The 230,686-nt window shown below is 30.6% G+C and carries 199 protein-coding genes (1 of these 199 only partly in view); 97 read left to right on the plus strand and 102 right to left on the minus strand.

Annotation, left to right across the window (positions count from 1 at the left end; genetic code table 11):
• The first annotated feature begins 226 nt into the window (after positions 1 to 226).
• Positions 227 to 856 (plus strand): 4'-phosphopantetheinyl transferase family protein, encoded by a 630-nt coding sequence (locus tag BMX42_RS01180; RefSeq protein ID WP_091307183.1) that lies wholly within the window; start codon positions 227 to 229, stop codon positions 854 to 856.
• 5 nt (positions 857 to 861) lie between these two features.
• Here BMX42_RS01180 and BMX42_RS01185 read toward each other — a convergent pair whose 3' ends face one another.
• The 32 genes from BMX42_RS01185 to BMX42_RS01340 form a co-directional block, all read right to left on the minus strand.
• Positions 862 to 2,151, minus strand: a complete 1,290-nt coding sequence (locus BMX42_RS01185) for a flexirubin biosynthesis putative acyl-CoA ligase FlxY (protein WP_091307186.1) — start codon at positions 2,149 to 2,151, stop codon at positions 862 to 864.
• Positions 2,148 to 3,821: a C45 family autoproteolytic acyltransferase/hydrolase gene (locus BMX42_RS01190; protein WP_091307190.1), complete on the minus strand. Its 1,674-nt coding sequence runs from the start codon at positions 3,819 to 3,821 to the stop codon at positions 2,148 to 2,150. Before BMX42_RS01190 ends, BMX42_RS01185 begins: the two co-directional genes overlap by 4 nt.
• 5 nt (positions 3,822 to 3,826) lie before the next feature.
• Positions 3,827 to 5,344, minus strand: a complete 1,518-nt coding sequence (locus BMX42_RS01195) for a phytoene desaturase family protein (protein ID WP_091307194.1) — start codon at positions 5,342 to 5,344, stop codon at positions 3,827 to 3,829.
• Entirely contained in the window at positions 5,334 to 9,023 is a 3,690-nt protein-coding gene (locus BMX42_RS01200; protein WP_091307198.1) for an MMPL family transporter, read from the minus strand. The genes BMX42_RS01195 and BMX42_RS01200 overlap by 11 nt, the downstream gene beginning before the upstream one ends.
• A gap of 8 nt (positions 9,024 to 9,031) precedes the next feature.
• Positions 9,032 to 10,210, minus strand: a complete 1,179-nt coding sequence (locus BMX42_RS01205) for a DUF2062 domain-containing protein (protein ID WP_091307201.1) — start codon at positions 10,208 to 10,210, stop codon at positions 9,032 to 9,034.
• Between the two features lies 1 nt (position 10,211).
• Complete coding sequence (locus tag BMX42_RS01210; protein ID WP_143055579.1) at positions 10,212 to 10,703, minus strand: hypothetical protein; 492 nt, start codon at positions 10,701 to 10,703, stop codon at positions 10,212 to 10,214.
• Positions 10,700 to 11,077, minus strand: a complete 378-nt coding sequence (locus BMX42_RS01215) for an ApeI family dehydratase (protein ID WP_091307210.1) — start codon at positions 11,075 to 11,077, stop codon at positions 10,700 to 10,702. Before BMX42_RS01215 ends, BMX42_RS01210 begins: the two co-directional genes overlap by 4 nt.
• Before the next feature lie 16 nt (positions 11,078 to 11,093).
• Complete coding sequence (locus BMX42_RS01220) at positions 11,094 to 11,741, minus strand: outer membrane beta-barrel protein (RefSeq protein ID WP_091307213.1); 648 nt, start codon at positions 11,739 to 11,741, stop codon at positions 11,094 to 11,096.
• Between the two features lie 9 nt (positions 11,742 to 11,750).
• On the minus strand, positions 11,751 to 12,359 hold the full coding sequence (locus BMX42_RS01225; protein ID WP_143055580.1) for a flexirubin biosynthesis protein LolB2: 609 nt from the start codon (positions 12,357 to 12,359) through the stop codon (positions 11,751 to 11,753).
• Complete coding sequence (locus BMX42_RS01230) at positions 12,340 to 12,966, minus strand: flexirubin biosynthesis/transport protein LolA2 (protein ID WP_091307219.1); 627 nt, start codon at positions 12,964 to 12,966, stop codon at positions 12,340 to 12,342. Before BMX42_RS01230 ends, BMX42_RS01225 begins: the two co-directional genes overlap by 20 nt.
• A gap of 63 nt (positions 12,967 to 13,029) precedes the next feature.
• Positions 13,030 to 13,815, minus strand: coding sequence for a polysaccharide deacetylase family protein (locus BMX42_RS01235; RefSeq protein WP_091307221.1), 786 nt, complete (start codon positions 13,813 to 13,815; stop codon positions 13,030 to 13,032).
• Complete coding sequence (locus tag BMX42_RS01240) at positions 13,809 to 14,870, minus strand: beta-ketoacyl synthase N-terminal-like domain-containing protein (protein ID WP_091307225.1); 1,062 nt, start codon at positions 14,868 to 14,870, stop codon at positions 13,809 to 13,811. The genes BMX42_RS01235 and BMX42_RS01240 overlap by 7 nt, the downstream gene beginning before the upstream one ends.
• A 3-nt stretch (positions 14,871 to 14,873) precedes the next feature.
• Entirely contained in the window at positions 14,874 to 16,064 is a 1,191-nt protein-coding gene (locus BMX42_RS01245) for a beta-ketoacyl-[acyl-carrier-protein] synthase family protein (RefSeq protein WP_091307226.1), read from the minus strand.
• 101 nt (positions 16,065 to 16,165) lie between these two features.
• On the minus strand, positions 16,166 to 16,423 hold the full coding sequence (locus BMX42_RS01250; RefSeq protein ID WP_091307229.1) for a phosphopantetheine-binding protein: 258 nt from the start codon (positions 16,421 to 16,423) through the stop codon (positions 16,166 to 16,168).
• A 2-nt stretch (positions 16,424 to 16,425) separates the two neighbouring features.
• Positions 16,426 to 17,040 carry a 3-oxoacyl-ACP synthase gene (locus BMX42_RS01255; RefSeq protein ID WP_091307232.1) on the minus strand — a complete coding sequence of 205 codons (615 nt, stop codon included), beginning with the start codon at positions 17,038 to 17,040 and terminating at the stop codon, positions 16,426 to 16,428.
• A gap of 2 nt (positions 17,041 to 17,042) precedes the next feature.
• The gene (locus tag BMX42_RS01260) at positions 17,043 to 18,179 is read right to left on the minus strand and encodes a beta-ketoacyl synthase N-terminal-like domain-containing protein (RefSeq protein ID WP_091307235.1); all 1,137 of its coding nucleotides are present in this window, start codon (positions 18,177 to 18,179) and stop codon (positions 17,043 to 17,045) included.
• A complete protein-coding gene (locus BMX42_RS01265) occupies positions 18,176 to 18,625 on the minus strand; it encodes an acyl-CoA thioesterase (protein WP_091307238.1) in 450 nt (149 codons plus the stop codon). Before BMX42_RS01265 ends, BMX42_RS01260 begins: the two co-directional genes overlap by 4 nt.
• Positions 18,600 to 19,874, minus strand: a complete 1,275-nt coding sequence (locus BMX42_RS01270; RefSeq protein ID WP_091308747.1) for an ABC transporter permease — start codon at positions 19,872 to 19,874, stop codon at positions 18,600 to 18,602. The genes BMX42_RS01265 and BMX42_RS01270 overlap by 26 nt, the downstream gene beginning before the upstream one ends.
• A 7-nt stretch (positions 19,875 to 19,881) precedes the next feature.
• A complete protein-coding gene (locus BMX42_RS01275; protein ID WP_091308750.1) occupies positions 19,882 to 20,625 on the minus strand; it encodes an ABC transporter ATP-binding protein in 744 nt (247 codons plus the stop codon).
• Positions 20,626 to 20,644: 19 nt separating this feature from the next.
• Positions 20,645 to 21,640 (minus strand): BtrH-related acyltransferase DarH, encoded by a 996-nt coding sequence (locus tag BMX42_RS01280; protein ID WP_091307241.1) that lies wholly within the window; start codon positions 21,638 to 21,640, stop codon positions 20,645 to 20,647.
• Positions 21,640 to 22,044 carry a flexirubin biosynthesis protein DarG gene (locus tag BMX42_RS01285; protein ID WP_091307244.1) on the minus strand — a complete coding sequence of 135 codons (405 nt, stop codon included), beginning with the start codon at positions 22,042 to 22,044 and terminating at the stop codon, positions 21,640 to 21,642. The genes BMX42_RS01280 and BMX42_RS01285 overlap by 1 nt, the downstream gene beginning before the upstream one ends.
• 96 nt (positions 22,045 to 22,140) lie before the next feature.
• Positions 22,141 to 22,608 (minus strand): hotdog family protein, encoded by a 468-nt coding sequence (locus tag BMX42_RS01290; protein WP_091307246.1) that lies wholly within the window; start codon positions 22,606 to 22,608, stop codon positions 22,141 to 22,143.
• Positions 22,609 to 22,612: 4 nt separating this feature from the next.
• Positions 22,613 to 23,047, minus strand: coding sequence for a hotdog family protein (locus BMX42_RS01295; protein ID WP_091307249.1), 435 nt, complete (start codon positions 23,045 to 23,047; stop codon positions 22,613 to 22,615).
• Complete coding sequence (locus BMX42_RS01300; RefSeq protein WP_091307252.1) at positions 23,047 to 24,180, minus strand: dialkylresorcinol biosynthesis protein DarB; 1,134 nt, start codon at positions 24,178 to 24,180, stop codon at positions 23,047 to 23,049. The genes BMX42_RS01295 and BMX42_RS01300 overlap by 1 nt, the downstream gene beginning before the upstream one ends.
• A gap of 12 nt (positions 24,181 to 24,192) precedes the next feature.
• Positions 24,193 to 25,095 carry a hypothetical protein gene (locus tag BMX42_RS01305; protein ID WP_091307255.1) on the minus strand — a complete coding sequence of 301 codons (903 nt, stop codon included), beginning with the start codon at positions 25,093 to 25,095 and terminating at the stop codon, positions 24,193 to 24,195.
• A 10-nt stretch (positions 25,096 to 25,105) separates the two neighbouring features.
• Positions 25,106 to 26,761, minus strand: a complete 1,656-nt coding sequence (locus tag BMX42_RS01310) for a phytoene desaturase family protein (RefSeq protein WP_091307258.1) — start codon at positions 26,759 to 26,761, stop codon at positions 25,106 to 25,108.
• Positions 26,762 to 26,810: 49 nt separating this feature from the next.
• Positions 26,811 to 27,683 carry an LpxL/LpxP family acyltransferase gene (locus tag BMX42_RS01315; RefSeq protein WP_091307262.1) on the minus strand — a complete coding sequence of 291 codons (873 nt, stop codon included), beginning with the start codon at positions 27,681 to 27,683 and terminating at the stop codon, positions 26,811 to 26,813.
• 11 nt (positions 27,684 to 27,694) lie between these two features.
• On the minus strand, positions 27,695 to 27,946 hold the full coding sequence (locus tag BMX42_RS01320; RefSeq protein ID WP_091307265.1) for an acyl carrier protein: 252 nt from the start codon (positions 27,944 to 27,946) through the stop codon (positions 27,695 to 27,697).
• A 14-nt stretch (positions 27,947 to 27,960) separates the two neighbouring features.
• Positions 27,961 to 29,181 carry a beta-ketoacyl-[acyl-carrier-protein] synthase family protein gene (locus BMX42_RS01325; RefSeq protein ID WP_091307268.1) on the minus strand — a complete coding sequence of 407 codons (1,221 nt, stop codon included), beginning with the start codon at positions 29,179 to 29,181 and terminating at the stop codon, positions 27,961 to 27,963.
• 9 nt (positions 29,182 to 29,190) lie between these two features.
• Positions 29,191 to 29,922, minus strand: a complete 732-nt coding sequence (fabG, locus tag BMX42_RS01330) for a flexirubin biosynthesis SDR family reductase FlxB (protein ID WP_091308754.1) — start codon at positions 29,920 to 29,922, stop codon at positions 29,191 to 29,193.
• Between the two features lie 10 nt (positions 29,923 to 29,932).
• A complete protein-coding gene (locus BMX42_RS01335; RefSeq protein ID WP_091307271.1) occupies positions 29,933 to 31,042 on the minus strand; it encodes a WG repeat-containing protein in 1,110 nt (369 codons plus the stop codon).
• Between the two features lie 59 nt (positions 31,043 to 31,101).
• Positions 31,102 to 32,619: a flexirubin biosynthesis tyrosine ammonia-lyase FlxA gene (locus BMX42_RS01340; RefSeq protein ID WP_091307274.1), complete on the minus strand. Its 1,518-nt coding sequence runs from the start codon at positions 32,617 to 32,619 to the stop codon at positions 31,102 to 31,104.
• A gap of 116 nt (positions 32,620 to 32,735) precedes the next feature.
• On the opposite strand from BMX42_RS01340, the gene BMX42_RS01345 reads away from it, so the two are divergent.
• Positions 32,736 to 33,989 carry an NAD(P)/FAD-dependent oxidoreductase gene (locus BMX42_RS01345; protein ID WP_091307278.1) on the plus strand — a complete coding sequence of 418 codons (1,254 nt, stop codon included), beginning with the start codon at positions 32,736 to 32,738 and terminating at the stop codon, positions 33,987 to 33,989.
• A 38-nt stretch (positions 33,990 to 34,027) separates the two neighbouring features.
• Here BMX42_RS01345 and BMX42_RS01350 read toward each other — a convergent pair whose 3' ends face one another.
• The 6 genes from BMX42_RS01350 to BMX42_RS14490 form a co-directional block, all read right to left on the minus strand.
• Positions 34,028 to 35,182 (minus strand): NAD(P)/FAD-dependent oxidoreductase, encoded by a 1,155-nt coding sequence (locus BMX42_RS01350; RefSeq protein ID WP_091307281.1) that lies wholly within the window; start codon positions 35,180 to 35,182, stop codon positions 34,028 to 34,030.
• Between the two features lie 48 nt (positions 35,183 to 35,230).
• Positions 35,231 to 36,079 carry an SDR family oxidoreductase gene (locus BMX42_RS01355; RefSeq protein WP_091308758.1) on the minus strand — a complete coding sequence of 283 codons (849 nt, stop codon included), beginning with the start codon at positions 36,077 to 36,079 and terminating at the stop codon, positions 35,231 to 35,233.
• A gap of 54 nt (positions 36,080 to 36,133) precedes the next feature.
• Positions 36,134 to 36,613: a low affinity iron permease family protein gene (locus tag BMX42_RS01360; protein WP_091307285.1), complete on the minus strand. Its 480-nt coding sequence runs from the start codon at positions 36,611 to 36,613 to the stop codon at positions 36,134 to 36,136.
• 35 nt (positions 36,614 to 36,648) lie between these two features.
• On the minus strand, positions 36,649 to 37,536 hold the full coding sequence (locus BMX42_RS01365) for a YihY/virulence factor BrkB family protein (RefSeq protein ID WP_091307289.1): 888 nt from the start codon (positions 37,534 to 37,536) through the stop codon (positions 36,649 to 36,651).
• Complete coding sequence (locus tag BMX42_RS01370) at positions 37,520 to 37,936, minus strand: hypothetical protein (protein WP_091307293.1); 417 nt, start codon at positions 37,934 to 37,936, stop codon at positions 37,520 to 37,522. The genes BMX42_RS01365 and BMX42_RS01370 overlap by 17 nt, the downstream gene beginning before the upstream one ends.
• A 279-nt stretch (positions 37,937 to 38,215) precedes the next feature.
• Complete coding sequence (locus BMX42_RS14490) at positions 38,216 to 38,389, minus strand: hypothetical protein (protein ID WP_177169095.1); 174 nt, start codon at positions 38,387 to 38,389, stop codon at positions 38,216 to 38,218.
• 301 nt (positions 38,390 to 38,690) lie between these two features.
• On the opposite strand from BMX42_RS14490, the gene BMX42_RS01375 reads away from it, so the two are divergent.
• The 4 genes from BMX42_RS01375 to BMX42_RS01390 all read left to right on the plus strand — a co-directional run bounded on the left by BMX42_RS01375 (position 38,691) and on the right by BMX42_RS01390 (position 47,668).
• On the plus strand, positions 38,691 to 43,769 hold the full coding sequence (locus BMX42_RS01375; RefSeq protein WP_091308762.1) for a translocation/assembly module TamB: 5,079 nt from the start codon (positions 38,691 to 38,693) through the stop codon (positions 43,767 to 43,769).
• Between the two features lies 1 nt (position 43,770).
• Positions 43,771 to 46,083 carry a translocation and assembly module lipoprotein TamL gene (gene tamL, locus BMX42_RS01380; protein WP_091307297.1) on the plus strand — a complete coding sequence of 771 codons (2,313 nt, stop codon included), beginning with the start codon at positions 43,771 to 43,773 and terminating at the stop codon, positions 46,081 to 46,083.
• A gap of 926 nt (positions 46,084 to 47,009) precedes the next feature.
• Positions 47,010 to 47,426: a DUF2541 family protein gene (locus BMX42_RS01385; protein ID WP_143055581.1), complete on the plus strand. Its 417-nt coding sequence runs from the start codon at positions 47,010 to 47,012 to the stop codon at positions 47,424 to 47,426.
• 50 nt (positions 47,427 to 47,476) lie between these two features.
• Positions 47,477 to 47,668, plus strand: a complete 192-nt coding sequence (locus BMX42_RS01390) for a DUF2188 domain-containing protein (RefSeq protein ID WP_091307305.1) — start codon at positions 47,477 to 47,479, stop codon at positions 47,666 to 47,668.
• A 267-nt stretch (positions 47,669 to 47,935) separates the two neighbouring features.
• On the opposite strand, the gene BMX42_RS01395 is transcribed toward BMX42_RS01390, so the two are convergent.
• The 7 genes from BMX42_RS01395 to BMX42_RS01425 form a co-directional block, all read right to left on the minus strand.
• A complete protein-coding gene (locus tag BMX42_RS01395) occupies positions 47,936 to 48,544 on the minus strand; it encodes a hypothetical protein (protein ID WP_091307308.1) in 609 nt (202 codons plus the stop codon).
• 465 nt (positions 48,545 to 49,009) lie between these two features.
• On the minus strand, positions 49,010 to 49,789 hold the full coding sequence (locus BMX42_RS01400; protein ID WP_091307311.1) for an SseB family protein: 780 nt from the start codon (positions 49,787 to 49,789) through the stop codon (positions 49,010 to 49,012).
• Positions 49,790 to 49,929: 140 nt separating this feature from the next.
• On the minus strand, positions 49,930 to 50,427 hold the full coding sequence (locus tag BMX42_RS01405; protein ID WP_143055582.1) for a hypothetical protein: 498 nt from the start codon (positions 50,425 to 50,427) through the stop codon (positions 49,930 to 49,932).
• 15 nt (positions 50,428 to 50,442) lie between these two features.
• Positions 50,443 to 51,573 (minus strand): AbiH family protein, encoded by a 1,131-nt coding sequence (locus tag BMX42_RS01410; RefSeq protein WP_091307318.1) that lies wholly within the window; start codon positions 51,571 to 51,573, stop codon positions 50,443 to 50,445.
• Positions 51,574 to 51,575: 2 nt separating this feature from the next.
• Positions 51,576 to 53,570: a hypothetical protein gene (locus tag BMX42_RS14605; protein ID WP_091307321.1), complete on the minus strand. Its 1,995-nt coding sequence runs from the start codon at positions 53,568 to 53,570 to the stop codon at positions 51,576 to 51,578.
• Positions 53,571 to 53,619: 49 nt separating this feature from the next.
• The gene (locus BMX42_RS01420) at positions 53,620 to 55,812 is read right to left on the minus strand and encodes a DNA/RNA helicase domain-containing protein (RefSeq protein WP_091307324.1); all 2,193 of its coding nucleotides are present in this window, start codon (positions 55,810 to 55,812) and stop codon (positions 53,620 to 53,622) included.
• On the minus strand, positions 55,809 to 56,147 hold the full coding sequence (locus BMX42_RS01425; RefSeq protein WP_091307328.1) for a nucleotide pyrophosphohydrolase: 339 nt from the start codon (positions 56,145 to 56,147) through the stop codon (positions 55,809 to 55,811). The genes BMX42_RS01420 and BMX42_RS01425 overlap by 4 nt, the downstream gene beginning before the upstream one ends.
• A 191-nt stretch (positions 56,148 to 56,338) precedes the next feature.
• Between BMX42_RS01425 and BMX42_RS01430 the strand changes: the two genes are divergently transcribed.
• The 13 genes from BMX42_RS01430 to BMX42_RS01490 all read left to right on the plus strand — a co-directional run bounded on the left by BMX42_RS01430 (position 56,339) and on the right by BMX42_RS01490 (position 67,178).
• Positions 56,339 to 56,857 carry a hypothetical protein gene (locus BMX42_RS01430; RefSeq protein ID WP_091307331.1) on the plus strand — a complete coding sequence of 173 codons (519 nt, stop codon included), beginning with the start codon at positions 56,339 to 56,341 and terminating at the stop codon, positions 56,855 to 56,857.
• Positions 56,858 to 57,009: 152 nt separating this feature from the next.
• Positions 57,010 to 57,426, plus strand: coding sequence for a hypothetical protein (locus tag BMX42_RS01435; protein WP_091307335.1), 417 nt, complete (start codon positions 57,010 to 57,012; stop codon positions 57,424 to 57,426).
• Positions 57,427 to 57,663: 237 nt separating this feature from the next.
• Positions 57,664 to 58,239, plus strand: coding sequence for a hypothetical protein (locus BMX42_RS01440; protein ID WP_091307339.1), 576 nt, complete (start codon positions 57,664 to 57,666; stop codon positions 58,237 to 58,239).
• Between the two features lie 10 nt (positions 58,240 to 58,249).
• On the plus strand, positions 58,250 to 59,173 hold the full coding sequence (locus BMX42_RS01445; protein WP_143055583.1) for a hypothetical protein: 924 nt from the start codon (positions 58,250 to 58,252) through the stop codon (positions 59,171 to 59,173).
• A gap of 1 nt (position 59,174) precedes the next feature.
• Positions 59,175 to 60,719: a DUF262 domain-containing protein gene (locus BMX42_RS01450; protein WP_091307347.1), complete on the plus strand. Its 1,545-nt coding sequence runs from the start codon at positions 59,175 to 59,177 to the stop codon at positions 60,717 to 60,719.
• Entirely contained in the window at positions 60,716 to 62,803 is a 2,088-nt protein-coding gene (locus BMX42_RS01455; RefSeq protein ID WP_091307350.1) for a DUF262 domain-containing protein, read from the plus strand. Before BMX42_RS01450 ends, BMX42_RS01455 begins: the two co-directional genes overlap by 4 nt.
• A 93-nt stretch (positions 62,804 to 62,896) precedes the next feature.
• The gene (locus tag BMX42_RS01460; RefSeq protein ID WP_091307354.1) at positions 62,897 to 63,793 is read left to right on the plus strand and encodes a helix-turn-helix transcriptional regulator; all 897 of its coding nucleotides are present in this window, start codon (positions 62,897 to 62,899) and stop codon (positions 63,791 to 63,793) included.
• Position 63,794: 1 nt separating this feature from the next.
• Complete coding sequence (locus BMX42_RS01465; RefSeq protein ID WP_091307358.1) at positions 63,795 to 64,274, plus strand: exonuclease domain-containing protein; 480 nt, start codon at positions 63,795 to 63,797, stop codon at positions 64,272 to 64,274.
• A gap of 138 nt (positions 64,275 to 64,412) precedes the next feature.
• Positions 64,413 to 64,643: a hypothetical protein gene (locus BMX42_RS01470; RefSeq protein WP_091307361.1), complete on the plus strand. Its 231-nt coding sequence runs from the start codon at positions 64,413 to 64,415 to the stop codon at positions 64,641 to 64,643.
• Between the two features lie 5 nt (positions 64,644 to 64,648).
• Positions 64,649 to 65,797 (plus strand): hypothetical protein, encoded by a 1,149-nt coding sequence (locus tag BMX42_RS01475; protein WP_091307364.1) that lies wholly within the window; start codon positions 64,649 to 64,651, stop codon positions 65,795 to 65,797.
• Positions 65,798 to 65,879: 82 nt separating this feature from the next.
• Positions 65,880 to 66,164: a hypothetical protein gene (locus tag BMX42_RS01480; RefSeq protein ID WP_143055584.1), complete on the plus strand. Its 285-nt coding sequence runs from the start codon at positions 65,880 to 65,882 to the stop codon at positions 66,162 to 66,164.
• Positions 66,152 to 66,577, plus strand: a complete 426-nt coding sequence (locus BMX42_RS01485; RefSeq protein ID WP_091307371.1) for a hypothetical protein — start codon at positions 66,152 to 66,154, stop codon at positions 66,575 to 66,577. Before BMX42_RS01480 ends, BMX42_RS01485 begins: the two co-directional genes overlap by 13 nt.
• A 34-nt stretch (positions 66,578 to 66,611) precedes the next feature.
• Positions 66,612 to 67,178 (plus strand): hypothetical protein, encoded by a 567-nt coding sequence (locus BMX42_RS01490; protein ID WP_143055585.1) that lies wholly within the window; start codon positions 66,612 to 66,614, stop codon positions 67,176 to 67,178.
• A 418-nt stretch (positions 67,179 to 67,596) separates the two neighbouring features.
• Here the strand turns inward: BMX42_RS01490 and BMX42_RS01495 are convergent, their stop codons facing one another.
• On the minus strand, positions 67,597 to 68,946 hold the full coding sequence (locus BMX42_RS01495) for a hypothetical protein (RefSeq protein WP_143055586.1): 1,350 nt from the start codon (positions 68,944 to 68,946) through the stop codon (positions 67,597 to 67,599).
• Between the two features lie 448 nt (positions 68,947 to 69,394).
• Here BMX42_RS01495 and BMX42_RS01500 point away from each other — a divergent pair, with 448 nt between their 5' ends.
• The 3 genes from BMX42_RS01500 (at position 69,395) to BMX42_RS01510 (ending at position 72,694) form a co-directional block, all read left to right on the plus strand.
• Positions 69,395 to 70,192: a hypothetical protein gene (locus BMX42_RS01500; protein ID WP_091307378.1), complete on the plus strand. Its 798-nt coding sequence runs from the start codon at positions 69,395 to 69,397 to the stop codon at positions 70,190 to 70,192.
• A gap of 695 nt (positions 70,193 to 70,887) precedes the next feature.
• Positions 70,888 to 71,700 (plus strand): purine-nucleoside phosphorylase, encoded by an 813-nt coding sequence (locus BMX42_RS01505; protein ID WP_091307382.1) that lies wholly within the window; start codon positions 70,888 to 70,890, stop codon positions 71,698 to 71,700.
• 439 nt (positions 71,701 to 72,139) lie between these two features.
• Entirely contained in the window at positions 72,140 to 72,694 is a 555-nt protein-coding gene (locus BMX42_RS01510; RefSeq protein ID WP_091307386.1) for a 2'-5' RNA ligase family protein, read from the plus strand.
• Positions 72,695 to 72,736: 42 nt separating this feature from the next.
• Here the strand turns inward: BMX42_RS01510 and BMX42_RS01515 are convergent, their stop codons facing one another.
• The 5 genes from BMX42_RS01515 to BMX42_RS01535 all read right to left on the minus strand — a co-directional run bounded on the left by BMX42_RS01515 (position 72,737) and on the right by BMX42_RS01535 (position 84,053).
• Entirely contained in the window at positions 72,737 to 73,504 is a 768-nt protein-coding gene (locus BMX42_RS01515) for an SDR family NAD(P)-dependent oxidoreductase (RefSeq protein ID WP_091307389.1), read from the minus strand.
• A gap of 95 nt (positions 73,505 to 73,599) precedes the next feature.
• Positions 73,600 to 74,529 carry a helix-turn-helix domain-containing protein gene (locus tag BMX42_RS01520; protein WP_091307392.1) on the minus strand — a complete coding sequence of 310 codons (930 nt, stop codon included), beginning with the start codon at positions 74,527 to 74,529 and terminating at the stop codon, positions 73,600 to 73,602.
• Between the two features lie 453 nt (positions 74,530 to 74,982).
• Entirely contained in the window at positions 74,983 to 76,911 is a 1,929-nt protein-coding gene (locus BMX42_RS01525) for an OmpA family protein (RefSeq protein ID WP_091307396.1), read from the minus strand.
• An 11-nt stretch (positions 76,912 to 76,922) separates the two neighbouring features.
• Complete coding sequence (locus BMX42_RS01530) at positions 76,923 to 77,858, minus strand: PorP/SprF family type IX secretion system membrane protein (RefSeq protein WP_091307399.1); 936 nt, start codon at positions 77,856 to 77,858, stop codon at positions 76,923 to 76,925.
• 42 nt (positions 77,859 to 77,900) lie between these two features.
• On the minus strand, positions 77,901 to 84,053 hold the full coding sequence (locus tag BMX42_RS01535) for an Ig-like domain-containing protein (RefSeq protein WP_091307402.1): 6,153 nt from the start codon (positions 84,051 to 84,053) through the stop codon (positions 77,901 to 77,903).
• Positions 84,054 to 84,870: 817 nt separating this feature from the next.
• On the opposite strand from BMX42_RS01535, the gene BMX42_RS01540 reads away from it, so the two are divergent.
• Positions 84,871 to 85,506, plus strand: a complete 636-nt coding sequence (locus BMX42_RS01540) for a helix-turn-helix domain-containing protein (protein ID WP_091307406.1) — start codon at positions 84,871 to 84,873, stop codon at positions 85,504 to 85,506.
• A gap of 72 nt (positions 85,507 to 85,578) precedes the next feature.
• Here BMX42_RS01540 and BMX42_RS01545 read toward each other — a convergent pair whose 3' ends face one another.
• The 9 genes from BMX42_RS01545 to BMX42_RS01585 all read right to left on the minus strand — a co-directional run bounded on the left by BMX42_RS01545 (position 85,579) and on the right by BMX42_RS01585 (position 93,942).
• The gene (locus BMX42_RS01545; protein ID WP_091307410.1) at positions 85,579 to 86,430 is read right to left on the minus strand and encodes an aldose 1-epimerase family protein; all 852 of its coding nucleotides are present in this window, start codon (positions 86,428 to 86,430) and stop codon (positions 85,579 to 85,581) included.
• Position 86,431: 1 nt separating this feature from the next.
• A complete protein-coding gene (locus tag BMX42_RS01550; RefSeq protein ID WP_091307412.1) occupies positions 86,432 to 87,922 on the minus strand; it encodes a hypothetical protein in 1,491 nt (496 codons plus the stop codon).
• Between the two features lie 6 nt (positions 87,923 to 87,928).
• Positions 87,929 to 89,068, minus strand: coding sequence for an ABC transporter ATP-binding protein (locus BMX42_RS01555; protein ID WP_091307415.1), 1,140 nt, complete (start codon positions 89,066 to 89,068; stop codon positions 87,929 to 87,931).
• Position 89,069: 1 nt separating this feature from the next.
• Complete coding sequence (locus BMX42_RS01560; RefSeq protein WP_091307418.1) at positions 89,070 to 89,630, minus strand: GNAT family N-acetyltransferase; 561 nt, start codon at positions 89,628 to 89,630, stop codon at positions 89,070 to 89,072.
• Positions 89,631 to 89,672: 42 nt separating this feature from the next.
• Positions 89,673 to 90,284: a DUF2238 domain-containing protein gene (locus BMX42_RS01565; protein WP_091307421.1), complete on the minus strand. Its 612-nt coding sequence runs from the start codon at positions 90,282 to 90,284 to the stop codon at positions 89,673 to 89,675.
• Between the two features lie 66 nt (positions 90,285 to 90,350).
• Positions 90,351 to 91,955, minus strand: a complete 1,605-nt coding sequence (locus BMX42_RS01570) for a S41 family peptidase (RefSeq protein ID WP_091307425.1) — start codon at positions 91,953 to 91,955, stop codon at positions 90,351 to 90,353.
• Between the two features lie 34 nt (positions 91,956 to 91,989).
• The gene (locus tag BMX42_RS01575) at positions 91,990 to 92,784 is read right to left on the minus strand and encodes a sulfite exporter TauE/SafE family protein (RefSeq protein WP_091307428.1); all 795 of its coding nucleotides are present in this window, start codon (positions 92,782 to 92,784) and stop codon (positions 91,990 to 91,992) included.
• Positions 92,785 to 93,441, minus strand: a complete 657-nt coding sequence (locus BMX42_RS01580; protein ID WP_091307431.1) for a hypothetical protein — start codon at positions 93,439 to 93,441, stop codon at positions 92,785 to 92,787.
• A gap of 6 nt (positions 93,442 to 93,447) precedes the next feature.
• Complete coding sequence (locus BMX42_RS01585; protein ID WP_091307435.1) at positions 93,448 to 93,942, minus strand: DUF4199 domain-containing protein; 495 nt, start codon at positions 93,940 to 93,942, stop codon at positions 93,448 to 93,450.
• A 389-nt stretch (positions 93,943 to 94,331) separates the two neighbouring features.
• On the opposite strand from BMX42_RS01585, the gene BMX42_RS01590 reads away from it, so the two are divergent.
• From BMX42_RS01590 to BMX42_RS01600, 3 genes are read left to right on the plus strand one after another with little or no spacing between them, the layout of a single operon-like run.
• Entirely contained in the window at positions 94,332 to 95,150 is an 819-nt protein-coding gene (locus BMX42_RS01590; protein ID WP_091307438.1) for a hypothetical protein, read from the plus strand.
• A gap of 11 nt (positions 95,151 to 95,161) precedes the next feature.
• Positions 95,162 to 96,004 (plus strand): hypothetical protein, encoded by an 843-nt coding sequence (locus BMX42_RS01595; protein ID WP_091307442.1) that lies wholly within the window; start codon positions 95,162 to 95,164, stop codon positions 96,002 to 96,004.
• An 11-nt stretch (positions 96,005 to 96,015) separates the two neighbouring features.
• Positions 96,016 to 96,852, plus strand: a complete 837-nt coding sequence (locus tag BMX42_RS01600; protein WP_091307446.1) for a hypothetical protein — start codon at positions 96,016 to 96,018, stop codon at positions 96,850 to 96,852.
• 4 nt (positions 96,853 to 96,856) lie between these two features.
• Here the strand turns inward: BMX42_RS01600 and BMX42_RS01605 are convergent, their stop codons facing one another.
• The 4 genes from BMX42_RS01605 to clpB all read right to left on the minus strand — a co-directional run bounded on the left by BMX42_RS01605 (position 96,857) and on the right by clpB (position 100,818).
• Positions 96,857 to 97,192, minus strand: coding sequence for a tRNA-binding protein (locus BMX42_RS01605; protein ID WP_091307449.1), 336 nt, complete (start codon positions 97,190 to 97,192; stop codon positions 96,857 to 96,859).
• A 31-nt stretch (positions 97,193 to 97,223) separates the two neighbouring features.
• Positions 97,224 to 97,712, minus strand: a complete 489-nt coding sequence (locus BMX42_RS01610; RefSeq protein WP_091307453.1) for a P-loop nucleotide/nucleoside kinase family protein — start codon at positions 97,710 to 97,712, stop codon at positions 97,224 to 97,226.
• A gap of 36 nt (positions 97,713 to 97,748) precedes the next feature.
• Positions 97,749 to 98,141 (minus strand): DUF1801 domain-containing protein, encoded by a 393-nt coding sequence (locus BMX42_RS01615; RefSeq protein WP_091307457.1) that lies wholly within the window; start codon positions 98,139 to 98,141, stop codon positions 97,749 to 97,751.
• Between the two features lie 85 nt (positions 98,142 to 98,226).
• Positions 98,227 to 100,818 carry an ATP-dependent chaperone ClpB gene (gene clpB / locus BMX42_RS01620; protein ID WP_091307462.1) on the minus strand — a complete coding sequence of 864 codons (2,592 nt, stop codon included), beginning with the start codon at positions 100,816 to 100,818 and terminating at the stop codon, positions 98,227 to 98,229.
• A gap of 141 nt (positions 100,819 to 100,959) precedes the next feature.
• Between clpB and ytxJ the strand changes: the two genes are divergently transcribed.
• Positions 100,960 to 101,358, plus strand: a complete 399-nt coding sequence (ytxJ, locus tag BMX42_RS01625; protein WP_091307464.1) for a bacillithiol system redox-active protein YtxJ — start codon at positions 100,960 to 100,962, stop codon at positions 101,356 to 101,358.
• Positions 101,359 to 101,486: 128 nt separating this feature from the next.
• Complete coding sequence (locus BMX42_RS01630; RefSeq protein WP_143055587.1) at positions 101,487 to 101,723, plus strand: hypothetical protein; 237 nt, start codon at positions 101,487 to 101,489, stop codon at positions 101,721 to 101,723.
• A gap of 179 nt (positions 101,724 to 101,902) precedes the next feature.
• On the opposite strand, the gene BMX42_RS01635 is transcribed toward BMX42_RS01630, so the two are convergent.
• From BMX42_RS01635 to fahA, 8 genes are all read right to left on the minus strand, one after another.
• Positions 101,903 to 105,133: a YCF48-related protein gene (locus BMX42_RS01635; RefSeq protein WP_091307469.1), complete on the minus strand. Its 3,231-nt coding sequence runs from the start codon at positions 105,131 to 105,133 to the stop codon at positions 101,903 to 101,905.
• 214 nt (positions 105,134 to 105,347) lie between these two features.
• Positions 105,348 to 105,602 (minus strand): suppressor of fused domain protein, encoded by a 255-nt coding sequence (locus tag BMX42_RS14570; protein WP_317040025.1) that lies wholly within the window; start codon positions 105,600 to 105,602, stop codon positions 105,348 to 105,350.
• Positions 105,603 to 105,605: 3 nt separating this feature from the next.
• Positions 105,606 to 106,016 carry a hypothetical protein gene (locus BMX42_RS14575; RefSeq protein WP_218141433.1) on the minus strand — a complete coding sequence of 137 codons (411 nt, stop codon included), beginning with the start codon at positions 106,014 to 106,016 and terminating at the stop codon, positions 105,606 to 105,608.
• Between the two features lie 246 nt (positions 106,017 to 106,262).
• On the minus strand, positions 106,263 to 108,266 hold the full coding sequence (locus BMX42_RS01645) for an N-acetylmuramoyl-L-alanine amidase (RefSeq protein WP_091307472.1): 2,004 nt from the start codon (positions 108,264 to 108,266) through the stop codon (positions 106,263 to 106,265).
• Between the two features lie 5 nt (positions 108,267 to 108,271).
• A complete protein-coding gene (locus BMX42_RS01650; RefSeq protein ID WP_091307477.1) occupies positions 108,272 to 109,132 on the minus strand; it encodes a hypothetical protein in 861 nt (286 codons plus the stop codon).
• A gap of 138 nt (positions 109,133 to 109,270) precedes the next feature.
• Positions 109,271 to 110,452, minus strand: a complete 1,182-nt coding sequence (locus tag BMX42_RS01655) for a hypothetical protein (protein WP_091307481.1) — start codon at positions 110,450 to 110,452, stop codon at positions 109,271 to 109,273.
• A gap of 42 nt (positions 110,453 to 110,494) precedes the next feature.
• Positions 110,495 to 111,004: a hypothetical protein gene (locus BMX42_RS01660; protein ID WP_091307485.1), complete on the minus strand. Its 510-nt coding sequence runs from the start codon at positions 111,002 to 111,004 to the stop codon at positions 110,495 to 110,497.
• A gap of 3 nt (positions 111,005 to 111,007) precedes the next feature.
• Positions 111,008 to 112,294 carry a fumarylacetoacetase gene (fahA, locus tag BMX42_RS01665; protein ID WP_091307488.1) on the minus strand — a complete coding sequence of 429 codons (1,287 nt, stop codon included), beginning with the start codon at positions 112,292 to 112,294 and terminating at the stop codon, positions 111,008 to 111,010.
• Between the two features lie 111 nt (positions 112,295 to 112,405).
• Here fahA and glyA point away from each other — a divergent pair, with 111 nt between their 5' ends.
• From glyA to BMX42_RS01705, 8 genes are all read left to right on the plus strand, one after another.
• Positions 112,406 to 113,680 (plus strand): serine hydroxymethyltransferase, encoded by a 1,275-nt coding sequence (glyA, locus tag BMX42_RS01670; RefSeq protein ID WP_091307491.1) that lies wholly within the window; start codon positions 112,406 to 112,408, stop codon positions 113,678 to 113,680.
• Positions 113,681 to 113,796: 116 nt separating this feature from the next.
• On the plus strand, positions 113,797 to 114,384 hold the full coding sequence (gene miaE, locus BMX42_RS01675) for a MiaE family protein (protein ID WP_091308766.1): 588 nt from the start codon (positions 113,797 to 113,799) through the stop codon (positions 114,382 to 114,384).
• A gap of 47 nt (positions 114,385 to 114,431) precedes the next feature.
• Positions 114,432 to 116,654 (plus strand): M20/M25/M40 family metallo-hydrolase, encoded by a 2,223-nt coding sequence (locus BMX42_RS01680; RefSeq protein WP_091307494.1) that lies wholly within the window; start codon positions 114,432 to 114,434, stop codon positions 116,652 to 116,654.
• Positions 116,655 to 116,925: 271 nt separating this feature from the next.
• On the plus strand, positions 116,926 to 117,987 hold the full coding sequence (locus BMX42_RS01685; protein WP_091307497.1) for a ligand-binding sensor domain-containing protein: 1,062 nt from the start codon (positions 116,926 to 116,928) through the stop codon (positions 117,985 to 117,987).
• 87 nt (positions 117,988 to 118,074) lie between these two features.
• On the plus strand, positions 118,075 to 118,635 hold the full coding sequence (locus BMX42_RS01690; protein WP_091308769.1) for a dihydrofolate reductase family protein: 561 nt from the start codon (positions 118,075 to 118,077) through the stop codon (positions 118,633 to 118,635).
• 74 nt (positions 118,636 to 118,709) lie between these two features.
• On the plus strand, positions 118,710 to 119,327 hold the full coding sequence (locus tag BMX42_RS01695; RefSeq protein WP_091307500.1) for a hypothetical protein: 618 nt from the start codon (positions 118,710 to 118,712) through the stop codon (positions 119,325 to 119,327).
• A 48-nt stretch (positions 119,328 to 119,375) separates the two neighbouring features.
• Positions 119,376 to 120,074, plus strand: a complete 699-nt coding sequence (locus BMX42_RS01700; protein ID WP_143055588.1) for a hypothetical protein — start codon at positions 119,376 to 119,378, stop codon at positions 120,072 to 120,074.
• A 231-nt stretch (positions 120,075 to 120,305) separates the two neighbouring features.
• Positions 120,306 to 121,175 carry a cation diffusion facilitator family transporter gene (locus BMX42_RS01705; RefSeq protein WP_091307534.1) on the plus strand — a complete coding sequence of 290 codons (870 nt, stop codon included), beginning with the start codon at positions 120,306 to 120,308 and terminating at the stop codon, positions 121,173 to 121,175.
• Positions 121,176 to 121,231: 56 nt separating this feature from the next.
• On the opposite strand, the gene BMX42_RS01710 is transcribed toward BMX42_RS01705, so the two are convergent.
• Entirely contained in the window at positions 121,232 to 121,474 is a 243-nt protein-coding gene (locus BMX42_RS01710; RefSeq protein WP_245748196.1) for a hypothetical protein, read from the minus strand.
• Between the two features lie 185 nt (positions 121,475 to 121,659).
• On the opposite strand from BMX42_RS01710, the gene BMX42_RS01715 reads away from it, so the two are divergent.
• Positions 121,660 to 121,905: a hypothetical protein gene (locus tag BMX42_RS01715; RefSeq protein WP_143055589.1), complete on the plus strand. Its 246-nt coding sequence runs from the start codon at positions 121,660 to 121,662 to the stop codon at positions 121,903 to 121,905.
• A 67-nt stretch (positions 121,906 to 121,972) separates the two neighbouring features.
• Here the strand turns inward: BMX42_RS01715 and BMX42_RS01720 are convergent, their stop codons facing one another.
• Positions 121,973 to 125,398 carry a methylmalonyl-CoA mutase family protein gene (locus tag BMX42_RS01720; RefSeq protein WP_091307541.1) on the minus strand — a complete coding sequence of 1,142 codons (3,426 nt, stop codon included), beginning with the start codon at positions 125,396 to 125,398 and terminating at the stop codon, positions 121,973 to 121,975.
• 190 nt (positions 125,399 to 125,588) lie between these two features.
• On the opposite strand from BMX42_RS01720, the gene BMX42_RS01725 reads away from it, so the two are divergent.
• From BMX42_RS01725 to BMX42_RS01740, 4 genes are all read left to right on the plus strand, one after another.
• On the plus strand, positions 125,589 to 127,067 hold the full coding sequence (locus BMX42_RS01725; protein ID WP_143055590.1) for a M61 family metallopeptidase: 1,479 nt from the start codon (positions 125,589 to 125,591) through the stop codon (positions 127,065 to 127,067).
• An 81-nt stretch (positions 127,068 to 127,148) separates the two neighbouring features.
• Positions 127,149 to 127,871 carry a DUF4197 domain-containing protein gene (locus BMX42_RS01730; protein WP_091307547.1) on the plus strand — a complete coding sequence of 241 codons (723 nt, stop codon included), beginning with the start codon at positions 127,149 to 127,151 and terminating at the stop codon, positions 127,869 to 127,871.
• A 34-nt stretch (positions 127,872 to 127,905) separates the two neighbouring features.
• The gene (locus tag BMX42_RS01735) at positions 127,906 to 128,382 is read left to right on the plus strand and encodes a hypothetical protein (protein ID WP_091307549.1); all 477 of its coding nucleotides are present in this window, start codon (positions 127,906 to 127,908) and stop codon (positions 128,380 to 128,382) included.
• The gene (locus BMX42_RS01740) at positions 128,363 to 129,076 is read left to right on the plus strand and encodes a DUF4197 domain-containing protein (RefSeq protein ID WP_091307551.1); all 714 of its coding nucleotides are present in this window, start codon (positions 128,363 to 128,365) and stop codon (positions 129,074 to 129,076) included. Before BMX42_RS01735 ends, BMX42_RS01740 begins: the two co-directional genes overlap by 20 nt.
• A 146-nt stretch (positions 129,077 to 129,222) precedes the next feature.
• On the opposite strand, the gene BMX42_RS01745 is transcribed toward BMX42_RS01740, so the two are convergent.
• Positions 129,223 to 130,053: an ABC transporter substrate-binding protein gene (locus tag BMX42_RS01745; RefSeq protein WP_091307553.1), complete on the minus strand. Its 831-nt coding sequence runs from the start codon at positions 130,051 to 130,053 to the stop codon at positions 129,223 to 129,225.
• 10 nt (positions 130,054 to 130,063) lie between these two features.
• Positions 130,064 to 130,879, minus strand: coding sequence for an orotidine-5'-phosphate decarboxylase (pyrF, locus tag BMX42_RS01750; protein WP_091307555.1), 816 nt, complete (start codon positions 130,877 to 130,879; stop codon positions 130,064 to 130,066).
• 161 nt (positions 130,880 to 131,040) lie between these two features.
• On the opposite strand from pyrF, the gene BMX42_RS01755 reads away from it, so the two are divergent.
• The 4 genes from BMX42_RS01755 to BMX42_RS01770 all read left to right on the plus strand — a co-directional run bounded on the left by BMX42_RS01755 (position 131,041) and on the right by BMX42_RS01770 (position 134,402).
• Positions 131,041 to 131,337: a hypothetical protein gene (locus BMX42_RS01755; RefSeq protein WP_143055591.1), complete on the plus strand. Its 297-nt coding sequence runs from the start codon at positions 131,041 to 131,043 to the stop codon at positions 131,335 to 131,337.
• Positions 131,338 to 131,405: 68 nt separating this feature from the next.
• A complete protein-coding gene (locus BMX42_RS01760; RefSeq protein ID WP_091307559.1) occupies positions 131,406 to 133,010 on the plus strand; it encodes a SulP family inorganic anion transporter in 1,605 nt (534 codons plus the stop codon).
• 6 nt (positions 133,011 to 133,016) lie between these two features.
• Positions 133,017 to 133,700, plus strand: coding sequence for a carbonic anhydrase family protein (locus BMX42_RS01765; protein WP_091307561.1), 684 nt, complete (start codon positions 133,017 to 133,019; stop codon positions 133,698 to 133,700).
• A 66-nt stretch (positions 133,701 to 133,766) separates the two neighbouring features.
• Positions 133,767 to 134,402: a carbonic anhydrase gene (locus BMX42_RS01770; RefSeq protein ID WP_091307562.1), complete on the plus strand. Its 636-nt coding sequence runs from the start codon at positions 133,767 to 133,769 to the stop codon at positions 134,400 to 134,402.
• On the opposite strand, the gene BMX42_RS01775 is transcribed toward BMX42_RS01770, so the two are convergent.
• On the minus strand, positions 134,399 to 135,589 hold the full coding sequence (locus BMX42_RS01775) for an LETM1-related biofilm-associated protein (protein WP_091307564.1): 1,191 nt from the start codon (positions 135,587 to 135,589) through the stop codon (positions 134,399 to 134,401). The two genes, BMX42_RS01770 and BMX42_RS01775, sit on opposite strands and share 4 nt — an antisense overlap.
• On the minus strand, positions 135,579 to 136,607 hold the full coding sequence (locus tag BMX42_RS01780) for a DUF3810 domain-containing protein (protein WP_317040016.1): 1,029 nt from the start codon (positions 136,605 to 136,607) through the stop codon (positions 135,579 to 135,581). Before BMX42_RS01780 ends, BMX42_RS01775 begins: the two co-directional genes overlap by 11 nt.
• A gap of 187 nt (positions 136,608 to 136,794) precedes the next feature.
• Here BMX42_RS01780 and BMX42_RS01785 point away from each other — a divergent pair, with 187 nt between their 5' ends.
• The 7 genes from BMX42_RS01785 (at position 136,795) to BMX42_RS01815 (ending at position 144,413) form a co-directional block, all read left to right on the plus strand.
• Positions 136,795 to 138,261: an aminoacyl-histidine dipeptidase gene (locus tag BMX42_RS01785; protein ID WP_091307568.1), complete on the plus strand. Its 1,467-nt coding sequence runs from the start codon at positions 136,795 to 136,797 to the stop codon at positions 138,259 to 138,261.
• A gap of 144 nt (positions 138,262 to 138,405) precedes the next feature.
• Positions 138,406 to 139,233, plus strand: a complete 828-nt coding sequence (locus tag BMX42_RS01790; RefSeq protein WP_091307570.1) for a hypothetical protein — start codon at positions 138,406 to 138,408, stop codon at positions 139,231 to 139,233.
• Positions 139,234 to 139,334: 101 nt separating this feature from the next.
• Positions 139,335 to 139,724 carry a hypothetical protein gene (locus BMX42_RS01795; protein WP_091307572.1) on the plus strand — a complete coding sequence of 130 codons (390 nt, stop codon included), beginning with the start codon at positions 139,335 to 139,337 and terminating at the stop codon, positions 139,722 to 139,724.
• Between the two features lie 112 nt (positions 139,725 to 139,836).
• Positions 139,837 to 140,904: a hypothetical protein gene (locus BMX42_RS01800; protein ID WP_143055592.1), complete on the plus strand. Its 1,068-nt coding sequence runs from the start codon at positions 139,837 to 139,839 to the stop codon at positions 140,902 to 140,904.
• Positions 140,864 to 143,158 (plus strand): hypothetical protein, encoded by a 2,295-nt coding sequence (locus tag BMX42_RS01805; protein WP_091307577.1) that lies wholly within the window; start codon positions 140,864 to 140,866, stop codon positions 143,156 to 143,158. The genes BMX42_RS01800 and BMX42_RS01805 overlap by 41 nt, the downstream gene beginning before the upstream one ends.
• A gap of 80 nt (positions 143,159 to 143,238) precedes the next feature.
• Positions 143,239 to 143,739, plus strand: a complete 501-nt coding sequence (locus BMX42_RS01810) for a YdeI/OmpD-associated family protein (RefSeq protein WP_091307580.1) — start codon at positions 143,239 to 143,241, stop codon at positions 143,737 to 143,739.
• Between the two features lie 203 nt (positions 143,740 to 143,942).
• On the plus strand, positions 143,943 to 144,413 hold the full coding sequence (locus BMX42_RS01815) for a helix-turn-helix domain-containing protein (protein WP_245748199.1): 471 nt from the start codon (positions 143,943 to 143,945) through the stop codon (positions 144,411 to 144,413).
• A 71-nt stretch (positions 144,414 to 144,484) separates the two neighbouring features.
• Here BMX42_RS01815 and BMX42_RS01820 read toward each other — a convergent pair whose 3' ends face one another.
• Positions 144,485 to 145,030 (minus strand): PepSY-associated TM helix domain-containing protein, encoded by a 546-nt coding sequence (locus BMX42_RS01820; RefSeq protein WP_091307584.1) that lies wholly within the window; start codon positions 145,028 to 145,030, stop codon positions 144,485 to 144,487.
• Positions 145,031 to 145,068: 38 nt separating this feature from the next.
• Positions 145,069 to 147,309, minus strand: coding sequence for a TonB-dependent siderophore receptor (locus tag BMX42_RS01825; protein WP_091307588.1), 2,241 nt, complete (start codon positions 147,307 to 147,309; stop codon positions 145,069 to 145,071).
• Positions 147,310 to 147,498: 189 nt separating this feature from the next.
• Here BMX42_RS01825 and prfA point away from each other — a divergent pair, with 189 nt between their 5' ends.
• From prfA to BMX42_RS01850, 5 genes are all read left to right on the plus strand, one after another.
• Positions 147,499 to 148,572, plus strand: a complete 1,074-nt coding sequence (prfA, locus tag BMX42_RS01830; RefSeq protein WP_091307592.1) for a peptide chain release factor 1 — start codon at positions 147,499 to 147,501, stop codon at positions 148,570 to 148,572.
• A 166-nt stretch (positions 148,573 to 148,738) separates the two neighbouring features.
• Entirely contained in the window at positions 148,739 to 149,494 is a 756-nt protein-coding gene (locus BMX42_RS01835) for a LuxR C-terminal-related transcriptional regulator (RefSeq protein ID WP_091307598.1), read from the plus strand.
• An 88-nt stretch (positions 149,495 to 149,582) separates the two neighbouring features.
• A complete protein-coding gene (locus tag BMX42_RS01840; RefSeq protein ID WP_091307600.1) occupies positions 149,583 to 150,740 on the plus strand; it encodes a T9SS type A sorting domain-containing protein in 1,158 nt (385 codons plus the stop codon).
• A 375-nt stretch (positions 150,741 to 151,115) separates the two neighbouring features.
• Positions 151,116 to 153,254, plus strand: coding sequence for a DUF5723 family protein (locus tag BMX42_RS01845; RefSeq protein WP_091307602.1), 2,139 nt, complete (start codon positions 151,116 to 151,118; stop codon positions 153,252 to 153,254).
• A gap of 120 nt (positions 153,255 to 153,374) precedes the next feature.
• Positions 153,375 to 154,307, plus strand: coding sequence for a LysR substrate-binding domain-containing protein (locus BMX42_RS01850; protein WP_091307605.1), 933 nt, complete (start codon positions 153,375 to 153,377; stop codon positions 154,305 to 154,307).
• Between the two features lie 68 nt (positions 154,308 to 154,375).
• Here BMX42_RS01850 and BMX42_RS01855 read toward each other — a convergent pair whose 3' ends face one another.
• From BMX42_RS01855 to BMX42_RS01865, 3 genes are all read right to left on the minus strand, one after another.
• Positions 154,376 to 154,996, minus strand: a complete 621-nt coding sequence (locus BMX42_RS01855; protein WP_091308776.1) for an L-threonylcarbamoyladenylate synthase — start codon at positions 154,994 to 154,996, stop codon at positions 154,376 to 154,378.
• Between the two features lie 62 nt (positions 154,997 to 155,058).
• A complete protein-coding gene (locus BMX42_RS01860) occupies positions 155,059 to 157,395 on the minus strand; it encodes an ATP-dependent helicase (RefSeq protein WP_091307608.1) in 2,337 nt (778 codons plus the stop codon).
• Positions 157,396 to 157,453: 58 nt separating this feature from the next.
• Entirely contained in the window at positions 157,454 to 158,590 is a 1,137-nt protein-coding gene (locus BMX42_RS01865) for a hypothetical protein (RefSeq protein ID WP_091307612.1), read from the minus strand.
• A 132-nt stretch (positions 158,591 to 158,722) separates the two neighbouring features.
• On the opposite strand from BMX42_RS01865, the gene BMX42_RS01870 reads away from it, so the two are divergent.
• Positions 158,723 to 159,247 carry a DUF7935 family protein gene (locus BMX42_RS01870; protein ID WP_091307616.1) on the plus strand — a complete coding sequence of 175 codons (525 nt, stop codon included), beginning with the start codon at positions 158,723 to 158,725 and terminating at the stop codon, positions 159,245 to 159,247.
• A 41-nt stretch (positions 159,248 to 159,288) separates the two neighbouring features.
• On the opposite strand, the gene BMX42_RS01875 is transcribed toward BMX42_RS01870, so the two are convergent.
• A complete protein-coding gene (locus tag BMX42_RS01875; RefSeq protein ID WP_091307620.1) occupies positions 159,289 to 161,334 on the minus strand; it encodes a M1 family metallopeptidase in 2,046 nt (681 codons plus the stop codon).
• Positions 161,335 to 161,478: 144 nt separating this feature from the next.
• Between BMX42_RS01875 and BMX42_RS01880 the strand changes: the two genes are divergently transcribed.
• From BMX42_RS01880 to BMX42_RS01910, 7 genes are all read left to right on the plus strand, one after another.
• Positions 161,479 to 162,219, plus strand: coding sequence for a Dph6-related ATP pyrophosphatase (locus BMX42_RS01880; RefSeq protein WP_091308780.1), 741 nt, complete (start codon positions 161,479 to 161,481; stop codon positions 162,217 to 162,219).
• Between the two features lie 87 nt (positions 162,220 to 162,306).
• Complete coding sequence (gene recG, locus BMX42_RS01885) at positions 162,307 to 164,409, plus strand: ATP-dependent DNA helicase RecG (RefSeq protein WP_091307624.1); 2,103 nt, start codon at positions 162,307 to 162,309, stop codon at positions 164,407 to 164,409.
• A gap of 203 nt (positions 164,410 to 164,612) precedes the next feature.
• Positions 164,613 to 165,905: a PIN-like domain-containing protein gene (locus BMX42_RS01890; protein ID WP_091307628.1), complete on the plus strand. Its 1,293-nt coding sequence runs from the start codon at positions 164,613 to 164,615 to the stop codon at positions 165,903 to 165,905.
• A gap of 499 nt (positions 165,906 to 166,404) precedes the next feature.
• Positions 166,405 to 167,475, plus strand: a complete 1,071-nt coding sequence (locus BMX42_RS01895) for an efflux RND transporter periplasmic adaptor subunit (protein WP_091307632.1) — start codon at positions 166,405 to 166,407, stop codon at positions 167,473 to 167,475.
• Between the two features lie 194 nt (positions 167,476 to 167,669).
• A complete protein-coding gene (locus tag BMX42_RS01900; RefSeq protein WP_091307636.1) occupies positions 167,670 to 170,756 on the plus strand; it encodes an efflux RND transporter permease subunit in 3,087 nt (1,028 codons plus the stop codon).
• A 163-nt stretch (positions 170,757 to 170,919) separates the two neighbouring features.
• Positions 170,920 to 172,224, plus strand: coding sequence for a TolC family protein (locus tag BMX42_RS01905; RefSeq protein WP_091307639.1), 1,305 nt, complete (start codon positions 170,920 to 170,922; stop codon positions 172,222 to 172,224).
• A gap of 48 nt (positions 172,225 to 172,272) precedes the next feature.
• Positions 172,273 to 173,136: a bestrophin family protein gene (locus BMX42_RS01910; RefSeq protein WP_091307643.1), complete on the plus strand. Its 864-nt coding sequence runs from the start codon at positions 172,273 to 172,275 to the stop codon at positions 173,134 to 173,136.
• 69 nt (positions 173,137 to 173,205) lie between these two features.
• On the opposite strand, the gene BMX42_RS01915 is transcribed toward BMX42_RS01910, so the two are convergent.
• Genes BMX42_RS01915 through BMX42_RS01930 form a run of 4 tightly spaced genes read right to left on the minus strand, consistent with a single transcriptional unit; the run spans position 173,206 to position 176,618 of the window.
• Positions 173,206 to 174,159 carry a transketolase family protein gene (locus BMX42_RS01915; protein ID WP_091307646.1) on the minus strand — a complete coding sequence of 318 codons (954 nt, stop codon included), beginning with the start codon at positions 174,157 to 174,159 and terminating at the stop codon, positions 173,206 to 173,208.
• 17 nt (positions 174,160 to 174,176) lie between these two features.
• Positions 174,177 to 174,851 (minus strand): hypothetical protein, encoded by a 675-nt coding sequence (locus BMX42_RS01920; RefSeq protein ID WP_091307649.1) that lies wholly within the window; start codon positions 174,849 to 174,851, stop codon positions 174,177 to 174,179.
• A complete protein-coding gene (locus BMX42_RS01925) occupies positions 174,851 to 175,699 on the minus strand; it encodes a transketolase (protein ID WP_091307653.1) in 849 nt (282 codons plus the stop codon). The genes BMX42_RS01920 and BMX42_RS01925 overlap by 1 nt, the downstream gene beginning before the upstream one ends.
• Before the next feature lie 55 nt (positions 175,700 to 175,754).
• The gene (locus BMX42_RS01930; RefSeq protein ID WP_091307657.1) at positions 175,755 to 176,618 is read right to left on the minus strand and encodes an alpha/beta hydrolase; all 864 of its coding nucleotides are present in this window, start codon (positions 176,616 to 176,618) and stop codon (positions 175,755 to 175,757) included.
• Positions 176,619 to 176,752: 134 nt separating this feature from the next.
• On the opposite strand from BMX42_RS01930, the gene BMX42_RS01935 reads away from it, so the two are divergent.
• The 5 genes from BMX42_RS01935 to BMX42_RS01955 all read left to right on the plus strand — a co-directional run bounded on the left by BMX42_RS01935 (position 176,753) and on the right by BMX42_RS01955 (position 184,080).
• Positions 176,753 to 177,571 carry a M48 family metallopeptidase gene (locus BMX42_RS01935; RefSeq protein ID WP_091307661.1) on the plus strand — a complete coding sequence of 273 codons (819 nt, stop codon included), beginning with the start codon at positions 176,753 to 176,755 and terminating at the stop codon, positions 177,569 to 177,571.
• 74 nt (positions 177,572 to 177,645) lie between these two features.
• Entirely contained in the window at positions 177,646 to 178,938 is a 1,293-nt protein-coding gene (locus BMX42_RS01940; RefSeq protein ID WP_091307666.1) for an MFS transporter, read from the plus strand.
• 41 nt (positions 178,939 to 178,979) lie between these two features.
• On the plus strand, positions 178,980 to 180,191 hold the full coding sequence (locus tag BMX42_RS01945) for a hypothetical protein (protein WP_091307669.1): 1,212 nt from the start codon (positions 178,980 to 178,982) through the stop codon (positions 180,189 to 180,191).
• Between the two features lie 193 nt (positions 180,192 to 180,384).
• The gene (lon, locus tag BMX42_RS01950; protein WP_091307673.1) at positions 180,385 to 182,847 is read left to right on the plus strand and encodes an endopeptidase La; all 2,463 of its coding nucleotides are present in this window, start codon (positions 180,385 to 180,387) and stop codon (positions 182,845 to 182,847) included.
• 87 nt (positions 182,848 to 182,934) lie between these two features.
• The gene (locus BMX42_RS01955; RefSeq protein WP_091307677.1) at positions 182,935 to 184,080 is read left to right on the plus strand and encodes a glycosyltransferase; all 1,146 of its coding nucleotides are present in this window, start codon (positions 182,935 to 182,937) and stop codon (positions 184,078 to 184,080) included.
• Here the strand turns inward: BMX42_RS01955 and BMX42_RS01960 are convergent.
• From BMX42_RS01960 to BMX42_RS01985, 6 genes are read right to left on the minus strand one after another with little or no spacing between them, the layout of a single operon-like run.
• On the minus strand, positions 184,037 to 185,362 hold the full coding sequence (locus BMX42_RS01960; RefSeq protein WP_091307681.1) for a hypothetical protein: 1,326 nt from the start codon (positions 185,360 to 185,362) through the stop codon (positions 184,037 to 184,039). The genes BMX42_RS01955 and BMX42_RS01960 overlap by 44 nt on opposite strands.
• Positions 185,340 to 186,620, minus strand: a complete 1,281-nt coding sequence (locus BMX42_RS01965; protein WP_091307685.1) for a hypothetical protein — start codon at positions 186,618 to 186,620, stop codon at positions 185,340 to 185,342. The genes BMX42_RS01960 and BMX42_RS01965 overlap by 23 nt, the downstream gene beginning before the upstream one ends.
• Positions 186,613 to 187,326, minus strand: coding sequence for a glycosyltransferase (locus BMX42_RS01970; RefSeq protein WP_091307688.1), 714 nt, complete (start codon positions 187,324 to 187,326; stop codon positions 186,613 to 186,615). The genes BMX42_RS01965 and BMX42_RS01970 overlap by 8 nt, the downstream gene beginning before the upstream one ends.
• On the minus strand, positions 187,323 to 188,540 hold the full coding sequence (locus BMX42_RS01975) for an O-antigen translocase (RefSeq protein WP_177169098.1): 1,218 nt from the start codon (positions 188,538 to 188,540) through the stop codon (positions 187,323 to 187,325). The genes BMX42_RS01970 and BMX42_RS01975 overlap by 4 nt, the downstream gene beginning before the upstream one ends.
• A 51-nt stretch (positions 188,541 to 188,591) precedes the next feature.
• Positions 188,592 to 189,671 carry a DegT/DnrJ/EryC1/StrS family aminotransferase gene (locus tag BMX42_RS01980; RefSeq protein ID WP_091307696.1) on the minus strand — a complete coding sequence of 360 codons (1,080 nt, stop codon included), beginning with the start codon at positions 189,669 to 189,671 and terminating at the stop codon, positions 188,592 to 188,594.
• Positions 189,668 to 190,648, minus strand: coding sequence for a GNAT family N-acetyltransferase (locus BMX42_RS01985; protein ID WP_091307699.1), 981 nt, complete (start codon positions 190,646 to 190,648; stop codon positions 189,668 to 189,670). Before BMX42_RS01985 ends, BMX42_RS01980 begins: the two co-directional genes overlap by 4 nt.
• Before the next feature lie 157 nt (positions 190,649 to 190,805).
• On the opposite strand from BMX42_RS01985, the gene BMX42_RS01990 reads away from it, so the two are divergent.
• From BMX42_RS01990 to BMX42_RS02075, 18 genes are all read left to right on the plus strand, one after another.
• The gene (locus tag BMX42_RS01990; protein ID WP_091307703.1) at positions 190,806 to 192,599 is read left to right on the plus strand and encodes a T9SS type B sorting domain-containing protein; all 1,794 of its coding nucleotides are present in this window, start codon (positions 190,806 to 190,808) and stop codon (positions 192,597 to 192,599) included.
• Between the two features lie 36 nt (positions 192,600 to 192,635).
• Positions 192,636 to 193,559 (plus strand): DUF2167 domain-containing protein, encoded by a 924-nt coding sequence (locus BMX42_RS01995; protein WP_091307707.1) that lies wholly within the window; start codon positions 192,636 to 192,638, stop codon positions 193,557 to 193,559.
• Positions 193,560 to 193,574: 15 nt separating this feature from the next.
• Positions 193,575 to 194,531, plus strand: coding sequence for a hypothetical protein (locus tag BMX42_RS02000; protein WP_091307710.1), 957 nt, complete (start codon positions 193,575 to 193,577; stop codon positions 194,529 to 194,531).
• Positions 194,532 to 194,565: 34 nt separating this feature from the next.
• Positions 194,566 to 197,577: an amidohydrolase family protein gene (locus BMX42_RS02005; RefSeq protein ID WP_177169099.1), complete on the plus strand. Its 3,012-nt coding sequence runs from the start codon at positions 194,566 to 194,568 to the stop codon at positions 197,575 to 197,577.
• Entirely contained in the window at positions 197,577 to 198,890 is a 1,314-nt protein-coding gene (locus BMX42_RS02010; RefSeq protein WP_091307714.1) for an amidohydrolase family protein, read from the plus strand. The genes BMX42_RS02005 and BMX42_RS02010 overlap by 1 nt, the downstream gene beginning before the upstream one ends.
• A gap of 111 nt (positions 198,891 to 199,001) precedes the next feature.
• Positions 199,002 to 199,790 (plus strand): TrmH family RNA methyltransferase, encoded by a 789-nt coding sequence (locus tag BMX42_RS02015; protein ID WP_091307718.1) that lies wholly within the window; start codon positions 199,002 to 199,004, stop codon positions 199,788 to 199,790.
• Positions 199,791 to 199,857: 67 nt separating this feature from the next.
• Positions 199,858 to 201,387, plus strand: a complete 1,530-nt coding sequence (locus tag BMX42_RS02020) for a serine hydrolase (protein ID WP_091307722.1) — start codon at positions 199,858 to 199,860, stop codon at positions 201,385 to 201,387.
• A gap of 86 nt (positions 201,388 to 201,473) precedes the next feature.
• Complete coding sequence (locus tag BMX42_RS02025) at positions 201,474 to 203,693, plus strand: RelA/SpoT family protein (protein WP_091307725.1); 2,220 nt, start codon at positions 201,474 to 201,476, stop codon at positions 203,691 to 203,693.
• Between the two features lie 124 nt (positions 203,694 to 203,817).
• Entirely contained in the window at positions 203,818 to 204,255 is a 438-nt protein-coding gene (locus BMX42_RS02030; RefSeq protein ID WP_091307728.1) for a Fur family transcriptional regulator, read from the plus strand.
• A gap of 54 nt (positions 204,256 to 204,309) precedes the next feature.
• Positions 204,310 to 205,581: an adenylosuccinate synthase gene (locus BMX42_RS02035; protein ID WP_091307731.1), complete on the plus strand. Its 1,272-nt coding sequence runs from the start codon at positions 204,310 to 204,312 to the stop codon at positions 205,579 to 205,581.
• Positions 205,582 to 205,702: 121 nt separating this feature from the next.
• Positions 205,703 to 208,192 carry a T9SS type A sorting domain-containing protein gene (locus BMX42_RS02040; protein ID WP_091307735.1) on the plus strand — a complete coding sequence of 830 codons (2,490 nt, stop codon included), beginning with the start codon at positions 205,703 to 205,705 and terminating at the stop codon, positions 208,190 to 208,192.
• Between the two features lie 235 nt (positions 208,193 to 208,427).
• Positions 208,428 to 210,116 carry an OstA-like protein gene (locus tag BMX42_RS02045; RefSeq protein ID WP_091307738.1) on the plus strand — a complete coding sequence of 563 codons (1,689 nt, stop codon included), beginning with the start codon at positions 208,428 to 208,430 and terminating at the stop codon, positions 210,114 to 210,116.
• A gap of 51 nt (positions 210,117 to 210,167) precedes the next feature.
• Positions 210,168 to 211,358, plus strand: coding sequence for an aspartate aminotransferase family protein (locus BMX42_RS02050; protein ID WP_091307741.1), 1,191 nt, complete (start codon positions 210,168 to 210,170; stop codon positions 211,356 to 211,358).
• Positions 211,359 to 211,579: 221 nt separating this feature from the next.
• Positions 211,580 to 212,974, plus strand: coding sequence for a tetratricopeptide repeat protein (locus BMX42_RS02055; RefSeq protein WP_091307745.1), 1,395 nt, complete (start codon positions 211,580 to 211,582; stop codon positions 212,972 to 212,974).
• 9 nt (positions 212,975 to 212,983) lie between these two features.
• Positions 212,984 to 213,628, plus strand: a complete 645-nt coding sequence (locus tag BMX42_RS02060; protein WP_091307748.1) for a VTT domain-containing protein — start codon at positions 212,984 to 212,986, stop codon at positions 213,626 to 213,628.
• A 100-nt stretch (positions 213,629 to 213,728) separates the two neighbouring features.
• Positions 213,729 to 214,487, plus strand: coding sequence for a shikimate dehydrogenase family protein (locus BMX42_RS02065; RefSeq protein ID WP_091307752.1), 759 nt, complete (start codon positions 213,729 to 213,731; stop codon positions 214,485 to 214,487).
• Positions 214,488 to 214,569: 82 nt separating this feature from the next.
• Positions 214,570 to 216,528, plus strand: a complete 1,959-nt coding sequence (locus BMX42_RS02070; RefSeq protein ID WP_091307757.1) for a DUF349 domain-containing protein — start codon at positions 214,570 to 214,572, stop codon at positions 216,526 to 216,528.
• A gap of 188 nt (positions 216,529 to 216,716) precedes the next feature.
• Positions 216,717 to 217,685 carry a hypothetical protein gene (locus BMX42_RS02075; protein ID WP_091307761.1) on the plus strand — a complete coding sequence of 323 codons (969 nt, stop codon included), beginning with the start codon at positions 216,717 to 216,719 and terminating at the stop codon, positions 217,683 to 217,685.
• Between the two features lie 5 nt (positions 217,686 to 217,690).
• Here the strand turns inward: BMX42_RS02075 and BMX42_RS02080 are convergent, their stop codons facing one another.
• A complete protein-coding gene (locus BMX42_RS02080; protein WP_091307766.1) occupies positions 217,691 to 217,993 on the minus strand; it encodes an antibiotic biosynthesis monooxygenase family protein in 303 nt (100 codons plus the stop codon).
• A gap of 224 nt (positions 217,994 to 218,217) precedes the next feature.
• On the opposite strand from BMX42_RS02080, the gene BMX42_RS02085 reads away from it, so the two are divergent.
• The 8 genes from BMX42_RS02085 to BMX42_RS02120 all read left to right on the plus strand — a co-directional run bounded on the left by BMX42_RS02085 (position 218,218) and on the right by BMX42_RS02120 (position 223,161).
• Positions 218,218 to 218,841 carry a hypothetical protein gene (locus BMX42_RS02085; protein ID WP_091307770.1) on the plus strand — a complete coding sequence of 208 codons (624 nt, stop codon included), beginning with the start codon at positions 218,218 to 218,220 and terminating at the stop codon, positions 218,839 to 218,841.
• Positions 218,842 to 218,886: 45 nt separating this feature from the next.
• On the plus strand, positions 218,887 to 220,224 hold the full coding sequence (locus BMX42_RS02090; RefSeq protein WP_091307773.1) for a 2TM domain-containing protein: 1,338 nt from the start codon (positions 218,887 to 218,889) through the stop codon (positions 220,222 to 220,224).
• 2 nt (positions 220,225 to 220,226) lie between these two features.
• Positions 220,227 to 220,532, plus strand: coding sequence for a 2TM domain-containing protein (locus BMX42_RS02095; protein WP_091307777.1), 306 nt, complete (start codon positions 220,227 to 220,229; stop codon positions 220,530 to 220,532).
• Between the two features lie 15 nt (positions 220,533 to 220,547).
• On the plus strand, positions 220,548 to 220,853 hold the full coding sequence (locus BMX42_RS02100; RefSeq protein ID WP_091307780.1) for a 2TM domain-containing protein: 306 nt from the start codon (positions 220,548 to 220,550) through the stop codon (positions 220,851 to 220,853).
• Between the two features lie 56 nt (positions 220,854 to 220,909).
• Positions 220,910 to 221,224, plus strand: coding sequence for a 2TM domain-containing protein (locus BMX42_RS02105; protein ID WP_091307786.1), 315 nt, complete (start codon positions 220,910 to 220,912; stop codon positions 221,222 to 221,224).
• 37 nt (positions 221,225 to 221,261) lie between these two features.
• Positions 221,262 to 222,014, plus strand: coding sequence for a LytR/AlgR family response regulator transcription factor (locus BMX42_RS02110; RefSeq protein ID WP_091307788.1), 753 nt, complete (start codon positions 221,262 to 221,264; stop codon positions 222,012 to 222,014).
• Positions 222,015 to 222,077: 63 nt separating this feature from the next.
• Positions 222,078 to 222,560 carry a TlpA family protein disulfide reductase gene (locus BMX42_RS02115; protein WP_091307791.1) on the plus strand — a complete coding sequence of 161 codons (483 nt, stop codon included), beginning with the start codon at positions 222,078 to 222,080 and terminating at the stop codon, positions 222,558 to 222,560.
• Positions 222,561 to 222,567: 7 nt separating this feature from the next.
• Entirely contained in the window at positions 222,568 to 223,161 is a 594-nt protein-coding gene (locus BMX42_RS02120; RefSeq protein WP_091307794.1) for a thioredoxin family protein, read from the plus strand.
• Between the two features lie 88 nt (positions 223,162 to 223,249).
• Here BMX42_RS02120 and BMX42_RS02125 read toward each other — a convergent pair whose 3' ends face one another.
• The 6 genes from BMX42_RS02125 to BMX42_RS02150 form a co-directional block, all read right to left on the minus strand.
• Entirely contained in the window at positions 223,250 to 224,269 is a 1,020-nt protein-coding gene (locus BMX42_RS02125) for a COX15/CtaA family protein (protein ID WP_091307799.1), read from the minus strand.
• 80 nt (positions 224,270 to 224,349) lie between these two features.
• On the minus strand, positions 224,350 to 225,765 hold the full coding sequence (locus BMX42_RS02130) for a CCA tRNA nucleotidyltransferase (RefSeq protein WP_091307803.1): 1,416 nt from the start codon (positions 225,763 to 225,765) through the stop codon (positions 224,350 to 224,352).
• A gap of 100 nt (positions 225,766 to 225,865) precedes the next feature.
• The gene (locus tag BMX42_RS02135) at positions 225,866 to 226,240 is read right to left on the minus strand and encodes a GxxExxY protein (RefSeq protein ID WP_091307807.1); all 375 of its coding nucleotides are present in this window, start codon (positions 226,238 to 226,240) and stop codon (positions 225,866 to 225,868) included.
• A 101-nt stretch (positions 226,241 to 226,341) separates the two neighbouring features.
• Positions 226,342 to 226,908 carry an L-threonylcarbamoyladenylate synthase gene (locus BMX42_RS02140; RefSeq protein ID WP_091307811.1) on the minus strand — a complete coding sequence of 189 codons (567 nt, stop codon included), beginning with the start codon at positions 226,906 to 226,908 and terminating at the stop codon, positions 226,342 to 226,344.
• Position 226,909: 1 nt separating this feature from the next.
• On the minus strand, positions 226,910 to 227,557 hold the full coding sequence (locus BMX42_RS02145) for an acetyltransferase (protein WP_091307815.1): 648 nt from the start codon (positions 227,555 to 227,557) through the stop codon (positions 226,910 to 226,912).
• The gene (locus BMX42_RS02150) at positions 227,551 to 228,624 is read right to left on the minus strand and encodes a DegT/DnrJ/EryC1/StrS family aminotransferase (RefSeq protein WP_091307818.1); all 1,074 of its coding nucleotides are present in this window, start codon (positions 228,622 to 228,624) and stop codon (positions 227,551 to 227,553) included. The genes BMX42_RS02145 and BMX42_RS02150 overlap by 7 nt, the downstream gene beginning before the upstream one ends.
• A gap of 170 nt (positions 228,625 to 228,794) precedes the next feature.
• On the opposite strand from BMX42_RS02150, the gene BMX42_RS02155 reads away from it, so the two are divergent.
• On the plus strand, positions 228,795 to 229,784 hold the full coding sequence (locus BMX42_RS02155; protein WP_177169100.1) for a glycosyltransferase: 990 nt from the start codon (positions 228,795 to 228,797) through the stop codon (positions 229,782 to 229,784).
• Positions 229,785 to 229,790: 6 nt separating this feature from the next.
• On the opposite strand, the gene BMX42_RS02160 is transcribed toward BMX42_RS02155, so the two are convergent.
• On the minus strand, positions 229,791 to 230,686 hold the 3' portion of the coding sequence (locus BMX42_RS02160) for a glycosyltransferase family 2 protein (protein WP_091307825.1). 118 nt of this gene lie beyond the right edge of the window; only the last 896 of its 1,014 coding nucleotides appear in the window; the start codon falls outside the window, past its right edge; the stop codon is at positions 229,791 to 229,793.

A 230,686-nucleotide genomic window follows, 5' to 3' on the forward strand; every position in this document is an offset into this window, starting at 1 on the left:
TAACTGAGTATATTTTTAGAAACACTAACTATACTTATTACTATTTTGAATTATTTATATTTTATTTACAATTTCACAAATAATTGATTGTTAAAATTGCTGACAAAAATATAATTTTAATTTTGAAATAAATTACGTATTTCACGTAATTGTTAGATTTTTATATTTAAAAAATAATAAATTAAATTTGAATTACTTTTGCTGTAAATAACTATAATAATCACCAATGCCATTTTATAAAAAAATTTCGCTTCCAAAAAACACATCTATTTATTTATGGAGAATTAATGAGGAAATTTCCGAATTAAAAGAGCATCTTGTTTTGAGTGAAACTTCTTTAAATCGATTAGAGAAGATGAAAGCTACAAAACATATAAAAGGATTTTTGGCAGTGCGACAACTTTTAAATAGTATTGATTATTCAGATTCTGAATTATTTTATGATGCTTTCGGGAAACCTTTTTTAAAAGATGGTAAACATATATCGATTTCACATTCTCATGAATTTGCTTGTATCATAATTAGTGATAATCCTGTTGGGATTGACATTGAATTAAAAAATGAAAAAATTATAAAAAATATATGCATACTTTTTAATGAAGATTTCATTCTGAATTTTAAAGGAAACCAGGAAGAAATCACAACATTAACCACATTTTGTTGGTCAATTAAAGAAGCTATATTCAAGTTAATTCCAGAAAACGATGTGAGTTTTAAAGACAATATTTTTATTGAACCTTTTCATTTAAATGAAAGTTCATGCGTTGTGAATGTGAGAATTAATGATAAAACCACAAGTTATAACGTACAATTGCAAGAGATTGAAAACTACGTTTTAGCCTTTGTAATTCAATAAAATAATTATTTTCTTAAATCAATAAAACGCGTTGGTTTTCTATTCATCGGATTGAAAACAATCGGATTTAAAACTTCTTTGGAAACTAATTCAATTCTTGGAGCAACACGTAATTTCGCTCTAAAATGGTCTTTAACTTCTGCTAAAAATCCTTCAGACGGATTCTTAACAACAATCTTAACCACAATTTCATCAGTTCCTAAATCGTTATTATAAATTTGGATTAAGTAGTTTTCTATATTATCAAAATCATTTAAAACTTCATTCATTGCTGGCGGATACAAAGTTGTTCCTTTGTATTTTATCATCTGTTGTTTTCTACCTACGACTGGTCCAACTCGAAGCGTTTTTCTACCACACATACAAGCATTGGTATGTAATTTCACAATATCTCCTGTTTTAAAACGAATTAAAGGCATCGCTTCTACTCCAATTGTAGTAATTGTAAGTTCACCACTTTCGCCTTCTTTAACCGGTTTATTTTCATCATCTAAAACTTCCACAATAATTAACTCTGGATGATGATGACCTCCAACTCCGTGTTCACATTCTGTAAAAGCGGTGCTCATTTCTGTAGAAGCATAAGTTGAAAATAGTTTTATATTCCACTTGCTTGCAATTTTATCTGCTAATATTGAATTAGTAAAATCCTGGTTACGTAACGATTCTCCGATGCAAATCGCACCTTTTATTCCTAAATTATTATAATCAATTCCATGTGAATCGGCGTATTCAATAAGTTTCAACAAAAATGATGGAACTGTAATTAAATAAGTTGGTTTATATTTTAAAATGGAATCCCATTGTAATTCTGGAATCCCCGCTCCGACTCTAATTACGCCAACTTTCATTTTTCTAAGTCCTAAAAAATAGGCTAAACCAGCCATAAATCTTCGGTCCATTGTGGTCATAAGTTGCACAATATCGCCTTCTTTTATTCCAGCACAATCGAATGAAATGGCTTCGTTATATGCCAATCTATCTAAATCATTATCGGTTAAACCGAAAGTTACAGGATCACCTAAAGTTCCAGAAGTGGTAGCAAAATCAATAATTTTATGAGTTGGAACACATAAAAAATCATCATTATTTTTTTGAATCTCTTCTTTAGTTGTGGTTGGAATAAGTTGTAAATCTTCTAAAGTATTTATTTTAGAAAGATCAATATTATTTTCTTGAAATAAGTTTTTATAATACACTGAATTGGCGTTCACATATTGCAACACTTCTTGTAATTTCAATTCTTGAAATGCTTTAATTTCATCTAAAGATTGTTTTTCAATATGTGGTATCATTTCAGCTTCTTTTTTGATTTTTTTAAATATTTTTCAACTTGCAATTTACTAGTTGCTGTTGTAATTTCACACAATAAAGCTTTTTCAAATTGCTCTTTCGCCGCTATGAAATTTTTGTTGTTGTAAAAGTATAAACCTGCTTTGAAATATACCAACCAAAAATAAGAATTTAAAGATTGGTAGTTATTTATTTGAGATAAAGGTAAAACTTTCTTTTCATTTATAGCTTGATCGATTTTACGATCTTCAACTCTAAATTGCTCGTATTTTCGGTAATCATCTGTGTTTAAAAATGGATCTTTCGCAATGGTTAAATCGGCGCGTTCGAAAGAAACAATTGCTTCCTTATTATTTTGTTGATTAAATATTTGATTCAAATCGTAGCAAACAAATTCCCCTAATTGATACGGATTCGCAGAAACCCAAACCAATAATTCTTTAGGTTTGAAGATAATTCCATGATGCGCTAATAATTGATTCAGTGCTTTTTCATTACCAAAACCAATTTCTTTATCGTTTAATCCTTTTGTATTTCTTAATATGTCTGCAGCAATAGTTGGGTTTATTTTCGGATTAGCATCAAATAATTCCGTCATTTTATCAAATCGATATTCCGAATGACTATCTCTAATTTGCTTCAGATTTCTTCTGTCTTTTTTATATGCATCACTTTGAAAATGATTCGTACAAATAATTTTATTACTATTTTCTACATCAAAAATGTCGAATTTAGTTGGAGAAACTTCAATCAAAATAGCTTTATTATCAACAGTACTTCCAATCATTATCGATTCGGAAACAAAAACTTTTCTTTTTTTCGCAATGGCAATGGCTTCGTTAATATTGCTTGCGTATTGCAAAATTTCTCGCGCTAAAATTGAAATCGGTGTTTTTGCTATTAAAGGAATTCTAGATTTTCCAGCATTTATAGTTATGGTTAATCCTTTTGTATTCATTCCCGAAACTGCTCCAATCATTCCCGCCCAAGTATAAATCATAAACGGATTTCCTTGAGTTGGTTTGATGAATGCAATTACTTTATCTTTTGCAAAATCGTCTCCAGCATAGAAATCGAAATTCCTTCCTAAAATTAAATTTCCATCTTCCGATTTAGAATCCCAAGCTGCAAAAGAAGAACAACCAACTAAAGCTAAATCTTGTAGCGCATGACCAATATCATGAGCGCCGTGTAAATATAAACTTCTTAAATAAGCTGGTGCAATGGCATCATATTGTTTAGAAGAATATCTTGAATAACCGTAAATTTCCGTTTTATATTCTTCTGGAATGTTTAGATATAATTTTCGATTATACCATTTTAAGAAGAAACGTAATAACTTTTGTTTCGATTCTGAAGGAACTAAATCTTTAATTTTAGAAAAGAAAATGGTTTCTTGTTTCTTTAACAAAGAATCTGTTAAAGCACCAGAAATTAAACCAATTTGTAATGGATCGCCTTCTACATATAATTCCCAAAGTTGGTGTTTATTTTTAAGTAAAGTATTCTTTCCAGACACAAATAAGGTATCTGCTTTTTTATCAATTTTCGGAATTGTTTGGTTATAACTAGCCGTAATTGGCTGATGTTTTAATGATTTTTTAATTCCACAAGAAACCAATGACAAAAAAACGACAGACGAATAAAAAAGAAAGAATAATCTATTCTTCATAAACTTTATACGATTTCTTGATTTATTTTATCCACTAGATATTCTTTTCCAACTATTTCTGAACACGTTAAAACTGCACCAATTGTCACACCCAAAACACCATGCATATTGATACTTTGTCCGGTAAGATACAAGTTTTCTAATTTTGTTTTTGGCGCGATAAATGTTAACATTGGGTTATTACAATCCTTTACATATCCGTACATATTTCCGCTATTTCCGCCAATATAATCTCTATAAGAAAGCGGTGTGGATGTATGAATTGATTTAATACAATCTCTAATATTTGGAAATTTAACTTCAATTTCGCTTAAAAACTTCTCTGTTTTTTGAGTTTTAAATTCTTCATAACTTAAACCTCTATCGCTTTTTTCTGCAGTTGTATTAAAAGTTTCTTCCCATTCTTTAACATCATCATATTTCATGTAAGTGATAAATGTCATTCCTTCAGCCCAATCTTCATTTTTACCAGAAAAATTCATCGAAGCCATATAAGCCTTTGGCCATGAAGAATCATCATATTCGTAAGCTGTCCAAACGTTATTGGCGCTTTTAAAATGGTAATAATTGCAATTTAAATATTTGAATGTATTCGGTTTAAACACAATATATAAACTGAATGCAGAAATCACACTTTCTAATTTTTCAATTCTCTCATAATACGATTTTCTAAAATGAGATAAACCAACCATTTTTAGTGTTGCTTTAGGATCAATATTTGAGATGAATAAATCGGCTTTAAAAACTTCATTATCTTTGGTTACAACCGATACAACTTTGTTATCTTCAACTTCAAACTTAGCTACATCTTTGTATTTATAAATTTCACCACCGTATTTTTTAAGCTGCTTTATTAATTGTTTGGTAATTTGACTTCCACCATTAACACAACGCCAAGAACTTTGAATGTAGGAGTTAACAGACAAAGCATGAACATAAAAAGGAGATTTTTCAGCGATTCCTGCATATAAAAAGTTAGTTCCGGCTAAAACCGCTCTTAATTTTTCATTTTGAGTAATTCCTTCAATACATTCTTTAGCATTATATGACAATATTTCACTTTGGTATTTCCCTTCCGCATTTAAATTATATAAAGGAAAAGTATCACAAACATCAACAACTAATTTACAATATCTTTCTAATGCCTCTTTTTCTTCAGGAAAACTTTTTGCCAGTTGCTTTACGAAATTTTCATAACCTTGTGCGTGAGGATATTCTTCGCCTTCACTCTCAAAAGAAATGATATCAAAGGCATCTTCATCCATTTTTTTTAATCTAAGTTCATCCATTATACCTAGATACTTGAAGTATTTGTATAAATTCTGACCTTCAGATAAACCTCCGATATAGTGAATTCCGGTATCGAAAATGGTTTTGTCTCTTACAAAAGTTTGCAAGTTTCCACCAAATTGATTGTTTTTTTCAAGCACACAAACTTTGTATCCTTCTTTTGCTAAGATAATAGACGAAACTAAACCACCTAACCCGCTCCCTACAATTACTATGTCGTATTTATCTTTCACTTATCTTATTTTTTAAAACAATAATTTTGTCTTCATTTGAAATGACTTCAAAATTTGCCTGCTCAAATTTATACAATAAATTAGAACTATTGAACAAAATTACCTGTTGAAAATGGCTTACATGATTTGAAACAACTTCAAAATCTAAATTTGCATCTGAAATTAATAACGTATTATTTCCAACAATTGTATCTTGAATGTTTTCAACGTAAGTAACACCATATTTCTTAACTAAATAATTAGAATTGGCAATCGCTCTTTTTTCCAAATCTTCAATGAATGAAGTTATTTTTCTCTTCGCGTGTTGCATATTCAAAAGAACATCCATTTGTCCGAAATCTGATGCGATATGGAAAATTTTAGCATCAGGATTGATACTAGAATTTAGCTTAAAATAATTACTTTTACTTGCTAAAAAGTCTGATTTTACTTCCGAAATAATGTCTCTTTCTTTATATAAAAAACTTAAATACAATTTATCTTTGAAGTAGTTTTCGTCTTCTAAATCAATTCGCAGTTTATTAAATTCAGTTCTGAAATATTTATTGATTGATTTTGTTCGTTGTGAATAATTTTCACCAAACGATTTGTCATCCGCTTTTATTCTTTTATCAATAACAACAGTAATATTTTCATCATAAATAATGTGATCACCTTTTGGTAAACTTTCAGAATTTCCATGAATATAAACAGGCAAAACATCTATATTGAAATGTTCTGCTAAATAAAACGCGCCTTTATAAAACCTATTAATTTCATTAGTACTAGAACGAGTTCCTTCTGGAAAAACCATTAAAGAATACCCTTTTTCTATTTTATCACGTAAATGTTCTACACTTCCTTCAATACCTTGCGAAGCCGGATAATAACCTGCTAACTTTACAATTCTACCAAAAATAGGTGAATTATAAACCCAATCATTAACTAAATAAATTATTTTAGGTGTAATCATTCCAACTGCTAAAATATCTAAAAATGAAGTATGGTTTGATATAATAACTGCGGGTTTACTAAAATCTTCTTTATAATTATTTACTATTTTTTTCTTTACGAACGGATTAGAATATAAAACCGATTTCATGAAATTTGAAATAATACTTCTAAACCACATCATCTTTTTTTCCTTCTTGGCTGGAATTAAAAACAAAATCACTTTTCCTAATAAAGAGAAAAACAATCCTCCCAAACCATAATATAAAAACGATAAAGTTGAATGAATTAGCAATCGTAATGTTATTGGCGATTTTCCTTTTTTTACACGATTAATAAAGCAAATACGGAATAATAACGGATAAAAAATAAATGTAATTAATAAGGCCGCAAAAACTCCAATTAATGAAACGGATGAAATGGATCTTAAGGCTGGATGTTTGGCAAAAACTAAAGCTCCAATAGCTAAAATTGTGGTTAAAGCGGCTAAAATTATAGAAGTTCTATAAGTTGGCATTTCATTTTTACCAGTAGTATGTTCTTTTTGTAAAGCACTTGTCATGAAAATACTAAAATCGACACCATGACCAAAAATTAATGTACAAACAATAGTACTGAAAATGTTTAGTTGAATATTGAAAAGCCACATAATTCCAGCGGTTACAATACCTGTTAACACAATTGGAATGGTACTTACTATAACTAATTCCACTCTTCTGAAGAACACGAAAAGAATTAAAATAACAGCAACAAAAGAATAATTAACTAATGAATTGAAATCGTCTCGAAGTTTCCCTAAAAAGGTTTCATTCATTTGTTGTCTGTCGATGGGTAAAACACTTTGTTGTGAATCAATTGATTTTACAAATTTATCCCTTTGTGTATTTGAAACTTTTGCAACAGAAGTAATCGTATAAAATCCATTTTTAGAAGCTACAAATTCATCTAAAAATAACACATTTAATTTTTTATAATCAGCAAAACTTAATAACTCAAACTTTTGATTTAATAAGTCGTAAAATCCTTGATGCATTTCTGGTTTAAAACCAATTGCATTTCCGTGAGAAATTAGCGCATTCTCAACAAATTGTTTTCTATTCGAAGTCCAGAAATTATCCCACAATTTTAATTTTTCAAGTTGTGCTTCTTTCGATAAAACGATTCCTCCTATAGAACTAAAATTAATTATTTTGTTATCCGATTTTTCTAGCGAAAGTCTGTCGAAAAGTTTGCTATTATTTTGAATGGCTTCTTCAATTGAATTTCCGTAAGCCGCTAAATAAATTGATTTTGAAGTTAAATTAGTTCTCTTCTCTAATTTTTCTTCTGTCTTTTTAATATCATCAGGAATAAAATTTAATTCCGATAAATTATTATTGAACGTAACTTTTCCGAAAGTGAAAAACGAAACTACAATGATGATACAAGTAATCCCAATTAAAGCTTTATTGTTTTCAAAAGAAAATCCAGCTATTTTGTCTAAGACATTTTCTTTTGGAGGCAACAAACTATCCTTAGGTTTGTATAAATGTGGAATGATTAATAGCGAGAAAAACGCCGACACAATAACACTAATGGCTGCAAAAATTCCTAAATCTTTTAACGCTTCCGAATTCACAAAAAGTAAACATAAAAATGCCAAAGCAGTTGTTGTACTACTCATTATTAATGGCATTGTAATATCTTTATAAACGGTTTTTAAATCGTTATGATGTTTGTAATGCGTAAGAATATGTAAAGAATAATCAATGGTCACACCCAATAAAACAGCACCAACACTCAAAGAAATGGCTGAAATAGTTTGTCGTAAAAAATACAAACATGCAATGGCTGTTACGACTCCAAAAATAGTTGGAATGAAAATAATTACTGGAATTAATAACTTGCGATAAAATACTATTAGAATTAACATCAGTGTTCCTAATGAAACTAAAATCGTAGTAATAATATCGGTTTTTATTTGCTTGGCATTTGCAACGGCAATTAAGGAAGAACCAAAATATTCTAGAGTAACTTTTCCGCTGTTTACTGTATTAAATTTAGATTTGATTGTATTTAATTCGTCAACAAAAAGCGTGTTTTTTTCGGTTTCGCTTCCGCTTAATTTCGGATTGATGAATAATAAAAGTGTCGATTCATCTTTCGTAATTATGAATCCGTCTTTCAAAATAAAATCGTCTCCAATGCTTAACTGCTGTAGTTTTTTTAAAGCAACGAACGAAATTCCTAATGGATCATTTACAATAAAATCCTTGGCAATAAATCCAGTTGGAGAAATTAGGGTTTTGTAATTGTTTTCAACTTGTTGTGAAATGCTATCGTTAGTTAGCTTTTTCTCTAAAGTTGCATAGTCTTTTTCATCTAAAAAATAAGGCAAATTTTGGTAAACAAAATCGAAAGTTTGTTGAATATTTTCATCATCAACTTTACCTTGAATATTTTTAATATAAGGTTCACAAGTTTTTAAACTATCAATAAAATTGGTTGCTGTCTCAGTTAAATCATCAATAGTTCCATTTTTATCTTTTTCGATAATAACCGTAATTTTATCTGAAAAGTTCAATTGCTTAATCACTTTTGTAGCTATATCAGCATTTTCGTTTTTCGGAATTATTCTGGTAATATCTTCTTCAAATCTAATTTTTGAAGCAAAAAATCCAAAAACAAGTAGAAACAAAAATGCAATCGCTAAAGACAGCAATCTATTCTTCTGAACAAAATAATGAACCTTAATAAAAAAATTATGCATTTTTGGAATTATTTTTTAGTTTTATGCAGAAGCGAAAGTAAGAAAAAACTAGCTATTCCGAAAGTAAAAGCGGCGATTGTAGCTAAAATAAAACTTCCAACTAAATATTGAGAGGTATGATTTTTTATGGTTTCGAAAGTCAAATTTTGATATTGATAAAAGTTTCCATTTCCCTTTACGAAATAAGAACCCATTTGTAATGATCCATAAATTATAAATGGAATCATTGGTGGAATGCTGATGTTTGAAAATGTAAAAGCTAATATTTTATTCCATCTGAATAAAACCGCTAAAAACAATACCAAGACAGTTTGAAATCCCCAAAATGGAGCAATTCCGATAAAAACACCTAAAGCAATTGATAAAGATTTGATTAAATTAGAATCATTGCTCTGTAAAATCTCTTCTTTTATGAATTGTTTAATTTTTTTTTTTTGAAAATTTCTAAAGAAATCTCTCGGTTTGATGTATAAAAGTGTGATGATAACTAAAATCGTATTCAGAATACTAATTCTTGTAAAATCTTTAAAAGGTCTGAAATGCGTAACACGTTCTTCTGGATCGTATAAGATTTTAACTGGAATATTTTTTACTTCTGTTCCTTTCCAAGCGGCACGAACAATGACCTCAATTTCAAATTCAAATTTATTCGTAAAATATTTTTTTGGAAGATGTAATAACGGATATAATCTGTAACCAGATTGTGTGTCTTCTAATTTAATTCCGGTTTCAAACCAAAACCAAAAGTTAGAAAATTTATTCCCAAAACTACTTTTTTTAGGCACACCTTCTTGGTTCATATTTCGGCTACCAATTAGCAAAATATTACTTTCTTTTTTAGCTAACTCTTCTAAAAAAACAGGAATATCATCAGGAAAATGTTGTCCATCAGAATCGATTGTAATCGCGTAATGATATCCTTTTTCAATGGCTTTTTTAAAACCTAATTGAAGTGCATTTCCTTTTCCTTTATTTTTCGGAATAAGAATAGAATCAATCGATGTATACGAATTTATGATTTCAGATGTGTTATCGGTAGAACCATCATTTACAACAATAACATTAGTGGTATATTGCAATACACCATCAATAACCCTATTCAAAGTTTTGTGATTATTGTAAGTTGGAACAATAACACAAACTTTTTTTAGATTTAATGTTTCAGAAATAGTAGAATTTGAAAGCATTCTATTTATTTAATTGTTGTTTTTCAGCTTTTGTAAATACTAAAGATTGATTTACATACTTTTTAATATATTCCTTTAAATCAACTGATTGCTTACTAAACAAAAGTAAGATTTGTTTTTTATCAGCGTCAATATTTTCTTTATATTTTAATAGTTTAGGTGTGTTTTCTTGAATACTCAATCGAATTAAGCGATTTTCAACATTATTTGGATTCGCTTTTATTACTGATTCCAAAATGGTAACACCTTTAATAAATAATTCTTTTTTTTGCTTAATTCCTGTAGCATGCTTCGCTTTTAAAGCAATTGAAGCGCCTTTATAAGCTAATAAAGTTTCATCATTTTTTGAATATTTATTCATAAAATCATAAAACTTAGTGGTGTTAATTTTAGAATCTGAGGATTCCACATACATTTTTCGAATGTCTGCTAAGTTATAACTTTGAAAAACAGAGAAAGTTATAGCAAATAGTATTGAAAAAATTACTTTCAAGAAGTGGTTCTTTTGTATGTATTAGATAATTTTAATGCTACAGTTTCTTCAAAACTTGTAGTGTTTTTAACTTTAATTTCAGAAGCCTCATTTTCCGAAATTTCTAAATCTAATGTTAATTCAGCGTTTACTTCAGGGTTAATAATAGCCATGAATTTAACGTTTGTAGTACTAACCATTGTTAAACTAACATTCAAAACGCTTTCTGTAATCTCTTTGACTATTTGCATCATACAAACTCCTGGTGTTACAGGATTTCCAGGGAAATGTCCTTTGAAAATTGCGTGATTTTTATTCAACGTAATAGAAGCCAAATATTTGCCTTCATTAACGGTATCAATTTTATCAACTTTATAAAAATCCTGTAACAACATAAGTTTTGTATTAATATTATTTTACATCAAATTTATAGAATGCTCCAAAAGAGAACACAACATTAGTATGGTTTCCGTCAGAATAATCTAAAACTGGAATAATTCCTTTTTTAATTCTCGCTTCAACTCCGAAGTTTTTTGTAATATCATATCCAGCTCCTAAAAAGAAAGCTAAATCAACATTTGCATCATACCAATCACCATAATAATAATTATTAGTGTTGCTATCTATTACATTACTATCAACTAAAAAGTCAATTGTTGGTCCAACATGAATATTAAATTTATTAAAAGTAAATTTATTAGCTACACCTAAAGATAAATAAGATAACTCATAATCTAAATTATTTCTATTATCATTAGAATCAATATAATTTAAAGTAGAACCTTGTCTAGAATAGTTCAATTCAGGTTGTAATGAATAATATTTTGTAAGTTTTAAATCACCAAATAAGCCAATATAAAAACTCGTTTTTGATTCAAAATTTCTTCTTTGCCCATTGTTTCCTTCATAATAATATGCATCATCATAATATGCATCATTTCCTTTAGAGAAATGAGAAACGTTTAAACCACCTCTAATACCAGGTTTAAAAGTAACTTGAGCATTACTAATTGTAATACCTCCTAAAATAATTGCGAATAAATAAAGCGCCTTTTTCATTTTGATTGTTTAATTGATTATTTGATTAAATTCTATTTTTAGTTTAATATTATGATGCTGAATTGATATATTTTCTGCAAAAGTAGTTTTTTTTGAGTTAAATGTAAAAATAACCTTCTCCTTTCTTTTATTTGTTTTAATTATTTTATTCAAATTATTTGTAATCAAATCGATATAATAATATTGATTATTTTCAGTTCGATAAATAGTTTCGTTGTTTCTATTATATTTTTTTAAAACTTTATTATTCACTTGTAACAAGGTTCTAAAATCATCTCTAAGTGTGTTGAGAATAATTTTCTTATCGAGTTTATCAAAAACATAATTTACTTTAAAAGTGTTTTTTGAAATCTCAAAATCTAATAGTTTGTTACCAAAATCTGTTGTTAACACCATTCTGTGAATGCTATCATTCATGCGTTTTACGATAAAAATACCACTCATATCATTTCCATAAATTTCAATGTGGGTTTTATACACATAATCTAATGAGGCATCTGAAAAGTATTGATTTTGAACAACTGGCAAAGTATTCTCAACTTCAACAGCATCAGGAATTTGATACGATTTACAAGATAAAAAAAGGCAAAAGAAAGTACTAATTAGTAAATACCGCATCATCAATTTTTGCATTTAGTATTTTGTTTTTGAATGTAATTTTGGTGTAATCTCCAGATGATTCAATTAATTTAACTTCAGAAACTGTATTTTCTTTTAATGGAAAATATAAATCAATTTGTTTGATCATTTTTTTTATGGCTGCCGTTTTAGGAATTAATTTGGCGATGTAATGTTGTTTGGTTTTAAAATAAGAAATATCAAATTCTTTATCGTCAAACATATTACCGCTTACACTTCCAACAATAAGTTTATTAATTTTTTCGAAAATTTTGCTTTTGGCATCAACTGTACTTTTTTTCCCTTGATCGTTGATATACACTTTATTATTTTTAAAAATAATACTGTATTGATAAGGCTTTGTATATTGCCAACTTAGTGTATTTGGCACTTTAAAATTAAGTTTTCCAGAACTTTCAATATCTTTCGTTAGAAAGTCCATGTGTTTAATTTGAACGAAATCAGTTTTTATGGTTTTAATACTTTTAGACTGACTTTCAACTGTTTCTTTAAATTTAGCTATTTCTTGAGCAGACATTTTTATTTCTTGTGTGCTTATTTTAAAGCTACAAAGTAAAATCGTCAATAATAAAAGTTTAGTTTTCATATATGTATGCTTTATTTTTTATAGGTTATATATGTTATCACCTTTTTATTTATTGATGTTTGTTTACACAAACTCATTATTATTGGTGATTTCATAGGCTTGAATGTCTAATAATTGCTCAATGGTTTTTGTTTTATAACCTTCAGACTGCAAAAATAGCAATAACTGTTCCAAAACCCATACAGTTTTTGCAGAAGTATCGTGTAATAAAATAATACTACCTGGTTTTACTCTTTTTTTAATTCTTTCAAAAATTAAAACCTCACTTTCAATAACTGTATCTAAAGAACGTATATTCCAGCCAATTACAACTTGATTTGTTTTAGAAATAGCGTGAGCAATATTCGGATTTGTAACTCCAAATGGTGGTCTGTAAAGCCTTGTTTTGTTATGCGCGATTTGAGAAATTAATTCTCTGGTTTGTTCAATTTCGGAAGCTATTTTTTGAGAAGAAAAAAAACCATTCCAATTAGAATGCGAATAGGAATGATTACCAATATTATGTCCTTCAGCAACTATTCTTTTTAAAATTTGTGGGTATTTTTCTATTTGTTTTCCAATACAAAAAAAAGTAGCTTTCGCATTGTACTTTAGTAAGATATCTAAAATTTCTTCTGTTTTTTCGTGTGGTCCATCATCAAAAGTTATGGCTATTTCTTTGTCAATTTTATTATTGCTTTGGCAAATATTTTTTGAAAAATAATTCAGTCTAATATCGAATGCACCCCAAGAAGTTATCGCCAAAAAGGCTAAAAACAATAAAACATATAAAAGAACACTAGCCTTAGTAAAAAACAAAAAGGCTAGCAGTATGAAAAATATAAAAACAGAATATTTATGTCTTAACATTTTGATAAAAGCACTAAACTTTGGTCTTTTCCTTGGTATTGATTATATAATAAAACCTTTGAAAAAGTATTTTTTTCAATTGCGTTCATTTTTATACTTTGAGGAATAATTTGGCTTTTAATAATTGAAGCCGCAACCCAAAAACCAAATGCTGAAGCGGTATTAAATTCGCCACTTAAATGCTTATAATAAATTTGTGGTATTTGGTTGAATAGTGAACTCGCTTCTGAATAATAAGTATCAAAAGTAACATCACCATTGTTTCCAAAAACAACAGCATCAATATCTTCTAATTTTAGATTATTCTTATTTAAAAAAGCTGTAATAAAACTTTCCACTTCTTCAACCTTTAATTCATTTTGAATTTGTAGAGCTTCTAAAACAGCATAAGAACTGTCTTTATGAATATTTTCTAAAGCTACAAATGTTGCACCTTCACTATAAATAACTCCAGTTGAATTGGAACCTAAAACTGAATACGGTTGATCACTTTCTTTTTTAATGATATTGATCAGTTTAAACAACTCCATGGTATGTGAAGAAGTTTCATCTGCTGCACCAACTAAAATAGAGTTTTCTTCCTCATTTTCCAATTGTAATTTGGCATCTAACAAAGCGGATTCAAAAGAAATCGCACCATTTACATAGGTAAAATTATACCCTTTACATCCTAATCCTAATGCAATTTGTCCACCAACGGTATTATGAGTAGATTGTATAAAATTGGTTGGCGTTAAATACTCTTCATTATTATCTAATAAAGCTCTTAAGAACTTTTCAGAATCTTCAATACAACCCATTCCTGTTCCGGTAATGATAGCATCTGGAACTTCAACATTTGCTTCTTTTAAAGCTTTTGTAGAAGCCGCTAAACCCATCTTCACTCCTTTTGCCATTCGTCTTGCTGCGGCTGGCGGAATTAATTCTTTATACGAAGGTTGAATCGCATAAATAATATTTTCAGTTGTGTTAATTACAACCGATTCTAAGAAAGAAGTTTCGTAAGTATCTTGAGCAGAAACGCATCCCATTCCGTTTATGTAGCACTTTTTCATCACTTAGTTTTTAGAAAATATTAAAGTGGAACAATTCCCTCCAAAACCGAAAGAATTGGAAAGTACATGATTGATTTCTTTTTCTTTTAATGTAAGTTGTGGTGTTAAGTTGAATTCTTCCATATTTGTTTTAAAATTCAAATTTGGATACACCACATTATTTTGAAGTGCCAAAACACTATAAACCGCTTCAATACCAGCAGCTGCTGCTAAAGTATGACCAGTAAAAGGTTTTGTAGAACTAAAATCTGGAACATTGTCGCCAAATATTCTGATAATGGCTCTTCCTTCAGATAAATCGTTATTTGGAGTAGCAGTTCCGTGCGCGTTGATATAATCAATTTCACTTGGTTGAATTTTAGCCATTTTGAACGCTTTATTCATCGCTAAAAAAGCACCATCACCGTTTTCAGAAGAGGCAGTTTGATGAAAAGCATCATTCGCATTCCCGAATCCAGCTACATAAGCCAATACTTTTTTATTGTGTTTTTTTACGATTGCATCAGATTCTAAAACTAAAAAAGCTGCTGCTTCACCTAAATTAAGACCTTTTCTGTTATTATCAAAAGGAGCATTGTAATCATCAGACAAAATCATTAAAGTTTTAAATCCGTTGATAGTGAACTTTGCCAAAGCATCCGTTCCACCCACAACTACTCTATCTAATTCACCTGATTCGATTAATCTCGCGCCAAGCATAATTGCATTTGCCGCAGAAGAACAAGCTGTACTTATCGTAGTAACTAATCCTTTTAATCCGATGCAATTGGCAATTTTTTGAGAATTATCGCCAATATCGTGACTCGTGATATATTTTTGACAAGCTTCGTTTTCAAAATAATCGTAAAAATATTTCTCAGTCATATCCATTCCACCAACGCTAGTTGCTGAAATTAATCCTGATTTATATTCATTAATATCCGTAATATTAGCATCTTCTACAGCTTGTTTTGCTGCAATTGCTCCTAATAATGCCGTTCTTGAAAAATTATTGTCTTGTGGTAAATTAAGTTGCGCTGCTAATTGTTCATTAGTTTGTTTAATTTCTCCTACTTTAATTATGTCTTTATGAATGGTTTCTATATTTGAAATAGTAGAAAGTCCTGTTTTTAAAGAAACTAATGAATGGAAGTTTTCTTCAACAGTTGTACCTATTGAAGAAATAATTCCCATACCTGTAATTGCAACTTTCATATATGTTGAAATTTATTTTTTAGCGGTCATATATGTTATCACCTTTTATTTATTAGTATTTGCTTACGCAAACTTGTTATTAGTGGTGATTTCATTTAATATTATTTTGTTCTGTGTTCTTCAATATATTTTGCCATAGTTTCAACTGATTCGAAAATGGCTTTCCCTTGTTTAGGATCAGCTAATCTGATTCCGTAAACTTTATCTAAAAGAACAATTAATTCTAAAGCATCGATTGAATCTAAACCTAAACCTTCTCCAAATAAAGGATCATTATCATTTATATCTTCAATTGAAATATCTTCTAAGTTAAGTGCTTCAATAATTTTTGCTTTTAATTCTTGTTTTAATGCTTCCATAATTATTTATTATATAGTGTTTGTATTACTTCTTTGTTGTGAGCCGTTGTTCCTGATTTTTCAACCAAATAAACAAAAGCTTTATAATCATTTTTATAAAATTCTACCCAACCGCATAGTACTTTCTCTGCTTTACCGCTTTCTAATAAATACGATGTGTAATCCGACATGAATTCTGCTTTAAAATCATCAAAAACAAAGAACGCATTTTCTGTTTTCAATTGATTTTTAATACTGATTTCGCCTACGCAAATATTTGGTAAAGTGTACACAAATACAGCTGGACTAGGAAAATAATTCTCTTTATCAGAAATGGATTCTTGGTATTTTACATCTGTATCTAAACTTGACGCTTTGTTCGCAAATACTAATGCAATATTATTTTCAATATCTAAATTGATGTTGTTTTTCAAAATTGCTTCAGCACCTAAAAAAGCTAATTTACTTAAATTATCCATTTTAAAAAATTTCGGATACTCTAATTCAATTGCTTTTGAGGCGTTTTTTATAAATTCCGGAAACAAGACGTCTTTCATTTCCAAAACGGTGGTTCCGTTTACTTGAAGTGAATTGTTTTCTATTTTACAATAGTTTGATATGTGATAATTTGTTGTCAATTCTAATTTATTTTTTCAAACAATATTGCTGTGTTACATCCACCAAAACCTGATGCTGTTTTTAAGAAATACGTAATTTCTTGTTTTCTATTTTCTTTTAGAACATCAATTGGAATTGAAACTCCAGAGTTAGAATATCCTTTTGATGCTAATAATTCTTGGTTATACACCGATTGCAAAGCAATTACAATTTCTAATAATCCCGAAGCGCCTAAGGTATGACCATAATAGCCTTTCAAACTATTAACTGCCACATTATCAATATTGGAACGAGAAAACGCAATCGCTTCCATTTCGTCATTATATAATGTCGCGGTTCCGTGAGCCGAAATATAATCTAATTTACTTTTTTCAATGTTGGCTTCTTTAAAAGCACTTTCAATACTTTTATGTAAACCATCACCCGTTCTTGAGGGTCCAGAAATATGATTTGCATCATTTACGGCTCCATCACCAATAATAGCAACAGCGTTATGACTTGGTTTTTTTGTCGTAACAAAAACGGCCGCACTTGCTTCTCCAAGAGTTACTCCATTTCTTGAAGCATCATAAGGTGTACAAGGCAAATTACTCATCGCTTGAAAGGAATTGAAACCAGACAAAACAAATTCTGAAATTTCATCACCAGCAATAATAAAAGCATTATCATAAGCTCCGAACTGAATCATTCTTTTCGCTGTTGAAACTGCTAAAACTCCAGAAACACATGCGTTTGACACAATAATTGGTTCTGTTTTAAAACCAAAAAATGTGTTTATTTTCTTTACTAAAGTACTTAATTGTGCGTCTTCAATTGGAGCATCTTGATTTTCTAATGCCGAAATATTTCCTTTAGTTGTTGAAAGAATTAAAACCGATTTCTCAGTAATTTTATTTTTACTAACAACAGGATACAAAGCTAAAATGAGCATTTTTTCTAATTTAGAAAAAGTACTATCATTCGAAACTTTTAAGAAGCTTTCGTTTAGCTTATCTGAATCAATAATAGAAGCATAAATGGAAGTAAGATTCCCATATTGTTCTTGAAATTGAATTCCGGAATCACCTTTTACAAGTGCTTTCCAATTGGTTTCAATATCAAAACCTAATGGCGTTACGCAATTCGCATCGGTAATGTAAATGGGTTTATTCGCTATCATTTTATTAATCCTACACTTTTTTTCCAATCCTCATAAAATGATGGTGCATTTAAAACTAAATTCCCATCGCTATCTAAAAACACTTGAACCGTTTCACCCGTACAAGCTACTTCATTATTGTTATCGTAAATTACGTATCTAAAAATCATTTTTGCCGCTGGAGAATCTACAATTGTAGTTTCAATTCGAGCCACATCGCCATAACGTAAAGACAATTTATGTTCACAAACCGATTTTACAATTGGCGTTGTATATCCATGCTTTTGAACATCTAAGTATGAGATTCCATGCAATCTTCCGAAAGCTTCTCTTCCATCTTCAAAATAAGTTATATAGCAGCCGTGCCAAACAATTCCTAATGGATCTGTTTCGTTAAATCTGATTCTAATATCACTAGAAACTATTAAATGTGAAGCCTCGTTATACTGCTCTTTTCTTTTTATCATATTGAATGGCAATGAAAATTGTAATTATAAAAAACAAAAGTAATAAAAATATTTCTGGAAGAATTTCCACAGCATCTGCTTTACGAAGTAAAACATCATAAAATGCATTTAATCCCCAATTCATAGGAGATATTTGTGAAATCGCTTGCATAATTTTTGGCATGGCAAATACCGGAACCCAAACACCGCCAATCGCAGCTAAAATAACTACTGAAGTCGCGCCAAATGGAGCCGATTGTTCTTGTGTTTTGGCTATTGTTCCCAATAAAATCCCTAATCCAATCGCAGCTAATCCAGAAAATAAAGCTACTACACTCATTAAAAAGAATTTCCCATCTAAATCTAAAACAGGTAAACTTAAATACGGAAATAAATAAATCCCGACTAAAACCATCAGATAAAACTGAATCATACAAATGATTAAATACGTAATTGTTTTTCCAGCAATTACTATCGAATAGGGTACTGGATTTGTCAATAATCGAATTTGAGTTCCTTGTCCTTTTTCTTTTACGATATTGATGGATAAAGGAACAATGATAAAAAAGATGGCGAATAATGTCCAAGCAGGCACATTGTGTTGCACTGAATTTGGAAGCACTTCTTTATTATCAACCGTTGGCATAATTTCTTTAAAAGTAATGAAACTTTCTTGCTCAAAAATTGGCGCATCTCCTTCACCTAATTGCTCTTGAAAAGTAGCATAAATCGATTTGGTTTCTATTTGAGAAATCATTTTATCGATACTACTTTTTACGTTATTTTTAAACGTTAATTGTGTTGCAGGATCAAAATAAAGTCGGACTTCTTTTTTATCTATTTTTTGTGGTAAACTATCTTTTTTAGTTTCTGAAGTATCACCAATTCCGAAATTAGACACTATTTTATCTACGTTTTGATTTACTTTTAATTGCAAATCTTTACTTAGGTTCTTAGGAATAATTATCGCTAATTGAAATTTTCCTTTAAACACAGCTTCCTTAGCAGTAGTTTCTGTTAATTCTGTTCCGTTTAAAGTCGTTATGATCTCAAACTGACCGCTTTTATTTAAATTTTCTATTACTGTTTTAGAAATTTCTCCTTTATCGTTATCAATCAAAACCACAGGAATTTTACTTTCTGTTACCGTTCTAAAAGTACTATCTTGAATTAAAGTAATGGTAATAATTAGCACTAAAGGCATCACGAATAAAATGATTAAACCTCCAAAATCTCTTTTTAGTAAAAGAAACTCTTTATATATGGACATCCATAATTTATACATCATCTCGAAGTTCTTTACCGGTTAATGAAATAAAAACATCTTCTAAATTATGTGCGCCAGAAGTTTCTTGAATTAATTGATTTGGTGTGCCTTCAGCATAAATCGTTCCTCTATCGATAATAGCAATTTTGGTACAAAAATCTTGTGCTTCAGATAAATGATGCGAAGTATAAATTATCGTAGTTCCTTTAGCATTTAATTCTTTTAAATAACTAATGATTACATTTTTAGATTGTACATCTACTCCAACGGTTGGTTCGTCTAAGAATAAAATTAATGGCTCGTGTAAAATACCAGCGATTAAGTTTACTCTACGTTTCATTCCTCCAGAAAAGGTGTCAATTTTTTTATCTGCAAATTTTAATAATCCAAGTTGGTATAAAGCAGTTGCTACTTTTTCTCTCAGATTTTTGCCTTTCAATCCGTACATACTTCCGAAATATAATAAATTCTCTCTTGCAGTAAGTGTTGGATAAAGCGCGTATTCTTGTGGAACAACACCTATCGTTTTTTTAATTTCAAAGGCATTCTTTTCGTAAGTCAAATTATTGATGCTGAAATTCCCAGAAGTTGGTTTTATTATTCCGCAAAGCATAGAAATCAAAGTGGTTTTCCCTGCGCCATTCGGACCAAGTAAACCATAAATTTCTTTTTCACCAATAGCCAAATTCAGATTATTTACTGAGAAATAATCTGCATCTTTATATTGCTTATAAAGTTGATTGATTTGAATTATGCTTGTATCGTTACTCACCTTAAATAGCTTTTTTAAGTTCTTTGAAAAACTTTTCTTCTAAATTTGCAAGATGAAGTAATTGATCAGCTAAAGTATTGTAAACGTCTTCCACATTACTTCTATTTTTACATACTCGAGATGCATTTAGAGCGAAATCTCTCCATAAATCTCCAATTTGAGTCATTTCAAATGAAAGTTCTTTTAGCTTGTCATTTTTCAAAATTATGGCAGCTTCTTGTAAAAATGCCGCATATATAAATCGGAAACCACCACCACCAGTTCCAATTTCTTCTTGCATACGAATCATTTGAGCTAAATAGTGATTGGCCACTTTTACACCTTTAGATTTCGGCCATTTTCTGATACTCTTCGCTAAATATCGCATCGCAGCAACACCAACAATTGGCACTGGCGCTAGCATATCAGAACACGTATTTTTGATTCCTTTTTTGATGGCACTTTCCCAATTAATTTCTGAGGGAAGATGCGTTGGGTAATACATTTGTCCTTTTGGTGAAAGTGTACCTTTTGCGAATCTTACTTTTTCTAATTCTGCTTCTGTAAGTGTGGTTACATTTTCCATTACTGGATCGCTAATTAAAAAAGTGTTATCCGTTTTTCCGTAAACCACTAAATTGTGGGCATTGAAATGAAAACGGTATTCGTCTGGAAAATAAGTTAAATTGTATACACCAACTTGTAAACCCGTAGGAATATTGTTTTTTAAATTATTTTCTAGGGCGATTTGAGCTTTTTCAGGGCTCGAAAATTTAATTCTTTTAACTGTAATTCCTAATCTTTTTGCAGCTTTATTAAAAATGAAACCAGGCATTGGTCGGTAACTAATGGCTGGCGCTTGATTCACTTTTAATAAAGGTAAATAAAAGAAAAAGAGACCAGAACCAATACCAAAAACCATTGGCTCACTTATATCAATTCCATTGAATTTTAACAAATTAGAAGCCACTCCGTTTTCACAATGTGCTGATTGATGATGTGTAAAATTGGTGTTCATTATGCTCCTTTATAATTTATTAATTCGTCTACAGAAATTTGAAATGCATCAGCATATTTCTGTAATATTTTGTTATTCAGTTTTTTAAATACCGATGGTTTAACGTGTCTTTTCACTCTCCATTGCCACAAACCAACATAATCGGCTAAAGTTGGCCAATCCATTCTATGTAGTTCCATGAAATAAACAATTGGACTTGCTTTTCCTGATTTTATATTTTCTTTAGCTTCTTCAATACGTTCATTAATAGTATTGATAGAACTTTCTAAAGCGATCGTTTTTGCTTCCCAACCAGTGCTTAAACCTGTTGTATAATTTCCATTTTCATCTGTAGCGTAACATAATTCTTTTACATTACTTTTAGATAAATTACTTTCATCTTGAGGTATTTCTTCCTTTTTCATAAATGTAAAATTTATTTTTTATTGGTCATTTATGGAATCACTTTAATATTGATTGGTGTTTGCTTTCGCAAACTTGTTGTTAATGGTGATTTCATCTTACTTTACTTCTTGAATGAATAAATTTATTTCCGCTTCTAATAAAAGATTTTCGTCTTGAAAAGTTTCGCATTTCATGGTACAAATACTGTAATCATCCGAATCAAATCTGGAAACTAATGTCGCAGATGTTTTAATCGTATCATCAACCTTTGGCAACATAAAAACGGTTGCTTTTTTAATTCCACTAATAAAGCCAACTAATTTTACATCCTCTCTTGCTTCATTGTCTGATGTGAAAAAGAAAGTTTGTCCAACAATTGAAGAACAAGTTTGAGCCGAGTTTTCAATTAATCCAACTTCAGAAAAATAATTATTTTCAACAAAAACATTATCCTCTTTGATTTTGAAAACTGAAGTTACTGAAGTAGCTGTTATTTCAACAAGAAAATCTACCATTAACATAGGTGCTCTATGTGGTAAAAAGTCATTTATATTTATTACTGTATCCTTCGAAACTTCACTCATGTTATTATGCTAAAACTGTTTTCATTTGCCCACGAGCAATTTCTACATTATTTAATAAAACTGAAATATCAACTAAAGTGACTCCAGAAAATTCATGAAGTACATTCACTTTAGTGGTAAGATTGTCATTTACTTTTGGTAATTCAAAAATTTCGATAGATTTTATAGCTCCGATATATCCTGTTGGTGCAGGTTCATTTTTTAAATAAAACTGATAACCAGTATATAAAGCCACCGATTGTGCCATGTGTTCAATTAATCCAGCTTCTTGAAAAGTGCCATTTTCAGTAAAAATATTCGTTTCTTCGATGGTAAAACCAGAAGTAATAAAATTCTCTTCGAAAGCTAAAACTTTATCTACCATTACAAATGGGAATTTTTGTGGAATAAGGTTTCCAACAAAATCACGATCTAAAATTGGTAATACTACATTTTCCATTACTGTACAGTTAAATAAGCATATGAATAAGAGAAACGACCACTTTCTGGAACAGATAATAAAATCGTATCACCTTTTACTAATTTCCCAGAATTCATTAATTCTTCTAACATCAAGTAAATTGAGGCAGAACCAACGTTTCCAACTTTTTTTAAATTCATAAACCAACGTTCCATTGGAATTTCAATATTTTGCTCTTTCAAAGCTTTATAAAGTCCTTTCACAAAATAATGTGATGAAACGTGTGGTAAAAAATAGGTAATATCGTCAGCGTTAATATTATTTTTATCTAGAGCTGTTTTCATGCTTAAAGCTCCTTTTTGCAAAATATGTGCATCTAAAAGTTTTACATCTTGCTTAATGGCAAATACTGATTCAGATAACCACTCGTTAGACTTGTAATCGCTCCAAGGTTTGATACTTCCATCTGCTAATTTATCTCCACCAGCATACATACACGTTTCTAATTCAGAAGCATATGAAAAAGCTTCCATCCATTCTATTTTTAGAGAAGTTGCTCCGCTTGGTTTATTTTCTAATAAAAAAGCACCAGCTCCATCAGACAACATCCATCTTAAAAAATCTTTTTTAAATGCCAAGATAGGTTGTTCTTCTAGATTTTTAAGATTGATAATTTCGTTTTCAAATTTTTCCGCTAGCATCCAAGTTGAAACTCTTTCAGAACCCGTACAAATCGCATTGTTTGTATTTCCAGATTTAACAGATAAAAATCCGAATTTCAACGCATTCATTCCTGCATTACAAACACCAGATGAAGAATTTAATTCAACAGATTGATTTTTCAATAATCCGTGAACCATTGCGGCATGAGATGGTAAAAGTAAATCGGGCGTAGATGTTCCACAAGAAAGCAATTCCATATTTCCAGATGTAAATGTATCATCAAACAATTTCTCAATTGCTAAGAAAGTTACATCTGCATTGGTATGTGTTGCATTTCCAGTATTATCAATAGCATAGTGTCTATTTGTAATTCCGTTATTTCGCAAAACTATTCGTCTCGCTTTTGAGGATTCATCATTAATTAACCCTAACATACTCTCCATTTCATCATTTGAAATTGGATTATTCGGCAAGAATTTACTAGATTTTGTTATGTAAACTTCAAACATTATTATTAATGATTATATCTTTTTATATAAGTTTTTTTCTTTTGCTATTTTATTAGCAATAAATGGATATTTTAAAAGGTGCAAGATAAACACAATTGGCGATATTAACCAAATAGCAACCCATAAATAAACATTAAAAACTTTCAACCAAGATTCTCTTGATTTTTTTTTATTTATGATGAAATTAGACCAAATTTTAAACATTTTATTGGCTTTTTTATCCATTTCAACTAAAAAAGCTCTAATTTCAACTGCATCTAATTTTAATAAATCCTCTTGTAAGGTTAAAAAATTATTATTTTTTAACGCTTGTTGAATAACATTTCCAAATTTAGAAGCATTTTTAATTTCAGATTCTGAAACACCTGGTTTTGGAAAAATACCTAAATATTTTGTTTTTTCACCAGTAAACATCCAATGTACGATTGTAACCACGCTCACATGATTGATATTTCTATCAACTAAAGCGATATTCCCAACTAACTTAGCGCCTAAATCTGATAGTAATACTTTCATTTTTTCTTGTGCTTTTACCCACATGTTTCTAGCGCCAATAACAGTAATTACAGGAGTATCTTGAAATAATTGTTTAGCAAAACTACTTTTCAAAAATGAATTTACAGGAATTGATGGCGACAAATACCAAACTTGATAACCTAGTATAATTAAATCGTATTTTTTCTCTAAAATAGCATTTGATGGTGCTTTTATTTCTGATGGAATTTGCAAAAACGATTCTGGAAAAGCATCAAAAAAAGCAGATTTATTCCATGGAAACGGAAATTCTTTCTCCATTTCAATTGTGTAATGCGTTACATTTATTTCATCTTCCGATGAAAATGGAAGTGTAATATTATCAAGAATTTCAGTTAATTGACCTGATTGTGAGTAATGTACAACTAATACGTTTTTCATACTTCTAATATTAACTTTGATTTATTTTCTTAAAATTTCTTATTTTATCTTCTCTTTTCTTATGTATAAATTCGCTCCAAGTGCTACTGTTTTCTGCATCAAAAATTTTAATTTTCTGAGTTTCGTCTTTTATTAATAAATCGCCCGACTTACATTTTAAAATTTGAGCTGCAGCTTCTAATCCAGAATATGTTGCACCTGTTACACCATGTGATAAAGTACTGGCTCCACATAAATACAAATTATCAATTTCTGTTTTACTTTTATATGAAAAAGGCCCAACTTGATTTAATGTTTTATTTGTTCCATATACATTTCCATTGGTGGAATTCACATAATATTCATTTGTTTTTGGTGTTCCTAATTCCGCTTGAACAATATGATTTCGTATATCTGGAATTAGTTCTTCCATATTATTTAAAAACTTCTCAATTATTTTTTTCTTAAACAATTCATACGCTTCCGAATGATAATCTTCAGCATGATTGAACTCTTTAAAACTATCATAACTAACATATGTTACCACTTCAAAGTTATGATATTTACTATTAAAACTAACTGGATCTTTTAAAGTCGTACAACTTATAAAAAGAGCTGGAAATTTATCACCTTCAATAATATTTCCTTCGGTTAAAGTTGCAAAATGTTGATCGATATTTTCGTTTTCAAATTTCCATATATTTCCCGAATCGATACCATATTTAGTAACATCTAATTCGACAGTTAAAAACAAAATTAAGGATGTCACCGAATATTTGGTTTTTGAAAGTTTCTTATTTAATTTTTTACTAATGTTTTCTTTACCAATTAACTTTAAATAGGTGGTTGACGGGTCTGCGTTTGAAACAATAGTGTTGGCTAAAATTGTTTCACCATTTGCTAAAATTACTCCTTTTGCTTGGTTATTTTCAACAATAATTTTAGTCACATTTTGACTGACTCTTATTTCACCATTATAACTTTTAATTTTGTTTGTCATGGCTTTTACAATACTACTTCCGCCTCCCATTGGATAAAATCCACCGTCAAAATAATGATACATAACCGAACAATGAACTGGAAAACAGGCTTTGGAAGGTTGTACACCATGATCACCACATTGCGAATTAAGAATCGCTTGAAGCACTGGATCTTTAATATGCCAACCGATTACTCTTTTTAAACTAAAAAGCGAAAATTTACCAAAGTTTTTGGTTCGAAATGGAACTGTAATCTTTTGCCAAAATCCTTCTAATTTAGGCATTAATTGCAATTCGTAATTTACTTTTTGAATTAAGGAAAGGTATTCTTTAATGTTTTTTTCTTCTTTTGGAAATTCGGAAATTAATTTACTTTGAAGATTTTCAAATCCGGCAGGTAAATCGAATCTTTTGTCAGCTATCACACAATGATCATAACCTTTTTGATTCATTCTGAAAAAAGTCAAATCATTCGCAACGCCTAAACCTTTATATAGTTCGCTTGTAGATTGACCTTCATCAAGCAATCCGATGTAGTGGACACCAGGACTAAATCGTTGTCCGTTTAATGTGAAAGTATGACACCAGCCACCAGGAACATAATGTTGTTCTAGAACTAAAACTTTTTGCCCGCTACGAGCTAAACATAAAGCGGTAGATAAACCTCCAGCGCCAGAACCAATTACAATTGTATCAAATTTTTCCATTATTCCTATAATAGCAATAACTGAAAATACAATTTTGCCTTTTTAATTATTATTTTTTCCAAAAATCAAAGTAGTTGAACCACTGTAAAGGATACTTTTTAATCATTCCTTCTAAATTTTCAGTGTAGGCTTTTAGTAAACCTTTTTCATCACGGTGTTTCGTATTTGCTTTTCTAGCATATAAATGATAATGCAAGTTAGCTTCTTTCATTACATAGACAAAAATTACGGGTACATTTAATCTTGAAGCGATTAAAAATGGTCCTGCCGGGAAACTTGCTTCTTCATCTAATAAAGATTCTCTCATGACTTTTGTTCCAGGAAAGTATCTATCGCCAGTAAAACAAACCAATTCATTATTTGCCAAAGCATTATTAATTTCAAAAATATGAGACAAATCGTCTTGAATAATAATAAATTTTATAGAAGATTTATTAGTGACACTTTCTAAATATTGTTTAATTTCAGAATGTTCTCTATCCGTTGTAACCAAACTAATTTGGCAATCAAAATCGATCTCACCAAAAAAGTGTTCTGCTATTTCGAAGTTTCCGATGTGCGCACTAATAAGTACACCACCTTTTTTATCTGCGAGTAAATCATTTAAGATTTCAACACCATCAAAATCGTAGGTGAATTTTTTTCTTAAACCTGCAGAAATGGCTGTTTTATCAATAATAGTTTGTCCAAAAGTAAAATAACTTTTGAAAACCATAAGTTTTGCTTTAAAATTGGGGTATTTAAGTCTTTCATGAAAGTAATAATATATTTGTTTATTACTTTCTTTTAAAAATATAAAATAATAAAAAGCTACAAAAACTAAAACAGAATATGCTGCTTTAATTCCGAGCTTTTTGATGCAAAAAACAAATATTTTATATCCAAGTACAGTACCTTTAGATTTTCCATCCCACTGACTCATGATACTTTTTTTTAGTTATTGTTCTGTATTTTAGCTTCGATTAAGTTATAAAAATCTTGAAAAGTTGCAATTCCAACGAAATCAGCTTCACCAAGTTTCACTCCAAAATTTGCTTCAATAGAAACCACTAAATCTACATAATCTAAACTATCTAAACCAAGTGTATCTTTTAAATTTAATTCTGGGGAAATTACGTCGCCATTCACTTCAAATTCATCAACAAAAATTTCGTTTACTTTTTCAATAATATCTTCGATTGTCATAATCATTTTTAACTTTATATTTTTTTAACTACAATTGCTGAATTTGTTCCACCAAATCCAAAAGAATTTGACAAATATACATCAAATTTCTTATTTATTGTTTTTGCTGCAATATTTAATTTTTTCGAGTCTTCATCAGGGTTTTCAAAGTTAATATTAGGTGCAATGAAATCATTTAACATCATAATAGTTGAGTAAATAATTTCGCTGGCTCCAGCCATCCAACATTCGTGACCTGTCATTGATTTAGTTGAACTAATATGCGGGCCGTTTTCACCAAAAACTTCTAAAATAGCTTTCGCTTCGTTGGCATCACCAAGAGGAGTTGAAGTAGCATGTGCGTTGATATATCCAACTTCAGAAGGATCAACATTTGCTTGCTCCAAGGCTCTTTTCATTGCTCTTGCTGGGCCTTCAACGTTTGGTGTAGAAATATGTCCACCATTTGAAGAAAATCCATAACCAATAATTTCGGCTAAAATTGGAGCGCCTCTTTTTACGGCAGATTCGTAACTTTCAATAATTAAAGTTGCACCACCACCACTAGGAACTAAACCATTTCTACCTCCATCAAAAGGTCTTGATGCTTGAGTTGGATTGTCTTCACTTGGTGAAAAAACGCCCAATCCATCAAAACTAGACATGGCATATTTATTAATTTCTTGAGCACCACCACTAATGATAATATCTTGTAAGCCACTTTTTATTAAGTGATATGCCAAACCAACAGAATGAGAACCACTAGCACAAGCTGCACTAATTGTCATATTCACACCACGTAATCTAAAAATAGTAGATAAATTCATGGTTACGGTTGAGTTCATCGACTTAAAAATAGCTCCAGAACCAATTAGTGCTGTATCTTTTTTCTCTCTTACTATGTCGATTGCGTCGATAATTGCTTTTGAAACAGAGTCGTTTCCATATAGAATTCCAACTTCATTTTCATCGAAAAAAGCATCGTCTATTTTGGCATTTTTCAAGGCTTCAATTGTTGCTAAATAAGCATATTCGGTTTCTTCACCGATACTAATTCTTTGTCTTCTGCTCAAATGATTTTTCAAATCAGGTTTTGGAACCGTACCAGTTAAGGCCGATTGAAAACCAAATTCTTTTCTTTCTTCGTCAAAAACAATTCCAGATTTACCTTCGTACAAAGATTGTTTTACTTCTTCAATTGAGGTACCAATACAAGAATAAATTCCCATTCCGGTGATAACAACTCTCCTACTCATAGTCTTTTTTTAAGAATAAATTCCTCCATTAATATTGATAACTTCACCTGTAATATAACTTGCCTTTCTTGAAGCTAAGAAACCAACTAAGTCGGCCACTTCTTCTGCTTCACCAAATCTATTAATAGGAATCATTTTTACCAATTCTTTTTCATCTAATTCACCTGTCATATCAGTTCTGATAAAACCTGGTGCTACTGCATTTACAGTAATATTTCTTTTAGCAACTTCTTGAGCTAATGCTTTAGTTGCAGCCACTACAGCTCCTTTTGCAGCAGAATAATTGGTTTGTCCTGGAGTTCCTTTTACTCCTGAAACTGAAACCATATTTACAATTCTGCCGTATTTGTTACGTAACATCTTTTGAATAAAAAAGTTAGTCACGTTAAAAAATCCGTTTAAACTCGTATTAATAACATTATTCCAATCTTCATAAGACATCCACATAAATAAACCGTCTTTTGTAATTCCGGCATTATTTACAATTACTTCTACAATCGCATTTGGATTGGCATCTTGCCATTTTGTTAAGGCTTCAGTTACTTCAGTCGCATCTGAAACATTAAATTTAATAATTTCTCCAGTTGAACCATTCTCTTTTACAACTTTTAACGTTTGTTCAGCAGCTTCAACATTTGATTGGTAATTTATTAAGATGTGATACTCTTTAGATTCTGCTAATTTTTTACATATAGCACTTCCAATTCCTCTTGATCCACCTGTAATTAATGCACACTTCATATTTATATTTTTATTGAAATAACTCTGCGTTTTCATACCATTTATTTCCTAATGTTTTACCATCTTTGGTTATGAATCCCCATTTTCCTTTATATTTTACTCTTGCGATTCCTTTTACGAATCCTTTTTCGTCTTCTTTAAAGACAGCAATTAAACCACCAGCGGTAATTTGATAATCGGCAGGAATTACTAATTTTCCTTTTTCATCAATAAAACCCCATTCTTTTATTTTAACTGGAGCCAAACCGTCATTACTGAAAATTTCTGCATCAGCGTAATTTAATTCAATAACCACTTCACCTTTCAAATTGATGTAACCCCATTTTTTATTCATAAAAACAGGTGCTAAATTTTTATTGAATGCTTTTGCTTTATCAAATTTTGGTTCGATAATCCAGTTTCCTTTTAAATCGATAAAACCAATTTTATTATTTTTCTTAGCATAAGTAACATCTTGATACAAAAAATCCCAGATTTTATCTACACCTTCTATAGCTTGAAATTTATTTGCGATTACTAAACCAAAAGCAGTTCCTGAGCGAGCCCAAGTGGTGTTTTTATAATAGTTTCCAACTTCATCATAAATAGCTTCTACAACTAATTTTCCTTTGTCATCAATAATTCCCCATTTGTCATTTTGTTTCACTCTCGCAAAACCGTTCTCAAATGATTTGATTACTTGAAATATTGGAGCAACAACAACTTCTCCTTTCGGATTAATTAATCCAATTTTATCAGCTACTTTAATAAATGCTACTCCATCTTCAAAGTCGTACACTTTATCGGAATCAGGCATTTTTAATTCTTCACCACGTTTATTAATGTAGATCCATTTTTTACCTTTTTCAACCACACAAATTCCACTATTAAAGTATTTTGCATTGGAATAAGTTGGAGCAATTACAATTTCGCCTTGAACATTGATAAAACCCCATTTTCCGTCTTTTTCAACAGCAGCCAAACCTTCAGAAAAATTTTTAGCTAATTTATATTGAGGTTCAATACTAAAATTTCCATTTTTAGAAATGTAACCAAATTTTTCATTTTGTTTTACAAGCGCATGTTCTTGTGCGAAAAAAGCTTGACTAAATATAAATAGTAAGAAAAGATAATTTTTCATTTTGAATACTTTGGGATTTTAAAGCAATTTAAACTTTTATATTAAATATAAAAACTAAATTATTGCATTAAATAGTCTTTTACTTTTTGAACTATTGGATACATAATTTGATCTTCCTTAAATTCAGGAACGATAACTCTAATATCATCATACATTTTTCTTGTAACAGAAGATATATCGTTTTTAAAGTTTAACGCATCAATAGCTTGCACAATTGTAATCAATTCAATAGCTAAAACTTCGAAAGCATTTTCAATAACTTTTCCAGCAATTACCGCAGCATTAGTTCCCATACTAACAATATCTTGATTGTCGTTATTATTAGGAATACTGTGTACATACATTGGATTAGAAAGCATTTGACTTTCTGCTGTTGTTGATGTAGCCGTAAACTGAACACCTTGCATTCCGAAATTAAATCCTAATGTACCTAAGTTTACAAACGGAGGTAAAATTTCGTTTAATTTTGAATTTAATAAATAATTCAATTGACGTTCAGACAACATTGTTAATTTAGCAATAACAATTTTCAATTTGTCCATTTCTAACGAAATATAATCTCCATGAAAATTACCACCATGATACACATGTTTGTTTTTCACATCCACAATCGGATTGTCGTTTGCTGAGTTAATTTCGTTTTCAAGAACTTGTGACGTATAATTAATCGTATCTAAAACTGGTCCTAAAATTTGAGGAACACATCTTAAAGAATAGTATTCTTGTACTTTTTCTTTAAATACATCTTCATTATTATTACCTGAATATAAATGGTCTTCTCTTTTTCTTACTAAAGTACTATCAGATAAATTCTCTCTCATTAATTTAGCAATTTCTTGCTGTCCGAAATGCTTCTTAGCATTATTTAATTCTAAAGAAAGATGATCATCGTATGCCTGTACAATTTCGTTAATCGCACAAGAACATTTAATAGACCAATCTAATATTTTTCTTGAATTATGCACATTAACGATTCCGATACCTGTCATAACTGAAGTTCCGTTCATTAATGCTAAACCTTCACGGATTTCAACGTTAATAGGTTTTAAGTTTTCAATTTCAAAAACCTCTGCAGTTGGTAATCTTTTTCCTTTATAAAAAACTTCTCCTTCTCCAATTAATGCCAATGCTAAATGAGCTAACTGAACTAAATCACCACTTGCTCCTACACCACCATGTTCAAAAATTAACGGAGTAATATCTCTATTTATAAATTCTTTCATTAAATGAATTACTGAAGGATGAACTCCAGAATTCCCTAAAGAAAGCGTATTTAATCTTGCTAAAATAACGGCTTTTACATTAACTGCATCTAAAGGTTTACCCGTACCAGACGAATGACTTCTAATTAAATTATATTGAAGTTGTAATCTATCTTCATCTTTAATTCTGTATTGCGCCATTGGCCCAAAACCAGTATTAACACCATATATAACCTTATTTCCTGAAAACTCTTTTAAAAAAGCAAAACTTTCTTCTACTCTATTGATTACAGGGGCGCTAATGTCTATTTTGTTATTATTAAAAATTATTGAAGTAAAATCTTCTATAGTTAAATATTCGTTTAACAAGCTCATTATCAGTAGTTTAATTTTAATTAAAAAATCACAAATTATTTATAGATTAATAAAAAATATGTGATTAAATTTGAAGCCTCAAAGGTAACATATTCTTACAAACAAAAAAGAAAAAAATGACACAAGAATTTATAGATGTTTTAGTTATTGGTGCAGGACCGTCAGGATGTGTTTCAGCCTCATATTTACATAACAATGGTGTTAAAGTAAAAGTAGTTGAAAAAACGAAATTTCCACGATTAGTTGTTGGAGAAAGTTTAATCCCAAGAGTTATGGATCATTTTGATGAAGCAGGATTATTCCCAGCTTTAGATAAAATGAATTTTGAAAAAAAGCTTGGTGCTCGTTTTATTAGAGGAAATGAAATTTGCGTTTTTGATTTTAGCGATAAATTCTCAGAAGGTTGGGATTGGACTTGGCAAGTGCCTAGAGCCGATTTTGACAATACCTTAGCAAAAGAAGTAATTAACAAAGGAATTGATTTAGAATTTGAATCGGAAGTTATTGCGGTACAATTTGAAGGTAAAAATTCAATTACTACTGTTAAAGATAAAGATGGTAATTTAAAAGAAATTCACGCAAAATTTATTATTGATTCAAGTGGATACGGTCGTGTTTTACCTCGTTTATTAGATTTAGATACGCCTTCAAAATTAGATCCACACTCTTCAATTTTCACACATGTTCAAGATAAAAACAGACCAGAAGGTGAAGAAGGAACTTTAATTTCATTTGATATTTTAGAAACAGAAGTTTGGTTATGGGTAATTCCGTTTTCAAATGGTAACACGAGTTTAGGTGTGGTTGGACCAACTTCATTTATTAATTCTTTATCTGAAGGTTCTAATAGCGAATCATTAAGAAAAGCAATTCAATTATCTGATTATTATATCAAAAGATTTGGTGACGTAGAATTTTTATTTGAGCCTGTAAAGCTTGAAAATTATTCCCGTTCCGTTAAAAAAATGTATGGTGATGGATTTGCGTTAACTGGAAATAGTTCAGAATTTTTAGATCCAGTATTTTCATCTGGAGTGGCTTTTGCTACAGAATCTGGAATGTTATCGGCAAAATTAATTCATAAAGAATTAAATGGAACTGAAGTAAATTGGGAAACTGAATTTGCTGAATATATGAAAAGTGGTATTGGTGTTTTCACCACTTATGTAAAAGAATGGTATACTGGAAATTTACAAACCTTATTTTTCCATCAACCAGAAAATCCAGATGTAAAAAGAAAAATATGCGCCGTTTTAGCCGGTTATGTTTGGGATCAAGAGAATCCTTTTGTGAAGAAACATGACAATGTAATTAAAAACATGGCCCATATGATTAATATGGAAAAAGAACAAGCACAAAAAGAAGAATAAAAAAAAGGGCAATTTAAAATTGCCCTTTTTTATTTATACTATCTTCCAAATTTATAATATTCTAAGTCGGGATGTGAAATACCATCCAATGAAGGTATAATTGAATGCATTCCTAACACACTAAATGTGATTCCGTTTCCGCCAAATCCTAAGACATAATGTTCATTTTTTTTAGAATCTAATTTTCCAAAATAAGGAAGTCCATCTTTGGTTTCTCCAAAAGTTCCAGCCCAAGAATAATCAGGTTCAAAATGTATTTCTGGAAAATATTTCCCAAATTGTTTTAAAAGATAATCTTCTTTATCGCAAATTAATTTATCTCTTCTTTCAGCATCTTTAAATTCTTCATCACCACCACCAATAATAATTCTACCATCTGAAGTTCCCCTAAAATATTGGTAAGGATCAGAAGTATTCCAATAAATAGTATCTTTGAAAGGATTTGGTAAATCAGGATAACTTTCAGAAATGGTTACAAAGGTACTTTTTAAGTCTACAACAGTATTTGAAAGCATTTCAACACTTTCATAACCTGTACAATGAATAACATGATCCGCTGTAATAGTACATTTTGTATTAGTAAATGCCTGTAATTTTTTTACGTGTTTTTTTATAGAAATAATATCCGTACGATCGAAAATCAACACCCCTTTTTCTTTACAATAATGCAACAGGTCTTGTGCTAATCGATATGGATCTACTACAGCTCCAGATTTAGATTCGATTGCTGCAAAAGCATTCAATCCTATTTCTTTTAAGTCATACTTATCTAACCATCTTACATCAAAACCAAACTTTTTTCTTGTTTTATATTCTAATTTAAGATCTTTAAGGTCTTTTTTTAAGGAACAGAAATAAATACTTTTTTTGAATTCAAACCCAGATTTACTTTTTATTGCATCCGTAATTTTTTTTAAATTATAGATTGATTTTTCACAATTTATATAACTATCAACTGCACATTCCAAACCTCTTATTTCTATCAATTTATGCAAAGGAATATCAATTTCATATTGAAGTAATGCTGTACTTGCAGCAGTACTACCATTACAAACATCTCTCTTGTCTACCAATACAACTTTCCTACCATTTTCAATTAATTGATAGGCAATTAAAGCCCCAGTTATCCCACCACCAATAATAAGTATTGGAGTTGAAATAGAATTTTGCAACGAGGGATAACCCTCTGACATACTATTTTTTAATGGTCAAAATGTTTTAGTTGAATGTAATTTCATTTTTTATCCTCCTACTATTTCGCCTCCGTTAATATGAATGAATTGTCCAGTTATATAACTACTGTCTTCACAAGCTAAGAAAACGTAAGCCGGTCCTACTTCACTTGGCTGACCTGCACGACCCATTGGAGTTTGTTTTCCAAATTTCGAAACATCTTTAAAACTTGCTGGAATTAAAGGTGTCCAAATTGGACCAGGTGCTACGCCGTTAACCCTAATTTTTCGTTTAATCAACATCGCAGACAAAGCTCTTGTAAAACTTACAATGGCACCTTTCGTACTAGCATAATCAACTAAATGGTCACTACCTCTGTAGGCTGTAACTGAACTTGTATTAATGATGGCATCATTCGCTTTTAAATAAGGTAACGCCGCTTGAGCAACATAAAAATAAGTATAGATATTTGTTTCAAAAGTCTCGTGAAGTTCCTTAATACTAATATCTTCTAGTTTGTCTTTTGGAAATTGCACCGCGATATTATTTACAAGAATATTAAGTCCTTTAAATTCCTTAATACATTTTTCTATAGCATTTTTACAAGTTTTTGGACTATTAAGATTTGCTTTTATAATGAGACAACTACGTCCTTCCTCTTCAATCATTTTTTTGGTTTCTTTCGCATCTCTATTTTCTTCTAAATAAACAATGGCAACATCTGCACCTTCACGCGCAAAATGAACAGCTGCACTCCTACCAATACCGCTATCACCACCTGTAATAAATGCTATTTTCCCTTTTAGTTTTTCACTTCCTTTATAAGTCTTTCGAATTATTTCTGGTTGGGGTTTCATTTTATATTCATCACCAGGGAGTTCTTGTTTTTGTTTGGGAAATGTTTTTCTCTTATCCATCATCATTGAAATTATTATTAGAAAGATTTAACCTAGAAAAAGTATTGAAACAAACTATTTTTTTGTGACCGATCTTTTTGATTTAGTTTTACTTTTTAAGGCATGTAAATGATGCGCTTCATCAATAGAATGTGAAGTTTGCAATGATTCTTCTTTTTTAGAAAGTTCACTAAGTCTGTGATAATATTTTTGTATTATTATCATCTCTTCTTCTGTCATACTTTCAATATCAACTAAACGATTGCTAGAAAATTCATTGGAAGCAACAAGCTCATTAAGTTTAAGCTGAATGGCTAACGAATCTTTATTTTGTGCTTTCTGAATTAAAAATACCATCAGAAAAGTAATAATTGTGGTACCAGTATTAATAACAAGTTGCCACGTTTCAGAAAAGTTAAAAAAAGGTCCAGTTATGGCCCAAATAATTACTATCAAAAGTGCTATAATAAATGCTGGAGTACTACCAGTCATTTTACAAACATGAGTTGCAAATTTTTCAAACGTATTTGAACCGTTATTTTTAGAATTTTTCATGATATGTTTTTTTGATTGGTGAACGAAAATTATATTTAATTTATTTTCTTAGCAAATTCGTTTGGTTTTATACTTCTATGTTTTAATTCCGTATAACAATGAGTGAATTCTGCGCCAAAAAAAACTAGCATTGACGAATAAGAAACCCAGAGCATAATTAAAATAATAGAACCCGCTGCTCCATATCCAGAATCTGGTTGTGCCGTTCCGAAATATAATCCTATAGCAGATTTTCCTAGTTCAAATAACAAAGCTGTTACAAAAGCCCCTAACCATACGTCTCTCCATTTGATTTGAGCATCAGGAAAATACTTAAACATAAACGCAAATAACAACGTAAGTATTCCAAACGAAATAATAAAATTCAAAACTAGTAATACTACTAGTAATGATTCTGAAAAATAATTAATTAACCAGTCACCCAATGCGGTTAAAACTGTAGAAACTACAAGCGATGCAATAAGTATAAAGGCAATGGCTATGATAAATCCGAATGAAAACAAACGTGCTTTAAGATAGCTTATAATTCCTGATTTTGAGGCATCTGCTTTAACTTTCCAAATAGCGTTTAAGGATTTTTGAAATTGTACAAACACGCCAGTTGCACCTACTAAAATTGTAATTATACCAATAATTGTTGCCAAAACCGAATTCCTAGACATCATTGCTTTTATAATAATGTCCTGAATTTGTTGAGCCGTATTTGCACCCATTACCCCTGTGATTTGATTTGTGATTTGTCCACTCACAGCTTCATGTCCGAAAAAATATCCAGCAAATGAAATGATAACTGCCAGCAAACCAGGTAATGAAAAAATGGCGTAGTAAGCTATAACAGCACTTTCTTTAAATGGATCTTTTAACCACCATGAATGAAAAGCCGTCTTTATAACTTTTAAGAAATCTTTAAATTGTGAGTCCATTTTTTCTAGTATCTTTTTTAACTAGGATTGATTCTGAAATTCTGTTAAACAAGTGTTTCCCAATTGTTTTAATTTCATCTACATGTTTTGAAACTAAATTCGCCACACCAAATTGAATTACATTTCCCAGTATTTTTTTACCAAAAGTTTTGGAATTACCTGTCAATAGTTTTTTTAAGAGAAAACCTGTTCCTAAACCAACAGCACCATTGGTCAGATTATGTTTTAATTCCGGAGAATTAGTGGCATCATGAAATAGTTCTTTGATTAAGTTGAAAGGCTTTAAACTTTCGCAAACTCCATGAAATTCTTCTTTAAGCGATTCCAATTCATAATTTCGTCTATTTCTTGTAGAAACGATTAATTCATTTAATATATCAGTTTGATTTTTAGTTTTCATGACATTTTTGTTTTAACATTTGTCTGATAGTAATCTTACTAAGTAGATATTTAATAACTGAATTACAACATTAATAATTGTAACCAGCAATGCAACTATTATAAAATAGCAAACTATGAAACTAGTGATAAAACTACATCCACGTGTTTGTCTATTGCATGTAACAGTAACAATTCAAAAAAATTATTTTGCTATAATCTTACTCTTCCAAAAAGAGATATGAATGATGTTGCATTGCCAATTACAATATTTTTTCAAAATTTAGCTTTAATTCAATATTTATTTCTTTGTCATTTTACTAATAGCAAATACAATCAATACTAGTATTGCAATAACTATAAATATTCCAAAACCCATTCCTGCTTTAAAAATACCTTCAATTACTTCACATGAAGTAAATAAAAAAGAAATAAGTAGCAGTGTAATAACTTTAAATACGTTTGTCTTTTTCATAATATTATTTTTTAAAGGTTAATTTTTTGAAAATCCGATTTGTTATTTCGTAAAATTAAGACATTCATATACAGGAAGTCTTTCATCATTTTGAGAATTAATGTCAAGATTCCCATGTTTTGAATAGAAAATCTTTAAGTTGAATTGTTGATTAAAACTAAAACATGCGAATTATGTAAAAAAATATTTCTTATTTATAAGTCTTTTCTGAATTTTTAGAGTAAACTTTGTAAAGACAACTGATTTTCAGATAAATTCACAACAAACACCCAATCAACTCGGGTTGATATTCAAAATAAAAGTGGTAGTACATAAATACTTCAAGAAAAGTCTTAAAATTTTAGGCTGGATAATAGGCTCTATTATCGGGTTGTTTTTACTTTTAGTATTAGCAATACAAATTCCTGCGGTACAAAATGCTATTAAAAATAAAGCCGTTACCTATTTAGAAGGAAAAATCCACACGCCTGTAAGTATTGGAAAAATTGAAATCGGCCTACCAAAAAAATTCATATTAAATGATGTGTATTTCCAAAGTCAAACTGGTGATACTTTACTTTCAGGTGAGAAAATAGCTGTAAACCTTAGTTTATTTAAGCTGTTTGATGATGAAATAGAAATCAATTCTATTAGTTTAAAAAACATCACTGCAAATGTAAAACGTGACAAAGATTCCATTTTTAATTTCGATTATATTATCGATGCTTTTGCCTCTAAAACAGCAAAAAGTAACGAGAAAGAAATGAAATTTTCTATTCACAATATTAGTTTAGAGAATATTCGAATGCACTTTGATGACGCCATTACCAAAAACAATCTGAATGTTTCATTAGCCAATTTTGAAACACGAATGAAAGTATTCGATCTTAAAAAAATGGATTTCGAAATTCCGAAAATAAAACTTCACGGATTAAGTGTGAAACTAAAACAAGGAGAACTACTTCGAGAAATTACTACAAACACAGTGGTGACTGCAGATTCAATAATAAAAAAACGACCCGATTTAAATATCAAACTAGGCAAAATTGATTTGAGCAAAATAACGGTAGCCTATGATAATGCAGGCACAAAACTGAACAGTGGTCTTACTCTTGACAAGCTTTTTATTGATTTTAAGGAAACCAATTTACCGAAACAACAAATTGCCATTAATAAGTTTGAATTAAGCGGCGTTAAGGGCGGATTGACTTTAGGTAAGTTCGACAGAAAACTCGATATCAAAACACTTCCAAAACAAGCTATTCCACAATGGAAACTTTCACTTGCCGAAACGAAAATAAAGAATGTAGATTTCCGATTTGATGACGAAAATGCTCGAAAACTTCCAAAAGGAGTAGATTATAATCATTTAAATATCAAGCAACTTAATTTAGAAGCTAAAAACCTAAATTATGCTACCAATACAAATGCTGTATCTGGAGAAATTCAATCTTTAACAATAAAAGAACAAAGCGGTTTGAATATTGAAAAGTTACGAACCGATTTTACTTATACCACTCATGGTGTACAACTAAAAAAATTACATCTTAAAACCGAAAATACACTTCTTCAAAATGAAATTACAGTTCAGTATGCATCATTAGAAGCACTAAAAGAAGATCCTGGAATACTTGGAATTAATGCGGATTTGCAAAAGAGTCATGTGGCTTTTAAAGACATTTTACTTTTCGCACCAGATTTGATTCAAGTACCTTTTTTTAAAAACAACGCCAATTCCATAGCAAATATCAACGGGCGTATTGTAGGAAAACTAAATGATATTATTTTCCCAAATTTAGAGGTGAGTGGCATTGGTTCTTCTCGAGTTTCAGTGAGCGGTAGAATTATTGGTTTACCCGATGCGGAAAAAGCATGGTATAATCTAAACATAAAAAACGTGCAAGCAAGTGCTCGAGATATTGAGAATTTAGTTGATAAAGGAACAATTCCAAGTAGCATTCAGTTACCACAAAATAGCAACATAAAAGGAACTTTTAAAGGAAAACTAAATAACTTCAATACCAATCTTGCCGTAAACAGTAGTTTTGGAAATGCTCATGTAAAAACCAGTTTCGATAGTCGAATCAAAAATAAAGAAAAATACAATGGTGTTGCCGAGCTAAATAATTTCGATTTAGGAAAGCTGATTAAAGATTCCTCAGTTGGAAAAATCACTATGAAAGCGAATGTAAAAGGAACAGGATTGAATCCTAAAACGGCAACTGCAAACGTAAATGGTTTTATGCAAAAAGGTATTTTCAACGATTATGCCTATCAGAATTTAGCTTTAAAAGGAACAATTATCAACGGTCGTTACAATGCAACTGCTAAAATAAACGATCCGAATGTCGAATTTGATTTGGTTTCAAATGGAACTTTTAATGCTACCTATCCACAAGTGAATGTAAAAATGAATGTGGCTATGGCCAATTTACAAAAACTAAACTTCAATACAGAACCTTTAAAATTCAGAGGACAATTTGATGCCAAAATGACTACTGCAGATATCGATTATCTTAACGGAACGATTACAGGTAATAATTTACTTTTAGTAAATCAAAAAGGACAGTTTCCAATGGATTCTATTAATATTATAGCAACTTCAACAGCGGAAAAGAATACTTTACAAGTACAATCTCAATTTCTAAAAGCAAATGTTACTGGAAAATATCAATTGAGTGAGGTAACAACAGCCATTACAAATTCAATAGATAAGTATTATGACATAAGCCCTTCCACTAAGAAAAAAACCAAACCACAACATTTCGATTTTAATGTAAATGTAAGTAACGATCCAATCATAACACAACTATTTTCAGAAATTAAACAACTCGAACCTATTAACATTAGCGGTCGTTATAATAGTGTCAACGATACAATTATACTGAACGCTTCCATTCCAAAATTGGTTTACGGCGACAATACAATTAGTAATGGAGTGGTAAAAATTAATACGCTAGACAACGCTTTAGTGTACAGTACAACAATTGGGGAAATACAAAATGCAGACTTCCGTTTACCAAATACATTACTAGAAGGGAAAGTAAGTGACAATTTGCTGACATACAAATTACAACTTCGAGATGATAAAGCCAAAGATCAATATGTTGTAGCAGGAACATTAAAGGCAGTTAATGGCGATACAGAAATCCATTTATTACCACAAGATCTTTTACTTAATTACGAAAAATGGGCATTATCTGAAAGTAATCTCATCCGATTTGGCAATCAGGGAATTTACGCCAATGAATTTACTTTACGAAATGGAAACAGTGTCATAGCCTTACAATCTAAGTTTGCAGGAACCAATGCGCCTTTAGTAATTCGTTTTATCGATTTTAATATTGAAACGCTTTCACATATGATACAAAAAGAAAATTTGGCATATGGAGGAATTATCAACGGAGAAGCAACTATAGAAAACATGACTACCAAACCTATTTTCGTTTCTGATCTTACCATAAAAAACTTTACTTACAAAAAAGAAACAGTTGGGAACATCAGTTTAAAAGTGAATAATAAAGTAGCCAATACTTACGCAGTTGAAGCGACAATTACCGGACAAGGAAACAATGTTACTCTTGATGGGATTTATCAAAATGCCAACCAAAGTTTCAACCTGAATCTCGATTTAAAACAACTGAATTTGGCAAGCATTCAACCTTTTACAGCAGAACAACTAACAAAAAGTAGCGGTCATGTATCTGGGAAATTCCTAGTCAAAGGAACAATTGACCAACCTAAAGTTATTGGAGATTTACAGTTTCATAATGGTGCGTTTACCGTAACGAAATTAAATTCTGCATTTGAATTACTGAACGATAAAATCACATTTACGGAAGAAGGAATGGAATTTAAAAACTTCAGCTTATCAGATTCAGAAAAAAACACCTTGCGATTACGTGGAAAAGTTGATACACCAAATTACCGCGATTATGCCTTCAATTTAAGAGTGAATGCAGATAATTTTAAAGTCACCAATTCTACAGCAAAAGACAATGATTTATACTACGGAAAACTTTTTGTTGATACCAATTTGCGTATTAAAGGAGATCTAAACAAACCAATTGTTGACGGAAATATCAAAGTCAATAAGAATACAGAACTTACTATTGTATTACCACAATCGGATCCATCAATTGCAGATAGAGAAGGAATTGTAGAATTCGTTGATCAGGATGCACCACCAATGGATAAAAGACTAATTATTGCGGGCGATTCTATCAGTCAAACCAAATTTAAAGGTATGAATGTTTCGGTCAATATTGAAGTCGATAAAGATGCCGAACTTACCATGATAATCGACAAAGGAAATGGAGATTATTTAAAACTTAAAGGTGAAGCACAACTTACTGGTGGAATTGACGAATCAGGAAAAACTACATTAACAGGTCGTTATGAACTGAAAGAAGGAACGTATGAAATGACTTTTAATTACCTGAAAAGAAAATTTGAAATCAGAGACGGTAGTTACATTTTGTGGACAGGCGAGCCAACAACAGCCGATATTAATATTACAGCCGTTTACAAATCTAAAACGGCACCAATTGACTTGTTAGATGATCAATTAGGAAATGTTACTCCAACGGTGAGAAATACGTATAAACAACGAATTCCTTTTGAAACGCATCTAAAAATGAAAGGGGAATTATTGAAACCTGAAATTACTTTCGACATCATATTACCAGAAGGAAATTACAATGTGTCTTCAGAAATTGTAACCAATACAAGAACCAAATTAGAACAATTACGTCAGCAACCAGAAGAATTAAACAAACAAGTTTTCGCGCTGTTACTATTGAACCGCTTTATTGGAGAAAATCCTTTTGCGAATGAATCCGGACGTGGAGCGGAAACATTAGCCAGACAAAGTGTAAGCAAGTTAATGTCGCAACAAATGAACAATTTGGCTGGAAATCTGATTAAAGGTGTGGAACTCGATTTCGATTTAGAATCTTCTGATGATTATACAACTGGTGCAAGAGAAAATCGTACTGATTTAAATGTGGGTGTTTCCAAACAATTGTTAAATGATAAATTAAAAGTTACCGTTGGAAGTAGTTTTGGAATTGAAAGTCCAGAGCAAACGAACAGAGAAACTACAAACATTGCAGGTGATGTTTCTTTAGATTACCAACTTTCAAAAGATGGAAGATACATGCTAAGAGCCTACAGAAAAAATGAATACCAAGTGGCGCTTCAAGGACAAATTATTGAAACGGGAGTGGCGTTTATTATTACGATGGATTATAATAAATTCAAAGAACTCTTTCATCGTTCAGATGAAGAAAAAGAAATAAATAACGACTTGAAAAAGAAAAGAAGAAAAGAACGAGAAGAGAAAAAAGCACAGGAACTTGAAGCTACTCCACCAAAAGAAACTGACGAAAAAAACATATAATATGAAAACTAAAAATCTATATTATTTCCTTTTTTTATTAGTGCTGCTAATCACTTGGTCTTGCAGTAATACCAAATTTTTGCCTGAAGGTGAATTACTTTATGTAGGTGCAAAAGTAAAAGTCATTGACTCATTAGCGCCTAGAAAAGAACGTAAAACACTGGAAAAAGAATTTAAAGGAATATTACGTCCGAAACCAAACTCCAAAATCCTAGGTTTACGTGTCAAATTATATTTCTATAATCTAGCTGGAGAACCAAAAAAAGAAAAAGGATTCCGTTATTGGTTACGAAACAAAGCTGGTGAACCGCCTGTATTATTTAGTCAAGTTGATTTAGGTTATTCCACAGAACTAATAAAAAATTATTCAGAAAATCGCGGGTATTTTAAAGCCCGAGCTTTAGCAGATTCAACCAGAAAAGGAAAACGTGTTACAGCAGATTTTGAAGCGCGTCCAGGCAAACAATATCGCATTAAGGAAATTAAATTTCCTACAGATTCCACAGCACTTGGTAGAGCAATAGCAGCAACTCAAGACAAAACGCTATTTAAAACTGGTGAGGGTTATGATTTAGATAGAATAAAAGCGGAACGCATTCGTATAGATGCGCGACTAAAAGAACAAGGCTATTATTATTTTGGTCCAGATTATCTAAAAGTTCAGGTAGATAGTACTGTTGGAAGTTATGAAACAGATTTGATTGTGAAAGTTAAAGATGAAACTCCAAATCAAGCAAAAAGAGTTTTCACTATTGGAAAAATAATTATTTATCCCAATTATTCTCTAAAAGATGGAAATCGTAAAATAAGACAATTAGAAAAAGACAGTACGGCTGTGGAATATTACCACGATTTTACAATCATAGACAAAGAAAAGTTGTTTAATCCTCGTATTTTCGACAGAACGCTTTACTTTCATAAAAACGATTTATACAACCGAACCAATCATAATCTTTCGTTGAACCGATTGGTGAATTTAGGAACTTTCAAATTTGTTAAAAATCAGTTTACTCCTGCTGACTCACTTGATAATGTGTTAGATGCTTATTATTATTTAACGCCACTTAAAAAGAAATCGATACGTGTAGAGCTTTTAGGTAAAACCAATTCTGCCAATTATACTGGTACAGAATTAAGTGTAAACTGGAATAACCGAAATACTTTTAAAGGAGCAGAACTTTTCACCATTTCTCTTTTTGGAGGATTAGAAGTGCAAATGGCTGGGCAAAATAACGGATTTAATGTGTATCGTGTAGGTTCAGAAACAAGTTTAATTTGGCCACGTTTTATCGCACCTTTCAAAATGCAATCTTCTAGTGGCTTTGTGCCGAAAACGAAAGCGACATTGGGTTACGAATTTCAAAAAAGAGAACAACTATATGCGTTAAATTCATTCAAAGGTTCTTATGGGTATTTGTGGAAGGAAAACGTTCGAAAAGAACACCAACTAAATGTCACCGATATTCATTATGTAAGTCCGAATAATGTAACCGATTTGTATCGAGAACAAATTGTGCTTAACCCAACATTAGCAAAAGTTATCGAAAAGCAACTAATTTTCGGACCCACCTACTCTTACACGTATACCAACACAATGGAAACTTCCAAAAAACACACTATTTATTACAAAGGTATGTTTGACACTTCAGGAAATGTGGCTGGTTTACTAACAGGTTCCGATATTAAAAAAGGCGATACAACCAAAGTATTTGGTGTGGCTTTCAGTCAGTTTGTAAAACTTGAAAATGATTTTCGTCATTATATGAAACTCGGACCCGAATCTCAATTGGCAAGTCGAATTATCATTGGCGCAGGTTATGGATATGGTAATTCTACAGAACTTCCCTATATCAAACAATTTTTTATCGGTGGAACAAATAGTATTCGTGCATTTCGTTCCCGATCAATAGGTCCGGGTTCTTATCTTTCAGAATCAGAAAATAGTTCGTTTTTACCAGATCAATCGGGCGATATTAAACTCGAAATGAATATGGAATACAGAGCAAAACTATTCAGTATTGTAAAAGGAGCTGTTTTTGTAGATGCAGGAAATATTTGGTTGATGCATAAAAATCCTGATAAACCTGGTGCTGAATTTTCTAAAAAATTCATAGAACAAATTGCTGTCGGAACTGGTGTAGGATTACGATTTGATCTTTCTATTTTACTATTACGAACGGATCTTGCATTTCCAATTCGAAAACCTTATTATGAAGACAGACAGCGATGGGTTATTGATGAAATTAATTTTGGAAGTGGCTCATGGCGTAAAGAAAACTTAGTATTTAATTTGGCAATTGGCTACCCTTTTTAAGAGATACCATTTACTTATTTTTAACTTAAATGCAAATTATATAACAACTCCAAAAAATTATATAACTGATTTTGAACTAATACAATGTAACTTTGGTATATAGAAATTTAATAAAGTTTAAGAGTACGTTCCAAATCATATCAAAAAATAAAAAAAAGGGGTTGAATTAATTATTGTTAGTTAACAAACACATGCTTTAATTCTGAAAAAATATAAAGATATTTTAAGAAGTTTTTTTTGTTTATCAAGAATCATAATTTTAAAATACTTTTTTTATCAGAATAGAGTTATGTTAGGAAAGCTTAGCACAGCGCTAAGCTTTCTTTTTTTATTTACTTTGTTTTTTGCTTAAATTCAAATTATATAAAAAATCCCAAAAATCATATAACAAGTTTTGAATAAATGCAACGTAACTTTGGTATATAGAAAATTAATATTTACTTAAGCTTATGCCATGGTCAAAGAAAATTATCCGAATGCAATGAAAAAACTTTCAGATAAAGTTCGTAATAAGACCATTCAGATTGCAAATGCTATATTAAACTATGAAGATTAGATGAAAGTTCAGCAATTGCAATTGGCATAAGTTAAAGCTAAAGAATGCATTGTTAAACTTAGTAAAAGAAAGAGGGGAAAGAAGTAGCGTATAAATGATTAAAAAACACATACTTTAATTCTGAAAAGTCATAAAAGTTATTTTAAAAAGTTTTTGTTTATCAAGAGTTATAATTTGAAAATGCTTTTTTTTATCAGAATAAAGTAATGTAGGGAAAGCTTAGCACTGCGCTAAGCTTTCTTTTTTTATCGAAATAAAAATTATACAAAAACTCCAAAGAATTGTATAAATGTTTTGAAAAACATGTGAAGTAAATTTGACATATCTAAATCTATAAACCCTGTTAATCAAACCATTAAAAACTTAAAAAATGAAAAAGCTTGTATTAATGCTACTTATAGTGGCAAGTCAGGTGAGTGTATTTGCACAAAATCCTAAAGTAGTCATCAGTGATAAAAATGGCTGGCACAAAATTGGTGAAACCAAAGTTGATTTTAAAAACGAAACGGATAAAATCTTAGTTATTGGAGCTAATCGTTTTTCGTCAATCAAAATCAAGGTTGCTGAAGCTCCAATTAATTTGGAATCTTTTGTAATTTATTTCGATAATGATGAGAAACAAAATGTAACGATTTTTCAAGAATTTAAGGCTCCAGGTGAAACCAGAGAAGTTAATTTTGGTGGTGAAAAAAACGTAAAAAGAATTGAATTTATTTATAAAACCATTGGTGATAATCGAGATAAAAAAGCTCATGTAGAACTTTGGGGTTTCAAATCAAATCCATAAAACACTAATGTTTTTTTCCTATTATTTACTACTAATTAAAAATTAAGCTCATGCCTTGGTCAAAGAAAAATTATCCGAATGCAATGAAAAATCTTTCAGTTAAAGTTCGGAATAAGGCTATTCAAATTGCAAATGCTATATTAAGACTAAGAAAATTAGGTGAAGGTTCAGCAATTGCAATTGGCATAAGTAAAGCTAAAGAATACATTGCAAAACGTAGTAGAAAACAAAGAAAAAAGTAGAATATAAATGAAAGAAGTTAGTTGAAATTGAATATAGTTAGTTAAAAAACACATGCTTTAATTCTGAAAAAACATAAAGGATATTTAAAAAGGTTTCTGTTAATCAGAAATCATAATTTAAGAATACTTTTTTTATCAGAGTAAGGTTATGTTAGGGGAAGCTTAGCACTGTGCTAAGCTTTCTTTTTTTATATAAGCTTACTTACTTTTCATAGAAAAAAGGCAATAAAAAAAGGGCAATTTTAAATTGCCCTTTTTAATATTTTATTATTTAATTTGCTTTAAGATAAGCTTAGCTAATGTTTTTCCAGTTTTAGCAAATCCTTCACCAATTCTGCTTTCGTTACTAAAGTTATTTCCCCATTGATCTCCTGGTGCTTCAATAAATTTTGCTGAGTATAACACATTTGATCTGTTTGCAGTTTCAACTAATTTAATAGTAGTAGAAACTTTAGCTGGTTGTTTCATTACAGCTGCATCCCAACCTGGGTAAATCCAGTCTACTAAAACAACAACTGTATATTTTGCAGATTTGTTATCTTCTTTGAAAACGATGTTTTTCTTTTCTTTAGATAAAACCACGTTCACTAATTCTAAAAATTTCGGGTTCCAAATCATTTCTTTGCTACCATTCCATTTTTTAATCCAAGAATCACCAACACCTGGAGTTTTTTTGTTTAAATCTTCAGAACGATTTTTTATGTATTCCGCTTCTGTAAAATTGTCTTTTAATAATTTTAAATTTGAATAATCAAACTCAACATTCACAGATGTTTGATCTTTCAACGATGCTAAACTTCCTGTAGCTTCTTTAACTGATTGTGCATTAACAAAAGCACCAATCATAAAAACGATAGCAATAAACTGTTTTTTCATAAATTGTATTAATTAGTTATATACTTCAAATATATAATTTTTATAAAAGAATACATATTAATTTACTATTATTTTTTTGTTTAATACAATTTCAATATACCTAAAGTTCGCTCAAGAAGACAACCTCATTTGAAAAGCTATCACTAGCAGAAATCCCGTTACAAGTATAGCAGTAGTTAAATCCATATTAGTATTGAATGTGAGATGCAAATGTATTATTTTTTTTCGCCACAAAGCCACAAAGTTTTTATTGGATTGCGGTTATAGGAACGCGGATTTAGCGGATTGAATTTTCTTTGTATTGTGCTGAGGGATTTACGCGGATTTTTGAAAAATTTAAAGATTTTTTGCTTCTAGTTTGTCATCCTGCAAGGATCTCACGCAAACTACTTCAAAAAACAACCCTTCAAGGGTTTTGAACCCTTGAAGGGTTATTCGTATACTTACACGATATTACCTAATCAATTACTTCTTATAAAAATAATCAAAATTACTAGCCGTTTCGTACCAACTATCGTCTTTAGAAATATACATAATTTCTAAAGTCTGATTAAAATCAACACCTTGCATACCATCATTAACATTATTCATAACCGCTACTCTAGCATCTTCTGAAGACTGTTCCAATACAATGGCTAAAATCAAAATACTTTCCTCCTTGCGTTGCATAGCAAAATGAAATACCTCATCAATATTATTATTTTTACTGAAAGCCTTTTGCAACTGAGCTTTATGAGCTCCATCAATCGGTTTTAAAGGCGTTCCAACTAAAACCTCAGTATCTTCTTTAATCTCTTGTGCGTTAAAATTTTCTCTATTTCTTTCCAAAACAAACATCGTAGGTTGGTCACTATCAATCACCACTCTACCAAAACTTTGTTCTTGAGAAATTTCTAAAACAGATTTAGCAGGCATAGCCATAAAAGGCGTTTCTTTAGTTGTCCACTTAGAAAGCGCTTCTTCCGAAGTAAAAACTCCAAAAGTTAACAAACCATCTACATCAAAAACAGTAGTAAAATTAACCGCTTCACCTTTTTCTAAAGTCTTCCATTCATTCGATATTCCATTAGCATCAGCAGTAGGAACTATCAAAAAGGCTTCATTACCATACAATTCCTCTATAACTTTTGCATACGTATCAGAACTTGAATCTTTATGATACTGTGCTATAAGCGCCAATAATTTAGTATTATCTGGCGTAAATTCATTTTCCTTTTTTCCGAATAGTTTTTTAAACAGGTTCATTTTTAATATTTTATTTTAATTATATAATTCTACTCTCAAACTTACCCTCAATTTTGTCATCCTGAGCTTGCCGAAGGATCTCATAATCCACTTCCACAAACCACCTCCAACAAACAATCCTTCAAGGGTTGTCAATAAACTTACAACTCCTTTACAAAAACGTTATTCAATAATTTTTCTATAATCTCATTCAACGTTTCGTCTGGCAAAACAACAACCGTTTCAATAAATTTCTTATCCGTAACTTCAATAATCAAAACACCCACCTGCTCCTTTTCATAACCAACTGGCTTCACATAAAAAGATAAGTTTTCAAAACAGTGTTCTTGTTTATTACTGATAAATTTACCATAATCGGCATGATAAAGTACTTTGTCATTATCAATAGTAATCACTTCTTTCCCATAAGTATTCCAAAGAAATAACTTATAGAAATGATAAGCAACTAAAGAACTAAATCCAATTCCAATTAAATAGGCTATATGAAAATCGTTACCTGAAGACAAGCCTAAAAGCATTCCGAATATAGGCCCTATAAAAATAACTAACCCTAAAAAAGCCAAAAACCCACGGCCTATTTTAGAACTCGGTTTCACGTATAGCTCTAATTGATTGTTTACTAGTTGGTATGTTTTCATTGGTTATATTTATTATTACTTTATTCCTTTATTTGGTTGTGGCATCTCACTAGATAAATCAAATGGTACTATCTTTTTACGCATCATTCCTTTATCTTTGAAATGTCTAGAAATCTCATAGATTTTCTCTGTATAATCATTTGAACCATCAGATTTTTTATGATAATATATTTTTATTGATTTACAATTTTCATGTTCAAATATTTGATTCAACATTGTTCTATCTGAAATACCACATGAATGTCCATAAATATGAACTTGGAAATCTTGCGATTCAATAAAACGAGTTAATAAGTAATAATTCTTAGTTTTTAAGTATTCAAATGATTTAATGTGTTTAAACAACTCATTATTTTTTTCGTCTTCAAAACCTAAATATCTTTTATCTAATTCATCGCCAAAACCAAAAATAGCATTTCCATGAACTCCATGTAAATTACCATGTATATAATTAAAATTAGATGGTATTTTTATCCTACAATCCCTAAAATAATCTTCAAAAGTATTAGTATAGTTAAAATTTAAAAAATACAAATTCTCAGGGAAAATACTTTCTTCCAAAGTAATAGTAACTAATTCATTCTTGTAAATTTTATCACAAAAACAATCTACTAATGGTTCTTTATTTGACAAATTACTAAATTGTAATTGTTGCTTGATTAAATATTCTTGCAACAATTGTTTTAGGATTTCAAATTTGTCGTTAATTAGTTTAATTTTATCAATATTATTCTTTTTTAAAGCTGTACTACCATATTTAACAAGTAAATCAAAATATCTATCTTCTAAATCAACCCAATTTAAAGTACAATACTCATTAATTGTATTTAATAATAATTCAAAACTATGAGTTATACTGAATTCATTTCTTTTATAAAACTCAACTAATTCTTTAATAGTTTGAAATTCTTTTATTTTCTCAGTGTATATTACATTTGAGTATTTGGTTCTTAATTTAATTTCTAAAAGATCATCCTTAAAATATCCTCCGATACGTTCAAAATGCGAGCTTGACATTGTAAAACTTCCACTTTCTGAACATTCAATTAAACAAGTTTTTAAATAGTCTAAAATAAAATCATGGTAATTCGTTTTAATTCCATGGGCTAAATCGAAACCGTTTCCAATTATTATTAATCTATTCATTTTTATTTTTCTAATCCTTTTTGGATAATTTTGATAAAATTATCAAACCCTTTCTCATCTTTTTCCAATACAGCATCAAGCTTTTCTATCAAATCTTTTCTATCCTTAAACTCGTTTGATAAAATGTTTTTAAGAGATTTTACTTTGACATTTTGAGGTGATTCTAATTTAAAGTTAGTTAATAATGCTAGTTCGTCTTTCTGTGATAAAAATGATTCGTAAAGTTTATGATAAGCTCTACCAACTGCTCCCGAAAACAATATCATCTTAGGGTCAGTTTTAGAATTGCTTTTAAGAATGTGGTTTCTTGAAATACCAGGGTAGGGATCTATATAATATATAGTTCTAACACCTAATTGATAGGCTTTTTTCGCACACAATTCACAAGGACTTGCGGTAGTAAATAAAAAACCATCTTTTAAACCTTGACCACCACTACGTGAAATTTGCATCATAGCATTTTCTTCTGCATGTAACGACCTTGTATGAACTTGGTTTTTTTCACCAGAAAAACTATTATAAGCTTGTTTAAAACAATATGGACAATTCCTACCTCCAAGGCTACTTTCTGGTAATGTAGATTCGTTAAAATTAGTTCTTACATATTCATTGAATTTTTTTGATTCATTATCCAATAAATTATCAGCTTGTTCAGTATTTATCTGCTCAGTTTCTTTCAATCCCTCCCCTAATTCAAATTTTGTAAATCCAAATGTGTTATTATTTGAGATTTCTTTAACATTTCTAACAGAGCATGGTATTGCTCCTTTAGGTACATCATTCCATCCAATAGCTTTAGTAGAGAATTCACTATCAGTTACAACTGCTCCTACTTGTCTTGAAATACATCCTGAATTTAATTTTGCTGTGTAAGCTATTTGCATGACTCTTTCTGTTGGATCTGGAGTAATAATTCCTGGTTGTTGAATTAAAGCTTGTAACTTCATTAATTGTTCTTCAACCGTAAAAAAACTAAAATTATATTTAAACTCATCTTCTTTTGAGTTAATTTCTGATTGTAAGATATTATTATTAACATGGTAGTCAGCTATTTGAATACAGTTCTGAACATCTGGCGCATAAAATATTCCTTTTTGAAAATCTGTACATTTATATTCATCTTCATCAATCTCTAATAATCTATCAATAATCTTTAGTTTTTCTTTTCCATACAATTCAATTAATTTTGTTTTTCTTGCATCATTTTTAACGGCAATCAAATAAAATGCAGAAAATCGTTCTTTAAAAAAATTAATTTCTAGTGAATTTCTTAATGAATCTATTACAATATGACACTCTTGATTTTTAGATTCTTGCTTAGTCGCTTTAATAATTCTATTTATTACTTTTGCAATAGTATAAATATTTTTAGGATCAGATTTATATGTCTTAAAAGGTTTACCTGATTTTCTTAAATTATTTGCTGTATGATGAAGAAGCATTATCCTTTCGATAAAACCTTCATTTTTAAGAATATTATTTACTTCATTAGCTAATTTATTAAAATCTTTACCCCAAAAGATTTCATTTAACAATGTCAACTTCTTCTTAATTCTTACTTTTGTTAAATCACCAGTTTCAATTATCTGTTGAATTAAGTTTTCATTACTCAATATAAGATTCTTTATTTTCTCTTTAACTAAAGTGATTTTCTCTTTTGAAGATTCTTTAGCTAATAAATACCTATAATAATCAAATAAATGTTTATTTTTTGAATTTTTATATAAAAGTGGAAGTAATAACAAAAAAATGACTTTTTTGTATTCAATAATTTGATATTGCTTCCAATTTTCTTTGGTATAATTATATGTTATTTGATATTTTCTTTGAAAAACTGATTGTTCAATATCTTCTGGTTTTCTAATGCTTTGAATTTTTTCAAAATTTTCAGATAAGACTTCAGCTAAATCGGAACAACCACTTCCAGTTCTACCTGTTATGCCTATTATAGTAAAGTTTTTCCTTAATGAATATAATTGGTCTAATTTTGTACTCATATCTCTCAATTTATTTTTATTTAGTTTAACAACTTAATTTTAATTACTCTTACAAAACTCTCTCAAAAACCCCAATCACTTTCAAACTACTCAATTCATCTTCTTCTAAAACTATATCATTAAATTCTGAATTATGAGACAAAGGTTTTAAAATAATAGATGTATGATTCCAAGAATCATTTTCAATGTTTTTGATACTTCTATATTCTTTTACAGTATATCCAGAACCAAAATCAGGGTCTTGAATACTTGTATGTTCAACTAAAACAATTTTTCCATCTCTTGATCCACCTGAATATTTTCTAAACAAACAAATTGAACCATTAGGAATTATTTTATTCATTGACTCTCCAACAATTTTACATGCAAATAAATCATTTGATGGTTTATATTGTTTAGGTAAACTTGTCCATTGGCAATCGGTTACAGTTTGTAATTCGCTAAAATTTCCTGCAGCAACTTTCAAGTCATAAATTGGAATACTATTTACATATGGTATTACTTCACTTTCTTGCAAAATAATAGTTTCTTGTTCTATTTTGATTTGAGGAATAAATTGAGAAAAATAGTCTCTAAGATTTTTATCACAAGCATATACATAAGTCCCTTTAATACCTCTAAGCATTATAGTTTTATAGATATTTACAATAAAATCTTTTAATTCTTCAGGATCAACAATAGATTGCTTCCCATTGACATCATAATAGTTTTCTTTTAGAATTCTAATCTGATTATTTTCTTTATCATAAGTAATCTCATTTCCGAAAATTATTCCTGTGTAATTTAAATCATAACCTTGAGTGGTATGAATACACCCAACTTCATTTATTGAATCTTTAGAATTAACCCAATCGATATTTGTACTATTCCATTTTAATTGTGTGTTACCAATTTGAATATCATAGTCTTGTTTTGAATCTTTTTTATTTGTCATCCAAGGCCATGAATAGCCAGCTACTAATCTTGATAAACCAGTTTCAATATCTCTTGATTTAATTTGATTAATCATTTCTTCAATCGAATCGAAGAGGATAAATTCATATTCTTTTGAATTAAATATGTTATCAGAATTGCTAAGATTACATTTTAATAAATTGCCAATATATTTGACATAGTCATTTCCTCCTTTTACTCTAAACTGTGATTTTAAATATTCAGTTTTTGAATAACTATTAGCTTTCATTATATCAAAACTTTCCTTTTTAACATCCGATGGTTTTATTGATTGATTTTCGTCATAAAAGTATATTGCAGTTTCAGACTGTTTCATTATCCAATCTAATTCATTACAAGTATATCTGTCTAAATTCAATTTCTCACAAACAACATCAAAAGCTCTAAAATATGCGCCAAGGTTTACTCTTCTTCTTAATCTATGTGATTCATCTACGATTACAATATCAAAAGTATCTTTAATAATTTCAGCTGGTCCAATAACCATATTTGCATTAAGCCCTTTGATGTTTTTAAATACTTTCTTTAAAGTAGTTCTGAAAGAAGACATTGGAACAACCAATGCCATTTTTGGATTTGGATATTTCTTCTTTAACTCAAAAACAATTTCCATGAATTCGAATTCATCATTACCAAACTCTTCAAAATTAAAATCTTCATTAGATGTATTCAATAACTTAAATAGAAAAATAGCCAAAATAGTTTTACCGGTTCCTGCTCCTCCTTCAATAATAATATTTTTATATGTATTATCTAAAAGGTTTTTCATTATCATCAATAAACTATTCTTTTGTTCGTACGATAGCGTTTTATATGGTGAGTATTTAAACAAATCAGAATTATCAATATAATCAATAGGATGCTTTGCAATTCCAACTGAGCGTAAATTGTCCCAAATGGATTTAAAAATATCCCAATAAACTTCTTTCTTCTGATAGTAGTTATGATTTGCTAAACCAACATTTCCATTAATTAATTTGTATTGACCATCTCCTGAAATGTATTTGATTAGATTAGATTCTATATCTAAAGTGGCAGATTTATTAAACTTTTCACTTGAGATTAAGTGAACTGCAGATAGTTTGTTTTTTTTATTATTTTTTAAATGACTACCCATTCTAGCATAGGCATCTGTAGTTTCACCTACATAAGCTTCATTTATAGTACCATCGCTTAAAATATAAACTACAGGCCATAAATCTTTTGCATAATGAATAGTATTAAATTCATCGAATAAACTTGAATCAAAATCAAATTTTTCAATTGAAAAAATTGGACTTTTAATCATAGTTCATCATACTTCTTTGCAGTTCCTTTTGCTTTATCAACTGGATACTTTTCTGCATTAATTTTAATTTTATCTAAAACAATATCAAAAATATCTAGATTATGTTTTTCTGCTAACAAAAAAGAGAAAGAAAGTATATCAGCTAATTCTTCTTTAATTTTTTCCTTCTTAACATTTTCAGCTTCTTCACCATTCTTCCATAAAAATATTTCATTTAATTCCGCAGACTCAATTGAAATAGCTAATGCTAAATTTTTAGAATCATGAAATTGTTTCCAATCTCTATCATCTCTAAATTCTGTTAAGGCTTTTATAACTTCTTTATATTTATCCATAATCCTAAATATTTCTTCAAACTTAACAATAATAAACCTTAGTTGCAATAGGTAGAAATACCTGTTTTTAAAAAGTTGTGACTAAAAAAATTTAAAAATAAAAAAGACACGTTTTTTGTGACTTTTTAAAATTTGTAATAAAAAAGGCACGTTTTTTGTGATCTTTTTATATAAAAAATAAAATAATCACAATGAAAGATAGATCAGATATCAAGACCATTTTAGGACTTACTCAAAACGAAATGGGAATGCTATTAGGTATTCCAAGGAGCAATTGGGCTATGTTTAAATCAGGTCAACGTGATATTTCATTAACAGCTAAAGAGCAATTGGCAAATTTAATGGAGGCTTCAGTTAAAAGAAAAAAGCATTGTAAGGAGATTGAAGTCATTTTAAAAGAAGAAATCAAAAATGAAAATATTACTTTAAAACAGGAGCTCATAACCACAGAATTAAAAATTAAACGAGTTAGTAAAGAAATTGAAAATCTTAATCGAATACGTGAAAATTTGTTCGCTGCTTATGAAACAGCAGTCTTATTGCATTCAGATAATTCAAATGTTAATGCTAAATTATTAGCCGATTCTATTAAAACACGAGTTGCAAACTCCTTAAAAAAATATAATTTGGCATCGGCAACTGCTTTACAACTCAAAAAAGAATCTCTTGAAATGTTAAAATTAAAAATTCAGCAAAAATTAAAACATTAATAAAATTATTGATTATCAAATAAATACTTGAATTAAAAATAGAAATATTTTCTTACAAAATGTTAAAATTTAAATAATTCCTTACAACATGGTTTTTTTGGCATTTGATTTGGATACTGTAAGAATAATATTAACAATTAAATTTTTTATTTATGTATTCATTAAACAAAATTACCACAGTTGCCGATTGCGATGTTTTATTAACATGGGCAGAAAAAGAGAAATCTGATTTAACATTCAAACAATTATCGGTAGAGCGAGTTGCCGTTAATTACAGTAGTACTTCAATTGAAATAGACGCTGTATTACAAGGTGTAGTAGCTGAACTTACAGCCATTGAAACTATTATCAGTACTTTGGCGGATGGTCCTACAAAAGAGGATTTAGTAAAAAAGAAGACCAGGCTAGAATACAAAAAATTCTTGCTAGAAAACCGAAGGGAAAGTTATGGATCAGTAGCGTTACTAGAAAAAGAACTTGATTTGGAACGCATCATTAAAGAGCTCGATGAAGTAGATATGTTTATCACAACTATCACCTCTCATAAAGCTACACTACCAACAAATTAATGTTAATTAAATCGCTCCGAGTGGAGCGATTTTTTTGTTTTAAAGTATTAACCCTCGAAGGGTTCAAAACCCTTCGAGGGTTAATAAATAAAATCTACAGATGTTTTTTAAAAATAATGAAAATAGTAATATCACTCTGCCGCATTTTGTCAGAGTAAAATACTACTTTAGCAAAATCAAATAAATTTTCAAGTCAAGCTTTCAAAAAAAAAATGGAATGAAAATAAAATAAACAGTATGAAAATAAACTCTTCAGAAATAATAAATAATTCAAAAAAATCATTAGTTAATTTAGCAACACAACTTGATACAGTTGAAATTTTAGCATTTCATGAATTTATTTTACATTCAACTGATTTCAGAAATATGACAATCTTTAAGGAAGTTATTAAGCTTCCAAAAACTACAAGTCCAATTATCTATACTATTGAAATGTTGGATATAGAAATCAAAAATAATTTAATTAAAAAATTTATAGATTTTAGTCCAATAAATAAAACAAAAAACTTTGAGAAAGTAAGACATTCAAAACATAATGATAATGTACTTGACTCTAAGTTTTTATATGTAGGAAGCTCAATAACAGACTTTAGTAGTAGATTAAAAAATCATTTAGGACTAAAAGGACATACTACTTACGCATTACATCTTTCAAAATGGGATGAAAACATGACTTATAATATCAAAATAAAAATGTATGAAATCAAGCACATAAACGATTCAGAAATTAATAGAAATCTAGTAGAAATTATAGAACAACAAATTTGGGATACATTAAAACCAGTTTTTGGTAAAAGAAGCGGTTTATTATAAAAAGAAAATTATGAGCAATAAAAAAACTTCACATACAGATAATGAATTGATTACTATTTTTCAACAAGATAATATCAATGAAAAATACTTTCCTAAGTTTTTAGCCTATTATAAAAAATGTTTTGATGATTTATATGATGATCATAAAGACTTTAATGACGATGATTTTGACGAAGACGATTCGGTTCAAGCTAGTGCATTATGGTGTACAAACAGATATATCAAACCGTATTTAGAGCATATTGCAAGAGGTCATAGTGAAGAATGGGCTCATTCAATAGCAGATAGTGCAGAAGATGGAGAAAGAATAGTGTATTTTGTATATTCAGATTTAATGAGAATTAATCCAGAATTAGCTAAAAAAGAATTGCTTATTCATACTAAATCTTTGGGTAATGATGAGCATTTTGAAAGACAATATCTTTATTTATTTGAAGTTATGGATGAACCAAATGGCAGAATTCAAACAGCTCTAAACTATTCAAAAATCTATAAAGAACAAATTGAAAAAGGAAAAACAGCAGTTTATTCACATCAATTTGCAGATTTAATGTCTGATGGTCACTATAATGAAATATATTGTGAAGAATATGCTTTTGCTTATGATGAAGCTGTTAATAAAAATAAAAGTGAGGAATATATAAGTGTTTATTCGGATAAATACGCATCTGTATTAGTTGATATAAAAAGACGTCATGGTATTTCTGATGATGAAGAAATGATTGATTTTGCCATTGAAAAAGTAAAAGCATATATGAATGCTTGGGAATACGGAAAAGAAAATAAATTAAAAGACTTTAAACGCTTTGCAGAAATTTATGAGCACACTCATTTGAATACTTATTTTGCGGATGCTGGTTGGCCAGAAGAAAGCAGAGAAAAAATGGATAGTATGATTTTAGAAAAAACCTTGGAAAAATTTAATAAGAATTAATATGCTGGATTTAACTAAATCATTCAAAGATATATTAAATTTAAATTTACCTTTAGCTATTCACAAAAGCCAAAGACCCTATGTTTGGGACACTGACAAAGTAAATCGCTTAATTGAAGATTTAGAAGATTTCAAAAAAAGATGCGATAAAAAATCATTTAATAGCTTGAATTATTACATGAGTACGATAGTCCTCTTCAAAAATACAGAGGGCAAAAATCAACTTGAAATTATTGATGGTCAGCAAAGAATTACAACTTTACTTTTATTAGACTATTTCGCTAATGGTGCTCAATCAATTTTAAAAAGTAATCCAGAAAGTGTAATTTTTGAGTATAGTTCAAATATTTCAGCTCAAAATATTCAAAAAGTAAAATTGTTTTTAAAACAAGATGATGTTTTTAATAGATTACTCTCAATAAAAGACATTATAAACAAAAGATTAATATTTACGGTAGTAGAAGTTGAGACTGAAGACGAAGCGTTTACCTATTTTGACACACAAAATAATAGAGGAAAAAAACCAAGTATTGATGTAGTGTTGAAAGCTGTTCATCTCAGAGGGATTATAAAAGATGAAGAGCTACAAAAAGAATGTGCTGAGAAATGGGAAAGCATTGAACGTTTTGCCTTTCATGGTATTAACATTCCAGGTGAATCTGATGGATTTTTATATCCATTTATAAAATGTTTTTTATGGAGAAGCAGAACATGGAAGTTTAATAAAGCGTCATTTAGCAATGATAATAAAATTGAAAACACTTTTAGCAGACGTTTATCAAGTTCCGATAACAATATTATAGGGTTTTATCCTCAAAATAATATTTTTAATAATCAAGAACTTCAAATTATTGATGGTTCATTATTTTATACTCCTAACCCAATTAATATTTCTAATTTAAATAAAGTTGAAAACCTTCCATTTCAATTACGACAACCTTTAAAAAAAGGTTTAACATTTTTTCTATATCTTGAAAAATACGCTTTAATCTATAAACGATTATTCACAGAAAATGAAAATGAGTATTCTGAAGAAATAAATTTATTTAAAACATTTTATAAAAAAATATACAATTCACATTCAGAATATATGAAGCAATACTATATGCTTTGTATTATGATGTACTTTGATAAATTTAATGAAGTTAACTTACTACATTTTGCATACGCATTAGACTATCTAGTCGGTGCCGAACGCATATCAAACTATTATATCTTTGATGTAAAGTATAAAAATATTAATAATAATTACAATGTCTTAGATGCAATACAAATGGCTTATAGTCCAAAAGAAGTAATAGATTTTATAGTAAATAATAAAGAAATTGAAACAAAAAAAATTGGAGCAATTAACAAAGTAATTACCACTTATTTGTACGATACGAAACATTACTATGAAGGAGGAATAAAGAAGCAAGTCCCATATAGAATAACAGAAACCGCAACTGATAACGAAAATGAAATTACAAAAATTGATTTAATAAAAGAACTTAATCAGTTGGTTGAAAAAAGGAAAAGTTGGTTGTTAAATAAAATTAATACATGATAAAAGAATTCAAATCAAATAAAAGTTCATTGGCTGAAATTGTAGATAATAATTTACAGTTTAATATTCCAATATATCAACGTTTATATGTATGGGACAATGATATAGTAAAAGTATTTTTAACTGATTTAAAAAATGCTTTTTTTGAGGATAATAAAAAAGATTATTTTATTGGAAGTATCGTTTATGTAAAAAACAAAGATGGTATTTATGATTTAATTGATGGCCAACAACGAAATACAACTTTGTGGTTAATAAGTAATGTATTGGGTTATGACTTGGATAATTTTGCCTTTGTTAATGACCAAAAAATGCGTTTAAATTTTTCTATTCGAAAAAAAGTAACTGAATATTTTAATTATTTACGTAATACGAGGGATTCTATTACATTAGAAATTTTTGAAGACGAAGAGGATTTAGTTAATATTTCTAAAGCTTTTATACAAATTAAAGCTTTTATAGAAAATGAGGAAAATGACCTTTTTGATAAAAAAAGTGAATTTGCAACTTTCATTTTTAATCATGTAAAATTGATTTGTACTGAGGTTCCTTCTGAAACAGATTTAACGAAGTTATTTGAAGTTATAAATGCTAGAGGTGTTCAATTAAGACAAGATGAAATATTAAAAGCAAAATTGCTCGCAATTATTAACAAAGATTCAATTTACAAGCAAAAAACAGGGAACTTATCCAAACTTTGGGAAGCATGTGCTGATATGGATGGATATGTTGCGTTTAACTTAAAGAATCAATTAGGAAATGATATAACATGGAAATCTTTGCTAAATGATGAAGAAATAAACGAGGAAACATCTGATGTTAGTATAAAAAAATTTGACAGTGTATTTTTTAAAAACTTTATTGAAGATGAAAAACATAATAGTCAAGATGTAAACAAGCCGTTTAGTTTAGCAAGTTTATTAGAAAATGATGAGTATGTAAATAATCATGATGTTACAAAACAGTATGAAGGACATCAAACAATAAGCTCTATTATTTCTTTTCCAATGCTTCTATTACATACTTTAAGAATATTTTTAAGGGAGCATAACCATCAAGACATTCCTTTTTTTAATGAAAAAAAAATAATTTCAATTTTTGATGACAGTTTTTTTAAAAATGAAAAATTACTTAAAGACTATGGTGATAATATGTCAAAAATTGTGTTAGATTTTTTGGAATGTCTATGGAATGTAAAAGTAATTTTTGATAATAATGTTGTTAAATGGATTTCAAGTGAAAATGAGAAAGAATTGAACTTTGTAAAACTTTATTTCACAAAAAATAAAGATGTTGAATATCCAAAATTAGACAAGTCTGAATATGATAGTTTTACTGCTTTACAAGCAATGTTATATCATTCTCAGGAAATGATAACTCAGTTTTGGTTAACGCCATATCTTCATTATCATTTAAAAAGCTCAACTTTAAAATTATCAGATTCGTTTGAGTATTTAAGAAAACTGGATAATAAACTATTGAGTTGTACTTATACTAAGGGAGATTTAAAAGAAAGGTCTTTACAATTAATGATAAATTTTAATTCGACTGAGAAAATGATTTTTAATTCAAACCGTTTTCTAACTAATAGTGGGAATGAATTAGGAGTAAAATTTCCTCATTATTGGTTTTACAAACTAGAATATGTTCTTTTATACCAATTTTTCACAAATGAAAATTTCCTATTTGAATTTCAAAAAAATAGTTCGAGTTTCACTAACTATAATAAAATAACCCATAAAGAGTTATGGAAAAATTATAGGATAACTGCAAAAAATTCTGTTGAACATATTTCACCTCAAAATCCAAGTTTTGAAAAAGATAAATTATGTGCTAACTTTTTAAATCACTTTGGTAATTTAGCTTTAGTAACCAGAAGTATTAATTCAAGTTACAGTAATAATGCATTTGATGTGAAACGCATCAAATTTGAAGACAATTTAAAAAAAAACAGAATTGATGCTTTAAAACTTTATTTAATTTATCAAAACTGGAATGAAAGTACATGGAATGATACTTCAGCAGAAAAACACCAAAATGAGATGTCATTAGTCTTGGAAAAATATTTTATTGAAAATATTTAAATCATGTGTAATTATGAAAAGAGCAATTTATTCTTTCCGCCACATTTTGACGGAGTAAAATACTACTTTAGCAAAATATAAACAAAAAGAAACATGGCAAAAGTTGGCTTCATAAAACGATATTTATACATTGTTGACAGATTACAATCTGTACCGAGTGACTTTCACGAACTGCATAAATATGTAATGACCCGATTGGGAAATGACGACATTGATGCAACTTTCGAATTTTCGACACGTACTTTTGATAGAGATAAAAAAGATATTTTTGATTTATTCGGGATATTAATTCAGTATAATAGAAAAGAAAAAGTGTATTATATTGATGATGAAATTGAAGACACCTCTGTATCAAGAATGTTAGAAGCTTTTTCTATCCATCAGGTTTTAAAAGAAGGAAATAAAATTTCTCCAAGTATATACTTAGAAAATAGAAAACCCACAGGAACACATTTGATAAATGGAATTTTATATGCTATCCAAAACCATTTACAAGTTTCTTTTACCCATACCAAATTTTGGGATGTTGAAACCACACTCCGAGTTGTGAAACCTATTGCGATAAAAGAATCGCAACATCGTTGGTATTTAATTGCTCAGGATAACAAAGATGGTGAAATTAAAAATTTTGGCTTCGATAGAATTTCAGATTTAAGAATTTCAGATACAAAATTCAAACCTATTATTTATAATATTGAAAAGGCTTATCAACATGCATTTGGAGTTGAAACCTATGCACCTGCACAAAAGGTAGTATTAGAATTTTCATGGCAACAGGGTAACTATATAAAATCTTTTTCTTTACATAAATCTCAAAAAATTGTTTTGGACAATGAAGAAAAATTAATTGTGGAATTACTAATTCATCCTACCAACGATTTTATAATGGAATTGATGCGATTTGGTGCCGAAGTAAAAGTAATTGAACCAGAAGTATTACGTAATACAATCAAAGACAGAGTAACTCAAATGATAAAACTATATAAATAAGATGAATACTTTCACCGCCATAGATTTTGAAACGGCACAGGGCTACCGTTGGAGTATTTGTCAAGTAGGGCTTATTAGAGTTGAAAATGGTATTATAACCAAAGAACTAGATATTTTAGTGCAGCCACCTAATAATTATTATTGGACAAATTTCACCAACATTCATGGTATTTCAGCAAAAGACACACGCTTCTCTCCTACTTTTAATCAGGTTTGGCATCAGATAGAACCATATATTAAAAACCAAAATGTGATTGCTCACAATGGTTTTGGTTTTGATTTTCCAGTTTTAAGTAAAACATTGGAATTTTATAATATGACAACACCTGATTATAATAAATTTTGCACTTATAAAATATATAAATCAAATTTGGCTAATTTGTGCAAAGAGTACAACATACCATTGAATCATCACGATGCTTTGAGTGATGCAAAGGCATGTGCAAAACTATTTTTAAACCATTTGGAAACCAAAGGATGATATTCAAATTCGCTTTAAAAAATATTTTTAAAAACGACACTCTAAAGTGTCGTTTTTTTTTATCCTATAATTTCACTCAGCCGTACTTTGTCTGTTGCTCCAATTATTTTTGTCCTGTAACAATTAAAAAACAAAATTATGGGACAAATGATCCAATTAGATGATGAATTAATTCGCATCAACACTTCAAAAAATTGTATTGAATATTCAAACAATAATGGTAGGAGCTGGCACAATAGAAGCATGGCGTCTTCAATGATGGGAACTATGCAAGACTTAATTAATAATGGAAAAGAACTACTTGTTACTACTTCGAAAGGTTTATATTACTCCTCTAATAAAGGGAGATCTTGGCATAAAAGAAGTTAATTGATATGATAGTATATTACTGCTTTTTGGAGGTTTTTGATGAGGAAATCGGAAAATGGGAACATGTTAAGAATCCTAATCAACATTCTGAAGATTTACATTATGGTCAGTTTTTCACTGAAATTGATAGAGAAAGTTTGTTCTTCTTTTTTCAAGATTTAGAAAACCAACAAGAAGCAGTACTTCTTCCAAAATGGAGAGGTTTGCCAAATGATGCATCGAATTATGTAATAAAAAATTATAACCATCTTGTTGAAGAAGTAAAATTTTGTAATGCAGTATCCTATTTTCATCTTAACGAACTCTTAGATTTTGAATATGACAACACATTTAACCTCTACAAACTACCAAAATGGGAATACAAAAATTTTAAAGAGTATAGTTACGAAGACAAATTGATAAATAATCAAAAACAAATTTCATATAGAAATTATTTAAGGAATCCTTTTTTTGATGACTTAAATTTCATCAAACAATTTGAGCGTTTTGGAAAGTGTAGAATAATTTATTTTGTAGATACTAATGATAGATTTTTTGCAGACATAATAGAACCTGAACCTTATTTTAAAAGCAATAATCAAACAGAAATTGAAATAGATATCATTGAAGATGATCATGTTAGAATTGACTTATCTAATTATATAATGTTGAGGCTTTTTATTGAAAAAAATATGACTATTCAAAATGAAGAAGTTGTTGAAAGAATGGAAAATTTAGGAATCAAAATAAGAGATATCTTTTTAGATTATTTAAATGAAACTATTCCTATACAAGAATATATTATAAATAACGCTAAGCTAACGCAACGCTTTTGGATCTTAGAAAAACTTTTTGCATTTGGTTATCATAATGGAGAAGTTAATAAGGAATCAATTAAAGATTTTTGTGGAGATTCTCCTATTTTTAATGATGAAAGTATTGAAGCAACTGAACACTTTTCAATGTATGATTATGAAGTTGAAGTAGATTGTGGTCGCTATTCATTTAAGAACCTATTTGAGTTTGAAAAATTTAAATTAATCTTGCGTGGATTTTGTGACAAATGGGAAAGAGAAATACAAATAATGTCGTGGTTGTTTACAAAAATAAAAAAAACCGATAATTATGAGAGATTTTTAATAGAACTTAAAGAAAAATTAAAGAATAGGAAATAATACTATATAAGTATTATTCTTTTTTTAACCGTCACGCTTTGGCGGCATTGATATCTAAGTTTGTGCCTTAATGTTTAAGAATATGATACACAATTTTCAAGAATTACTCATTTTAGTAAACCATTGTAACAATCAAATAGTTAGTCTTAAAGCCGAAATAAAATACGCTGAATGGAAGTCTGATTTCAAAAAGATTGCAGAATTAGGAGCAAAAGAAACATTACTTCAAATAAAAATTAAGGAATATATCAATACCTATAAATCCAAAATAGAAAACAATTATTTAGAAAGTAGAATTTTCGGAAGCAAGCTCTCTATCCTAGAAAATCATTACCAAATAGAAAAACAACAGTTATGGAGGAAATAATCTATTGTGTTGAAATCCTAAAGCAAAAATATGAACTTTTAAATAAAGATCGGAAGTTTTTCTTTAGAATTCAGCGTTTTGAAGAATGTGCTTTTTTAAGACATAATGAAAAACAGATTGAAGTAATAGTAAAAAAATTATTGGAAGAATGTAAAATAATATTAGTGAATTCTGAATGCGAAGGAAATAGTGAATTATTAACCCGCTACAATACATTATTAAGTTATTTTGATTTGGATTTTGATACAAGGAAAGCTAAATTAGAAATGCAGTTATCCATTCAAAAAAAGAACCTTAAATCAATATCGGCCATTTTTAATTTCCGAACTGCAAATCGAATCCGAGAGGAAATAAAAGAAACGGAAAAAGAATTAGTAAAAATTAAAGCTTTAATCAAAGGAGAAAATCTATAACACTCAATTAAAAAGAACTGAATAAATAAATCAAGTGTCAACAAATAAACTCAAAATAAACCTTTTAGGAGAAGCTTGGAATATAAAACAAATGGTATTTTCCAATGAGCTTTTACATACTTTTGAGGAAGTTGCTGCAAGAATGAAACAACCTTTGACGGATGCTCTTATTGATCCTTTCTTTTATCATTATCTCAAAAACAAAACCATACAATCTATTGATGATTTACAAGGAAACTCTGTAGAAGGGCTTATTAATTCACCAAAAAATCAAATAGAAATTTGGTATAAAAACAAAAAGATTAAAAAACTAAAAATCAATGATTTAAAAGAGGAGCTATTACTTTTCCCATTGTATAACACAACAATACAAAAGTCAAATATCAATTTAGAAAATGGTATTTATATTGAACAGAAAGAAATAGGTTTAATTGGTAGTTTTGAAATTCATACTGATAATTTTATTATTGATGAATTAGAATTTCAGTTACTTCAAACAAACGAACAAACTATTTTAGAAAAGCTGGTTTATAAAAATCAAGTTTTAGTTTGTAAGAGGAAAGACTCACTAATTACTTTTCAAAATTGTTTTGAAATTTGATAATTAAAAATCGCTCTAATAGAACGATTTTTTTATTTTTACGAGAATAACCCTCGCAGGGTTCAAAACCCTTCGAGGGTTGTTAAAAATGAAAATCGCCCTGTGTAGAGCGATTTATTTTAGATGAATATTAATTGAAGGGGTTATTATTTTTTTGTTGGCTGAGGCTGTCACACTGAACATGTCGAAGTATCAAAGCCAATCTATAGATTGTAAGTATTTAGAATAACAGAGACAAATTTACTTCTAAAAAACCATCTGTATAAGCGTAAAACTACCTGATTTTTTTAGTAGGTAGTTTTACTTGGTTTTTTGTTAGATTACTTCGGAACAGAATGACAAGTTTCTATAAAAAAAACCTCCAAGAGTTTTGAACTCTTGAAGGGTAGCATTAAATATTTTATCTTATTCCGGAAAATTAAAGATTAGGTAAAAATTGTAAACCGAAACCTATTTTACTACTTCTAATAACTTCTTCACTTCCAAATGTCAAAACATTTGCTGAAAAACGGAATTGATTTAATAAAGTAACACCTATTGTTAACTTACCAGATAAAAAACCATGATTATGATCAATACCCAGACTATCATAAAACTCCTTTGTGGACGCCCAATAAAAATTCGTAGATGTAACTAAAAAGAAGTTGAATTTTTTATTTTCAGATGACATATCACCATAGCAATTAAATCCTACACTTGAATTGTAAGTAGATGCATCTAAATTATTACCATATCCTTTAATGTCTGCTGCAACTTTAGCATTTAAAAATGAATAAAAATGTAGCAACTCATTTTCATCATTACCTTTAATTGTAGTTAAAAACGGTAACGACCCATCAAAATAAAAATTACCACCACCATTAATTAAACGTTGCAAAGCGTCAACTTGTGTATTTGTATTAGTTAGAGAATCATTTGAAGCGCTAATCACTGTACCAAATGTGACACGAAGCATTTGAATTTTATCAGCAACAATTTCAGATTGCCCAGTTATACCTTTAGGATTTCCTACAACAGAAAACGCGTTTAAAAAATTTGCTTTACCAGTAGTATTATTATAAACATCCTCAAAAAAAGCATTTCTATACTTTTCATCCCATGTTGGAAACCAAGCATTATAATGGTTAACTTTAGGACTCAATACCCTTACTCTCTCAATCGATAAGTTTAGTTTTTCATTATTTAACACTTGAATTTCATCTTTATACTTATTCATCCTATTAGTGTTTTCATCACTTTTAGCATCTATAATATCATTTTTTAATTTTTTAATTTTGTTATCTATTTCTATTCCACGCCCATTATAATGATCATTATAAGATTTATAAAAAAAATTTTGTGGCATTTCTGCTTCTATTTCAAATTCAATTTTAACTTTATCTAAATTTTTACCAATAGTAGTAGTATCTACTTTGAGCTTATTTATTAATTTTTCTTTTTTTTGAATATTTACTTCTATTTTTTTTATTTCTTCTTCTTTTTTCTGTATTTCTTCTTCTTTTTTCTGTAAATCCTTTTTATCAATTTTCTTTTCTTTTCTTTTTATCAATTTATCTAATTCATTTTGTTCATCAAGTAAAATTTTTGAGGTTTTATCTAACTTATTTTTTAACCTAATTTCATTTTCAAATAAATCATCAATTTTGTTTTGCTTTGAAAAAGCGCCTCTTTCTTTTACAAAATTAGTATTAGTGTTAATAGAGGGCACTTGTGAATAACCGAATAATGTAAATAAACAGCTGACTAGGATAAGAATATTTTTTTTCATAATGTTTAGTTTTAGTTGTTAGTTAAAGTTATTTGTGTTGAGAAATTATGTAGTAGCTTTTCTCAAATTGCGAATTTTTTTATGTGTTTCTCAAATTTAATACTAAAAAATCACCTACTTAAGCGTAGAATTACCTGATTTTTTTTGTAGGTATTTTTACCTGTTTTCTTAATAAGAAAGGTAAAAATATTGTTTTATAGCAGTTTACGGCTTTGCCGTAATTGTAGTTTTTTTTTCGCAATTTATGAATTAACAAGAGTGTCTGTGAGATTTCTAGAGAATGACAAACTAAACGCATAACATATGTAAACTATCTAGAGCGGAGCGAACTTTATTACAAAGAAACCTATAGTTTATTTTTAACCCTCTTAGGGTTTAAAACCCTAAGAGGGTTAAAAATAACAGGAAATAATCGTAAATTTGATAGATAACCCAAATACCAAACATCATGCGTAAAGCTAATCTTGTTATATCATATCACACCATGCGTAAAACCATTGGTTGGATTGGGATTCTACTACCATTTGCTCTAGTCATTGGCGATTATACCGTAAAAAAACTAAACATTTTAAATAACAGTTGGTTTGTAAAAACGAATGAATGTTATCAGGTCTACCCCCAAGATAGTCCGCTAAAAGCTTCCATCAGTCATTACTATTACAGTTCTGTAGGCGATATTTTCACGAGTTCACTTTTTGCCCTTTCCCTATTTTTATTTTGCTACAAAGGTCATCCCTTACGAAAAAGCGAATTCGGATTATCCGATAGAGCAATGAGCAAATTAGCTGCCTTTTTCGCAATAGGAATTGTCGTTTTTCCAACAAGCTCTCCACATTGTATTCATGATAATTTACGAACTTTCATTAGTAGCCAAAACACAGGATTTATCCATTTTGTATTTGCAGGATTGTTTTTTACAACCTTAGCCTTCATTTCCATATTCAATTTCAGACGCACCAAAAAAATCACCGAATTCGGTACCAAACCTTCCCACGATTTATACAAATATTGCGGATTTATAATGCTCGCTTGTGTTCTCATCATATTTGTTTACAAAGTATTTTTAAGATATAAATACGAATGGTTAGACAACACCTACCCCGTTTTTATCTTTGAAACGATTGCACTTATAGCCTTCGGAGTCTCTTGGCTAACCAAAGGAAGAATATATCGTGGCTATTTAGCTAAAAAGATAATAGAAATTGTTGAGGATAGTCCACCGACTACGACAGAGAAACAAGATTGAGGAAGTGGTTTGTGTGAGATCCTTTAACTTCGTTGAATCTTCGATTTCAGGATAACAAACTAAACGCAAAACTAATGTGAACTATCTAGAGCGGAGCGACTTTACCCACAATCCAACCTATGTTCCTATGTGGTTAAATAAAAAACTCATATGACTTATATGTTAAAGAGATAACGAAACAAGTTCAGCATGCCAAGATTGCGGAAGTTGATTGTGTGAGATCCTCCCAGGATGACAAACTAAACGCATAACTCAAAATCCATAACCACAATCCAAAAATCCTTTCAATCTTTTCAATCTGCGTACAAAATCCTTACGTGAGATCCTTTCAGGATGACAAACTATACGCAAAACTAATGTGAACTATCAAGAGCGGAGCGACTTTACCCACAATCCAACCTATGTTCCTATGTGGTTAAATAAAAAACTCATATGACTTAGTTGATTACGTGAGATCCTTTCAGGATGACAAACTAAATGCATAACTAATGTGAACTATCTAGAGCGGAGCGACTTTACCCACAATCCAACCTATGTTCCTATGTGGTTAAATAAAAAACTCATATGACTTAGTTGATTACGTGAGATCCTCCCAAAACTTCGGGACAGGATGACAAATAAAAAACACATGACAATAATCATAATTTATCTTTAATAATCTTCGTACATTTGAGTAACACAAAAACACTAGAATCATGCTCAATCAAATATACGACACCAGCGAATTCATTAAAAGTAAAACCAATTTCATTCCAGAATACGGAGTCATTTTAGGCTCTGGATTAGGCAATTTTGCAGAGGACATAAATATTGAATTCACCCTACCATATACCGATATTCCTAACTTTCCTGTTTCCACAGTTACGGGTCACAAGGGGGCGCTATTGTTTGGAACAGTGGGTACTAAAAAAGTAGTCGCTATGCAAGGACGTTTTCATTATTATGAAGGATACAACATGAAAGAAGTTACGTTCCCTATCCGAGTAATGAAACAGTTAGGTGTAAGCAAATTGATTGTTTCGAATGCCTCTGGAGGTGTCAATTCCAATTATAAAGTGGGCTCTATTGTCATTATTACAAACCACATTAACATGATGCCCGAACATCCACTTCGTGGCGCTAATGATGAAAGATTAGGCCCTCGATTTGTAAACATGAGTGAACCTTACAACCATCACATGATTGCCAAAGCAAAAGAAATTGCGAAAACAAATAACATTGAAGTACAAGAAGGCGTGTATGTTGCTCTACAAGGTCCAACCTATGAAACCCTTTCAGAGTACAAAATGATTAAAAATATTGGTGGCGATTGTGTTGGAATGAGTACCGTTCCCGAAGTGATTGTGGCACGTCACATGGATATGGACACTTTTGGTATTTCCGTTATTACCGATATGGGTAACGAAAACAGCATGGCAGAAGTTTCTCATGAAGAAGTCCTAAAAGCAGCACAACTAGCAGAACCCAATGTAAGAAAGTTAATTAAAGAATTAATTAGTTTGTATTGATATTTACGATTTTAGATTTGGGATTTACGACGAATTACTTTGATAGTCCAGAAACTTCGGGGCAGGATTACAAACTATACGCAAAACTTATGTGAACTATCTAGAGCAGAGCGACTTTATCCATAATCCAACCTATGTTTCCTATGTGTTTAAAATAGCCGCAATCCAAAAAAACTTATATGACTTATATGTTAAAATCCGCGTAAATCCATAACCGCAATATGTCACCCTGAGCCTGTCGAAGGGCAAAGAAAAAGCAATCCGCCAAATCTGCGTACCCAACTTAAATGCCCTATCTAGAGCGGAGCGACTTTACCCACAATCCAACCTATGTTCCTATGTGTTTAAAAAATAACCACAATCCAAAAAAACTTATATGACTTATATGTTTAAAAAATTTAAGTAGTATTTTTATACCATAAACAACAAACTTAAAACCATGCTTCACCGCTACTCCATCGCCATAAATCCAAGCCTTGAATTGATTACGACCATCAAGAACATGAAGGAACAATTAGCTACAGAAGTGGGTTGGTTCAACAGTAAAAACTCGATTGCACACATAACCATTTGTGAGTTTGAATCCAGTGAGCGCGATTTAGAACGCATAAAAAAACAACTAGAAAGAATTTGCGATACGATTACACCTGTTCCCGTTAAACTAGATGATTTTGGAACATTCCCTAATGGTGCTTTTTATATTGCTCCAGATACTGATTCCAAAGAAGCATTACAACCCGTTATGAAATCGTTTCATAATGCCTTACTCGTGAAAACGTTCCATCATAGTGATACCCCACACATTTCAATTGCTAGAAAGTTAACACCTGAAAACCTCATCAAAGCATCGCAACTATTCACATCCATAAACGAATCCTTTTTATGTAACGGAATTGTATTACGAATGCTTGATATGCAACTCAAACAATTCCGAGTTATTGATGCATTCGAATTTAAAGGACTACCTAAAGAAGTGCAAGGAAGTCTGTTTTAACCAAACCTGACAGGTTTTTGAAACCTGTCAGGTTTAATACTATTAAATATGAACTCCACCAGCTACTTCAATACGCTGTGCATTAATCCATTTAGATTCATCACTACATAAGAAAGCAGCTACTGAACCAATATCGTCAGGTAAACCCACACGCCCTAAAGCCGTACTTGAAGCTACCATATCATTTAATTCTTTATTGTCTCTTATTGCTCCACCACCGAAATCAGTTTCTATAGCACCAGGCGCAATCGTGTTGACTCTAATTCTTCTCGCTCCTAATTCTTGAGCTTGGTAACGACTCAAAGATTCAATTCCGGCTTTCATTATCGCGTAAGCCGCATAACCTGCATAACTAAATCGCGCTAAACCTGAAGAAATATTAACAATACTTCCACCATCTTGTATAACTGGTAATAATTTTTGAGTTAAGAAATAAGGTCCTTTCAAATGAATATTCACCATACTATCAAATTGTTCCATAGTAGTATCTGCGAATGTTGCATACGTTCCAACACCAGCATTATTGACTAAAGCTGAAATAGTTTCCGATTGAAATTCGTTTTTTAATGTTGTAGAAAGTGTCTGTACAAATTGATCAAATGAGTTCGCATTAGCCACATCTAATTGAATAGCAAATGCTTTATTCCCACTATTTTTAATTTGATTCACTACTTCTTGTGCCGATTCACTTTTAGTTTGATACGTAAGAATTACATCGAATCCTTTTTTGGCTAATTGTAAAGCCATGTCTTTTCCTAGTCCACGACTTCCGCCAGTTACTAAGGCAATTTTGTTTGCTGTATTTGTCATTTTATCTGTGTTTTAATTACAGGACAAAGTTGCAAACTTTAGCAAAAGAAATCGTTGCAAGAATCAAAGTGTTATTTGCAAAATTCAAACAATCACTATTCTCTAAAATGTAAAGGTGATAATTGCGTTTGTTTTTTAAAGAAGTTAGAAAAATGAGCTACCTCATCAAATCCTAAGCTAATGGCTATTTCAGAAACATTCCAATCGGTTTGACGCAAAAGTATCTTCGCTTCTTGTGTAATTCGACTGGCAATAATCTCTGTCGTCGTTTTACCAGTAGCTTCTTTTAAAACTTTATTCAAATGATTCACATGCACTCGCAAATTCTCTGCATATTCTTTAGCTGTTCTTAGCTGAAGCGATTGACTTGGCGATTCTATAGGAAATTGTCTTTCCAATAATTCAATAAATAAGGATGAAATTCGAGACGCTGCATTATGTGTTTGATGAATACCATCAATAGGTTTTAGTTTTTGTCCGGCATGAATTAATTCGGTTACATAATTACGTAACAAATCGTATTTATAAACATAATCCGATTGAATTTCATTATTCATTTTCAAGAAGATCTGCTCAATTTCACGAAACTGTTCTTCACTTAATTGATATACAAAATCTCCTTTCGCATTAAAAATCGGCAAACTATCAATGTTCAAAGCTGTTTTAGACTTGTCCATGAAATCAGCCGTAAACACACAGAAGAACCCAGATTGCTCGTCGTTTTGAGGAACGTAACGATACGGGATTTTTGGAGAGGCAAACAAAATACCTCGTTGTTTCACTTCAATTTCTTTATCGGCATACTCTACTCTATTGTGTCCGTTGATTAAACTAATTTTATAATAGGTTCTACGATTATAAGGCATCACAGGCTTCGACTTGCAAGCGCTACTCATTTCTGCAATATTAAACACATTGAAATGACCAATATCAATATTGTTTTGCTCGTTTAAGAAAAGCTCCGTCAATTGACATTTGTCGTCAAATATTTCTTTGTAGAATTCGTTTATAGAAATTGTTGTCATTGTTTGTAAAATTCAAATAATGACAAAGGTAGGGAATTTTGATTTTAGATTTGGGATTTACGATTTGGGATTGTGGAAGTAGATTGTGTGAGATCCTTTAACTTCGTTGAATCTTCGATTTCAGGATGACAAACTAAACGCAAAACTTAAAATACTTGCCAACTTTGCGGTTAAAACAATCCGCTAAATCTGCGTACCCACCTCATGTGCTCTATCTAGAGCGGAGCGACTTTACCCACAATCCAACCTATATTCCTATGTGTTTAAAACTTATATGACTTATATGTTTAAAATCCGTGTAAATCTTTAAGCGCCATCCAAAAAAAAACAATCCGCTAAATCCGCGTACCAATCCACAATCCAAAAAAAACTTCATGCCTTTGTGGCTTCGTGGCAACAAAAAACCCTGCAAAATATAAATCTCACAGGGTTTAGCATTCTAGTCCTAAACATTTATTTCGTCACAATAATAAAATCTGATCTTCTGTTAGCGAAATGTTGGTCTTCTGTACATTTCACTCCATTACTACATTTGTTTGTTAAACGAGTTTCTCCAAACCCTACAGCACTTTCAATTCTTTCTGCCGCAATTCCTTTCGAAAGAATATAGCTTTGTGTCGATTTCGCTCTTTTGTCAGATAGTTTCAAGTTGTATAAATCTTTTCCTCTTGAATCGGTATGAGATTCAATTCTAATTTTAACATTAGGGAAATTGTTCATTACGAAAACAACTTTATCTAATTCAGCAGCAGCTTGTGGGGTAATATCCCATTTGTCATAGTTAAAGAAAATCGGATTGATATCCACTTTTTCGTTTCCAGTTATTTTATCTTTCACAACTAAGTCGTCTAAACTCGTTAATTTGAAATCTAAATTAATGATGTCTCCGTTTTTATCAAGCGTAGCAATTTCTTTCTTCTCTGAAGTATGATTTGGTTTTGAAGCTTCTACTTTATAACTTCCATTACAAGGCAATTCAAATTCAAATTTACCATCTGCATTTGTTGTATATTCATTTACTAAATCACCAAATCCGTCATACACTTTAATGGTTGCTCCTTCAATGTTAACTTGCGTTTTAGAATTCCTAACCGTTCCTTGAACAATTTGGTTACAAGGTGGGATTTTCTTAGTGAAATAATAAATATCATCGTCACCTTTACCCATTTCTCTATTAGAAGAAAAATATCCTGTTTTTAAATCGTTATCAATAATATAAGAAAAATCATCTTTGTTACTATTAATTGGTTCTCCTAAGTTCTTTGGATAAGAAAAATCTTTACCATTATGTTTACTTTCAAAAACATCTAAACCACCAAAACCATAATGTCCTTCTGAAGAAAAGTAAAGCACACCATTACTATAAAAAGGGAACATTTCTCTTCCAACAGTATTAATTTTCGGACCTAAATTTACAGGAGAATTTAATTTACCATCTTCAAAAACTTCACAAACATAAATATCTGTTTCTCCTATTCCACCTGGCATATCTGATACGAAAAACAACCATTTCCCGTCTGCACTAAGTGATGGATGTCCAACACTATAATCTAAACTATTGAAAAATAACTTTTCCGTTTTAGTCACTTTATCGCCATCCAACCAAGCTTTTATAATTTGGAAATTATTAGTTCCTCCGGCATCATTTTTTAGTTTCTTTTTCTTTAACGTATTGGTTGTATAATAGAACGTTTTTAAATCTGATGCGAATGTAATTGTAGCATCATGATAATTAGAATTAACTTCCTCTAAAAAGGGTTTCTGATTGAATAATGAACCGTTAGAAAGATTCACCTCAGCCACTAACATAGATAAAAAAGGCTGTTGATTATAAGAATATAATTTGGTAGCACCATCATCAAAACTTGAAGAATAAATCATTTTAGTACCATAATAAGCTGTTCCAAAATCGGAATTAGGCGTATTTACTTCTAAGTTTCTAATTTCGTATAATGATGGTTTCTTAGCCATACTATCCAAAAGCATTTGATTGTTGGCAAACTCCTTTACCTGACCATTAACTGCTTTCTTTTTTAGATAATCCTTTGTTAAAGAATTCGCTTTGTCATAATCTCTAACTCCTCTTAAAGATTGTGTATAACGAAGCATGTATAAATCTGATAAATTTTGTCCTTGAATCTCATACAACTTTTGATACCATGGTAATGCCTTACGCATATCATTGTTAAAATAATAGGTATCAGCAATATTAGTAATTGTTTCAGTTGAAGGTGTATCATTTTTTTCCAAATACTCTTCATACAATTTAGCTGCTTCCACGTAAGACATACTTTTAAACATCTTATCAGCCGCTTTTAGTTTTTGTTGTCCGAATGCGATACTAGCAAATACAAACAACCCTAAAGTAAATAATTTTCTCATATGCATTAGTATTAAAAGAATCGTGGAGATTTAATTGTTGTTGATTTTTGAGGCATTTGATAACGAAGTATTACTTCGTGAGTACCGTCGTTATATTTGTTTAAGTTTGTTGTCGTGTAATCAAAAGAATAACCAATGAAGAAATCTTTTGCAAACTGAAGACCAACTAACGCACTTACCGAATCATCCATTCTGTAAGAAGCACCTAAAGTAACTTTTTCTTGTAATAAGAAATTAGCTGAAAAATCTGTTGCGAAAGGCGCACCTTCAACCGCTTTTAATAAAACTGATGGTTTAAATTTAATTGCATCTGACAAATCAAAAACATAACCTCCAATAAGATAGTAATGTAATTTATCTGACACTACCGATTCTTTAATATCATCGTAAAAATCATATCTTAAGAAACTAGGAACCGACAATCCTACATACCATCTGTCAGAATACATATAAGCTCCTGAACCAATTGTTGGCATAATCTTATTGTCTACATTATTATTCAACAAAACATCATTTCCGTTATAAAAACGTCCTTTAGACCAATCGATATTCAACATTCTTGCTCCTGCTTTCACACCGAAGGCAAATTTAGTACTTACACCTAAATCAAGAGTATAAGACATGTTTCCTGTTAGAGTTTGTTCAGTAGAAGGCCCTAAATCATCACTTATGATATTTAAACCCAAACCTACTTTTTTATTCGCACCAACTGGAGAATGAATTCCGAATGTTCCCGTTTGCGGGGCTCCATCAATTCCTACCCATTGTTTTCTTAAAAGTAAGTTGGCTTCAAGCGTTCCTACTGATCCAGTATATCCTGGATTTACAGTAATTGTATTATACATATACTGTGTATATTCTGGATTTTGTTGCGCTAGAGAATTTAGCCCTGAGAAGGTAAATAATAGCCATAAAAACCCCTTTATATTTTTTATACTTTTTCTCATATTCTTAAAATTTAGTATTGGAAAAATTGTTGATAATATAATCTAGCGCATGATAAATAGCCAGCCTGTTTTTACTCTATTGTTCGCTTCACCAGTTTCAAAAACGTAATAATAAGTTCCTGTTGGTAAAACATTTCCATTAAAAGTACCATTCACATTTGAAATTCCTTTCCAATTGTTATTATAACCTTTGGTTTCATAAACTAGATTTCCATATCTATTATAAATCTCTAATTTATTGTTAGGATAATATTCAGCACATTTAATGTTAAAGTAATCATTTGAACCGTCTTCATTTGGAGTAAATTCATTAAAAACAACTAAACATAAAGGTTCTGTTGTAACACCTGCTACATCACCATCATCTGGATCATCTTCATCAGAACCAATAATTTCTGCGATATTAGAATAATCGCCTTCCATAAGTACTGTAACTGTAATTAGTAAAGTAGCACTTTGATTCGCAGCAAGAACTGGAATATTCCAAATTCCTGTTATTGGGTTATAAGTACCAGCAGAAGCGTTGGAACTCACATAAGCGTATCCACTTTGTAGTGGTTCACTTACTACAATGTTATGATATGTTCCCATACCAGTATTTGTAACAGTAACTGTGAAAACGATATTATCATCAACGAATGGAGTCATGTTATCAACAGTTTTTGTTATTGAAAGGTTTGAACACATTCCAATAGTAACATTTAAGTTTGCTGTACTAACCGTGTTACAAGCACTTGCATTGTTGTAAGAAACACTCACTGTATTAGCACCTGCTGTTGACCATTGAACAGTTACAGAATTATCATTAGCTCCACCTCCACTTATTATTACAGCACCAGTTCCTAAAGTCCAAACGTAACCAGTCATACCAGCTTCTGTTGTATAAGTAATATTAGTTAAAATACAGTTATTAGATGCTCCTGCTGTTAAAGTAGCTGGAAGATTCTGTAAGAAGTCAACTGTTATAGCTAATCTTGTAGCACTTGAGCAACCTGAACCTGCATCTGTAAGAACGGCATAATAAGTAGCTCCGTCCACTAAAAGTGTTGTTGAAGGCAAAATATTTCCGTTAACAGGAGCATCATACCAAATAACTCCCGTTTCATTAACTTGTAACGAAGCAATTGTTGGATTTGTTGTTGCACAAAAATCTTGAGTTGTGTCAGTAGTTGTTACTAATGGAACTGTGATTATGTTTGGAGTTACAGCTGTTGTTGTTGCACTTGAACAACCTGAAGCTGCATCTGTAATTCCTGCGAAATAAGTTACGCCACTAACCAAAGGTGTAGTTGAAGGTAAAACATTTCCGTTAACTGCTGCATCATACCAAATTACGTCTGTTGTTGGACTAACTACTAATGAAGCAATTGTTGGGTTACTTGAAGCACAAAAATCTGGTGTAGCATCAGTAGTTGTTACTAATGGAACTGTGATTATGTTTGGAGTTACTTGAAGTCTTGAAGGACTTGTACATCCTAATAAAGGCTCAGTAATTCCTGCAAAGTAAGATACGCCATTTACTAACGGAGTTGAAGATGGTAAAACGTTTCCGTTAACCGCTGCATCATACCAAATTACTCCTGTAGATGGACTAACAACTAAATCACCAATTGTTGGATTAGCAGTTGCACAGAAATCTGGTGTTGCATCTAGAGTTGTTGGTGTTGGTACAATTATTATTGTAGGTATTACTTCAAGTCTTGTTGCACTTGAACAACCTGAAGCTGCGTCAGTAATTCCTGCAAAGTAGGATACACCATCAACTAATGGAGTTGTTGATGGTAATATATTTCCATCAACTGCTGCATCGTACCAAATTACTCCTGAAGATGGACTAACCACTAATGAAGCAATAGTTGGATTGGCTGTTGCACAAAAATCTGGTGCCGCATCAAGAGTTGTTACTAATGGAACTGTAATTATTGTTGGTGTTACAGCTGTAGTTGTTGCACTTGAACAACCTGATGACGCATCTGTAATTCCTGCAAAATAAGTTACTCCACTTACTAATGGTGTTGTAGAAGGTAAAACGTTTCCACCTACTGCTGCATCATACCAAACAACTCCTACATTTGGATTCATTACTATTGAAGCAAGAGTTGGATTTAAAGTCGCACAGAAATCAGGTGTGGCATCTGCAATTGTTGGTGCTAAAACTTCAATTACTTGAACGGTAACACTTTTTAAATTTCCTGGTAAATTTTGACAACTTGTGTCGCTACTCATAGAAACATAATACGTATAAGGACTGTTTAAAGTAGTTAAACCTGCGATTGTTAATTCGCCGTTTGGAGCAATCGTATATGTGATTCCACTAAAAGTTCCATTTGTAATTGGCTGTGTTAAATCATTTGTGAAATACCAATTGAATATAGGATTAGCCAATACACTAGATGGTGTTAATGTTGCTACACCTCCAAGACAAACTTGATCATCTGCAGCAGTAATATCACCAGCAACTGAAAAAGGCAATATGGTGAATGTTATAGATGTTCTATTTGGCAATAATGTTTGACAAAAATCATCTGAACTCACACCCACATAATATGTATAAGTTCCAGGTAACAATCCTGTTAATTGTAACACGTTTGTACTTTGTCCTGGAATTAAAATTTGATTCGTTCCATCAAAACTATACCAGTAGAAAACCGGATTAGTCATAACAGGAATTGTATTTAATTGAGCAGTTAAGGTAACATTACCTGTTGTACTACAAAAAGTTGTATCATCATCTAGATTTACTACTATATCACTAATAGAACCTGATGGAGAAGCTGGAGTTACAATTATTGTAATTGGCGTTCTTGACAAAACTTCGCAACCGCTTCTTACTGGTTGAATGTAATAGATGTAAGTTCCAGGTGCTAATGATGCAGGTAAAGTATAACTTACACCTGTATTCACAAGATTTCCACCAACAGCTGCATCATACCAATTGTATGTTGTACAAGCATCTGCTGCAGTAAGTGTTACAGTTGCTTGTTGACATACTTCAATAGTATCATCTAAACCATCAACAATATCAATAGCTGCTTCACGTTTTACATAATGAACTTGAATATGATCTAAAACGTTTAAAACACCTCCAAATCTAATTCTTACTCTATCAAAAGCAGGAGATGTTGTATTTGAAGTAAAAATCACTCCATCATTTCCTCCATTAAGTAATTCTAATGTTGCAGTTGAACCATCACCTACAAGCGGACTTCCAACTGGAGTGTTCCCCATGAAACGTTGAACAGTAAAACCTGCTAAAGCGCTTACTCCTAATGTTGTTCCTGGTTTTTGAATTAGAATTTTTAAAATATCTGTTGGTTGAGAAGCTGTTCTGAATTTCACTGTTAATTCTGTTGCAGATAAAGCTCCTACTCCATTGTACATTGCTGCAAAACTTGTATCACTATTATCAACAGCATTCCATGGATTTGTTACATTAGTTGTAGCTGAAAGCGCACCAATACCTAAATCGTACACACCATGAAAAACATCTTCTACATCACCAGGTAAACACACGAATGGTGTAACAACTTTGTTGTAATATGCTTCGTAAACTTTTACATTCTGAGCAACACTTACAACAGAGCCAACAATAATTCGGACACCATCATAAATTTGAGGTCCAGAACCATTACTTGGTACAAAAGTGTATTCAAAAGAATTATCACCAGGTAACAAATCAACTAAACTTCCTGAAAGTGGTTGAATAGTTCCAATATCTACTGGAACTCCCATTCCATTTCTTTTCGTTCCAACTACAGAAATGGCTCCAATTAAAGTAATTCCACTGTATTGTGTTCCTAATTTAATCGATACTGGTGTTCCTGCAGGAATGGCTGTATTCCATTCTAATGTTTGCCAAGTAGTTCCTACTCCTAAAGCACCAAGCCCAGTTGTAATCGTTGAAAAAGTTTGTGGATTATGATCAATAGCATCTGAAGCATTAAAAACACCTCCAGTAACAATTGAATTCCAAGATTGCGTATCTGCATAAACACGACTTGTGTTTTCAAAACAAACTGTTGGATCTGTAACAGTAATGATAACAATCTCACTAACACTACATGCTCCATTTGTAGAAACAGCAGTATAAGTATAAACTCCAGGAGTCATAAATGGTCCAACTGTAGTTGAAGCTAAAACATTTCCGTTTGAATCGTACCAAACTATTGGAGCCGTTGATGCGCCCATTAAAGTTACACTTGCTCCAACGTTAATAGAATAACTATTTGGATCAACATCTAATAATGGCGATGGAGTTACTGTAACTGCAACTGAAGCAGTAACAGAAGTACAATCAACTGTATTTTGTGCTTGAATATAATACGTTCCGTTAGTTGAAATATTAGCAGCATTAGCAGAAGAAAGAACTGTCATACTACTATCATAGAAAGTATATGTTGTGTCTCCTGACGTATCAAAACCAACAATAGCATCAGCTAAATTTACACTATCACATCCTGTCAAAGTTGGATTTACAACTAAAGCAGTTGCTGCTGGAAAAACAACAGTAACTGGTAATAAATTACCTGCGGCATTTTCACAAATTCCACCAACTTCAATCGCAACATAATATGTCTTTGGTGTATTAGTTGCATTTAAACCTGTTATAGTTAATTCTCCGGTAATGGCATCTTTTGTATAAGTAATTCCAGGATGACCAGAAAATCCAGTTGTAATTTCTTGAGTTTTTGTTTGATCAGTATAATAATTAAAAGTACTATTTGCCACACTTGATGATGGAGCAATAACTGCAGTACCCAAACAAGAAGAAGTAATAGTTGCATTACTAACTGAAATATCAGCAGCAACTGGAACCGAAATTACTGTGACTGTAACTGGAGTTCTTGACGATAAACCAGGACAACCAACTTTTCTTGAGGCTACATAATAAGTTGTTGTAGTATTTATAACTGGTGTTGTATATCCTGCGTTATAAGCAGTAACCGCCAAAGGCGTTGTACTTGTGTTTGAACTGAACCAAACCAATTCATTTTCTGAAGCAGTATCAGCAAATAAAGTTACAGATTGACTTCCACAAACTGTAAGATTTTGAGAAGCTAAAGCTATTGTTGGCGCAGCAGGACTTCTATAAATATCATAAAAACGTAATCCTTTAGTTAGATTTAATTGAACTAAAGAGGATAAAGTAAGTCGGACTCTATCAAAAGATTGTCCAGGAGATATTGGAATAGTAGCTTTTTGTCCATTACTTAAAAGAGTTAATAAATCTAAATCCAGCAAAGAAGTACTAATATTATACGTATGTACAACAGCTGTTCCGTTTAAAGCTTCAATTTTTAATCCATCAGCTAAACCTAAATTTAATAAAGAAGGATTATCTAATTGTATGGTGATATGAAATTGATCTGTAGGATTTGAAGCAGAACTAAAATAAACCGTTTGACTAATCGTACCAGCTAAAGTAACTGCACCTAAACCGATATGAGAATAACTATCTGGGTCGGTATCTATTGCAAAATGAGGATTTTGAACACCAGCATTTCCAAGACCGATTAAATCTAGAGTTCCGCCAGTACCATCAAAAGAAGTAGCAAAAGCTAAATCACAACTATTAACACCTTCAGTATAAAAAGCATTATAGACTTTCATACTATTAAAAGTACCTATTAATAGTGCATCAGTATTGTCAGTGATTTCAATTCGATTATAAGCTTGAGTGGGCGTAATTGCAAAATAGAAATTACCAGCAACATCTCTAATTAATTTTCCAGCATCTGTAGAAAAATTATTCTGGCTAGAAAACATATTAACTGTGGTCGTATTATTTTTTGCAGCTACAGTAAAGTAATGATTTCCAAGAACAACGGTTCCTAGTAAATCAGCTAATTCTCCTCCTAAACCACCACCTACTAAAGCATTTAAAACATCTTGATCAAAATCAATTTTCACATAAGATGTTTTTCCCGCAGGAAGTGTTGTTGGAAATTCTAGCTCAACTTTTCCGCTATAATCACCAATACCTAAAGCAATTCCTCCATAGGAATTCAGTGTGGCGTATGTGTCATCAAAAACGGCTGCATTGCCAGGATTTGTGGCATGATCTGAAGAAACTAAAACATTTGCGTTAATAAAATTAACTTGAGCATACATTTCTGTTTGTATAAAGAATACAAATAAGATTGGAAAACAGAAAAAACGGGTAATACTCTTCTTAAAAGTAATGATACTTTTCATAAGCAATAATTTAGATGTTGAACCTAGTATATAAACTGTAAGAAATTAAAATTCTCACAAGAAAATAAGTAATACAAACCCATTGACGGATTTAAAGCTAATTTTTGATGTAACAAACTATAACTTTGGGGAGTTAAAGTATGTTGAAGTGTAGGACTTTTATCAATACTTAGAATATGCTATTTCATTATAAAAGATAATTGTTATTTTTTTTTAGATAAACAATATATTTTGTGATGATTCTTTAATTCTATTATTAAAATTTAAATTTAAAAAACAATTGTTAATTTTTTGTTAAAAAAATAACACCTTTTGTGTTGAATTAGTTTATGACGAAACTAAATTTAAATTAGAAACAAAAAAAGCTATTGTCTTTTGATTTTACTGAAATATGAAAGGCTTGTATTGTAAGTGATGCACTGCTGTTTGTGGAAATACAGCAATTTTAACATTTGTTAAACTTTTTTACAGATTGAATTGTTTAGATTGCAAATACGTTGATAATCTGATATTTCTATTTTTAAATTATACTAAAAAAATACTTTTTTTTTAATTGTTTGAGGAATTAAACTTAATTAAAAAAAGGGTTAAAATTTTGTGTTTAATACTAAAAAAAAACCAGTTACCAAAAAAAAACGTACTTTTGTAGACTGGGATTTTAGGTTTTGAAATTATTTGAATTTTTATTAATTAAAATTAATTGATCTTTTCGGGGGATAATCAAATGAACATTAAACTTAGTGTGATATTCACAAATCAACAGATATTGACTTTAAGTATTCTTATTTGTCGTAAATATAGTACACATTTTTAAATTATGCAAGAAAATAATCCGCAAATTGCGAAAAATATTATAAATAGGTTGAAAAAGAGCTTAAAAGTCGAAACAGATACTCGCCTTTCTGAGATTTTAAATATAAAACCGAACACAATATCTAGCTGGAAAAAACGAAATACACTTGATTATTCAAAAATAATTGATAAATGTGTGGAGTTAAATATAGATTTAAATCTAATATTTAGCGAAAATCTTACAAACTTCGAACAAGAAACCTTCACTCCTATTGTTTCAAAAGATCTAATCTATCAATACACGAGTGGTAAGTTAATGGATTCACTAGAAGTTTTGCCAACTATGAAATTTCCATATCTGAAAAACAAGGAATCAATTGCTTTTCAAATTGACAAATCACTAATAGACGCTAGGTTCAATAAAGACTGCTTCGCAATTTGCGAAAAGACATCACTTAATAACATAATAGACAATGACATAGTTATTGTTATAAGTAATAAGCTAGGATTTTTTGTAACAAAAATTAAACCTTCCTTAGGCGATACTGAAAAATTTATTATATCTATTGATAATGGTTTACCTTTTAATAAAAAGATTTCAATTGCAACAAAAGATATTGATGAACTATGGAAAGTAACTGGAATACTTTCATTTGTGTAATATATTAATGCAGCCCCAAATATTAGAAAGAGTAATACTTCCCCAAGTATTGCTCTTATTTTTTGTTAAAGATTATTCTAAAATTTCAATTCGAATAGCTCTTAAGAAATCTTCATGAGGTTGCAATAAATTGATACCTTCTTTTTCTTCTAAATTTCCATTATGATTTTTGTTATCCGCTAAGCCACACCATGGCTCAATACATAAAAATGGAGCGTTTTTTTTCGTCCAAATTCCTAAATAAGGAAAATTATCAAAGTTGACTTTTAAAATCGCTTTGTTGTTGTTATTAAGAATTACTTCATTTGAATTTAGTTTTTTAAATACAATAGTATTTACATCAAATAAATTATAACTCAGAGGAATTGTATTATTGTCCGATTCAATTATTGAAGTCTTTCCATTAAAACTTTCATTTTCTAAATGATATGTTTCAAAAACGTCATCTTTGTTAAATTGCAGACTATACGTTTCAAAATTTTCAGATATGTTAAAAGCTGGGTGTGCTCCTATTGAAAATGGTAACACTTCATCAGTTAAATTTCTAACAAAATATTCAATCACCAATTCGTTACCCATTAAAGTATAAGCTAAAAACAGCTTAAAATCGAATGGATAATTAACTTTAGACTTTTCCGTTTCGTTTAATTCAAAAATGACTTGAGCATCACTTCTTTGTTCAAAAGAAAATTCCATGTCTCGGGCAAAACCATGTCGTGGTAAATTATAATTTACACCATTATATATATAACTGTCGTTTTGTAACTTTCCTACAATTGGAAATAACACTGGTGAAGTCTTATTCCAATAGGTTTCATCAACTTGCCAAATGTAGTTTTTGTTGTTTTTGACTAAAGAAACTAATTCGGCACCTACAGTATTTATAGTTGCCGAAAGCTGTGAATTTGAAATTGTAATAATCATATTATTCTTCAGAAACTCCTTTCCAGGATCTAATTACTTTTGACATAAAAAACATTCCTATTATAACTAATATAATATTTAAGCCAAACATCGTAGTTACATTATCATTTAAGAAATTATAATGTGGATCCAAATTATAGTTATAATTCAATCTAGCGCTAATACTATTTTGATAACACTCCATGTAAGTTAAATATATGGTTGGAATTAAACCTCCAAACAACCAAATAATTAAATTTAACAAAACCATTGTTTTACTTTTGGTTTTCTTGGCTAATACGACGCTAAAAAACAGGCCTACAACCACTAAAAAACTCATAATTAATAATATTGGATAAGTCAGAAACTCTCTAGAAACTCCAGAAATAATTCCGATTACAATATTAAATACTCCATAACTTACTAATGCGATTAACCAACTTCTACCAGAAGTTACTCGGAAAGAAAAAATTAGCATTGAGAATCCAAAAACACAATATAGCAACACTAAAATGGGTTCAATTTCGAAAAAAGGAGATGTATAAGCGCCTGAAATTTGGCGGTAATTATCTTTAAGAACATTGTGCTCAATATAATATGCAGAATAGGTTTTATCGTGTGCAGCATAGTCATAACCATGTTTAGTGTATGGTTCATAATACGCATAAGATTCATCTTTAGTAAAAGGTGATTTTGGATTTATTAATTCGTATTTCTTAAATTCAGGATAGTTATACGTAATACTAAACCATTTGTCTTCCGTTAAGTTAGTTGGAAGTTTATGTTCTTTTAAAATGCTAAAATAATTTCTCATCAACTTTTTTACTTCAATAGTATTATTTGTCGCTAAAAATTTCCTGATTTTTAATCCTCTAACCGAATCTTGTTCACGTGTAAAAAAACTAAACTCGGCTACATTTCTATTGATTAAAGCAGTTGGCGAATACTTTTTACCTAAAATATTTACATGATCTAAATAGATTCTTTCAACAGCTTTATATTCCCCATTAACATTTGTATCATTTAACACAGAACGAACGGAATCAATTTCCGCTTCATCAAAGCTTCCATCAATAAAAAAATCGGCACTAGAAAGAATATCACATCTTTCCTTGGCTATTTCTTCACTTAAATAATTTCTTTTATGTAATTGTTTTCCAAATTCAAAAGGGAAGTAAAACATACTTAATAATAGAACGATAACCACAATTTGAATCCATTCGAAAAACAAAGCATATTTACTTTTAGTGTAAAATCTTTTGAATGAATTATTTTTAAAATAACTTACCAACCAAAGAATAAGTATGATTAAAGAAATTAATGTAGAAAAACTAAAAAAAGTAAAGTCTAAACCTGAATGGTAATATTTAGTAAAATCGAGAGTTCCATCGGCATAACCAATAAAAAAATAAATTAAGTTCAAAAGTACTCCAATAATTAGCATTGGAATAAATTTGGTGTTCCATAATAATGGATATTTTAGCAAAAGTTGCTTTTGTATATTTTTAAACATGCTATATTATTTTACGAAAAATCTTCGGGTTGAGTTAGTAATATTTCTTAGGTAATTGATTTCTATTTGTTCGTTTATAAGTGTTTTCATAAACAAAGAAATAGTAACTTCAATTGGGAAAGTGGCTATTAAAGTTCCGCCATTTTGTTCTAATGAAATTAAATCAATTTTAGCTAATTTTTCATTTAAAACACTAATGGTTTCGGTCGTTTCAAACTCAACAATAAAATGTTTTTCTTCTGTTTTGTCTTCTTTCAAATTACGTTGTACACCTTGTTTTAAAAACACCACTTGGTTCGATGTTTTTTCTACTTCATATAATTGCTGAGAACTCAAAACAATCGCAATTGGTCGGAATGGTGAATTGGCAATATTTCTGAAATCATCTAAAACCGTTTGTTGTGCCAAAATATCTAAATTAGCCAAAGGTTCGTCAATTAATAAGATTTTTGGTTTACGAAGTAACATTCGGGCTAATTCGAAACGCATTTTATATCCAGAAGACAATCCGTTCCAGTTATAACTTCTGAATTTTCTTAAGCCTAATCGCGTAATTACTAAATCGACAACCAAATTATTTTCTTCAGGTTTGTAACCGTAACAACTCGCTGTAAACTCTAAATTTTCGTACATACTTCCGCGCCAAGTATCTGTTCTTTGTGGAATATAGACTAATTTCGTACGTAAATCATATAAATCAGAATAGTCAAATTTGTAATTTATACTTCCAGAAGTTGGATGTAATTCTCCACAAATACTTCTCAATAAAGTGGTTTTACCATTTCCGTTTTCACCAACTAAACCAATAATTTCACCAGATTTTATATCTAAATGAATTGGACCTAACGCAAAATTTGAATTGTAGACTTTTTTAAGCTTATCAATAGAAATAATGGTATTGTGAGGTTTAATTTCTTTGACTTTTAATGCAAGATGTAAATTGTTTAATAAACTATTCAATTTCTCTTTCACTTCGGTTGAAGCTTCATTGGTGTCGTACCAATTTAAAAAATCATTAGTTTGTTTGTAATGTTGAATATCTTCGGTATCTAAAGTAAAATCGATAATACGTTTAATTACTTGTGGATAATTTTCAAACTGAAGTAATTCTTGTACTTCAGCAAATTGTTTTTCAAATATGGTCATACTATAGTGTAAATTCTTTTTTTAATAATCCGTAATGTACTGAATCTAAAAACTCATCATTCCAGAAGAAGTCTTCTAAAAAATGCGCTTCTTTTCTGAATCCATTTTTCTCTAAAACTCGAGCTGAGGCGATATTATTAGGATCGATAATCGCATTAACAGAATGTAGATTTAAAGTGTTGAATCCGAAATTTAAAACTGTTTTAACAGCTTCCGTTACATAACCTTTGTTATGATGTTGCGGTAAAATCATATAACCTAATTCGGAACGAAAATTTTCATGTTGGGTTCTAAAAAAACCAATTATTCCAATTAAAGAATCACTGCCTTTTTCTGTAACTACCCAATTTATAGCATCACTTTCTTCTTTTTTACTCAGAATCGTATTAATATGTGCCAAAGCTTCTTCAGCATTGGTTACTAACGGACGCGGAATAAATTTCATGGTTTCGGCATTTCCACGAAGTTCCATCACTTCTGGAATATCATTTTTATTTATTTCTCTGAACGATAATCGCTCTGATTGTAAATTTGGAAACGGAAGTATATTTATGTTAATCATGATTTATTTATAGAATTTAACTTATAAAAGTTTGAAATATTGTTAATGAACTTGGTTTTTAAAATTGTTAATCGCTTTGTCTTGGCTTCTACTGAAAAACAACACCATACAAATGGCGCCAATTGTAGCTAATAACATATCGGATTGTGTGTCCCAAACGTAACCTTGCGTACCTAAAAAAGCATCACCACCATCGCCAGTACAAATAGAAACCCACCACTCTATCCATTCATAAGCGGCGCTAATTGCCAAACAAATAGAAACGATTATAAAGTTGAAAAAGCTTTGATTTGCAATCACATTTTTTCTGATGAATAATTCGCGAACAATCATTGCTGGTACAAAACCTTGTGCAAAATGTCCGACTTTATCATAATTGTTTCTGGTTTGATCGAAAGTTTCTTTTATCCAATCGAATAACGGAACTTCCGCATACGTATAATGTCCGCCCAAAAACAAAATAAAACAATGCAACAAAATGAAAAAATAAGTATAATTGGTAAACTGGAATTTTTTAAAGGTGAAAACCAATATCAAAAGGCCAACAATAGCTGGAACAACTTCTAAAAACCATGTGAAATATTCTTTCGGTTGAATGGCAGAAATGGCTAATCCGACAAGGAATAAAACGAGGTATATTTTTAATATTTTCATAATTGGCACACGGATTTAATGGATGTTACGCAACGCAGATTAAACTGATTTCAATTTATTTAAATGCTAATGATTTTTTTCTGTGTTTTCGTCTGTTTCGGTTTTTTTGATTTTCAACAATTCCTCCACTTCTTTTTCACGTCGGATGTCGTCTAAAACCCAATTTAATTCTGGGTCGATTTTGTTTTTTCTGTCTTCAATAGTTGGAATTATTTCTTTATCTGGAAAAATTCCTCTTCCTACAACATCGGTTTTACCAAATGGACTAACAACTGCTAAACCAATTTTTAAATTCACTTTACTGTTTGGTAATTGTACTAAAGGCATATTTGCAGCCACCGTTCCATTATAAGCACCACCTGTTTCTTCACCAACAAAAAAGGCACGTTTGGATGATTTTAAATTCGATGAGATAATACTTGAAGCAGAAAAACTTCCGCCGTTGATTAACACATACACTTTCCCTTTGAAATTATTAGGTTTTGGATTTTTTGGTTTAGAAAATCGTGTTCCAAATACAAACTTGTCCTCTTCTTTTCGTACTTTAAAAAAGTTGATTGTATAGAAAAATGGAGCGCCTAAGATTTTAAAAAATTTCACAATTGGTCCGCCACCTTTAAAATAATCAACATGCAATTTACTGGTACGAGAAACCACTTCATAATTGTCAATAAAAACAAAAGGTTCGTTGACTAAATAGCCATATAAATCGCCAATTTCAAACAATCTTCCACCAGGATTATTACGCAAATCGATGATTAAGTTTTTGGCTTTTGCATCAGCTAATTTATCAAACGATTCTTTATAAAATTCAATAGCATCACCGTTATTAAATTGCTTAATTGTCATTATTGCAGTAGAACTGTCGTTTTCAATAAACTTTAATTCTCTGGTAACCGTTTTTGTGTCTTTGTTATAACCGTATTTACTATTGAACTTGTTTTTTTCTTTTACTTCTTTTTTAGATAATTTGATTTTACTTTCTTTAGAATTGTTTCCGAAAGTATCTCGTTTTATTATAAATAATGAATCTTTATCTTCAAATTTTAGTAGTAATTGTATACTATCATGAACTTTTCCTTTATCAAGATTATAAAACATTCCAAAACTCTTTCCTAGATATCGATTATAAAAAGTAGTATTATATCCATCAGAAGAGATTCTAGCAGCGTACATCTTAATTAATTTGCTAGGCGATTCATTATTAATTGAAACTATCTCGGTCATCTCTTTAATATCATGACGAGAACGATTTTTTGTAATAATTAATTTATCATCTAAAAATTCAAAATCAAGTTGTACAAAAGGTGATTTTCCTTTTTTCTTCAAAAGATTTTGCTCTTTTTTAGATAGCTTTTTTAAACTTGGATAAATTCCTAAATGTCCTTGACCAATAGTTTTAACAACTTGACTCAATTCTTTGTAAAAAGCTAAACCTGTCATGGGTTTTTGAATCGATTTTTTTAAGCTATCGAACTTATAATCAAGCTTCTCTTTAGAAATATACCAGTATAATTTTGGGTGTAATTGTTTTAATTTTTTATACGAATAATCTACATCACTTTGCAATTTAGAAACAGCAATAGGTTGTGATAAACCTTCATTAAACTGTTTAATAGATTGGCAAGATAGAAATAACGAAACGCTTGTGAATAATAGTAGCTTCTTCATGTAGTAATGTATAGTTTCTTTGAGTTAAACAAATCTAACTAAAAAAAACATCATATCCATACCGAATTATCATGACACACACTACAAATAGAAATATTTTCCGAATAAACGTATTTCCTCTTAAAATGGCCATTCTAGAACCAACTATACTCCCAATTACGTTTGAAACTGCCATAATGATTGCTATTTCTAGAATATAATTGCCTTGAGAAATAAACACATATAGTGCCGATACATTTGTGACACAATTGATTACTTTAGCATAAGCGGAAGCTTCTAAGAATTCGAATCCCAATAAGGCAACAAAACCTAATACTAAAAAACTTCCTGTTCCTGGACCTAAAAAACCATCGTAGAAACCTATAATCACACCTAATAGCAATCCAAATACATATTTTTTATTTGCTGATAATTTTTTAGTTTGAATGGAACCGAAATCTTTCTTTTTAAAAGTATAAACTGCAATGGCAATTAACATAAAAAAGATAAATGGTTTAAGAATATTGACATCAATATTACTGACTAATTTCGCACCAATAAATGAAAACACAAAGGAACTAATGGCAGTAATAGTCAATAATTTCCAGTTAAATTTTACACGTTTTGCATATTGAACTGCTGCGATTGAAGTTCCGGAAAGTCCAGCAATTTTGTTTGTTCCAAAAGCAGTTGGTATCGTAGAATTTGGAAATAAAATCATAAAAGCTGGAAACTGAATTAATCCACCGCCACCAACAACGGCGTCAATAAAACCAGCAAAAAGTGAAGCAATTCCTAAAATGATTAGAATTGAAGTATCGTGTTGGGCAAAAAGTTCTAGTAAATTCATTTAAAATATGCGATAACCAAATTTAACACCACAATAAATATTAGGTCGAAAAAATTTCCCTGTTCTATTAATTTCATTTTCAATTTGAGTAGCGCCATGATATTCATCATTCAAAATGTCATATCTTTCTTCTTCTGTTAAATCTGATTGAGAACTTGTAAATCTTATCCCTAATCCAACATAAAAGTCATAAAAAAAATGTTTATTAAAATCTTTACGTTGAAAATATTTTAAAGAAACAGCGTGTACTTTTCTTGATACTCTATAATCTTTATTAATAGTAACATTATTTATTTTTATACTGTCATTAGTGTCATGACTGAAATCTTTATATAAATAATCGACTCCAACATATTCAGTAACTCCATTATCATTAGTATACACTTTAAATTTAACAATTGGATTTAAAATATACCCTTTTATATTAGGCTTTATAGACCAACTATTTGCAATATACTTACCTGCTTCTAAGTTAATAATAAAATTGTTTAATGGTTTCTCAATTCCAATTCTTATTGAAGAACCATCCCAAGGATCAATTAAATGAGTTGATGAGACTGTAATTGAAAATTTTTCTTTTTGTGATTTCTCCTGATTTTCTTGTCCGAAAACAAAAACTGTACTCAATAGGAATAAAATAAATACTTTGTTTATCATTTGGTATTATTTCTTCTTCAATATTAATGCACCAATTAAAGCCATAACTATTCCTAGTGGGAAAATTTCAGCATATGTCAGACCAATAATAGCAAGTGGTGATTTATAAGCTTTTTCCATCCAAGCTAATTCTGTTTTTTTAGCGGCTAATTCTTCTGCAGATGCTCTTTTTAGCGTCATTTCGCCAAATTTCTCCATAAAATCTGGGTAAAAATTATAATACATAACCAACCATGTTACGACATATATAGTTGAAATTAAAAAAGCGATTAATAAGCCTGTTTTAAAAGCCTGTCCAAAACTTATAATTCCATTATTTAATTTTCTATGTTGATATATCCCTAAAACTGAAAACAAAAATGCCAAAGACATACTAATAAATCCCGCCACCATACTTGGTTCAAAATCTGGATTTTTCATCATATAATCGATACCAAAAACTAGAACGGCAGATACAATTAATCCACCAAAAATTGAATTCTTTAAAATAATATTTTTCATAGTTCAAAATTTTATAGTTGAATCCCAAATATACCAAATATATTTTAAGTATTTTTTAGTAAGAAAAACAAACTTTATAATTTGAAAACATTAATTTAACACGTCAAATATTATTTCTCAATTTGCGCATTTTTTACTTGTTTAATTTAAAAATGAATTCTATATTTACAAAACATAAGGATTTTTGTGATAAAAAAAGGTCATTTTGCGAATTTTGTTATGTATTATTATTTTTTCAGTTATTTTCCAAAAATAACACATATTGGCTTTTTAGCTTCTTTATATAATACCCCAAATAAATTTAAAAGCAGAAATTAGTATAAAAAAATCACAAATAAATAGAATACAGCATTAATTTTAACAAGTGTTTAATTATAAAATTTATTGTATTGAATAAAATTATTATTTTCGTTTGCCTTATTACTTTTTCCACTTTTGGACAAGTTGGCATAAACACTGAAAATCCAAATAGCGATTCTTATTTGGAATTATCATCTACAGACAAAGGCTTATTAATTCCAAGACTTGATTTAGTAGCATTAAACAATCCATCACCACTTTCATCTCATGTAGCTGGAATGATTGTTTATAATACGGTCTCAAGAGGAACTACAGAAAACATTGTTTATCCAGGGTTGTATATTAATAGTGGTGTAAGTTGGGAACGTTTAGAACCTAACACTACTCAAATTGGAGAAGTAAAACACAGCTTTGCAACTGCAGATCATAATGGTTGGTATTTATTAAATGGTCGTGCAAAAGCTTCATTATCTGTAACAGCACAATCTGCAGCAACAACAATTGGATATGGCGCAACTATCCCTGACGCCACAAATAGATTTTTAAAAACAATTAATACAGCGGAACCAATTGCTACACAAGGCGGCTCAAATACCTTTACAATTAGTCAAGCGCAACTTCCAAATGTAAACTTCTTAGGCTCAACCACAAGTGATGGCGGTCATACACATCAAATAGATAGTTTTCAAGGTAATCAAAATGTAGGATTGCTTTCTACAAGTGCTCTTACAGTATCAACAATACATAAAGTTGCAGAAAATGACAATATTGCAACCACAAATAGAACCACAAGTACAACTACAGCACATACACATACTGTTACAGTAAACTCAGGTGGAACAGGCGCTCCTGTAACACGAGTACCTGCTTATTTATCAACGAATGTTTTTGTTTATTTAGGCCTTTAAAACAAAAAAATATGAGAAAACTATACTATACTTTAGTCTTACTATTTCCTTATTACTTATTCTCACAAGTTGGATTTGGAACTACCACTTTAAATGATGATTCTGCCATAGAAATTGGTACAAATACTTCAACCAAAGGCTTATTACTTACACGAATAAATTTAGTTGATTGTGCTACAGCATCTCCATTAACCGCTCATGAACAAGGAATGATTGTGTATAATTTAGCAACCAACGGAAGTGGTGCATTAAGTGTAACTCCTGGATTTTACTACAATAATGGAAACATGTGGATAAGACTAGACACTAACCCAACTAAAATTGGTGATATAAAATATAGTTATGCCATTAGTGATCACAGTGGATGGTATTTATTAAACGGAAGAGCCATTGCATCATTACCTACAAATGTGCAAAATGTTGCCAATGGATTAGGTATGACATCAAACATACCCGATGCTACAAATAGAATACTAAAAGCTAAAGGTGCGGAAGCTTTATACAGCACTGGCGGTTCAAACACAATTGTATTAAGTCAGACCCAATTACCAAATGTAAATTTTACTGGAACTACTAGTTCAGATGGTGACCACTCACATAATTTTGATGACAGATATCATTCAACAGATGAGGATTTAAATTTAGTAACTTCCTTATTAGGAATTTTGGCTGGTATTGGTTTAAATATTTTAAATACAAACGTTGGAGATAAAGATGAAGTTACAAATACTGATACTAGTTCAATTGAAGGCGCACACACGCATACAGCTACAGTAAATTCAGGCGGATCTGGAAATTCATTACCAGAAATTAGTAATTATAAATTGAATGCTTTTGTATATTTAGGAAGATAAAAAAATAACTTATGAAAAAAATTACTATCCTATTATTGTTTATTATCACATCTCAAGATTTATTTTCACAAAATGTTGGAATAAATACCACTACTCCTAATAGTAATGCATTATTAGATGTTCCTTCATCAGACAAAGGTGCTTTAATGTCTCGAACTGCACTTTCAGCAACTAATTTAAGCGCACCACTGTCTGCTCATGTTGAAGGAATGCTAGTTTATAACACCACTAATAATTTAAGTAATGTTCCCGTTTCAGTTCAACCTTCTTTATACTATAATGATGGAGCAAAATGGGTTTTAATGGGACCAACTGGAAGAAAAATTGGTGATATCAAGCAAATGGCAGCAAATAAAGCAGATCATGAAGGTTGGGTTTTACTTGACGGCAGATTAATTTCATCACTTACTTCTATTCAACAAATCAATGCTGTTGGTTTAGGATTTAGTACCAATATTCCAAATGTTACTGATACTTATATTAAAGCTACAAATGGTGCTGGAACTGGAAACATCCATTCTGGAAATACATTTACACTTACACAAGGGCAATTACCAAATGTGAATTTTACAGGAACAACTTCTACAAATGGCGCACACTCACATACCTATAGTGACACAAATACACCAACTGAAACGCTTGGTTTAGCAACCAATGTTTTAGCTCTTTTACCATTATTAAACATTGTTGTCGCGAAACCCGATAATTTAGCTGCTTTTTCAGGAAATTCGGTAAATGAAGGCTCACATACACATTCCTTATCAATTCCTTCAGGAGGAAGTGATGCTACAATTAGTCAAAAACCGCAATATTTAAGTGTAAATATATATATTTTCTTAGGTCAATAAGATGTCAACCTATTTTTAACCCATTTTTCATTTCATGATTTGGTGATAAAAGTGATACTACATTTTCATCTCCAACCGTTCCCAAAATCAAGCATTCACTCATGAAATTAGCAATTTGCTTTGGTGGAAAATTAACAACAGCCACAACTTGCTTTCCTATTAAATCATCGGGTTGGTAAAGTTTAGTGATTTGTGCAGATGTTTTTTTAATTCCGATTTCTCCAAAATCAATAGTGACTTTATAAGCAGGAATTTTAGCTTCTTGGAAGACTTCAGCGTGAATAATTGTTCCAACACGGATATCTATTTTAGTAAAATCGGAAAATGTAATTTGATTCATTTTTATTATTTTTTCAAATTAAAAAAAACAATTATAAAGAAATAATAATTGCTTTATTTAATTCCTGATTTGTAGGCTCCTCAAACCAACCTTCCATAAAATTAAAATCATCAAGAGAAACATCAAATTCGTATGTAATTCCTCTTTCTGAATTTCGTTTTAAAATTCTTTGCCATCTTTCTTCTTTCGAAATATTTAGATAATGAAATTGAAATTCAATATTATTTTCTAAGGCAAACTTTCTAAATTTTTCTCGATGTGAAAACTTTGATAAACCTAAATCTAAAATAGAATCTGTACTAGCATTTTCTAATTGAAGAATTAAACTTTTTATCATTTCTTCAGCTCTATCAATACGTTCCAAAAACCAATCCAAGCCATCAGTTTCCTTTTTGTCTGATAAAAACAAAGTTTTATTCCAAGTGTCAATTGAAAAAATCACCCCTTTATTTTGAGCTTTCAATTGGTTACAATAAGTGGTTTTTCCGGAACCGGTATTTCCGACTATTAAATGAATCATTTTGATAAAATTTATTCAAAACTACAAAAAAACCTTTTAAACTATGCGTTCCAAAACACCTTTTCGTTTTACAATATTTTTATAATCCCATTGAATTACTTTTGATTTTTCTATCCAACGAATTACATCTTCTCTATTTACTTGAGACACATCTGTATATCTTTTAGAAGCATCTTTAAATTTTCCAGTTCCTAATTTAAGTTCCTCTTCCTCAAAACTCGCACCACTCCAAAACATCAATCGCACACAATCTTTTAATTTATCATAACCCACAATCGGATTTCCATCTAAAAACCAAACGGGATGTGCGTGCCAAACCTTATTTTCAGCTTCTGGGAAATTTTCCATAATAATCTCACATAAAAGACCACAAATTAGATAACTTTCTCCTACTTGAGAATTATTATATTTTTGAATATCTGGATGCATAATGAAAATTTTTAGTTTAAGTAAATATAAAAAAAGTCTAGCAATCTTTCGACTACTAGACTTTGAAATTCTGTATTAAATTTATTTACTCTTGATTTCTAAAAACCAATTGATTATCGAAACTATCTAAAACAACTACCGAATCAGTTTTAATATTTCCTGCCAAAATCTCTTTAGACAGTTTGTTTAAAACTTCACGCTGAATGACTCTTTTTACTGGTCGCGCTCCAAATTCAGGCTCGTAACCTTTTACCGCTAAATAATCAATCGCTTCATCTGTCGCCGACATAGAAATGTGTTGCTGCTCTAACATTTTAAACACCGATTTCAATTGTAAACCAACAATTTGTTTAATATTCGCACTTGTTAATGGTGTAAACATTACAATATCGTCAATTCTATTGATAAATTCTGGTCGGACTGTTTGTTTCAATAAACCTAAAACCTCAACTTTTGCTAATTCCATTGCGGTTTCCACACTTCCTTTCAAGTTTTCAAATTTCTCTTGAATAATATGACTTCCCATATTCGATGTCATAATGATAATCGTATTTTTGAAATCCGCTAATCTTCCTTTATTATCCGTTAATCTTCCTTCATCTAAAACTTGTAATAAAATATTAAACGTATCAGGATGTGCTTTTTCAATCTCATCTAACAAAATTACTGAGTAAGGTCTTCTTCTCACCGCTTCCGTTAATTGTCCGCCTTCATCATAACCCACATATCCTGGAGGAGCACCAACTAACCTACTCACACTATGACGTTCTTGGTATTCACTCATATCAATTCGAGTCATCGCATTTTCATCGTCGAATAAATAGTCGGCTAAAGCTTTGGCTAATTCCGTTTTTCCGACTCCAGTTGTACCTAAGAATAAAAACGTTCCTAAAGGTTTTTTCATATCTTGTAAACCAGCACGACTTCTTCTTACGGCATCCGAAATGGCTTCAATTGCTTCCTCTTGTCCAACAACTCTTTTATGTAATTCGTCTTCTAAATTCAGTAGTTTTTCACGTTCACTTTGTAGCATTTTGGTAACTGGAATTCCGGTCCATTTTGCCACAACCTCAGCAATATCTTCTTGTGTAACTTCTTCTTTAATTAACGATTTCTCCGTTTGATTTTCAAGCAATTCAATTTGTAATTCATCTACTTTTTTTTGTGCTTCGATGATTTTACCATATCTAATTTCCGCTACTTTTCCGTATTCCGCTTCACGTTCTGCACGTTCTGCTTCTAGTTTGAAATCTTCAATTTGTTGTTTGTAATTCTGAATTGCATCTACAATATCTTTCTCCGATTTCCATTTTGCGTAAATTTCATTACGTTGCTCTTTCTGTTCAGACAATTCAATATTTAAAGTCTTTAATTTCGATTCGTCATTCTCTCTTTTAATAGCTTCAATCTCAATTTCTAATTGCATGATTTTTCTATCCAAAACATCTAATTCTTCTGGTTTTGAATTGATTTCCATACGTAATTTAGAAGCCGCTTCGTCCATTAAATCGATAGCTTTATCTGGTAAAAAACGATTCGTAATATAACGTTGTGACAATTCAACCGCTGCAATAATAGCATCATCTTTGATTCGAACTTTATGATGCGCTTCATATTTTTCTTTGATTCCTCGAAGAATGGAAATGGCACTTTCTGTATCTGGTTCATCGACCATAATTTTCTGAAAACGACGTTCCAATGCTTTATCTTTTTCGAAATATTTTTGATATTCATCTAGAGTTGTCGCACCAATCGCACGTAATTCGCCTCGAGCTAAAGCAGGTTTTAAAATATTTGCCGCATCCATTGCTCCTTCTCCACCACCAGCGCCAACCAGCGTGTGAATTTCATCAATGAAAAGAATGATATCACCTTCAGCAGCAGTCACTTCTTTTACAACCGCTTTTAGCCTTTCTTCGAATTCACCTTTGTATTTTGCACCGGCAATTAATGCACCCATATCTAAAGAATAAACAATTTTATCTTTCAGATTTTCTGGTACATCGCCATCTACAATTCTGTGCGCTAAACCTTCAGCAATAGCGGTTTTACCAACTCCTGGTTCACCCACTAGCATCGGATTATTTTTAGTTCTTCTCGTTAAGATCTGTAACACACGACGAATTTCTTCATCACGACCAATAACTGGATCTAACTTTCCATTTTGCGCTAAATCGTTTAGATTTTTTCCGTATTTATTTAAAGCGTTATACGTTTCTTCCGCTGACGATGACGTTACTCTTTCGCCTTTACGAAGTTCTGTAATAGCTGCTACCAAATCTTTTTCCGCTACACCTTGATCTTTTAAAATCTGTGCGACTTTACTTTTCGATTTAAAAATTCCTAAGATGATATGTTCGATGGAAACAAAATCATCGTTCATTTTTTTAGCGATAATTGAAGCTTCATTTAAGGCAGAATTAGCCTCACGAGACAACATAACTTCTCCGCCAGAAACTTTTGGAAAACTCTGAATGGTGCTATCTAGTATTTTTTGGAACAAGTCGATATTCACATTTACTTTTTTCAAAATAAATGGCGTAACCGTTGTGTCCACTTCTAAAATAGCTTTAAAAATGTGTTCGTTTTCAAGCTGTTGTTGCCCAAAACTTTGTGCAATTTGCTGTGCTTGTTGCAAAGCTTCTTGCGATTTAATGGTTAAATTATTTAAGTTCATATATTTTGTGATTAAACTAATAGTATATTTGCCTAGAATTTGGTCAATTTATATTCCAAACCGAATTAAACGACAAAATGTCTGATTTTTAAGAATTTACACCTTAAAATTACGACAAAAAGTCTTAAAAAATGACAAAATATGAGTTTATTTAAAAATATCTTTGGAGATAACAAATCTGAAGAAAGTCAAAATGAAAATGTGGAAGCTAAATTTCTTACATTAAATGCTATGGAACAATTTGATAAAATTGACGAAATTTCTCATACCAAACCAGTCGTTCTTTTCAAACACAGCACACGTTGTTTTATTAGTCGATCTGCTTTAAAACAATTTGATACTGAATATAATTTTTCAGAAGATAAAATGGATTGGTATTTATTGGATTTATTAAATTATAGAGATTTATCTAACGAAATTGCTCACAGATATAATGTAACTCATCAATCGCCTCAAATTGTGGTTATCAGAAATGGAAAAGCGGTTTTTAATGAATCTCATGATAGTATTTCTGTAGATGATTTGAAACAGTTTGTGTAGAGATTTGGGATTTACGATTTGAGATTTACGAAATTGGATTGTGAGTTTTGATTTACAATTTACAATTTGGGATTTACGAAATTGGATTGCGAAGATTTAATTTTAGAATATTTAAAAACCTTTCAGAAATGGGAGGTTTTTTTGTTTCCGATGCGTTTTTAGAACTTTCCGATGCGTATTATGAAGTTTCCGATACGAATTATGAACTTTCCGATATGCATTATGAAGTTTCCGATGCGTATTATGACTTTGCCGGAGCGTTTTCTGAAGTTGTCGGGACGTTTTCTGACTTTGTCGGAACGTTTTTAGACTTTGTCGGAACGTATTTTGTATTAGTCGCGAATTTCACGGATTTAAGGAATTAGTTTAGAGTGGCTCAAAGTCGGAAGACTTTGCGCAGCGGGGGCATTTCTGTGGATGATTTGAAGCAGTTTACGTAAAACAATTTCACATCAAATAAAAAAGCACTTCCGAGAAATTGAAAGTGCTTTTTGTTTTTATATCTGTAGCTAATGTGTTAAACCGCTGTTGAGCAATCGTACTTTTAATTCATAATTAATTTCGAAGTGGCTACATTGGAATTTTCAAAATTTAATTTCACCAAGTAAATCCCTTTTTTTAAATTTGAAACATCAATTTTTATATCAGATAAATTTGAAACATTTACATAATAAACACGATTACCTAAAGTATTATAAAATTCGATATCTTTCACTCTACCAGAACCATTAGATTTAATATTTAAAAAATTAGTTGCTGGGTTTGGATATAGTACTATTTCTTTTTCGGTATATGTATTTCCTAGTGTTTTATATTGGTAAATATCTGAATAAATTAAATTTCCATTATGAGTAGCCACTAATCGGTAGAAATATGTTTGATTTTCCAAAGGATTGTTTATTAAACCCGTTATCAAATTAGTATTCAAATCATAAACTAAATTTGGTGTTCCCGATATTGATGAACCCAAACTGCTTGTTACTCCATATTCGAAATGAATATCTGTCAAATATGCTCCATAACTATTAACTAAGCCTTTTAATTCTATTGCATTTTCAGTTTCTTTTATTGTTCCGCTAGCGATTATAATATTTCCTGAAAAATTAAAAACCCTTTCATTGCTATAAATTACTTCTCCATTATGCTTGGCCTTCAATCTGTAGCAGTAATTCAAATTGGGATCAAGATTAGAAATTGTTGCACTAACATAGTTAGAACTGTTGGCGTTAATTTGTGAAAGATTGGTTGAAATATTGTTTTCATAATTTAGATTGCCATACTCAAATACGATATTGGTTATATCTTTATTATAGGATGTTAAGTGTGCTGATAATGCAACATTATTTCCATTAATATTTGGATTATAAAGGTTTATATTATACTCGGGATAAGTTGTAAAGGATATAACATTACCGTATATTACTTGTCCTTGATGAATTGCTTTTATTCTATAAAAGTATTGTGTTTGAGGTTCTAAATTAAGTAAACTTGCTGAAATATTTTCCGTTGTATTTCCTAAAACAAATGTTAAGGTACCAGTTGATGTATTATCGAGAGTATTAGAATTCGTACCATATTGAAACTCAACATTTGTAATATTATACCCATTAGAAACTATATTACCTGAAATTTGTGCAGTAGTTGATGAATAGTTATAAGTAACATTTGTTGTTATTTCATAATCGGGAAGTGTAGTGAAACTTAAAATTTGGCTAGAATTAATAGTAGAATTCACTAACGCAGTTAATTTATAATAATAAGTTGTATTTGATTGCAAGTTTATTAAATTAATTGAAAGATTTGAAGAATCATTTGTAGCAACAGTATTAGGTGTTGTTGAAACACTATTGTTGAAAGAGTTATCTAAACTATATTCAAATTTAATGTTTGAAATAGGTTGTCCATTAGAAGCCGCATTACCAGTTAAACTTACAGTTGAATTAGTTACATTTTCTGCAGGATTAATATTCAAAACTATGGGTTGGTATGTTACATTACTTTTATAAATTTTACCATTTGTACCAGCAGTGTATATTTTGTCGTTAATAAGTTCAATTGAATTTATTGCATATTGTTGAGTAAGATTTTGCCAATTTAATCCTCCGTTTTCTGTTTTATAAAGCCTTCCTTCTTCATCTGCTATATAACCTACATTCTTTGTATAAAAATTTACTTCAGTATACCAATCATATGGAATATTTAGTTCTTCCCAATTAGTACCACCATTGTTGGTTTTATAAATTAATCCTTGGTCGCCAACAAAATACCCATTGTTTTCATCTATAAAATCAAAAGCATTAATTTGTTTATCTACTTCAATACTTATATTCCAAGTATTTCCACCGTCAATAGTTTTATACATTCCACCATTAGAATACCCAATTAGATTTGCATATCCTATATCATTATTTATGAATTGTATTTGACCAAATCTATGATTTAAAACTTGTGTCCATGTTAAACCACCATTTGTGGTCTTCAATACTTTTCTTTGATTAAAACCACCAGAAACAAATCCAATGTTTTCATTTACAAAAAAAACTGAATTTAATCCTTCATCAACATAAATATTTAATTGATTCCATGTTATTCCACCATCAATAGTTTTAAATACATCTCCAGAGTTACTATTTGTTCCACCACCAATAGAATATCCAACATTTTCATTAACAAAATAAGATCCATTACAATAACTAGAATGATTTACGTTAGATATATAAGACCAATTATCCCCAAAATTGGTAGTTTTGTAATAATTATTTCTCGACCTAGCAAAACCTATACCATTATCAAAGATTTTAATATCATTAAAATCATCATAAGTTACAGAATGTTGCGACCAAGTGGCTCCTCCATCTATTGTTTTTATTATTCGTCCTCTAGCACCAGTTGCAAATCCAATATTACTGTCTTGAAAATAAATTCCATACATGGAAGTATTGTATACAAATCCATTCTGAAAAAATATTTGATTCCATGTAGTTCCTCCATTTGTTGTTTTATAGGTGGCGCCATAATCACCAGTAGCAAAACCATTATTTTCGTCTAAAAAATGAAAATCATATATGGCTTCGTTAGTTCCTGAAATTTGTATCCAAGTTTCGCCACCATCTGTGGTTTTATACAAACTATTAGAATTTCGTGATGAAAAACCTACGTTTTCATTAACAAAATAAACTGTGAAAAAATCAGTTAATGATGTACTTAAATTTTGTGTTACATACCAATTTACTCCACCATCAATTGTTTTTAAAATCATTCCGTCGTTGCAAAAGGTATGACCTACTAGTGAGCTAGTAAAAGCTGTTTTAACCACTGTGCCATTAGGAATTGCAAAACTTTGCCAAGTTAATCCACCATTGTTAGATTTGATAATACTATTGGAAGTAGATAAAATAATAATGTTGTTATCAATAATATTTACCGTATTAAATGAAGAAGTATCGAAACCAGTATTTATTTGAGCCCAATTTGCCCCATTATCATCTGTTTTTAATACATAACCGTTATTTCCAACAATATATCCAAGTGATCCATAAAAACTAATATCATTCCCACTAGATATGTTTTGCTTTTTTAACCATGTCACACCAGAATCAATTGTTTCAAGTAACTCATTAGTTGTTATTATATAACCTACATTAGTGGAAACAAATTCAATGTTTTTTCCAGTATTTGCTGTAGGTTTTGGGTTTAATAAGTCCCAGTTTGTTTGAGAGTGAATTTTATTTATGGACGCAACAATGCAAAACAGGATAAGTAGATTTTTTTTCATTTCAATTTTTTAATTAATTTATTCAGTTTATTCAACATGTTTCTCAACGTTCCTGCACTTGGCATCGTTGCAAACTTCTGAACAAATTATTTTCTTGCAAATATAATATTTTCCAGCAAACTCGAGCACAAAGTGCTAACAGGCGATGCAAAATCGAAAGTGTTGTTTATTGAAAATTAGCTATTGTGCTAAACCGCTGTTAGCAGATGCTATTTTATGCAACTGGGGTTCTATCTAAATCACTGTATGGATAAAATCCTTTTTCTTTTAGCAATTCTATTAATTTTGCACTTCCATTTTTTCTCGCAAACTCCATTTCGCTTCTAAAAACTTCTATACAAAGTAACAAATGGTGACTTCTATCACCGATTTTAAATTCTTTATTTTCAGGTTTGTAATTGTCTAAAATTAAGCAATTATTTTCGTCAGTTCCATTTGGCACTTCAATCGTTTCATTTGGATTTAAGATTGCTTAAGAAGAATAATTTCCAATTGTTGTAAATATTCCACAAAATCTTCTTTCAATTGTATTAAATTCAGTTTGGTTTTCTTCGCTATCATTATAATCTAATTTTGTAAATCCAACTAATTCATAAGTTCCATTTCTGTTCGGTTTTGGTCCGTTCCCATCTGGATTTAGCAATTCCATCGTTGCGAATCCAGTTCCTTTAATATGATTTGTAAAATAATACATATCAACTGCTCCGCCAATTGAAAATGGAATTATTGCGTGCCCAACAATTCCATGCATTTTTCCCAATACATTTTCTAATCCTTGCTCTTTTAACTCGTAATCTTTATTATGTTCCTCTTCTGTAAATTCTCTTACAGGAATTTCAACTTTCTTACTTTTTCCACCGAATAAATTTTTGAAAAAACTCATATTTTTCTTTCTTTAGTTATCTTTGGTTTAGTATGGCACAACTTGTATATACTCTCTACTTTATAGGATAAATACATCTGTTTTGTTTGGTTATGCGCTATAAAAACAACACTCTTCAAATATATAATAATTTTATTACAAATTTGTTGTCATATTTTGTTTTTTTGAGATATTTATAAATTAATTATACAACAAAAGCACTTCCAATTTCTCGAAAGTGCTTTTTGTTTTTAATAGAACAATTTGTTATTTCTTCACGATTTGTTTTACAAATTCTTGTCCGTTTACAACTACTCTAACAAAGTAAGTTGCAGATGGTAATTGAGAAAGATTAATACTTCTTTGAGTGTCTAAATTTGCTTCTTTTATCATTCTTCCATTCATATCTATAATCATATAATGAATATTTTGAATTTCTGATATATTGATTTCTAAATTCAGAATTCCATCTGTTGGATTTGGATAGAAAGAAATTGTAATTGTTTCTTTAACATTGTTTTCTTCTGAAATTTTCGCACCAGAACAATTTGTGGCTGTTGCTGATAATGTTCCATTAGAATTATTTAAAGTTCCGGCTGCATTTTTCGCTTTTACGTAATACGTATAAGTTGTTCCGGCTGTAATTAAATAGGTATTTAAAAACGAAGTTCCAGTTACATCCGAAGCATATAAATTTCCATTTCTGTAAATATCATAAGATATTGCATTTGCAGATGCTGTCCAAGTTAAATTAATCGCACTTGTTGTTCCGCTGCAAGTTGCAGTTGCAGTTGCCGTAAACGAACCTGGAGCACAAACTACGGCTGTTGCTGAAACCGTTCCGTTTGAGTTGGCCAACGTTCCGATATTGTTTTTAGCAATCATCGAATATGTATAAGTTGCTCCAACCGTAATAAATGTATTTAAGAATTGCGTTCCCGTTACATCAGAAGCATATAAATTTCCATTTCGATATACATCGTAAGAAGTTGCATTCGCTGAAGCCGTCCATGATAAATTGACTCTACTTGTTGTTCCACTACATTCAGCCGTTGCAGAAATAGTAAATGACCCTGGAACAGCACAATTTAAAGCTACAACAGTTTGTGTTCCATTTGAATTGGTAGTTTGTGATGCAGTAGTGTTCTTCGCTACAACATAATAAGAATAAGTTGTTCCCGAAGTTACAGCAGTATTGGTATAAGTTGTTCCCGTTAAACTACTTGCGTATAAAACGCCATTTCTATAAACATTATAAGCCGTCGCATTTGCCGAAGTAGTCCAAGTTAGTTTATTTCTTGGTGTTCCCGTTCCACTGCATTCTGGTGTTACTGACATGGTGAAAGCACCCGGAACTGCACAATTTAAAGCGATTACTGATACTATTCCATTTGAATTTGCAGTTTGTGTCGCACCCGTATTTTTAGCTTTTACAGAATAGGTATAATTTGTTCCAGCCACTACTCCATTTGTGTTAGTGTAAGATGTAGTTGTAATATTTGAATCCCAAAGTGTTCCATTTCTGTAAATATCATAAGCAGTTGCATTTGCAGATGTTGTCCAACTTAAAGCCATTCTTGAAGTCGTTCCATTACATTCTGGAGTTACCGTTAATGTAAATATTCCTGGCGCTGGAGTTGTTGCACAAGTTAAATTTAAATCTGATTTTAAAGCATTGAAATACGATAAAGCAAACGCATCTCTCCAAGTTGAACTTGTTAATTTCGTCGCATCAGCAGAATCTACAAAACCAATTTCGTTTAAACATCCTGTTGCTGCAGAATATCTCAAAACACCTAAATGATACGCTAAGAAACTATTGTCTTCCACGCATCTTCTGTTGTTCCAAGAACCACCAGAAACCATATCCGTTTGAATCTTTTGGGCGAAAGCTACATCTGGAGGTGTGTTGGTATCATCTTGTGTGCAATAAAATGTTTCCGTACCTGTTCCGCCACCGGCATTACAATGAATACTTAATAATCTATCGGCATTCCAGTTATTCGCCATTTGTCCACGTTGCGTTACCGAAACCCAGCTGTTTAAATTTGTTGTTCTTGTCATTTGAACGGTCCAAGTACAACTGTTTTGAATTAAAGTTCGAGTACGTAAACCTACTTCTAATGCGGTTTCAATTTCTGTTGCGGTTCTTCCATCAGGATTGTCCGATGTTGTTGCACCGTAACCATGACCTGGATCAATAACTATAATTTGCGACTGCATGCTTACTGTAAACAATACTGCCATTACTATTTTAAATATATTTTTCATCGGAATTACATTTTTAGTTGAGCAGTATAAATCGCACCAGTTTTATCATCTGTAAAAAGGACTTTGTCTTTACCCATGAAACTTGGAAACATTTCTAATAATACTTCTGTATTCGAAACTTTTTTAGATGTTAAAGATTTTATGTCGAATAAATATAATTCTGAATTCGTAACATTATGTCCGTCTTCGCTCGAATCTAAAAATCCAAGTAAATGTTGATTGTCTGCCGACCAAGATGTCGCAATTCCAGTTCCAATTTTCTGACCTTTTCCATTTCCATTTATATCATACACATAAATATCTGAACCATTATGAACCGCTACTTTTTTTCCATCTGGAGATAAAAGTGCGTTGTAATATTGCCCTTCTTCTGAAGTGATGACCCAACTTTTTTTGGAAATTAAATCTTTAGCTTCAATTTTAAGCGTGTTCATATTCGTATAAACCACAATTTGACTGGTTGCATTTTTTTCTTTTCCATGATAAGAAGACAACATATTGATATCAATTTCTGGCATGAATGTGGTTGTTCTCGTATTTAAAGAATAACTATAGACTTTAGAATCTGAGAAATATTCTTTAGCTTCTTTTTGTTTGAAATACACCATTTCGTTATTGTTATCCCAAGAATAACCATAACCACTTCCATCTTTATCGGAAATTTGTATGATTTCGTTTGTTTTTAAATTTAAAAGGTAAACACCTTTAAAATGATGACCCGTTACCAAAGTAAATTTCCCATCAGGAGAAACGATAGGATTAGTGTAGAAACCATCTACATCTACACGATTCATTTTTTCTATCTTTTGAGAGAAAATGAAATGATTGCTCGCCAAAGCAAAAAGGATTAATAATCTTCTTTTCATGTTTATTTTTTTTTTAAAATTAATCTTACAAAAATAACAGAATTTATTAAAAATCAAACATTTGCAAAAACAATTATACAAAAAAAGCGCATTTGAAATTCAAATGCGCTTTTAATAAAACTTTACTTTATTCTTAAATTATCTTCTAAATCTGTTACCAGTAATAATAGATTTTAATTTTGCTTTTAAGTCTTCTCCAGAATCGTAAACCATTTGTTCGTTTGTTGGAAATGCAACGGCTCTTCTGTCGAAATATTGAAAATAATCTTGCTCACAAGCACGTTTATCACCATTGTAGTTTGCATAAATATAACTGAAAACAAATTCACTTGATAACGGATACGCATCAATTAATTGTTTGCTATTTAAATCCAAATATTCCACTTTTGCAGTAGTTTGTACCGATTTAAACTGTGTAAACTCATAAACACTTGCTTTGATCGTTTTCATCACATCCACAAACATTGGTTTACCTTGAGAATCTTTAACTTGAACGCCGTTTGAATCTAATAGTGGTTTTGTTCCGTCTTTGATTTGTTTTTCTTTTACGAATTGTTTTTCACGAACTTGTTCTGGAGAAATTTTAATTTCTCTAAAGTTGACAATCATTGCAAAATCATAAGCAATTTCTTTTTGCTTTTTATTATGATACACCGTCCATTTATCATTGATTCCGTATGTGCTGAAATCTAACATATCATCTTGCAAACGAACTGGAATAACCATATTTGTTTCGTTTTTAGTAGAAACTAATACAAAATCAGTACCTCTAAATTGTGCTTGATCCATTAAATTTCTTACATCTTTATAATTGGGATTTAATTTATCTAAATACGCCAAATCATCATAAGCTTCACGAATAACTAATTTGTTTTTTGAAGAAAGTAGTTTCTTCGCATTGTCATATAAATAAACAGATAAATCAGCTTTACTAGCAATTAATTCGTTCGAATAATCATTGAAAGGGAAAATAGCATTTCTGTTTTCTTTGATTAATCGTAAAGGTAAAACACCTCTAATTCTGTCTTGACGGTTGTGTAATTGCGTATACAAATTATAGATTTTCTCTAAATTTGCTGGATTTTTTTCCTTAATCAATAACGATAAATCGTTTAAATCGCGTTCTTTCGCCTTAGCAAATGCTTCTTCTAAAAGATACACATAATCTTGATTTCCTTTTGAATTTTTATTGGTTCTTAATCCGTCTAAAGCTCTGTTAATAGCGCCATCATAATCGCCATTACTCAACATCGACTGCGTTTGCTTTACACCGCAGGCTACTAAAAACAAGGCAATAAAAAGTACTGTAATTTTCTTCATAAATAAATTTTTATTCAATTTTAGGCAAATACTATGCCTAAATTATTTTTTTCTGTATTCCAAATCGTATTCTGTTTTCCAAGTTTTGCCTTCATCGGAAGAAATTTCACCAAATTGACGAACTTTTCCATTTTCTAAATTATAAAACGACAATCTTCTAATACTTGAACTATTTTGTCCGGTTGAAAAAGGACGACTTAAAAATTGCATCACATTATTACTGAAAGAACCCGTTAAAAATTCTGTTGTCCCTCCAGTATTATCAATCCAGTTTTGTTGCCATTGTTTCGTTAAGGCATTATACGAATTAAAACTTTTACCCGAAAACACTAATCCTTGTTGTGCTCCAACAGAAGTCCATTCTTCTAAAATCACACAATTATCCAGAATTTCAGTTATTTTACTCGTTCCAGCTAATTGACCGTTTTTAGCATACACATTCCATTCACCTACCCAAAAATCAAACTGATTGTACACCGAATCCTTTTCACAAGGTTTTTGTGCAAAACAAGTTGCAGAAATTAAAGTAAATAAAAGAAATACATTTTTCATCGATTAAAATTTCAAATCTAAAGCGGGTAATAATTTACTTGACACTTCTCCGAAACCAATTCTAACGTCGTTATTTTGACAATATCCTCTAATAATTACAGTATCGTTATCATTGATGAATTTACGTTCCGAACCATCGTTCATTTTGATTGGATTTTTTCCACCCCAAGATAATTCTAACATCGAACCAAAAGAATCTGGTGTTGGTCCTGAAATAGTTCCACTTCCCATCATATCTCCAGAGTTCACTCTACAACCATTGATTGTATGATGTGCCAATTGCTGACTCATTGTCCAATACATGTATTTAAAGTTAGAGTTTGAAACCACAGTTTCCACTGCATTTTCAGGTTGAATAGCTACTTGTAAATTAATATCGTAAGCGTGTTTACCAGTTTGTTGTAAATAAGGTAGTGGTTTTGGATTTTGCTCTGGTGATTCACATTTAAAATCTTCTAAAGCATCTAAAGTGACAATCCAAGGAGAAATTGATGAAGCAAAGTTTTTCGCTAAAAATGGTCCTAATGGCACATATTCCCATTTCTGAATGTCTCTTGCAGACCAATCGTTAAATAAAACCATTCCGAAAATACATTCTTCCGCATCTTCAACAGAAACTGGCTCACCCATTAAATTGGCATCTGTAGTAATAAAAGCCGTTTCTAATTCGAAATCTACTAATTTTGAAGGTCCGAAAACTGGTTGTGTTTCACCGTTTGGTAACGTTTGTCCGTATGGTCTGTGTACTGGAATTCCACTTGGTACAATTGTAGAACTTCTACCATGGTATCCTACTGGAATATGTAACCAGTTTGGCAATAACGCATTTTCTGGATCGCGGAACATCATTCCTACGTTTGTAGCATGTTCTTTACTTGAATAAAAATCAGTATAATCACCAATTTGAACTGGTAATAACATTTCTACATCTTCAATTTTAAAAATAACGATGTTTTTATGTGAATCGTTATCTCTTAAAGTTGGATTAGAATCTAAAAAAATATCTGATAATCTGTTTCTAACTAAACGCCATGTTTTCTTTCCGTCAGAAATAAAATCATTTAAAGTATCTTGCATGAACATATCGTCAGTAAGCTCGATACCTTCAAAATATCCTAATTGCTGTAAAGCACCCATATCAATGGCATAATCTCCGATTCTTGTTCCTATCGTAATTACATCTTCTTTGGTAATAAAGACTCCGAAAGGAATATTTTGAATTGGAAAGTCACTATCTTTTTTAATATCTAACCAAGATTTTCTACTTGGATCATTAGCAAAATTTGGCATATCTGTATGTTGATTTTTTTTGTTATTTTTTGAGTAATCAAAATTAAACTATCCATTCAATTTACCAAACATTTTTTGTATTTTTGACGAAATTTAAATTTAATCAAACAAATGCAACGCGACGAACTTATTTTTGACCTAATTTTAGACGAGCAAGACAGACAAATCCACGGAATTGAATTAATTGCTTCAGAAAACTTTGTGAGCGACCAAGTAATGGAAGCTGCTGGTTCTTGTTTAACCAATAAATATGCTGAAGGATATCCTGGAAAGAGATATTACGGAGGTTGTGAAGTAGTAGATATTGTAGAACAAGTTGCTATCGACAGAGTAAAAGAATTATTCGGAGCCGAATATGCAAATGTTCAACCACACTCAGGTTCACAAGCAAATACTGCAGTTTTTGCAGCATGTTTAAAACCTGGAGATAAAATTTTAGGATTTGATTTATCACACGGTGGACATTTAACTCACGGTTCTCCAGTAAATTTTTCTGGTAAATTATACACACCAAGTTTTTATGGTGTAGAAAAAGAAACAGGTTTATTAAACTACGATAAAATTCAAGAAGTAGCTACTAAAGAACAACCAAAAATCATTATTGCTGGGGCTTCTGCGTATTCACGTGATATGGATTTCAAACGTTTCCGTGAAATTGCTGATTCAGTTGGCGCTTTATTAGTAGCGGATATTTCTCATCCTGCAGGATTAATTGCTAAAGGATTATTAAATGACCCAATTCCACATTGTCATATTGTAACTACTACTACACATAAAACATTACGTGGGCCTCGTGGTGGACTAATCATGATGGGTAAAGATTTCCCAAATCCATGGGGATTAACTACTCCAAAAGGAGAAATCAGAATGATGAGTCATGTTTTAGACATGTCTGTTTTCCCAGGAAATCAAGGTGGACCATTAATGCACATTATTGCTGCTAAAGCGGTTGCTTTTGGTGAAGCATTAACAGATGAATTTTTCCGTTATGCGTTACAAGTTCAAAAAAATGCAAAAGCTATGGCAGAAGCATTTAACAAAAGAGGTTACGATATTATCTCTGGCGGAACTGATAATCATATGATGTTAATCGATTTACGTAACAAAAACATTTCTGGTAAAGAAGCGGAAAACGCATTAGTAAAAGCTGAAATTACGGTAAATAAAAATATGGTTCCATTTGATGACAAATCACCATTTGTAACTTCAGGAATTCGTGTTGGAACTCCAGCAATCACAACTCGTGGATTATTGGAAGAAGATATGGAAACAATTGTAACTTTAATTGATAAAGTTTTAATGAACCATACTGATGAAGATGTATTAGAACAAGTTGCTGAAGAAGTAAACGAATTAATGGGTGAAAGAGCCATGTTTGTTTTCTAAATAGCAGATTTATAGAATATTATATTAAAATTTAAAAGGTATTATGCAATTTCATAATACCTTTTTTAGGCTAATAAACTTTTAAATAGAATAAACCTTATACCTTAATTATGTCCATTTTACGATTGCAATTACCAACCGATCCACGTTGGGCCAATATAGTTGAACAAAACTTAGAAGAAATTTTAAGTGATCACGCTTGGTGCGAACAAAAAGCCGCAACTAATGCGATTATGTTAATCATTAATAATGCCGAGAAAGAAGATTTGGTTACAGAAATGACAGCGATTTCTATTGAAGAAATGCAGCATTTTCAAATGGTTCACGATATTATTAAAGAACGTGGTTACGAATTTTTAAGAGATAGAAAAGACGACTATGTAAATGATTTGATGAAGTATTTAAAAAAATCATCTGATGGAAGTCGTGAAGGCGGTTTAATTGAACGTTTACTTTTTGCTGCTATGGTAGAAGCTAGAAGTTGTGAACGTTTTAAAGTCCTTTCTGAAAATTTAAAAGACGAAAAACTAGCTCAGTTTTATAGAGATTTAATGGAAAGCGAAGCGGCTCATTATACGACTTTTATCAACTTAGCTAGAAAATATGCTGGAAAAGTTGATGTAGAAAGCAGATGGAAAGCTTGGCTAGAACACGAAGCTGAAATTATTGCCAAGTATGGTGATGGTTTAACGGTTCATGGATAATTCTAAAAAGCAAAAGTTCAAAGTATTAAAATTCTAAACAATATACAATGGCATTCAAAAAACACGTATTTCTTTCCTTTATCGTTCTTTCATTTTGTGGTTATGCACAAGAAAGCAATTTAAAAAACATCAAAAAACTAACTTTTGGTGGTGATAATGCTGAAGCTTATTTCAGTCCAGATAGTAAAAGTCTAACAATGCAAGTTACCAATACACAATTTGGTGTGCCATGCGATCAAATTTACTCGTTAGATTTAACCCAACCCATTACAGATTTCAGTAATCTAAAATTGGTTTCAACTGGAAAAGGTCGTACTACGTGTTCGTATTATATGCCAGATGGAAAACATATTATTTATGCTTCCACACACGCTTCTAACAGCGCTTGCCCTGCTCCACCAAAACCAAAAGACGGAAAATATCTTTGGGCTATTTATCCTGAATTTGAAATTTACATGGCAACCAAATCAGGTGAAATCGTAAAACAATTGACCAATTCTCCAGGTTATGATGCCGAAGCGGTAGTTTCTCCTGATGGAAAAAAGATTGCTTTTACCAGTATTCGTTCTGGTGATTTAGAAATTTATACGATGGACATTGACGGAAGCAATTTAAAACAAGTCACTTCCGGATTAGGATATGATGGTGGTTGTTTCTTTTCACACGATAGTAAAAAATTAGTATTTCGTTCTTCTCGTCCAACGACTGAAAAAGACATCAAAGAATACAAAGATTTATTGGCAGAAAATTTGGTGATGCCAACTAACATGGAAATTTACACCTGTAATATTGATGGTTCCGATTTAAAGCAAATTACTAAATTAGGAAAAGCCAATTGGGCACCTTTCTTTCATCCATCAGATAAAAAAATCATATTTTCATCGAATCATCATGCTACAAAAGGTTACGATTTCCAGTTGTATATGATTAATATTGACGGAACAGGTTTAAAACAAATTACCTACGAAAGTGAATTTAATGCCTTTCCTCAATTTTCTCCCGATGGAAAAAAACTAGTATTTTCAAGTAATCGCCAACAAGACAAAGCAAGAGAAACAAATGTTTTCATTGCCGATTGGGTAGAAACAGAAGAAGTTGAAAATGCTGATAGCAAAAATTTAAAAAAGCACATTACCTATTTAGCTTCAGATAAATTAGGTGGCAGAATGACAGGAAGTGTTAATGAAAAAATAGCCGCAAAATACATTGAGAAAGAATTTAAAAAACTAGGTTTAAAACCATACAATCAAACATTTTTACAACCTTTTTCGTATCGATTTAATACAAATCCACACGCCGATTCTACAGCTGTTGGTAATTTATTAAATGCAAATAATGTCATTGGATATTTAGATAATGGTGCGAATAAAACCATCGTAATTGGTGCACATTACGACCATTTAGGTGTGAACGAACACAATCATTCTACCAAACAATTTTCAAAAGGAATCATTCATAATGGTGCGGACGACAATGCTTCTGGAGTTTCTGGAGTTTTAGAATTAGCCCGAATGTATTCGAAAAATAAAACCAAAGAAAAAGTGAATTTCATTTTTGCTTTATTCTCTGGAGAAGAAGATGGTTTAAGAGGTTCGAAACACATGGCAGAATCGTTAAAAACCTTATATCCAAACGTAATTACAATGATTAATATGGATATGATTGGTCGTTTAGACGATAAAAAAAGTTTAATTATTGGTGGAACTGGAACTTCACCTATTTTCTCAGAATTAATACAACGTAACAAACCTGCAGGATTTGGCGTTACAGAAGAAACTGGCGGAATCGGACCATCAGATCATACTTCATTTTATTTGAAAGACATTCCCGTCTTGTTTTTCTTTACTGGAACACATGAAGATTACCACAAACCAACAGACGACGAAGAAAAAATCAATTATTATGGTGTAACAAACATTGTCAATTATGTGTTTAGAGTGGCGAATGAATTGGCTGAAAAAGACAAAATTGAGTTTACCAAAACCAAAATAACTTCAGAAAGAAAAATGGCTAAATACAAAGTAACATTAGGTATTATGCCAGATTATGCAGAACATGGAGATGGCTTACATGTTGATGGTGTAACTGAAGACCGACCAGCAATTAAAGCTGGAATTAAGGAAGGCGACATCATTACCAAAATAGGTGATTGCGAAGTCAAAGAAGTTTACAGTTATATGGAATGTTTAGCCAAAATCAACTCAGGCGAAACCAAAGAAGTGATTTTTATCCGAGATGGAAAAACGAATAAAGTTAATGTAACATTTTAATAAAATAAAAAACCTGCAAATTGCAGGTTTTTTTATATCTTTGTTTTACCCAAACAAACGATAGCTTAATTTGCTATTCTTTCCTATAAAAAAGCAAAAATATAATGTCCAAGTTAGAAGCTTGCATTAACAAATTCAAAAAATTATTTTAATAAAAAAATCAATTAAACACGATAGCGCGTATATACACGAGTTTCAGCGAACTGACGATGTAATATCCGTGCCTAATACTACAAGTCAACTTACAAGCATCCACGATATACAAGCAAATATGAAAAAAAAATTTACTCTACAATTCCTCCTTTTTGCAATTTCTTTTTCTTTTTCACAAGTTAAAACAACTAGTCATGCCGTAGATATTGCAAATATAATCTCTAAAATGGACCAAAACATTCGCAGTATTTTTCAAGATAGAAATGGGAATTATTGGTTTGGTACAAATGCTGCAGGTGTTTATCGTTATGATGGAGTAACACTAACTCAATATACCATTAAAGATGGGCTTGCAGACAATCAAGTGCAAAGTATTCAAGAAGATGAAATGGGATACCTTTGGTTTGGAACTGGTTTATTTGGTGTGAGTTGTTATGATGGAAAAAAGTTTACCACATTTACCAATAAAGAAATTTTACTTTTAAATAAAGAAACCGATAATAAACTAAAAAAAGAACCTAACAGTTTATGGTTTTATGCGGGTGGTGGTGCTTTCTTTTATACTGATAATAAACTAACCTATTTACCAATTGGTAAAACTGAAGATGACATTAAAAATTCTCAAAATGCTCCAAAAAATCTAAGTCGATTTTCTGTTTATACCATTTTAAAAGACAGAAAAGGAAATCTTTGGTTCGGAACACAAGCAGCAGAAGTTTGCCGTTATGATGGAAAATCATTTACTTGGTTTACCGAAAAAGGTTTGGCTGGACCAGCAGTGCTTTGTTTATTCGAAGATAGAAAAGGAAATATTTGGATGGGAAATAATGGTGCCGGATTATTTTGCTACGATGGAAAAACACTAACCAATTTCACTCAAGAAAAAAAATTAGATAATGAAAACTTCCGTGTTACAGGTGAATCCAAACCAGGAACTTTAGCACGTATTTATTCTATAAACCAAGATTACAAAGGAACCCTTTGGATTGGAACTGTTGATACTGGTGTTTGGCTTTATGATGGAAAAACCATAACAAACTACACTACAAATGACGGACTAACCAGTAACGCCATAAACACTATTTATAAAGACCATTACGAAAACATTTGGCTAGGAACAGACCAAGATGGAATTTGCAAATTCAACGGAAAAACCTTTACCAAATTTGAAGTAGAGTAATATTTTTATATATTTGATAGATACCTATTTATACCAATTTGTGGTAATTGTAAGATGTTCTCACACAACAAACAATTAATAACAGATATGAGAAAAATAATTGCAGCAATCAATATGTCACTTGATGGGTTTTGCGATCATACGGCAGGAATTCCAGATGAAGAATTACATCAACATTATACAGATCTATTAGACCAAGCTGACTCAATTCTATATGGGAGAATAACATATCAACTTATGGAATTTTGGAAAACTCTTTTAGAAAATCCTTCAGATGAAAAATCAATGAATGACTTTGCTATCGCCATAAACAAAATTCCAAAAATTGTTTTTTCACATACGCTGAAAGATGTAGAATGGGACACCGCAAGATTGTCAAATCAAACTATCGAAAAAGAAGTTTTAGCACTCAAACAAAAATCAGGTTCAAACATTTTAATTGGCAGTCGCAGTTTAATTATTCAGCTAATGAAACTTAATTTGATCGATGAATATCAATTTTGTGTTCATCCTGTTGTTGTAGGAAGTGGTTTACCTCTATTTGAGAATATAAACGAGAGAACTATTCTTAAACTTATAAAAACTAAAACTTTTAGTAGTGGTGCCTTAATACTTTACTATGAACCGACAAAAATTCACTTACCATAACTTTTATTTCTGACTTCAAGAATTACAAATCTTTCAAAAATTCGTAACTTAGTACATAATTAAACTTTACGATTATGAGAGTTGTATTCTTTGTCCTAATCTTGATAATACAATCGTGTGCTACCAAAAAGTATACTCAGAAACGACTACTGCCTGAAGGAATAAAATCTGCAACCGAAGAAACATATACAATAGTAGATAATCAAAAAAAACTTGTGCATAAAAAGCAAATGGTCTTTACTAAAAATGGTCGTATTAAACATTCCAAAACTCTTGATGCTGCCGGCAATCTATTGCAAGAAACCGAAAAGAGATTATGGTTTGAAAAGGAATCGTATCCAGATAAAGAACCTTATTACTGTAAAACACGCTGGAAACCTAATCAACGCGAACGCATCAGTTGCTATACTCAAAAAAGATACAAAGAAAATGAATCCATTTATCATTATAATAAAGATGGAACTATTGATAAAATAGTAGATAATTTTACAACTTTCCAAACTCAGTATTTCTATTATACGAATAAAGAACTCTCTAAAATTGTTATCAAAGACAAAAATGATAAACTTATTGACGAAATTTCAATAAATTGCGAGTACAAAGATGAAAAAGGAGCTTGTTTAAAAGAGATTAGAGTTTCAATTAAAACAAACAAGAAAGAAGAAATACGCTTCACTCCGAATTATGAATAATCTTATAGAGCTGGTATACAGTATATGCTAAAAAACAACATTAACAATATGAAACTAGAAAAAGTACTTTTTTTAATTATTGGGATTATTTTCTTCTCATGTAAAGGAACAAAACAAACTACTTTAAATTCTAAAAACACAAAAGTTCCAGAATGGAATATGGGAACATTGAATCAGAAATCCATACAAAATCTTGATAGCACAAAATGGGATTTAAAACTATTTAACCAAGACATTGAAACGTATGAAAAGTATACTGAAATTTTTCAAAGTTATCCTTTAAACAAATCACCATTTCCTGTGTCCGAATATGATTATGCTGTTTCTAGCATACCTTTTACAATTGAAAAAAAAGGATTAATTTTTAAAGGTGTTAGAATTGGAGAATATGAAAATACAGAAAGTGAAAAAATTATAGACAAACTAACTCTATTAATTTTAACCAATGATAAAAATTCTGAAGAAAACACATTAGTTGAATCTAGAAATTTTCCATATTTAACCGCTCAAGGAACTTTTAAGATACCAAATAACACATACGATTGGGTCTTTTCTGCAAGTCCAGATGGCTATTCTACATTACTAGTAAATATGAAATTATTTGATTTAAGATTTGGTGAAACGATAATTATTTACCCTCAAGACAACAAATCATTCTTTTATGATCAAATTAAAGATTCACCAAATAACTATACCTCTTTTGATGACTTTAAAAACGCGATAATAAATAAAATAAAACAGTTATAAAAACAAACATATAAAAAACAAAAACTCCCAATTTCAAATGATATTGGGAGTTTTTTATTTCATGATCTTGTCTGGATTCAAACTATAAACCTTCCTTATACGAAATATTTTTTATCTATATTCAATTTTAAATTTACACCCTGCTTCTATCAAAATTTCTATTATTCAACTTTACGTTCGTTGTTTAGTTTCGTACCTTTGAAAACTTCAATTTATTAGTATCAATAAAAAATGACAAACGAGCAAACCGCTATAAAAGCAACATATTTTAGTATTATTGGTAATACAAGTTTAGCAGTCATAAAAGGATTAGCGGGCTTTTTCGGAAATTCTTACGCTTTAGTAGCCGATGCTATTGAATCTACGACTGATATTTTTGCTTCGTTTTTAGTATTATTTGGTATTAAATATTCGAACCGACCAGCCGATGAAAACCATCCTTACGGTCACGGAAGAGCAGAACCTTTAATAACTTTTCTTGTTGTTGGTTTTCTAATTACTTCAGCTACAATCATTGCTTATGAAAGCATACAAAATATTGGTACACCGCACGACCTACCAAAAGCGTGGACTCTAATAGTTTTAGGTTTAATTATTGGTTGGAAAGAATATTCGTTTCAAACAGTGATGAAAAAAAGTATTATTACCAATAGTTCTGCTTTAAAAGCAGATGCTTGGCACCATAGAAGTGATGCCATAACTTCAATTGCAGCTTTCGTTGGAATTTCAATTGCATTAATCTTAGGAAAAGGCTACGAATCTGCCGATGATTGGGCAGCATTATTTGCTTCTTTCTTTATTCTTTATAATAGTTATCTGATTTTCCGACCAGCACTCGGAGAAATTATGGACGAACATCGCTATGATGATTTAGTGGAAAATATCCGTCAAGAATCCTTAAAAGTAGAAGGAATTATTGGTACTGAAAAATGCTTTATCAGAAAGGCAGGAATGAAATACCATGTAGATTTACATGCAATTGTAGATGCTAATATTTCTGTAAAGGAAGGACACGATTTAGCACATAAATTAAAAGACACTTTAAGAAAAGAAATGATGGAATTAGGACACGTTTTAATTCATATTGAACCGAATGAGTAAAAAACAAAAACTCCCAATATCAAATGAAATTGGGAGTTTTTTATTTGTGAGATAAACTATTCGTTATCTGTATCTTTATTTTCTATTGGTTTTGTTTCTACTACTTCTTCAACCTCATCTGATTTTGTAAAAAAGAACAAAGCGCCACCTACAACTACTAATCCAATTTTAATTGCCCAAGCCACATTGTCGCCCCACATATAAATCCACATTAATAATCTTGGTACTCTATCTAAGAAATTTAAAACAATGGCAAATATTCCTAATAATGCCATGTAAGAGCCTGCTTTTTTCAACATAATATAGTAGTTTTAATTAGTTACAAATCAAATATAATAAAAAAATTCTTACGACAAAGTAATTTTTGTCTACTCCATTTAGATTTATCCCTACACCAAAGTTAAAACTAGCGACTGCAACTATAAAATTCTCTATCGCAATTGTAAAACTAGCGTCCGCAACTATAAAACTCTCTTCCGCAATTATGAAACTAGCGTCCGCAATTATAAAACTAGCGTCCGCAACTATAAAACTCTCTTCCGCAATTATAAAACTAGCGTCCGCAATTATAAAACTAGCTTCCGCAATTATAAAACTAGCTTCCGCAATTATAAAACTCCCTTACGCATTGTTAAAACTTGCGACTGCATTGTTAAAACTAGCAACTGCAACTATAAAACTCGCTCCTGCACAAAAACAAAAAAACCTTCCATTTCTGAAAGGTTTTTAAAATATTCTAAAATCAAAATTCACAACTTAGTAAATCAAAAATCGTAAATCCCAAATCGTAAATCCAATTACATATTTCTTCTATACTGACCACCTACTTCAAACAAAGCAGCAGTAATTTGTCCTAATGAACAATCTTTAGTAGCTTCCATTAAGTGTGCGAAAATGTTCTCATTTTTAATAGCAGCCTCTTGAAGCGTATTCAAATGTTCAGCAACTTGATCTTTACCAGCTTCATGCAAATGATTCAACATTTCAATTTGATAGGCTTTTTCTTCTTCCGTTGCACGAATAACTTCTGCAGGAACAACTGTTGGTGAACCTTTAGAACTTAAGAAGGTATTTACACCAATAATTGGGAATTCACCAGTATGTTTCAACGTTTCATAATACAAACTTTCTTCTTGAATTTTTGAACGTTGGTACATCGTTTCCATTGCTCCTAAAACACCACCACGCTCTGTGATTCTGTCGAATTCTTGTAAAACTGCATCTTCCACTAAATCCGTTAATTCTTCAATAATGAATGAACCTTGAATTGGATTTTCGTTTTTCGCTAAACCTAATTCTTTATTAATAATCAACTGAATCGCCATTGCTCTACGCACAGATTCTTCTGTTGGAGTTGTAATCGCTTCGTCATACGCATTTGTATGTAATGAGTTACAGTTATCGTAAATCGCATATAACGCTTGTAATGTTGTACGAATATCATTAAAGTCAATTTCTTGTGCGTGTAATGAACGTCCAGAAGTTTGAATGTGGTATTTCAACATTTGAGCTCTTTCGTTTGCTCCGTATTTGTTCTTTAAAGCTTTCGCCCAAATCTTACGTGCTACACGACCGATTACTGCATATTCTGGGTCAATTCCGTTAGAGAAAAAGAATGATAAGTTTGGTCCGAAATCGTTGATATTCATACCACGACTTAAATAGTATTCCACGTAAGTGAAACCATTTGCTAATGTGAAAGCCAACTGTGTAATTGGGTTCGCTCCTGCTTCAGCAATGTGATATCCTGAAATAGAAACCGAATAGAAATTACGAACGTTTTCTTTAATGAAATATTCTTGCACGTCACCCATTAAACGTAAAGCGAATTCTGTAGAGAAAATACACGTATTTTGCGCTTGATCTTCTTTTAAGATATCCGCTTGAACCGTTCCACGAACTTGCGCTAACGTTTTGATTTTAATGTCTGTATAAACATCTAAAGGTAAAACTTGGTCACCCGTAACACCTAAAAGCATTAAACCTAAACCATTATTTCCTTCTGGTAAATCACCTTGATATGACGGACGATCTACTCCTTTTTTCTTATAAATCTCAGCAATTTTTGCTTCAACTTCATCTTGTAAACCGTTTTCTACGATGTATTTTTCACAGTTTTGGTCAATTGCCGCATTCATGAAAAATCCTAACAACATTGGTGCAGGTCCGTTAATTGTCATCGAAACAGAAGTCGCAGGGTGACTTAAATCGAAACCAGAATATAATTTCTTCGCATCATCTAAACAACAAATAGAAACTCCGGCATTACCAATTTTTCCATAAATATCAGGACGAATATGTGGATCATTTCCATAAAGCGTTACCGAGTCAAAAGCTGTTGATAAACGTTTAGCTGGTAATCCAGCACTTACATAATGGAAACGTTTGTTTGTTCTTTCTGGTCCACCTTCACCAGCAAACATTCTACTTGGATCTTCTCCTTCACGTTTAAATGGATATAATCCAGATGCGAATGGGAATTCTCCGGGAACATTTTCTTGTAAATTCCATTTTAAAATATCGCCCCAAGCTTGGTATTTTGGTAACGCTACTTTTGGAATTTGAGAATGTGAAAGTGATTCTGTATGAGTTGCAATTTTAATTTCTTTATCACGAACTTTAAAACTGTAAATTGGATTTTTGTATTTGTTTACTTTTTCGTCCCAAGTTAAAATGATTTCCCAATTGTATGGATCTAAATTCATTTTTACACGGTCGAATTCTTTAGTTAATAACGAAACGAAATCTTTGTTATCATCAGTAAGTTTTAAAGAACTTTCAACAATTCCAGCTTTATCTAATTGAGGTAAATTTCCGTTAACCGATTCAACAGTTTTGAAAATTCCATATAATTTTTGAGCAACTTCAACTTGAGTTAAAGCGGTTTCATCATATTTTCTATTATTCTCAGCAATTTCAGATAGATAACGTGTTCTATGTGGTGGAATTACGAAGATTTTCTCGCTCATTTCACGAGTAATTTCGAATGTAGATTTCAAATCAGAATTTGTTTTCTCTACAATTTTATCCATGATAGATTTGTATAACGTATTCATTCCTGGATCGTTAAACTGCGAAGCAATTGTTCCGAAAACTGGCATAGTATCTGGGTTTTCATCCCATAAATTATGATTACGTTGGTATTGTTTTTTAACATCACGAATCGCATCTAAAGCACCACGTTTGTCGAATTTATTTAAAGCCACTAAATCAGCGAAATCTAACATATCGATTTTCTCTAATTGCGTAGCAGCACCAAATTCTGGTGTCATTACGTATAAAGAAACATCAGAATGATCCATAATTTCTGTATCCGATTGCCCGATTCCAGAAGTCTCTAAAATGATGATATCGTAATTTGCTGCTTTCACAACTTCAATCGCATCAGCCACATATTTTGATAAGGCTAAGTTCGATTGACGAGTGGCTAACGAACGCATAAAAACTCTAGAGTTGTTTATCGCATTCATACGAATTCTATCTCCAAGTAAAGCTCCACCTGTTTTTCTTTTAGATGGATCAACCGAAATTAATCCGATAGTTTTCTCAGGGAAATCAATTAAAAAACGACGAACAATTTCATCTACTAATGACGATTTTCCAGCTCCACCTGTTCCAGTAATACCTAAAACTGGTGTTTTACTATCTTTATTTTTCTCACGAATTTTATCTAAAATTGGTTTCGCAATTTCTGGGAAGTTTTCCGCAGAAGAAATAATTCTTGCTAAAGCACGAGGGTTTTTGTTTTCTAATTCGGCAACTTCATCGGTAATAACATCACCAACAGCATAATCTGAACGTTTTACTAAATCGTTAATCATACCTTGTAAACCTAAAGCACGACCGTCATCTGGCGAATAAATTTTAGTAATTCCGTACGCTTCTAGTTCTGCAATTTCAGTTGGAAGAATTACTCCACCACCACCACCAAATATTTTGATGTGACCTGCTCCTTTTTCCTTTAGCAAGTCGTACATATACTTAAAGTATTCGTTATGTCCACCTTGATAAGAAGTCATTGCAATTGCATTTGCATCTTCCTGAATAGCAGTATTTACTACTTCTTCCACACTTCTATCGTGTCCAAGATGTATAACTTCTACACCAGTTGATTGAATAATTCTTCGCATAATGTTAATCGCAGCATCGTGTCCATCGAAAAGCGACGCAGCAGTAACAATTCTTACTTTATTAATAGGAATATAAGGGATTTGTGCTTCCATCTTTAAATTTTGTTGTATTTTGAGGGTGCAATTTACGAATTTCTTAAAAACAAACACTTTAAAAATTAAATTCTTCTTCACAAAAAATCTTGATTTTGTAACCATTTTGAAATTTCAACGTCTTATGCCCATCACATTTCATCATTAGTTGATAAAAAGTGAATCATCATCAATCAAATCAATCAAAATCATGAAAAAAAAATTTTTTCTCTTTGCAGGAATTCTAATCAGTTTTAGTTCCATTGCACAAAACAAATCCACGAATTATAATTTGGACTTTACCAAAAAAGACCAAAACTTGGTTCATATCAAAACTGATTTAGACTTAACCGTTGCTAAAAATCGTTTTTTTATGATTACGCATCCTTCTCAAAATAATCCTGATGGAGAAGCAAAATTTTTAAAAAATTTAGTCGTAAAAAATCAAAAAGGAAAACCACAAATTATCAACTATTTAGGAGAAGGAACTTGGGAAATTCAATCGACTACAACAGGAAATTATGCCATAGAATATGATATTATTACGGAACACGATTTGGAAAATTGGGATCATTGTGGTGGTTACGATGAAGTAGCCTACAAAACTCAGGAAGGATTGTTTTTTACTGGATATTCTTTATTTGTTGTGCCAGACATTCCTGTATTAGGTGACATTAAAAATGTGTCAGTGCATTTTACTTTACCGAAAAACTGGAAAGCTTCCACACCTTGGAATAAAACCACAAAACAGAATGATTTTATTGTTAATAACGATTTACGTTTTCTTTTAAACAATTGTATTTTCGTTGGAAATCATTATGAAAAAGAAATTAAATTAGGTGATTTTGAACTTTTATTTGCTCTTGGAAATTCGATGAAAGCCAATGAAAATGATTTTATTGAATTAATGAAACCTATTATAGAATCGACTACACAAGTTTTTGGAGGTGCGCCAAAGAAAAAATACCTTATTGTTGTTAATGAAAGTAAAGTAATGACTGACGGAAGTGCTTTTAGAACCAGTTTCAGCCAAATCATCAAAGGGAAAGTTAACAAAAATAGCCGCACCAATTGGGGACATATTATGGCACATGAAACGATTCATCTTTGGAACGGACATACATTAATTCCAAAAGAACAAGAAGAATGGTTTAAAGAAGGATTCACCGATTATTTGACAAATATTTTACTTGCTAGAACGAAAATTATTGACGAAGCGACATTTTACAAACGTTTTGAAAATGTAATTACCAAATACAATATCACACGAGATTTACTTCAAAATAAATTAAGTATTCAAGAATCGGGCAACAACAAAGACCAAAACCGCTATTTAGTTTATGGAGGCGGGGAATTAGTGGCATTAGGATTAGATATCGAAATTAGAAAAGCAACTGGAAATCAAAAAGGTTTGGATGATTTACTTAAAAGTTTGTTTACCGAATTTGGAAAAACAAATATTCCTTATGAATTAACCAATATTATTACGATTGCCAATCAAGTTTCAGGAAAAAACATGAAACCTTTCTTTGACGATTATGTAACGGGAACGAAACGAATTCCAGTAACCGAATATTTAGCTGAAATGGGATTGCAATTGGATGGTTTTCTAGAAGATGTTTATATTTCTGCTACTGAAAATCCGACTCAACAACAACTTCAAATTAAAAAAGGAATTCTTGGTTTGTAGCTTTTAATTCCTTCAAAAAATTAATTTTAAAAAAAGAGGCACACATTTTGCTTATCTTTGAATCAATCAATAATAAAAAATATGAAAAAAGTTATTTTACTCCTAGTTTGTTTACCTTTATTTGGTAATGCACAATTAAAAGATGTTATTAAAAAAGCGGCAAAAAAAGCAACGGCAAAAACTTCTGCAGTTTCTACTTTAGAAATCGCAAATGGTTTGAAAGAAGCTTTAGATAACGGTGTAAAAAAACAAGTAACCAAATTAACCGCTGTTGATGGTTTTTATAAAAATGAATTAGTTAAAATTTTATTACCTGAAGAATTACAAAAAGTAGATTCTCGTTTACGTAAAATTGGTTTAGGAAGTTTAGCAGACGAAGGAATTCTAATGTTAAACAGAGCTGCCGAAGACGCAGTAAAACAATCGACTCCAATATTTGTTGATGCTATTAAGAATATGAATTTTACAGATGCGAAAAACATCTTATTAGGCAAAGAAAATGCAGCAACAACCTATTTACAAACTTCAACTAACAAACCACTTTACGATAAATTTAATCCTGTAATTAGAACATCTCTTGAAACGGTTGGAGCTGATGCAGTTTGGAAAAAAATAATTGATAAATACAATGCTATTCCACTTGTAACAAAAGTAAATCCAGACTTAACAGACTACACTACTAACAAAGCGTTAGAAGGTGTTTTTAAAATGATTACAGTTGAAGAAAAAAACATTAGAAGTGGTTTAGATTCTAGAACATCAGCATTACTAAAAAAAGTATTCGCTTTACAAGACAAGAAATAAAAATTTAAATGAATCTGTTCTATAATTAAACTTGATGAACATAACCAAATATTTTGAACTAAAAAAAGAAATTGAATTAAACACAGATTTAGAACTCTTTGAAAATGAATTCATTAATAGTGAATATAAAAATTTTTCATTTTATCGTTCTGGTTCTAATCAATTTACGGTTGAAGCTAAAATTTCAGTTGGAACAGTAAGAATAAATAATTATAAATCAATTCCAATAACTACAACTTTAGAATTATCTAAACGAGGAGATCAAAACTATGCAACTTTAAGAAATGGAATTGGCTTAAATTCAATTATTATTACAATTTCAATTTTAGTAATATTAATTATGCTTGCAATTTTTAGCGGATCAAATGAAGCAATTGGAATTGTTACTATTTCTTTAATCTCTTTGGTTTGGTTTTGGTTAATTTTCAGAGGGCAAGAAGAAATTTTACAAGCATGTGTAATTAAATCAATTAAAGATATAAATCAAAAATATGAAGAAAATAATTTTTAGTTTACTACTAGTAAGCATAACCGTTGGCTGTGCCGAAATGCAACAAGTATTAGATCAATTACCACAAGAAACAGGTATTTTGAGTCAAGCCGAAATGGGTAACGGATTAAAAGAAGCCTTAAATAATGGAATTACGAAACAAGTTTCTAAATTAACGGCAACAGATGGTTTTTTCAGAAATGAAGCGGTAAAGATTTTATTACCAGAAGAATTACAAAAAGTTGATACCAAATTACGTCAATTAGGTATGAGTAAATTGGCTGATGATGGTTTGAAAATTTTAAACAGAGCTGCTGAAGATGCAGTAAAAGAAGCGACTCCCATTTTTGTAGATGCAGTGAAACAAATGACTTTTACTGATGCTAAAAACATCTTATTAGGAAACGAAAGTTCAGCAACTAATTATCTTCAAACGACAACTTCATCTGCTTTATACGGAAAGTTTAATCCGGTAATTAAAAGCTCATTTGCAAAAGTGGGTGCCGATAAGATTTGGACACAAATTATCACAAAATACAACAGTATTCCTTTGGTAAAAAAAATAAATCCTGATTTAACAGATTACACAACTAACAAAGCAATGCAAGGTGTTTTCAAAATGATTGCAGTGGAAGAAAAAGATATTAGAACTAATTTTTCAGCAAGAACTTCAGATTTATTAAGAAGAGTATTTGCTTTACAAGACAAAAGATAATTTAAAAAACAATAACATAAGTATAACAAAACCTTAACAGAAATAACAATTTAAAATACAGATATTTGTATCACAATAAATAGGTTTTGTTTAAGGTTAGTTTTTAGTTAATAAAACAACTGGAATTTAGGTTCCAGTTGTTTTTTTTATTTATAAACGTATAGTTTTTCTTGTAACAAAGTGAAGTAATCAAAAGCTTTCACTAAACGACTTCCATACCAAGAAAACATTTCTCCATCTACAAAAATAGTTTTCGCATGATGTGTGTGACGGCCTAATTCGAAAGCATGTTCGTCTTTAAACGGAAAAGGCTCTGAAGATAAAAACACAAAATCTGGATCACCTTGAATTCGCATCTTTTGCACAACTACTTCCGGATATCGACCTTCGTATTTAGAATTATTATCGTATATATTTTCTAATCCGTTAAGCTTTAGCATTTCGTTTATAAACGTATTTCCACCAGCAACCATATACGGATTGGCCCAAATAAAATAAGCTACTTTTTGCTTGGCATTTTCTTCAAATTTTGATGCGACTAACGTTTGAAATTTCTGATATCCGAAGTTGATTTTATCAATCCATTTTTGAGCATTCGTACGCTTGTTAAACAGATTTCCAAAATCTTCAATCATTTTATTATTGTCTTCAATCGAAACGATATCGGTGATCCAAACTGGACAAATATCTTTCAATTGTTCAACGATTTCTTGAGTATTTTCTTCTTTATTAGCTATAATAATATCAGGTTGTAAAGCTTTAATTTTATCGTACTTTACATTTTTCGTACCGCCAATTATTGTTTTAGTCGATTTGAAATGAAACGGATGTACACAAAACTTAGTAATTCCCACAATGGAATCTTCCAAACCTAAATCGTATAATAATTCGGTTTGTGAAGGCACTAAAGAAATGATTCTTTTAGGTGTGTTTTCAAATGTATGAGTTGTACCAAGCTGGTCTGTAAATTGTTTCAATGTGAATTTATTAGTTATTCATAATTTCTTGCATCTCTACTTGCAATTTCAATGCTTCTTCCCTTGCCTTTTCAGCAAAATCTAATCCGTTTGAAGCATAAATAATTCCACGAGATGAATTAATTAATAAACCAACATTCTCGTTCATTCCGTATTTACAAACTTCGGCTAAACTTCCGCCTTGAGCACCAACTCCAGGAACTAATAAGAAACTATTTGGAACAATTTTACGAATTTGTGTAAAGTATTCTGCTTTTGTAGCACCAACCACATACATCAAATTCTGACCGTTTTTCCAATTCTTAGACGTTTCTAAAACGGTTTTATACAATTCTTGTCCGTTTGTTTCTAAAGTCTGAAAATCGAATGCACCTTCATTTGACGTTAAGGCCAACATGATTGTATGTTTGTTTTCAAAAGCTAAAAAGGGTTCTACAGAATCTTTTCCCATATATGGAGCAACGGTAACGGAATCGAAGTTTAAATCTTCTAAAAAAGCTTTAGCATACATGGTTGAAGTATTTCCAATATCGCCACGTTTAGCATCGGCAATGGTGAAAATTTCTGGATACTTTTCATTGATGTAATTGATAGTTTTTTCTAACGATTGCCAACCTTTTAATCCGTACGCTTCATAAAAAGCAGTATTTGGTTTATACGAAACACATAAATCGTGAGTGGCATCAATTATGGCTTTATTAAATTCGAAAATTGGATCTTCGGTTTCTAATAAATGGGATGGAATTTTAGTTAAATCGACATCTAAACCAATACATAAAAACGATTTTTTTAGACGAATTTGCTCAATAAGTTGTTGTGTAGTCATTTTATTTTTATTGTTGGGCAAATTTATAAAACATTATTGACTCGGTACATATTTCTTGACACTAAATTCTAATCTTAATATGGTATTAACAAAAATTTATCAGTTTTTAAAATTGGAAAAAATGATTTTTGTTTATTTTTGCAAAAATAAATTTAACATTAGTGAAGAAATTTTTCGTACATATTATCATATTCGTGTTTGTGACTTGCTTGTTCACACCACCCGTATTTGGTCTTATTATGATTAATGAAGATATTGAAAAATATACTGATGTGAATATTAATAACTTTTTTGAAGAAGAAATTAAATCACACGATATAGATTTATTCACAAAATGTTACAACTTAAATGCAGTTAATACCTTAGAATTGAAAAAGAAAAAAATCAATTCTCACATTCCTGTAAATTATACTTCAAACCATTTAGACTTTTTCTCACCACCACCCGAATTTATTTAAACATTTCGCTTTTTTACGTTTTCAAATTATTTGGAACGATCGTTTATGTATTAAATTAATTCATTGGTATGTCAAAAAAAATCAATCTTTTTACAAACCTTAAATCTGATTTTGCTTCAGGTTTAGTGGTTTTTCTAGTGGCTTTGCCATTATGTCTCGGTATTGCATTAGCAAGTGGAGCACCCTTATTTTCAGGTATTATTGCAGGTGTTATTGGAGGAATTATTGTTGGCTATTTAAGTCAATCACATTTGAGTGTTTCCGGACCAGCTGCAGGTTTAACAGCAATTGTTTTAACAGCAATTACAGATTTAGGTTCCTTTAATGCGTTTCTATTAGCCGTTTTAATTGCTGGATTAATTCAGCTAGCCCTTGGTTTCATTAAAGCCGGAACCATTTCAAATTATTTCCCAAACAATGTTATAGAAGGAATGCTTGCAGGAATTGGAGTTATTATTATTCTAAAACAAATTCCTCACGCTTTTGGATATGATCCAGATTTTGAAGGAGATGAATCTTTTACTCAACCAGATGGACAAAATACATTTACGGAACTATTTCAAGTATTTGATCATATTCAATTAGGCTCAATTATCATTGCTTTAATTTCGTTAGCAATTTTAATCCTTTGGAACAAAGTGGATGTTTTAAAGAAAATAAAATTAATTCCACCTGCCTTAGTTGCTGTAATTGTGAGTATTTTATTAAACGAGTTTTTCATTCAATCTGGAAGTAATTTTGCGATTGCAAAAGAACATTTAGTGAGTTTACCAGTTCCAACTACAATAGAAGAGTTTAAAAACATTGTAGTTACACCCGATTTTACAGCCATCACAAATTCTAAAGTTTGGATTGTGGCCTTAACAATAGCAATAGTCGCATCTATTGAAACGTTATTGTGTATTGAAGCTTCAGACCGAATGGATGCTTTAAAAAGGTATACAAATACAAATGTAGAATTAAAAGCACAAGGAATTGGAAATATCGTGAGTTCACTTTTAGGAGGCTTACCAATGACTTCAGTAGTAGTAAGAACATCTGCAAATAATGCTGCTGGAGCAAAATCGAAAATGTCAGCAATTATTCACGGTGTATTATTATTAGTGAGTGTTTTGGCAATTCCAACTATTCTTAATAAAATTCCATTAGCAACATTAGCGGCAGTTTTATTATTAGTTGGATATAAATTAGCGAATCCTTCAACTATTAAACATTTTTGGGAAAAAGGAAAATACCAATTTATTCCATTTATTGCTACTTTTGGTGCTGTAGTGTTCACCGATTTATTAAAAGGTGTAGCTTTAGGAATGATTATCAGTGTAATATTTGTATTAAAAGGAAATATGAAACGAGCCTATCATTTCAGAAAAGAAGAATATCATGATGGTGATATTATTCATATTGATTTGGCTCAAGAAGTATCATTTTTAAACAAAGCAGCAATTAAAGAAACAATATCTTCAATTCCTGAAAATTCAAAAGTAATTATAAATGCTTCAGACACCGTTTATATTGCTCACGACGTTTTGGATTTGATTAAAGAATTCAAAAAAATCAGATCAAAAGAAGAAAATATTAAAGTAAAATTAGTCGGTTTTAAAAAAGCGTATGAACTAGAAGATAGTTTAGAAGAAGAAAAACACGTTTTTGTAGAACATAAATTAAAAAAATAAAACAACATGAAAACATTAAATAAAGAAATACAATCGTCTATAACACCAAGAAAAGCTTTAGAAATATTAAAAGAAGGTAATAATCGTTTTATCAATAATTTAAAAGCACATAGAAATTTATTAGAACAAGTAAATGAAACTAGAGACGGACAATGGCCATTTGCCACAATATTAAGTTGTATTGACAGTCGAACGTCTGCAGAATTAATTTTCGATCAAGGATTAGGCGATGTTTTTTCGGTAAGAATCGCAGGAAACATTGTGAATACAGATATTTTGGGAAGTATGGAATTTGCTTGTAAAGTCGCAGGTTCTAAATTGATAGTTGTTCTTGGACATACAAAATGTGGTGCTGTAAAAGGTGCTTGTGACCATGTAGAAATGGGAAATTTAACGGAATTATTATCGAAAATTCAACCTGCAGTTTACCAAGAAAAATCAACGTCAGAAAACAGAAATTCAAGCAATTCAACGTTTGTTGAAAATGTAGCCGAAATCAATGTAAAACGCAATGTAAAAAACATTATAGAACGTAGTTTCGTTTTAGAACAAATGATTGAAAACGGAGAAATTGGTATTGTTGGCGCAATGCATAATATCGAAACAGGTGAAGTTAGCTTTTATGACGAAGTAACTTTCATTAACGATGAAAAAAATCCAAATTTTAGTCTTAACGATTTGAAATATTAAAAATTAACAATTAGCGTTAATTTCATATATTTGAAAATCAAAAAAAAAGGAGTTATCCAATAAATTATGAGCGATTTTTATAAAAAAATATTAGACAATAATAAAGAATGGGTAGAACAACAGTTAGCTGTTGATGAAAACTATTTTAAAGATTTATCAAAAGGGCAAAATCCACCATTATTATGGATTGGATGTTCTGATAGTCGAGTTCCTGCAAATGAAATTATTGGCGCAAAACCAGGCGAAGTTTTCGTACACAGAAACATTGCAAATTTAGTCGTTCACACCGATATTAATATGCTAAGCGTTTTAGATTATGCAGTTAATGCGTTAAAAGTAAAACATGTTATTGTTTGTGGACATTATGGTTGTGGAGGTGTAAAAGCTGCGATGGGAAATCAATCCATTGGAATAATTGACAACTGGATTAGAAACATTAAAGATGTTTACCGAGTGAACAAAGACGAACTTAATGAAATTGCAGATGAAGATAAAAAATTCAACCGAATGGTAGAATTAAATGTAATTGAGCAAGTTTTCAATTTAGCCAAAACATCTATTGTTCAAAACGCTTGGAACATCAACCAAGAATTACATTTACATGGTTGGGTTTACGGATTAAATTCTGGTTATGTAACCGATTTAAATGTGAATTTCAGTAACAATGATGATTTAGATTCAATGTTTAAATTAAACTTCTAATCGTTTAAATTTTCATTAAACGCAGAAGGCAATAATTGAGGTATAAATTTTATCAAAATTGGTAATAACAAACCTCCACCTGGAAGTAAAAAAATAGTTAACGACGGTATGGTTTTACATATGTCTAGTAGCTGTTTTTTTACTTTCTTTTTTTCCTCAAAACTCAAATCGGATTGAGTAGATTTTCGCAATAATTTCACCAATTCTTTACTCTCAGAAAGTTCCTTAATTAACCTGCTTTTATTTCGACTAACCAACTTTCCAATGTTGTCTTGTGTGTTATTATAAAACTGTTTCACAGGATGATTCAAGTTAAAAAAAGGCAATTCTTTTTTGTGTTTATTTATGAATTCAACTAATTCATAACCAGTATTTTGATTTGTTTTATTTAAATTTAATTTCGAAGTAAATTCGTCCAGAAATTTTTGCTCGTTTTCATACACAACACCATCACTTAAAAGTGTCATATGTGCTACTTCATGCAAATACAAACTTTCTAAAACGGATCGGTTTCCTTCGAAAATAACATTGATAATTTCATCGCTATTTATCTTCGAAACTTTAGAATATCGCAACGAGTTTTCAAACATTTTTAACAACATCAAATCGTATTCCGATTTGTCAATTTTTATGTTCAATGAAAGCATAATTAATGCCATACATTTGCGTTCTAAATCTTTAAAAAAATCTAAACTAATTGTGGTATTTTCAAGATAAAATTCAAAAGCCAAAACATCAATAAAAAGCATTGCATTCGTAACCATATGCGTGAAGTTTTTGGTCACAATATTATCATTCGTTTGCAAACGTTCATTGATAATACTTTCTAATTTTTGATACGAATTTCCATCAGGCAAAACCATTTTCATAAAACTGAATTTTCCTTTAGAAATTTGATCATAAAACTGAATTATGGTTTCAAGAAATCCTTCAACATCATTTCCTCTTTTCCTTTTATATAAGGCAATTAAAGTTGATAAAAATCCAACTTTTATCTTTTCTTCCGTATCCCATTTTTTATCATCAATATCAGAATTTAAATGATAATTGACAACATAACCATAAATTAATCCACTTTTCTGACAAGCTACAAAGAAATCTTCATCAGTTGCATAATGAGCAATTTCATTCGCATACTGATTCAAATATTTTTCAATCCAACCGTTTATTGATGGGTTAATTTGCATGAATGATATTGTGTTTTAAATCGTAATTAATTAATAAGCCAACAAATTTACTATAACTTTCCATGCCATCTTTTTGTTGGTTTAGTTTTAAAAATTTGTCGTAAAAGTATTCAAAAAAAACATCTAACCACGAATGATATTGTTTCCAAAAGGTTTTGTTTTCATTAAAATTTTCCAAAACACCTTTATTTATTAGTTTTTTATATTTCAAACCGCTTCCCTCTTCCATTATTTCCAAATTATACATGCAATAATTCAACGCAAAAGCATAGGCAGAATATTGAAAATAAACATCTTTATTACTCGAAGCAGCCATGAATCCGATGAAATTACAATCACTTTCAGAACCAATTCCGGTTTGATGCGCCATTTCGTGACAAATTGTTAATGGTGAAGTGTATTTTGGTTTCAAATAATTGACTTGTGCCTCATTGGTAAATGGATTTAAATAACCTCCAAACCCCATGTAACTCAACGGCAAACTGTATAATGACGATTTGATACTTTCGTTTTTATATTCGATTTTTGATAATTGATTCGTTAACAAACCATAACCGCTTGGCGACATCTCATACATTTTTTGTTCCGAATACTTGAAAACAACTTTTTTAGTCGAATCTTTTTCGATTTGAAGTTGTAGAGCGTTCGTTTTTTCAATTAGTTTCTGCGTTAAAGCTTCCAATTGTTCTTTGGTATATTCTTTTTCAACTCCAATTTTTTCATGCAGCGGAATTCTGTAATAATTGATTCCCCATAAAAAATGAAACAAAAAATGTAATACTGAAACAAAACTTAAAATCGTTAATCCGTTGGCTTTCCAATTCGAAAAAAATCCTTTTCTGTTTTTATAAATCCATCTAAAAATGAAAAAAAACAGTATCGTATAACATAAATCACCCACAGAAAAAGGAATCCAACCTAAAACGATTCGACTAATTTTAGAAATGTACAAATATAAACCGTTGCTATAATAACGTTCCACAAAATCTGGAAAAAGCGCTAAAACTTTCATCAGCATAATTTGAACGAATAAAAAAATGGGCAAAAAATATTTTTTCTTCACAAAATGAATTTTAAAATGTAAATATAATTAGAAATTCATTTACTAAAGAAATTAAACTTTGTAACTTTGGCATTCTCTAAAAAAGGGATAAGTCAAAAGTGATAAGTTAAAAGAAATAAACATAACAACAAACAATATTTCAATGAGTCAAGAAGTAAGAAATTTAGAGCCAAAAGAACTTTGGAACAAATTTGCTGATTTAAACGCTGTACCTCGTCCGTCTAAAAAAGAAGAACGCGTTATTGCTTTTATGATGGAATTTGGTAAGAAATTAGGATTTGAAACCATTAACGACGAAGTAGGAAACGTAATTATTAAAAAAACTGCTACTGCCGGAATGGAAAATCGTAAAACTATCGTAATGCAATCGCATTTAGATATGGTGCACCAAAAAAACAATGATACTATTTTTGATTTTGATACGCAAGGTATTGAAATGTATGTTGATGGTGACTGGGTTCGTGCAAAAGGAACTACTTTAGGAGCTGATAACGGTTTAGGAGTAGCTACTATTATGGCGATTTTGGAAAGCACAACGATTCCTCATCCTGCTATTGAAGCGTTATTTACAATTGACGAAGAAACAGGAATGACTGGTGCAATGGGTTTAAAAGGTGGTTTATTACAAGGAGAAATTCTTTTAAATTTAGATACTGAAGAAGACGACGAAATTGATATTGGATGTGCTGGTGGTGTTGATGTAACAGCTGTTGCAGAATACGATGAAGAAGATACTCCAGCTGATTCTGTGGGTTACACAATTACTGTAAAAGGTTTAAAAGGTGGCCATTCAGGAATGGATATTAATTTAGGATTAGGAAATGCAAACAAAATTATGAACCGTTTATTATTTAATGGTTTTGAAGATTTTGGCTTACAAATTTCAACAATTAATGGTGGAAGTTTACGTAATGCAATTCCTAGAGAAAGTGTAGCGCAAGTGGCTATTGCTCCTATTTATGATGAAGCTTTTACTTTCGATATGCAAGAAATTGTAAACGAAATTAAAACGGAATTCAAAACTACTGAACCAAACTTAGAAATCATTATTGAGAAATCGGCAACTACTCCAACTAAAGTGATGCCTCCAATGGCTCAATTTTACATGGTTCGTTCTATTTACGCTGCTCATAATGGTGTTTACAGAATGAGTGCTGATTTTGATAATTTAGTAGAAACATCAAACAATATTGCGAAAGTAACAGTTGGAAACGGAAAATTACAAGTTGAAAATTTAACGCGTTCTTCTGTTGAAACTTCAAAATTTGATTTAGCTAACGGCTTGCGTTCTGCTTTTGAATTAATGGGTTGCGAAGTTACTTTTGGAGGATCTTACCCAGGTTGGACACCCAACGCAAAATCGGAAATCTTAGATGTTTTGACTTCAATTTACGAAAAACAAAACGGAAGTAAGGCGCACGTTGTGGCTTGTCACGCTGGATTAGAATGTGGAATCTTAGGAACTAATTATCCAGATATGGATATGATTTCTTTCGGACCAACAATCAAAGGCGCACACAGTCCTGATGAAAGAGCAAATATTGCTTCAGCTCAAAAATACTGGAAATTTGTATTAGAGATTTTGGAGAACATTCCTGTAAAGAACTAAGATTTTTGATTTACGATTTACGAAGTCAAAATACTTAATAATAGAAACCTCGAGAATTATTTTTTTCGAGGTTTTTTTGTAGGAAATTTTATATATTTACTTTTAATATAAATTTAAACCAAATTCTCAATTAGTAAAACAAAAATGAAAACAATTTATTTAATCTTGATCTTATTATTATATTCTTGTAAACCAATTGTTTTCAAAGAATTACAAATGGATCATACTCAAGATTTAATTGGAAAAATAAAGGAAATAAAAACAAAAAACTTTTATTATACCGATAACAATAAAGACACCATAATAAACCGATGGAGTTCCATCATGTATTTTGACAAGAAAAATAACATTATAAAACAAATTGATAAATATTCAAAATTTACCGCTGAAACAAGTAATTATTATAAAGATAATTTATTAGAAAAAACAATTTTAAAAAACGGAAATTCATCTACTAAGATTGAATATAAATATGATAAAAAAAAGAATCTTATAGAATATAATCAAATTGAAAATGATACATTATATTTTTCAAAAACAATAATTTATGATTCAAAGTGTAACCCCATTGAAAAAAAGTTTTTTTTTCCAAATCACAATCCAGATTACCAAAGAAGCAATTCCATTGAAAAATTAACCAATAACTATAAAGACAGAACGGTTACCATTAAAGGATTTGATGAAAATCAAAATCTAATAGATTATTCTTCAAAGAGATATTATAATAAAAATGGTTTTATAATAAAAATAGAATCAATTCGAAAAGATTCAAAAAGCAAAATTTCAACAAAGAGTGAGTTTGACAAATCTGGAAACTTATTAAATTTGACTAAATTTGATACTAATGGAAATGTAAAAGAGATTGTTCATTATAAAAACATATATGATAAAATTGGAAATATTATTACACGAGAAAAATATATTAAAGAAAAATTAATTGAAAAAACCACATATGATATAACATATTGGTAAAGTATAATCGCTAAAAAAAACTATAACACTAATTTTATCTTTACAGATTTACGGCACAATATTTGTAGTATTTTTAGCATAACCAATTAAACTTAATAATTATGAAAAATTTAAAATTACTTCCCCTACTTGGTATTGTAATGTGTGGATTATTATCATTTACCTATTTCGATCACGACAATTTAGTTAAAGACGGAACTTACAACGCAATGGTTAAAAAAGGAGCCAATAGAGATGGTAGAGGTTTTACAAATAATGTCTATTCAACTAATGTAACAGTTAAAATTGAAAACGGTATTATTGAACAAATCACCGCTAATAGAGACAATGTAAACGCGGAAAAATTATTGCACTTACCACTAAATATTGATAGCAAAGGAAATGCGTTTGTTGAAGCTACTGATTATGAGCAAAATGTTTATAACAAAAGAGATGAAGGTAGATTTTATACTTACAAGTTAACAATTAAAAAAACAGAATTAGTTAAATAAAATGAATAAGAAAACCCTTGAGAAAAATATTTTCAAGGGTTTTTCTTTTTTGTTAAAACTGGGCATAATTTTTGATAATTTTAACAAGTAACAATTAATCCAAAAATTTTATATGAAAACACATTTTTGGGGAATAGTATGTGTGCTATTTCTCGCTTCCTGCAACAAAGAAAATAAAGTAGAACAAGTGGAACGCGCTTTTTATTATTGGAAAAGTGATAGTAGTCTCGATGATAAATCAGTCAAGGAAATAAATGAGTTAAACGTAAGAAAAATATACTATAAACTTTTTGAGATAGACTATAGCGAAACTATGGGTAATTATCCATTTGCTAAAAACAGTCCAAGCACTTATGCTCTTGAAGATTTAGATTCGGTAACAATTGTACCAACTATTTTTATTAAAAATGGAATTTTCCAATATAACGATGAAAAATCATTGGATAAATTGGCCGATAATATTGTCTTCTTAATTGACAAATATCACAAAGAAGAATATAATGAATACAATCCAAAAGAAGAATTAAAAACTATTTTTAATTACAATGAAATTCAAGTTGATTGCGATTGGACAAAATCTACCAAAGACAAGTATTTCTATTTATTGAAAAAAATAAAGGAATTATCACACAAGCAAATTAGTTGTACACTTCGATTGTATCCATACAAATACCCGGAAATAATGGGAATTCCACCTGTTGATAAAGTCAGTTTGATGTGCTATAATTTAATAAAACCCTTATCTGAAAAAGACAAAAATTCTATTTTAGACATCAATGAATTGAAAAAATATTTAGACAAAAGAAGAAGTTATCCTAAACATTTAGATGTAGCACTTCCAGTATTTTATTGGACCCAATTATACCAAAACAATCATTTTGAAGAATTACTTGATATTAGTTCTGAAGATGTAAAAGGATTTATAAAACCTATAAAACCATTATGGTATGAAGTCACAAAAGATACAAGTTTAAATTACGACACTTACTTTAAAGTTGGCGACCAAATTAAATGCGAAGACGTTTCAAAAACAACTTTAGACCAAGCAATTGCTTTAATTAAAAAGAATGTGGTGTTAGATAAAAACACAACTATTTCCTTATTTCATTTAGATCAAAGTACTTTCAAAAAATACAACAATGAAGAAATTTCTAGTTTTTACAGTTCTTTTACTAAGTAATTTTAGTACTTCGTTCGCTTGTGGTTATTCGCCTTATGGTGAAGATATTAGATATTCGTTACTAAAACCTGAATACTTTAATTATTACAATTACAAAGCCTTTTATTATAATGCAAGCTTGTGGGGTTTTGATTTTGACTATGAAAATTATAATAGAAATAGCAATTTCATTTCACCTGAAGCCAATATTTTAGATTGGTATACTTATACTTCTAAAAAAGTAAGTATTACAGAAATAGAACATTTCAATTATACTATGAATGTAACAGATATCAATAAAAACAGCAATAATGCTTTTATTAAGTATTTGTATCAAAATAAGAAATATGATGCTATTGCTTATCTAGCAATAGCTAAAAATTGTGAGGCAGTAAATACATTATATAATGAAGATTTATGGGAAAGAGAAACCGTTAATATAGATACCAAAAGAATTGCGTTTTTAAATAAACTTATCAAAATTACCAATAATGAAAAGAATATTTATTTTAAAAGAAAATATGCCTTTCTAACTATCCGATTAGCGCACTATTTAAACAGAGCTGATGTCATTGAAAATCTTTTTGCCACACAATTTAAAAACGGCAAAAAAGATTATTTATACTATTGGAGTTCGTTTTTTCATATTTTTTGCCAGAAAAGAAGTGAATCTATGGTGGATATTGCCAATTTAATGGCACATTCACCAGAAAAATTTTATGCTAGTTATTACTATTTTCATCACGATTTCAAACTTAATATTGCATTACAACAAGCCAAAACTAAAGAAGAAATTGCAAATTGTTATGCCTATGCATCGGTACAAAAAATTGATAAAAATTTAGATTACTTAAAAGAAATCTATAAAAACAATCCGAAATCGGGAATACTTGGTTTCTTACTTTTGAGAGAACTCAATAAAATTGAAGATTGGGTGTACACGCCATATTATACGAATTATACACCTTCAACAGAATTTGAAGGTTATTATTATGGCGATAATAAGGATATAATTACAACTGTAACTTTACGTAATCGTTCTGAGAAAGACCGTTTGTATGCGCAAGAAGTTTTAAACTTTATCAATTTTGTTACGAGTAATTCTGTTGATAATCCAATACTTTGGAAGGCGGCTCAAATCAATTTACAGTTTATCACACGAAATTATGCTACTTGTATTCAAAATTGCAATTCGTTTATACAAAACCATAAAACAGATAAATGCTTACCCGAAATTGAAAAAATAAAAGCACTTTGTATTACAGCCAATCAAGAAAATGGTAAAGCAATTATAAAACCGGAAATTCAATCGACCATTTTAAAATATAAAAACGATGAGCGTTTCATTTTTGCTTTAGGAAGAGAATTAGAATTTAAAGGTAATTTACCCGATGGTTTAGCCTTAATTTCTTTAATGGAAGGTAGTTATAATGAAGAATACACTAATGATGATGTGGAATGGCAAGGCAACCGAATTAAAACTTCAGGGAATTTAGCCGAGTTTTACACCTATTTCGACTATTTGGATTTTGTATATTCTGCTGGTGATTTACAAATTATTGTCAATAATTTAAACAAAAGTAAAAACTCAGATTTTGAAAAATTTATTTATGCTGATTTATTAAAGAACAAAGAATATTTAACCGATTTATTAGGTACGAAATATATTAGAGAAAATCAGTTAGATATGGCTTTAAAAACCTTTAAATCGTTAAACAAAACGTATTGGGAAAACAACTATAATCCTTGGGAAAGAGGTCTTTATGATGGATATTATTCATTTGAAGAAAATCCATTTTATGATTTTAAGTATACAGATGTTTTTATTGAACACAAAGAAAAATATATTGTAACCAAGCTTTCAGTTGTAGAACATTTGATAAAATATCAAAAACTGGCTGATAATCCAGCTACAAAAGATAGAGATTATTATTATTTTTTATTGGCCAATTGCTATTATAACATGGGACAAAACGGACATAGTTGGATGATGCGAAGAGTGTTTAGTACATATTGGAGGACTTCTGGTGAAAATTATAGCGAATCTTTTGTTGATGAAAACGAATACAGAAATAATACAAAAGCAATTGAATATTATAATTTAGCCTATCAACATGCCAAAACAGATAAATTTAAAGCGCTTTGTTTGCGAATGTCAAGCTATGTGGATTATACCAACACCTATTCTAGAAAGTTAAAGACCGAATTTCCTGATTTTTATGAAGACTTATCAGGTTGTGAAAATTTAGAAGAATACTTCAACGCTAGAAGATAAAAACTAAAAACCTCGAGAGTACTTTTCGAGGTTTTTTTTGTAGAAAATTTTATATATTTGAAAGAATAGGATTAAGTAACATGAAAGAAAACAAAACATACAATTTTTCAGCAATACTAAAAATTATTGGAATTAATCCGTATGTGTCTGTTCCAGAAACAATTTTAAGCGATATTTTCATTATTGCTGATAAAAATAAAGGTCCAATTCCAATTTTCGGAACGATAAATGACAAACCCTATTTACAAACGTTAGTCAAATATGCTGGTGAATGGCGCTTATATATCAACACTACAATGTTGCATAATTCACCAAAAAAGATCGGAGAAACTATTAAAATTACTATTGCCTTTGACCCGAAAGAAAGAATAATAGAAATGCATTCTTTACTAAAAAAAGCTCTTGAAGAAAATCCCGAAGCGAACGCAGTTTTTGAAAAACTTCCACCATCTCGAAAAAAAGAAATTATACGATATATTTCATTTTTAAAATCGGAAGAAAAAATTATAATGAATGTTCAAAAAGCCATTAATTTTTTATTGGGTAACGAAAAATTTATTGGACGAGAAAAACCCTTCTAAGTAAAATTAAAACTAAACCAAACAAACCCTAATTACAAAGCTGAAAAAGAATATCTTAGCAAAAAAACAATCTGTATCAAATTTAAGGTGCATAAATTTTTAAGTAACGAATAAAAATAATCTATGAAAATTTATGTAAAAAATATGGCTTGTGAAAGCTGCAAAGCTTTTGTTGTTGATGTCTTGACATTTGTGCCATAAGAGTGGAATTGGGAGAAATAGAAACAAAAGAAGATGTTTCTGATGAGGAAAAGAGAATATTAAACAAAAAAATTAAGAAAGTAGGCTTAGAATTATTAGAGAAAAAACAAGGTGTTTTAATTGAGAAAATAAGGAAAGTCATGATTGAATATGTTTACAAATCTGACGAAAGACCTAATATTAAATTTTCTGTAATGCTAAGTGAAGAATTAGGTCAAAATTATACCTATTTAGCAAATTTCTTTTCTGAAGTAGAAGCTACAACTATAGAACAATTTATTATTGCCCTAAAAATTGAACGAATAAAAGAATTAATTATTTTTGGTGAAGATAGTCTTTCAGAAATTGCTCATAAACTACATTACAGTAGTGTTTCACATTTATCAAATCAATTTAAAAAAGTAACAGGATTATCACCATCTCATTTTAAAGAATTAAAAGAAAAAAGAAGAATTACAATTCAAAATATTTAAATTTAGATAATTAAAAAATCCGCTCTAAAATTACTCAAAGCGGATTTTTTTTATAACTAACTTTAAAATTTTTATCCAATTAAAAACAAAACAAGTAATGGAATAATTATACCAGCTACGGCCAATTTCCAACCACGTCTTCTGAACGTATTTTTACCATGAGTAATCATAATTACACCCGTAAATGCAATAGTAATTAATGAAATTCCGAATATATCTGAATAGTAAATCCACCAGTTAGAAGTACTTTTGTGTAACTTCATAGTCTGACTAATAATTGGAGTTTTATTGAAAGCAATAATTTCACCTTCACCCGTTTCCATATCGATTTCTACATCGTGTTTTTCAAAAGAAATTTTAAATGTTCCTTTCTTTACATTATGACGACGTATTTTATCATCGATACCTAATTCTTTACCTAACTTTTCAGCATATTCTTCTGTAATCTCACTTTTCTCAGGTAGATTTACATTTATTCTTTTAGTTTCAACAGTATATTTTTCAGGATGCCAATGCTCTCTATGATTCATTAAAATCCCTGAAAAAGCAAATGATATAATTAAACCTACATAAAAATAACCTAAATCGCGGTGAATGTTTCTTCTATTTAATTTCATAATATATACTGGATTTTGTTTTTAAATTTTGAGCGAAATTAAAACTTATATTTTATGCTTCCTAATACTTGACGAGGTGCAATTGGATTCACACTGTAATTTTCGTGAACTGTATAGTTTAATTCATTAGTAATGTTTGATAATTTAACTAATACAGACAATTTTTTCCAAGTATAACCTACAGATGCATCAACAGTTGTATAACCTTCAATAGGAATATCACGATCTCTGATAGTTATTGTGTAATTTCCTGATCCAGAAGGGACTTCTTTCCATTGATAATCGTCATTCCAACCACCAAGACGGTCTCCAACATAATTTCCGATAGCTCCAAAAGAAAGTCCTTTTAATGCACCAGAAGGTAAAGTGTAGAAAAAGCTTAAGTTAGCTGTATTTTGAGGTGTTCTTGCCACACGATCTCCTTCAATGAAACTTCCATTTGTTCCTGAAGTCTTAATATAACGCATATCATTGTAGCTATAACCAGCAATAATATTTAAACCTTCAACTGGTTTAGCAGTAATGTCAATTTCAATTCCTTTACTTCTTGTTCCTCCACCTAAAACTTTTATACTTGTATCTGTATTTAAAGATCCATCAGCTTTAAATTCAGCGGTTTGAGCTAAATTACTGTTTTCAATTTGGTATAAAGTAACATTAGAAGTTAATTTGCCATCAAAGAATTCTTTTTTCACACCTACTTCAAACTGGTCAATAATTGAAGCTTCTAAAGTTTCTAAATTTACATTTGTTCCAGAATTAGGAGTAAATGAATTCGCATAACTTGCAAAGATAGAGACACTAGTAACTGGTTGATAAACCAATCCTGCTTTTGGAGTAAAAGCAACATCTTTACGTTTTGCGCCTTCAGTTAGAACTTCTCCACCTGTAGTAGGGTAATTATAAGTATCTGCTTGAGCTTCTTGCCAAGACCAACGTAAACCTCCTAAAAATTTAATTTTATCTGTAATTGAAATCAAATCTTGCGCATATACACCAAAACGTTTCGTATCCGTTTTTACAATTTTTGAGTTTCTTGCATCAGGAATAGCACCACCTTGATCAAAGTTTTCAAAATCAAAAACATTTCCTTCACCATAAGTTGCAGGTGTAAATACAAAAGTATAAGCGTCAGTAAATGCATTTTCAAAATCTAAACCTGTAAAAAATTGATGTTTCACTTTACCAGTATTAAAATTACCTTGTAAACTAGCCTGATTTGAAACAATTTTTTCTACGTTTTTGTTTTGTCCTAAAGGTCTTTTCCAATAACCATATTCTACTAATGGTGTACCTTCTGATGGTTGCACACGTTCAGTACCTTTTGACGTTCTATTAAAGTGTTGGAAAGAAGAATTAAAATTAAATTTCCAATTGCTGTTAATTGTATGAGTTAATAAATTAGAGACAGTTGTTTGTTTTGTATTACCGTTTGACCATGTTGCACCTAAATAAGCATTACGTGGCAAGTCTAAAATTTTCTTTCCAATAATACCTGTACCAAAATCTGGTGTCCAGTTATCGTTCATAAAGTCTCCTTGTAAAACCATTTCAGTTTTACTACTTAATTTGAAAAGAAATGAAGGATTTAAATAGTAACGCTCTTTTTTCACAACATCTCTAAAACTTTCAGAATTTTCATAAGAACCTACAAAACGATAGGCAATAAAACTATTTAAAGGTCCATAAAAATCAATTGAAGGTTTGTAAAAAGAATAGCTTCCCATTTGCATACCAATTTCTCCACCACTTTTAAAACTTGGCATTTTTGTTACCATATTTAAAATTCCACCTGGAGAAACATTACCAAATAATAAAGCTGCACTTCCTTTTAAAACTTCTACTTTTTCTAATGAAGAAACTTCTGGGATAGAACCGCTATTAAAACGAAAACCATTTTTAAACATATTATTAGCTGATAAATCATAACCTCTACCATAAAAAGATTCTTGTGCACCACCACGAGCTGAAGAAACATAAACTCCATTTATATTTTTCACAACATCACTTAAACGAACAGACTGTTGTTGCGTAATAACTTCACTACCAATTTCTTGAATACTTTGAGGTAAATCTTTTACACTAATTCCAGTTTTTGCAACTGAACCAGTTCTTTTAATACGATTTGAAGTAATTACTACTTCTTCAATTACTTGCCCTTTTTTCTTAACTGTATCATTTTCAATTTCTAATGAAACGTCATTTGAAGAATTTTGATTTTGTGCAAATGAAATACTTGCTTGAATTGTTAGTGCGAATAGTAGTATATACTTTTTCATTTTTATTTAGAATAATTTAAAATAGTGGTGCAAAAGTAAAACGCAGATTTAAAAAAAACAAGTTTATTTAGAACAAATAAAAATAATAATTCTAACTTACTGATAATCAAAAGAAAAAAGTTTTAAAATTTTAATTTTTAATCTTTAAACTAAAATTGTAACTTTGCAGTCGAAAAATAAAGAATAAAGATGTTAGACAGATTACAATACGTAAAACAACGCTTCGACGAGATATCAGATTTAATCATTCAACCTGATGTTATTGCCGACCAGAAGCGTTATGTGCAGTTAAATCAAGAATACAAAAGTTTAAACGCGTTAGTTCAAAAACGTGAAGAATATATAAACCTTGACTCAAATATTAAAGAAGCGCAGGAAATAATTGCTGATGGTTCTGATGCCGAAATGGTGGAAATGGCTAAAATGCAATTAGATGAAGCTAAAGAACGTTTACCTCAATTGGAAGAAGAAATCAAATTTATGTTGATTCCTAAAGATCCAGAAGATGCTAAAAACGTAATGGTGGAAATTCGTGCTGGTACTGGAGGAGATGAAGCTTCAATTTTCGCAGGTGATTTATACAGAATGTATACGAAATACTGTGAAGGTCGTGGTTGGAAATGTTCAGTAGTTGACATGAGTGACGGAACTTCTGGTGGATTTAAAGAGGTTATTTTTGAAGTTACTGGTGAAGATGTTTATGGTGCTTTAAAATACGAAGCTGGAGTTCACCGTGTACAACGTGTTCCTCAAACAGAAACACAAGGTCGTGTGCATACTTCTGCAGCAACTGTAATGGTTTTACCTGAAGCTGAAGAATTTGATGTACAAATTGATATGAACGACGTTCGTGTAGATTTCTTCTGTTCTTCTGGACCAGGTGGACAATCTGTAAATACTACAAAATCGGCAGTTCGTTTAACGCACATTCCTTCTGGATTAGTAGCACAATGTCAAGATCAAAAATCACAACATAAAAATAAAGATAAGGCCTTAACAGTTTTACGTTCTCGTTTATACGAACAAGAATTAGCTAAAAAACAAGAAGAAGACGCTAAAACTCGTACTTCTCAAGTAAGTTCTGGTGACCGTTCAGCAAAAATTAGAACTTATAACTATCCACAAGGTCGTGTAACTGATCATAGAATTGGTGTAGATGTTTTTGATATGGATGGTGTGATGTCAGGAAAAATTCATAAATTTATTGACGAACTACAATTAGTAGCCAATACAGAAAAATTAAAAGAATCGGAAGTATATTAATTATTTGGGATTTGGGATTTACGATTTACAAAGTTCTAAAATAGAATATATAAAAACTCTGATTTACTTCAGAGTTTTTTTTATGACCTTTTCTAAACCATAAATTTTTGTGACATAAATATTTACAAATATTTTTTTGTATATTTGAGATTATAAAGAAAACTTTATGATTCCAGAAATTCAAAACCTTTATAATGTTTGGGAACCCAACAGGATTTCAAAAACTAAAAAATCATCACAGATTTCATTTAAAGACCTTACGAATTCAATAATTAGTACGGGACCTTTCTACTTTTATATCATTGATTTTTTTGATATGTCTGTTTCACATACCAGTCCAGCAATTTCTGAAATACATGGATTTGATTGTGACACTGTTTCATTTAATGAAATATTAGACGCTATTCATCCAGATGATGTAGAATTTGTGGCAAAAGCAGAAAAATTTTCCATGGATTTTTTTTATAAAAAAATAGGTCATGAAAAAATGTTAAATTATAAAATTAGTTATAGTTTTAGATTTCGACTAAAAAATGGAGATTATACTCTATTTAATCATCAATCACTTATGCTTTCCATGGATGATAATGGCGGTTTAGGAAAATCATTAAATATTCACACTCGCATTGATCACTTAAGTACTCTTAATACGTTTAAAGTATCATTTATTGGATTAAATGGTGAACCTTCATTTATGAATTTAAATCCAGATGAAGAAAATCAAGAATTAAAAGAATTTTCTAAAAGAGAAATTGATATCATTAAACTAATAGGGAACGGATTAAGTAATGCAGAAATAGCTGAAAAACTATTTATTAGTGTATTAACTGTAAAGAAACATCGTAATAATATCTTGGCAAAATCCGATTCTAAAAACACGGCTCAACTCATAAAAAACTGCATCCTTCAGGGAATAATTTAGAGATGTACAACTCAAACTATACTCCTTTTGGTGTATTGATTTAAAACCTTCATTTTCATAATTTTGATACAACTATAAATCAAACATTATGAAAAAAATTACTCTATTATTTATTTTAATCTTATCGGTTAATTCTTCCTTTTCACAAACTGCAACAGAATATCTGTCAGGACTAAATGGTCCAACAAAAATGACAGTAGACGGAACTACTATTTATTTAAATGGTTGGGAAGATATTTACACAATTGACACTACTGCAGGAACACCATCTGCAACTTTAATTTACACATTACCAGCCAATTTTTATGCCTATAAAACTCAGAAATTAGGCAATAGCTTATTCATCTTAGTTGAAAACTGGATTGAATCAACCGATACTTTTGTTGGAATGCAAATTGTAAAATTAGATGTAACTAATATTGCAGCTGGAACACAAACTGTTATTAGCTCACCAAACTTTATCGCATCAATAGCCTTAGTTGGAAACACCATGTATTTTTCCAATGAAATAGAAACTGCACCAGATGTTTATTCTACAAATATCTATAGCTTTGATGCTACACAAACTACTCCTACTCCAGCTCTAGCCTATGCAAACATAGGTTTAAACGATGTTCCTGTTGATGATGTTGAAGCTTACAATAATGTACTTTATATCTCTTCAGGTGGTGCTGAAAAGATTATTAAATTTGATTTATCTGCTAGTTCTCCAGCTCCGGTTGACTATTTAAATACAACAGATTTAAATTTCAATAAAGGAATATTTATTACTTCAACTGGTTATTTATATGTTACAAATGCTCATGAAATTGAGAAAATAGATGTTAACAATCCTATAGGTACTTTAGATTATGTAGGTAATCAAACAACTTATCAAGACACGTTTAACGGAAATCCATATCTTGCTAATTTCAGAGACGTTGTTCTTATTGGAAACACATTATACATGACTTTAGAAGAACAAGGGAGAATATTAAAAATAACTAATGCAACTCTTGGAACATCTAATTTTTCAAACGAAAGTATTAAAATGTATCCAAACCCAACAACTTCTATTCTAAACCTTGATTTGTCAAACGAAATAACCGTTAACGAAGTTAAGATAATAGATATCACTGGAAAAACAGTAATCCAACAAGACCAAAATTTTACACAAATTGATGTAGAAAAACTAACAACTGGACTTTACATAATTGAAGTGTATTCTGAAAGTGAAAAATTCACAAGTAAATTTATTAAAAAATAAAACAATTTAGTTTTGAATTGTGATTGCTTTATACCAGAAAAAAATCATAAATTTGCCAACTAATTATAATAGTTGTTAAGACTAAAAAATTAAAGAATCTGAAGCGCATTACAAAGACACTTCAGATTCTTTTCAATATATTTTAGAAGCCCCAAAATCTAAAATTAAATTTGTTGTGTAACTTTAGTTTTTGATACAATTTTTAGTTGTATTTCAAGAACTTATAGAATTTTCGAAATTTCGAAACTTTTCACTTTACTATATCATTTCGTTTATATAACGAGGTAAATAGAAGCATTTTTAATCTACCTGCATTTAAAATTAAATATTAACACTATTTATATCGTTATTTTTTACTAATATTAAATCACTTCTATGAAAAACAAAATTCTAATCGCAATTACTTTCTTAAGTGTTTGTTATGCTAACGCACAAAGTTACTTTGGTTATTTAAATGATAACTATTCTGGAGTTCATTCAGTAATTAACAATCCTGCTAATATTGTCGATTCTAGATTTAGATCTGACATCAATATAGCTTCTGTTAGTGGATTACTTACAAACGATTATTATGGTGCAAAATTTGGCGACCTATTTAAAAGCGATTACGATTTTGAAAGAGATGGGAAACAATATCCAACTGATTCAAATAATTTTTTAATTAATGTTGACGTTCTTGGACCATCATTCATGTTCAATTTAAACAAAACTAGCTCATTAGCCTTATTTACAAGAGCTAGAAGTATTACACATTTAAGTAATATTAGCGGTCAAGCCTTAAATGATATTCAAGAAGATATTAATGAAAACTACCATGTAAGCAATCAAAATTTTAGTATTGCTGCTAATGCTTGGGCAGAATTTGGCGTTTCTTATGCTAGAATTTTAATGGATAAAGGACAACATTTCTTAAAAGGAGGTTTATCTGCAAAATATTTATACGGAGGATTTACAGGTTATGCAAAAGCAAACAATATCAATATTGATTATAATTATACTGGTGATCCAAATACTAGTACAACTTCATCTTCTGGATATTTAGAATCAGGAAATATTACTTCTCTTGATGATTTTGATGATCCAACAGAAAATACTGGAAGTGGTTTTGGTGCCGATTTAGGTTTTACCTACGAATTTCGTCCTGATTATTCTAACTACCAATATACTAATAAAGAAGGTGGAAAAAGCTATCATAAAGATCAAAACAAATACAAATTAAAATTAGGAGTTTCTATTACTGATATTGGGTCTATAAAATACAAAGATGCTATTATAAATACTTATAATGTAAACACTTCTTATACTGATGCAGAATACGATGCTGATCCAAGTTTTGATAATTTATATACAAAATTGTCAGAAACAAAATCAGTGAAATTTAAATTACCAACTGCTGTACATTTAAATGCAGATTGGAGAATGAACAAGCGTTTTTACTTAAACTTAAATACTGATTTTAGTGTAGTTGCAGCTGAAGACAAAAACTCTTCTTACATCAACAATAACGTAAGTTTAACGCCACGTTATGAAGTAAAATGGTTAGGTTTATATGTTCCAATTAGTTATTTAGAATATTCAGGATTACAAGCTGGTTTTGGCTTTAGAGCTGGGCCTCTATTTGTAGGTTCTGGTTCAATTGTTAGCGCAATGCTTTCTGAAACTCAAGCTTTAGATGTACATTTAGGATTAAAAATTCCAATTTACCATAGCAAAATTAAAGATATTGATTTCGATGGAATCAATGATACAGATGATAATTGCCCAGATGTGGCTGGACCTGTTGAAAATAAAGGTTGTCCTTGGGGTGATGAAGACAATGATGGATTAACAGATAATTTAGACAAATGTCCAAAAGAATTCGGTCCAACTGAAAACAATGGTTGTCCTTGGACTGATAAAGATGGAGATACTGTTTTAGATAAAGACGATACTTGTCCAGATGTTGTAGGAGCAGTTGAAAACAAAGGCTGCCCTTGGGGAGACGAAGATAAAGATGGTGTTACAGATAATTTAGACAATTGCCCTACTCTATTTGGAGAAAAAGACAATAATGGATGTCCTTATACAGATAAAGATGGCGACAAAGTATTAGATAAAGATGACAAATGTCCGGATGTTGTGGGAACAATTGAAAACTATGGTTGTCCAGTTATTGATACTAAAGTAATTAAAAAATTAAACGACTATTCTAAATCAGTTTTATTCGATTCTGGAAAAGCTACAGTAAAAGCAGATTCTTATGCAAATTTAGATTCAATGGTTGCAATTATGAAAGAATATGAAGCAACTAACTTTAGCATCGAAGGTTATACAGATAATGTTGGAAATCCAGAAAAGAACCTAGAGCTTTCAGCTGAAAGAGCTTTAGCTATTAAAACATATTTAATTTCTAAAGGAATTAGCGAAAACAGATTGAGTTCACAAGGTTTTGGAGCAGCAAAACCAATTGCTTCTAACAAAACTACTGCTGGAAAATCGGCTAATAGAAGAGTCGAAATTAAAGTTGTTCAATAAGCTTATAATCAATATTTTAACTAAAACTCTTTCTTAACGGAAAGAGTTTTTTTATAAACTTTTCCTAAACAATAGTTTTTTACAATCAAAATATTTACTTTTATCACAAATATTGATACAATGACAATTACCCAATTATATTACGTTTTAGCTGTTGCTGAAAACAAAAATTTTACACTAGCAGCCGAAAAATGCTTCGTGACTCAACCCACTTTAAGTATGCAAATTCAGAAATTGGAAGAGGAATTAGGTATTCAAATTTTTGATAGAACTAAAAAACCAATCGGTTTAACAGATGTTGGAAATAAAATTGTAACACAAGCGAAAAACATCGTTAACGAAGCTAATAGAATTAAAGACATTGTTGACCAACAAAAAGGGTTTATTGGTGGCGATTTCCGCATTGGAATTATCCCTACAATTATGCCAACCTTATTACCAATGTTTTTGAATACTTTCATTAAAAAATATCCGAAAGTAAACTTAATCGTTGAAGAATTAAATACGGCAGATATTATCCTAAAATTAAAAAATGGGCATTTAGATTGTGCCATTGCAGCTACGCCTTTAGACGAAGAAAAGCTAAAAGAAATTGTATTGTATTACGAACCTTTTGTAGCTTATATTCCTGAAAACAGTCAAAATCATGCTAAAAAAGAAATTGAAGTTGCCGATTTAGATGTCGAAAAAATATTGCTTTTACAAGACGGACATTGTTTTAGAAACAGTGTTTTGAATTTATGTAAAACGAATAATTTCATTGGTGAAAACCATTTCCAATTAGAAAGCGGAAGCTTCGAAACCTTAATTAAACTATCTGATGAAGGTTTAGGAACAACACTTCTTCCTTATTTACATACGTTAGATTTAAACGACAAAAACAAAGCGAAACTAAAACAATTTGCCAACCCAAAACCATCAAGAGAAGTGAGTTTAATTTTCTCTAAAAACGAATTAAAAATTCATATTATTGATGCGTTAAAAACCACCATTCAAGGTGTAGTTCGTGGTGCGATTGCGTTTAGCGATGTGGAAATTGTGAGTCCGAGGTAGATTAAGTGTTCGGTTTACAGTTACAGTAAGCAGTTAATAAAAACTGAGACTTAGACTGAAAACTGAGACTAAATAATATTCACATCACCTTTTCCTTCTCTCACCACAATCGGTTCGTGACCGGTCAAGTCAATAATGGTTGAAGCTACGTTTTCTCCATAACCACCGTCAATAACTAAATCGACTTGGTTTTGCCATTTCTCGAAAATTAATTCTGGATCGGTAGAATATTCAATTACCTCATCTTCATCATGAATAGAAGTTGACACAATTGGATTGCCTAACATTTCCACAATTTGAATAGCAATATTATTATCTGGAACTCTAATCCCGACAGTTTTCTTCTTACGGAAGTCTTTTGGTAAATCATTATTTCCTGGTAAAATAAAAGTATATGGACCAGGTAAAGCGCGTTTTAATATCTTAAATGTAGCCGTGTCAATTTGCTTCACGTAATCGGAAATATTACTTAAATCGCTACAAACAAAAGAAAAATTGGCTTTTTCCAACTTCACATTTTTGATTTTAGCTAATTTTTCCAACGCACGAGAATTGGTAATATCACAACCTAAACCATAAACAGTATCAGTTGGATAAATAACTAATCCGCCATTTCTTAAAACCTCAACCACTTTTTTAATAGCAGCTTCGCTAGGTTTATCTTCGTAAATTTTTAGAAATTCTGCCATAATTTTTTTAGATTTTTTTATACCCATCAAGGGTTTGAAACCCTTGATGGAATTCAGTTAATTTACCCAATCACATTCAACTTCGCAAACCTCAACAATAATTTTTTCAAGCCACCAACATCAAAACGTATTTCTGCTTTTTTGTCGGCTCCAACGCCTTCTAAACCTACAATTTCACCTTTTCCAAAGCGTTCATGCATTACGATGTTTCCAACGGCTAAATTGTTATCAAATAAATTCGCTTTATCCGAAGAACTTGCACCGCTACTTACCGGTTTTAATCTTCTGATATTTATTGACGAAATCGGTTCGTTTTTAGAAATATATTCTGGCGGCGTTCCAGCTGTTGGTTTGGCTAAACGTAATTTCGATTTATCCACATCACCAAAAATATCAATATCCATTGTAGGTTTGTATCTATAACCCGAATCAATCGGATTCATATATTCTAAATACTCACCATTAATTTCTTCAATAAATCGAGAAGGTTCACTGTCGACTAATTTCCCCCAACGATAACGCGATTGCGCATACGTCAAATACGCTTGATGTTCGGCACGAGTTAATGCCACATAAAACAAACGGCGTTCTTCTTCCAGCTCGCTTCGTGTGTTCATACTCATTGCACTTGGAAACAAATCTTCTTCCATTCCCACCACAAAAACATGCGGAAATTCTAATCCTTTTGCCAAGTGAATCGTCATTAGTGCCACTCTATCATCATCACCGGTATCTTTATCTAAATCTGTCGCCAAAGCCACATCTTCCATAAATTCTGCCAAAGCACCACGAGCACCATCAATTTCTTTCTGACCTTCGGTAAAATCTTTAATACCGTTTAGTAATTCCTCAATATTTTCAATACGAGCAATTCCTTCAGGTGTTCCGTCTTTTTTCAATTCTTGAACTAAACCTGTTTTTTTAGTTACATGATCCGTTAAAGTAAACGCATCTTGCTGTTCATTGATGACTTGGAAACTTTTAATCATCGTTACAAAATCTTGCAACTTGGTTTTAGTTCCAGAGTTTAATTTTAAATCGATTTTGTCAATGTGTTCCATCACTTCAAAAATGGAACGTTTATAATGATTGGCGGCAACAGTCAATTTTTCAACCGTTGTATCACCAATTCCTCTTGCAGGATAATTAATTACTCGCACTAAAGCTTCTTCATCTTTCGGATTGATAACCAATCGCAAATAAGACAACACATCTTTAATTTCTTTACGTTGATAAAACGATAATCCGCCATAAATTCTGTACGGAATATCTCTTTTTCGCAACGCATCTTCCATTGCACGAGATTGTGCATTGGTACGATATAAAATAGCAAAACTCGAATTAGGTAATTGGTTTTGCATTTTTTGTTCGAAAATAGTTCCTGCTACGAAACGCCCTTCTTCACCATCTGTAATACTTCTGTGGACTTTAATTTTCGGACCATCGCTATTGGCTGTCCAAACAATTTTATCAAGTTTGGTTTTATTCTTATCGATAACATTATTTGCGGCTTCTACAATATTTTTTGAAGAACGATAATTCTGTTCTAATCGGTACATTTTAACACCTTCGTAATCTTTTTGAAAGTTTAAAATGTTATTGATATTCGCACCACGGAAAGCATAAATACTTTGCGCATCATCACCAACCACACAAATGTTTTGGAATCTATCTGAGAGTGCTTTTACAATCAAATATTGCGAATGATTCGTATCTTGGTACTCATCTACTAAAATGTATCTGAAACGGTCTTGGTATTTCGCTAAAACATCTGGAAAACGGTTTAATAATTCATTAGTTTTTAATAATAAATCGTCGAAATCCATCGCACCCGATTTAAAACAACGCTCTACATAGTTATTATAAATTTCACCCATTCGAGGCTTTTTGCTCATCGCATCAGCTTCTTGTAATTCTGGATTATTGAAATACGCACGAACAGTAATTAATGAGTTTTTATATTGGGAAATTCTACCTAAAATTTGTTTTGGTTTGTAAACATCTTTATCCAATTGCATTTCCTTAATAATTCCGCCTAAACAACGTAAAGAATCTTGAGAATCGTAAATGGTAAAGTTCGAAGGATAACCTAATTTCTCTGCTTCACTTCTTAAAATCTTAGCAAAAACAGAGTGAAACGTTCCCATCCAAAGGTTTTTGGCTTCATTATTTCCCACAATTTCAGCAATACGTTTTTTCATTTCACGTGCTGCTTTATTCGTAAAAGTTAAAGCTAAAATATTAAACGCATCAACACCTTGATACATCAAATTGGCAATTCGTACCGTAAGCACACGGGTTTTACCAGAACCTGCACCTGCAATAACAATCATGGCACCATCTTTTTGGACTACTGGCGCGCGTTGAGCTTCATTTAATTGATCTATGTATTGTTGCATTTTAAAAAAGGATATTTAGAAAGCAAAAATACAGATTATGAAGTGATTTTAAACGTTTTTAATCTTCATTTAGTTGCAAATTATCAACAATTTTTTTCTCATCTGAAGTCAATAATAAACCAGAATTTGCCTCCCAATAATCCGTAATTATTGAGTTTTTCTTGTTGATTAAGGATTTTTCTTTGAAAACATCTTCTTTGTCGTAAGGGACAAATTTTCTGCTATGACGTGTGGTCATTAAGTAATTGGCAATTTCAATTTTGTTTTCCTCATTTTTTTTATCTTTTACCATGACACCAATTTCTTCTTTAGTACTTGCTAAAAAATAATCTTCGCCATCTAAAATATATAAAGCTCTGAAAGTTGAATTGAAAACTTTTCCTTTAATCACTTTCAAATTAGACACATCTGAAAACTCAAATCGGCTAGGTTCAACGAAGTATTCTAACTCTAGAATGACATTTTTCTTGAAATCATAAATCACAGTCACCGTTGGTAAAAATTCTTCAATTTCAGGCTTAGGAGCAATTACCATTTGGTAAAAATCTTCTTTTCCTCTTACTGTTTTAATTTCAAAATCGAATTTTTTTTTGGCTTTAGATTCGGCTAATTGAGTGATGTATTTGAAATCGTAATAATTCTGAATGATATCGTACATATTATAACTCAAAGTTTTCTTTTCAATCTTTTCGTTATTAATTAAATTGTACGTTCGGTTTTGTTCCACTAAAATATCGGCTGCAAATTTATCTGGCTTTTCTTTCAAACAAAAGTTGACTAAACCATCTGAATACGAAGTATATTCGTTATTGTATTTAAAAAATTCTCGAGTATAAATTTTCAAATTGATTGGAGCCGTTAATTGCTTCATCGATTTATTAATCAATGATTTCAAAATACTGAACGATTGTCGGTTCGTAATTACAATATCTTCAATTTCAAGGGAAATACTTTCTAAGTTTATGGTAATTACAGCTTCTTTTAAAGTGGCAGAATTGAGTGTCATTTGTTTGTACTCTAAATGTTTAACCACAATTCGGGAAGGTTTAGGGAGTTTGAATTTGATGCTTCCTTCTTTATTACTTTGAAAATTTTCGTCGGTTCGAAGAATAGTCACTAAAACATTTTCAATAACATTCCCTGTTGCTTTATCTTTAAAGATTAAAACAATCTCTTTTGTCTGTGAAAAAGACAAAATGGGGTAGAGAAATATACAGAAAAAAAATAATTTTTTCATCATATCGTATTGAAATACATACAAATATAAGAAATTTAATATTAAGTATATTTTTAAAAAAAATATTTTAGATTTGTAAAAAAACAAACCATGACAATTGAAGATAAATTACTTGAAATTGCAACGTACACTTTACCTGCTATAATTACTGGTGGTGTGGCTTTTGTAATGTTACATAAATTCTTTAGAAACGAAGAAAACAAACGTAAATTTGAATTATTACGCGAAAACCAACAACAAGGTTTACCAATCAGATTACAAGCATACGAGCGTGTAGTTTTGTATTTAGAGCGAATAAACCCAATCAACTTGATGATGCGTGTAGAACCAAGTGGTTTAGATGCTCCCAATTACGCAACCTTTTTAATTCACAATATTCAAACGGAATACGAACACAATCTGTCACAACAAATTTACTTAACAGCTGATTGTTGGGAAATTGTAATGAAAGCAAAAAATAGTATTATCACACAAATTCGTCAAACTTCAATTAATGGAGAAGTAAAAACTGGCGACGAATTGAGAACTTTTTTACTGACAGAACTAACACAAACAGAAAGTGCAAGTGCTGTCGCGATTAGTTTTATTAAAGAAGAATTGAAACGCGTTTTTTAATTTAAACCTGACAGGTTTCAAAAACCTGTCAGGTTTAAATATTACTCCTTCAAAAATTTATTATACAAAGCTGCCGTGGTTTCATCAGCGGTTTTCGCCAACTCTTCTACTCGACTTCTAAACTCGGGTTTCTTTAATTTTTCACGAATTGTGTCTCTAGAGAATTTCGTAAACTGCCATTTATGATGCGTTGTGGCTTGAAATAATGAAGCGATAACATTTCCATCATTCGGATAGATTTTCAGTAAAACTTCCAATGCATTTTGTCGCACTGAACTTTCATAATTTGTAGAAGAATAATCCAATAATTCTTTATACATCAAGTTTTTAGCAACTTCATCATTTTCCGAAACAATAGCTAAACTCAACCAAGAAATTCGGAAACTTTTATCATTATTTCCAATGATATTTTTGGTTTGTGCTAAATAATTTTCTTTTTCTCCAGGAAAGTTTTTACATAAATACAACAAAGCAATTTCTTTGGTTTGATATGAAGCATCATCTAAAAAAGTTTCATATTGCGATTTGAATTCAACTGGAATTTTGGTTACGGTTTCTGCAATCGCTTGACGAACATATAAGTTTTGTTTCATTCCAATTTCAATCAACTCTTTTTTGTCTTCAAAAGCTGTGTTAGCTAACTTGTAGAAAATGTATTGCTTGATGGGGAAATAGGTTTCCGATTGTAAAATGGCTTTGTAATTATCTAAATCCTTTTTCTCTTTTGTGAGCTGAATATAAGCCTCAACTGATTTATTCTTCACTAAATAACTTTCCGCTAAAACCATATCAAATCCAGCAGTTTCTAACCATTTATTTTTGAAATTTTCTGTATCAAAAGTCTTTACAACCTTTTTGACTTCTGCTAAAAATTCATCCGTAATAACATTTTTGTAATGGTATTTCTTTAAATATGTTTTTACGATTTTTTGGAAGTTCTTCGCACCAATGTCTTCTCGTAAAGTATGCAAAGCCCAAGCGCCTTTTTTGTAAAACGATAACGAACTCGCTTTTTCATTCATCACTGGAATTGTATCGGTTTTCGCAGCACTTCGCAATTGCAAAGCATAATCGTACAATTCATTATAAAAATAATCATCACCAAATACTTCTTTCTCAGCTAACAAAGCATAATACGTAGCAAAACCTTCTTGCAACCAATGATGTTTCCCAGATTGCGCTGTAATTAAATCGCCAAACCATTGATGTGCCAATTCGTGTGCATTCACATTGATGTAATTTTTATCGTTAAAACCAATCGAATCGACCACAAAATCTTGCGAGAAAATTGTCGAAGTCGTATTTTCCATTCCAGCATATAAAAAATCTCGAACAGGCACTTGACGGTAAATTTTCCAAGGATATTTCACTCCAATTTCTTGTTCTAAATAATCGAAAATTTGTTTGGAATATCTATAAGTCGGTTCAAATTTTGAAACATCATTTTTATCCAAATAAAACTCTAAAGGCGTTCCCGATTTACTTTTGGATTCTTGCTTTTCAAAATTCCCAATCGCCAACATTACTAAGTAAGACGACATTGGTTTTTGCATTTCGAAACTCCAATAATTAGATTTATTCTTTCTTACTTTTGATTTTAATAAACCATTAGATAAAACGGAATACATAAAGTTATATTCAACATCAATATTAAAAATAACTTTCTCATTTACATCGTCAAAACATGGCAACCAATGACTTGTATATCGACCTTGTCCTTGTGTCCAAATTTGTAAATTTTCTTCTGAACCCGTGAAGTATAAAGTCTGTTTTGGAGTTGCCAAATATAAAAACGTTAGTTTATTTTTGCCTTTTTTGAATCCTTCAAACAACAATAATTCCTTAGTATTGTTTTTATAGTTTACTTCTTTTCCATTGATAAAAACTCCATTAAAATGCATGTTTTTCGCATCAATTCTAATCGTATCGATAAGAGATTTTACTTTAAATTCATAACTAATTTCTCCTCCAATTGATTTAGAATCATAATCAGGTATAACAAATACATCACACTTCAAAAAATCAACGGATTTGGTCTGTTGTGAAAAAGTAAGAATGGAAAAAAGTAGAAAAAATAAGGTTCTCATAAGTAAATTTAAAATCTGATACGAATATAAACATTTTCAAATTCTCTACTTTCCAAATTAACAAATTATAAACTATCTTCGCAATTAAAGAAAAAAGTTCAAAGTTTGATTAACGAACAACGAATTTTGAAATTAAAATTTACATTGAAAAAGAAAGCCCTATTTAACTGGAGCAGCGGAAAAGATTCTGCCTTTGCTTTATACAAAACCTTACAAAACAACGAATTCGAAATTGTTTCCTTACTCACTAGCGTAAGCGAACAATATCAACGTATTTCAATGCATGGCGTTCGTGTGGAACTATTAGAATTACAAGCTAAAAGTTTACAATTGCCGCTAACAAAAATGATGATTCCAGAAATGCCAACTATGGAAGTCTATGAAGATGTAATGAAAAATACCTTATCAAAATTTAAGGGAAATGGTGTGACACATTCTATTTTTGGCGATATATTTTTAGAAGATCTTAGAAAATACCGTGAAGACAAATTAAAAGAAGGTGGTTTTGTTGGCGAATTCCCACTTTGGAAAATTGATACAACAGAACTTATCCATGATTTTATCAATTTAGGATTCAAGACAATCGTAACTTGTGTTAACGAAAAATATTTAGACCAAAGTTTTGTGGGTCGAATTATAGATGAAAGTTTCATCAACGACTTACCAGATAATGTAGATGTTTGTGGCGAAAACGGAGAGTTTCATACGTTCTGTTTCGATGGACCAATATTCAAAAATCCAATTGAATTTGAAATCGGAGAAATCGTTCATAAAAAACATGAAAAACCAAAAAATACAACACCATCTAACACCGCTTGTGATGTAGATTCTGACGAACCAACGTATGGCTTTTGGTATATCGATTTAATTCCGAAAACTGAATAATATCGTTTTCAAAATTTAGAATTTAAACCTATATTCGTTCTTTAAAGGAAATAAACTGAAAACTGAGACTGAGAACTGAACACTTAAATGAACCTACTCGAAACTCCCATAGAATATTTAAAAGGCGTTGGTCCGCAACGTGGCGATTTGCTGCGCAAGGAAATGAACATTCATAAATATGGCGATTTAATCAATTTATATCCGAATCGATACATCGACAGAACACGCTATTTTAAAATCAATCAGTTGGTGAATAGCAATTCGGAAGTTCAAATTGTTGGGAAAGTGGTTCATATCAAAACCATCGATCAAGGAAAAGGAAAATCGAGGTTAGTCGCGACATTCTTAGACGATACTGGACAAATGGAATTGGTTTGGTTTCAAGGTCAGAAATGGGTCAAAGAAAGTTTGAAACTCAATACCGTTTATGTCATTTTTGGAAAAGTCACGCAGTTTGGTTCGGTTTTCAATATGGCGCATCCAGAAATGGAATTGTTGGAAGAACACAAAACTGCATTACGAAGTGCGATGCAACCAGTTTATCCAAGCACTGAGAAACTCAACAATAAAGGCGTTACGAATAAAGTCATTAATAAAATGATGATGCAATTGTTTTCGGAAACGCATCAATTATTTTCGGAAACCTTGCCTGCTTCTATTATGGAAGAATTAAAACTCATTCCAAAAAAAGACGCTTTAGTCAATATTCATTTTCCGAAAAATCAGGAACTTTTAGCGAAAGCGCAATTCCGATTAAAGTTTGAAGAATTGTTTTTCATACAACTGCAATTAATCACCAAAAACTTAATTCGAAAACATAAAATTAAAGGTTTTCCGTTCGAAATTATTGGCGAAAACTTTAATGATTTCTACAACAATCATTTGCCTTTTGAATTGACGAATGCTCAAAAACGAGTATTAAAAGAAATACGAAACGATTTAGGAAGCCACGCACAAATGAATCGTTTATTACAAGGCGATGTGGGTTCAGGAAAAACCATTGTCGCTTTAATGTGTATGCTTATCGCGAAAGATAATGGCTTTCAAAGTTGTTTGATGGCACCAACGGAAATTCTGGCAAATCAGCATTATAATGGGATTTCCGAATTAGCTAAAGATTTAAACATCAACATTCGAATTCTGACAGGTTCAACGAAAATTGCCCAACGAAGAATCATTCACGAAGAATTAGAAAACGGAACGTTAGATATTATCATCGGAACACACGCTTTATTGGAAGATAAAGTTCAATTTAAAAATTTAGGTTTAGCAGTTATCGATGAGCAACATAGATTTGGTGTCGAACAAAGAAGTAAACTTTGGACGAAGTCGGAAATTCCACCACACGTTTTAGTCATGACTGCGACTCCAATTCCGCGTACTTTAGCGATGAGTTTATATGGCGATTTAGATATTTCTGTTATTGACGAATTGCCTCCAGGCAGAAAACCAATTCAAACCGTACACCGATTTGATAGTAAGCGTTTGGTGGTTTGGAAATTCTTGAAAGATGAAATTGCTAAAGGCCGACAAATTTATATTGTATATCCGTTAATTCAGGAATCGGAAAAAATGGATTATAAGGATTTGATGGACGGTTATGAAAGTATTTCTCGCGATTTTCCATTACCACACTACTCTATTTCTATTTTACATGGAAAAATGAAACCCGCCGACAAAGATGAAGAAATGAAACGCTTTGCCGAAGGAAAAACCAATATTATGGTGGCGACAACCGTTATTGAAGTTGGTGTAAATGTACCCAACGCTTCCGTAATGGTAATTGAAAGTGCCGAACGTTTTGGTTTGTCGCAATTGCATCAGTTGCGTGGCCGAGTTGGGCGTGGTGCCGAACAAAGTTATTGCATTTTAATGACCGATTACAAGCTTTCCGAAGACAGTAAAACCAGAATGGAAACCATGGTGCGAACCAATGACGGATTTGAAATTGCAGAAGTAGATTTGAAATTACGTGGTCCAGGAGATATTATGGGAAAACAACAAAGCGGTGTGTTAAACCTACAAATTGCCGATTTAGTAAAAGACCGAGACATTCTACAAGTAGCAAGACATTTAGCCGTAAAACTACTAAAAGAAGACCCAAGTATGAACTTACCCGAACACGCCAAACTAAAAGAAGTGTTCTTAGAAATTAGTAAGAAGAAAAGTATTTGGAATTATATTAGTTAATGTGTCAATTTTCAATTTGACAATGTGTCAATTTGCCAATAAATTAAACACAACGTTTGTCATACTGAACTTGTTTCAGAATCTCTAAATAATAATCCTTAATTTTTGTAAGAATTTTATATTTTTACTAAAAGTATTTTTAAATATTGTACACTGAAAAAATGCTTCTATTTATAAGTTAGACTATATTAATACAAATAATAATGAAAAACATTACAAAAGAAAATAGCTATTTAGCAAAACAAAATATTACTTCAATAGCTGATTATACTGAGTGCTTACAAAAACTTTCTACTAATTTCGAAGAAGAAATGGCACTAAAAACAGCAACCCCGATATTCTTAGATACAAACGTGCTTTTAAGATATTACAGCATTTCCTTTACCGCTCGTGAAAAGCTATTAGATTTTATTAAATCAAACTCTTCAAGGATTGTATTAAGCACTCAAGTTCAATTAGAATTTATAAAAAATCGCGAAGACGTTATCCAAAGGTTTTTTGAACAAGTAACAAACAAAATTCCAAAGGATTTTAATTCTGATGTTGTTAATAAAATGAATGTGTTTTTAGAACAACACAAAATAGTTTTAAAAGACTATCCCTTTGTTGAAACTGGAATTAAAAAACACCAAACTGAATTAGAAGATTTGTTAAAAAAATTAAATGAAAATGCTGATTTAAAAAGGAAGGAGTATGTTAATTTAATAGTGAAAGATGACTTTCTTGATATAATAAAAACATGTCAACTTTATGATAGTTTAACTCACGACGAATTCGAAATAATTAAAAAAGATTTTGATCTTCTATCAAAAAATATTTCAAATGAAAATCTTGATGCAATTTACAACAAACCTCATGCTGTCTTCCCAGGTTTAGGTGATATTAAAAATAAGCCACTAGATCCTTATGGAGACTATATCATTTTTCACGAAATAATGAAATATATGATGAACTCAAAATGTGATTGTATATTTCTTACATTTGATAACAGCAAAGGAGATTGGATGAGTAAAAATAAATCTCAGCACTTCCATTACGTCCAAAACATGTATGCAAACACTGGACAAATTCTTTATATTTTGGATGCAGAACGAACACTAGGAGATTTATTAAATGTCGATATTGAATCCTTAGTTGTATCAGACATTGCTACTTCAATATTATCTATAAAAGATATTGAAGGATTGTCTTTAAAATTTAAAATTTTCACAGAAGTGAGTAAGTCTCAAGTTACTCAAAGGATTATTGACGAGCTAATTCTTAATGGATATCAAACAATCGAAGATGTTCAACGAGACTTAAGGATTGCAATACCTGCAATTAGAAAATACAGAGAACTTATTGGTCCACATTTAAGTAATGTTGGAATAATTCGAATTGGACTTAGAATAGTTAACTCTTTGTATAATATTAAGATTAATCCTAATGGTGAAACAGAAAACATTAGTGATGATGATTTAAAAAAATATAAATCCTTTCAAAAATATCTTTTGTAGTCCGATAACGCGTATTTACAATCCTCACCATACCTCACAACAAACATCAAAACTCCTAATCCCAAATTAGGAGTTTTTTTTATTCCAACTCTCAAAACAAACTTGTAACAAAAAATTTAAAAAAATAAAAATGTTACAAAATCTGTAACAAAAAAATAATTTTAAAAAAAATGTTACCAAAAACGTAACAAAAAAAATAAAAAGTAAAAAATGTTACAAAAAATTATTGCCACGAATTCACGAATTAAAAATTTGTAACAAAGAAAATTTTATCGACTTTGTCGATAATTAATTCGAACTAAAATAACACACACAAAATTCAAAAAAAAAAATTCGTGCATTCGTGGCAAAAAAAATTGCACGAAGAGTTTTGTAAAGAATTCGCAGTTAATCCAAATATTACAAACACTTGTACCTACAAGTATGTTAAATAAATTGTAAGGTTTTGGCAGTATAATTTTGTAGAGTTAGATTTGTATCAAATCTAAGCTTTTATACTATGAAGATTAAAACTATCAGTATCACGCTAATTGCGCTAACAATTGTAGGACTTATTGGTTACCGAATTACAAAAAACTCAGCAGAATCTGAAAAAAATGATAAAAAAGGTGACAAGAAACCGCCTTTAACTGTAACGGCTATTGTAGTTTCTTCTAAAGATTTCTCTAATGGAATTTCGTTATCAGGTTCAATTGAAGCCAATGAAAACGTAGAAATTAGAAGTGAAGTTTCTGGAATTGTAGAAAAAATTTCTTTTTCGGAAGGTACGCAAGTAAGTAAAGGTCAGGTTTTATTAAAAGTGAATGATGTTGAATTGAGAGCACAATTATCTCAAGCGTTTACCAAACAAAAATTAGCTTCGGAAAACGAAAGAAGAGCGAAGTTATTACTACAAAAAGAAGCCATCAGTCAAGAAGAATACGATATTGCTAGCGCTGAATTCAGAAGTTTAAAAGCACAAACCCAATTGATTCAAGCTCAAATTGCTAAAACAACAATTAGAGCACCATTTTCTGGAAAAATTGGTTTACGAAATATTTCTCCAGGAACATACGTAACGCCAACAACACTTATCACCAAATTAGTGAGTTCAGGTCAAGTGAAAATTAGTTTTTCTATTCCTGAAAAATATGCTTCGGAAATTGAAAACAATGCCACTATTACATTCACAATTCCAAATAATCCACAAAAATTTACAGCAAAAATTTACGCTATCGAACCAGAAATTGAAACAGCAACAAGAACGTTAAAAATTCGTGCAATTGCTGATAATCCAAACGGAAAATTATTACCTGGAACTTTCGCAACTATCGATCTTTCTCTAAAAAATATTAAAGATGCTATCGTAATTCCTACTGAAGCGGTTGTGCCAATTCAGGATGGAAAAGTCGTATATATTGCCAATAACGGAAAAGCAAAAGAAGTGAAAATTGAAACCTTAGCAAGAACTTCAAAAGATGTTGTGGTAACAAGTGGCATCAAATCTGGTGATACGTTATTGACTTCTGGCGTAATGTCGTTAAAAGACGAAGCAGATATTAAAGTGAAGTTGAAAGAAGTTAAGAAGTAATAAGGGAAAAGGCATAAGGCATAAGAGTCAAGTGAAAAGAAGTTCGAAAGTCTCAGTTAAAAGTCTCAGTTAGCAGATGTGTCACACTGAGCGGAGTCGAAGTGCTCTCGAAGCCAACAAATAAAAATCAAGTAAAAGTGAAAAGTACGAAGTACAAATTCATAATTTAAAATTCACAATTCATAATTCTCAAGATGAGTTTATCAACTTTAAGTATAAAAAGACCCGTTTTTACCATAGTAATTAACCTTTTAATTATTCTATTTGGTATTTTAGGCTATACCTATTTGGGTGTTCGAGAATTCCCATCGATTGATCCGGCGCAGATTTCTGTTCGTACAAATTATACGGGTGCGAATTCTGATATTATCGAATCGCAAATTACGGAACCACTTGAAAAAGCAATTAATTCGATTGACGGAATTCGAAATATTACGTCTTCGAGTAATCAAGGTTCGAGTAATATTACAATCGAATTTAAACTAGAAAAAAACTTAGAAGAAGCCGCTAATGATGTGCGTGATAAAGTATCGCAAGCTGTTAGAAGTTTACCAAAAGATATTGATGCGCCACCAGTAGTTTCTAAAGCTGACGCCGATTCGGATGCAATTATTTCGATGACAGTGCAGAGTAATTCTAGAAATGCATTAGAGTTAAGTGATTATGCGGAAAACGTAATTGCAGAAAGAATTCAAACGATTCCAGGTGTGAGTGGTGTTCAAATTTGGGGACAAAAACGTTATTCGATGCGAATTTGGATTGATCCAATCAAACTAAATTCATATGGTGTAACCGTTTCAGATGTTAGAACGGCTTTAGACAAACAAAATGTAGAATTACCTTCAGGAAAATTGACTGGTGCGAATACCGAATTAATGGTAAAAACACTTGGGAATTTATCTACAGAAAAGGAATTTAATGATATTATTATTATTTCAGACGAAAACAAAACCGTTCGTTTAAGCGATATTGGAAATGCTTCTTTAGAATCTGAAAATTTAGAAACTAAGTTTACCGAATCAGGAAATCCGATGGTTGCCGTGGCGATTGTGCCGAAACCTGGAAGTAATTATTTAGAAATTGCCGATCAGTTTTATGCGCAATTCGATAAACTAAAAAAAGAATTACCAAAAGACATTAAAGTTGATATTGCTTTAGATAACACACTTTTCATTAAAAAATCAGTCGTTGAGGTTGCCGAAACTTTATTGATTTCGTTACTTTTAGTAGTCTTGATTATCTTCTTATTTTTTAGAGATTGGTCTATCGCATTCCGACCGTTAATTGATATTCCGGTTTCGTTAATTGCTACGTTTTTCATCATGTATTTATGTGGTTTTTCAATCAATGTATTAACGCTTTTAGCTATTGTTTTAGCAACAGGTTTAGTAGTTGATGATGGAATTGTGGTCACGGAAAATATCTTCAAAAAAGTCGAAGAAGGTATGTCTCCCATTGAAGCTGCGATTAAAGGTTCGAATGAAATTTTCTTTGCTGTAATTTCGATTTCAATTACATTGGCGGCAGTTTTCTTACCAATCGTCTTTTTAGAAGGATTCGTAGGACGATTGTTTCGAGAGTTTGGTGTCGTAATTGGTGCTGCGGTTTTAATTTCCGCCTTCGTATCATTAACATTAACACCTATGTTGAACGCCTATTTAATGAAAGGTGGCGAACAAAAGAAAACTAAATTTTATCATTTTACCGAGCCGTATTTTGTAGGTTTAAATCAAGGTTATGCGAATGCTTTAACAAATTTCATGAAAAGAAAATGGTTGAGTTTTCCAATCATTATTGCATGTATTGGATTGATTGTGTTGTTTTTCAAAATCTTACCAAAAGAAACTGCACCTTATGACGATAGAAGTTTAGGCGTAATTAGTGTTTCTACACCAGAAGGCGCAACTTATGAATACACAGACAAATTCATGACAGAATTATCCGATTTGATAAACGATTCTATTCCTGAGAAAAAAGTAGCTTTAGTAATTACTTCGCCAGGATTTATGTCGTCATCGGTAAATACAGGTCGTGTTCGTTTGGCTTTGGTGGAACCAGAAGAAAGAACAAAATCGCAAAAAGATATTGTTGCAGATTTAAATAAATGGACTAAAAAATATCCACAAGCGAAAGTCAATGTTTCGGAACAACCCACAATTGCGGTAAATCGTAGAGGTGGAATGCCAATTCAATATATTATTCAAGCGCCAAACTTTCAGAAATTAAGAGAAAAAATTCCTCAATTTATGGAAGAAGCGAGTAAAAATGAAACGTTCTCCAATGTGGATGTGAATTTGAAATTCAACAAACCAGAAATTAACGTAACGATTAATCGTGAAAGAGCTGAAAGTTTAGGAATTTCGGTTTTAGATGTCGCACAAACATTGCAACTTTCATTAAGTGGACAACGTTTTGGATATTTCATGCAAAATGGAAAACAATATCAAGTCATTGGACAATTCGACCAAAAAGATCGTGATGCGCCATTGGATTTAACTTCGATGTTTGTGAGAAATAAAGAAGGAAAATTAATTCAATTAGACAATGTTGTGGAAGTGGAAGAACAAAGTAATCCGCCACAATTATTTCATAATAACAGATATATGTCGGCAACTGTTTCTGCAGGTTTAGCACCAGGAAAAAGTATGGTTGACGGAATTGAAGCAATGGACGAAATCAAAGCTAAAGTTTTAGATGAAACCTTTACTACCGATTTAGGTGGAGAATCTAGAGACTTCGTGGAAAGTAGTTCGAATACTTCTTTCGCATTCGGATTGGCTTTATTGTTAATTTATTTGATTTTAGCTGCACAATTTGAAAGTTTTATTGATCCGTTTATTATTATTTTAACCGTACCAATGGCAGTTGCTGGAGCGTTATTCTCGCTTTGGTTATTCGGACAAACGTGGAATATTTTCAGTCAAATTGGAACCGTAATGCTTATCGGATTAGTAACCAAGAACGGAATTCTGATTGTAGAATTTGCGAATCAATTACGAGAACAAGGCAAACCAAAATACGAAGCCATTATTGAAGCTTCTGAAGCGCGTTTACGTCCAATTTTAATGACGAGTTTAGCTATTTCGCTAGGAGCTTTACCAATTGCCATGTCGATTGGAGCTGCTTCTACTAGTAGAATCGGAATGGGAGTTGTAATTGTTGGTGGAACCATGTTTTCATTAATTTTGACATTATTCGTAATTCCAGCCATTTATTTAATGTGGTCGAAAGCCAAAAAACACCGACCAGAATTTGATAATTTAGATGCTTTAGAGAAATAATAAAAAGCCACGAATTCACGAATTAAAATTTAATTAAAAGAAATTCATTTCGACTACGTCGAAAATTAATTCGAATTAAAATTACTTCGTAAAACAGTAAAAAAAATTCGTGAATTCGTGGCAAAGAATAAAACAATTTGTGGCAAAAAGTAAAAATAATATTATGCAAAATTTATATAAAATAGCTTTTCTATTATTCCTAGGATTTTCAGCGCAAGCTCAAGAAATATTGACGCTTGAAGATGCTGTGAAAATTTCATTGGAAAATAATTACGATATCAAAATTGCCAAAAACAATTTGAAAATCGATGAAACCAATAATAATTTAGGAACAGCAGGTATGTTGCCTTCAGTAAATCTAAATTTGACGAATAACAACAGTTTAATTGATACCAAACAAACACAAGCTGATGGAACAGTTAGAGAATTAGACGGTGCCAAAAACATGAATTTAAGTTATGGTGTAGGTTTAGATTGGACGATTTTTGATGGGATGAGAATGTTTTCGAGAAAAGAGCAATTAAAAGTTTTAGAAGAACAAGGAAAATCGGAATTACAAACGGCTATTTTAACCAAAGTGAGCGATGTGTATTTAACGTATTTCGATTTGGCACAACAACAACAAATGATGGCTTCTATTGATACGGCGATTGTGATTTCAAACCAAAGAGTGGAAACTGCTAAAAACAGATTTAGTATTGGAAAAGCATCGAAATTAGAAGTTTTAAACGCACAAGTAGATTTGAATACCGATTTAAGTTTATTGTTAAAACAGAAAGAAATCTACCGAATTACGAAAATCAGAATGAACGAATTATTGGTTCGAGATGTTCAAACAGATTTTAAAGTCAACCAAGAAATTACAGTAGAACAAAATTTAGATTTCAACGAATTAAGAACCACAGCTGAAAAGCAAAATCCGCAATTGCAAACGCAAATCTTAACTAAAAAAGTAGCCGATTTAAATTTGAAACAAGTGAAAGGTAATCGTTATCCAACAGTTCGATTAACTTCTGGTTATAACTTCACACGTTCAGAAGCTTCATTAGGATTCGTAACGCAATCATCTGGACAAGGTTTTGTGTACGGAGTTTCAGCTTCATTGCCAATTTTCAACGGATTTACACAAAACAAAAATGAAAGAGTTGCAAAATACCAAGTGGAAAATGCCAATTTCCTTTTAGAACAACAAAAATTATCTTTAACATCACAATTAGCGACATTATTCGCGAGTTACCAAACGAATTTAGAATTGGTAAAAGTGGAAGAAAAGAACTTAGAAATTGCCAAACAAAACTTAGATATTACATTAGCGAAATTTAAAATCGGAACGATTACAACTCTTGAATTCAGAACCGCACAACAAAATTTCATAGAAGCTTCTGTACGATATTCTAATGCACAATATGTTACTAAACTTTCAGAAATCAACTTGAAAGAATTGGCTGGAACTTTAAAATTAAATTAGTACTTTTAAACTCTTGTTTCTTTATACTTTAAACTTTTATTTTTAAAAATGGTACAATACAACCCAAAAGATTGGATTACTTACATTTTCAAATTTCATAAATCAGATACATTTCGTCAATTAATTCCTATGATGTTATTGATTGCTGCGTATTCTGCTGCCGTTTGTTATTTAGAGATTCATTTTTTTAAACTAAAAGATGATAGTCATGTCAAAAACATTTCTATCATGCACACTACGGTTGGATTTGTATTGTCTTTACTTTTAGCTTACAGAACCAATACCGCTTATGATCGTTGGTGGGAAGGAAGAAAATTATGGGGAAGTTTGGTTAATAATTCTAGAAATTTAGCCCTTAAACTTTCTGCGATTTTAGAAAATGAAGCGGATAAAAATTATTTCAGAAAAATAATTCCAGGTTATGCTTCCATTTTAGCGAAACATTTAACCAATGAAGAAGTCGGTAAAGTATTGTTTGAAGGTTTAGATTTAGAAATTGACCACAACAAACACAAACCGAATCAGGTGGCGAAAATGATTTTTAGTAAAATTAACGACTTATATAAATCGAATAAAATTTCTGGCGATCAATTAATTATTTTAAATGCCGAAATTCAATCTTTTACAGATGTTTGTGGAGCGTGTGAAAGAATTAAAAACACTCCTATTCCCTACTCTTACAGTGCGTTTATCAAGAAATTTATTTTCTTTTACGTGATGACATTACCTTTCGGATATGTGTTTAGTTTAGGTTATTATGTAGTTCCGGTTGTAGTATTTATCTTTTATGTTTTAGCCAGTTTAGAGCTAATTGCAGAAGAAATTGAAGATCCTTTTGGCGTTGATGAAAACGATTTACCAATTGCAAAAATCGCAAGTAATATTAAAAAACATGTAGAGGAAATTTTATAAGAATTGATACCAAATAAAAAATCCCGTTCTGAAAATCAGAGCGGGATTTTTTTTTATAAACTATAAAGATTATTTTCTAGCGATAACTTTTAATGATTTCTCAATAATAGCTTTACTATTTAATCCGTATTTTTCCATTAATTGTTCTGGTGTTCCACTTTCTCCAAATGTATCATTTGTAGCAACAAATTCTTGTGGAGCTGGTTTGTTTAAACTTAAAGTTCTTGCAACACTTTCACCTAAACCTCCTAAGAAGTTATGTTCTTCAGCAGTAACTACACAACCTGTTTTAGCAACCGATTTTAAGATAGCTTCTTCGTCTAAAGGTTTAATTGTATGAATATTGATTACTTCAGCAGAAACGCCTTGTTTTTCTAACTCTTCCGCAGCGATTAAAGCTTCCCAAACTAAATGTCCAGTTGCAATAATTGTTACATCAGTTCCTTCGTTCAACATAATTGCTTTTCCAATTACGAATGGTTCATCAGCTGGAGTGAAATTTGGCACTACCGGACGACCGAAACGTAAATATGCTGGACCATGATGATCAGCTAAAGCTAAAGTTGCAGCCTTAGTTTGGTTGTAATCACATGTGTTGATTACGGTCATACCTGGCAACATTTTCATTAAACCAATATCTTCTAAAATTTGGTGAGTGGCACCATCTTCTCCTAAAGTTAAACCTGCGTGAGAAGCACAAATTTTTACATTTTTATCTGAATAAGCAACTGATTGACGAATTTGATCGTACACTCTTCCTGTAGAAAAGTTAGCAAAAGTTCCAGTAAAAGGAATTTTTCCACCAATAGTTAAACCTGCAGCAATTCCAATCATGTTTGCTTCTGCAATTCCGATTTGGAAAAAACGCTCTGGATGATTTTTCTTGAAATCGTCAAACTTTAACGAACCAATTAAATCCGCACAAAGTGCTACAACATTTTCATTTTTTTGTCCTAATTCGGTCATTCCTGCTCCAAATCCTGAACGTGTATCTTTACTTCCTGTGTTTTCGTATTTTTTCATTGTGTTGTTTTTTTAAACTATCTAATTGTTTTTATAACAGTAAAATTTAAATTAGAACTTATCTTTTCAATTTTTTGAATTGTAAATTCTGAACTTAACTTACCGTCAACTAAACATAGTTGCTTTTCAAAATTATAATTTACTAATATATCTAATTTATATTTAGATATCAGATTGTTTTTAAGTATTGGCATTTCTACTGGTTCAATATTATCTTTCTTAGAAAAATAATAGTAATGCTCGTTAATTATTTTATTCTTCTTTTTATTTTTATATTGTGTAATATGAACTAAAACTTGGTCGTTTATTGAATCGATTTCATATTCCATTTCTTCATGGAAATTTTTATACCTTTTTGAATTAAAGGCTGGTATTACTATTTCATAAAGAATAGGATCTTTTAATTTATCTAAATCACTAATTTTCTCATATTTAAAATCAATAGTAAACTTTATAATATCTTTTATGCCTTCAATATATATTTGAGCAATAGTATCTGTTTTAGAATATCTTAATTGCAAAGAATAAGTTGAATCTTTTGAATTTTTAAAGAAATAACAATCCTCACTAATTCCATCTCCATAAATTTTACTACTTACTTTTGTAAAGTAATCAAAATGAAAATTATAATCTTTCTTTTGCGAAAAAGAACAAGTTGAAAATAATAAAAATAAAAGAAAAATCTTTTTCATTAATAATCTCCTAAAGTTGCTGGATTTTGGTTTAAGGCATTTTCTAATTGCTCATTACTTGGTGCTTTACCATGCCAAGCGTGCGTATACATCATAAAATCTACACCATGACCCATTTCTGTATGTAACAACACACAAACTGGTTTTCCTTTTCCTGTACGAGATTTTGCATCAGCCATTCCGTTAATAATAGCTTCAATATTATTTCCTTCTGTAATTTCTAAAACATCCCAATCAAACGCTTCAAATTTGGCTTTAATATTACCCATATTTAAAACATCTTTTGTAGAACCATCAATTTGCTGACCGTTTAAATCGACAGTTGCAATTAAGTTATCTACACTTTTTGCAGAAGCATACATAATTGCTTCCCAGTTTTGTCCTTCTTGTAATTCACCATCTCCAGTTAAAACATACACTAAATTCGTATCATTATTTAACTTTTTAGCTTGAGCCGCACCAATAGCCACAGATAAACCTTGTCCTAATGAACCAGAAGCCATTCTAATACCTTCTAAACCTTCATGAGTTGTTGGGTGACCTTGTAAACGTGTATTTAATTTACGGAAAGTAGCTAATTCTGAAACTGAAAAATAACCGCTTCTTGCTAAAACGCTGTAAAATACTGGAGAAATATGTCCGTTTGATAAAAAGAATAAATCTTCATTGATTCCGTTCATATCAAAACCTTCATTTCTTTTCATTATGTGTTGATACAGAGTAACTAAGAATTCCGCACAGCCTAAAGAACCACCTGGATGACCTGAATTAACTGCATGAACCATTCTTAAAATGTCTCTACGAACTTGTTGTGTAAATTGTTCTAAATTAGAAATTTGTTGTGTCATTGTAAAAAGTTTTTTGCAAAAATAAATTTAATAATCTGTTTATACTAATCTGACTTTATTTTTTTATCATTAAGAATTCAACAATTTTATGAATCACAGTTGCATCACCTAAAATTTTTCTGTGTCCTAACTTATTTGTGATTAGAATTTCTTTATCTGAAAGGTTTTCAACGATATGATGCGCTTCAGAAACTGGAATGTCTTCATCATCATTATCATGAATTACTAAAACTGGAATTTTAACATCTTTAGCTGCCACATAAGCTGAAAAACTCTCCATTTCAAATTGATATTTCTTTTCGAAATTGTTTTTCATCATCACAGCTATTTTATTGGGTAAACCAATTTTTTCCACGAAAGTATTTACAATATTAATAACACTATTTCCACTTCCGATAATAACCGCTTTTTTGACTTGCAAGCCTTTTTTAATCGCATTTAAAATTGACATTCCGCCAAGTGAATGACCAACAGCAAATTCAAATGGTCCGTGATCTTTTTCCACTTCTAAAATCGATTCAATAAACTCCAACATTAAAGTAGTTTTTGTTCCCGATTTTCCGTGAGCTGGTGCATCAAAACTTATAGTAGAATAGCCATTTTCTAAAAAAGCATCTGCAATTTTAACTAATTGTGTACCTCTACCCGACCAGCCATGAACCAAAAGTATTTTTTTATTTGAATTTCCATAAGCATACACCACAATTTCTTTATCGATTGACGGAACGAACAATTTCGTTTGAACGGATTCCGATTCCATATGAAATTCGCGTTTTGGAATTTTATGTTTGATGGGAGTAATAAACAATTTTCGAGCAAACCTTTCTGCCAAATTACTTGAAAAAAAATTTAAGATTTTTGCAAAATAAAGTATTGATTTAGGTACATTATTTTCAATTTGTTTATTTTTTTTTGTCATAATTTATTTTTTTGTTCAAAATTATAATAACCGTTTTAAATAAATATAATTTTAGAACTATTTTATAAAATTATATAAAAAAATAATTATTAAATCAACTATCTTTGCTTTGGTAATATAAAAATAAAGTAAATATGAATAAGATTTTAAAAATTAGCATAGTATTGGGATTAATTGTGATATCATGCGCTCAAAATCCATTCACAGGTAAAAGCACGATGGCTTTTGTACCTAATAGTCAAATCTTTCCATCGGCATTTCAACAATACAATCAGTTCCTAACTGAAAATAAAGTAGTTAAAGGTACTGCAGATGCAAAACGTATTACAAATATTGGAATGAAAATAAAAACAGCTTCTGAAAGATATTTAAATGCTTTAGGAAAATCTGATTATTTAAATGATTATGCTTGGGAATACAATTTAGTAGAAAGTAAAGAAGTAAATGCTTGGTGTATGCCAGGTGGAAAAATAGTTTTTTATACAGGTATTTTACCAATTTGTAAAGACGATGCTGGTATTGCTGCAGTAATGGGGCATGAAGTAGCTCACGCATTAGCGAATCATGGGCAACAACGTATGAGTGCTGGTTTATTGCAACAAGTTGGTGCAATGGGAACTCAAATTGCTGTTGGAAATAAAAGTGAACAAACTCAAGCTTTAGCAATGCAGGCTTATGGAGCAGCATCTCAAGTTGGAGGAATGTTACCATTTAGTAGAGCTCATGAAAGTGAAGCAGATATGATTGGTTTAACCTTAATGGCCATTGCGGGTTACGATCCAATTAATGCTGTAAAAGTTTGGGAAAGAATGTCGGCTCAATCAGGAGGACAAGCACCACCAGAAATTTTAAGTACGCACCCTAGTAATCAAACTAGAATAGATGAATTAACAGCACTTTTACCTCAAGCCAGAGCGGAAGCTGCTAAATTTGGAGTAACTTTTAAAAAGTAAAAATATTATCTTTATATTTGATCCCGTCTCGTTAATTTAAACGAGACGGGATTTTTTATAACAAAATGTACTTTATGGAACAATTAGAAAAAGGAAATAAAAAATTATTAAATGCTTGGGCGTTTTATGATTGGGCAAATTCAGTTTATTCTTTAGTTATTACTTCTTCTATATTTCCATTATATTTTGGGTATTTATTTACCAAAGAAAATCCAAACATTATCCTTTTTGGCGAATCCATAAAAGCTACAGCGCTTATCAGTTTTGTTACCGCATTTGCCTTTTTATCAGTCGCAATTTTATCGCCAATATTATCTGGAATAGCAGATTACTTAGGAAACAAAAAACGATTCATGCAGTTCTTTTGCTATTTAGGAGCTTTTTCATGTATTGGTTTATATTGGTTTACTAAAGAAAATGTGATATTCGGAATTTGTTGTTTCTATTCAGGTTTATTAGGTTTCTGGGGAAGTTTAGTATATTATAATTCGTATTTATCAGACATTGCATTCACAGAACAACACGATGGTTTAAGTGCCAAAGGTTTTTCTTTAGGTTATGTGGGAAGTGTTGTTTTATTATTAATTTGCTTGGTTTTTATTTTAAGCAAAGAAGGCGCAGCTGCCTTGGAAGCTATGAAACTCTCCTTTGTTTTTACAGGAATTTGGTGGCTAGCTTTTAGTCAGTATACTTTTTATTACTTACCAAAAGGAAACAAAAACAACAATCCGATTAATTTTTCTATTTTTTTTAATGGCTTTAAAGAATTAAAAAAAGTGCAAGTTTTGTTTTTTAAAGACGAAGTTTTAAAAAAATTCTTATTTGCCTTTTTCGTGTATAGTATGGCGGTTCAAACCGTAATGTTAGTCGCAACTTATTTTGGAGAACAAGAAATAAATTGGGCAACTCCGCAACAAAAAACATCTGGATTAATTATTAGTATTTTAGTTATTCAAATTGTAGCTGTTTTTGGTGCGATTATGACTTCTAAATTAGCATCAAAATTTGGAAATATTAAAACCTTAATTCTTATAAATTCAATTTGGATATTTATTTGTATTGGAGCGTTTTTTGTAACTGAACCTGTCCAATTTTATGCAACAGCTGCTATCGTTGGATTAGTAATGGGCGGAATTCAATCCCTTTCACGTTCAACTTTCTCGAAATTAATTCCAGAAACCAAAGACACCACTTCTTTTTTTAGTTTTTATGATGTTGCCGAAAAAATCGGGATTGTAATTGGAATGTTAATTTATGGCTTTATAGATCAGATTACTGGAAGTATGAGAAATGCCATTTTATTTTTAGTGATATTTTTTGCAACAGGAGTTTTTTTATTATATAGAACGCTAAAAGTTCAAAAATAATTTTATATTTGGCTTTTAAAACAAAACAACCATAAAAAAATATGAAAACAATTAAAAACCTACTTTCAATTTTTGTAATTATTACAGCATTGACATTTGTTTCTTGTACAGATGAACCTTTAGAACCTTCTCTTTTAAATCAAGGTCCAGATAATTCAGAATTACTTCCAGTAGTTACTACAGCTACTGTAACAAATACTGTTTCAACAAATGCAATTTCAGGAGGAACTATTACTTCAAACGGTGGTAGTGAAATAACAGCAAAAGGAGTAGTTTACGGTATTGATCACAATCCAACACTTTCAGATTTAAAAACAATTGATGGTTTAGGGAATGGAAATTTCACATCAACTTTAAATAATTTATTACCTGCTACAGTTTACTACATTCGTGCTTATGCAACTAACAGCAATGGTACTTCTTATGGAAATGAAGTAGTAATCACAACTGCTGCAGCTTCTAACTTACCAGTATTAACAACTACAGTAATTACTAATAATATTTACCCAAGAGCAACTACAGGTGGAGAAGTAACTGCAAACGGAAGTACTCCTGTATCTGCTAGAGGAGTAGTTTGGAGCACAACTGCAAGTCCAACAGTACCAAGTACTAAAAAAACTATTGATGGTTCTGGACTTGGAGTATTTACATCAACTATTACAAATTTAAATGTAGCTCCAGGTACAACAGTTTATCTTCGTGCTTATGCAACTAATGCATACGGAACAGCATATGGTAATGAAATAACTTTTACAGCTGCACTTGATTTAGCAGATTATACTCCTGCGTTAATGACAGCTAAAATAGACGGTGTACAATATGATATTATGAAACCGTATTTATACGATCAAACAGGAATTGATGTAAAAGTATTAAATAATAATGCTCCAGTTGGCGCTCCTAGATATTTAGAAATAGAAGGTGTAACAAATGACAATTTAAATGCTCTTACAAAAATTAGTTTATATATTCCTAATAACCATTGGGCAGTTGGAACTTATCCTTTAACTGAAATGACTAATTTAACTTCAAGTACACTTTCTCAAGCTCAAGTTGATTTACCAAATGTTGCTGGTTCTCCAGTTGCTACAATTACAGCAGGTTCATTTACTATTACTGAATTCAATATTACAACAAGAAGAATTAAAGGAACATTTGTAATATCTTATACAACAAACTTAAATCCAGGAGTTACTTATGAAATAACAGCTGGAACTATAAACTATGGTTTAGATGCAGGTTATATAAACTAAAAAAAGTTTTAAATCACAAAAATCCCGTCTTGTTATAAAAAACGAGACGGGATTTTTTTATGGCATAAATCTTGACTACTACTAGTGTAAATCATACTTAAATCCTTGTATTTATTGATAATTGCATCAATTCACAATTATTATTCGTAAATTTACTACCCTTTTTTAATGACAAAATGACTTATAAATAGATATGCCAAACCATAAAATATTAGCGATTGACAATTTGTCGCTTCAAGAACTAGATACAGAAGCAGAATTAATTCCATTAATGACTCCTGAAGACGAGGAGGAAATGAATAATGAAGAATTACCTGCAGATTTACCCATCTTACCATTGAGAAACACCGTGTTGTTTCCTGGTGTAGTAATTCCTATTACAGCGGGTAGAGACAAATCGATAAAATTAATTAACGATGCCAATGCAGCCGGTAAAATTATTGGTGTTGTGGCTCAGAAAAATGAAGCGGATGAAGATCCAACTTCAGATCAAATTCATCATGTAGGAACTGTAGCTCGAATTATGCGTGTTCTGAAAATGCCTGATGGGAATACAACCATAATTCTTCAAGGTAAAAAACGTTTTGAAATTGAGGAATTCACTCAAACCGAACCTTACTTTAAAGCGAAAATTAAAGAAGTAACCGAAATTCGTCCAAAGAAAAACGACGAAGAGTTTGCTACGATAATTGAATCAATTAAAGAATTATCAATTGAAATTATAAAGGAAAGTCCGAATATTCCATCGGAAGCTACTTTTGCCATAAAAAACATTGAAAGCAATCCGTTTTTAATCAATTTTGTGTCTTCTAACATGAATTTAAATGTGGAAGACAAACAGAACTTACTTACGATTGTTGATTTAAAACAACGCGCTTTAGAAACGTTGCGTTATATGAATTTAGAACTTCAGAAATTGGAGTTGAAAAACGATATCCAATCTAAAGTTCGATTTGATTTAGACCAACAACAACGTGAATATTTCTTGCAACAACAAATGAAAACTATCCAAGAAGAATTGGGTGGTGTTTCGCATGATGCAGAAATTGAAGAAATGCGTAACAAAGGGAAAGCTAAAAAATGGGATGCCAAAACGGCGGAACATTTCGAAAAAGAAATTTATAAATTACAACGTACAAATCCAAATTCACCTGACTTTGGAATCCAACGTAATTACTTAGATTTATTTTTAGAATTGCCTTGGAATGAGTTTTCTAAAGATAAATTCGATCTTAAAAAAGCGCAACAAATTTTAGACCGTGATCATTTTGGTTTAGAAGATGTCAAAAAACGTATCGTTGAACATTTGGCCGTTTTAAAATTGCGTAATGATATGAAATCGCCAATTTTATGTTTATACGGACCTCCAGGTGTTGGTAAAACTTCTATTGGAAAATCGGTTGCAGAAGCTTTAGGAAGAGAATATGTTCGTATTTCTCTAGGTGGTTTACGCGACGAAGCGGAAATTCGTGGACATAGAAAAACCTATATTGGTGCAATGCCTGGTAGAATAATTCAATCGATCAAAAAAGCAAAAACATCCAATCCAGTTTTCGTATTAGATGAAATTGATAAATTATCTTCAAGTCATAATGGCGACCCATCTTCTGCCCTATTAGAAGTTTTGGATCCAGAACAAAACAGTGATTTTCATGATAATTTCTTAGAATTAGGTTACGACCTTTCAAAAGTAATGTTCATTGCCACAGCAAACAGTTTATCAACCATTCAACCTGCTTTAAGAGACAGAATGGAAATCATAAACATGTCTGGTTATACCATTGAAGAAAAAATTGAAATTGCGAAAAACTTCTTGTTACCAAAGCAATTAAAAGAACACGGATTAACGACAAAAGATTTACAAATTGGTAAAAAGCAATTAGAAAAAATCGTAACAGGTTATACTCGTGAATCTGGAGTTCGTAGTTTAGACAAAACCATTGCACAAATGGTTCGATATGCTGCAAAATCTGTAGCAATGGAAGAAGAATACAATAAAAAAGTTACTGATGCTGATATTCTTGAAGTGCTGAAATCACCAAGAATGGAGCGTGATAAATACGAAAATAACGATACGGCTGGTGTGGTGACAGGTTTAGCTTGGACATCAGTTGGTGGTGATATTTTATTTATTGAATCGTTAGTTTCTAAAGGAAAAGGCGCAATGACCATGACAGGAAATTTAGGAACTGTGATGAAAGAATCGGTTACTATTGCTTTAGAATATATTAGAGCGAATGCTAAACAATTGAATATTGATCCAGATATCTTAAACCAATATAACATTCACATTCACGTGCCAGAAGGAGCTACACCAAAAGACGGACCAAGTGCTGGAATTGCGATGTTAACGTCAATGGTTTCTAGTTTTACGCAAAGTAGAATTAAGAAAAATATTGCAATGACAGGAGAAATCACTTTACGTGGAAAAGTGTTACCAGTTGGCGGAATTAAAGAAAAAATATTAGCAGCAAAACGCGCGAATATTAAAGAAATTATTTTGTGTAAAGAAAACAAACGTGATATTGAAGAAATTAAAGCAGATTATTTAACAGGCTTAACTTTCCATTACGTAGATACGATGAAAGAAGTAATAGACATTGCTATTTTAAAAGACAAAGTCAAAAACGCAATTACTTTTGATATTAAGAAGTAATTCAAATCATAGATAACAACTCAAAAACCTATAAGTAACTTAACTTATAGGTTTTTTTCTTTATATTTGGAATATCAAAATTAAGCAATGAAAATACTACTCATAGGAGAATTTAGTCGGTTACATAATTCATTAAAAGAAGGACTTTTGGCTTTAGGTCATGAAGTAGTTTTGGTGAATAATGGCGATGGTTTCAAAAATTTTCCTGCTGATATTAGTATTCGTGCCAACTTCTTTAAATCGAAATTAGGAAATATTCCAAGACAAATTTGGTTCAAAATTTTCAAATACGATTTGGGTTTATTGGAACACGGAATCCGTTTTTGGATGATTTCTAAAAAATTGCAACACTATGATGTAGTTCAGTTCATAAATGAAAGTCCGATACAAACAATTTCAAAATTAGAATTATTTTTAATCAAACGAATTTTCAAACAAAACCAAAAAGTCTTCTTATTATGTTGCGGAATTGATTATGTTACTGTCAATCATATGCTTCAAAAAAAAGATCGTTATTCGGTGATGAATGCCTATTTTGATGATATTCCAGAAGCCAAAAAACAATATGATTACTTTTTCGATTTTGTAGATAAACCACATCAAAAAATTCATAAGTTTTTGTATAAAAATATTCGTGGGGTAATTGCTTCCGATTTAGATTATGTGCAACCATTACTTGGAAATAAAAAGTATTTAGGGATTATCGCCAACCCAATAAACACTGATAAAATTACCGTTATTGAAAATAAAATTTCTGATAAAATAAATATATTTTTAGGAATCAATACTGGAAATTCATTTAAAAAAGGTGTTCCGTTTTTTGAATGTGCCATAGCCATAATTCAAGAAAAATATCCAAATAGAATTGAAATTACAATCACAAAAGATATTCCTTATACAGAATACCAAAAACACTTTGAAAAAGCTCATATTTTACTAGATCAAGTTTATGGTTTCGATCAAGGTTTTAATGCTTTAGAAGCGATGGCAAAAGGTAAAGTAGTGTTTACTGGTGCAGAAACAGAATTTACGAATCAATATGGTTTACAAGAAGACGAAGTGGCTATAAATGCCTTAGCAGATGTAGATTATTTAGTAGAAAAACTATCTTTCTTAATTGAAAATCCTTCAGAAATTGAACGAATTGGTAAAAATGCGATTCAATTTATTCAAAAAGAACATCATTATATTACTCAAGCTGAGAAGTATCTTGAGGTTTGGAAAACCAATTAAACTTTTCTTTCAAAAATAACAATACTACAACTATCATAAAAAACTCATACGGAAAAGCATATTTAGCATTTGTTCCATAAACCACTAACGCTTGTAAAATGGCAGCAGCATGAATAAAAGCTAAAAGTATCATTATCGTATTAATTTTTCTATTTTTAAGTAAGTCGTATAAATAGTAAAAACTCAATAATAAGAAGGCAAATTTCAAAATTAAGACTATAATCATTTGAATGGAATTTATAACTGAAATGACAGAATTAAAAGCATTATCTTGAAATTCCATAAGTGGTTTCATATCGTAAACTTTCCAAAAATCAAACCACGAATTGGTAATCGCATAATAAAAATAATCGCCTAAATTAGAAGCAATTGTTGCCTTTGCATACTTTCCGAATTGATTCGTAACATCAGCAAATTTGGTATATTTCGGAGCTAAATGCTGACCGCCCCAAACTTTCCAAACTGCCATGGAAGCATCTTCTCCATTCTTCAACATTTCATCTCTATATTTCACATAAGGCTTAATGATATAATCATATTCTTTTGGTCCTTTTTCTGCAAAATAAAGGCAATTTTGAGCTAAATTTAATCCAAAATAAGCTGTTGGTTCGAAATATCCAATCTTCTCTTCCACAAAACTACACCAACTAAAATAAGCATACATTGGCAAAATAAAAATGATTAATTTCACAGAAACCAACTTCTTAACAGAGAATTTTTTAATAAGATATAAAGCAAAAATTAAAAACGGATAGAATATAAAAAACGGCTTGATTAAGATTAAAATTGCCAAAAGTATACTCAGTACAACTTCAACAATAATTTCCTTTTTCTCAAAATAATTGTTCAGTAAGAAGTAAAATACAATTGAGTTTAACAGCAACATAAAAGTTTCAGCCAAAATAAAAGTCTCATAGAAGAAATTCTGTAAATATAAAGCAGAAAACAGCGTAACAAAAAACGCAACTTTATTCGAAAAATTGAGATTAACTAGAGTTTTAAACCAAAAAAATGCCGTAATCATTCCCATAAGCATTTGTACTAAAACCACTAAAATTTTATCGTGATTGAGCAGATAAACAAGATACGGATAACCTGGAGTTCTTTCGCCAATATAATCGTCAAAATTATTGTTGATTAATTCTGTTACAAAATGATTAAACGCCCAACTATCAGGTGATTCAGAAAAAGTGTTGTAACCCATAAAAAAGAATAATTTTGCAATAAAAAGCAGTAAAATTAATCCGTAAATGTGTTTGTTATTTAGTAAATGTGATTTCATTTTTTTGTTTTAAAAAATTATTTTTTATAAATAGTAAAACGATAGTAATCATTATAAATTCAAATGGAAAACTGTATCTAGCATTGGATCCATAAACGACTAAAGCTTGCAAAACTGCAGTTGAAACCACAATTAAAACTAATAATAATTCGATACTAAAAAGTCTGTTTTTGAAAAATTTAAAAACATAAATCGGAATTAAAAGTAAAAATAAGGTTTTGATAATTCGCAAAAACACACTTTGAAATTTCCATACATACTTAACAAAAATAGAACTCTCTAATGAATTTGAACTCACTATTTCTACGTTCCAAAACTCTTTAAAAGAAAGAAAAATTACTTGTTTTATATACAATCCAAAATTGTTTTTAATAGTGGCATCGGCGCATTTTCCAAACTCATTTGACAATTGTGGAAAGCTCATTTTTTTGTATTCAAAATCGCCATTATCAACAGCATACCAAATACACATTGGATTTCCTAGTCCATTTTCCGAATGTAATGCTCTTTGTTTTAAATACGGAGCTTTTATCCAATTGAATTCTTCTGGTGCTTTTTCGATAAAATTAACACAATTCTGAATTTTATTTAACCCAAAATAAGTAGAAGAGACAAAATAACCCGTGTTTAAAAAATTCACATAAGACCAAGAAATAAAAACAAATAATGGCAAAATTAAAACAATCATTTTCTGTTTAATGATAACTTTCCAATTGAAATTATTGTAAGCGAAATATACAAAAATCACAAACGGCAAGTAAATATAAAATGGTTTTAAAAGCACTAAAATAGCCAAACAAAATGAAGTTTCTAAAATCTGATTTTTTAAAATATAATAAATTAATAAAGTGACTAAAAACAGATTAATGGTTTCGATCAATATTGCATTTTCATATGACAAAACATGAATAAAAGAACTGAATACCAAAGAAATAGCTAATGAAATAATAGAATTAAATTTAAAGTGTTTTAGAATTTTATACCAAAATACACTTGAAATAATTCCAATTATAATTTGAAATAAAACTACTAACTCAATCGAATTTCCAAAAAAACAAATTAGCAAAGAATAGCCAGGAGAACGACCGCCAAAATAACCTTTGATGGAACCTGAAGAAATGAGTTTAGCCAATTCTAAATACGTTGCACTATCATTTGTTAACAGTATATTTTGATTGAAAAAATAAAATAGAATTCTAAAAATCAAACCTAAAATGACTAAAATTGAAATAGGATATTTTTCAAAAAATTTAATCATATTTTCTATAAATTTGAAATAATTGAAAAGGCAGCTTCAAAAAATCTGAAAATTTAATTTTTGAATTTCCGATTTCTTCCCATTTTTCTAGAGGAATTTCTTTAACAACTTCACTTAAATCATTTGTTTTTTGCAAACGTTTTAGCAATTCCACATCAAACAACCATTTGGAAACAAAAGGTTTCTCAAAAATTAGTTTAGCCGTTTCATAATCAATGACTTTTGCACCACATTGCGTATCATAAACGGCAACTTTCAATATAAACTGACTCACAATTGTAGCGAAAATTCGACCAAAATAATGTCTTTTCAGAGATCTTTTCACACCGTTTCCAATCAATTTAATTCGAGCTCCCATTACTATTTTATAGTTAGGATTTTGAATTGAGAATTGAATTAGTTTATCTAACTCTGAAAAAGGAGTTGCCAAATCGGCATCGAAATAAGAAATAAAATCTACGTCTGAAATAGACAAAACTGCAGAACGAATCGCTTCCGCTTTACCACCATTTTTATTCAATTTCAAGACTTCAACATTTGAAAATTTTGATTTGAATTGTTCTAAAATTTCAATCGTATTATCGGAACTTCCATCATCAACCAACAAAAAATTATAGCGAGGAAATCCATCGAAAATTTGATGAAAATTCTCCAATTTAATTCTTTCTACTTCGTTATAAAACGGGATTACAATCACTATATTCATCTGAAAATTTTTCTAAAATAAATTACTAAAACTAACAAATAAGTAAAATAAGTAAAAGTATGCGCAACAACAATTCCTTCAATTCCAATAGCGTGTAACATCCAATTTGTCGAGTAATACATGATAAACAAAGAAACTATTTCGGTAATTATAAAGGCTTTCGTGAGTTTTTTTGCAATTAAAATAGTTCCAAAAATTAAGGAAGTCGCTTTTAATAAATCGCCCACCAACTGTCCTAAAAACAAGGTTTCCATGGTTTCAAATTCTGTAGAAAACAAAACTTTAATAATAAAGTGTCGCAATAAATATATCAATGCTAAACCAATAGCAAATATTGGGATAATCGTTTTAAAATAATTGATAATTATCGCTTTTGTATTTGAATTAGATTCAGACAATTTCGGATAAAAATAAATTGTCATTATGGAAGAAACAAACAACAAATAATAAGACGAAATTCGCTGCAAACCTTCATAAATTCCAGCGTTTTTCAAACCCGTAATTTCAATAACATCAGTACGAATTTCTAATAATACAAACGAACCAATTACTCCAGAAACCAAAGCCATTAGTACATATTCTGACAAGTTTTTAACTACCGATAAATCGAAAGATGAAAACGAAAAAACATCAGAAATTGAGATGAAATTTCTAAGATAAAAAAGACTCACAAAAAACACAAAAACGGGTGCGAAAACTAATGAAATTAAAGCTCCAAAAGTAGTATAATAATAGATTAGAAAAACTGAAAATAACAAAGCAATACTGCTTGAAATGATCTGAATATAAATTACTTTTTTGTATTCTTGAAAGCCGTTAACTACTGAAATACAAAACGTTGAAAAAACATATAATGGAAATAAAATTGCCAAAACATAAAATACAAAACTATATATTTCAGAATGATTAAATATTTGTTTAGATAAATAATTGGCTCCAAAAATTAAAAACAAACTAATAAGCATTGAAGAAGCTAAAAGTAGTAAGCCAAAAGTAGCTAAAACCGATTTCAATTTAGGCTTATCATATTGATATTCAGAAACATATTTTACAATAGCATTCTGAATTCCAAGTAATGAAAAATTTTCTACTACATTTAAGAAGGCTCTAAAATTTCCAACATAAGCCATTCCGTTTGCGCCAACAAAAATAGCTAAAGCTTTGGAAGTAATGAAACCGAAAACCAATTTCAACAAAATATGAACGCTATTCAAAGAAGTTATTTTGAATAAAGGCTGTTGAATTATTTTCTTAATTTCAGACAATTAATAGTTATTTAAAGTGGAAACAATATGTGAAATTTCTTCTTCTGAAAGCACAGAACTCATCGGTAAACTCAATACTTCATGATGAATTTTTTCTGTAATTGGCAAACTCAAATGATTGAAATTTTGTAAGGCTTTTTGTTTATGCGGTGGAATTGGATAATGAATTATAGTTTCAATTCCGTTTTTCAGTAAATATTCCTGTAAATCATCTCTGTTTTGGGTACGAATTACGAACAAATGAAACACGTGTTTGTCGGATTTTTCGCAAATTGGCAAATTAATTTTAGTATTCTTAATTTCAGCAAAATAACGTTTCGCCACGTTTTGTCGCGCTTCGTTTTCAGCATTTAAATGTGGTAATTTTATACTTAAAAAAGCGGCTTGTAATTCATCTAAACGAGAATTTACACCAATATAATCGTTATGATATTTTTTGTCAGAACCATAATTTCTTAGTGAAAATAAAACTTTTGCTAAATTATCATCGTTAGTTGTAATCGCCCCGCCATCACCTAAAGCGCCCAAATTTTTACCTGGATAAAAGCTGAAACCACGAGCGTGACTTCCTTCAAAAGGCAATCCGTGAGCTTGAGCAGCATCTTCAATAATTAGTAAATCATGTTTGCAACCCAACTCCATAATTTTATCCATTTCAGCCAATTGACCATATAAATGAACTAACAAAATAGCTTTGGTTTTAAGTGTTATTTTTTCTTCAATTAAATCCGGATTGATATTGTATGTTTCTATATTTGGTTCTACAAAAACTGGAACTAAATCAGCTTGTAAAACAGCTAAAATACTAGCAATATAAGTATTAGCTGGAATAATTACTTCGTCACCTTTTTGTAAATTTCCAAGTTGAATGTAGGCTTTTAAAATCAATACCAAAGCATCAAGTCCATTCCCTACTCCAATGCAATATTTTGAGTTGGAATAGTGAGCAAAACTTTGTTCAAATTGTTTGACTTCGTTACCTAAAATATACCAGCCTTTATCTAAAAATTCCTTTGTTTTAGATAAAAATTGTGTTTCAAAAGGTTGATTTAGTTTTTGTAAATCGAGAAATTTTATCATATTAAAACCGATTTTAATTTAACAAAATTCTTGGTTTCCACTTCATAAAAATCTTGAGTAAAAGTTCTAGCTCCAAAAGTTTCTTTCCAATATTGTAACCCTTGATTAATGTTCTTTCCCTGATTTTCATTTGAAATTCCGAAATCGAAAAAATCATAATCGACGTAAACCGTTGTAATTAAATAATGAAATAAATAATCTAATGCAGCATGTTGGTTTTTATCACCAATTGTTGAACTATATTGTACATGAACCGTTTTTTTATCAATAAATAAAGTTGCTCCAGCCAATATTTTGTCATTTTCATAAACGTTATATTGTACAATTTGATTTGGAAATTTCTCTTGTAATAACTTCATTTCAAGATGTGTATGAACTGGCTTAGTTTCATGCTTACTATCCAAATTCGGTGCTAAAACTTCCGTCCAAAAGTTAGTAAAATAAGTTTCCTTTTTAATTTCTAAACCTATTTTTTTGGAGCGATTAACACATCTTACTCTTTTCGGATCAATTTTAAATTGATGTTTTAAATCAATTGTTGACAAAGCATCCCTTCTAATTAATTTCGCTTCAGATAAAAATAAAACATAATTTAGTTCTTCTGAAGGTTGTAAACAATAGAAAGATGGAATTAACTTAAAACTGACTGTTTCTATATTATTTTCATTCAAAAAACGAAGAATATCAGAATAAATTGGAATAAATTTCTCTAATTTTAATGAAGAATCAATTACAATTCCACCATAAGTTAAACCCTGATGTGAATATATTTTATTCTCAGAAACATTAGCTGGGAAAATAGCTTTCAAATTCTCTTTCTCATCAAAAACTAATAAAGAAAAATCTTGAAATCTATCGGAATGATATTCCATAAAATCTCTGTGAAATAAAAAAGTAGCATTTTTGGCATTTGCTACAAAATCATTCCACCTTTGATAGTGTTCGGAAGTATATTTTATTATTTTATATCTATTCATTAATGCAGTCCATATTTAATGAATCGCATTTTTATAGGTATTTGCTAAGCAAATTTTAATAAGTTGCGATTTCATAAAGCAAATCTTTGGGGAAATTAGTAAAATTTATTACTTTGGTAAAATTATTCACCATAAATATTAAATTTACCTCCATTTGATGAAAAAATTACTTGTATTTTTCTTGTTTATATTTCAGCAAAGTTTTTCTCAAGATATTGGTTTATTCAATCAATTTAATGGAAGATATGATTTTACTTTTGTGGGAAACACACTTAACCCAACTGAAAACTCCTTTCAAACACTTCCACCAACAGTATTTACAACTTCGGATGCCACTTTAACTTTAAATTCTGGTGATGTTATTGAAAGTGCTTATTTATATTGGGCAGGTTGTGGAACGGGTGATTTTAATGTAAAATTAAATGGGACCGATATCACTGCAACCAGAACTTTTTCAAATGTATTAGATCAAGGTATAGTTTTTAATTTTTTTAGTGCTTTTGCAGATGTAACTTCTCAAGTTCAAGCAACAGGAACTGGCATTTATACTCTTTCAGATTTAGACGTAAGTACATTCATAGATCATCATGCTCAAAATAGTACAAATTTTGCTGGTTGGGCTTTAATTGTAGTTTATAAAAACCTGGCTTTACCCTTAAATCAATTGAATATTTATGATGGAATGCAAGTGGTTTCCATTGTGCAAAACTTTTTAGACGTTCCATTAAATGCATTAAATGTAATTGACAATGTAGACGCAAAAATTGGTTTTTTAGCTTGGGAAGGCGATAGCGGTTTGGCTGTTAATGAAACTTTAAGAATTAATGGAAACATTATTAGTAATCCGCCTTTAAATCCTGCAAACAATGCGTTTAACGGAACAAATTCGGTTACCAATTCTAATTCACTTTATAATATGGATTTGGATATTTATAACATTCAAAATAATATAAATGTAGGTGATACTTCGGCTTTAATTCAACTTACTTCAGGACAAGATTATGTTATGGTAAATGCGATTGTAACCAAATTGAATAGTCAATTACCAGATGCTCGTATTACATTTGAAGCACCCGATTTGAGTTGTAACGTTAGAGTTTTAGAAATTGATTACACCGTAACCAACATGAATTCGACTGCCGATTTACCTGCAAATACTCCAATTACTTTTTATGCAGATGGTGTTTCAGTTGGTTCAGCATTTACACAGAATATAATTCCGATGGACGGTTTTGAGGATGGAACAATTACTTTAATTATTCCAGCTACGATTCCTTTACAATTTACTTTAACAGCACAAGTTGACGACACAGGAAATGGAACAGGAATTCATAATGAAATCTCAGAAATTAATAATTCTTTTAGTTTACCAATTCGTCTTTTGGCCTCACCAAATTTTAATCAACCAGAAGATGTATTAAGCTGTAATTTAGGATTTACTCGTGCTATTTTTGATTTTTCTTCAAATGAAAATTCAATAAAAATCAACACTACTGATTTAGTATCATTTTATGAAACTGAAAATGATGCTATTGCTGAAATAAATCAAATAGCTAATACAACAAATTATGAAGCTGTAACTACTCCAAAAAGGATTTGGGTTCGAATAGAAAATACAGATGGCTGTTTTTCAATTGCTTCTTTCTTATTAAAATCACATAATTGTGAACCAATTATTTACAATGCAGTTTCACCAAATAATGATGGTTTAAACGATGTTTTCTTTATTGAAGGTTTACGAAACATATTCCTTAATTTCCAATTAGAAGTTTACAATCGTTGGGGAAGATTAATTTGGACAGGAGATAACAACAAACCCGATTGGAATGGAAAAGCAGAAAATGCTGTAGGAAATGAAGACGCTCCTGGTGGTACATATTACTACATTTTATATTTAAACGATCCTGAATATCCAACTCCAATGAATGGCTATTTACTTTTAAAAAGATAAAACTTTAACTAAATAAACAAACCTTAAAAATTAATTATGAAGAAAATCTTTGCTCTATTATCAATTATTTGCATTACAAATATATTTGCGCAAACGGAAGAACAAGAATTTGAAAAAATGCTTAAAATTGGTCAAGAACTAAAATACCAAACGGGAACTATACATTTTTCTTCTGGTAATGCCACATTAAATGTTCCAAAAGGTTTTAAATTTTTAGATGGACCACAAACGCAAAAAGTTTTAAAAGATATATGGGGAAATCCTGAAGACACCACAATTTTAGGTTCAATTTTACCAGAAGACAAAGGTGTTTTAGGTAGTGACAGTTGGATGTTTATTATTAATTATGTTGAAGATGGATTTGTCAAAGATGGTGATGCTGATGATATCAATTATGACGATTTATTAAAAGATATGAAAGAAGAAATTACCGCTTCAAATCCTGATAGAACGGCACAAGGTTTTCCTTCTATTGACTTGATCGGTTGGGCTTCAAAACCATTTTACGATAAAAATTTAAAAGTACTACATTGGGCAAAAGAATTAAAATTTGGCACGGATGAAAGTAATACTTTAAACTACGACTTAAGAGTTTTAGGAAGAAAAGGAATGTACAATATTTCTGCAGTTGCTGGAATGGCACAATTAAACGAAGTTAAAAAAAGTATTCCATTAATTATAAAAAGTGTTCAATACAATGAAGGATTTAAATATTCTGATTTTGATGAAGATAATGACCACGTAGCAGAATGGACAATTGGTGGTTTAATTGCTGGTAAAGTTTTAGCTAAAGTTGGATTTTTTGCTATTTTAGCGAAATTCGGAAAGTTCATTGTTATTGGTTTAATTGCAGGTTTTGGCGTTATCAAGAAATTCTTTTTTGGAAATAAAGAACAACAAATGACGAAACCTGAAGTGATTGCTCCAAAAAATGAAGACGAAACAACTTTAGAAGAATAAAACCCCACAATTACATTGAAAAAGACAAATGGAATTGAAATTACCAATATAATTTTAATTATAGTTTCGGCTATTTTTGCTTTCATTTGTCCTTTTCAAACTTTTCTTTTAGTGTATGCCTTTCTTGGTCCGCTACATTATCTCACGGAAATTAATTGGCTACAACAACGAAATTATTTTCTGCAAAACAAAACTGATGTTAACTATCTGTTTATTCCCATAATTGCAATTGGAAGTATTGTCTATATTCCAAGTTTAGCTGCATTAAAACCTGTAATTCCATTTCTATTATTTTTCACTTTATTAGTTTCGATTTTTAACTCATCGGAAAACATAAAACTTTATAGAAATTGGAAGTTTATCTTATTGTTAATTGTTGGAATTGCTACGTCTTTCTACTTTAGAAACTATTTCCACACTTTCTTTTCAATATTTCTCCCATCTTTAATTCACGTATTTATTTTTACAGGAATTTTTATCCTTTCTGGATTTCTAAAAACGAGAAATAACTTGTCGTTACTAACTTTTATTACTTTTTTAGCTATGAGTTTATTTTTATTGAATTTCAATTTAAACACGTTCTCTATTGAAGAAAACATACATTCAAAATACCAATCATTTGAAAAATTAAATCAAACTATTTTATCTATTTTTGGAGAAGAGAACAACACCAAACACAACATTTATTTTTCCAATTTCGGAATTAAACTAATGCAATTTATCGCCTTCGCATACACTTATCATTACTTAAATTGGTTTTCTAAAACATCAATTATTCAATGGCATAAAACCACGAAAACAAAATTTAGTGTAATTATTTTAATTTGGATTGTATCCGTACTACTCTATTTATATAATTACAAAACCGGATTATACTGGCTATACTTATTGAGTTTAACTCATGTAATTTTAGAATTCCCATTGAATATAACATCTGTTAAAAGTCAATTTAAAAATAACCATTACCAATAATTTTCCTATTTTTAGCACACAAAAAACCAAAACTATGCGAATATTTAAACTCTTAATAGTCCTTCTGACTGTTAATTTAAGTTTTAGTCAAGACTATTTTCCAAAAAATGATGGCGTAAAACAAACCTTCAAAAACGTGGTAGCTGTAACAAACGCTACAGTTTACACTTCATCAAATGTAAAAATTGAAAAAGCAACAATTTTAATAAAAGATGATAAAATTCAAGAAATTGGTACACAAGTTTCAATTCCAAAAGAAGCGACAATAATTGATGCAACTGGTAAAACTATTTATCCATCATTTATTGATTTGTATACCGAATTTGGTATTCAAAAACCACAAGCCAAACCAAGAAACTCAAGATCACCACAATACGATTCGGAAAGAAACGGATATTATTGGAATGACCACATTAGAGCCGATTTCAATGCCTCTGAAAATTTAAATTACGATGAAAATGTGGCTAAAGCTTTAAGAGAAACTGGTTTCGGGACGGTTTTAAGTTTTAATAACGACGGAATTGTAGCTGGAACAGGTTTACTTTGGACATTAAATGATGCTGAAAATAACGCAACTCGAATCTTAAATAAAAAAATATCACAACATTTTACTTTCAAAAGAAGTTCTCTTTCAGGACAATCTTATCCTTCTTCTTTAATGGGAAGCATGGCTTTAATTCGTCAATTGTATCACGATGCAAAATGGTACGCAGCTGGCGGTTCAAAAACAAAAGATGCGTCCTTAGAAGTTTTCAACCAGAATAAAAATTTATTGCAAATATTTAATGCTGGCGATAAATTAAACATTTTAAGAGCCGATAAAATTGGTGACGAATTTGGTGTCAACTACATCATTAAAGGTAGCGGAAACGAATTGGAACGAATTGAAGAAGTTAAAAAAACGAATGCGACTTTAATTATGCCAATTAATTTCCCTGACGCGTATGATGTTTCAGATTCATTTTTAGCAGAACAAGTGGTTTTATCTGACATGAAATTTTGGAATCAAGCACCTTATAATTTAAAAGTACTTGCTGAAAATAATATCAATTTTGCTTTAACGACTGCCGATTTAAAAAATCCAAAAGACTTTTTAACGAACTTAAGAAAAGCTGTAGAATTAGGATTTCCAAAAGAAAAAGCAATTGCCGCTTTGACAGAAATTCCAGCAAAAATTGCAAATCAAAACAATATTGGTTCTTTGAAAAAAGGAAATTTAGCCAATTTTATTATTGTAAGTGGTGATATTTTCGATGTTAAAAATACTATTCAAGAAAACTGGATTCAAGGAAACAGATTTGTAATTGAAAAAATTCAGCCTTCAGATATTAGAGGCAAATACGATTTAACTCTAGATAATACGAAATACGATTTATCAATTGATGGTGAAGCTTCAAAAATAGATGCTAAAATTTCTCAGGATAAAGTAGAATTCGGAACAAAACTGACTTACAACGAACCTTGGATTACAATGGTTATTAAAGGTAAAGATTCTGTTTCGTCAAAATTCATTAGAATTTCAGGATTCAAATCGGAAACTGGTTTATCAGGAAAAGCCATTTTAGAAAACGGTAAAGAAGTTACTTGGACTGCTGTCAAAAAAGCAGCTGCAGAAGTTAAAAAAGAGGAGAAAAAAGAAGAGAAAAAAACGCCTGTTTTTTATCCTGTAACTTTCCCAAACATGGCTTTTGGAAACAATTCGAAACCGAAACAAGAAACGATTTTATTTAAAAACGCAACGGTTTGGACAGGTGAAAAAGACGGAATCTTAAAAGAAACAGATGTTTTAATTGAAAACGGAAAAATTGTAAAAATTGGTAAAAACTTATCCCAAAAAGGAAAAGTTATTGATGCAACAGGAAAACACTTAACTGCTGGAATTATTGACGAACATTCACATATTGCTATTTCAAATGGTGTGAACGAAGGCGGACAAAATTCTTCAGCTGAAGTAACTATTGAAGATGTAGTAAATTCTGAAGATATCAATATTTACAGAAACTTAGCAGGTGGAGTTACATCAGCAAATTTATTACATGGTTCTGCTAATCCAATTGGTGGTCGAGCTGCGTTTATCAAATTAAAATGGGGTTACAATCCTGATGAAATGTTAGTAAAAGATGCTCCAAAATACATCAAGTTTGCTTTAGGTGAAAACGTAAAACAATCGAATTGGGGTGATGTGGAAAGATTACGTTTTCCTCAATCTCGTATGGGTGTAGAACAAGTTTATGAAGACTATTTTTCTCGTGCCATTGCGTACAAAAAAGAATGGGATTCGTACAATGCAACTAAAGGAAAAATTGCGCCACGATTTGATATCGAATTAGAGACTTTAAGTCAAATTTTAAACAAAAAACGTTTCATCACTTGTCACTCTTACGTACAATCTGAAATTAATATGTTAATGAAAGTGGCTGAAAAGTATAATTTCAAAATCCAAACGTTTACGCATATTTTAGAAGGTTATAAAGTGGCTGATAAAATGGCGAAACATGGTGTTGGTGGTTCAACTTTCGCAGATTGGTGGGGTTATAAATTTGAGGTAAACGATGCAATTCCTTATAATGCAGCACTTATGAATAATGTTGGTGTAACGGTTTCAATCAATTCTGATGATGCGGAAATGTCGAGAAGATTAAATCAAGAAGCTGGAAAAACATTAAAATATGGTGGTGTAACGGAAGAAGCAGCTTGGAATTTCGTGACTTTAAATCCAGCTAAATTATTACAAGTTGATGATAAAGTAGGAAGTATTAAAGTGGGTAAAGATGCCGATGTAGTACTTTGGTCTGATAATCCGTTAACGATTTATGCAAAAGCGGAAAAAACGGTTGTGGACGGAATTGTTTTCTTTGATATTGATCAGGAAAATGCGAAAAACGAAATGGTTCAAAAAGAAAGAAATGAATTAATTAATTTATTGTTAGATGCCAAAAACAAAGGTTTAAAAACACAAGAACCAAAGAAAAAATCGAGCGGACATTATCACTGTGATACACTTGGTGAAAAATGTAGAGAATTTCACGCTAAATACAACAACTAATGAAAAAACTAACATACATATTAGCACTAACTTCACTAGTAAGTTTTGCTCAACAAACTCCAGCACCAAAGCAAACCAAATCCATTTTAATTATGGGTGGAACGGCACATTTAGGTAATGGAAGAATTCAAGAAGACTGTTTAATTTCTATTATCGATGGGAAAATTGTTACCGTTGCTGATGGAAAATTAGCTAGACCTAGCAAACATGATATTGTTATTCAAGCAGATGGAAAACATATTTATCCAGGTTTCATCGCACCAAATTCAACTTTAGGATTAGTGGAAGTTGATGCCGTTCGTGCTTCAGATGATGAAAGTGAAATTGGAGAATTCAATCCACATATTAGAAGCATCATTGCTTATAATACCGAATCTAAAATAACAGAATCAGCAAGACCAAATGGGGTTTTATTAGCGCAAATTACACCACGTGGCGGAAGAATTTCTGGAACTTCGTCTGTCGTACAATTAGATGCTTGGAACTGGGAAGACGCTATCGTTAGAGAAAATGACGGAATTCATATGCGTTGGCCAAGTAGCTACGCGAGATTAGGTTGGTGGGCTGAACCAGGTGGTATCGAACCAAACAAAAAATACGACGAACAAACTAAAGCCATTCAATTGTTTTTTGACCAATCTTTAGGCTATTCTAATTCGGATAAAAAAGTAAAAGATATTCCTTACGATGCTATGAACGGTTTACAAAGCGGCGATAAAACCTTATATGTAAACGCGAATGGCGAAAAAGAAATTACAGATATAATCTTATTCAAAAAGAAAAACAACATTAAAAAATTAGTGATTGTTGGTGGTTATAACGCACACAAAATTGCCGATTTATTAAAAGAGAACAATGTTTCGGTTTTATTAAGAAGAGTGCATGATGTACCAAATTCTGAAGATGAAGATGTGAATTTACCTTATAAAATTGCTAAAATCTTAACAGATAAAGGAATTATTGTTGGTTTAGAAAATGCAGGTGATATGGAACGTATGCAAACGAGAAATATTCCGTTTTATGCAGGAACTTGTGCCGCTTGGGGAATGAACAAAGAAGATGCGTTGAAATTAATCACATCAAATACGGCTAAAATTTTAGGTATTGATGCGAAATATGGAACGTTAGAAAGCGGAAAAAGCGCTACCCTATTCATTTCTGAAGGAGATGCTTTAGACATGAAAACGAATAAATTATCACACGCTTTTATTGATGGAAGACAAATTAGTTTAGAAAGTCATCAAACGGAATTATACGAAAGATACAAAGATAAGTACGAAGCACAAGGTACAAAGCCAGAAGTAAAAAACTAAATCTCAAATTATCAATTTTCAAAGTCGCAAAGCCATTCGTTTTGCGACTTTGTTTTTATCTCTAAAAAAGATAACTTTGTAACTTATATTCTTACAACTTAGTCATTCAAAATGAAGCAAATCACGTCCATTCAAAATCCGTTTGTAAAAAACTTAGTTTTATTGCAAGACAAAGCCAAAGCACGAAAACAATCGGGTACTTTTATTATTGAGGGACAACGTGAAATTGAATTAGCTGTAAAAGGCGGTTACGAATTAGAAACTGTTTTGTTTTTACCAGAAATCATTTCGGAAAATCAAATCAAGAAATTAACTTCACAACAAGTTGAATTAGTTGAAATTTCAAAAGAAGTCTACCAAAAATTAGCTTATCGCGATACAACAGAAGGGATTATTGCTATTGCCAAATCGAAACCATTACAATTATCGGATTTAAAATTATCCAAAAACCCATTAATTTTAGTCGCAGAAGGATTAGAAAAACCAGGGAATTTAGGCGCTTTATTACGTACAGCTGATGCTGCAAATATTGATGCGGTAATTATTGCCAATCCAAAATCGGATATGTACAATCCAAATATTGTCCGTTCTAGCGTAGGTTGTTTGTTTACACGACAAATTGCCGTTGCCACTTCAGAAGAAGCGATTGCTTATTTAAAAGAGAATAACATTAATATTTATTGTGCGACTTTACAAGATTCAGCAACCTATCATACACAAAACTATAACGAACCAACGGCTTTAGTTGTTGGAACAGAAGCCACAGGAATTACAGAAGTTTGGCGACAAAACTCTACCAAAAACATCAACATTCCAATGCAAGGTATTATCGATTCAATGAATGTTTCGGTAGCTGCTGCGATTTTACTATTCGAAGCCAAAAGACAAAGAGGATTTTAATTAATCAATGTGTCAATAAGCCATAAAAAAACTTAAACAATCAACTACAACCAAAAACAATATAAAAATGAAAAAACTACTATTAATAACATTTCTAACTACTTTCAGTGCATTTTCTCAAATCACAGAAAAACAAATTGATGAAGTTGCAGAAAACACATTAAAAGCATTCAACGTTCCTGGTGTAGCCGTTGCTGTTGTAAAAGATGGAAAAATCATTCACAGTAAAGGTTACGGAGTAAAATCTATTCTAAAAAAAGATAAAGTAGATGGAAATACACTTTTCGGAGTAGCTTCAAATAGTAAAGCTTTCACAACTGCTGCTATTGCAATGTTAGTTGATGAAAAGAAAATGAATTGGGATGATAAAGTTGTTAAACACTTACCAAATTTCAAAATGTATAATGATTATGTTACGAATGAATTCACAATTCGCGATTTAGTAACACACAGAAGTGGTTTAGGTTTAGGCGCAGGAGATTTAATGATTTGGCCTGACGGAAGTAATTTCAAACCAAAAGATATTATTGAAAATTTACAATATTTAAAACCAGTTTCAGCTTTCAGAACAAAATACGATTATGATAATTTATTGTACATCGTTGCTGGTGAAGTAATTGAAAAAGTAAGCGGTTTATCTTGGTGCGATTTCATCGAAACTAAAATCATGAAACCTTTAGAAATGAACAATAGTGCGGGTTCTTTTTTACGTTTAAAAGACACAACAAATATTATTGTTCCACACGTTCCAACTGACGGAAAATTAAAAGTTATTTCTCGATACAAAAATCAAACTTTTGATGCAGCTGCTGGAATTTATTCTTCTGTAAACGACATGAGTAAATGGATGATTATGCAATTACAACAAGGAAAATATGGTTCAGAAAAGCAATTTAAAGTGTTTTCAGAAGCACAACACAATGAAATGTGGCAATTACAAACTATCATTCCTGCAAGAACAAGAGAACCTTATTTTACGCACTTTTCTGGTTATGGTTTAGGTTGGTTTTTAAGTGATGTGAAAGGTTACAAACAAGTGACTCATACTGGTGGTTTAGAAGGAATTGTAACGCAAGTCACACTAATTCCAGAATTAAATTTAGGAATTGTGGTATTAACCAATCAACAATCTGGTGCGGCTTTTAACGCAATTACAAATACTATTAAAGATGCTTATTTAAAAATCGAGTATAAAGATTATGTCAAAATTTTAAGTGATAGAGAAAAAAACAATATCGCTGAAGCGGATAAAGTTACAACGGAAGTTTGGGCAAAAATTGCAGATAACAAAAAGCAAAAAGTAAAAATTGAAGCCAAAAACTATGTTGGCACTTACAAAGACAATTGGTTCGGAAATATTACTATTACGGAGAAAAAAGGGCAACTGTATTTCAATTCAGAGCGTTCTCCACAATTAGCTGGTGAAATTTTCTTCTACAAAGACAATACTTTTGCTGTGAAATGGTTTAACAGAAGTTTTAATGCTGATGCTTTAATTACTTTTTCAGCAAACAATACCAATATTAAAATGGTACCAATATCAGATTTAACTGATTTCAGCTACGATTTTCAGGATTTAGATTTTAATAAACAATAAATTAAAAATGGCGTTCTTTTTTAGAACGCTTTTTTTTTTGATATCTGACTTTTAAACACTATTTTTATATACTCCAAAAATTGAATATGACAGAGATAGATTTAGAAGCCGAAAAAAAAGCCATAGCTCAAGAATATAAAGAGTTACTTCGCATTAGTTATCAAAGTTTAACAGATGAAGATAAGAAGCTAATTCGTAAGGCATTTGACGTAGCAGTAGAAGCCCATAAAGAACAAAGAAGAAAATCAGGTGAAGCCTATATTTTTCATCCTATTGCTGTGGCTAAAATTGTAGCTTCTCAAATTGGTTTAGGTTCCACAGGTATTGCTTCTGCCCTATTGCATGATGTGGTGGAAGATACTGACATTACTATTTCTGACATTGAAAAAATGTTTAATCCTAAAATTGCCAAAATTGTTGAAGGATTAACCAAAATTCCAAAAGTAAAAAACGACCAAGAAATTTCACTTCAAGCGGAGAATTTCAGAAAAATGTTGTTGACATTAAACGACGATGTTCGAGTAATTCTAATCAAAATCGCCGATAGGTTGCACAACATGCAAACTATGGACGGAATGGTCGATTATAAACAAGCCAAAATCGCATCAGAAACCTTATATATTTATGCGCCACTCGCCCATCGATTAGGTTTGTATAATATCAAAACACAATTAGAAGATTTAGGTTTAAAATATACTGAACCAGAAGTTTATGCGGATATTTTTAGCAAAATAAAAGAAACTAAAGAAGAACAAGATGCTTATATTAAAGCTATTTCTGATGTTTTAGGCAAATCTATGAAAGATGAAGGAATCGATTTTATCATCAAAGGTCGACCAAAATCTATTTATTCTATTCGAAGAAAAATGAAAGCACAAGGTGTCACTTTTGATGAAGTGTACGATAAATTTGCGCTTAGAATCATTTATAAATCTAATCTTCATGATGAAAAATTCCTAGCTTGGAAAATTTATTCGGTTGTGACAGATCATTACCGACCAAGTCCAAGTCGTTTACGCGATTGGATTTCTTCACCAAAATCGACAGGTTACGAAGCTTTACACATTACCGTAATGGGACCATTGGGTCGTTGGGTAGAAATTCAAGTTCGAAGTGAACGAATGGATGAAATTGCGGAGAAAGGTTATGCAGCACATTACAAATATAAAAATAACGCTACCGAAGAAAATAGCTTAGAAATTTGGCTGAACCAACTGAAAGAAGCGCTTGAAAATTCGAACAATAATGCGGTAGATTTTGTAGAAGATTTCAAACTGAATTTATACGCAAAAGAAATATACATCTTCACACCAAAAGGAGAAATTAAATCGTTACCAAAAGGTGCAACTTCATTAGATTTTGCATTTAGCATTCACTCGGAAATTGGTGTAAAAACTCGTGGTACAAAAGTTAACGGAAAATTAGTGCCTTTAAATTATGTTTTAAATAGTGGCGATCAAGTCGAAATTATTACATCTCCAAATCAAAAACCAACCATTCATTGGTTAGATTATGTAACGACGGCTCGAGCTAAAAACAAAATTAAAAACGTATTAAACGATAATATCAAAAAAATTGGCGAAGACGGAAGAGAAATTCTTACTCGAAAATTACGTCATTTAAAAATTACGTTAAACGAAAATACAATCAACGAATTGGTAAACTATTTTAAACTTCAAACCAGTTTAGATTTATTTTACCGAGTTGGAATTGGTGCTATTGAAAATCAGCAATTACGCGATTATGCAGCACAAAAAAGCAATACTTTAGTCAATTTTTTCAAGAAAACCATTAAGAGAAGTCCAGGTTCTAATGATGAGAAAATTCAGAAAAACGATAATACTAAAAAATTAGATTTATTAGTTTTCGGAACAGAACAAAGTAAATTAGAATACAAATTATCACCTTGTTGTAATCCAATACCTGGTGATAATGTTTTCGGATTCGTAACGATAAACGAAGGAATTAAGGTCCATAAAACAGATTGTCCGAATGCCATTAGTTTACAATCTAATTTTGCATACCGAATTGTTCAAGCTAAATGGATAGATTCTACACAAGAAGAATTTAACGCCATTTTAAAGATCACAGGAATGGATGTTATCGGATTAACAAATGAATTAACAAAAGTCATTTCAAATCAAATGAACGTTAACATACAAAGTATCAGCTTAAACACTGAAGCTGGAATATTTAACGGGCAAATTACAGTTGTGGTTCAAAATAATATAATTCTTAAAAAATTAATTGAAAACATCAAAACGGTTGACGGAATTGATAAAGTAACTAGAGTTTATAATAATTAGTAAAGAGCAACTATTAGTTATTAATTAAAAAAAAGTTTTTTACTTTTCACTAATCACTTTTCACTAATCACTTTTTACTAATCACTTTTTACTATATTTGCAAATCTTTTCATTTAAACAGCAAATGGATAACAACCAAAATCAAGAAACGGTTAAAAACGTTTTTACAAAATACCTTGAAGAAAAAGGGCATCGCAAGACACCTGAGCGCTATGCTATACTTCAAGAAATTTACGAGAATCAAGAACATTTTGATATAGAATCTTTGTACATCAAAATGAAAAACAAAAATTATCGTGTTTCTCGTGCGACTTTATACAACACCATCGAATTATTATTGGATTGTAAACTAGTACGCCGTCATCAGTTTGGTCAAAACCAAGCGCATTACGAAAAATCTTATTTCGACAAACAACACGACCATATTATTTTAACGGATACAGGAGAAGTTATAGAATTTTGCGATCCACGTATTCAGCAAATCAAACAAACTATGGAAGAAATGTTCGGAATCAATATTGAAACACATTCCTTATATTTTTACGGAACGAAAAATAAATAAAATTGCAACTAAATTAACCCTGAACTTAACTGTTTAGGACAACACAACAACACAATGAATGTAGACTTACTACTCGGATTACAATGGGGTGACGAAGGAAAAGGAAAAATCGTCGATGTATTAACTTCAAAATACGACATTATTGCGCGTTTTCAAGGAGGACCAAATGCTGGACATACACTTGAATTTGACGGAATTAAGCATGTTTTAAGAACTATTCCATCTGGAATTTTTCATAAAAATAATGTAAACATCATCGGAAATGGTGTTGTTATGGATCCTGTAGTGTTTCAAAAAGAAATTGAAGGATTAGAAAAATTTAATTTAGATATCAAATCAAAATTATTACTTTCAAGAAAAGCACATTTAATTTTACCAACTCACCGTTTATTAGATGCAGCATCTGAAGCATCTAAAGGAAAAGCAAAAATTGGTTCTACATTAAAAGGAATTGGCCCAACTTATATGGACAAAACTGGTAGAAATGGTTTAAGAATTGGTGATATTGAAATGGCTGATTTCAAAGAAAGATACCGCGCTTTAGCAGACAAACATGAAGCTATGATTGCTTTTTACGATGTAAACTTGCAATATAATTTAGCAGAAATGGAAGATGAATTTTTCGCAGCTGTGGAAGAATTAAAAACATTAACTTTCATAGATTCAGAAGAATATTTAAACAAAGCCTTAAAAGCTGGAAAAACGATTTTAGCAGAAGGCGCACAAGGTTCGTTATTAGATGTAGATTTTGGAACATATCCATTTGTAACTTCTTCTAACACTACTGCTGCTGGAGCTTGTACTGGTTTAGGTATTGCACCAAATAAAGTAAAAGAAGTTTTCGGAATTTTCAAAGCATACACTACTCGTGTTGGAAGTGGACCTTTCCCTACAGAACTTTTTGATGAAGTTGGTGCAAATATGGCTAAAATTGGTAACGAATTCGGTTCAGTAACTGGTCGTGCACGTCGTTGTGGATGGTTAGATTTAGTCGCTTTAAAATATGCTGTTGAAGTAAATGGAGTAACTGAATTATATATGATGAAAGGTGATGTTTTATCTGGATTCGAAACCTTAAAAGTTTGTACAGCTTACAACTATAAAGGAGAAACTTTGAAGCATTTCCCTTACAATATTGAACCAGAAAATGTCCAACCAATTTATACAGAAATGAAAGGTTGGCAAGCAGATTTAACAGGTATGACAACATATGAAGAATTACCTTCTGAATTAAAAACTTACATTGAATTCATTGAAAAAGAATTAGAAGTGCCAATAAAAGTGGTTTCTGTTGGACCAGACAGAACACAAACTATCACAAGATAAATTTTAAAAATCCCGAGCAATCGGGATTTTTTTATTTATGTTATATTCATAACAAAGTAATCCAAAACTCACAAATTAATATTATGCAAAAACAGTATATTTGCGCTTTAAATCATATAAAATGAAACAAATTTGCTTACTTTTTGTAAGTTTCTTTTCTAGTGCGCAAATTGTTAATATTCCGGATACATATTTTAAAGCAAAATTATTACAAGCTGATGTAACTAACAATTTCGCTTCAATTGAAGAATTAATTTACAATGAAGAGACAAATTCAATCAATACTATAACAAATTATTGTAAAATAGATTTAAATAATGATGGAGAAATTCAAGTTAGCGAAGCCTCAAACATAAAATATTTAAATTTTAGTTTAGCCTATTCAATCACAAATCCACAAGGAATTGAATATTTTACAAACCTTATTTATTTAAACATTAGTACCTATAATTCAAATATCCCTAATTTAAACTTGTCACAAAATCTTAATTTAAAGTATCTATTCTGCACCAATAACAATTTAATAACTTTAAATTTAGGATCAAACATTAATTTACAGCAAGTTGATTGTTCAAACAACGACATAACTAATATTGATTTGACACAAAATACAGGATTAAAAAAAATAATTTGTAATAATAACCAAATAACTAGTTTAAACCTATTACAAAACAATTCATTAAATTACATAAACTGCAAAAACAATCAAATAACAAATTTAATACTTCCAGCAAGTAGCAATCAAATAACTTATTTAGATTGTTCAATTAATCAAATTCCAACTTTAGATTTATCTCAATGTAGTAATCTTTCAACATTAACTTGTTTATCTAATCAATTAAATAGTTTAGATCTAACCCAAAATATTAATTTAACATCACTTAATTGTGCAATTAATTCTTTACCTGAATTAGATTTAGCTAACAATGTGTTACTAACAAATATTAATTGTGGAAACAATTTAATATCAAATTTAATTTTAAATAGTAATAGTGCTTTGACACAATTGTTTTGTAGCAATAATTTATTAACAAGTTTAGATATAAGTAACAATACTTTTTTAATACAATTATCTTGTGGAAATAATCTACTTACAAGCTTGTATGTAAAAAATGGGAAAAACGAATCGATTAGTTTAATACCAAACCTAAATTTACAATATATTTGCTGTGATGAAGGGCAACTTGCAAATATTCAAAGTATTATTAACCTTAACGGATATACAAATTGTCATGTAAATACATATTGCACATTTACTCCAGGTGGTCAATTTTTCACTATTCAAGGGCAACAAAAATTTGACAATGAAAATGACAATTGTGATACAACTGATAATTTTATTCCAAACTTTAAATATTCAATTACTAACGGTACTACAACGGGTTCATTAATATCTAACAATACTGGTTCTTACTTAATTCCAGTGCAAACTGGTACTCACACAATAACTCCAGTTTCTGAAAATCCAAGTTATTTTACAGTTTCACCAACTTCAGCAACAATATCTTTTCCAACACAAGCTAGTCCGTTAACTCAAGATTTTTGTATCACTCCAAACGGAACTCACCACGATGTAGAAGTTTCAATTATTCCAGCATCTGTTGCAAGACCAGGATTTGATTCATTTTATAAAATCATTTATAAAAACAAAGGAAATCAAATTGAAAACGGAACAATTAATTTGCAATTTGATGATGCTATTTTAGATTTAGTATCAACAAATCCTACATTTACAACACAAACTTTAAATAATTTAAGCTGGACATACAGCAACTTACTACCTTTTGAAACTCGAACTATTCATTTTATGATGAATGTGAATTCGCCAACAGAAACTCCATCTGTAAATAGTGGTGATATTTTAAATTATATCGCAACAAATACCATTACAAATACAGATGAAATGCTTTCTGACAATACGTTTGTTTTAAATCAAGCAGTTGTAAATTCATATGATCCAAATGACAAAACGTGTTTACAAGGAACAACAATTCCTCCAAGCGAAGTTGGAAAATATGTTCATTATATGATTCGTTTTGAAAACACTGGAACTTTCCCAGCTGAAAACATTGTAGTTAAAGACATGATTGACACTGCTAAATTTGATGTTTCAAGTTTAATTCCATTACACGCAAGTCATAATTATGTGACAAGAATTTCAGGTAACAAAGTTGAATTCATTTTTGAAAACATTAATTTACCTTTTGATGATACTACTAATGATGGTTATGTTGCATTCAAAATTAAAACAAAACCTACTTTAGTTTTAGGCAATACGTTTAGTAATACGGCTAATATTTATTTCGATTATAACTTTCCAATTGTTACCAACACTGCAACTACAACAATTGCTGCATTGAGCAATCCAAGTTTTGAATTTGCTAATTACTTTAGTTTGTATCCAAATCCTGCAACTAACGAATTGAATATTAACTTGAAATCGGCAATTGAAATTAACTCAATTCAAATTTATAATACAATTGGACAATTAGTAACTATTCAAACGGGAAATGCATTAAAAGTGGATGTTTCACATTTAAAAACTGGAAATTACTTTATTAAAATAAATACCAATGAAGGTTATAGCACTAGCCAATTCATAAAAGAATAATACAATTTTGTCATACTGTCCCGACACTTCGGGATCGTTTCAGCATCTAAACCGCAGATTCGCAGATTTAAATAATCGTAGAATCTGCGGTTTTTCATTTACAAAATCCTACTCAATCTTTAATTATTTCTTCGTATCTTCTTGTCTTCGTGGCAAAATAAAAAAAACCATAAAATATTCTTAATACCTATTCATTTTTATACATTTTACTTAAATTTGACAAAAAATAGAAACATTGAGAAAATATATATATGCTATCGTTTTGTTATTCTCCATCATATTTGGAAATGCACAAACACCAACCCAACCAATTGCTCCCACAAATCCAAACGCTATTAGGATTTTGAATTCCGATTTTATCGATAAAAACCAAAATGAAATTCCAGGTGCGATTATATTTACTGGAAATGTTCAAATTTTACATAATGGTGTTAAGATTTATTGCAACAAAGCCTATCATTATACAGATGAAGATTACATCAAAGCTTTCGGAAATGTACAATTAAACCAAGGTGATACAATTGTTATGAATAGCCGTTATGCAGAATACGATGGAAAAACACTACAAGCATTTGCAACCGGAAATGTTAACTTACGCTCACCTGATTCCAACTTAACAACAGATACAATTTACTTCGATAGAAACAAACAAGAAGCTTCTTTTAAAAGTTGGGGAACCATTGTAAATAAAGAAAATACTTTAAAAAGTAAATTTGGAAAATATAATATAAAATCAAAAAAATATTCTTTCAAAACGGCGGTAACTGTTGTAAATCCTAAAGTGACTATCAAAACTAATAATTTAGATTTTTACGATAATTCAGGTCATGCCTATGTCTACGGACCGAGTACAATTACAAGTAAAGAAAATGTAATTAATACTACCAAAGGATTTTACGATACTAAAAATGATGTTGGAAGACTTCTCGATAAATCGAATATCGTGTACAATAATCGAAAAGTAGAGGGCGATATTATCAATTACGACCGAAAGAAAAATTTCGCGAAAGCCACAAATAATGTAAAAATAACCGACACAATCAACAACATGATTGCGACCGGACATTATGCAGAAGTGTATCGAAATATTGGTGGAACCAAAAAAGATTCGATGTTTATTACAAAAAAAGCATTGATAAAAACTTTAGTTGAAAAAGACACCATGTATTTACACGGTAAAAAAATATTAGTAACTGGTCCGCAAGAAGATAGAACAATTAGAGCCTTTAACAATGTGCGTTTTTTCAAAACCGATATGAGTGGAAAATGTGATTCTATTCATTCGAACAACAAAACACAATTGACAAAACTAATCGGAAGACCAGTAATTTGGAATAGCGACAACCAAATGACAGGTGACGAAATTCATTTAATTGGAAACAATAAAACCGAAAAACTCGATTCACTAAAAATACTAAACAATGCCTTTCTAATTCAAAAAGATACGATTGGTGAAGACAATTACAACCAAGTGAAAGGACAATATTTGTATGGAAAATTTAGAGATAACAAATTATACGAAGTTGATTTAGTCAAAAATACAGAGAAACTCTATTTTATGTACAACGATGCTAATGAAATGGTTGGGATTGACAAAGGCGTTTCTAGTAGCATCAATATGCAATTAGAAGATAATAAGATTATCGAATTAACATCATTCAAAAAGATTGAAAGCGATACGTATCCTGATAAAGATTTCCCTAAAAACGCAAGACGACTTCGAGGTTTTGTTTGGCGAATTGATGAAAAAATTACTTCTTTAGAAAATATTTTCCCAGAAGAAGAAAAAGCCATCGACGAGAAAGTGAAAGTCGAAACCGAAAAGAAAAACAAAGAAGAACAAAAACCTATGGACGTATTGAAAGAAACTACGGATTATGGAAAAGTTCTAGGCAAAAGCAAAAAGGTTAAAGGCAAAGGGTAAATAATACACAAACACCTTTCACCCAAAACCCTTAACCCAAAACCCACAAAAATGTTACAAGATTTCTTTAAATATCAAGCGCAAACCTCTCCTCACCCATTAGCTATGGAAATTTCTCATGCTAAAGGTTCTTATATTTACGACACTTCAGGAAATAAATATTTAGATTTTGTGGCTGGCGTTTCGGCTTGTAGTTTAGGACATCAAAATGAGCGTGTAAATAATGCGATAAAAGACCAATTAGACAAATATTCTCACGTGATGGTGTATGGCGAATATGCGCAACATCCCGCAACCGAATATTGTAAATTATTGGCGCAACATCTTCCTCATCCGTTAAAAAAAACCTATTTAGTAAATTCTGGTACAGAAGCTACGGAAGGCGCACTAAAATTAGCCCGAAGAGTGACTGGAAGAAGTCAATTCATATCTTGTCATAATGCGTATCACGGAAATACGATGGGAAGTTTGAGTGTGATGGGTTTTGAAGAACGCAAACAAGTGTTTAGACCATTAATTCCAGATGTCGATTTCATTACGTTTAATAACGAAGAAGACATTCAAAAAATCACCACAAAAACAGCTGGAATTATCTTAGAATCTATTCAAGGTGGCGCTGGATTTATTCAACCACAAAACGATTTTTTAAAGAAAGTTCGAGCACGTTGTACTGAAGTTGGTGCGATGTTAATTATAGACGAAATTCAACCCGGATTTGGTCGTACCGGAAAATTATTTGGATTTGAAAATTACGATTGCATTCCTGATATTTTAGTCATCGGAAAAGGAATGGGCGGCGGAATGCCAGTTGGCGCTTTCGTTGCATCTGAAGAACACATGGATTTATTATACGATAATCCGAAATTAGGACATATTACAACATTTGGTGGTCATCCCGTAATTGCAGCTGCTTGTTTGGCAACATTACAAGAAGTGACCGAAACCAATTTAATGGCTGAAACCTTAGAAAAAGAAAAACTTTTTAGGAAATTATTGGTGCATCCTTTAATTACTGAAGTTCGTGGAAAAGGCTTAATGCTAGCTGCCATGACAAAAAGTCCGAATATTACCAACGAAGTTATTTTACGATGTCACAAACGTGGTTTAATTTTATTCTGGTTATTATTCGAAGGAACTGCTATTAGAATTACACCACCATTAACCATTTCCAACCAAGAAATTGAAGAAGGTTGTCAATTATTATTAGAAGTTATGGATGAAGTTCAGGCTTTAAATCTGTAAAATTCATTTGTTTTTCGTAACTTACTACAAATCAGATTAAAGTAACTTTTAAAATCTGTGAAATTTATATTCTAAAACTTGACATAGAACTTGCTCTTGAACTTGAAATTGAGCATGAATTTTGTTAATTAAATTGTTCAAAACATACACTTGGCAAGGAAATTGCGAGCATTTAATTACGTAATTTTATTACATGAACTTTAAATAGTTGTGCTATGAATATGAGTCATGAAGAAGAAGAGGAAGAAAACAACTTATCGCTTTCTAAATTTGAATCGATGTTAAAAACCAACAAGGTCTTTTTCTTTGATTCAGAAGAATTCGAGGACATTGTTTTGCACTATATGGACACGGGACGTATCAATTTAGCCAAAAAAGCGCTAAGGTTAGGATTAGAACAACATCCAAAATCCACAGGCTTAAAATTGGTTCATGTTGAGATATTAATTTACGACGACAAAATTGAACAAGCCGAAAAAATCCTGAATGAAATTGCTTTATTAGAACCAACTAACGAAGAAGTTTTTATTCAACGTGCTAATATTTGCTCAAAAAGAGACCAGCACGAAAAAGCCATCGAACATTTAAGAGAAGCACTTCGTTATACTGATGACGAAGCCGATATCTATTCTATGATTGGAATGGAATATTTGTTCATGGATAATTTAGAATTAGCAAAAGATAACTTCATTTTATGTTTAGAAAACGATGAAGAAGATTATTCTGCTTTATACAACGTTGTGTATTGTTTCGACTTCTTAGATCAAAACCAAGAAGCTGTTGAGTATTTAGAAAATTTCATAGATAAAAATCCATATAGCGAAGTGGCTTGGCATCAATTAGGTCGCCAATTTTATGCTTTAAAGAATTATGAAAAAGCAGTTTGGGCATTCGATTATGCGTGCTTAATTGACGAAGGTTTTTTAGGAGCCTTTTTAGAAAAAGCCAAATCGTTAGAAAAACTAAAACGATACCAAGAAGCAATTGATTGCTACAATATTACAATTGAATTAGACGATCCAACTTCATTTGCCTTTTTACGAATTGGGAAATGTTATGAGAAACTAGGAAACAATGAGCAAGCTTTAAATTTTTATTTAAAAACAGTTCATGAAGATCCATTGTTAGATAAAGCATGGTTAGCGATTACCGATTTTTACATTTCTCAAAAAAACTATCAAAAATCGTTATATTACATCAATAAAGCCATTGGAATCGACGGAGAAAACCCATTATATTGGAGAAGATATGCGAATATCAATCAGTATTTAAATTTCTTTGAAGAAGCCGAAGAAGGCTACAGAAAAGCATTTGAAAACGGAGATGTTGAATTAGATAATTTCCTTTGCTGGAGTGATGTTTTATATGTTTTAGGAGAAGTTTCTGGAGCATTTGAAATCTTAAATCAAGCGAAAGAATTATATCCAAATGAATCTGAAATCCTTTACAGAATTGTAGGTTTGTATTACAATATTGACGAAGAATTTAATGCTATTGAAGCCTTAAACTTAGCACTACTAACCGATTTTCATAAAAATTACATTTTAAAAGACTTATTTCCACATGTTTGGGAAAGTGAAAACGTACAAAAAATTATCAAAAACCATAATATATAAGCCCTATCAATGGAAATTATCGACTTTTTATTACACTTTTTAAAAGACCCATTAACCGTAATTACACAATTAATTGACCAATATAACACATTAATTTACTTCATATTATTCCTAGTAGTCTTTGTAGAAACAGGCTTCGTAATTATGCCTCTTTTACCAGGAGATTCAATGCTTTTTGCGATTGGAGTTATAGCTGCTACAACAGGAAAATTGAGTTTAATCATCATTATTCCTTTATTAATTTTTGCCGCACTTTTAGGCGATAATTTAAACTATTTCGTAGGTCATAAATTTGGCGAACTCATCAAAGAGAAAAAGAAAATCCTATTCTTAAAAAGAGAATACATTGAAAAAACAGAAGATTTCTTCGAAAAAAATGGCGGAAAAGCTGTAATCATGGCGCGTTTCGTACCAATCGTAAGAACAATCGCTCCTTTTGTTGCTGGAGCTGGAAGTATGAAATATAGAAATTACATCATCAATTGTATTCTTGGCGCTGTACTTTGGGTTGCAGGAATTACCCTTTTAGGGTATTTCTTAGGACAATTTGATGTTGTGAAAAATAATTTCGAAAAACTAGTTTTAGGTATTGTTTTCATCTCGATTTTACCTATTTTTATTAAAATTTTCAAATCGAAATTCAGTAAAGCATAACTAAAATGAAATCACCACTAATTAAAAGTTTGCATAAGCAAACACCAATGAACAAAGAGGTGATAACATATATGACCGCTAAAAAATAAATTTTTCATATATGAAAAAGAAGTCACTTAAGAAGCAACGAAAGTTTGGACTTATTGGTAAAAATATAAGTTATTCTTTTTCAAAAAAGTACTTTGCAGAAAAATTCTTGCAAAATCATTTTCATAATTGTGAATATGAAAATTACGACATACAAAACATCAGAGAGTTTACTGGAATTATTGAAAACACTAAAGGTTTAGTTGGTTTAAATGTGACCATTCCTTTTAAAGAAGAAGTCATTCCTCTTTTAGATAAAATTTCTAAAAATGCTAAAAAAATTGGTGCTGTAAATTGTATTACAATTTCGAAAAATAAAAAACTAAAAGGCTACAATACCGATTATTATGGTTTCAAAAAAGCTTTAGAACCTATTTTGAAAAATCACCATAAAAGAGCATTAATTCTAGGAACTGGTGGCGCAAGTAAAGCCGTGGCTTATGCCTTAAAAAAACTAAAAATTGAGTTCGATTTTGTTTCAAGAAATCCTTCAGAGTATGAAATCGGTTATAAAGAAATTAATGCCGATGTTTTTAATGAATATCAAATCGTAATTAACACTACTCCCTTGGGAACTTTCCCTAATGTTTCCGAATTACCAAAATTAGATTACTCGTTATTTACTCCAAAACACATCGCTTTCGATTTAGTATATAATCCTGAAGAAACTGCCTTTTTAAAGAAAGCCAGAAAAGCAGGAGCGGTGACTAAAAACGGACAGGAAATGTTAATTTTTCAAGCTGAAAAGGCGTGGTTAATCTGGAATAAGTAACATTTAATCATAAATTGAGATAATTTCTTTGAATTTTCCTCCTGTTTTGGTATCTTCGAACCCTAAACTTAAGCATTATAACATGTTAGAAGAATTGAATGATAACCTGCAAAACGCAGATGGACAAGAACAAACAGCATCAATGGAAAACAATTCAACTGTTGAAGTTGAAAATGAAATTGAAATTCAGGAACCTGAAGTAACTGAAAACGAAGCTGTTCCCCAAGATTTAGAAGTAACAACACCTGTTTCTGCGCAAGATGAAATAGACAATCATTTAGCGGAAGCTAGTGAAGATGGTTCTATTCATGCCGATTTAGAAATCGTGTCAAAAGATTACGAAAGTCTTTCTTTAGAAGAATTAGTGGATGAATTGACAACATTAGTTGGTCATGAAAAAGCACTATTCTACAAAAATCAAATTGAAGATGTAAAAAAAGCGTTCTTAAACCACTATCATCACATGATTGAGGAAAAACGTAAAGCTTTTTATGCTGAAAATGAAGCTACAACTGAATTTGAATACCACTCGCCTTTAAAAGTGAAATTTGATCATTTATTGGATACGTATCGTACTAAGAAAACGGCAAATTTTAAAAATATAGAAAATCAGTTAAAAAATAATTTAACAGAAAGAACCAATCTGATTGAAGAATTGAAAGCTTTAATTGCTAGCAATGATTCTAATATTTCAGAAATGTTCAAAAAATTCAACGAAATTAGAGAGCGTTGGAAAAATACTGGAGCAATTCCGAAAGACAAATACAATTTAGTGTGGAACAATTTCCATTTTCATGTGGATAGATTTTACGAAATTGTACATTTAGATAGAGAAATTAGAGATGCTGATTTTAAAAATAATTTAGAACAAAAGTTAGAAATTATTGAGAAAGCGAAACTTTTAGTAGATCAACCAGATGTAACGAAATCTTTCAGAGAATTGCAATTGTTACACCGTGTTTGGAAAGAAGAAATCGGACCAGTTGACAAAGAAAACAGAGAGAAAATTTGGCAAGAATTTAGCGAAATCACGAAGTTATTACATGACAAACGTGAAGCTTTATCTTCTCAATTTAAAGAAAAAGAACAAGAACATTTAGCTGTTAAAAACGAAATTATTGCACAAGTCAACGCTTTAAGTGCTGAAAAAGTGAATAATCACGGAGAATGGCAAAATCAGATTGTGAAATTAGAAGCTTTACGCGAAGCTTTCTTCAAAGCAGGTCGCGTGCCAGCAGAAGTTACGGAAGAAACTTGGAGTAATTTTAAAGATGCCGTTCGTAATTTTAATGCGACTAAAAACGCGTTTTACAAAGACATCAAAAATGAACAACACCGCAATTTAGAATTAAAGTTAGCTTTAATTGAAAAAGCAAAAGCAAATGTAGACACAGAAGATTTCGAAGCTACAACTCCAATTATGAAGCAAATTCAGGACGAATGGAAAAAAATTGGACATGTTCCAAGAAAACAATCGGATGAAATTTGGGAAACGTTCAAAAAGACTTGTAACGCATATTTCGACAGATTACACGAATCTAGAAAAGAAGAAATTGGTGTAGAAGTTGAAGCTTTTGAAAAGAAAAAAGAATATTTAGAAACCGTTCGTGCGTTTGAATTAGTGGGAGACCACAAAACAGATTTAGATGCAATTAAAGCGCATATTGCCGCTTGGAAAGAAATTGGTAAAGTGCCACAAAATCGTCGTCATATTGAAGGAAAATTCAATAAAATTTTAGATGCTTTGTTTGAAAAACTAAGTTTATCTAAGAAAGATTCTGAAATGATGAAATTTAGCAACCGTTTAGACCAACTTTCGGAAGGAAACGACCAAAGAGCCATTGTGAACGAGCAAATTTTCATGAGAAGAAAAATTGACGAGTTGAAACACGAAATCAACCAATTAGAAAACAATATTGGCTTTTTTAATAATTCAAAAGGAAACAATCCATTTGTGAAAGAAGTACAAAAAAATATTGAAAAATATAAAGAAGAATTACAACTTTGGAAAGACAAACTGAAAAAGTTAAATAGTATTTAAAACTAAGGAAGACTGCGAAAGCAGTCTTTTTTTATGGGATTAATTTAAATAATAATTACTGAATAGCGAGGATTTGCAATACGTAAACTAATTACAAATCATTTAAATTAAACCATAGCTTAATTCTTTAAATCCTAACAAAATGTAACAAATACTATTTTCAATCGTCAGATGAAAAAAATAGTATTATGCGTTTTATATATAGCTTCTTTTTCCTAATAACAAGTTTCTTTTCTTTTGCTCAAGATTCAAAAGTGGAAGTCTTTAAAAAAGACAGTTTACTTATTATTCCAAAAAATACTGAAAAAGGATTTCATAATGAATACATTTTGTTTATTCCAAAAGGAACACCAATAAATAAAAAAACTTTTTTGATTGTGGAACCTAATAATACAGGGAAAATTTCTGATAGTATTCAGTTACACAAAGCTTACGCTATTGATTTAGCATCTGTAAGTTCAGTTGGAAATAATGTTTCTACGATGCTGAAAATTCCTTTATTAGTTCCAATTTTTCCTAGACCAGCATCACAACCTTTGACTTATACTCATGCTTTAGACAGAGATGTTATTATGGAAAATTCTACTGAATTGAAACGTTTAGATTTACAATTAATAGCAATGATTGAAGATGCAAAAACGATTTTAACTGCAATGAATATCGAAGTCGATTCTAAAATATTTATGAATGGTTTTTCAGCTTCTGGAACTTTTACTAATCGTTTTTCGTTCATTCATCCAGAAATGATAAAAGCTCTAGCTATAGGAGGTTTCAATGGAGAATTAATGCTTCCTGAAAAGAAATTCAACAATGTAAAACTTAATTATCCAATCGGAATTAATGATTTTACTAAGATTTTTGATAAAAAGTTTGATATCAATACGTTCAAAAACATTCCAAAATTCATCTATATGGGAAAATTAGATGAAAATGATGCTGTACAATTTGATGATGCTTACAGTGATGAAGAACGCGACATAATCAATACAAATTTAGGCAAAATAGTCCAAGAACGTTATTTGAAATGTCAGGAAAACTATAACAAAAACAATATCAATTCTATTTTTAAAACCTACGAAAATGTAGGACATTGGACAACATCAGATGTAAATCTTGAAGTAATCAAATTCTTCTTTAAGGAAATGCAGACGAATTAGAATCTTTACCTCTCAAAACTATACTCTTTCTCCACTTTCGCAATTCTAACCACATAATTTTCGTACCATTTTTGTCTGCCTAAAAATTGTGCATCTAAATGGTCTAAGTTTTGTTTCCAAATCGCAATTGCATCTAAACTTTCCCAATAGGAAACCGTAATTCCAATCTCATTTCGCGCGGATTCTACACCTAAAAACCCAGGTTGTTGTTTCGCTAAAGTTTCCATTTTTATCGCCATTTCGGCATAATTATCATCTAAATCAGTTCTTGTAGATGTGAATATTACAGCGTAGTAAGGTGTTTGCATAGGTTGTTATTTTTCAATAGTAAAAATAAGAAATTCTAAACTAAATCCATCTTATCTCTTTTGCCTTTTCACTACTCACAATTCACTATTCACTCAAAACTTACAATTCATCCACAAAAAATTACAGTTCGGTAGTTTTAAATTTCATACTTGAACTTTCTGCTGCAACTTTGCTTCATCAAAAAACAAGAACTAAACAAAAAACAATTTAATATTCAGAAATCATGGTAAAATTAATTACAACAGTAGCATTAGTATTGGTAAGTTTTGTAGCATCAGCTCAAACACAATTTGAAAAAGGAATGGGAAGCGCTTTAAAATTATGGGGCGAAGGTAAAAACACTGAAGCAGTTGCTCAATTTGAAAGAATTGCATCGGTAGAAAAAACAAACTGGTTACCAAATTATTACATCGCAGCAATTAATACGTTTCAAGCTTTTGGAGAAAAAGACAAAGCAAAAATGAAAACGTTATTAGAAGCTGCTCAAAAAGCACAAGATGAAATCAATACTTTAGCACCAGACAACGCTGAAGTATTAGTTATGCAAGCGATGATTCACACGGCTTGGATTGTGTACGATCCAATGACAAACGGACAAAGATTATATGGAGATGTATTATCTTTATATGGAAAAGCAGAAAAAATTGCTCCAGAAAACCCTAGAGTTGTTTTCAATAAAGCAGATTTTGAAAAAGGTGGTGCCGAATATTTTGGTGGTGATACCGCTCCAATGTGTGAAAAAATAAAAGCATCTATCAATTTATTTGCTAATTTTAAGCCAGAAACACCTTTTCACCCAACATGGGGAATTGAAAGAGCAAAACAAGAAGCTGAAAGTTGTAAATAATTCAATTCACAAAACGCTTTTTATAAATTTTGAAACCCAAAAATGATGATAAATAAATTAATAAGAGAGATTCCAAGAGCTACAATAATCGCCATGTCAATATTTCTTGTATTATTATTGATACGATTTATTACAGGACACGCTATACATTTTAATCGCGATTTATTGACAAATTTCGGTTATGTAATGTTTTACGGATTTACGTTATATTTTGCCAATGCATTCCTATTTATTTATTTGGATAAAGTATTTCAAGCTGAAAGATTTACACGCAAAAGAATTATTATAGGTTTTGTATCCTCATTTTTAGTTTCGATTTTAGTGATTTTCCTACTTCGTATTTTTGAAGATGTGATTATAGAACAACGTTCTTTTTCAGAATTTTTAAGTAAAGAAACCATGTCAAATTACTTGGTTTCAATTATAATCACTTTGATTGTTTCACTTGCTTTTCATGCCTTTTATTTTTATAAAGCATATAATGAAAGTAAAGTTAAAGAGCAAAAAATAATTGCGAGTTCGGCTTCAGCTCAATTCGAAAGTTTGAAAAATCAAATTGATCCGCATTTCTTATTCAATAGTTTAAATGTATTGAGTTCGTTAATTGAGGAAAATCCGGAAGCTGCTCAGAAATTTACCACATCTTTGTCGAAAGTTTATCGTTATGTTTTAGAACAAAAAGACAAAGAATTGGTTTCTGTTGAAGAAGAATTGAAGTTCGCCAAAACATATATGAATTTATTAAAAATGCGTTTTGAAAACAGCATCACTTTTGAAGTTCCAGAATTTGAGAATGATGAAGCAAAAGTAGTTCCGCTTTCTTTACAATTGTTGTTAGAAAATTGCATCAAACACAATATTGTTAGTGAGAAAAAGCCATTACACATTAAAATTTATATCAAAGAAAACGAACTAATTATTGAAAACAACAAACAAATAAAAGAAGTTTTACAAGATAGAAAAGGCGTTGGATTGCAAAACATTGTGAGTCGTTATGCGATTTTAACAAAGCGAAACGTAATCATACAAGAATCGGAAACCATTTTTAAAGTCAAATTGCCGATTCTTACCAAACAAATTATATCAATGGATACAAAAGCTATTGAATCAGAGAACATGTCTTATGCAAGAGCAAAAGAACGTGTAGAGAAATTAAAAGGGTTTTATGGAAATCTAATTTCCTATTGTTGTGTCATTCCTATACTAATATTTATCAACTTAAGAACATCTGACTTTCAGTGGTTTTGGTTTCCGATGTTAGGTTGGGGATTTGGAATAACCATGCATGCTGCAGAAACTTTCGGTTACGGAAAAGCATGGGAAGAAAAGAAAATTAGAGAAATCTTGAATAAAGATAAAACCGATAACAAAAACTGGAAGTAATCATGGAAACAACAAATCAAGAATACGAAAGATATCAAAAAGCGAGCAAAAAGGTTAAAGAAATTAAAGGTTTTTATAGTCACTTAACCGTTTATTTTTTAGTGATAAGTGTACTGACTTTCATTAACTTAAAATACACTCCAGAATACATTTGGGTAATTTGGTCGGCAGCAGGTTGGGGAATTGGACTTTTAGGTCATGCATCAAAAGCATATGATTGGGTTCCTTTCTTTGGTAAAGATTGGGAAGAAAAACAGATTAAAAAATTCATGGAGGAAGAAAATCAACAAAAAAATAAATTTCAATAATAAAATATTAAAATTATGAACACTCAAGAAGATTTAAAATATCAGGAAGCTCAGAAAAGAGTAAATAAAATCAAAGGATTCTACACACACTTAATCGTTTTTATATTAGTAAATACTTATGTTGTAATTAAAAAAACACAACACATTGATGAAGATGAAACTATTTGGCACGCATTTAAATTACCTTTTTTCTGGGGAATTGGTTTAGTATTTCATGGAATAAGAGCATTTGATTCTGTTCCTTTTTTCGGAAAAGATTGGGAAGAAAGAAAGATTAAAGAAATGATGGATAAGAAAAAACAAGACAATACGTTTCAATAACATTTATACTATTTTTTAAACATCAATTTAAGAAATCAAACTAAAACTATAAAATTATGACAACTCAAGAAGAAATAAAATATCAGGAAGCTTTAAAAAGAGTCAAAAAAATTAAAGGATTCTATTCTCATGCCGCAGTATATTTGCTAGTAAATATTATGATTGTATTTTTAAATATTAATGATTTAAAAGAAGGTGAAAGCTATTTTCAATTTAAAAATTTCTTAACGGCTTTCTTTTGGGGAATTGGATTGTTATCGCATGGATTATCTGTATTTATGCCAGGTTGGATAATGGGAGAAAACTGGGAAGAGCGAAAAATCAAAGAATTGATGGATAAAGAGAAACAAAATAAAGAAATGTGGCAATAATTAAACATCGAATGTTGAATTTTGAATTAAAAAAACAATGAATATTATAATAGTTGAAGACGAAAAACCAGCGGCGCGTTTATTGCAACGTAAAGTCGAAAAAATGGGATTAGAAGTCAATCTTATGCTTCATTCGGTGGAAGAATCGATTGCTTGGTTTCAAAACAATCCGCATCCCGATTTAATTTTCCTCGACATTCAATTGTCTGATGGTTTATCGTTTGAAATTTTCGAAGCGATTGACATTAAAAGTGCGGTGATTTTCACAACGGCTTATGATGAATATGCGTTGCGTGCTTTCAAACTGAATAGTATCGATTATTTATTGAAACCTATTGACGAAGATGATTTAGAAATTGCCGTTAATAAATTTAAGGCGAGAACTTCTTCACAAAATATTTCGTTGGATTTTGAAGCGATTAAACGAATGTTAGTCAATCCTGCAGAAAAGGAATATAAAAAGCGTTTTTCGGTGAAAATTGGCACGCAATTAAAAGTCATTACTATTGATGAAATTGAGTGTATTTATAGCGAAAACAAAGGCACTTACATTCATACATTAGACAATAGAAATTACTTAATTGATAACTCATTAGAAATTATTGAAAGAGAATTAGATCCGAGTCAGTTTTTTAGAATTAGTCGAAAATTCATCATTCCATTGCATTCTGTGAAAGAAATTCAAATGTATTCGAATTCGCGATTAAAAATTATTTTACCAACTTATAAAGACGACGAAGTAATTGTTGCCCGGGAAAAAGTTTCCGATTTTAAAGATTGGATTGGGTAATTAAAGATTTGTTAAATAGTTATAACACATAGAAATATCTCACTATTTTTGATAAAAAAGTAGATGAGATATTTTCGTTTTATATTAATTTTGGTATTGTTTTCAAGTTTTTCAGTAAAAGCTCAAGACTTAATTACCTTTAAAACCTATGATGAATTAGCAACCTATATCAAGCAAAATAATTCAAAACCATTGGTTATTAATTTCTGGGCTACTTGGTGCGCGCCTTGCGTAAAAGAATTACCATACTTTGAAAAATTAAACCAAGAAAACAAAAATGTAAAAGTTGTTTTAGTGAGTTTAGATTTTGAAAAACAAGTTGAAAGCAAACTGATACCATTCTTAAAAAAGAAAAAATATACTTCTACACCAATTTATTTGGCGGATAAAGACTACAACACTTGGCTTCCTAAAATTGATAAAAACTGGTCGGGTTCCATTCCAGCGACAGTAATTTTTAATCAGGATAAAAAAATCTTTGTAGAACAAGATTTTTCAAGCTTTGAAGAACTAAACACATTCGTAAATCAATCAATAACTAAATAAAAACAATATGAAAAAATTTGGAATTTTAACATTACTAACGGTAATTCTAATGAGTTTTACCAGTATTTCAGGTTACCAACCAGGTGACAAGGCTACCGATTTTAAACTGAAATCTGTAGATGGAAAAATGTACAGCATGTCTGATTATAAAGACGCAAAAGGGTTTATTGTGGTTTTCACTTGTAACCATTGTCCATTCGCAGTTAAATATGAAGATCGAGTTATCGAATTAGCAAAAAAATACAAATCGAAAGGTTATATTTTATTAGCTATTAACCCAAATGATCCAGCAGCTGCACCAGATGACAGTTATGAATTAATGAAAGTTAGAGCAAAAGAAAAAGGCTTCACTTTCCCTTATTTATTTGATGAAGGACAAAAAATTTACCCACAATATGGTGCTACAAAAACGCCACACGTATTTTTATTAGACAAGAATTTAATTGTAAAATATATTGGTGCAATTGATGACAATGTAGAAGATGCTTCAGCAGTAAAAGTAAAATTTTTAGAGAACGCTATTGCTTCTTTAGAAAAAGGACAAGAACCAGAAGTTCCTCTAACAAAAGCAATTGGTTGTACAATTAAAGTAAAAAAATAAGGTTAATCTATTTTTATAAAAAAAAGAGTGAGGACAAAATGTCTTCACTCTTTTTTTTTATGATTTCCAAATGATTGATTCAATAATTCTATTTACTAAATCTATGCAATGTAAACGTCATGGTAGCCAATAAAATAAATGCCATGATTTGATGAGTTAATCCTAACCAAAGTGGCACACTAAATAAAAGTGTAAAAACACCTAATAAAAATTGCAAAAACACAATAATTACTAATAAGTTCAATCCATTTTTTTGTTGCGATGAAAGTGTAAACTTTTTACTTTTGAAATATAAAAACAAAATTAATCCGACAACAACATAAGCCATTGTTCTGTGAACAAATTGCACACCACTTTTACCTTCAGTTAGCCTAAGTAACCACGAATTTTTTTCTAAAATTATACTTTCGTGAAATAATTGTCCATCGCTCATTAATGGCCAATGATTGTGAATTAATCCAGCATTTAACCCCGCTACAAAACCTCCATAAATAATTTGAATGATTAAAAATACAAGAGCAATTCTGGCAATTTTTCTTAAAGGAAGAATGACTTCGTTTTTTGCGGGATAAATAATATCTAAAGCTACCCAAAGTGTGTAAGCAAATGTGATAAAAGCAAAAGTTAAGTGTAAAGAAAGTCGAAAATGACTCACATCTGGATTATCAATTAAACCGCTTTTTACCATAAACCAACCTAAAAACCCTTGAAATGCACCCATTCCTAAAAGAATGACACATTTTTTAATAGTTTCTGAATTTAGTCTTTTCTTAATTAAAAAGTAAACAAAAGGAACAATGAAAACCAAACCAATAATTCTACCGATAAAACGGTGAAACCATTCCCAAAAGTAAATAAACTTATAATCACTTAATTGAAAATCGTTGTGAATATTAATCTTTTGGTATTCGGGAAACTTCTTATATTCCTCAAATGCAGCTTGCCATTTTTCATCTGTTAATGGTGGAAAAGTATCTGTTACCAAATGCCAATCAGTCATTGATAATCCAGAATTTGTTAGTCGGGTAATTCCGCCAACAGTAACCATTATAAATAGTAAAATACAACCTGAAAGTAGCCAATAGATGACTGATTTATTTTGATTCATTTTTTAAAAAAATTTATAGTACAAAAGTACTTGCAATGATGAAATATTTTTGCTTAACAATTGTTAATATGTTATTATATTTATATCTTTTTTAGCCCCATTTTCGCTGCCCTTTTCATCACGAAATCTAAAGCGGGTTTGTATTCATTTGGAATTTCGCCTTCTAAAATCGCTTCTTTAACAGCTTCTTTTAAAACACCAATTTCTCTACAAGGTTTCAAGTTGAAAATTTCCATAATTTCTTCACCAGAAATAGGCGGTTGAAAAACTCTCACTCGGTCCTTCTCCTCTACTTCCACAATTTTCTGACGAACAATTTTAAAGTTGTTATGATATTTTTGAAACTTCTTACTGTTTTTCGTAGTGATATCAGCTTCGCACAAAGTCATTAAATTTTCTACATCTTCACCAGCATCAAAAACCAAACGTCGCACGGCAGAATCAGTTACGATATCTTCCGCTAAAACTATTGGTCGGGAACTCATCATCACCATTTTTTGTACAAACTTCATTTTCTGATTTAATGGCATGTGTAATCTTTCGAAGATTTTCTTCACCATTTTTCCACCTAAAAATTCGTGTCCGTGAAATGTCCAACCTTGTTTTTTATTGAATTTCTTAGTTGGTGCTTTTCCGATATCATGCAATAAGGCCGACCAGCGCAACCAAACGTCATCTGTATTCGGACAAATATTATCCACGACTTCTAACGTGTGATAAAAGTTATTTTTGTGTGTATGACCTTCAACTTCTTCCACATTATTCAATGCGGTTAATTCAGGTAAAATAATATCTAATAAACCTGTTTGAAACAAATGCAAAAATCCAATTGATGGTTTATTTGAAGATAAAATTTTATTTAGTTCATCAACAATTCTTTCTCCAGAAATGATAGAAATTCTGTCTTTGTTATTCGTAATTGAAGCTAAAGATTCACTTTCAATTTCGAAATTCAATTGGGTTGCAAAACGAATCGCACGCATCATTCGCAAAGGATCGTCAGAATACGTAATATCTGGATTTAAAGGTGTTTTTAATATTTTATTTTCCAAATCTGAAACACCATTAAACGGATCAACTAAATCACCAAAATTTTCTGAATTTAGTGAAAAAGCCATGGCGTTAATCGTAAAATCTCTGCGTTCTTGATCGTCTTTTAACGTTCCATCTTCAACAAGTGGATTTCTACTATCGTGAGTGTATGATTCTTTTCTCGCACCCACAAACTCGATATCCATGTCTTTATAACGCAACATAGCCGTTCCGTAGTTTTTAAAAACTTGAACTTTTGGTTTGTTGGGTAATAATTCTGAAACTTTTAAAGCTAATTCGATTCCACTTCCAACAGCAACAATGTCGATGTCTTTTTTATGATTTCTATCTAATAAAATATCACGAACAAAACCGCCAATAACGTAACATTCTAAGTTAAGTTCTTGTGCTGCTTGAGAAATGATTTTGAATATTTTATTTTCTAAATGTTTATTGTAATTCATTTTGTATATTACAGAGAATTCATGGTTTTTATGGCCACGAATTCACGAATGATTTTTACTTTTATATTATTTGCTTTGCAAATTTCGAATTTTCCAAATACTACAAAACAACCCTTTTGTATTCTAAAGAATCATTATTGAAGTTCACAATTATTGCTAATTTACTATTCGATACTTTTAAATAATTCATTGCTTGCGCAATGTGCGAATCTGTAATTGAACTACTACATTTCAATTCTAAGATAATTTTATCAAAGACAACAAAATCAGCATAAAATTTATGCTTCAAAAATATATCTTTGTACTTAACATTATACTCTTTTTCTCTTTCGAAAAAAATCAAAGATTTTTCTAATTCGTATTCAATTGCATCTTTATATACAATTTCAGAAAATCCTTTTCCTAAATTTTTATGAATATCAAACAAGATACCCATCAATTTATAACTTTCGATTTTATAAATGATATTTGACATTTAATTTAAATTAGTGAATTCGTGGCGTATATTTTATTCTCAATATGTATTCTTACAGTATCAATTGACTAATTGTCTAATTGATTTATTGGCTAATTAAATTATCTTCTAATCACTTTAACCTGACTATCCAATGTTAATTTAATAATTGCTGATGGTTTTTTGCAAACTTTATCGCGGTGCAAATTTACAACATAGTCGACTCCTTTTATAATTTCTGGAGAAATTTCTTTGAAATTCATAGGTGTTGGCTTTCCAGAAATATTAGCTGATGTAGAAACCAATGGTCGTTTCATACGTTCCATTAATTTAAAGCAAAATGGTTCTTTGACCAATCTAATTCCAAGTGTATTGTCTTCAGCAATAATATTTTTTGCTACGTTTTTCGGTTGATCTAAAATCAAAGTCGTTGGTCGTTCAGAATTATCTAAAATTTCCCAAGCCACTTCTGGTATTTTGGCAAAAACATTGTACATCATTTTTTCGCCATTCATAAGGCAAATCATACTTTTGGTTTCTTCACGTTGCTTTAGTGCGTAAATCTTCGCAACTGCTTCTTCATTGGAAGCATCGCAACCAATTCCCCAAACGGTATCAGTTGGATATAATATAATTCCGCCATTTTTAATGACTTCGTAAGCGTTATGTACTTCTATATTGATGTCCATCTTAATTTTCAATTGGTTTTAATTCTTTTTTAATTGTTGCAGGAACTCCAGCAACCATGCAATTATCTGGAACATCTTTAGTAACGACTGCACCTGAAGCAACAACAACATTTTTTCCTAGTTTTATTTTCGGAAGAATTATAGCATTCATCCCAACAAAAGTAAAACTTCCAATTTTACAGTGACCTCCAATTTTAGCTCCTGGTGTCAATTCGACAAAATCACCTAAAATTACATCATGTCCAATCATAACCTGTTTATTTATTAAACAACCTTTTCCAGTTTTTATATTTGAAGTGATAATAGCATCCGTCAAAATATTTGCTCCATTCCCAATTTCAATTCCGTAAAATCCGATTTTAGCAAATGGACTGATAACAGAAGTTAACTCGCCACCAAATCCAATAAATTTTTGAGACAATTTATATCTTAGCAAAGGGTTTCCAATTCCGATTACAAATTCTTTGGAAACGTTTTTAAAATAATCAATTGCATCTTCTGGTTTTTTTAAAATATCAAATGTTCCAAATAATTTATCTTCAATATCACTATTCACATCATCATAAAAAACTAAATCTTTTAAATTGTTATTTTGATGAAAAATCTCAAGCATTTCTTTTGCAAAACCTTTAGCTCCAATTACTAACATATACTATTAATTATTTCTGTGATTTGTTTTAGTTGTTCGTTTTCTAATCCTACATACAAAGGCAAACATACTATTCTTGAAGCAATAGATTCCGAAATTGGCATCGTTTCTCCTTTTACAAATTCAATTGTATTTAAAGATGGGTAAAAATATCTTCGTGGAAATATTTCGGCTTCGTTAAGCTTCTTTTGAACCTTTAATAATTCTTCTTCTGAATTAAAAATTACAGGGAAATAACTATAATTCCATTCTGTATTTTCTCTAATTTTCATAGTAGCAAGCGCATCAAAATTTAAATTATTCAGATAAAATTCTACTACTTTTTTTCGTTCACTGAAAATATGATCTAAATTATCAAAAACGGCTAAACCCATAGCAGATTGTAACTCTGAAATTTTGGCATTGATTCCTAAACCATGAAAATCTAAAGGACCTTTATGTCCGAAATTATGGCTGTAAAAAAGTTTATGGTATAAATCTTTATCGTTGCAAAACATCGCACCACCTTCACCTGTATGAAATATTTTAGTAGCATGAAAACTACACGTACTTATATTGCCATAATTGAAAATTGAATTATTGTTATAGGTTACTCCAAAACAATGTGCAGCATCATAAATAACTGATAAATTATGCTTTTTCGCAATTTTTTCGATGGCGTCAACATGACAAGGATTTCCAAAAACGTGAGTCGCTAAAATTGCTGTAGTTTTTGGTGTTATGGCTGCTTCAATTTTTGATTCGTCAATAGATAAATATTCTGGATGAATGTCTACAAAAACGGGTTTGCAATTTTCCCAAATAATTGCCGATGTTGTGGCAACATATGAAAATGGAGTTGTAATAATTTCGCCTTGATTACCTAATAATTTTAGCGCAATTTGTAATGGAATTGTACCATTATTGGTAATAATAATATTATTTATTTTATAAGTTTCTTTAATTTTATTCTCCAACTCTAAGGTTAATTCCCCTCTATTAGTTAGCCAAACTTTTTCCCATGCTCTATTAAGATACGATTGATAAGCTTCAATTGTGGGTAAAAATGTTTTCGTTACGTTTATCATAGTTTAATATCTTCCCACAAAAATAACATATTTCTTTGTACTAACCGCTTATCTCCATTTTTTTTATAGTTTTGTATGTTTACAAAGACAATTTCAATTTGAAATTTTTCATCCTTGAAAAACTGACTGAATTTCATTGAAAAAATCTCATTAATTTAAATTATATAATTTTGACTTTAGAACAAAACACAAATATTTCTGCACAACAAGTATTAAATGCTACTCCACTTGTTTCTATTATCTGTCAAACATTTAACCACGAAAAATTTATTTCAAAAACAATTGATGCTTTCTTAAGTCAGAAAACTGATTTTTTGTTTGAAATTATAATTCATGATGACGCTTCTACTGATGGAACAAAAGATGTTATTGCAAAATATCATGAAAAATATCCTGACCTAATTGTACCCATTTATCAGAAAGAAAATAAATATTCAAAAAAAATAAATATTTGGTCGCACTTTACATTTCCAGCAGCTAAAGGTAAATATATAGCGCTTTGTGAAGGTGATGATTATTGGATTGATGACTTAAAACTGCAAAAACAAGTTGATTTTTTAGAAAAAAATGAAAATTTTTCAGTTTGTTGGACCGATTTTGAAAACATTAAAGGTGGTGAGTTCTTTAAAAACAATTTTAATGAAATATTACCTAAAGAATATAAAATGGATTTTGAAAATGCATTTGGTCCATATTGCACTTATTCTTTAACCTGTATGTTTAGAAAAGATGCTGTTGATGTTGAATTCTTAAAAACATTTAAGAACATTAAGGACAATACTTTATATTCTGTCTTGTTAAGTAAAGGAAATGGTGCCTTTTTAAATTACGAAACAGCCGTTTACAGATTACATGAAGGTGGTGTTTATTCTATGCAACCTTTTTTCTTTCAACGTTACTCTTCTTATAAAAACTTAAAAGAAATAATTGAAAAAATTCCTGAATCGAGAACTAAGAATATTTATAAAATTAAGTTTGAGTTACTTCAAGATGCAGCATTTGAAGTATTAAAAATTTACAAATCAAACATAAAATTAAGCAATGACCATAAAGAATGCATTCAATTTTATATTTCTGAAGCGAAGTTTACTAAAAAAATAAAGTTTATTTTAAAATTTGTGCTTTATACTTTTACTAGAATATTTAAGTCAAAAAAATAATTATTACTAAGAAAAAATAAGTTTAAACTTTAATTTTAAAATTCTTCTAAGTTGTCGCCAATTAAGCACACTGTACGAAAACAATTGATTTTGCAACAAACTATTTAATACTGGTTTTGATTTTGATTTTATTACAATTTCGATCCATTTATTTAATATTATTTTGTTGAATATTTTTTCTGGAAACAAATGCTTTTTATTATTTGTAGTAAGTATTGATTCAAAAAACAGACTAATATTTTCCTTTTTTATTGTGCTGATGTCATAAGTAAAAAAGGAATATGGAATTTCTAACAAATTAGAATCTAATTCAAAAGGCTTGTATATATCTTTCAAAATAGCATTTTCAGAATAGTTCATTTTTTCTAATTTGGTTTTAGAAACACTGGCACTATGATTTCTATAATCTACTAATTTAAAAGGCAGATTTGCTACTTTAAATTGTTGTGAAATTCTGAATAAAAACTCATAATCTTCAGATAAAATATCTGTTCTATATTCGCCAATTGTTTTTACTTTTTCTAAATCGAACATTACGGATGAATGCACAAATTGATTCGCAAAAAGTAAATTAACTGCTATTTCATCATGTTCTTTTGCGTGAGTAATAGCACCAATTATTTCACTTTTATCGTTAATAATATTTGCATCTGAGCCACATGCAGCGTATGATAAATTTTCTTTAAGAAACTTAACTTGATATTCTAATCTTCTAGAATCTGCAATATCATCACAATCTAAAACTGCTAAAAACTTTGTTTTAGTTTCATGCAAGCCTCTATTTCTAGTTTTATTTATACCTAAATTGGTTTCGTTATGAAGCAATTTAATTCTACTATCATTAAAAGATTCAATAATTTGTACACTAGAATCTGTGGAAGCATCATTAATAATAAGCAATT

This window comes from Flavobacterium terrigena (genome assembly GCF_900108955.1).
Classification (GTDB): Bacteria; Bacteroidota; Bacteroidia; order Flavobacteriales; family Flavobacteriaceae; genus Flavobacterium; species Flavobacterium terrigena.

What these genes read in the sequence shown, in the direction of transcription:
- BMX42_RS01845 (WP_091307602.1), top strand. Translation starts at nt 151,116, where the DNA reads ATGAAAAACAAAATTCTAATCGCAATTACTTTCTTAAGTGTTTGTTAT.
- BMX42_RS02015 (WP_091307718.1), top strand. Translation starts at nt 199,002, where the DNA reads ATGAAGCAAATCACGTCCATTCAAAATCCGTTTGTAAAAAACTTAGTT.
- BMX42_RS01300 (WP_091307252.1), bottom strand. Translation starts at nt 24,180, where the DNA reads ATGTTTGAAGTTTACATAACAAAATCTAGTAAATTCTTGCCGAATAAT.
- BMX42_RS01280 (WP_091307241.1), bottom strand. Translation starts at nt 21,640, where the DNA reads ATGAACACCAATTTTACACATCATCAATCAGCACATTGTGAAAACGGA.
- BMX42_RS01235 (WP_091307221.1), bottom strand. Translation starts at nt 13,815, where the DNA reads ATGTTAAGACATAAATATTCTGTTTTTATATTTTTCATACTGCTAGCC.
- BMX42_RS01630 (WP_143055587.1), top strand. Translation starts at nt 101,487, where the DNA reads ATGGGAGGTTTTTTTGTTTCCGATGCGTTTTTAGAACTTTCCGATGCG.
- BMX42_RS01475 (WP_091307364.1), top strand. Translation starts at nt 64,649, where the DNA reads ATGATAGTATATTACTGCTTTTTGGAGGTTTTTGATGAGGAAATCGGA.
- BMX42_RS01710 (WP_245748196.1), bottom strand. Translation starts at nt 121,474, where the DNA reads ATGTTGAAAAAAGCAGGCTCTTACATGGCATTATTAGGAATATTTGCC.
- BMX42_RS01320 (WP_091307265.1), bottom strand. Translation starts at nt 27,946, where the DNA reads ATGACAATCGAAGATATTATTGAAAAAGTAAACGAAATTTTTGTTGAT.
- BMX42_RS02135 (WP_091307807.1), bottom strand. Translation starts at nt 226,240, where the DNA reads ATGTCAAATATCATTTATAAAATCGAAAGTTATAAATTGATGGGTATC.
- BMX42_RS01900 (WP_091307636.1), top strand. Translation starts at nt 167,670, where the DNA reads ATGAGTTTATCAACTTTAAGTATAAAAAGACCCGTTTTTACCATAGTA.
- BMX42_RS02090 (WP_091307773.1), top strand. Translation starts at nt 218,887, where the DNA reads ATGATAAATAAATTAATAAGAGAGATTCCAAGAGCTACAATAATCGCC.
- BMX42_RS01290 (WP_091307246.1), bottom strand. Translation starts at nt 22,608, where the DNA reads ATGAGTGAAGTTTCGAAGGATACAGTAATAAATATAAATGACTTTTTA.
- ytxJ (WP_091307464.1), top strand. Translation starts at nt 100,960, where the DNA reads ATGAGTTTATTTAAAAATATCTTTGGAGATAACAAATCTGAAGAAAGT.
- BMX42_RS01520 (WP_091307392.1), bottom strand. Translation starts at nt 74,529, where the DNA reads ATGACAACAATTTCTATAAACGAATTCTACAAAGAAATATTTGACGAC.
- BMX42_RS01325 (WP_091307268.1), bottom strand. Translation starts at nt 29,181, where the DNA reads ATGAGTAGGAGAGTTGTTATCACCGGAATGGGAATTTATTCTTGTATT.
- BMX42_RS01485 (WP_091307371.1), top strand. Translation starts at nt 66,152, where the DNA reads ATGGAGGAAATAATCTATTGTGTTGAAATCCTAAAGCAAAAATATGAA.
- BMX42_RS01535 (WP_091307402.1), bottom strand. Translation starts at nt 84,053, where the DNA reads ATGAAAAGTATCATTACTTTTAAGAAGAGTATTACCCGTTTTTTCTGT.
- BMX42_RS02025 (WP_091307725.1), top strand. Translation starts at nt 201,474, where the DNA reads ATGACAGAGATAGATTTAGAAGCCGAAAAAAAAGCCATAGCTCAAGAA.
- BMX42_RS01795 (WP_091307572.1), top strand. Translation starts at nt 139,335, where the DNA reads ATGAAAAATTTAAAATTACTTCCCCTACTTGGTATTGTAATGTGTGGA.
- BMX42_RS01495 (WP_143055586.1), bottom strand. Translation starts at nt 68,946, where the DNA reads ATGAAAAAAAATATTCTTATCCTAGTCAGCTGTTTATTTACATTATTC.
- BMX42_RS01780 (WP_317040016.1), bottom strand. Translation starts at nt 136,607, where the DNA reads ATGCTGATGAAAGTTTTAGCGCTTTTTCCAGATTTTGTGGAACGTTAT.
- BMX42_RS01425 (WP_091307328.1), bottom strand. Translation starts at nt 56,147, where the DNA reads ATGGATAAATATAAAGAAGTTATAAAAGCCTTAACAGAATTTAGAGAT.
- BMX42_RS01910 (WP_091307643.1), top strand. Translation starts at nt 172,273, where the DNA reads ATGGTACAATACAACCCAAAAGATTGGATTACTTACATTTTCAAATTT.
- BMX42_RS01355 (WP_091308758.1), bottom strand. Translation starts at nt 36,079, where the DNA reads ATGGATAAGAGAAAAACATTTCCCAAACAAAAACAAGAACTCCCTGGT.
- BMX42_RS01895 (WP_091307632.1), top strand. Translation starts at nt 166,405, where the DNA reads ATGAAGATTAAAACTATCAGTATCACGCTAATTGCGCTAACAATTGTA.
- BMX42_RS01960 (WP_091307681.1), bottom strand. Translation starts at nt 185,362, where the DNA reads ATGAAATCACATTTACTAAATAACAAACACATTTACGGATTAATTTTA.
- BMX42_RS01530 (WP_091307399.1), bottom strand. Translation starts at nt 77,858, where the DNA reads ATGAGAAAAAGTATAAAAAATATAAAGGGGTTTTTATGGCTATTATTT.
- BMX42_RS01655 (WP_091307481.1), bottom strand. Translation starts at nt 110,452, where the DNA reads ATGAAGAAAATTACAGTACTTTTTATTGCCTTGTTTTTAGTAGCCTGC.
- BMX42_RS01565 (WP_091307421.1), bottom strand. Translation starts at nt 90,284, where the DNA reads ATGAAAATATTAAAAATATACCTCGTTTTATTCCTTGTCGGATTAGCC.
- BMX42_RS01345 (WP_091307278.1), top strand. Translation starts at nt 32,736, where the DNA reads ATGACACAAGAATTTATAGATGTTTTAGTTATTGGTGCAGGACCGTCA.
- BMX42_RS01225 (WP_143055580.1), bottom strand. Translation starts at nt 12,359, where the DNA reads ATGCGGTATTTACTAATTAGTACTTTCTTTTGCCTTTTTTTATCTTGT.
- BMX42_RS01825 (WP_091307588.1), bottom strand. Translation starts at nt 147,309, where the DNA reads ATGAAAAAGTATATACTACTATTCGCACTAACAATTCAAGCAAGTATT.
- BMX42_RS01680 (WP_091307494.1), top strand. Translation starts at nt 114,432, where the DNA reads ATGGCATTCAAAAAACACGTATTTCTTTCCTTTATCGTTCTTTCATTT.
- recG (WP_091307624.1), top strand. Translation starts at nt 162,307, where the DNA reads ATGAACCTACTCGAAACTCCCATAGAATATTTAAAAGGCGTTGGTCCG.
- BMX42_RS01480 (WP_143055584.1), top strand. Translation starts at nt 65,880, where the DNA reads ATGATACACAATTTTCAAGAATTACTCATTTTAGTAAACCATTGTAAC.
- BMX42_RS01205 (WP_091307201.1), bottom strand. Translation starts at nt 10,210, where the DNA reads ATGCTTTCAAATTCTACTATTTCTGAAACATTAAATCTAAAAAAAGTT.
- BMX42_RS01765 (WP_091307561.1), top strand. Translation starts at nt 133,017, where the DNA reads ATGAAAACATTAAATAAAGAAATACAATCGTCTATAACACCAAGAAAA.
- BMX42_RS01470 (WP_091307361.1), top strand. Translation starts at nt 64,413, where the DNA reads ATGGGACAAATGATCCAATTAGATGATGAATTAATTCGCATCAACACT.
- BMX42_RS01385 (WP_143055581.1), top strand. Translation starts at nt 47,010, where the DNA reads ATGAAAAAGCTTGTATTAATGCTACTTATAGTGGCAAGTCAGGTGAGT.
- BMX42_RS01295 (WP_091307249.1), bottom strand. Translation starts at nt 23,047, where the DNA reads ATGGAAAATGTAGTATTACCAATTTTAGATCGTGATTTTGTTGGAAAC.
- BMX42_RS01525 (WP_091307396.1), bottom strand. Translation starts at nt 76,911, where the DNA reads ATGAGAAAATTATTTACTTTAGGGTTGTTTGTATTTGCTAGTATCGCA.
- BMX42_RS01800 (WP_143055592.1), top strand. Translation starts at nt 139,837, where the DNA reads ATGAAAACACATTTTTGGGGAATAGTATGTGTGCTATTTCTCGCTTCC.
- BMX42_RS01515 (WP_091307389.1), bottom strand. Translation starts at nt 73,504, where the DNA reads ATGACAAATACAGCAAACAAAATTGCCTTAGTAACTGGCGGAAGTCGT.
- BMX42_RS01465 (WP_091307358.1), top strand. Translation starts at nt 63,795, where the DNA reads ATGAATACTTTCACCGCCATAGATTTTGAAACGGCACAGGGCTACCGT.
- BMX42_RS01875 (WP_091307620.1), bottom strand. Translation starts at nt 161,334, where the DNA reads ATGAGAACCTTATTTTTTCTACTTTTTTCCATTCTTACTTTTTCACAA.
- BMX42_RS01740 (WP_091307551.1), top strand. Translation starts at nt 128,363, where the DNA reads ATGAAGAAAATAATTTTTAGTTTACTACTAGTAAGCATAACCGTTGGC.
- BMX42_RS02010 (WP_091307714.1), top strand. Translation starts at nt 197,577, where the DNA reads ATGAAAAAACTAACATACATATTAGCACTAACTTCACTAGTAAGTTTT.
- BMX42_RS01600 (WP_091307446.1), top strand. Translation starts at nt 96,016, where the DNA reads ATGAAAAAAATTACTATCCTATTATTGTTTATTATCACATCTCAAGAT.
- BMX42_RS01350 (WP_091307281.1), bottom strand. Translation starts at nt 35,182, where the DNA reads ATGTCAGAGGGTTATCCCTCGTTGCAAAATTCTATTTCAACTCCAATA.
- BMX42_RS02020 (WP_091307722.1), top strand. Translation starts at nt 199,858, where the DNA reads ATGAAAAAACTACTATTAATAACATTTCTAACTACTTTCAGTGCATTT.
- BMX42_RS01725 (WP_143055590.1), top strand. Translation starts at nt 125,589, where the DNA reads ATGAAAAAAAAATTTTTTCTCTTTGCAGGAATTCTAATCAGTTTTAGT.
- BMX42_RS01595 (WP_091307442.1), top strand. Translation starts at nt 95,162, where the DNA reads ATGAGAAAACTATACTATACTTTAGTCTTACTATTTCCTTATTACTTA.
- BMX42_RS01955 (WP_091307677.1), top strand. Translation starts at nt 182,935, where the DNA reads ATGAAAATACTACTCATAGGAGAATTTAGTCGGTTACATAATTCATTA.
- BMX42_RS01925 (WP_091307653.1), bottom strand. Translation starts at nt 175,699, where the DNA reads ATGACACAACAAATTTCTAATTTAGAACAATTTACACAACAAGTTCGT.
- BMX42_RS01450 (WP_091307347.1), top strand. Translation starts at nt 59,175, where the DNA reads ATGCTGGATTTAACTAAATCATTCAAAGATATATTAAATTTAAATTTA.
- BMX42_RS01635 (WP_091307469.1), bottom strand. Translation starts at nt 105,133, where the DNA reads ATGAAAAAAAATCTACTTATCCTGTTTTGCATTGTTGCGTCCATAAAT.
- BMX42_RS01705 (WP_091307534.1), top strand. Translation starts at nt 120,306, where the DNA reads ATGACAAACGAGCAAACCGCTATAAAAGCAACATATTTTAGTATTATT.
- BMX42_RS01870 (WP_091307616.1), top strand. Translation starts at nt 158,723, where the DNA reads ATGACAATTGAAGATAAATTACTTGAAATTGCAACGTACACTTTACCT.
- BMX42_RS01305 (WP_091307255.1), bottom strand. Translation starts at nt 25,095, where the DNA reads ATGAAAAACGTATTAGTTGTACATTACTCACAATCAGGTCAATTAACT.
- BMX42_RS02105 (WP_091307786.1), top strand. Translation starts at nt 220,910, where the DNA reads ATGACAACTCAAGAAGAAATAAAATATCAGGAAGCTTTAAAAAGAGTC.
- BMX42_RS01400 (WP_091307311.1), bottom strand. Translation starts at nt 49,789, where the DNA reads ATGAACCTGTTTAAAAAACTATTCGGAAAAAAGGAAAATGAATTTACG.
- BMX42_RS02030 (WP_091307728.1), top strand. Translation starts at nt 203,818, where the DNA reads ATGGATAACAACCAAAATCAAGAAACGGTTAAAAACGTTTTTACAAAA.
- BMX42_RS14490 (WP_177169095.1), bottom strand. Translation starts at nt 38,389, where the DNA reads ATGAAAAAGACAAACGTATTTAAAGTTATTACACTGCTACTTATTTCT.
- BMX42_RS01190 (WP_091307190.1), bottom strand. Translation starts at nt 3,821, where the DNA reads ATGAAGAATAGATTATTCTTTCTTTTTTATTCGTCTGTCGTTTTTTTG.
- BMX42_RS01615 (WP_091307457.1), bottom strand. Translation starts at nt 98,141, where the DNA reads ATGCATCCAGATATTCAAAAATATAATAATTCTCAAGTAGGAGAAAGT.
- BMX42_RS01260 (WP_091307235.1), bottom strand. Translation starts at nt 18,179, where the DNA reads ATGATAGCGAATAAACCCATTTACATTACCGATGCGAATTGCGTAACG.
- BMX42_RS01980 (WP_091307696.1), bottom strand. Translation starts at nt 189,671, where the DNA reads ATGATAAAATTTCTCGATTTACAAAAACTAAATCAACCTTTTGAAACA.
- BMX42_RS14605 (WP_091307321.1), bottom strand. Translation starts at nt 53,570, where the DNA reads ATGAGTACAAAATTAGACCAATTATATTCATTAAGGAAAAACTTTACT.
- fabG (WP_091308754.1), bottom strand. Translation starts at nt 29,922, where the DNA reads ATGAAGTGTGCATTAATTACAGGTGGATCAAGAGGAATTGGAAGTGCT.
- BMX42_RS01445 (WP_143055583.1), top strand. Translation starts at nt 58,250, where the DNA reads ATGAGCAATAAAAAAACTTCACATACAGATAATGAATTGATTACTATT.
- BMX42_RS01270 (WP_091308747.1), bottom strand. Translation starts at nt 19,874, where the DNA reads ATGTCCATATATAAAGAGTTTCTTTTACTAAAAAGAGATTTTGGAGGT.
- BMX42_RS01855 (WP_091308776.1), bottom strand. Translation starts at nt 154,996, where the DNA reads ATGGCAGAATTTCTAAAAATTTACGAAGATAAACCTAGCGAAGCTGCT.
- BMX42_RS01545 (WP_091307410.1), bottom strand. Translation starts at nt 86,430, where the DNA reads ATGATTATTACAATTTCAAATTCACAGCTTTCGGCAACTATAAATACT.
- BMX42_RS01840 (WP_091307600.1), top strand. Translation starts at nt 149,583, where the DNA reads ATGAAAAAAATTACTCTATTATTTATTTTAATCTTATCGGTTAATTCT.
- BMX42_RS01970 (WP_091307688.1), bottom strand. Translation starts at nt 187,326, where the DNA reads ATGAATATAGTGATTGTAATCCCGTTTTATAACGAAGTAGAAAGAATT.
- BMX42_RS02115 (WP_091307791.1), top strand. Translation starts at nt 222,078, where the DNA reads ATGAGATATTTTCGTTTTATATTAATTTTGGTATTGTTTTCAAGTTTT.
- BMX42_RS01685 (WP_091307497.1), top strand. Translation starts at nt 116,926, where the DNA reads ATGAAAAAAAAATTTACTCTACAATTCCTCCTTTTTGCAATTTCTTTT.
- BMX42_RS01395 (WP_091307308.1), bottom strand. Translation starts at nt 48,544, where the DNA reads ATGAAAAAACAGTTTATTGCTATCGTTTTTATGATTGGTGCTTTTGTT.
- BMX42_RS02140 (WP_091307811.1), bottom strand. Translation starts at nt 226,908, where the DNA reads ATGGACATCAATATAGAAGTACATAACGCTTACGAAGTCATTAAAAAT.
- BMX42_RS01455 (WP_091307350.1), top strand. Translation starts at nt 60,716, where the DNA reads ATGATAAAAGAATTCAAATCAAATAAAAGTTCATTGGCTGAAATTGTA.
- BMX42_RS01410 (WP_091307318.1), bottom strand. Translation starts at nt 51,573, where the DNA reads ATGAATAGATTAATAATAATTGGAAACGGTTTCGATTTAGCCCATGGA.
- BMX42_RS01390 (WP_091307305.1), top strand. Translation starts at nt 47,477, where the DNA reads ATGCCTTGGTCAAAGAAAAATTATCCGAATGCAATGAAAAATCTTTCA.
- BMX42_RS01860 (WP_091307608.1), bottom strand. Translation starts at nt 157,395, where the DNA reads ATGCAACAATACATAGATCAATTAAATGAAGCTCAACGCGCGCCAGTA.
- BMX42_RS01835 (WP_091307598.1), top strand. Translation starts at nt 148,739, where the DNA reads ATGATTCCAGAAATTCAAAACCTTTATAATGTTTGGGAACCCAACAGG.
- BMX42_RS01905 (WP_091307639.1), top strand. Translation starts at nt 170,920, where the DNA reads ATGCAAAATTTATATAAAATAGCTTTTCTATTATTCCTAGGATTTTCA.
- BMX42_RS01230 (WP_091307219.1), bottom strand. Translation starts at nt 12,966, where the DNA reads ATGAAAACTAAACTTTTATTATTGACGATTTTACTTTGTAGCTTTAAA.
- BMX42_RS14575 (WP_218141433.1), bottom strand. Translation starts at nt 106,016, where the DNA reads ATGAGTTTTTTCAAAAATTTATTCGGTGGAAAAAGTAAGAAAGTTGAA.
- BMX42_RS01265 (WP_091307238.1), bottom strand. Translation starts at nt 18,625, where the DNA reads ATGATAAAAAGAAAAGAGCAGTATAACGAGGCTTCACATTTAATAGTT.
- BMX42_RS02065 (WP_091307752.1), top strand. Translation starts at nt 213,729, where the DNA reads ATGAAAAAGAAGTCACTTAAGAAGCAACGAAAGTTTGGACTTATTGGT.
- BMX42_RS01460 (WP_091307354.1), top strand. Translation starts at nt 62,897, where the DNA reads ATGGCAAAAGTTGGCTTCATAAAACGATATTTATACATTGTTGACAGA.
- BMX42_RS01730 (WP_091307547.1), top strand. Translation starts at nt 127,149, where the DNA reads ATGAAAAAAGTTATTTTACTCCTAGTTTGTTTACCTTTATTTGGTAAT.
- BMX42_RS01435 (WP_091307335.1), top strand. Translation starts at nt 57,010, where the DNA reads ATGTATTCATTAAACAAAATTACCACAGTTGCCGATTGCGATGTTTTA.
- BMX42_RS01610 (WP_091307453.1), bottom strand. Translation starts at nt 97,712, where the DNA reads ATGATTCATTTAATAGTCGGAAATACCGGTTCCGGAAAAACCACTTAT.
- BMX42_RS01720 (WP_091307541.1), bottom strand. Translation starts at nt 125,398, where the DNA reads ATGGAAGCACAAATCCCTTATATTCCTATTAATAAAGTAAGAATTGTT.
- BMX42_RS02075 (WP_091307761.1), top strand. Translation starts at nt 216,717, where the DNA reads ATGCGTTTTATATATAGCTTCTTTTTCCTAATAACAAGTTTCTTTTCT.
- BMX42_RS02035 (WP_091307731.1), top strand. Translation starts at nt 204,310, where the DNA reads ATGAATGTAGACTTACTACTCGGATTACAATGGGGTGACGAAGGAAAA.
- BMX42_RS01695 (WP_091307500.1), top strand. Translation starts at nt 118,710, where the DNA reads ATGAGAGTTGTATTCTTTGTCCTAATCTTGATAATACAATCGTGTGCT.
- BMX42_RS01810 (WP_091307580.1), top strand. Translation starts at nt 143,239, where the DNA reads ATGAAAGAAAACAAAACATACAATTTTTCAGCAATACTAAAAATTATT.
- BMX42_RS01650 (WP_091307477.1), bottom strand. Translation starts at nt 109,132, where the DNA reads ATGAAAAGAAGATTATTAATCCTTTTTGCTTTGGCGAGCAATCATTTC.
- BMX42_RS01245 (WP_091307226.1), bottom strand. Translation starts at nt 16,064, where the DNA reads ATGAAAGTTGCAATTACAGGTATGGGAATTATTTCTTCAATAGGTACA.
- prfA (WP_091307592.1), top strand. Translation starts at nt 147,499, where the DNA reads ATGTTAGACAGATTACAATACGTAAAACAACGCTTCGACGAGATATCA.
- BMX42_RS01760 (WP_091307559.1), top strand. Translation starts at nt 131,406, where the DNA reads ATGTCAAAAAAAATCAATCTTTTTACAAACCTTAAATCTGATTTTGCT.
- BMX42_RS02130 (WP_091307803.1), bottom strand. Translation starts at nt 225,765, where the DNA reads ATGAATTACAATAAACATTTAGAAAATAAAATATTCAAAATCATTTCT.
- BMX42_RS02085 (WP_091307770.1), top strand. Translation starts at nt 218,218, where the DNA reads ATGGTAAAATTAATTACAACAGTAGCATTAGTATTGGTAAGTTTTGTA.
- BMX42_RS01420 (WP_091307324.1), bottom strand. Translation starts at nt 55,812, where the DNA reads ATGATTAAAAGTCCAATTTTTTCAATTGAAAAATTTGATTTTGATTCA.
- BMX42_RS01990 (WP_091307703.1), top strand. Translation starts at nt 190,806, where the DNA reads ATGAAAAAATTACTTGTATTTTTCTTGTTTATATTTCAGCAAAGTTTT.
- BMX42_RS02050 (WP_091307741.1), top strand. Translation starts at nt 210,168, where the DNA reads ATGTTACAAGATTTCTTTAAATATCAAGCGCAAACCTCTCCTCACCCA.
- BMX42_RS02080 (WP_091307766.1), bottom strand. Translation starts at nt 217,993, where the DNA reads ATGCAAACACCTTACTACGCTGTAATATTCACATCTACAAGAACTGAT.
- BMX42_RS01340 (WP_091307274.1), bottom strand. Translation starts at nt 32,619, where the DNA reads ATGAGCTTGTTAAACGAATATTTAACTATAGAAGATTTTACTTCAATA.
- BMX42_RS01405 (WP_143055582.1), bottom strand. Translation starts at nt 50,427, where the DNA reads ATGAAAACATACCAACTAGTAAACAATCAATTAGAGCTATACGTGAAA.
- BMX42_RS01690 (WP_091308769.1), top strand. Translation starts at nt 118,075, where the DNA reads ATGAGAAAAATAATTGCAGCAATCAATATGTCACTTGATGGGTTTTGC.
- BMX42_RS01540 (WP_091307406.1), top strand. Translation starts at nt 84,871, where the DNA reads ATGCAAGAAAATAATCCGCAAATTGCGAAAAATATTATAAATAGGTTG.
- BMX42_RS01735 (WP_091307549.1), top strand. Translation starts at nt 127,906, where the DNA reads ATGAACATAACCAAATATTTTGAACTAAAAAAAGAAATTGAATTAAAC.
- BMX42_RS01850 (WP_091307605.1), top strand. Translation starts at nt 153,375, where the DNA reads ATGACAATTACCCAATTATATTACGTTTTAGCTGTTGCTGAAAACAAA.
- BMX42_RS01570 (WP_091307425.1), bottom strand. Translation starts at nt 91,955, where the DNA reads ATGAAGAAGCTACTATTATTCACAAGCGTTTCGTTATTTCTATCTTGC.
- BMX42_RS01605 (WP_091307449.1), bottom strand. Translation starts at nt 97,192, where the DNA reads ATGAATCAAATTACATTTTCCGATTTTACTAAAATAGATATCCGTGTT.
- lon (WP_091307673.1), top strand. Translation starts at nt 180,385, where the DNA reads ATGCCAAACCATAAAATATTAGCGATTGACAATTTGTCGCTTCAAGAA.
- BMX42_RS01215 (WP_091307210.1), bottom strand. Translation starts at nt 11,077, where the DNA reads ATGTTGTTACAGGATTTTTATAAAGTTGATAAAATTGATACCGTTAAT.
- tamL (WP_091307297.1), top strand. Translation starts at nt 43,771, where the DNA reads ATGAAAACTAAAAATCTATATTATTTCCTTTTTTTATTAGTGCTGCTA.
- BMX42_RS02100 (WP_091307780.1), top strand. Translation starts at nt 220,548, where the DNA reads ATGAACACTCAAGAAGATTTAAAATATCAGGAAGCTCAGAAAAGAGTA.
- BMX42_RS01775 (WP_091307564.1), bottom strand. Translation starts at nt 135,589, where the DNA reads ATGCAAATTAACCCATCAATAAACGGTTGGATTGAAAAATATTTGAAT.
- BMX42_RS01560 (WP_091307418.1), bottom strand. Translation starts at nt 89,630, where the DNA reads ATGATTAACATAAATATACTTCCGTTTCCAAATTTACAATCAGAGCGA.
- BMX42_RS01550 (WP_091307412.1), bottom strand. Translation starts at nt 87,922, where the DNA reads ATGTTTAAAAATATACAAAAGCAACTTTTGCTAAAATATCCATTATTA.
- BMX42_RS02055 (WP_091307745.1), top strand. Translation starts at nt 211,580, where the DNA reads ATGAGTCATGAAGAAGAAGAGGAAGAAAACAACTTATCGCTTTCTAAA.
- BMX42_RS01240 (WP_091307225.1), bottom strand. Translation starts at nt 14,870, where the DNA reads ATGAAAAAGTGCTACATAAACGGAATGGGATGCGTTTCTGCTCAAGAT.
- BMX42_RS01310 (WP_091307258.1), bottom strand. Translation starts at nt 26,761, where the DNA reads ATGGAAAAATTTGATACAATTGTAATTGGTTCTGGCGCTGGAGGTTTA.
- BMX42_RS01360 (WP_091307285.1), bottom strand. Translation starts at nt 36,613, where the DNA reads ATGAAAAATTCTAAAAATAACGGTTCAAATACGTTTGAAAAATTTGCA.
- BMX42_RS01315 (WP_091307262.1), bottom strand. Translation starts at nt 27,683, where the DNA reads ATGAGTCAGTGGGATGGAAAATCTAAAGGTACTGTACTTGGATATAAA.
- BMX42_RS01580 (WP_091307431.1), bottom strand. Translation starts at nt 93,441, where the DNA reads ATGATAAACAAAGTATTTATTTTATTCCTATTGAGTACAGTTTTTGTT.
- BMX42_RS02060 (WP_091307748.1), top strand. Translation starts at nt 212,984, where the DNA reads ATGGAAATTATCGACTTTTTATTACACTTTTTAAAAGACCCATTAACC.
- BMX42_RS02150 (WP_091307818.1), bottom strand. Translation starts at nt 228,624, where the DNA reads ATGATAAACGTAACGAAAACATTTTTACCCACAATTGAAGCTTATCAA.
- BMX42_RS02040 (WP_091307735.1), top strand. Translation starts at nt 205,703, where the DNA reads ATGAAACAAATTTGCTTACTTTTTGTAAGTTTCTTTTCTAGTGCGCAA.
- clpB (WP_091307462.1), bottom strand. Translation starts at nt 100,818, where the DNA reads ATGAACTTAAATAATTTAACCATTAAATCGCAAGAAGCTTTGCAACAA.
- BMX42_RS02120 (WP_091307794.1), top strand. Translation starts at nt 222,568, where the DNA reads ATGAAAAAATTTGGAATTTTAACATTACTAACGGTAATTCTAATGAGT.
- BMX42_RS01790 (WP_091307570.1), top strand. Translation starts at nt 138,406, where the DNA reads ATGAAAACAATTTATTTAATCTTGATCTTATTATTATATTCTTGTAAA.
- BMX42_RS01965 (WP_091307685.1), bottom strand. Translation starts at nt 186,620, where the DNA reads ATGATTAAATTTTTTGAAAAATATCCTATTTCAATTTTAGTCATTTTA.
- BMX42_RS01500 (WP_091307378.1), top strand. Translation starts at nt 69,395, where the DNA reads ATGCGTAAAGCTAATCTTGTTATATCATATCACACCATGCGTAAAACC.
- BMX42_RS01555 (WP_091307415.1), bottom strand. Translation starts at nt 89,068, where the DNA reads ATGACCATATTTGAAAAACAATTTGCTGAAGTACAAGAATTACTTCAG.
- BMX42_RS01785 (WP_091307568.1), top strand. Translation starts at nt 136,795, where the DNA reads ATGAGTCAAGAAGTAAGAAATTTAGAGCCAAAAGAACTTTGGAACAAA.
- BMX42_RS01660 (WP_091307485.1), bottom strand. Translation starts at nt 111,004, where the DNA reads ATGAAAAATGTATTTCTTTTATTTACTTTAATTTCTGCAACTTGTTTT.
- BMX42_RS02095 (WP_091307777.1), top strand. Translation starts at nt 220,227, where the DNA reads ATGGAAACAACAAATCAAGAATACGAAAGATATCAAAAAGCGAGCAAA.
- BMX42_RS01985 (WP_091307699.1), bottom strand. Translation starts at nt 190,648, where the DNA reads ATGAATAGATATAAAATAATAAAATATACTTCCGAACACTATCAAAGG.
- BMX42_RS01645 (WP_091307472.1), bottom strand. Translation starts at nt 108,266, where the DNA reads ATGAAAAATATATTTAAAATAGTAATGGCAGTATTGTTTACAGTAAGC.
- BMX42_RS01915 (WP_091307646.1), bottom strand. Translation starts at nt 174,159, where the DNA reads ATGAAAAAATACGAAAACACAGGAAGTAAAGATACACGTTCAGGATTT.
- BMX42_RS01510 (WP_091307386.1), top strand. Translation starts at nt 72,140, where the DNA reads ATGCTTCACCGCTACTCCATCGCCATAAATCCAAGCCTTGAATTGATT.
- BMX42_RS02110 (WP_091307788.1), top strand. Translation starts at nt 221,262, where the DNA reads ATGAATATTATAATAGTTGAAGACGAAAAACCAGCGGCGCGTTTATTG.
- BMX42_RS01440 (WP_091307339.1), top strand. Translation starts at nt 57,664, where the DNA reads ATGAAAATAAACTCTTCAGAAATAATAAATAATTCAAAAAAATCATTA.
- BMX42_RS01585 (WP_091307435.1), bottom strand. Translation starts at nt 93,942, where the DNA reads ATGAAAAATATTATTTTAAAGAATTCAATTTTTGGTGGATTAATTGTA.
- BMX42_RS01200 (WP_091307198.1), bottom strand. Translation starts at nt 9,023, where the DNA reads ATGCATAATTTTTTTATTAAGGTTCATTATTTTGTTCAGAAGAATAGA.
- BMX42_RS02070 (WP_091307757.1), top strand. Translation starts at nt 214,570, where the DNA reads ATGTTAGAAGAATTGAATGATAACCTGCAAAACGCAGATGGACAAGAA.
- pyrF (WP_091307555.1), bottom strand. Translation starts at nt 130,879, where the DNA reads ATGACTACACAACAACTTATTGAGCAAATTCGTCTAAAAAAATCGTTT.
- BMX42_RS02125 (WP_091307799.1), bottom strand. Translation starts at nt 224,269, where the DNA reads ATGAATCAAAATAAATCAGTCATCTATTGGCTACTTTCAGGTTGTATT.
- BMX42_RS01220 (WP_091307213.1), bottom strand. Translation starts at nt 11,741, where the DNA reads ATGAAAAAGGCGCTTTATTTATTCGCAATTATTTTAGGAGGTATTACA.
- BMX42_RS01995 (WP_091307707.1), top strand. Translation starts at nt 192,636, where the DNA reads ATGAAGAAAATCTTTGCTCTATTATCAATTATTTGCATTACAAATATA.
- BMX42_RS01805 (WP_091307577.1), top strand. Translation starts at nt 140,864, where the DNA reads ATGAAGAAATTTCTAGTTTTTACAGTTCTTTTACTAAGTAATTTTAGT.
- BMX42_RS01945 (WP_091307669.1), top strand. Translation starts at nt 178,980, where the DNA reads ATGAAAACAATTAAAAACCTACTTTCAATTTTTGTAATTATTACAGCA.
- BMX42_RS01430 (WP_091307331.1), top strand. Translation starts at nt 56,339, where the DNA reads ATGAAAGATAGATCAGATATCAAGACCATTTTAGGACTTACTCAAAAC.
- BMX42_RS01930 (WP_091307657.1), bottom strand. Translation starts at nt 176,618, where the DNA reads ATGACAAAAAAAAATAAACAAATTGAAAATAATGTACCTAAATCAATA.
- BMX42_RS01370 (WP_091307293.1), bottom strand. Translation starts at nt 37,936, where the DNA reads ATGAAAACTAAAAATCAAACTGATATATTAAATGAATTAATCGTTTCT.
- BMX42_RS01505 (WP_091307382.1), top strand. Translation starts at nt 70,888, where the DNA reads ATGCTCAATCAAATATACGACACCAGCGAATTCATTAAAAGTAAAACC.
- glyA (WP_091307491.1), top strand. Translation starts at nt 112,406, where the DNA reads ATGCAACGCGACGAACTTATTTTTGACCTAATTTTAGACGAGCAAGAC.
- fahA (WP_091307488.1), bottom strand. Translation starts at nt 112,294, where the DNA reads ATGCCAAATTTTGCTAATGATCCAAGTAGAAAATCTTGGTTAGATATT.
- BMX42_RS01180 (WP_091307183.1), top strand. Translation starts at nt 227, where the DNA reads ATGCCATTTTATAAAAAAATTTCGCTTCCAAAAAACACATCTATTTAT.
- BMX42_RS01285 (WP_091307244.1), bottom strand. Translation starts at nt 22,044, where the DNA reads ATGAAAAAGGAAGAAATACCTCAAGATGAAAGTAATTTATCTAAAAGT.
- BMX42_RS02145 (WP_091307815.1), bottom strand. Translation starts at nt 227,557, where the DNA reads ATGTTAGTAATTGGAGCTAAAGGTTTTGCAAAAGAAATGCTTGAGATT.
- BMX42_RS01575 (WP_091307428.1), bottom strand. Translation starts at nt 92,784, where the DNA reads ATGAATTTACTAGAACTTTTTGCCCAACACGATACTTCAATTCTAATC.
- BMX42_RS01335 (WP_091307271.1), bottom strand. Translation starts at nt 31,042, where the DNA reads ATGAAAAATTATCTTTTCTTACTATTTATATTTAGTCAAGCTTTTTTC.
- BMX42_RS01935 (WP_091307661.1), top strand. Translation starts at nt 176,753, where the DNA reads ATGAATAAGATTTTAAAAATTAGCATAGTATTGGGATTAATTGTGATA.
- BMX42_RS02005 (WP_177169099.1), top strand. Translation starts at nt 194,566, where the DNA reads ATGCGAATATTTAAACTCTTAATAGTCCTTCTGACTGTTAATTTAAGT.
- BMX42_RS01820 (WP_091307584.1), bottom strand. Translation starts at nt 145,030, where the DNA reads ATGAAATTAAATAGAAGAAACATTCACCGCGATTTAGGTTATTTTTAT.
- BMX42_RS01940 (WP_091307666.1), top strand. Translation starts at nt 177,646, where the DNA reads ATGGAACAATTAGAAAAAGGAAATAAAAAATTATTAAATGCTTGGGCG.
- BMX42_RS01890 (WP_091307628.1), top strand. Translation starts at nt 164,613, where the DNA reads ATGAAAAACATTACAAAAGAAAATAGCTATTTAGCAAAACAAAATATT.
- BMX42_RS01770 (WP_091307562.1), top strand. Translation starts at nt 133,767, where the DNA reads ATGAGCGATTTTTATAAAAAAATATTAGACAATAATAAAGAATGGGTA.
- BMX42_RS01700 (WP_143055588.1), top strand. Translation starts at nt 119,376, where the DNA reads ATGAAACTAGAAAAAGTACTTTTTTTAATTATTGGGATTATTTTCTTC.
- BMX42_RS01185 (WP_091307186.1), bottom strand. Translation starts at nt 2,151, where the DNA reads ATGATACCACATATTGAAAAACAATCTTTAGATGAAATTAAAGCATTT.
- BMX42_RS01920 (WP_091307649.1), bottom strand. Translation starts at nt 174,851, where the DNA reads ATGAAAAAGATTTTTCTTTTATTTTTATTATTTTCAACTTGTTCTTTT.
- BMX42_RS01715 (WP_143055589.1), top strand. Translation starts at nt 121,660, where the DNA reads ATGAAACTAGCGTCCGCAATTATAAAACTAGCGTCCGCAACTATAAAA.
- BMX42_RS01365 (WP_091307289.1), bottom strand. Translation starts at nt 37,536, where the DNA reads ATGGACTCACAATTTAAAGATTTCTTAAAAGTTATAAAGACGGCTTTT.
- BMX42_RS01250 (WP_091307229.1), bottom strand. Translation starts at nt 16,423, where the DNA reads ATGGAAGCATTAAAACAAGAATTAAAAGCAAAAATTATTGAAGCACTT.